This is a genomic window from Brevefilum fermentans (assembly GCF_900184705.1).
Lineage (GTDB): Bacteria > Chloroflexota > Anaerolineae > Anaerolineales > Anaerolineaceae > Brevifilum > Brevifilum fermentans.
The window spans coordinates 576,225-806,910 of record NZ_LT859958.1; the positions used below are offsets into that span (position 1 = coordinate 576,225).

Consider the following 230,686-nt stretch of genomic DNA (forward strand, 5'->3'; position numbering starts at 1 on the left):
CTAAATGGCAGAATTGCCCATCAAATCATACCAAAATATTCCAGTAGGTTTGGACCTACCTCCCTTAATCCAGGTGCAGATTGATTCCTTCAAGCGGCTTAAGGAAAACGGGTTTTATGATTTATTTGCTGAAATTTCCCCCATCGAGTCCTACAACAAAGAGATGCAATTATTTTTCCCCAGCAATGATGAGGTCACAAAAGAATGGGGTTTGAAGTTTTGGTACGAAGATCCTAAAACGACAATTGAGGAATGCCTGGAGCGTGATCTGACTTATGCTTCGCCGCTGAATGTCACGGTATTGCTCGTGGGAAAGGAGATTGGAGAACCGATCACACAGGATTTATACCTGGGCGATTTTCCAGAGATGACTCCCAAGGGGACCTTTATCATTAATGGCACAGAGCGGGTTGTGGTCAACCAATTGATTCGTTCTCCCGGGGTGTACTTTGGGAGCGAGGTTGATCGGATGACAAATCGACACATGTCGACAGCCAAGATGATCCCCGACCGGGGAGCCTGGATTGAGATGGAAACCCGCAAGAACGATTACATTATTATCAAATTTAACCGAAAACGGACGACACCAATCACGGTTTTCCTGCGTGCTTTAGCCGCGGTTGATGACGGCATGGGCGACGACAACAACCCGATTAAATATGGCACGGATGAGGAATTAATTGAGCTTTTCAAAGACGTAGATAAAGATACTGAGCGCTTGTTTATTGCTTCGTCAATTAACCAGGAGCCTTCCTGGGAAGAATATTTCGCTGACGGAAAAACCATTGCCGAGGCTGCATTAATTGAATTTTTCAAACGTTTGCGCCCTGGCGATCCACCTACGCTGGAGAATGCAAAGGTATTTTTAGAAGATCAGCTGTTCGATAAACGTCGCTATGATCTTGAGCGCGTCGGCCGTTATAAATTGAACCAAAAGTTGGGGCTGGATATTCCTATCGATCATCGCACGATCACAAAATGGGATATTGTGCAGATCGTAAAAAGAATGATCCTGATCAACAACAAGAAAGAGCAACGCGATGATATGGACCATCTGGGTAACCGCCGGTTGAAGACGGTCGGCGAACTGGTCCAGAATAAATTGCGAGGCGGTCTGAACAAGATGGAACGCATAATCAAAGAACGCATGTCCACCAGCGGTCAGGAGCAGGTTTCTCCATCCAGCTTGGTGAATATTCGCCCGTTAGTCGCCTCCTTGAGAGAGTTCTTTGGTTCAAGCCAGCTTTCGCAATTTATGGAAGAAACCAACCCCCTGGCAGAGTTACGTCATAAGCGCACGCTTTCCGCCCTGGGACCGGGCGGTCTGAGGCGTGAGCGAGCGGGTTTTGATGTGCGCGACGTTCATCACACGCATTACGGTCGCATTTGTCCTATCGAAACACCTGAAGGACCGAACATTGGTTTGATCGGTCGGATGGCAACCTATGCCACGGTTAATGAGTATGGCTTTATTGAAACGCCGTACCGTAAGGTGATTAAGGCATTAAAACCTACGGATAATCTGGTCGATCGCCAAGTAAGGGAGGATATCAAGGACCCGAAAACAGGAGAGCTGATCGCTGAAAAGGGTGAGCGCATAACCAAAGAGCTGGCAAAAAAACTAGCTAAACTTGACCTGAACGAGATTTTGGTGACGCCTTTCGTGTCAGATCTATATCATTATTTGTCTGCAGATGCTGAGAGCAAATTCACGATTGCCCAGGCTAATGCGCCGCTTAACGAATTTCGTGAATTTACCAGGAGAGTCTCTTGTCGGCACCAATTAGGTTTTCAATTATCCAATCCAGAAAAAATTGATTATATTGATGTTTCACCACAACAGATTGTGGGTGTGAGCGCCGCTTTGATTCCTTTCCTGGAGCATGATGATGCAAACCGGGCGTTGATGGGCTCAAACATGCAGGCACAAGCCGTACCACTGATTCGACCTGAAATCCCAATTATTTCCACTGGCATGGAAGCCTATGCAGCGATTGACTCCGGCCAACTGGTAGTGGCTGACGAGGATGGCGAGGTTGTCTCTGTAACGGGAAGAATGATCCAGGTACGTGAGAGCGATGGCAACATCCGCACCTACAATTTACAGAAATACAGACGCTCTAACCAATCAACCTGTATTGATCAACATCCAGCGGTGATTAAAGGCCAGCGGATTCATAAAGGAGAAATCATTGGCGATTCTTCTTCTTCTGTTAACGGCAACCTGGCATTAGGTCAGAATGTGCTGGTAGCCTTTGTCTCCTGGGAGGGTGGCAACTTCGAAGATGCGATCTTACTCTCAGAGCGACTCGTGCAGGAGGATCGATACACTTCGGTTCACATCGAAAAGCATGAGGTTGAAGCACGAGACACTAAGGTTGGCCCAGAGGAGATCACCAGGGATATCCCTAACGTTGGCGAAGAAGCTGTCCGCAATCTTGACGAGCACGGCATTATCCGCATTGGGGCAGAGGTTGGCCCCTCAGATATTTTAGTGGGCAAGATCACACCAAAAGGCGAAAAGGAATTGTCACCTGAAGAGCGGTTGTTGAAGGCCATCTTTGGTGAAAAATCGCGAGAAGTGAAGGACACTTCCTTGAAAATGCCACATGGCGAGCATGGCATTGTGGTTGATGTTAAGGTCTTTACCCGCGAAGAAAATCCAGACCTGAAAGCAGGTGTGGAGACCATGGTGCGAGTCAGTGTTGCTCAACGTCGCAAAGTGACTGAGGGTGATAAAATGGCGGGTCGTCATGGGAACAAAGGTGTGATTTCAATGATTGTTCCGGTTGAAGACATGCCGTTCCTTGATAATGGACGGACGATCGATGTGATCCTGAACCCGTTGAGCGTACCTGGTCGTATGAACCTCGGTCAAATACTGGAGACTCACCTTGGGTGGGCTGCTGAACGACTTGGTTTCAGAGCTGTAACCCCGGTATTTGATGGTGCAACTGAATATGAAATTGAGGCTGAGCTTGCCCGCGCGTGGATAATCGATCGAGCCTGGGAGGTCGCTGCACAGAAAGCCTGGGACTGGATAAAGGGTTTTGAGGGGTATGACCCCGAGATCATCAAAGACGATGATGAGGTGCGCTTGCTGTACCTTGAAGATTGGTTGGGCGATCGTGGATATAAGGTTCATGAATTCCCATCCGATCCCAATTACGCCCGCCGTTCCACAATGCGCGAATGGTTGCGTGACGAGGGCTATGATCCGGATAAAATTACCGCTTTTGAGGACGATGTTATCCCCGCTCATGAGCGACACGGTCAAGATTCTCGGGCGATTGATGCCTGCCTGAGGTTGTGGATGCAGTCTTTCGGTGTGAAGGTCAGTCAACAGCTTAAGAGTGAAGAGGTGCGAAGCAAAGCCCGCCAGGTGATGCAGGATTTCGATAAGCCTAAACCTACTCTTGGAAAACAGAAATTGCGCGATGGCAAGACGGGTGAATATTACGATCACCCGGTTACGGTTGGTCTGATGACGGTAATGAAACTGCATCATCTTGTAGAAGATAAAGTGCATGCCCGTGCGACGGGCCCATATAGCCTGGTTACCCAGCAGCCCTTGGGCGGGAAAGCCCAGTTTGGCGGTCAGCGTTTTGGAGAGATGGAAGTCTGGGCCCTGGAAGCCTATGGTGCGGCTTATACCTTGCAAGAGATGCTAACCGTAAAATCTGACGATGTTGAGGGCCGCAACAGTACCTATGAAGCCATCGTTAAAGGTGAAAAAATAAAAGATCCCGGCATCCCGGCTGCTTTTAAGGTCCTGGTTAAGGAATTGCAGAGTTTGGGTCTAGCAGTTGAAGCTGTTCTGGAAAACGGCGAGTTGATCACTTTTGGCAAGGATGAGGAAAAAAGCAAGAGCTTCAATCCACGCACCGGTTTGATCAGCCTTGGTCAGGATCTAGGGTGAAGCCAGGGTTTCTAAACCATCTGGTATTGCAAACAGGATTGGCAAAATTCGCCCGGTGAGCTTGCCCCCTGAAATTGAAAAAACCTTGACGCTCACCGGTGCGCATGGTAGGATTATCGTTTGTTACCTTCGTGCTGGGCCAATAATCTTGACCAGCTTTATGGAGGAAAAATTTGATAGCAGTGAGGCCATCTTGAACGATGATGATGGCCTCCATTATTGGAGATAGTCATTTTTAGCTGTAGATTTGGAGGCAAATGTGCCAACGATCAACCAATTGATACGAAAAGGCCGAAAAACAAAGCAGAATAAGAGCAAGGCGCCTGCGCTGCAATATACGTATAATTCACAAAAACAAAGACGTATTCGACAGCTAAAGGGTGCACCGCAAAAACGCGGGGTCTGCACAATTGTACGGACCATGCCCCCTAAGAAACCGAACTCGGCTCTGCGGAAGATCGCCCGTGTACGTCTGACAAACCACATGGAAGTCACTGCCTACATCCCTGGCGAAGGTCACCAATTGCAGGAGCACTCGGTGGTGCTTGTGCGAGGTGGCCGCGTTAAGGATTTATCCGGTGTACGCTACCATGTCGTCCGAGGTACGTTGGATTCGACTGGCGTTGAGGACCGTGCGCAGGGTCGCTCAAAATATGGTGCAAAAAAGCCCAAGTAGCCAGGGTCGAACACGATTTAACGTAGGGCGAAGCATTTAAATCGGTCTCATCAGGGATTGTAAGATGTTTTGCCCTATTTTAATTATTTTTAAGTAAGGAGTTAGTATGGCGCGTAGATATAAACCAGAAAAGCGAGAGGTTTCACCGGATATTAAGTACGGCAGTACTGATATTCAGGAGATGATCAATCGGATCATGCTCAAGGGTAAAAAGAGCACGGCTGCCAATTTGATGTACGATGCGCTTGCAATCATTGAAACACGCACTGGCAAGGATCCCGTTGAGATCTTTGATGCTGCACTGAAGAACGTTTCCCCCTTGATGGAAGTGCGTCCACGCCGTGTGGGTGGCGCTACTTACCAGGTGCCGTTGGAAGTTGATCCCATCCGGCGAAAAACCCTGGCTATGCGCTGGATCATCACCGCTTCTCGTTTGCGACCGGGGAAATCCTTTGGCGAAAAGTTAGCCAATGAGTTGATGGATGCGTCAACTAATACCGGCGCTGCATTCCGCCGCCGTGAAGAGATGCACCGCATGGCTGAAGCTAACCGCGCATTCTCCCATTTCCGGGTTTAGGATTTGCCAGCTAAGCCGACCGGGTTAGGTTATCAGAAATGACCGCGCAAGAGTTTCCGCTTGAACGTTATCGCAATATTGGGATTATTGCGCATATCGACGCGGGTAAAACCACAACGACTGAGCGGATTCTTTTCTATACCGGGCGCACTTATCGCCTGGGCAATATCGATGAAGGCACTACGGTCACCGATTGGATGGAGCAGGAACGTGAACGCGGCATCACAATCATGTCTGCGGCGGTGACCACATTCTGGAAAGACCACAAGATTAATATTATCGACACGCCGGGTCATATTGACTTTACGGCTGAAGTCCAACGCTCATTACGCGTTTTGGATGGCGGTATCGTCGTCTTTGATGCGGTTCAGGGTGTTGAACCGCAGAGCGAGACCGTCTGGCGACAGGCCAATCGCTACGCTGTACCCCGCATTTGTTTTGCCAACAAGATGGATCGGGTCGGCGCGTCTTATTCTCGTACCCTCGAATCCATCAAAGCGCAACTGGGCGCTAACCCCCTCGCCATGCAAGTGCCCATCGGCGCTGAGGAATCCTTTTGTGGTGTGGTCGACTTGTTGACGGAACGGGCTATTTACTTCGAAGGTGAACTGGGCAGCAAGCCGCGTGAGGAAGAAATTCCTGCAGAACTGCTGACCATCGCTGAGGAGCAACGTGCGATTTTGGTGGAGCAAATTGCTGAATTGGATGACGAGGTGATGATGAAATACCTCGAAGGCGAGACGCTCACCCTGGCGGAATTGAAAATGGCGCTGCGCAAAGGTGTGCTGCAAAACAAGGTCACACCGGTGTTTTGCGGTTCGTCATTGCGCAACAAGGGTGTGCAACCCCTGCTGGATGCCGTTGTCGATTACCTACCATCCCCCCTGGATGTTCCTGATGTGACCGGAATCCACGCAAAAACAGGCGATATGATCACCTGTCCACCCGATGATGCCGCTCCCATGACGGCTCTGGTGTTTAAAATCGTCACGGACAATTACGTCGGACGATTGGCTTATGTCCGCGTTTATTCGGGCAAGATGAAAAAGAATGACACTTATTTGAACGCAACCCAGGGTAAAAAGGAACGTGTGGCACGCTTGTTGCGCATGTATGCTGATCACCGTGAGGATATGGATGAACTAAAAGCAGGTGATATCGGCGCGATTTTGGGTTTAAAACAAAGCTTCACGGGTGATACGCTGTGCGATCCTTCAAAACAGGTTCTCCTTGAAGCGATTTCTTTTCCACACCCGGTGATTTCTGTGGCGATTGAACCCAAGACGGCAGCAGATCAAGATCGGATGGGCATTGCGCTTCAGAAGTTAGCCGAAGAAGACCCCACTTTTAGTATCCGGCAGGATGCGGAAACCGGGCAGATGATTATTTCTGGGATGGGCGAGCTCCATCTTGAAATTCTGGTCGATCGTATGCTGCGGGAGTTTAAGGTCCAGGCCAATGTTGGCAACCCGCGGGTGGCTTATAACGAGACCATTACGCGGTCGGTACCTGAAGTTGAATATCGGTTTATCAAACAAACGGGTGGGCACGGTCAGTTTGCCCATGTTGTGCTGCGGCTCGATCCACTCGAAAGCGGGGCGGGCGTTGTGTTTGAGGATCGAGTTAGTGGAGGTGCGATCCCCAGGGAATTCATCCCGGCAGTTGAAAAAGGCATTCTCGAAGCCGCAGAAAGCGGCGTCCTTGCAGGTTACCCGATGACGGACTTAAAGGTCACTTTGCTCGATGGCTCTTTTCACGAGGTTGATTCAAGCGAACTCGCTTTTCGCATGGCGGGAATTTTCGCTTTTCGGCAGGGTGTGAACCAGGGCAAGCCCATTTTGCTTGAACCGATCATGAAGGTTGAGGTTGTCGTGCCTGAAGCGCATACTGGTGATGTGCTGGGTCACATCAATTTAAGGCATGGCAATGTTCTCGGCATGGATTTACGCCAGGGGAATGCTCAGGCGATTCATGCTGAGGTGCCACTGGCAGAAATGTTTGGATATGCCACCGAGTTACGCTCTGCAACCCGGGGGCGCGGCGTGTTCACCATGGAATTTGAACGCTATGCGCCGGTTTCAGAGGCGGTGATGAAAAAAGTTGTTGGATTATAACGATCTGTAATGATATTGATTTAGGAGTAGCAAGTAATATGGCTAAACAAAAGATTCGAATACGCCTGAAGGCATATGATCATCGAGTAATCGATCAATCTGCAAAACGAATCGTAGACACCGCGGAGCGCAGTGGAGCGCAGGTCGTGGGACCGGTACCTTTACCGACCAAGATCGAACGTTTCACCGTGACCCGCTCGCCTTTTGTCGATAAGGATTCTCAGGAGCATTTTGAGATTCGCACGCACAATCGCTTGATTGATGTGTTGGACCCCGATTCAAAAACGATTGACATGCTGATGCGCCTGAATTTACCGGCCGGCGTCGATATTGAAATCAAAATTTAGCTTAGATTAAAGGGTTGCCTGCAAACGGGTTTGGGTGCTCAGCTGATCGTACGAAAAAATTCATCAGCAAAGTCACTTCCTTTTGCAGGGAATCAATAACAAAAAGTGCTTGGCATATTTGCCAGGCGGTGGTAGAATAATCAGGTTTTGGCTTAAAAGCCAGACCATTGAGGCAGCATAAGAGCCTTTCTCGCCGTAGTCCTGAAAAAATGGGTGGTCGCGGGAGAAACGTTGACTGTGCTGCGTTCGGAGATGATGCAGCCTTGCCCAGGCTAACAGTCTCGTCAAGTAAATTTTACAGGAGAATAAGGCATATGTTTAAAGGGCTAATTGGACGCAAAGTCGGAATGACCCAGATTTTCGACGACAACGGGATTGCACAACCCGTAACTGTTATCGAAGCTGGGCCTTGTTATGTAACCCAGATCAAAACCAAGGATAAGGACGGTTATTCCTCTGTCCAACTCGGTTTTGAAGAGGTTAAACCCAAGCGATTAACACGGGGACAGTTAGGGCACCTCGAGCGTAACACCTTACCACCATTGCGGATATTACGAGAATTTAGAACAAAATCACCCAACGTCGCCGAGGGCGACCGGTTGGGTGTTGATGTTTTTGAAGCCGGAGAGCGAGTTGATGTCGTTGGAACCAGCAAAGGACGTGGATTTGCGGGTGTAGTCAAGCGCCACGGCTTTGGCGGTGGGCTGAAAACCCACGGTCAATCGGACCGTCATCGGGCACCCGGGTCGATGGGTGCCGGCAGTACGCCAGGACGTATCTTTAAAGGTAAGAAGAATCCCGGGCGCATGGGCAATGAACGGGTGACCTCATCGAATGTGCGCGTGGTGTTGGTTGACCCAGAACGCAACCTGATCGCAGTTGATGGTTCTGTGCCTGGCCCGAAGGGCGGAATGGTTCTGATCAAGACTGCCCGGAAACATTAGACGCCCGCCTGGGCGATAACCAGTTATGGAGTTGAGTAATCATGGAAGTTGATGTTGTCAACATGAAGGGAAAGAAAGTCGGCACAGCAGAGTTGCCGCCGGCGATTTTTGAAGCCCCAATTAAAGTTGATCTCATGCATCAGGCATATGTCAGGCAAATGGCCAACAAACGCCTGGGCACGCATGCGACTAAGGGTCGTAGCGAGGTCGCGGGTGGCGGAAAGAAGCCCTGGCGCCAGAAAGGTACCGGACGTGCTCGGCAGGGTTCGACCAATGCGGCACAATGGGTAGGCGGCGGGGGAATCTTCACGCCCAAACCGCGCTCCTATGAGAAGGCGATGCCAAAGAAGATGCGCAGGGCTGCTCTGCGGTCTGCCTTGTCCGTCAAAGCCTCCGAGAGTGAGATCATCCTGGTGGATGAGTTGAAGCTTGAGGAAATAAAAACTAAAACTATGGCGGAAGCGCTGCGCGCCATCGCTGGCGATGAGATGGTTTTGCTGCTGATCCCGTCAAACGATCCGGAGTACCTGGATGTTAAACGCGCAAGCGCAAACCTGACGAATGTCAAACTGCTGATGGCTAATTATCTGAACATCCGTGACCTGCTGGGATCGAAACAGGTTGTGGTCCCGCTGGCCGCGCTGGATGTTATCACAGGTTATCTCGGATAGGTAGGAATGTATCATGAAGAAAACTGTATTTGAAATCATTCGCCGACCGATTGTCACTGAGAAATCGAACTATCTGTCTTCATATCACAACCAGTACGTGTTTGAAGTTGACAAACGTGCGACTAAAACTGCGATTCGGGAAGCGATTGAAACGATTTTCGATGTGAAAGTGGATCGTGTCAACACAATGTTGGTACCCGCTAAACAATCACGTAATTTGCGCAATCGTCAAATGCGGACCCGCTCCAGCGCTTATAAAAAAGCGATTGTGACCCTGGCAGAAGGCGAGCGCATCCCGATTTTTGAAGGGGTTGAGTAATGGCAGTAAAAATTTATAAACCGACATCACCTGGTACCCGACATAAGACGGGCTACACCTTTGAAGAGATTACTAAGACCAAGCCGGAACGCTCGTTAATTGTTCCATTGAAAAAACACTCGGGGCGCAACATGTACGGCCGCGTCACGGTTCGTCATCGCGGTGGTGGGCACAAGCGCTTCATCCGTTTGGTGGATTTTAAACGGGACAAGCTTGATATTCCAGCCAAGGTGGCAGCGATCGAATACGATCCTAACCGTTCGGCGCGATTAGCCTTGCTGCACTACGTTGATGGCGAAAAACGCTATATTATTGCGCCGGTTGGCTTGAAGGTGGGTGACACGATTGTTTCCAGTGAAGTGACGGATATCCGCCCTGGGAACAGTATGCCCCTCTCGAGCATCCCCACGGGCACAACCATTCATAATATTGAGTTGCAACCCGGCAAGGGCGGCCAGATGGTTCGCTCGGCGGGGGCATCAGCACAATTGCTGGCTAAGGAAGGCCGTTATGCGCAGGTGCGCCTCCCCTCGGGTGAGGTCAGGCTGGTGCTGCAAAATTGCCGGGCGACGATTGGGCAGGTTGGCAATATCGAGCACGGGAATATCAAGCTGGGTAAGGCCGGGCGAAGGCGCCTGATGGGTTGGCGTCCCGCTGTACGGGGTTCTGCCATGTCCCCGCGTGACCATCCTCATGGAGGTGGTGAAGGCCGTTCGCCGATTGGTATGCCCGGGCCAAAGACCCCCTGGGGTCAACCCACCCTGGGCAAGAAAACCCGAAAAAATAAACGTACCAATAAATATATTGTTCGCCATCGCTCCAAAGCGAAGCGGCGTCGTAAGTAACCGATTATTGTAGCGAAGAAGAGGACGAAACTATGTCGCGATCGCTGAAAAAAGGGCCGTTTGTAGACCCGAAATTGTTGAAAAGAATTGAAGACATGAACGAAAAAGGCGAGAAAAAGGTCCTTCGGACCTGGAGTCGTGCCAGCACGATTTTCCCCCAAATGGTGGGGCATACCATCGCTGTTCATGACGGACGCCGCCATGTGCCGATTTACATCACAGAAAATATGGTCGGTCATCGTCTGGGTGAATTTGCGCTGACGCGATTCTACCGGGGCCATGTTGTCGCCAGTAAATCTGATCGTCGCGGCGGTAAGAGAAGGTAAGGATAAGACGTTATGCCTACAGATATTCGAGCGAAATTGAGCAATCTAAACACATCGGCTCAAAAGGCGCGGCTTGTGATTGATCTCGTACGCGGACAACCTGTGTTGGAAGCATTGGACATCTTAACCTTTACGCCCAAAAAGGCTGCAGTGCCCGTTCAGAAATTACTCTGGTCGGCGATTGCCAATGCAGAAGAAAATTTTGGCGTATCACGCAATGATCTTTATATTTATCAGATCTATGCGGATGAAGCGCCGACGCGCAAATGGCGTCGGTTTGGCGCCCGCGGTCGGTTTAAACCGATATTGCGGCGGCGCTCGCATATCACGGTTGTTCTGAGAGAGGTTGAGTGACAGCATGTTTGAAGATTGTGTCAGTAACAGGAGCCAGGAGTAAATATGGGTCGTAAAATACATCCGATTGGATTTCGGCTGAAAATAAACAAGCCTTGGTTAGCCCGCTGGTTTGCAGATGGTAAGGAGTACCAGGATCAATTGCATGAGGATCTTGCGATTCGGAAGACAATTCGAGAGAGCAATGACCGCGCCAGTGTTTCTGCGATTGAAATCGAACGCTTCCCCGGAAAGATCAAGCTCTTTATTCACACCGCTAAACCGGGGATTCTGATCGGTCGCAGAGGTGAAAATGTTAATAAACTTCGCTCCAATTTGGAAGAACTGACGGGCAAGAAGATTGACCTGGAAGTCAAAGAGATCAAATCTCCCAACCTGGATGCCCGCCTGGTAGCAGAAAATATTGCCGATCAGCTGGTAAAACGGATCAGCTATCGCAGAGCCATGCAACGGGCGATTCAGCAGGGTATGCAAGCTGGCGCTGAAGGCGTGAAGGTGATGGTATCCGGTCGATTAGGAGGCGCAGAAATGTCTCGTAGCGTCTGGTTGCGTGAGGGGCGTGTACCTTTGCAGACATTACGTGCTGATATTGATTATGCCCAGACGGAAGCGTTGACAACCTATGGTCAGTTGGGAATCAAGGTTTGGATTTATAAAGGTGAAATTATGCCCGAAGCGGAAGAAGAGACTGAAACCACTGAAGGCGTTTATGTCAGCGAGTAAAATCGTAGCCGGTTATTTGTCCGGCAAATAGCGAGGTAGTCATTATGTTAATGCCAAAACGAGTTAAGTACCGCAAACAAATGCGCGGCCGAATGAAGGGCAAGGCATATCGCGGCTCTGATGTGTCCTTCGGAGATTTTGGACTGCAAGCTTTGGAACCGGGTTATATCAGTGCTCGGCAGATTGAAGCTGCCCGTCGGGCGATCGTGCATGCGATGAAGCGGCGTGGCAAGGTTTGGATCCGAATTTTTCCTGACAAACCCTACACCAAGCGTGCTGCTGAGACGCGGATGGGCAAGGGAAAAGCCCCTGTCGACCATTGGGTGGCTGTCGTGAAACCCGGCCGGATCATGTTTGAAATTGGTGGAACGGATCCCAGCACAGCTCAGCGAGCCCTGACCCGGGCGAAATATAAGCTGGCAGTGAGGGCTAAAATCGTCTCACGTGACGTGCCAGGAGAGGCGTAATTATGAAAGCAGCAGAAATTCGAAAAATGAAGATCCCTCAAATTGAGGAAGCGTTGATGGATGCCCGTCACGAATTACTGAATCTCAGGTTTCAAACGATTACCGGCCAGTTGACCGACACCAGTCGAATTCGGTTCGTTCGCCGGGATATTGCCCGGATGGAAACCATCTTAAGAGAAAAACAGTTGGCTGAGATGGCCGAGGAGAGTGAAGCATGAACAAGCGACGTCGATTGACCGGGACTGTGATCAGTGACAAGATGCAAAAGACCGCTGTTGTTGAGGTCGTACGCGTTTATCGGCACCCCCTGTATCACAAAGTTGTTCGCACTGCAAAATCCTATAAGGCGCATGACGAGTTAGGCGCCAACCTTGGCGACCGTGTCAGAATTGTGGAAAGCAAACCGATTTCCCGCACCAAACGCTGGGTTGTCGAGAAGATTTTGCAGGTTGAGGAACGTTCTGAAGACGATACTGTGGAAGAATTGGGAGTTTGACCCATGATTCAAAAGGAAACGCGATTAAAAGTTGCCGATAACACTGGTGCGAAGGAGATTTTGGTGATTCATATCATCGGTGGTTCGCGCCAGCGTTACGGGTATGTCGGAGATATTGTTATTGGAACAATTAAATCCGCTGCACCGCATTCAACGGTTAAAAAAAGCGAAATTGTCAAGGCTGTGATTGTTCGTGCATCGAAGGAATGGCGGCGGAGCGATGGCTCCAGCATTCGTTTCGACGATAATGCCGTGGTCATCCTCGATGCTGACGGTGTTAACCCGCGCGGAACTCGTATCTTTGGCCCGGTATCACGTGAGCTTCGAGAAAAAGGATTTATGAAAATTGTCTCGCTGGCACCGGAAGTGCTTTAGCCATGTTGACAGGAGTGTAAGAATGAAAGTAAAGATACGAAAAGGCGACCGCGTGATCGTAATCAGCGGCAAAGATAAAGGGAAGACCGGTGAGGTGATCCGGGTGATCCCGGAAAAAGGGCGTGTGGTTGTCCACGGTGTTAACCTGCGGATCAAGCATCAAGCGCAAACCCAATCACGGGGTAGGACCATCCCTGCTGCCAAAGTTGAGTTTGAAGCACCGATCCATATTTCCAATGTGATGCTGGTTGATCCTAAGGACGGTAAGGGCACCCGTGTTCGCATTCAGCGAAAAGATGGAAAAGTGATCCGTATTTCAGCCCGCACCGGTACACCGATTGATAAATAAGAAGGTCTTTGGAGTAAGTCATGAATAGACTAAAAGAAATATATAAGGAAGAAATCGCTCCAGCACTGCAAGAGGAGTTGTCCATCGGTAATATCATGGAAGTCCCCACGATTAAAAAAATCGTGATCAATGTTGGCGTTGGCGATGCCCTGGATAACCCCAAAGCCCTGGACGAAGTTGTGCGGGATCTGACGACCATTTCAGGTCAACAACCGGTTGTCACCAAGGCGAAGAAATCAATTGCGAACTTCAAGTTGCGTGAAGGTCGAACAATCGGCGCAAAGGTGACCCTGCGTGGTGACCGAATGTGGGCTTTTTTGGATCGCCTGGTCAATATCGCTCTTCCCCGAGTACGTGACTTTCGTGGGATCTCTGCTGACGCTTTTGATGGGCGTGGGAACTACACCCTGGGGCTCGACGAACAACTGATCTTCCCCGAGATCAACTATGACGACGTAGGGATATTGCGTGGCATGGAAGTCAGTATTGTGACCACGGCAGAGACTGATGATCAGGCTCGAGCGTTATTAACCAAAATAGGGATGCCGTTCAGGAAAGGATAGTATGGCTAAAAAATGTATGATGTATCGCGAGACGCGGCGAAAATATTCTAACCAGGTCGTGAACCGTTGCAGGCGCTGTGGACGACCCAGAGGTTATATTCGTAAGTTTGGTTTATGCCGTATTTGTTTTCGGGAATTAGCCCTGCAGGGAAAAATTCCTGGTGTGACCAAATCATCGTGGTAGATCGGCGGAGGAAGTATCGATGAGTTTTTCAGATCCAATTGCAGATATGCTGACCCGGATCCGTAATGTTGCAATCAACAACGGGACAATGGTGAGTATGCCCAGTTCAAAGATCAAGGTGGAAATCGCCCAGATTTTATTGGAAGAGGGCTTTATTGAAGGTTTCCAGGTGGTTGAAGGAAACAAGCCTCACCAGAAAGTGTTGAGGATCCAGTTGAAATATATCGACGAACGACGCAATCGACGCCCGTTGATTTCCGGTCTTGAGCGCGTCAGCCGACCTGGACGTCGTGTTTACACCCGGTCGACGGATATCCCCTGGGTGCTTTCGGGGATCGGTATCGCGATTTTATCCACACCGAAGGGTGTGATGACAGACCGCCGGGCGCGCAAAATGGGCGTTGGCGGCGAGGTTTTGTGTAAAGTATGGTAGCGCCTGGCGCTAGAGGAGGTACGAGCTGTGTCTCGAATAGGACGATTACCAATTGAGGTTCCGGCAGGCGTTGAAGTTAAAATTGATGGCTCTTATGTGAAAGTCAAAGGCCCGAAGGGCGAACTGGAATGGACTTTTTCGCCGGACATTGTGATTAAAAAAGAAGATGGGATCATTGTTGTCGAACGTCCCAGTGATCAACCCACCCACCGCTCTTTGCACGGTACCAGCCGTGCAGTGCTCAACAACATGGTGGTTGGGGTCAGCCAGGGCTTTGAGCGCATTCTTCTGATCGAAGGTGTCGGCTATCGGGCTGAAATGGATGGTGATAACCTGGTTTTGAATGTGGGTTATTCTCATTCTGTGGTTGTGAAGCCACCTGAGGGCATCAGCTTCGAGGTGGATACCCGGGCGCGTCAGATTAAAGTTTCCGGCTATGACAAGCAAGTTGTCGGCCAGGTTGCTGCGAATATCCGCAGAGTGCGACCCACCGAGCCCTATAAAGGCAAAGGTATTCGCTATCAGGATGAACGAGTTCGCCGTAAAGCCGGTAAGGCTGGTAAGACCTCATAAAGATGAAGGTGAGATATTATGGCAAGAAAAACACGAAATGAAGCTCGATTACGCCGTCACTTTCGCGTACGGAAGAAAATTTTCGGCAGCCCTGAGCGACCGAGAATGAATGTGTTTCGCAGCTCGAAAGAGATCTATGTGCAGGTGATTGACGATTTTCGCGGTCACACCCTGGCCAGTGCATCGAGCATCGACCAGGAGTTGCGCCCAGAAATGATCGGTCTGACAAACATCGAGCAGGCGAAAAAAGTAGGTCAGGCGATTGCTGCTCGCGCGCAGAAAATTGGCATTAAGCAGGTTGTTTTTGATCGTGGTGGATATCAATACATCGGCCGTGTGAAGGCTTTGGCCGAAGCTGCCCGCGAAGGCGGCCTGGAGTTCTAAGAAAGAGGCGTATATGTCGGACTACCAAACCGAAAGTATGTATGATGAGCGCGTGATTGATATTACACGCGTGGCAAAAGTTGTCAAAGGTGGACGTCGGTTTTCTTTCCGAGTGGTGATGGTGATCGGAGATAATGCAGGCAGCGTCGGTTTGGGCATTGGAAAAGCCAATGCCGTTCCCGAAGCCATTCGCAAGGCTAACGACCGTGCCCGTAAGGATATGCGCCGGATCAACCTGAGCGGAACATCGATTTCTCACCAGGTGATTGGCAAGCAAAGCGGTGCACGCGTTCTTTTGAAACCCGCCGCTCCTGGTACCGGTGTGATTGCTGGTGGTGGCGTGCGTGCTGTTTTGGAAGCACTGGGGGTGCACGATATTTTAACCAAGTCGCTCGGGAGCAGTAATATTTTGAATGTGGTGCGTGCCACTTTCAACGCGTTGGACCAACTGAAATCCCCCAAGGAGCAGGCTGCTTACCGCGGTTTACCCATAGAACGAACAAGACCCTTTTGGGAGCGAGATTAATTATGGCTAGAAAAAAACAAACCCAACTGGAAATCACCCTGGTAAAAAGCCCGATTGGCTATTCAAAACGGCAAAAGGCAACTTTGCGGGTTTTGGGTCTGAAGAGGCTCAATCAAACTGTGACCCACGTGGACAGTGTTGTCTTACGAGGCATGCTTGACAAGGTGTCGCACCTGGTCGTTGTTCAAGAAGCGTAAGGAACTGTTATTATGAAATTACATGATTTAAAACCAAATGAGGGCGCGCACAAAGATCGCAAACGGAAGGGCCGTGGAACGGGTTCCGGCTATGGAAATAATAGCGGCCGCGGCCGGAAAGGCCAAAACTCGCGCACCAGTGGCGGTGTCCGCCTGTATCATCAGGGCGGTAACCTTCCTTACTACAGGAAGTTGCCCTTTATGCGCGGTGTGGGTTTTCGCTCGATCAATCGTGTGCGCTATGCCGAAGTGAACCTGGAAAAACTGAGCGATTTTCCAGCCGACACGGAGATCACACCCGAGATCTTGCTGGAATCGGGCATTATTAACGATCTAAGAACCCCTGTAAAGATTTTGGGGCGCGGTGAAGTTTCTGTCGCCCTGACTGTTAAGGCTCACAAAATATCTGCCAGCGCCAAGGAAAAAATCGAAAGCGCGGGCGGCAGTGTAATTTTGATCCAGGCGTAACTATTAGCCTCAGATTGTTAAAGGAGACCTGATTATGAAACGGTCAGCTTGGCGCTATCTTTGGAAATCAAAGGATATTCGGCGAAAACTTCTCATTTCGCTGGCATTACTGGCGATCTACCGGTTTGCCTCAAACGTGCCGGTGCCTGGCATTGACAGGGAGCTGGTGTCGCAGCTCACGCGAACCAGCGGAGCAGCGGGCGGTTTGATCAACCTGCTGGACATGCTTTCCGGCGGTGCTGTATCGAACTTTTCGGTTTTGGCAATGGGCGTGTACCCGTACATTACCGCTCAAATTATTCTCCAATTGTTAATCCCGATCATCCCAGCGCTTGAGAAAAAAATGCAAGATGATCCGCGCGAGGGGCGTGCCTGGATGGAAAAATGGACCATGATCCTGACCATCCCCATGGCCGTCCTTTCTGCCATTGGTCAGATCAATATTTTTAATGCGATCCTCGGTCAGAGTGTTGCTGTCCGGTTTGGCTTTTCAGGCGATGTGCTGATTCCCACACTGGCAACGCTGCTTTCGATGATCGCAGGCACCATGTTTGGCGTTTGGCTGGGTGAATTGATCTCTGAGTTCGGTATCCGAGGTCAGGGTCTTTCACTGATCATTTTTTCGGGCATCGTCTCGAGTTTACCGAGGAACCTGGTCACGTTAGTTACAGACCCAACGTGGTGGTGGTTGATCTTCATCGTGGTGACGTTGCTGGTGGTGACGATTTATGCGATCGTCTATGTGCAGGAAGGTCGCCGACACGTACCGGTGATGTTCCCCGGGCGCCGGGTGGGCAGCAGGATGTCCATGCCGGTAAAGAGCACGGTACCTTTAATGGTCAACATGGCCGGCATGATCCCGATTATCTTTGCGCAATCGCTCATGACCTTTCCGACGATTTTGGCCAGCTTTTTCGTCAATTCTAAAACAAAATGGGTGCATAATCTTGCCCTGGGCATCCAAAAAGTCCTCGGGGGTCAAGGGGTGATCTACCCGATTTTGTTCTTTATCATGGTGGTATTGTTCACCTTTTTCTACACTGACATTTTATTTGCGCAACAGAATTATGGTGAAAACCTGAAAAAGCAAGGTGCACAGATCCCGGGAGTGGCGCGTGGTGCTCCAACCCAGCGTTATCTGACCAGGGTGCAACGCAGGATCACCCTGCCGGGAGCATTGTTCCTCGGCGTGGTGGCGGCACTGCCCTTTGCTCTGGGCTTATTGTTGCCGCCGGATTTACAAACGACGCAGATTTTCCTGGTGTCATCCTCAGGCTTGTTGATTGTGGTCGGCGTGGTGAGAGATACATTCTCGATAATTGAATCTGACCTGAAGTCGCACGGCTACGATGACCGTTTAATCAGTTAGGCTGGAATGTTCTTGTGAAAACGCCGTTATTCATCGTCCTTTTGGGTCCGCCAGGTGCCGGCAAAGGCACCCAGGCAAAGAGACTTGCCCAGGCGCTGGGCCTGGTTCACATCTCAACCGGTGACCTGTTTCGGGAACATTTAAAAAATGAGACTGTATTAGGTCAGCTGGCACAAAGTTTTATGAGTAAAGGCGAGCTCGTGCCGGATGATGTGACGATTAAGATGGTGGAAGAGCGGTTGGCGCAACCGGATTGTGAACAGGGCGCCGTACTGGATGGTTTTCCGCGCACGCCTGCTCAGGCAGAGTCGCTGCAAGACCTTCTTTCTCAGTTTGGCGTGGGTGTAAAGGTCGCCCCATTGATTGCGGTACCGGACGACGTTCTGGTTGAGCGCTTGAGCGGACGCTGGATGAGCACTTCTGGTCGAGTTTACCACGCGCTTTATAACCCGCCCGCTGTAAAATGGATCGATGACGTGGATGGCTCTGAGCTTTACCAGCGTGATGATGACAAGCCGGAGACGGTTCGCCATAGGATCGAGGTCTATCGCGAGCAGACCGCCCCATTAATTGATTATTTCCTTAAAAAAGGCTTACTGGTTGAAATCGACGGCACTCAGGCGATTGATTGTGTGACCGAAAACCTGATGAAAGCTGTTAAGGAGGCTTGAGATGATTTCCTGGGAGCAATCCATTAATATTAAAACCCCGCAGGAAATCGAGATCATGCGCGAGGCAGGGCGCATTAATGCGGAAGCGCTTCAGGCTGCGGTCAGCCTGATTGAACCCGGGGTGACCACGGCAGAATTGAATGCCGCCTTCGAGGCGGTTCATCGGCAATACGGTGTTTATTCGCCGTTCAAGAATTATCCCGGACCCTACCCCTATCCCGCCAGCATTTGCACCAGTGTGAATGAAGAACTGGTGCATGGCATTCCGGGCGATCGGAAGCTTGAAGAAGGCGATATTGTCAGCATCGATTGCGGCACGGTTTACCAGGGATTTGTCGGCGACATGGCCGTTACCGTTGGAGTGGGTGAAATCAGCCCGGACGCACAGAGGTTAATCAAGGCAACTGAACATGCGCTCAAGCTGGCTATCGCAAATCTGGTGACGAATAACACCATTGGCGACATTGGTTTTGCGGTGCAAACCTATGTTGAAAACCAGGGTTACCATGTAACCCGGATGTATACCGGGCACGGTGTGGGAAGAAAAATGCACGAAGGACCCCAGGTGCCCAATTATGGAAAACCAGGCTGGGGAATTCGTCTGCGTGAAGGTATGACGATTGCGCTTGAACCCATGGTGCTGGTTGGAACACCGGATACGGTGGTCAAAGCCGACCAATGGACGGTTGCCTCAGCGGATGGATCGCTAACTGCGCATTTTGAACATACAGTTGCGGTCACTGCAGATGGACCGATGATTTTGACGCTTTTGAATGAAAACTAGACGAACGACTCGATAGAAAGTATAATTGGCAGTTTGCAGCAAGTTAGAAGGAGTATGAACATGAAAGTATCAGCATCAATCAAGAAGCGCTGTGCAAAATGCAAAATTGTTAAGCGCAGTGGTCGTTTGTATGTGATTTGTGAAAACCCGAAACATAAACAACGACAAGGATAAGGAAATAGACAATGGCACGTATTGAAGGCGTTGACCTCCCCCGCGAAAAACGCATTGAAATTGGTCTAAGGTACATTTATGGAATTGGACCAACCCGGGCAAATGAAATTCTCGAAGCAACCGGTGTTAATCCTGACATTCGTGTTAAGGACCTGTCGGAAGCTGATGTTTTCAAGCTGCGTGAATATATCGCTGGAAATTACACGGTCGAGGGTGATTTGCGCCGCCAGGTGCAGATGAATATCAAGCGTTTGATGGACATCGGCTCTTACCGCGGCCACCGTCACCGGCGCGGCTTGCCCGTTCATGGGCAGCGCACGAAGACCAATGCCCGCACCCGCAAGGGTCCTAAGAAAACGGTTGCTGGACGCGGCCGTCGCAGAGGTGTTGGCAAGAAGTAAGATGAGTTTGAATCGGCTGTTATGCTGGTCTGTTTGGGGTTTTCCTTCCTTCTTTTCCCCCGCGGCAAGACAGGCTTTGCGTTGGCCATCAAGATTGAGTGAGTGAGGTAAAATGGCAAAAAAACCACAACGATCGCGGCGAGTCACAGGGGCACGCAAAATTAAGCGCCAGATGTCGTCGGCACAAGTGCATGTGCATGCAACTTTTAACAACACGATCATCACGGTAACCGATCAAATTGGAAATACGGTGTGTTGGGGCAGTGCTGGGTCGGCGGGCTTTAAAGGTTCACGAAAAAGCACGCCCTTTGCAGCACGCATGGCAACGGAACAGGTGATTAAAACGGCACAGGGTTTTGGCATCCAGGAAGTTGACCTGATTGTCAAGGGCCCAGGGCCGGGCCGAGAGGCTGCCATCCGTGCCGTGCAGAGCCTGGGAATCACGGTCCGATCGATTGAAGATGTGACACCGGTTCCCCACAACGGCTGCCGTCCGCCCAAGAGACGCCGCGTCTAAGCAAGATTTATTAAAAAGAGAGGAATCAATGGCAAGATATACAGGACCGGCATGCAAATTGTGCCGGCGAGAAGGCGAGAAATTATTCTTAAAAGGAGCGCGTTGCTTTTCGCCCCAGTGTGCAATGGAACGACGAACCTATCCCCCAGGGGAACATGGCCGCATGAGTGGGCATGCAGGTCGTCAATCGGACTACTCAAGACAATTACGCGCCAAGCAAAAGGGAAAGCGCATTTATGGTGTGCTTGAACGACAATTCAGACGCAATTTCAATGAAGCACGCCGCCGCCCTGGTTTGACGGGATTGAACTTGCTTCAAATTTTAGAGACCCGTTTTGACAACATCGTCTTTCGTGCAGGTTTTGCCGAGAGCCGCAGCCATGCGCGTCAAATGATCAGTCACGGTCATTTTATACTTAATGACCGCCGAAACGACATCCCATCTACGAACCTTAAACCAGGCGACAGGTTTGCTGTTCGGGAAGCTTCTAAACAAACTGAATTTTTTAAAGTTTTGCGTCAGTCAGATCCGGTTCGCAACGCGCCTGCTTGGATTGAGGCGAATCTGGAGAATCTTTCTGGTCGGGTCATCCGTCTGCCGGAACGGGCTGAAATTGACGGCAATTTGAATGAACAGCTGATTGTTGAGTATTACTCACGGTAGCGCTGGAAATGGTAGTGCATAGGATGCACGGATAAGGGGAACGAGGTGACTGGAATAATGAGTATGGTAAAACCAAAAGTTGAACGGATCGCTGAAGCGCGTAATTATGGCAAATTCTTAATCAGTCCGTTAGAACGTGGCTTTGGAGCGACGATCGGCAACGCTTTGCGTCGAGTCCTCCTGTCATCGCTGGAGGGCGTTGCGGTTACATCCATCCGCATCACCGATGTTATGCATGAATTCAGCGATATTGAAGGTGTGCGCGAAGATGTAATCCAGTTGATATTACAGTTCAAACAGTTGCGCATGAAAATGTACGGATCAGACGTATCTCATCTCCGCCTGGAAGTCGACGGCGAGGGTACGGTCACTTCAGCGGATATCATCTGTCCTCCTGAGGTTGAAATTATCAACCCTGATCTTTACCTGTTCACTGTTGACAGCAATCAGGCGAGGTTCGACATCGATATTACCGTAGAACGTGGACGGGGATACTCACTGGGCAATGAACGCAGCGGGAACCTGCCCATCGGCGAGTTGGTGTTGGACGCGATTTTTTCACCGGTAAGCAAAGTGAACTGGACGGTGGGCTCAGCCCGAGTTGGGCGGAGCACGGATTACGATAGCGTTGAGCTTGAGATTTGGACCGATGGGAGCATTGCGCCTGAAGAAGCCCTGAGTCAATCATCGCGCATTTTGATTGATCACCTGCGGTACATTGCAGGCATCAGCGAAGAATTGCTGGTAACCACTCCTCCGGAAAGGCGCGAATCCACTCTAAAGATCAACAGCGAAATTGCTGAGATACCTATTGAAAGCCTTGACCTGACGGTACGGGTGTTTAACTCACTCAAGCGCACCGGGATTACCCATGTTGGGGACGTACTGGAATTGCTAAACAAGGGCGAGGATGCGATCCTTTCCATCAGGAACTTTGGCGAAAAGAGTCTGGTTGAATTGAAAGAAAAGATGATTGAGAAAGGCTTCCTCAAAGAAGAAAAGGAAGAAATAACGGAGAATTAGAATTATGCGACATAAAGTCAAAGGCTTTCGGCTTAATCGCAGCAGTGGACATCGCACGGCGATGCGACGAACGATGATCAGGCAGCTTTTTGAGCACGGGCGCATCAAAACCACGCTGCCCAAGGCAAAATCGATTCAGCCGCACGCGGAAAAATTAATTACCCTGGCGCGCAACGCTCAAAATGCAGATGAAATCGTCGGTATTAATGCCCGGCGTAAAGCGTCAGCGGAATTAGGAAACGGAAGCCGCCCGATTGTTCAGAAATTATTTGATGATATTGGACCGCGCTATGTCAGCCGGAATGGCGGGTATACCCGGATATTAAAACTGGGACCTCGCCTGAGCGATGGCGCTGAGATGGCGGTCATAGAACTGGTTGAAGATTAATCCACCCGGAAATATATGACACCGGATGGGTACAGCACTTTACAAAATTATTCTTGCTTATAACGGAACAGCATTTGCCGGGTTTCAGCGGCAGGCTGCAGCGCGGACGGTTCAGGCTGAACTGGAAACTGCGTTGGAAAAGCTCGGTTGGCAGGGCAGCACGATTTTGGCTGCCGGAAGAACGGATGCGGGTGTGCACGCCAGGGGACAGGTGGTCAGCTTCCACTTAGACTGGAAGCATTCGCCTGAAGACCTGCGCAACGCCCTGAACCATTACCTGCCCAAGGATATGGCGGTTCAATTCGCCAGCGAGGCGCCAGCGGATTTCCATCCCCGTTTTGATGCCAAATGGCGCCATTACCGCTACCGGATCTACTGTCAACCCGTGCGAGATCCCTTGAGAGCAGACTTTGCCTGGCGGGTTTGGCCCGGGGTGCAGGTTGATCGGATGAACGCCGCTGCGGCAGACCTGGTCGGTTCGCATGATTTCAGGGCTTTTGGCAGTCCAATGACCGAGGATGGCGTGACCATTCGCGAAGTGTTTCAAGCGACCTGGTCGGGTGACGGTGACGAATTTTATTTCGACATTACTGCCAATGCCTTTTTGTTCCACATGGTGCGACGGATCGTGTTTGTCCTGGTGACTGTTGGACAGAACCAGGCGCCGACCCGTGTGGTTGCTGAAGGCTTAACCCGTGGCGAGTTGGCGCTGACAGGGCTGGCTCCGTCCGCGGGCCTGGTGCTGGAAGCCGTTGGATATTAGCAAGGAAAAATGTGGATTTCATCTGTCAGGTATTCCCTGAGGATGGCATCTTTGAATGATGGAGAGTTTGATTGTGAATAAAACATATGTACCTAAAGGTCAAGTTGAGCGAGAGTGGTTGTTGGTGGATGCCGAAGGGCAAAACCTGGGCCGCCTGGCGACAAGGATAGCCCAGTTATTGTTGGGAAAACATCGCCCGGATTACACGCCCGGTGTTCTGATGGGCGCCAATGTGGTGGTGATCAACGCTGAAAAGGTGGAGGTTTTCCCCACCCGCCTGGAGAGTAAGGTGTATTATCACCACTCGGGTTATCCCGGAGGTATTAAAGAAATCAACCTGAAACGCCAGTTCGAAAAGTTTCCCGAAAGGGTGATCGAGAAGGCCGTTTGGGGGATGATTCCCAAGAATAAATTGGGTCGCAGGCAGTATAAGAACCTGCATGTTTATGCAGGGCCGAAGCATCCGCACTATGCACAACAACCCGAATTGATTGATTAAGAGGAGAGATCGACTGTATGGATAATCGCTATTACGAAGGTGTTGGTCGGCGAAAACAGAGTTCTGCGCGTGTACGCGTGATGGCTGGCTCCGGCGTGTTTACCGTCAACGGTAAGGAAATCGAGGCGTTTTTTACCCGCATGGGCGACGCATTGGAAATCGTCAATGCGTTCGCGGTTGCGAACTATGCAAAAAATAAATACGATGTTAGCGTCCTGGTGCAGGGCGGCGGCGTGACCGGTCAGCGAGACGCTGTCAAATTAGGTTTAGCCCGCGCTCTGGTAAAAATGGACGAGGAATTGCGCTCGCCCTTACGCCAAAGCGGCTACCTGACGCGTGATCCACGCGTAAAGGAACGCAAGAAACCCGGCCTCAAACGAGCTCGCAAGGCACCCACCTACACCAAGCGTTAATCGCTCCAGCCTGTGGACTGGATGCCGTGTTGATTTGGTTTCAGAGCCTGGCTGTTGGGGAAAAGCCTGCAGTTCAGCCTGATTCGACCAAACACACACAAAATAAGACTGATACTGTGCATAGAGACGTTTTAACAAAACGTCTCTATGGGTTAAAAAACTGAATTGAGAAGAAAAATGACAAATAATGAGGGCAAAGGGTTTCGAACAGGCATTACCTTGCTGGGATTGGGTCCGGGCGACCCGGCTTCCCTGACGCGCAGAACCTGGTCTTGGCTGGAGGGAATTGACATCCTGTATCTGCGTACGGCACATCATCCCAGCGTCTCTCACCTGCCGGCACATCTGGTCATCGAGAGCTTTGACCCGTTTTACGAGCGCTACGATGATTTTGAATCCGTTTATGAAGCAATTGTTGAGAAAATTCTTCACCTGGGGATGAACACGAGGGTGACTTACGGCGTGCCCGGGCACCCGTTCGTGGCTGAGGCAACTTGCCCTGAAATCGCCCGGCGGGCAAATCAGGTTGGCATCCCCGTGCAGGTGATTGACGGCTTGAGCTTTTTAGAGCCGACCTGGCGTGCCCTGGGGGTGGATCCTTTTCCCAACACAAGCCTGGCAGACGCACTTGAGATCGCCATGCGCCAGACGCCGGGTTTTCCGCCCTCATCGCCGGCTTTGATCGCGCAAATCTATGACCGAGATGTAGCTGCTGCGGTCAAGCTGACCTTGATGACAGCTTACCCGGATGAGCACCCGGTGTTTCTTGTACACGGCGCGGGAACCGATGCTGAGATCGTGGAAGAACTTCCCCTGCATGAAATTGACAAAAGCCCGCATATCCGGCTGCTCAGCTCGTTATACGTTCCGCCGCTCTCACCGCAGGCTTCCTTTGAGGCTTTCCAGGAGGTGATTGCTCGATTGCGGGCGCCCGATGGCTGTCCCTGGGACCGTGAGCAAACGCACCTGACCCTGCGACCCTTTTTGCTGGAGGAGGCTTACGAAACTCTGGACGCGCTGGACCGAGAGGATATGGTCGACCTGGAGGAGGAGTTGGGCGATTTGTTGCTGCAAATCTTGCTTCATGCTCAGATTGCTGAGGAACAAGGTCATTTCAATATCCATCATGTAATTGAAGGCATCGCGAACAAGTTGATCCGGCGGCATCCTCACGTATTTTCGGGTAGGGCTGTAGACGGAGTGCAGGGCGTGATCCGCAGTTGGGAAGAAATCAAAGCCGAGGAACGCCAGGCGCATGAGGTTGGCGAGAAAAGCGGCATCCTCGATGGTGTTCCGACCGCGCTTCCGGCACTCTTACAGGCTGAGCACATCATTGAAAGAGTCAGCCGGGTGGGCTTCCAGGGCTTGTCTTCCCTGGGTGAGTTGGACACCATCCGGGAGGGGCTGGAAGCGTTAGAAGCGTCGCAAGCAAAGGCAAAACAGACGATATTTGGTGAACTTTTGCTGGGGCTGACCAGCCTGGCGCATCGCTTTGGCATTGACGCAGAATCTGCCCTGCGGGAAGCTCTGAATCGCTTTAGAGATCGGTTCGGGATGATGGAAGCAGAGGCGCTGGCGACCGGGGAGAAATTGATCGACCTTTCAACAGAAGAGCTTAGCCGGCGCTGGAACCAGACGCTGGGCGCTGGACAGGAACAGGCGGCAGTATGAACGCACCGACCAGAACCTCATCGAGCGCCAACCAGCAAATCGCCCGAGCTACCGGCACGGTGATGGCAGCTTTTGTGATATGCAACCTGGTCGGATTGGTGCGGGGAATGGTGATCACGCGCGCCTTTGGCACCTCGTTGGAATTCGATTCCTTCAATGCAGCCAACCGCATTGTGGAATTGCTGTTCAATCTGGTGGCTGGGGGGGCTTTGGGCTCGGCTTTTATCCCCATGTTCACGGGCTTCCTGGCTAAAGAAGACCGGGAAGGCGCCTGGCGGCTGGCATCGGGTGTCATCAACCTGGTGTTCCTGATTCTGGTCATTATCAGTGTTTTGGCGTGGATCTTCGCGCCGCAGATGATGTCCGACGGGCTGTTTTTGCTGGTGCCAGAGTCGGACCCGGTGCAAGAGGCGCTGACCGTGCAGCTCTTCCGTATTATGCTGCCCTCGGTGATCCTGTTTGGCATCAGCGGGCTGGTAATGAGCATCCTGAACGCCCACCAGAACTTCCTGATCCCCTCGCTGGCGCCGGCATTGTATTCCCTGGGGATGATTGCTGGAACGCTGTTCCTGCCAGAAGCCTGGGGCATTCAGCGCCTGGCGATCGGCGTGGTATTGGGCGCCCTGCTGCATCTGCTGATCAAAATCCCTGCTTTGTGGCGGCTGCCGGGGCGGGCATTCCATGCCTATTTAGGTTTAAAGAACCGCGCCGTGTTGGAGGTGTTCCGGTTGATGGGGCCGCGCTTGCTGGGGGTGGCTATTGTTCAGATGAACTTTATCGTCAACACGATCATCGCATTGGGACAGCCGGAGGGGAGCGTTTCGGCAGTTGTTTTGGCTTTCAGCCTGATGCTGATGCCGCAAATGGCTGTGGCGCAATCCGCGGCAATCGCCTCGTTGCCGACCTTTTCTGCCCAGGTGGCGCTGGGAAGTATCGACGAGATGCGCCGCTCGCTGGCTTCCACGCTGCGGGCGATCATCCTGCTCTCGCTGCCGGCGTCGGTCGGTTTGATCCTGCTGCGCTATCCGCTGGTGCAGCTTTTGTATCAGCGGGGTGAGTTCTCCGCCCGCTCGACGGAGATGGTGGCGTGGGCGTTGTTGTGGTACGCCGTTGGGCTGGTCGGGCATGCGCTGGTGGAGATTCTCTCACGGGCTTTTTATGCCCTGCATGATACGCGCACCCCGGTCACCGTGGGGGTCATCGCCATGGGTTTGAATATCGGTCTCAGCCTGGGATTTTCGGCCTGGTTTGCGCAAATCGGATGGATGCCGCATGGCGGGTTGGCGTTGGCCAACTCGGTAGCGACCGGGTTGGAGTCGATTGCCCTGGTGGTTTTGATCCGCAGGAAGCTGGACGGGTTGGAGGGGGGTTATGTATGGCGCGGCGTGGGCGTCAGCGCGGCGGGAACGGCTTTGATGGCTGCGGCTGTGCTGGGTTGGCGCGCCATGGTCGGTGGAGGGTCGCTCGTTGTGGAGCTGTTTGGCGCGCTGGGGATGGGGGTGATGGTTTATGTGGGGTTGATGTGGGTGACAAAGGTGCCTGAACTGAGGGGGATGGCGAGGGCGGTGATGCAAAGGATAAAGAAAAGCAAATAGACGGACGGAAGACGGGTGACCGGGGACGGGCACAATAAGTGCTTTGCAAATATAAACCCTGAAAAAATCAAATAAGAATTACATAGAGTGTTATTATTAATAACGAATACATAAGTTATTTTTTGATGAGATTCAGAATACACTTTAAACAGGAAAATATGTCCCAAGTTTTACTAAACGAGATCGAATTGCGCTCTGTGTCCTTGAAAATTTAAGGCTTAATTCAGAAAGACTCAATCCTTCTTTAAATTTCATAACCAATTCCTCGTCCTCTACAGGAGACCATTCCCAACAATTCATTTTTCAATTTATCGTTATAATTCTATACATACTCCAAGCTTATTCCGCAACAAGGAGAATTAATCCCATGGCTGAATCGAAATCCGGTGTACAAATCAGTACCAAAGCCTTTTTTCAGGCGCTGTTGATTATCTTTGCTCTCATGATGCTTTCCGGGATCCTCACCTGGGTGATCCCCTCGGGGCAGTATGTAAGGGTTGAAGAACCCGGCCGCGGCATGGTGATTGCCCCGGACTCCTTCAGTTACACCGACCACCCTGGGCTACCCGTCTGGCGCTGGTTCACCGCCCCGGTTGAGGTGTTCTTCTCTGCCGATGGGGTCACCATTGCGGGCGTGATCGTCTTCATCCTGCTGGTGGGTGTAGCCTTCGCCGTGATGGAGCGTAGCGGCATTCTCAGTTTCGCCTTGGCGGCGATCGTGCGGCGCTTTGGCGAGAAAAAATACACCCTGCTGCTTGTGCTGACTTTTTTCTTCATGGCTCTGGGCGGGTTTTTTGGCTTGCTGGAGGAGGTGGTGCCCCTGGTGCCGATTATGATCGTGCTGGCGTATTCCCTGGGCTGGGATTCGCTCACCGGGCTGGGAATGTCGGCTCTGGCAACAAATGTGGGCTTTTCGATGGCGGTGTTTAACTTCTTTACGATCGGGATTGCGCAGCAACTGGCTGGGCTGCCCTTGTTCTCGGGTTGGGCGCCGCGCGTGGTTTTGTTTTTCGCTGTATATGCGCTTTTGGCGCTATTTCTGACCCGACATGCAAAAAAGGTGGCTGCGGATCCCCGCCGGTCGCCGGTATTCCTCGAGGACCGCGAGGAAAAACCGCGGCTCACTGCAGATCAAGACCTGGTGGCGGACCGGGATGATCCGCGCTTGAAGCGGGCAGCAATTTTCATGGCGGCTTGCTTTGGGCTGGTTCTGGTGCTGGTGATGTTATTCTCGTGGATCGAAGGGCTGAACGCCCTCGCGATGCCGCTTTCGGGGTTGTTATTCCTGGTGGGCGGCGTGGGGGCAGGCTTGATCGCCGGGATTGGCAAGGGCGGCTGGAAGGCAGCCTGGGAGGGATTTCTGGGCATCGCGCCCGCCATCCCACTGTTGATGATGGCTGCCAGTATCAAGCTGATCATCTCTTCTGGCGGTATTCTGGACACCATGTTGTATGTTGCCTCCGGGCGTTTTTCAGGCACGAGCCCCCTGGTTTCAGCGTTGTTGATCTACGCGGTGACGTTGGTGCTGGAGCTGTTTGTCAGCTCGGGTTCAGCCAAGGCGCTGATGGTGATCCCGTTGATCATGCCGCTGGCTGACCTGGTGGGTGTCAACCGGCAGATTGCAGTGACCGCGTATGCCTTTGGAGACGGCTTCTCGAACATGGTTTACCCGACCAATGCCCTGCTGCTGATTGTGCTCAGCCTGACGGTGATACCCTATAATAAATGGCTCAAGTGGGTGCTGCGGCTGTGGGCGATTGTTTTTCCACTGACGGTGATCTTTCTGGCGCTGGCGGTGGCTTTCAATTATGGGCCGTTTTGACCTGCTGATCCCACTTGCTGTGCGTTAAGGACTGCGTAGCTGGTAGAACTTAGAACGTAGAGCTTAGAGCGTAGGACTTAGAACTTAGAACGTAGAGCTTAGAACTTAGAACGTAGAGCTTAGAACTTAGACCTTAGAATGAAGGGTTTAGAGTTTAGAGCTTAGAACTTGGAACGAATCAATTATCGTCATTTTCTTTTTTCTATCTTGTCAATAACGAGTTTTAATGCCTGCTGCCAAATGCAGTTATAATAACCCGCATGTTGACTCGTCTACGCAGCGATTTCGCTGATACCCCCCGGCAATTCTGGTTGATGTTTTTTGGGATGATGTTTTCCACCATCGGGACAACGATGATCTGGCCGTTTTTGATGATCTATGCCAGTGAAACCCTGTCGCTGCCCCTGGCAACGGTAGCCAGCCTGATGACGATCAACGCCGGTACGGGGATGGTTTCAGCAATCCTGGCGGGGCCGGTGATCGACCGGGTGGGGCGCAAGTGGGCGATGGTGGTCGGTTTGTTTGGTGCAGGCATGGGGTATTTTCTGCTCAGTCGCGCCAATACCTACGCCGCGTTTGCACTCATCCTGGGGTCCAGTGGGATGTTTGGACCCTTATACAATGTGGGCACAGATGCCATGCTGGCAGACATGATTCCCATGGAAAAACGCGCCGATGCCTATGCCCTGCTCCGCATGGCGCACAATGTTGGTGTGGCGGCAGGGCCGGCGCTGGGCGGGTTTGTTCTTGCCCGCTCGTATCGATTTGGGATGTATGGCGCAGGCGCGGGATTGATCGCTTACGGGCTGGCGCTGCTGTTCTTCGCCCGCGAAACGCTGCCTGAAGGGGTTGCGACGGAAAAATCTAACTTGCTGGGTCAACTGCGCGGCTACTGGACGGCTCTACAGGACCGGCCGTTTATGGGACTGGTGGGCGCGTTCACCCTGCTGCACATGACCGCATCGATGATTTGGGTGCTCTTCTCGGTCTATTTAAAGACGCAATATGGCATCAGCGAACAAGTGTATGGCTGGCTGCCAACAACCAATGCCCTGATGGTGGTCTTCTTCCAGGTGCTGGTGACGCGGATGATGAAGAAATATCCCGATGTGCAGGTGATGACCTGGGGCACCGTCTTTTATGTTTTTGCGCCGTTGACCATTGTGCTTTCGAACCGCTTTTTGGGATTCTGGCTGGCCATGGTGATTATGACCGTGGGGGAACTGGTGGTGGTGCCGCGCTCCAGCGCATATGCCGCAAACCTGGCGCCGGTCGATAAGCGCGGGCGCTATATGAGCCTGTACGGCCTGACCTGGAATGTGGCAGCAGGGATCAGCCCGGTGTTGGGCGGCCTGGTCAGCGATCGGATCGGCCCGAGGGCGCCCTGGACATTCGGCGCGGTGATCGGCTTGCTGGCTGTGCTGGCTTTCCGCCGGTTGAAGAAATACCAGGTCAGCAAAGAGGCTGCGATTTCTTAAGCTTTAACCCCTTGACAAATGATCCGTTAATTGATTAAAATTAGAACATATGTTCTAATTACCATTGAGCTGTTGTGCATGCTGCTCGGAAGGATGTTGATATGACAAGAGTTTTGATCTTTAAAACACCGGACGCCTTCGGTGTTTTGGAGGTGGACGCGCCGGCTGAACGCATTGTCCACGCGATCAATCGTGGCGATTGGGAGGCTTACCTGCCTGGCGAGCCGGGTCCGCTCTATGCCCGGCAGCAGGGTGCAGTGGTGGTCGTGACGAACAGTGCATCGCTGCAGACGGAAGATCTACCCAAACTCAGCCGTCGCGAATACCAGGTGCTGGTGTTGCTGGGTGACGGTCTGACCACGGCTGAGATCGCGCTGAAGTTGGGCTTGCGTCCACGTACGGTGCGCGGTTATGTGGCCAGCATGAAGGTGCGGCTGGATGCGCAAAATATCCAGCAGTTGGTCGCTCGCGCCGTGGCTTTGGGGTTATTCCGGCCAGAGATATGATCTCACTCGCTGTGCGATGAAAGCTGAGTAGCCGATAGAACTTAGAACTTAGAGCTTGGAGTTTAGAGCTTGGAACTTAGTGCTTAGAGCTTAGAATGGAAATTAACCACAGGACAACCATTCACTCATGTCCAAATCCTGCTTCCTGATTCCTGCTTCCTGTTCCCTAATTTTCTCTGAAAACACGATTCAGGCTGGGTCACCACTCACCATTCACTATTCACCATTCACCACTCACCATTCACCACATTAAAACCAAAGAGGCTGCTTTTTTCAAACAGCCTCCGGTTTGAGCGTTGGTTCGTTGTGTAACTACTCTTCAATGATAATGATGGCTTCTTCCGGGCATTCTTCCACGGCTTCCCGCACAACCTCTTCATACTCTTCCGGGATCGGGTCAAGCAGGACCTCGGCGAAGGGCTCATTGGCTAAGCTGAAAACTTCGGGAGCCAGACCTTCGCAAATACCACAGCCTAAGCACAGATCTTCATCAACTCTAACTCTCATCAGTCATCTCCTAATCATTATTTGGTCTAAGTTGGACAGGGGAAGATCCGACTGGTAGGCGATCTTCCAGTGCCCAAAGGTACACTTGGATTAAATCCAGCGGAATTATACCACATGGATTATTTATTGCCAGTGATTCTTAACGTATAATGACTGACATATTTCCGGTTTTTAAACCGGATTGCTGCTTTTTGGCGATTGGAAAGAAGGTTTGATGCGATCATTGCTGTTTTCCGGTTTAACCCGACTTCCCTATGGACTGGCAGGGACTGTGTACCGCAGTCCGCTGCCCTTCAGCCCTTTGTTTGACCCGCGGGGGCGGGTTTTACCGGCTTATGAGCGGCACGGGGTGGACACTGTCGTGGTGCTCAATGAGACGGAGGAATTGCAACGCCTGTTGGGGCAGGACCTGCTGGGGCATTATCGGCAGCTTGGATATGATGTGATCCACGCGCCAGCGCCAGATTTTAACGTCTTCCAACCCGAGGTTTTGAAATTGGCGCTTAAAGCGACCCTGGCTGCGGCTGAAGCGGGGCGGACGATCGCGATTCACTGCCATGCGGGCGTTGGGAGGACGGGCATCCTGGCAGCCTGCCTGGCGAAGACCGTCTTCGGCATTTCGGGCGAGGATGCCGTCGCCTGGCTGCGGCAATTTATCCCGGAAGCAGTTGAAGGTGACTTGCAGTACCGGTTCGTGCTGGATTTTTCCTGGGAGGCAAACTAAGCTTCGTTTTTCTCGATAACCAGGGTTCCGGAGGGTCCCATCAGCACCTCCTCCCATTCGGTGACCTCTGCGAACTTCAATTGCTGTCCCGATGTGCCAACCTCGAGGGTATCCCCTGCGGTGACAAACACATCCTCTTCGTATAGATAATGAAACACGTTGATGAATAAGCGGATGATGTCATCCGAACTTTCGGCGGGTTGGACGTAATAAGCCAGGTCGGGGACATCGAAGATGTGGTGACCTTTGGTCACCAGCCAGTAACCCGGGTCATCGGTGAAGAAACGCACATAGCCGAACCACAGGTTGTAGGGGATTGACTCGCGGAAGCTGGCGATGCTGGCGGGCTTCAAGAAGTCTGCCGGGGGATGGGCGGTCCAGGCATTGGTGTTGACGATGCCTAGGAGGTCTTCATTGGCAAAGGCGCATGCCAGGCGATAGATGGCGATCATCGCCTCGATGGGGTCGTGATGCCCCCGGTGATAAACCAGGCTGATATGGGCGCGATGCTGGCGCATGGCGGCTTTGGTCTGCGCCTGCCAGGGCGAAACCATCACGGTGTGATCGATCACTTCAGGGGGCAGGGGGATTGGCAGACCTGCGATCAAAAGCTCGTGACCATCCAGGCTTGCCCGACCGATGCTCTTGCTGGGGTCTTGTTGAACCCAGGTGAGGTTGCAGGCGCCCTCAGCGTCCAGACAGCGCTGTAACGCCGCCTCGTCGGGAATGGGCAGTTGATCGGATGCGTAGATCAGATGCAGTTCGGGGCGTTTGGTGGGTGGGTAAGCCTGGATTGAGGTCATGGCGTGCTTCCTGGTGATGGGTGTGGTTTGATTATCTCATAAACCGGGCTAATTTCAAATCCAATCGGTCTGCTAACTGACAGAAAGGGCGCAAAATGGTAGAATTGGGCTGAGATTGGAGTAACTAATGGAATCAATTTTCAGCATTGAATACACGCCTGAAAAACGGGATTATGTACGGGCGGCGCGCATCATTTCGCGAAAGTCGCCCGGGTTTGTTGCCCTGGCTGCGATGGTCGCCTTCATTATGCTTGCCTCCGGGGTAGCGCTGATCTTTCCCGGGCTTGCCGCTGAGACCTTACGGGGCCTGGCGCCCTTTCTACTGGCGGCTGGCCTGACTTACCTGCTGTACGTTGGTTTTCTGGTTCCCAGGCAACTCAATAAGGCTTATGAGAGCGAATCGCACCTGCGTTTAACACGCCGGTTGAACTTTTTTGAATCGTACTTGATGATGACAATCGGCGACCAAAGCGTTAATCTTCCCTGGGAAAATTTAACCCGGACCTTCAACAGCGGGAACGATTTCATCCTGGTCTTCCAGGACGATGAGCAGGTGATCGTGTTCATTCCCGGACGGGCGCTTGAAAGCCAGGCGGCTTTAGAAAATCTGCAAAAATTTATTCATTGAAAAATCCATCCTGATGATATAATGACCATCATCAAGCGCCTGACATGCCTGAAAACCAATCTTTTCTTAGGATTTGATCAGCGTGCTGAACGCCTGTTGGTATCACCTGGATCGATTATCCTCGATTATCACCATATAAACTGAAAGGAGCACACGATGAACTTGATAACCCTGTTAATCTCTGCGGCGATTGGGCTAGTCGTGGTGTTGTTTTTCCTGGTTGGCTTTGTTATTTTAAAGACGGCGCTGTATTCCCCTCCGCAAAAGAAGGTTAAGCCGCGCGATTTTCCTTATTTTGACGGCAAATCGATCGCTGAACGCCTGGGTTTGGCGGTGCAGTACCGCACGATTTCCTATGATGACCCGAAAAAAATTGATGAAAATGCCTTCTATGGGCTTCATCGCCTGTTTAAGACGCTTTACCCGCTGGTTCACACACACCTTAAATTGGAGACGGTCAATAACCTCAGCTTGCTGTACACCTGGAAGGGGAGCAAACCCGATCTGCAGCCGATTATGCTGATTTCGCACTTGGATGTGGTTCCGGCTGATGAGGACGATCCCGCCTGGGAGCACCCGCCCTTCAGTGGCGAGCTGGCTGACGGCTATGTGTGGGGACGGGGCACGCTGGACATTAAAAGCGGTGTGATCGGCATTTTGGAAGCCGTGGAATACCTGCTGAAGCAGGGCTTTGAACCGGAACGCACCGTTTACCTGGGCTTTGGGCATGATGAGGAAGTCAGCGGCAAGAACGGCGCGGTTGCGATTGCCGCCCTGCTTGAAGAACGCGGGGTGACGCTGGGTTGTTTGCTGGATGAAGGCGGTTCGGTTTATGAAGGGCTTTTGCCGGGGGTTGACGCGCTGCTGGCGATGATCGGCATCTCGGAAAAGGGATACCTGAGCCTGCGCCTGAGCGTGACCCAGGACGGCGGACATTCTTCGATGCCTGCTACACCGACCGCGATCGGCATTCTTTCGCAAGCCATCGCCAGGCTGGAAGCGCAACCGATGCCGGCGCGCCTGGAGGTGGTTGAATTTTTGATGAGCTATATCGGGTCTGTGCTGCCCTTTTTCCAGCGCATGGCTTTTGCCAACACCTGGCTGTTTGGCGGGCGCCTGAAAAAGGAGCTGTCGCGGTCGAACCTGATGAATGCCAGCATCCGCACTACCACCGCGCCGACCATTATCCATGCCGGCGTCAAGGATAATGTTTTGCCGTCAAAGGCTGAGGCTGTGGTTAACTTTCGCCTGCTGCCCGGAGATGACCTGGCGAGTGTATACAAAATGGTGCTGGAGCGCATCAACGATAAGCGGGTGAGCGTACTGCCCTATGCTGGCGAAGTCCTCGCCGGCTCTTCGGGATGGGACCCATCCCCGGTAGCTGATGTTGAATCGCCGTATTTTCTGCGGTTATCACGGCTGGCGCGGGAGGTCTTCCCGGGTGCGCTGACGGCGCCCTTCCTGGTGATTGGCGGCACCGATTCTCGCCATTATGCTTCGGTGACCGATAACGCATTCCGGTTTTCACCGGTTGTCCTTGACCGAGCCAGTGTGCAGAGTGTGCACGCCGTCAACGAGCGCCTGTCGTTTGAAAATTGCGCAAAAATGGTCTGTTTTTACACGGCTTATATCCAGGAGATGGCGACACTGCCCGGTGAGCTGGACGCCGGGGGCAGCGTGGCTGATGCAGACGATGAGGACGTCCAGGAATTGATTGTCGATTCCATGGCGTGGGAGGATGATGAAGACATCCCGATTCCAACGTTAGAAGAGACCATGGCGTTTGGCGAGGAAGATGAAGCCGATATTGAGGATAACGGTGACGATTCCAGCGCGGAGGAACCGGCGTAACCCCGAGTTTTGTTATTGGAATCGCAGTATAGCGGGTACGGTCATTGCGAGCGAAGCGAAGCAATCTCAACAGGGGGTAGTGGTTGATGAAATACCGCCTGCCCAGCAGAGTAGACCCATCCAAGCCCTCAGGGAGGGTGGCTGCCAAAGAGATAGATTTGGTTGCCACACTCCCTCGCAATGACAACAAAGCTATACCCATGATGACCAGCGTTTCGCTTTGAAAAATCCCAGTTCCAAATTAATAACGCAAGCATAAATTCCTGCGTAAACCATCCCCCGACGGCGAGTGTTTCGCCGTTTTTTGCCGCAAGCGGCAAGAATTCCCCTAAAACTCGCCGCTTTTGACGGATTGAAATCCCCCCTGATTCCTGCTATCATATCACCATAACAGAACAAATGTTCTATTTTTGAACGGCCCGGGTGATCTAAGCCCTGACCCTTCCCCTTTATAGCGCTTTGCGAGGCGCCCGGACCGTTCTCTTCCAACCGGAAGATCTTTTAGACCTGGAGGTTTTTTTACCTGATGACGAGAAAAGCACAAGCTGGCGACCCGTCTGACTTTTACAGCGGCCACTTTACCCGCGCCGAACTGGCTGACCTGGACCGCGCCCTGGGCGATTCCCTGCGCGGTGAGATCGGCATGCTGCGCACGGTGATGCGGCGCTTTTTTGAACGCGTCAGCCAGGAGGCTGATGACAGCAAAGCCCTGGCGGAGGCGCTGCGGGTTTTGGGATTGAGCGTCACCCGCCTGGCGCGGGTGATCCAGGCAGAGCGGGAATTGCAGGCGGGTGGGACGGATGATTTGGGCGATGCGCTGACCCGCAGCATGGCTGCCGTCCTGGAAGAGCTGCGCGGCGCCACCGCCGGAGAGCGGGGGTCGCATGGATGACAGGCTGTATGCCTTGTTGACCGAGCAAATGAAGCACGCCACCGACTTGCTCTCGGCGCAGATTCAATCGCTGGAGGCAAAGGTGGTGTACCAGACCGATTTGTTCCACCAACGTCTGACGCTGCTGGAGGAGGGCATGCGCGACCATGAGATGCGCCTGCGGGCAGCCACCGAGGGCGTGACGCAGTTCAAACTCTTTTCCGGGCTGGCATCGGGCAGCTCGGGCTTGATGTCGCTGGTGGCGTTGATCAAGGCTTTTTTAGGAGGTTAGCTTGGCTGAATTGGATCCCCGGTTGCAGATTTTGGCTCGAGACGTGGTTCACTTTGCAAGTTATACCAGCGGACTGCAGTTGCGCAGCTACCAGGTCGATGTGGCGCGGGCTGTGGTGCGCTCGGTGATCGAGAACCTGGGACTGACCTTCGTGGTGATCCTGCCGCGCCAGTCGGGTAAGAACGAGCTCCAGGCGCAGTTACAAGCCTATCTGCTGACGCTGTTTTCGTGTCAGCGTTGCGGGATGGTGCAGGTCTCCCCGACGTGGAAGCCGCAGGCTGTCAATGCCATGTCGCGGCTGGAGACGGTGTTGAACGCCAACCTCCTCATCAAAGACCGCTGGAAAAAGCATCACGGGCATGTTTACCAGGTGGAGGGGGCGCGACTGACGTTTCTATCGGGATCGCCCACGTCTAATATCGTCGGCGCGACGGCTGATCTGCTGCTCTCGATCGATGAAGCCCAGGATATCCACACCGATAAATTCGATAAGGAAATCGCGCCGATGGCAGCCTCCACGCATGCCACGCGGGTCTTGTGGGGCACCGCCTGGACGGCGAATACCCTGCTGGCGCGAGAGGAAGCCGTGGCGCGGGAAGTCCAGCGGCAGGACGGCATCCAACGCGTCTGGCGGCTGGATTGCGCCACTATCGCCCGCGAGGTGCCCGCCTATGGCCGGTTCGTCGCCGAGCAGGTGGGGCGGTTGGGGCGCAATCACCCCATGGTGCGCACCCAGTATTTCTCCGAGGATCTCGACGCCGAGGGCGGGCTGTTCTCACCCGAACGGATGGCTTTGCTGCGAGGAGGGCACCCACCGCATTTGACCGCCCGCCCCGGGCAGTTGTACGTCATGACGCTGGACCTGGCTGGCGAGGATGAAGGGGGCGGATTGGGCGAGATTTTGCGGGTCAGGAGCGCTCGCGATGCCACCGCACTGACGATTGCGCAGGTGGATCTGACGACGATGGTCAACCCGGATTGTCCCCTGCCGACCTACCGGATCGTTCACCGGCGGTTGTGGGTGGGGGTGAAGCACAGCAGCCTGTTCAGTGAGATCACGCGCCTAGCTGCCGACTGGTCGATCCGCTACCTGGTGTGCGATGCAACCGGCGTGGGCGCGGGGCTGACCTCCTTCCTCATCCAGGTGCTGGGAGGGCGGGTGATTCCCTTCACCTTCAGCAGTAAGACCAAATCCGACCTTGGCTGGGCGTTCCTGGCATTGATCGACAGCGGTCGCCTGCAGGATCACACACCCGCTGCAGAAGGTCCCGATGCATTGAATGAATTGCAGGCGCTGTTTTTCAACCAGTTAGCGCACTGCCAGTATGAGATCCAGACCGGACCCGACAAACGCATCTGTTGGGGTGTCCCTGATGGCACCCGCGACCTGGCTTCGGGCGAACTGGTGCATGACGACCTGGTCGTCTCGGCTGCACTGCTGGGCGTCCTGGACCGGCAAGCCTGGTCTGCCCCCGGTACGGCGGCGATCGTCCCCGCAACGGATCCCCTTGACGAGATGAAAGGATTTTAAAAAATGACTTTGACCGCCACTGCAATAAACCCTGTTCAGGATGCTGCCCTGATCGTCGACCAGGCTGTGTTTGCACTCCCTGGAGACGAGGATTCGGATGATTCACAGCTCCCTTTCGGCATTGATATTTCCCGTTATAACACTTCAGCCGATGGTAAAAAACGCGTAAACTTCGATACCATCGCAGCCCATGACCCCTTTGTATCATTTATTGGTATCCGTGTCGGTATCTCTTGGGGTTATCAAGATCCCTGGTTTAATTTCTATTTCTCTGAAGCCCAGCGCATCAATCGCGTAATTTTCCCCTACCATGTTCTTTACCCTGGTGAAGACGCAGCCCGCCAAATGGATAATTTCTTTCGCATCCTGGGCAATGCCAACCTCGATATTACCCCCCTGGTCCTCGACCTGGAGCTCGACCACGGCCTAACTTTATCTAAAATCACCCAAACCACCATTAATGCCCTCAATATCATCTACCGCCGCACCGATCGCACCCCCTTTATTTATTCCCGTGCCCTCTGGGTGAATCGCTTCCTCAATGTTGCAGCCCTGCCCCCCGTCCTCTGGTGGCTTGCTCAGTATAAAGTTTCCCTGCCCTTCCCACTCTATACCCCAGAAAAAGATCCACCCCCCTTGCTCCCCATCGGTGTTAATACCTGGCTTATCCATCAAACCACCCAGCGCGGCCCGTCCATCGGCGCCCCCGCCCTCTATTACATGGACTACAACCGATTTAATGGCACAACTTCCCAGTTACTCGAATTTATCCATGGGGCTTCTAATCTCAAACCCGTAACCTGCCCCCTGGACGATCTACCCTGCACTGGTGGCAAATTTCAGCAGCCAGGGCAGGGCAATAATAAAAATCCTGTTCACCGCACCCAGCTAAAAGCTGAAGACCCCCGTCCCCCGTCCCCCGCCCAGGCCCCAGGGCAGTCGCTTATGCCCTCTTGGCTTATCCACAAAGGTAATTTCTCTAAATTTAAGGGTTAATACTCATGCCAAATCGCTTCTCTCAATTCTTCAAGTTACTTTTCTCTAATTCAGCCACTAATTCCACCAGGGAAGCTTTTGAAGTGGTCGAAAATGACAATACTTTCTTTATTGGGTCCCGCCGCTTTGACGAAACCGACCGCGACCGCCTCGAGTATAACCGTTATGATGTTTTCCAGCAATGCTTCGAAGCCTGGCGAGATTCACCCCTGGCCAGGCGAATTGTAGAGCTTACTTCCCAATATGTGGTCGGTTCGGGCTTCGATATCAAATGCTCCGATCCCAAAACTAAAAATTTTATTGATGCCTTTTGGCAGCACCCCCTCAACCGCATGAGCTCACGCGTAGTTGAACTCTGTGATGAACTCACCCGCACTGGGAACTTATTTATTTTGCTCAATACCGACAAAACAGGCATGACTTTTGTTCGCTCCCTGCCCGCAGCAAACATTGATCAAATTGTTTCCAGCCCAAACGATATTGAACAGCCCGTGCTTTTTATCACCAAAGCAGATGCTGAACTTGAATCTCACACCTACCCCGCCTACATCCCTAATAATGATTTTACCCTTCCCGATGGGTCCTTCCCTCAAGTCGTGCTTCATTATGCCATCAACCGCCCCGCCGGGGCCCAGTGGGGCGAGCCCGATCTATCCCCAATCCTCCCCTGGCTTAAGCGTTATTCAGCCTGGTTAGAAGATCGCGTACGCCTCAATCGCTTCCGTAACGCCTTTTTATATGTGGTCACCGGTTCCTTCGTGTCCGAAGAAGCCCGCAAAGCCCGCCAGGTCACCCTCGCAGCCACCCCCCCCACCCCAGGTTCCGTCCTTGTTACCGACGCTTCCGAAACCTGGTCCGTTATTTCTCCTAAGCTCGAAGCCCTGGACGCTTCCGCCGATGGCCTGGCACTCAAAAAATATATTGCCGCAGCTGTTGGCCTTCCCATGCACTTTCTAGCCGAGCCCGAATCAGCCACCCGCACCACCGCCGAAGCCGCCGGTGGCCCTACCTTCCGCCGCTTCGAACAGCGCCAGCAGTTCTTTTCTTGGCTTTTATACGATTTACTCTCTGTTGTAATTAGCCGCCGTGCCCAGGTCGATTATGCCGTATCACCCACCCCAGAACTGCAAATTGTCGGTGCCGATATTTCAGCCCGTGATAATGTTTCTCATTCTATCTCAACTGTAAACATTCTCAACGCTTTTGAACGCCTTTACGACATGGGCTTAATTTCCAGGCGCGAATTACTCAGAATTACTTACCGCTTCGCCGGTGAATCAGGCGATATTGACGAAATCCTGGCCCAGGGCACCGGGAAAGATACCCGGGTGCCCAGCCCCGTATCAACTACCCCTTCCTCAAAAATTGTAGATCCGATCACCGGCGAGCCGAAAATTAAAACCTCTTAACATCAATAACCAGCCATGAACGGTCACCTACCAGCTAAACAATCTCCATGCACAGCAAATTTGTCATTGCGAGCTTGCGAAGCAATCTCCCTCTACAGCCGCTTATCAAAAAAAGGATAAGTTTATGAACGAACAACCACCATATTTTACCCAACACCAAGCCCTTCTCTCTGCCGAAGCCCATCCCCTGCCCAATGGCAAATTCCATATCACCTGCATTACTTCAGGTATCGGCAACGGGTGGACCTTCCCGCCTGAAGTTCTTCAGGCATCCCTTGCCCTCTGGGATAACCTTCCCTGCTTTATCGACCACTCCTGGATCCCACACTCCCTTAAAGACCTGGCCGGTCATGTGGTCGACCCCGCCTGGGATCCTGAAGCTCAGGGCATCACCGCCACCCTTCACCCCCTGGGCCAGGGTGGCCAGCTTTTGTCTACCCTGGGCAAAGAAGTTCTCAAATCTGAAAAACCCCCTAAAATTGGCTTCTCTGCCGATGTACTCTTCAAAGCCAATGGCAAGCAAGTAACCGAAATTACAAAAGTGCTTTCGCTTGACCTGGTTTATAATCCTGCCCGTGGTGGTGCCTTCCGTGCTGCACTCCAGGCATGGAATGAAGAGGGAATTTTACAACGAAAAAAGGAAATCACTATGAATCAATCGCAAGATCCTACCCCACAACCGAATATCTCCCCTGCTTTACCTTCTGAACAAGAACAGCAGGTAAACCAGGCCATGCTCAAAATTTGCTCAAACTTGCTCGAAACAAGTTTAGCAGCCTCACACCTGCCCAAACCCGTAACCGATCAAATCCGCTCTACCTTCCAGGGCAAAATCTTCACAACTGAAGAGCTCGAAGCTTCCATCGAATCCCACCGTACCATGTTGTCTGAACTCCAGGCAGCCCAAACCGTCCAGGGACCCCCCCGTATTTCTCACATGTTCGATGAAGCCGATAAGCTCCAGGCAGCCGTAGATGACCTCTTTGGTATCGAACGCTCCGAAAAGCTCCAAGCCGTATCCGTGCCCCCACTCTCTGGTATCCGTGAACTGTATTTGATGTTGACCGGTGATCGTGAAATGCATGGGGGCTTCCATCCTGATCATGTGCACTTGGCCACTACCGCCGATTTTACTGGCCTGGTCAAAAATGCCCTTAATAAAATTGTTGCTCAGCAATGGCAGCTTTTAGGCAGGGCAGGTTATGATTGGTGGCAGCATATCACCACCCAGGAACACTTCACCAGTCTCAACGATATCACCGGCACTCTTATTGGTACCGTGGGCGACCTTCCTGTTGTTGCCGAGGGTGCCGAATATACCGAACTCCTGGTCGGCGATTCACCTGAGACCGCTTCCTTCGTCAAATATGGTGGTTATATCCCCCTCACCCTGGAATTGATTGACCGCGACCAAACCCGTAAGCTCAAAGCTTATGCCAGGGAATTGGGCAGCGCAGGTCTGCGTAAAATCTCAAAACTAGTTGCCGAAATCTTCACCCAAGCATCAGGCACCGGCCCCACCATGGCCGATTCAGGCAAGCTTTTCAATAACACCGCAGTTACCACCAAAGGTGGCCATAAAAACTTGCTCACCACCGCCTTAAGTATTACCGCCTGGGACGCTGCCTGCCAGGCAGTCTACAATCAACCCATGCTCATCAAAAACGAGGCCGGGCTTTATGGTACAGGTCCTAAAATGGCCATTAATCCCAAATTCTGCCTTGTGCCCAGGGCGCTCCAGAACACCGCCTGGCAAATGCTCAAAGGTGAGTTTGTTCGCGAAGAAAACTATACCTACGACAACATCCTCAAGGGTTCCGCCGTCCCAATCACCGTCCCCGAATGGACCGACGCCGACGACTGGGCAGCCGTGTGCGACCCCGCAGTCGCTCCCGCAATCTTTGTCGGTGAACGCTTTGGCATCATGCCCGAAATCTACACCGCAGGCGATGAACTTTCTCCAGCCGTGTTTATGAATGATGAACACCGCCTCAAGGTCCGTCACTTCCTGGCCGTATGGGTTAATGATTTCCGCCCCCTGCATAAGAGCAATGTTTAATCGCTTCGCTTTACCAGGTTTTTTAGAATCTCCTACTCCCGAAGCGCAGCGAAACCCCCGAAGCGTAAGCGGAGGGGGCGAAGCGCAGCGGAGAGGAGTAATGATTTCAGGCCTTTACACAAAAACAATGTTTAATCTGTCATTGCGAGCTTGCGAAGCAATCTCCGGTCCCTCGCCATGCGCCGCCATCGCTTCTCTCCTTTCACTCCAACCCCTGGGCAGCACTCGCCATGCTGCCCAGGTGGAGCGCTGCCCAGGCACCCATTCAGCAGCTTTGTCACTCGTGCCCGCCAGGGTATTGCGAGCTTGCGAAGCAATCTCTAATTCCAATTTTGAAAGGATCTTCCCATGGGATACACTCACTTAACCGATATCTCAATTCCAATTTCTCCCCTTGCCTACATTAAATCTGCAGGCACCTGGACGCCTACTTTTGATTCCAATATTGTTTATGATACTCGCACCGCTGCTGCTGCATCCTTTAAACTTTTTATACCTGTTCCTCTTTTGGGTTCTTCAACATTAACCCAGGGTTCGAAACTGGTAAAAATTGACTATAACTATTCAATCACTACCGCTGCATGTACCGCCTTTACTGTAAAGTTGGTTAAACAAAAACTTAATCCTACGGGTGGCTTTACAGCGTCCCTTGTTCCAACCACCCTTGATTCCAATCATGACACTGCCGCCAAATGTTATGCAGCCGATGATCATCATTTAACCTGCTTTGTCACCACCCCTGTTTTTCCTGCAGCCAATGAGGTGTATCACCTCTGTATTGAAGTTACTGCAGCCGCTACTTCTGTTTACAATAATATGGGTGCGATCGCTTATTTCACCCTCAGGTTATAGTCATGGATAAGTTCAAGTTCCTTTTCGGGTCCCGTAAATTTTGGGCAGCCCTGGTCGGTTTAGCCATGGTTTTTGTAAACCATTATTTACCCAATTTTCCTTTATCCGAAGAGCAGATCCTCGCAGTCGTTCTGGTTCTTGTCTCTTATATCCTGGGCACCGCCCTCGAAGATGGCCTGAGCCGTATGAACATTAAAAAATAAGCCCTGGCCATGGGGGGCCACCTGTAGGTGAGCCCCCCACGGCCGCCGCAACGCCCCTTGCAGGGCTTCTGCGGCTTTTTTTAGCAAGAAAGGTCATTTACCATGCCCCCTACTCTTTCTTCCATCCGTGATCAAGTCGAAATCAATTTAATGGACACTTCCAACCTTATTTGGTCAACTACCATTCTTGATGAAGCCCTGCGTGCAGCGCTCCTCGACCTGGGCAGGGTTTATGGCGAAGAACTCACTCTAAAAGATCTTGATTCAGCTACTACAACCAATGTTGCTGATGAAGATCTATATGTTTTGGTCAAAGGTGCCGTAGCCCATGCCTTAATCTTCCGCTCCGTAGGTCGCTTTGAAGAAGACACCCCTGAGCCCCGCATCTTGCCCCACCTGGCCACCCATGCGCAAAACGCAGCTTCTGAGTTTCGTGCCATGCTCAACTTTGTTGACCTGAGACTTAAACAGTTATCTAAATCCGCCCCTCATTCCGCCTGGGACTGGGTCGAAAAAGGCGGCTTCTAATGCACCAAATCGCAATCGGTAGCGCCGGAAATCGTAATGTTTTTACCGTAATTCATGGGGCTTCTGTATCAGCCCCCGCTTTTAAAGCCACCTGCTATTTCAATTTCAGCGCAGATCCCTTCGTATCCGAACACATCGAAATTGAACTTAAAGGCACTTCAGCCCAAATTGAATCCTTTATTGCAGATCTTATTGCTTATTTTCACTATGGCGCCCTTACCCGTGATGGTGTTGTAAATGCCCCCCTGGCCCTGCGCTTCCAGCGCGATAATGGGGGCCATTATTTTTTTGCCTTTATGTTAGATCCAGTCCTTGCAGCTAATCCAGGTTCTTATCTTCGCCAGTCTCAAGGTTCTAAATTAATCACCATTCACTACACCCGCCCTAATTATTTCCAGGGTGTCAAAACCCCCCTTCGTGTCAAAGGTTTATATGCTGCCGGTGGCACTATGTGGGATTATCATCTTTACAATCACACTTATAATACTGTTGATTCTACCGTATGGGTCGATCCTTCCGACTTTATAACATCCCTTCCAGCTCCAATCCGTGTTGAACTCAAACCCGTAACCGCTTCTGTAAACTTAACCAATTTATTTATCGGTTTAACCTACCACCCCACTTTTAACGGCTTTAATCCCTTTTTCTTCTACTTTGGCACCATCGCATCCGCTGCTGGCCTCACCATGGATGCAAGTGCGATCAAAGGTGGTTATCTTTCACTTACTTTTGCCCCTTCTGTTTGGTCTACCGCCTTTTCAGTTACCCTCACTTCTAACGACCTGGCCCAGCTTACTGCCCTCAATTACCGCCCCTTGCTTCGCTTTTTTGCCCCCCATGCTTACAATGATCTGTTCTTCAGGCTCCAGGTAATTCAAGGCACCTCAGTCATTCACACTACCGAAGCCGTACATTCGCCCCCTGGCTTTGGTTATGTTTTGCTCCCATCCCTCAACCTACCCCCAGGTCCCTTGCTCAAAGAAGCCGCCCCCCAACCCCTGGTCCTTTACATTCAGGCCTTGCGTGAATCAGGCGCTGCAACTACCATAACCACCGATTATCTAACCCTCTTCCCCTTTAACCCTGGTGCTATTTTTTACGCCTTCCACCCCGTAAAAACTGATGCCCTCTTCATTGACGATTCTGCCTTTTCACGGCATGGCTTTCGCGACACCGCTTTAACTGGTGAATCCGTAACCCACTCACGCATAGGCCCCCCCCTGGTGCTTTACCCGCAGCAAATTAACCGCCTCTTTTTTGCAGTTTCAGATGATAACAATCTCATGCCACCTTCCCATTATTCCCTGCTCAATGTATCCTACTACCCCCGTTATGCTTTACTATGACCTACCTTCTAAGTTCTAAGTTCTTTGTCATTGCGAGCCTGCGAAGCAATCTCCATTCGCTTATGTCATTGCGAGCCTGCGAAGCAATCTCCAAGCAGCGCATCAATAGGTACCAACCATGATCCAGCTTAACACAGTCTTTCAATCTCGCTCCTTCGACCCCATCCCCCCCCTGCCCTTCACCTTTCAGGTCGTCAAACTCTCCTGGAAAGCCCAGGGCGGACCCGATGAAGCCTCTATTTCAGCTTCCATCCCTTCCGATCAGGTCTTTTCCTTACTCTCTTTACTGCGTGCCCCTTTAATTGTTTCGAATTGTTTTTCTAATCCGGTTTGGTGGGGCTTTGTTGCTGAGATCCACATCAATCACCAGGGAACCCAGTTCAAACTCTCTTTAGATGAGCTTTTTAATAAGGTTAAAGTCATTTATTCTTACATATCACCCGACAATACCGCTTCCTCACCCCTGCTTGAAACCCCTTTTGCTAACAATGGTATCTCTCAGTCCGAATATGGGATTAAAGAACGCGTCCTTTACCGTATAGGTATAGATGATGACTTTGCCCTGGCCCTTAGGAATACCTTCCTTGAACAGTCAGCCAAGCCCAAAACTGCCTTTATGCCTTACTCTAAACATGGACTAACCCAGGTGACCCTCTTGTGTCGTGGGTGGTTTAGCACCTTATCATGGCGATTCTACCAGGACTTGTCAGGTTATTATGCCAATCATGGTCCAGGGCCTGGAGCCTTTAACTTTGGAACATCTTCAATCACTTCTGTTGGTCACCAATTTATGACCTTAGCCAATGAATCCGTTAAATATGTTTATTTCATGCTCCGTAAAGTCGGAAACCCTGCAGCAAATCTCAAAGTAAAGATCACCACTTCAGATGGAGTTTCACCCACAGCAACTATAGTAGGGACATCGCAAGCCGTCCCTGGTGCCTCTATCCCAATTCACTTTGATTGGATTAAGTTTGAATTTGTAAACCCAGTTCCTTTATCTGCTTCCACTCGTTATTGGATAGTCCTTGAAGCCGACGGCCTGGACGCTTCAGCATATTTTACAATCAGATTAGACGAGAATCGTAACTTTAATCAGCCTCGTATGTATGGCAAATACTATGATGGGACTTGGAAAAACCTGGCATCCGTAACCATGCCCATGTTTTTCCCCAGTATGTATTTTAGAATCGTGACCGTCCAGGACACAGGGCAAATTATCAACAATCTATCCACAAGTCTTGGACAGTTCTTCACTTCTATCCACAGCTTATCTACAGGTGTGATAGCTTGCCCTTATAACGACAATCATAACAACGCCTTCGATGAAATTATTCGCTTGATGAATCTTGGGACTGTAAACCAGAGATTAATTTTAGCTAAAGTAGATGTAGACCGTAGATTGACTTTTTATGAAGCTCCAGAACCCAACCTTCCCTCAGCTTATATGACCCCCCAGGGACAGTTCTTTACCCCCTCTAACCACCCCATCCCCCCATATATGCCCCCCATTGGTGAATATGCCATTCTTTCAGGCACGAATTATTTTGCCCCCCCCTTCGACAATTTTAGGACCCCCCACTATTTTGTAGACAATTACACTTTTCTTAATTCCTGATCGAAGATATTGAAAATCTCATGAGATTTGATCGACGGAATTTCCCAGCTCAAGGGTAAAATAGCCCTATAACAACAGGAACAGGAAAAGCATAAAATTTCATGGTGATCTTTTGGTGAGGTGAAGCATTATGGTAAAGGGCACTTATTATTTCACAAAGGGCTTTATGTGGGGCACCGCTACGGCAGCGCACCAGGTTGAAGGACATAACACGAACAATACCTGGTTTGCCTGGGAGCAGGAAGAAAGCCGGATTCTAAATCGTGACCGATCTGGTTTGGCTTGTGATTGGTGGGGCGGACGCTGGCGTGAAGACTTTGATCGTGCCCAGGCGAGCGCACAGAACGCGCACCGGTTGTCGATCGAATGGAGTCGCATTCAACCGGCGCCGGATCGCTGGGATGAAAACGCGCTGGACCGTTACCGTGAGATGTTGATCGGCTTGCAAGACCGTAAGATGACGCCTATGGTGACCTTGCATCACTTTAGCGAACCTTTATGGGTGGCAGAGATGGGCGGATGGGAGAACGAGGAAATCATCGAGCTGTTTACAAAATTTGTCGAAAAAACGGTCGCCGCACTCAAGCCCTACTGCCATTTGTGGGTGACCATTAACGAGCCCAATGTGTTTGCCTTCAACGCTTATATCGATGGCGTTTTCCCGCCCGGAAAGCAGGATGTAAAAATCGCGCTGGATGTGCTGCGACATATGGTCCTGGCGCATGCTCGAGCCTACCATGTGATTCACGAACTGCAACCCGAGGCGCGGGTTGGAACTGCGATCAATTACCGGGGTTTCAAACCTGCCAGCCAATGGCCCTGGGATCGCTGGATGGCAAAACTTCACCACCACCTGTTCAACAATGTGTTTGTTCAGGCACTGCATACGGGCACGTTCAAGGCTCTGGGCAAAAAGCAAAAATTAGACCGGGTTTCCGGAACACAGGATTTTTTGGGTTTGAACTATTACACCGGCGAGTATGTACGGTTTAATCCATTTGCGCCCGATCAGTTTTTTGCACGCCGCTTTTTCCGCCCAGATTCCCTGCTGAGTGAAACCGGGTTCATCGCGCACGATCCGCAAGGTCTGGTTGAGTGCGTGAAGTGGGGAAATCAATTCGGGGTGCCGATGATTATCACTGAAAATGGGGTTGAGGATCGCGAAGATGTGCTGCGCCCGCGTTATCTTGTGGAGCACTTGCATGCCTTGTGGCGGGTGATCAACGACAATTACCCGGTAGAGGGATATTTTTACTGGACGCTGGTGGATAATTTCGAATGGGAACGTGGCTGGTCTCAGCGGTTTGGCCTGTGGGAACTGAATCAGAAGACCCAGGCGCGGGTGCGCCGTCCCAGTGCTGAACTCTACGAAGAAATTTGCCGCATCAATGGGATTTCTTCTGAGGTCACAGCCAGGTATGCTCCTGAGGCTATGCAGACGCTGTTCCCATGAATCACGCTTGAACGCTTGCCAGGGTTGGAGAAATCAGAAAAGGGAAACCCTTTCTGTGAACTGCACCTGCATGGAGGCTGAAAGCATGACCCCCACAATTCTTACTCCCGATGGAAATTCAGTTATAATTGACACATTCATCGTTTGGTGATATTATTTTTTGATTTTAATTTATAAAGGAGTATTGATGAAAAAGGTTGCAATTATCACGGATAGTACCGCTTATTTGCCAGAATATTTGGTTGATGAATTGGGTATTCACGTCATTCCCCTGACCCTGCTGTGGGGCGAGGATGTGTACCGGGATGGGGTTGATATTCGCTCGGAGGAATTTTACGCGCGCCTGGCTGAGGCAAACGTCCTCCCCACTACCAGCCAGCCGTCGGTGGGTGAGTTTACCAGCCTGTTTTCACGCCTGTTGGACGAGGACTACGCCGTCCTGGCGATGCTGATTTCGAGCGGGATTTCAGGCACAGTCGATTCTGCTCTGCAGGCTCGCGATGCTTTTCCTGGTGCCCCGATAACGGTCGTTGATTCCCATCTGGTGGCGATGCCACTGGGATTTATGGTGATGAAGGTGGCCCGAGCTGCGCAAGCGGGCGCCAGTCTGGAGGAATGCCAGGCGCTGGCAGAGGCAGTGTATTCCAAAATCGGGGTCTATTTCATGGTTGACGACCTCAAATACCTCCATATGGGCGGTCGCATCAATACAGCCAAACGTTTGCTGGGTTCTGCGCTGGATCTCAAACCGATCATGGAACTCAAGGATGGAAAAATTGAGCTGGTGGAATCCGTGCGCTCGCGAAAAAAGGCGTTAGCCCGGATGCTGGACCTGGTGGAACGGGATATCGCGGGCAGCGAGGGCGTACGCATCGCGGCTTTTCATGCCGCGGCAGAAGAAGAAGCCCAGGCGCTGTTGGTCCAGGCGGTTGAACGTTTTAATCCGATTGAGACCGTCACCACCTTCGTCAGCCCGGTCATTGGGGCGCATACCGGACCCGGGACTGTCAGCATCGCTTACCAGATGGAATGAGGTTAGATCCAGCCGCGCAGGCTGTAAATGAGCATTCCCAGGTATTCTTTAATCACGTTGGTTGTCAGGCTCAGCGCGCTGGCGCTGGGAAAAATGTAAATTACGAATTCGCCCAGGTTGGGTTTAAACGTAGCATGCCAATTGTGCTCGGTGACGGTAAAGTCCGCTGGAGCCGGGATGACTGTGATCCCCTGTTTTTCAAAAAGCGCTTTTGAGCGCGGCATGTGTTGTGCCGAGGTGACAAGGATGACCTCGGTGATCTTGTTTTCAGCCAGGATTTTGGAGGAGTACAGAGCATCCTCGTAGGTGTTCTGAGAATCGGGTTGCTGCCAGATGGCGCTTTCCGGTACGCCCATCAAGATCAGCAACTCGGTCATATCCTCGGCTGGAGTGGAATTCCTGGCTGAAACGTACCCCAGATTTCCGCCGCTCACCAGGATTACCGGCGCAGCGCCCTGCTGGTAGAGATAGGCTGCATACAGCACCCGGTCGCCGGCGGAATTCACCTCAACCATGGATCGCGGTGGATCACCTGGTTCAGTTCCGCCGCCCAGCAGAACGATCGCATCTGCAGCGGGGATGTTCTGCAAGGGCAGGTTGCGCCATTCCAGTGAACGCGCCAGACCATAGCTGACCCAGCGATTGCCTGCCAGCCACAGGATGATCAACGAGACGATCATTAACCCGCGCTGTAAACGTTTCCGTTTATTGACGATCAGCGCCAGGATGATGAACAACGAGGCTAAACCCAGGGGGAAGATGAAGAGCGGGAGCAATTTGCTAAGGTAAACGAACATGGACAACCTTCCTTGACTTGAAGAGGGCTGCTTAAAAAACAGCCGGGAGCTTTTTACTTCGATTAAATTACGGCGAAAACTGGATCACCTCATTTTCCTGGACGAAAAACACCCATTGGTGCACAATATAATAACCATCGGGGCAGGAGCCTTCCATAACCCGGGCGAGGATTGCGGTTGAGATGGCTTCTGGCAGCAGATGCGGGTTGAGCCATACTTCTCCCAAATCGCAGGCTTTTGCGGCTGGTATGTCATCTTTTCTGCTGATGATGCCTTCAATTGCGCTGGATGAGGCCGTGATGCGTGGAATATGCCAGCGGGAATAATCATCGGCAAAGGGCGCCTGGGCCAGCCGTGTGCCACCATCATAGTCGCCCTCGATAATGGCTGCGACCGGAGCGCCTTCGGGGTTGGTGTAATTATAAAGTACCTGTTTGCCTGCATCGGTTTCGGGCCAAACCACATATGGCAGTGCGATGACATTGGGTAAACCGGGGATCAGGTCTTCCCTGTTGATGGATGTCAGAGCCTGGCGCAGAGCCCGGTCGTTTTCCTCCAGTTGATATTGAATTTCAGACGGGGAGATCCGGTTTAGAAAAGGGTGTTCATATAAATGGTTCATCGGCGTAGCGCCGTTTTCGATGCACCAGGCGATCGCCCGGGCGCGTGCTTCGCGCCAGCCTTCTTTAATGCTGAAAACGCCATTTGTATAGTCGTTTAAATAGCCTTTATCGCCCAGGTTGAAAAACAGGGCTGCTGCGAAATTGAAATCTGGATACTCTTGGGAAAAGGACCACAAGCGACCGAGACCCGAATAGAGGGCGGGGTTACCCGCATCGTCCAGTGAGATTTGATCAGCATAAAACAGATCGTCAATGGTGATGATCAAAGGTCGCCGACCTTCCTGCAGGTGGATCACACCCCGCAGCCAGGAATCAAGCGAAACCAGGGAAAAGCCCGCCTCGTGCAGGGCGTACAGGTGCTGGTCAAAATCGGTCAGGCTGGTTACATAGCGCGATGAAAACGCGCCTGCGCGTGGGTCAAAGCGGTGATACATCAAAACGGGCGCGCGGGGCAAACTTTCCCATACCGTGGCGGTGAGCTGGATGCGTTCTGGCGGAGTTGTGGGGGTAGGGGTGAAGGCAGGCAGCGTGGGTACGGGCATTGCGGGGTTGCTACCAGGCACTTCCACAATGGGAAGGGTTGGGATATGTTCCGGCGCGTGGGTGGGCATATGACACCCCGACAGGATCAATACAAGCAGCAAGAAGCAAACTGGCAACGTCCGACGCACACTATTGATTTTACTTTGCTTTTTAATCATCTGAATTCAATTAAAAAATGGATCCAGGGAATGATCATTCTCGCCGATTCGGTTGAGGCCATTTTGAGTAGCAATTGGCGAAATATCCGTTATAATTGACCATCGTGCGCTTAATCCATAAGAAAGCGTAGAATTAACGGGTTGTTATACGCTATAAGCCGGGTCGCAAGGAGTGGCGACCGATCATCGAGGAGTACGTATGGCCACACCGATATGGTTTGTAAATTTATTGAAGAAGAGTTTTGGTCTGCGGTATTTTGGCGCGGAGATGACCAAATGGCCCCTGATCGGCCGGGTGATGGAACGCGCCCTGTTTAACGGTCATCGCAGTGGGGACGCTTTGTTCTATTTGCCCAAGGACCGGGTGATCATCAATGAAGCGATTGATACTCAGAGAAATATCGTTGCCCCTTCTGAAGTGGTAGAACACTTCATTAATGAATCGAAATATATCTTCTTGATGAATTCTTGCATCTGCCGTGAGGCAGCCAATTGCCAGGATTACGATCCCAATCTGGGATGCATCTTCCTGGGTGAGGCGGTTCTGGGAATAAACCCGAAACTGGGTCGCCTGGTGGATAAAGAAACCGCACTGGCGCATCTTGAACGCACTCGCGAGGCCGGACTGGTGCACCTGATCGGTCGGGACAAGATCGACGCGGTCTGGATGGGCGTTAGGCCCTATACCAAGTTGATGACCATCTGTAATTGCTGCCCGTGTTGTTGCTTGTTCCGTTTTTTACCATACCTGGCGCCCAAGCTACAACAAAAAATCGAACGTATGCCGGGAGTTGTCGTTGAGGTCACCGATGACTGCGTCGGGTGTGGGGTGTGCGCAGATGGCGTGTGCTTTGTGAATGCAATCACCATCGAAAACGGGCGCGCCCGGATCAGCGATGATTGCCGAGGGTGCAGCAATTGTGTGGAAGCCTGTCCACAGGGCGCAATTCGAGTGGTGATTGAAAGCAGTGATTATATTGAAAACGCCATCAGGCGTCTGTCAGAAGCAGTTGACGTAGGGTAAAACGGGCCCAGTACGCCCCTTCTTTTTGGGTGTTACAGGACAGGGAGGTGACCATTAGGTGGATATGGTTATCCGGCAGGTCTTCCATCACCACGCTGGATTGATACAGCACGCGGTCGGTGTGGAAGGCTGTTTGTCTGTTTCTCAAATCACCATCAATTATCGTCCCAGTCACATCTCCACATGTTAAGCCGTACGCGTGACCTGAGCGCGGTATAATTCGATAGTCCGAAATTAAAATGGAGGTCATATGTTGAACACTGAAGAATCCGTGCTGGTCCTGGTTGATTTCCAAGAGCGGCTGGCAGAGATTGTTCTCCGGCGAGAGCTGGTTGTACCCAATGCTCTGCGGTTAATCAAAGGCTGCCAGGCGCTGGGAGTGCCAATTTTACCCACCTTACAGGTGCCTGAAAAACTGGGTCCCATGCCGCCAGAACTGGTCGAGGTGTTGGGCGATGTAAAGGTGATTTCCAAAGCGGTATTCAGCGCCCTGCGAGAACCTGATTTCCTGCTGGCTTTACGTCAAAGCGGGCGCAACCAGGTGCTGTTGACGGGTATTGAAGCGCATGTTTGCGTATTGCAAACCGGGTTAGATCTGCTGGATGCGGGTTACCAGGTGCACGCCATCAGCGACGCTGTGTTTTCGCGCACGGCGGAGAACCAACAAGTGGCGCTGGCGCGCCTGCATGATGCCGGTGCGACGGTGAGCAGTGTGGAAATCGCGCTGTTTGAGTTGATCCGCACGTCGACCCATCCGCAATTCAAGACGATTTCCACATTGATTAAATAATTTGGTGTGGATTGCTGATTTTGCTTGACAATCATCGGAGACAAGGTTAAAATCATTTTCACGCTCAGACAAGGAAGCGTTACAAGCCGAGTTAGCTCAGTTGGTAGAGCACGCGACTGAAAATTGCGGTGTCCACAGTTCGATTCTGTGACTCGGCACCTTGTGTTTACAGGAGGTTGTCCCGTTGAAGGGCAGCCTCTTTTTTTTGGTGAGGAAGGCGATTGAAATCAACCCGCTCAGAATCGGTACAAAACGGGTGAGGGAATAATCAAATCATGGAGATTTTTTGACTTCACTTGACGAGAAATTTGTGAAAAATCGATGTTAAACTCAACCCTTCAAAGGTGTGTTTCTTCCAACCAGGTTGAATAAGTATCCAGAGTGGTTATCGTGCGTTGTATGGTGATGTGCGAGCAGCCAGTTGCCGGAAGGTCAACTGCGAAATGTGTTTGCCCCGTCTTTAGTGCGGCTGCAAAGCAAAATCAACGATCTTGACCTGGCTATTTTGTCCTATGTACTGATGCATAAATTAAAAATCTGCTCCCGTTATTGCGGGAGCAGATGCCTTTCGGGTTCGTTTCTGCCAGGGAGTGACAGTGCTTATTTCACCTTGTCCAGTGAAATGCCCAGGGCGTCAGCCACGCCTTTGCCGTAGGCGGGGTCAGCCTTCAGGCAATTGCTGATGTGGCGGATTTTGATGAATTCAGAGCAATCGCCCATGTTGCGGGCGGTATTCTCAAACAGCACCTGTTGTTGTTCGGGGGTCATCAGGCGGAAGAGCTTGCCGGGCTGGGTGTAATAGTCGTCATCATCAGCACGAAAGTCCCAGTTGTCAGCAGCGCCGCTCAATTCCAATGGGGGCTCTTTAAATTCGGGCTGTGCATTCCACTCGCCAAAGCTGTTGGGGGAATAACCGAGGGTGGCGCCAGCATTGCCGTCCACGCGCATCTGACCGTCGCGGTGAGAGGGGTGGGCGTTGGCATTTTTAGGGCTGTTAACCGGGATCTGGTGGTGGTTGACACCCAGGCGATAGCGCTGCGCATCCCCATAGGCAAACAACCGGCCCTGCAGCATCTTGTCAGGCGAAAAGCCGATACCGGGGACGACCGCTGCCGGGTTGAAAGCGGCTTGTTCCACATCCTGGTAGTAATTCTCAGGATTGCGATTTAACTCCAACACACCGACCTCGATCAGGGGAAATTCGCTCTGATACCAGACTTTGGTCAGGTCGAAGGGGTTATAAGGCATTTTCTTCGCCTGTTCTTCCGTCATGACCTGGATGTACATTGTCCAGCGGGGAAAGTCGCCCTGTGCAATGCTGTTAAACAGATCGCGCTGGTGGCTCTCACGGTCACAACCGACCAGCTCTGCAGCCTCTTGATCGGTCAGGTTCTTGATGCCCTGCTGGGTGTGGAGGTGAAATTTCACCCAAACCCGCTCTTTGTTGGCGTTGATCATGCTGAAGGTGTGACTGCCAAAGCCGTGCATATGGCGGTAGGAAAGGGGGATTCCGCGATCACTCATGGTGATGGTGATCTGGTGCAGCGCTTCCGGCAAGCTGGTCCAAAAGTCCCAGTTGTTTTCAGCTGAGCGCAGGTTGGTCTCAGGATCGCGTTTGACCGCGCGGTTTAAATCCGGGAATTTATGCGGATCACGCAGGAAAAAGACCGGCGTGTTGTTTCCCACCAGGTCCCAGTTGCCTTCTTCGGTGTAAAACTTCATAGCAAACCCGCGAATATCGCGCTCTGCATCAGCAGCGCCGCGCTCACCTGCCACGGTAGAGAAGCGCACAAAACACTCGGTCTGCTTGCCGACCTTGGAGAAGATCGCCGCCCGGGTGTATTGGGTGATGTCATTGGTGACAGTAAAGGTGCCGAAGGCGCCGGAGCCCTTTGCGTGCATGCGCCTCTCGGGGATCACTTCACGGTCAAAATGTGCCAACTTTTCCATGTACCAGACATCCTGTAACAGCATGGGTCCGCGTGGACCTGCGGTCATTGCATTGTCATTTTCTGGAACAGGTGCGCCGGCAGCTGTCGTTAATTTTTTCTTTTTTTCTTCCATAATGTTCCTCTTCTTAATTTTGTAGTGAATTTAATTGACAACCAGGACAAATCCCTGAATAGCAAACATCTTTTTTCTCGATAATAAATCCTTCTAATCCATCAACCTCCAGATGATCATAATCGATGGCGAAATCAAAGATTTTCCCGCAGGCAAGGCATTTAAAGTGTCCGTGGTCTTTAATCACAATTTCGTAGTGTTGAGCATCGGTATCACTGGGAATTTTCCGTACAATTCCAGCGTCAATAAACCGGTGCAGGGTGTTGTAAATGGTCGCTTTTGAAATTGTGGGGATTTCCTGGCTCAGATCCGTGAAAATTTCATCTACTGTAGGATGGGTTTGGGAATGAAAGAGGTATTCCAGGACTTTAATGCGCTGAATGGTGGGGCGAATCCCCCTGCGATTAAGTCTTTGTTTTAGATTCGATGACATTTCAGACAAAGTTACCTTAGAATGATTCAATTATTAGAGGAATTATAAGTTTATAATAGTTCTAAATTTGAGAAAAGTCAAGAGTTTTCATGAGAGTTTTGAAAAATAAATGGTTTTTAATAATCGTTTTGTGAGGTCGTTGCCCTGAGCAACATTGGGTTGGGCAGATACGGAGGTTAGGCAGACACGGCTCGAAGAGTGCTGCGCGAAGGTCTGCCCCTACTTTGGGTTGGGCGGGCACGGAGGTGGGGCGGACACGAAGGTTGGGCAGACACGGAGGTTGGGCAGACACGGCTCGAAGAGTGCTGCGCGAAGGTCTGCCCCTACTTTGGGTTGGGTAGACACGGAGGTTGGGCTGATGAGCGCTAATTTTTAATAATATAAAGGTTTTCAGGCATCTTTCAATGTATCTGCACGAAAACTGCGCAGATCGACTGCGACTTCGCCCAAACGAGAGGCTTCTGCCGCGAAGCCCAGCAGGTGACTTTCCAGGGCGTCATGGGCGCTGGTTAACGGCGGGCTCTGGCCGCGCAGCGCCTGTACAAAGGCGCGCATGATGCCTGTATCACCGCCGCCATGACCCGAAGCACTGTCGACGGTAGTAGGGAAGGAGAAGCGCTGGGTCTCACCGGGCCCGTGGGGGTGAATTTCCAGCCAGGCTTGGCTATAGGTGAACTTGCCCAGCAGCGTGGCTTGGGAGCCATCCACGCGCAGGGTGCGCCCCTCTTCGTGGGAGTGCCCGTGCATGGTCAGGGTGGCGGTGATCCCGCTGGGATAGATCAGGTTGACAACCTGGTGATCGACAACGTTGTTGTCACAGTGGTATACACAGCGCCCATAGGGGCCGGTTTGCAGGGCGTGCAGAACTGCCTCATCGCTGGTTGGTTCGGGGGTGATGGTGTTGCGCGGCCAACCACTGTAACGGGTCAATGTGCGTATCGGCGGGATGATCGCGCCCAGCGCATCCGCCAACCGTGGGTGGGAAATTGCCAGCAAACCGATGGTCCTCAGAATGGGGTTTTTCGCCTCGGTTACGGCAACTTTTATCGGGTAGTTTTCTAAATAGATGCGGGGCGCAAAGAATGGGCAGCTTTCTGAAACGAGGCAACCGTCCGTGCAGCGATCGGGCGCACCATGAGGCGCACACTCAGATTTAAAGTGGCGCAGGTCTCCAGCCGAACTGAGCCAGGTGGCTTTTTCACCCGTGAACCAGTACAGCAGGTCCAGGTCATGGCAGCACTTGGCCAGGATCATGGGGGCGCTGTCGATAATGTTGCGCCAGTTGCCGCGCACAAAACTATGCGCCATGTGGTAGTAAGCGACATTCTCGCTGTGGGCGATGTGCACAATCTGCCCCAAACAGCCGGAATCGAAAATGGCTTTCACCTTCTGGAAGAAATCGGTGTAGCGCAGCACGTGGCACACCATCAGGAGGCGACCGGTCTCCCGGGCCGTGCGGACGATGTGGACCGTCTCACCCAGGCTGGTCGCCATGGGCTTTTCCAGCAGCATGTTATAGCCTGCATCCAGGGCACTGACGGTCGAATTATGGTGGTCTTCGTCCTGGGTGGCGTTGAGAACCGCATCGGCAATTTTCCCGACCTGTAGCGCTTCTTCCCAGCCGGTAAACTGGCGCTCAGGCGGGATGTGGTGAGCAGCAGCAAAGCGCGCCCGGCGTCCAGGATCGGGCTCGGCTACGGCTGTAAATTGGACCTGGTCGGGATGTCTCAGTGCGTAAGGCCCATAGGCATCTGCGCCGCGATTACCGGCGCCGAAGAGAAGGATGCTAATCGGTTTACTCATGGGGGGCTCCTTGTTCGCTATGTCGCAAGTGGATTATAACATCACCCGCCGGTGAAACGTTTGATTATTTAACCTTTGAGAGCATGATAAAATAATAATCAAAGGTTTCCTGAGATGGAAGACGTTGAACTTCTTAAAATCGAAGAAGCGGCGTTGAACGCCTGGCCAGCGCCCCTGCAGATGCTGTACGACGGATGGGTGCTGCGTTTTACGGGCGGTCATTCCAAGCGCGTTAATTCGGTCAACCCGCTGTATGCGTCCAGGCTGCCGTTGGATGAAAAGATCAAAACCTGCGAGCGGGTCTATGCCCGCCTGGGACTGCCGTGCCTGTTTCGCGTGCCTGAACCTGTTGCCGACTCACCGCTCACCGATGCATTAACCGCCTCGGGCTACACGTCTTTTGACCCGACGCTCGTGCTGGGACGCCGGTTGGAAAAAGGGCGTGGACCTGACGCGGATGTGACCATCCTGGAAATGTCCCATGAGGATTGGTTCCAGATGCGGGCGCATTTTATCAGCGTATCTGATGAGGACTTGCAGGCGCACAGGACGATTTTGCAATGTATTGTGCCCGAGATGCGATTGCTGGGTTTGTTTGTCAACGGTCAGCCGGTCGCCTGTGGGATGGGGGTCGTTGAGGGTGCTTTGCTCGGATTCTTCAGCATTTATACCGATAAGGATTGGCGGAGGAAGGGGTGTGCCGGTATGATCATGTCTGCGCTGACCGATTGGGGGCTCGAGCACGGCGCCACCTACGGGTACCTGCAGGTGGAAGGGGATAATGATCCTGCACTGGCGTTTTATCAGAAACTGGGGTTTGCGCGCTGTTATGATTATATCTATTATCAAAACCCGGCCAGTGAGGGTCAGGCGAAGGATGGTTTTCACAAAATTAGGGCGTGTTCACCCAAAAAGGGTAAGGACAAGGGGAACAAAACGGAGACTATGAGCGTCAATAGTGTATGAACAAAAAAAATCAAAGGAGAAACACAATGAAAACTAAAAATATGCTGATAGTTCTAACCCTGGCGCTGACCCTTACCCTGGCAGCCTGCAGCACCCATAAAGGAGACATTGAACTGAAGGGCACATCCTGGTCACTGGTTGAAATCCATGGACAGCCCATATTAGAGGGCACAACTCCGACCCTGATCTTCGATGAAGAGGGAATTGGCGGCAACGCGTCGTGCAATATATTCGGCGGTAATTACACGCTGGACAAAGGAAAACTGACCTTTGATCAACTCTTTAACACCGAGATGTATTGTGAAGGTGCCATGGACCAGGAAACCGCTTACATCAATGCACTGCAGGAGGTCGTTGGGTTCAAGATCGAGAATGGCAACCTGCAACTCCTGGACACCGACGGACAGGTGATCCTGGCTTTTGCCCCGCAAAAATAAGATTAATTCGTGGAACACCGGGGTAATCACACGGAGAAGACAGCCTCTGTGTGATTCCCCTGTTTTATTAATCATTCCCCAACCCACCCTGCGGCTTTTGCTTAAATTGCGTTTCGTATAGCTGTGCATAAAGTCCGCCCAGGGCGAGCAGGTCCTGATGGGTGCCGCGTTCGATCACCTCGCCTTTGTCCATCACCAGGATCAGGTCGGCTGAAAGGATCGTACTCAGGCGGTGGGCGATGACGATGCTGGTGCGGTTGGCATACATGCGTTCCAGAGCCTCCTGGATCAGCGCCTCGGATTCGCTATCGAGGTGGCTGGTGGCCTCATCGAGGATCATGATGCGGGGGTCTTTCAGCAGCACACGCGCCAGCGCCAGGCGTTGCTTTTCACCGCCACTCAGGCGATAGCCGCGCTCGCCCACGATGGTGTTATATCCTTCGGGCAGGTCCATAATAAAATGGTGGATATTGGCTGCCTGGGCTGCGTTGACCAGGTCTTCACTGCTGGCATCAGGATTGGCATATAGCAGGTTAGCCCGGATGGTGTCGTGGAACAGGTAGGTTTCCTGGGTGACCATGCCAATGGAATCCGCCAGGTCGTCAAGGCGCAAATCGCGCAGGTCGTGCCCATCCAGGCGGATGGCGCCCTCGGTGGGATCGTACAGCCGCGGGATCAGGTAGGTGAGGGTGGTCTTGCCGGCACCGCTGGGACCGACCAGGGCGACCAGGTCACCGGGGTTGGCGACAAAGGAAATATCTTTCAGTGCCATCTCACGCGCCTGGCTTGTGCCTGGCAGAGATGGATCACTGGACTGGGGGGCTTGATCGGAAAGGATGCCGCCCACTTGTTCAACAGAATAAGGTCGGTCGACGTCCTTAAGAAGACCATGATTTGAATCGACGTATTTAAAGTTAACCCGATCAAATTCGAGCTTGCCCCGGGGTGCTTCGAGAGGGATGGCATCCGGGCGCTCTTCGATATCGATGGGAAGGTCAATCACCTCGAAAACCCGTTCAAAGCTGACCATGGAGGTGGCAAATTCGACCGGTGCGTTGATGAAACCCTGAAAGGAGTTATACAGGCGCGAGAGGTAATCACCAAAGGCAACGATGGTGCCGAGGGTGAACATTTCAAGGATAACCAGGTAGCCGCCCACGCCGTAGACCAGGGCGCTGCCCACGGCAGTCAGCAGGTGCACGATGACGGTGAAGACAATCGCCATGGTGGCTCGCTTGATCCCCAGGGTTTTGACTTCGTGGGCGCGATTGCTGAAGCGTTCGACCTCAGCCTCGCGCTGACCGAAGAGCTTGACCAGCAGCGCCCCGCCGATGTTGAGGGTCTCGTTCATGTTGGCGTTCATGCGAGCGTTCATTTCCATCTGCCGCCGGGCAATGTTTCTAAAAACCCGCCCCAGCTTACGAGCCGTGATAATGAACAGGGGGATGATGATAATTCCCAGCAAGGTCAGGCGCCATTCCAGTATCAGCATGACCACCAGGGTGGTGACCACCTCGATGAAACTGGTGATGAGGGTGACCAGGGTGCGGCTGATGGCGGTTTGCGCCCCGATGACATCGTTGTTCAAACGGCTGATCAGCTCTCCTAACTGGGTGTGGGTGAAAAAGCGCAGTGACATGTGCTGAAGATGCTTATACAAAGACACCCGCAGGTCGAAGATCACCCCCTCGCCGATCTGTGACACCAGGCGCCGGGTGATCACCTGGAATAACCCGCTGACGATCGGCAAAAGCAGCAAGCCAATTGCCGACAAAAAGAGGTGTTTAAGATCTTTATTGGGGATGGCGCTATCAATCAAATACCTGAGGATCAGGGGGGAGAGCAACGCCACCCCCGTGGTTGCCAAAATCGAGAGCAAGCTCGCGATCATCCGCCAGGTATAGGGTTTGCCATAGTGTAAGACCCGCCGAATTTGCGCCCATGAGAGATGGGGCTTCTCATCGGAAGCATTGATATAACTACGCCAATTCCTTCTTCGCATTGCCACGGTCGGTGATTCCTTTCAATGTGTTCGTTCGGGTTTAATCCTTTCCCGGACTGTGCCGGGTTAATCAATGTGTGCTTGGCTTTGTTCCTGTAAGAACGGGAGTGGGTCAATCAGTCCCGGGGCAGGGAAAAGCAAACCCGTGCACCGGTATCGGTTTTTGCATCCGCCCACATGCGACCGCCGTGAGCCTCGATGGTGGCACGTGCCAGGTACAGCCCCAACCCGGCGCCCTGGGTTTTCCGGCTGGTATCTTGCGCCCGGTAAAAGCGATCAAAGATATGGGGCAGGTCACCGGTGGCAATGCCCGGACCGGCATCGATCACGCAGATCACCACCTGGTCGGGCAGGGTTTGTCCGCTGATGCGGATTTCACCGCTGGGGGCGTACTTGATCGCATTAGAGATCAGGTTACTGAGCACCTGTTCGATGCGGGTTTCGTCGGCCATGATGATGGGGAAGTCTTTGGGAATGTCAATGATGATTTGATGCGCAGCGGACTGTACCTGGAAGCGCTTGGCTAAACGATCCACAAGCTGGTAGAAATTCACATCGGCTTTTTTAAGCTGCACGCCGTTCATCTGCAGGCGGTTGGCTTCCAGCAGATTTTCGATCAAATCGGTCAGGCGGTCCGCTTCTTCTTCGATGACCTGCAGGCTGCTCTCCATGATCGCGCGATCCCATTGCACATCGTCGCGCCGCAGGGTGCTGACATAGCCTTTGATTAAGGCGACGGGTGTTTTAAGTTCGTGGCTGATGATGGAGATAAACTCACTTTTCAGTTCATCAGCCTGCCTGAAGCGGGTGATATCACGCACCGTGACGATGGTGCTGATCAATGTGCTGTCTGTGGAGATTAAGGGAGCGTAGGTGATCCCTACCGGCAGGGGTGGTTGACCGTTAGGGCGTTCGAGATCGCCTTCCACGTACAGGTGAGCCCGTGGTGAGAGTGGCCACCCACCCGCTTCGGCTTTTTCGAGAGTAATACCATTGGGTAATTTTGTCCAGCGGATCACATCTTCATGGTTCAGAGATTGCAGTTCTTCCTGTGAACGGCCGTACAGACGGGCAAAGGCAGCGTTGGTGCGTTCGATGGTGCGGTCGGGGCGCAGGATCAGGATCCCATCGGCGGCCGAATCAAGTATGGCGTCTGTGTGCTGCTTTTCCCGGTTGATTTCGGTGTAAAGCCGTGCATTGCGTACCGCGATGGCAGCTTGATTGGCAAAACTGGAGAGCAGCGAGCGATCGTTGGTGGAAAATGTACCCTGGTAATTGCGAAAGATATAGATGAAACCGATCACTGCGCGCTGGGCAAATAACGGCAAACCGACTGCGGACAGGGTGCCCATGCTGATCTGCTGCAGCAGGTGGTTGAGTTCAGAAAGCTGGTTGTCGGTCAGCGACGGGGTGGGTGATATTTTTTCCAGCCAGGAATTAAGGTAACGTTGGATCGCTTCCGGCAGTCCATCGGCAACGGCTAAATACCAACGACCCTGCGGGTCATTGAGGGCGATAAATCCAGCATGGCCCGCCAGCATTTCGATGGAATATTTAAGGATGCGACCCAGGAGCTTATCGAGATCAAGTTCCTCGGTCAACGCGCGGGAGATTTCCAGCAGGTAATCGCGCTGGCGCACTCGGATATCGGGTAACATGGGTTAATTTTATCGCAGATTTACAGGAATGTAAGGAAGGGCTGAAGGGCTGGTGTGGAATTTGGTATAATATCATTATTGGAAAGCAAGGCTCACAACCCGATTTTGGAACATTACCCCTGTTATCAGCGTCTGTATCTTGAATGGCGATGAAGACAAGATCGATCGATGAATTGATGGTGGAGTACCTGCAACCCGCTGCACCAAATCCTCTCGGTTTCGCACCTGATTTATTGCCGTACGGACCTTGAGAATTGTAGCGTTATCGATTTGAATATGAGCTAAGAAAGTGAGTGGAAACAATGAAACACCAAAGCTGGTTTTTTCTAATCCTTGTGCTGATAGGTGCAGTTGTCTTGAGCGGATGCGATATTTTTGGCAGGGTGCAACCTGAAGACCCCCAGGTCGTGTTGCAAACAAGTATCGCATCAACCCAGCTTGCACTGGAAGAAATTGAAACGATTGTGGCAGCAACTCTGGACGCCATGCCAACGGTAGAGCAAAAAGCGCCGGAGGTTCCAACACCAACAGGTATCGTTGCTGTTCCCACCAGTACAACAATCCCAACTTTACAGCCAACAGAAGCGCCAACGAGCGCTCCAACAGAAGCGCCAACAAGTACCCCAACAGATATGCTAACGAGCACCCCAACATCAGCGGTGCCATTGGCGCAAGTCAGTGTGCCGACCAATTGTCGCACCGGACCGGGAATCATCTTTGATCAGGTCAGCATCTTAGATGTGGGTCGACAGGTGGAAGTGATCGCCAGGAACGCATCCGGGACTTACTGGGTGGTCAGAAACCCGGGCGGTGAAGGCACCTGCTGGCTTTGGGATCAATATGTCACGATCACAGGTAGCACCGCCGACCTCCCGATCTGGGATTCTCCCCCGACGCCAACCCCCACTGCAGGGGAGACCCCCACTACAGTGACGATGAGGGTCAGCATCCCGACCAACTGCCGCGTGGGGCCGGGCATTCCCTACGAGATTGTCAGTGTCTTACAGGCCAACCGGACCGTTGAGGTGCTTGCGCGGCATGCCACGGCTGATTTTTGGGTGATCAATAACCCCGTGGGTTCCGGCACCTGCTGGGTGTGGGGCGAACATGCCACTTTTACCGGAGCATGGTGGAATCTGCCTGTACAAGATGCCCCACCAGCGCCGACCCCGGCGCCGGAAGTGACTCCCACTGCGGTGACGATGAAGGTCAGCATCCCGACCAACTGCCGCGTGGGGCCGGGCATTCCCTACGAGATTGTCAGTGTCTTACAGGCCAACCGGACCGTTGAGGTGCTTGCGCGGCATGCCACGGCTGATTTTTGGGTGATCAATAACCCCGTGGGTTCCGGCACCTGCTGGGTGTGGGGCGAACATGCCACTTTTACCGGAGCATGGTGGAATCTGCCTGTACAAGATGCCCCACCAGCGCCGACCCCGGCGCCGGAAGTGACTCCCACTGCGGTGACGATGAAGGTCAGCATCCCGACCAACTGCCGCGTGGGGCCGGGCATTCCCTACGAGATTGTCAGTGTCTTACAGGCCAACCGGACCGTTGAGGTGCTTGCGCGGCATGCCACGGCTGATTTTTGGGTGATCAATAACCCCGTGGGCTCCGGCACCTGCTGGGTGTGGGGCGAACATGCCACCTTTACCGGAGCATGGTGGAATCTACCTGTACAAGATGCCCCACCAGCGCCGACACCCGCCGCCGTGACCTTGCGGGTAAGGGTGGACACCAACTGCCGTGTGGGCCCAGGCATTCCCTATGATATTGTGACCATCTTCAGAATTGGGAAGACGGCGACCGTGGTTGGACGGCATGCCAGTTTGGATTTCTGGGTGATCGAGAACCCGGAAGGCTCCGGCACCTGCTGGGTGTGGGGCAAGTACGCCACTCTGACCGGACCGTCATCCAGCCTGCCGATTTGGGATCCGCCGCCCAGGCCGTAAGGATTGGCTTCAGTTAGCGCTGAACCGCTGTAGAATTCTTCAGTGCCCAAACAGCCCGATAAGTGCCTCGCTTATTGGGCTGTTTTCTTTGTCTAAAATCAGTCCAGGTTTTGCCTGAATATGCATCATCCTGCGCCCAGCATCCGTTGGAGCCCTGTTTTTCCGAATGTCATCCAGGGAGAGAGAGGCGCGGGTCAGCATCCAGTCCCAGGCGGACCAGGGCCTCCAGGTTTTGGAGCATGTCGGTGCTGCAAAACACCGTGAAATCAAACTTCAACCCGTTACTGGAGGACTTGTCAGCATAACCGGTGGGATCGGCGGCGTCACGCGGATTTATCTCCTATTCATCATCAACGATCCCGAAGCGAAGAATGGGGGGTCAGCGGTCAAAGCCCACCAAACATGACTTGCTTATTGACGGATATCTTGAATCCTGCTATGATTTTAAAGTTATGCAAGAACGAAAACAGGGCATATTTTCCCGTTTCTGGGCTTATCTGCGGCGAGAATCGCAATGGCTACGGATTGGGCTGGGTTATAAACGCTGGCTGCTGCTTGTGCTGCTGGGGACGACCCTCCTGGGGCTGGGTTTGGCATTAATTCTCCTGCATATTTACCGCACCGTCCCTGATAACTGGCTGGTGCCCATTTTGGCGTGGCTTTCACTGCGCTTTTTAGACCGCCCTATCCGGGTGGTCATTTTCGGTGGAATCGGCGTGATCCTGGTGTTGATTGGCGTTTGGGGGGCTAACCAGGCCCTGTTGAAACCCTTTGTTCCTCCTGGAAAATCGGTGATTGATACGCTAGATTCCTTCCGGCGTCGTGATCGCGGGCCGCGCATCGTGGTGCTGGGCGGCGGGCATGGCATCGCCTCGTTGCTGCGCGGGCTTAAAGCCTATACCCGCAACATCACAGCCATTGTCACTGTGGCGGATGATGGCGGTTCCTCTGGTAAGCTGCGCCAGAGCGTTGGCATCCTCCCGCCGGGAGATATAAGGCACTGCCTGGCTGCGTTGAGCGACGATGAGGATTTGCTCACCCAGGTGTTTCAATACCGCTTTTCCATGGGGGCGGGTTTGGAAGGGCATACCCTGGGCAATTTGCTCATCAGCGCGCTGACGGAGATTACCGGCAGTTTTGAAACTGCGGTCGCAGAATCCGGTCGGGTTCTGGCGGTGTATGGCCAGGTGCTACCCTCCACGCTGACCGATGTCCGCTTGCTGGCTGATATTGTGGATGCCGACGGCAAACTTCGGAATGTCTCAGGCGAGACGCAAATCCGCGAATCCCAGGGCACGATCAAGCGTTTATGGCTGGACCCGACCAACACGCCGGCTTTTCCGCCGGCAATTTCAGCAGTGCTGAGCGCTGATTTAATCATCATCGGTCCGGGCAGCCTGTTCACCAGTTTGCTGCCCAACCTCCTGGTGCGCGATCTGGCAGAAGCTGTACGTGTCAGCCATGCTTTGAAATTTTTCATCTGTAACGTAGCCACAGAGCGCGGTGAGACTGATAATTTTGATTGCATCGATCATGTGTTGGCAGTGGAAAAGCACATTGGCACCAATTTATTTGACCTGGTGATTTGCAACAACAACTTTGAAGGCGAATTAGGCGAAGGTGTTAGCTGGGTCAAGATGGATGAAGACCTGCTTAAGCATGCCTCAGTCTATTGTGCTGATTTAATCGACCCGGAACATCCCTGGCGGCACAACTCAAAACGCCTTTCCAAAGCGGTTATGGACCTGTTCTACGAACGTACCGGACCGTTACCAGGCTAATCGATCACTTTTCAGCAATTTCATTTGCAAATTTACTTCCTCGCGGAGTAAAATCATTACGATAAATAAAATTTTAAAGGAGGCTAAATTATGGCTACACGTGTTGGTATTAATGGTTTTGGCCGCATCGGTCGCCAGGTTTTAAAAGCCATTCGTGAACGTTACCCGGATGAACTCGAAGTTGTGGCAATTAACGACCTGTTCGATGCGCAGACAAATGCACATCTGTTTAAATATGATTCAAATTACGGCATCTATGATGGCGTTGTTGAGGTCAAGGATGGTAATTTGGTTGTTGATGGCGACGTCATCAAGGTGATGGCGGAGAAAAATCCCTACGACCTGCCCTGGTCAGACCTGAAAGTGGATATTGTGATTGACGGCACCGGGATTTTCCGCGATGGGAAAGGCACGCCAGATAAGCCAGGCGCAAATGCGCATATCGATGGCGGTGGCGCAAAGAAAGTGATCATCACCGCACCCGCTTCTAATGAAGACCTGACGGTTGTGCTGGGTGTGAATGAGGAAAAGTACGAACCTGAAAAACATCACATCGTTTCGAACGCATCCTGCACCACCAACTGCCTGGCACCTGCTGCCAAGGTTGTTCACGAGAACTTCACCATCAAACGCGGTTTGATGACCACCATCCACGCTTATACCAATGATCAGCGCATTCTTGACGTGGCTCACAAAGACCCCCGTCGTGCGCGGGCGGCAGCGTTGAATATCATCCCCACCACCACCGGTGCAGCCAGGGCGCTCGCCCTGGTGATCCCCGACCTGAAGGGGAAATTCGATGGCTATTCCCTGCGTGTGCCGACGCCCACGGTTTCGGTGGTTGACTTTGTGGCGGATGTTGAAAAACCCACCACGGCGGAAGAGCTAAACGCGCTGTTCAAAGCTGCTGCTGAAGGTGAGCTGAAGGGCATTCTGGACTTTTCGATGGAACCGCTGGTTTCTGTGGACCTAAAGGGCAATTCCTTCTCCTCGATCATTGACGGGCAGATGACCACTGTTTTGGATGACACCTTTGTCAAGGTTGTTGCCTGGTATGACAACGAGTGGGGTTACTCCTGCCGGACGGCTGACCTGGCTGCTTATATGGCAAAGTCGCTGTAAAATTGCCCTGATTGACAGGGTATGGACAAAAAATGCGTAATGCGTGCCTGCACAGTGCCCATTACGCATTTTTATTAATAAGGAGATTGATCACAGATGTTTAATAAAAAAATGGTAACCGATCTGGATGTGAAGGGCAAAAAAGTGCTCGTGCGCGTTGACTTCAACGTTCCATTAGCCGATGGCAAGGTGGCGGATGATGCGCGTATTCGGGCTTCCCTGCCCACCATCCAATACCTGCTCGATCACGGCGCAGCGGTGATTCTGTGTTCACATTTAGGACGCCCGAAAGGTGTGGATCCCGCTTTCAGTTTGAAACCCGTTGCGCAGTACCTGGGGACCTTAATTGATGCGCCGGTGACCTTTGCTGAAGATTGTGTTGGCGAACCTGCTGCACATGCTGCTGCGGCGCTGCAACCGGGTCAGGTATTGGTATTGGAAAACACCCGTTTTCATGATGCCGAAAAGAAAAATGACCCCGAGATGGCTAAACAGCTTGCCAGCCTGGCGGATTTATATGTCAACGATGCCTTCGGCTCAGCACATCGCGCCCACGCTTCTACTGCCGGTGTGGCGGATTACCTGCCGGCTGCAGCCGGCTTCTTGCTGGAAAAGGAGATTAAATATCTGGGCAACACCATTGCAGACCCTGAACGTCCTTTTGTGACCATTCTGGGCGGTGCAAAAGTCAGTGACAAAATCGGCGTGATTGAAAACCTGCTGGGTAAATCCGATTGCATCCTGATCGGTGGCGGGATGGCGAACACTTTCTTCAAAGCCCAGGGCTTCGCAATGGGCGATTCGCTGGTCGAGGAAGACGTGGTGGACGTCGCCAAAGCCTTGCTGGAAAAAGCCGGCGACAAACTGTTACTGCCGGTAGACATGGTGATTGCCGACGCCTTTTCCGCAGATGCAACGACGCGGACGATTGAGGTGGGCGATGTGCCGGATGGCTGGCGGGTGCTGGATATTGGGTCGCGTACCGTGGAACGGTTCAGCAAGGTGATTGCCAGCGCGGGCACCGTGGTATGGAATGGGCCTATGGGCGTGTTTGAGTTTGAGGCATTCGCCAAGGGAACCTTTGCCATCGCCAGGGCGGTAGCGGAGAGCGGTGCCACCAGCATTATTGGCGGTGGAGATTCGATTTCAGCGATCAATAAATCGGGCTTGGAGGATAAGATCACGCATATTTCTACCGGCGGCGGTGCCTCGTTGGAGATGCTTGAAGGGAAAGTACTGCCTGGCCTGGCAGCGCTGGATGATCTTTAAACCCTGGAAAGCGAAAATATTTATTTTGCTTTGCAGGATGGTGCCACGAAAAAGGTGCGCACCATTTTTGTTTTTAAAGTCATGGTCGTTATTCTCAGGCGGTGTGAGCATCCTGCAGGTGGAGTGATCGTTAATTTAATATCCATTATTGCAAAAGTTCTGATTGTTTGAAGAAATAATTTATTCTGAAATTGGGCTTCAACTTCAATTGATGCGCTTATTTTGATTCTGCAGACTGCACAACGAAAACGGATTGAAAGCGAACTACTGAAATGGGTACTGTTTTTATTTAAAGAATGCTGTGATCACATCCGATGAGAGATTGCCGTGCAGAATCATCGTGAGAGAGAGGCAAAAAAATTCTCTTTGGCATAGGAGAAAAAACCACTTAACTTGCTATTTAATATTGGGTAGAATAAATACTAGATAACGAAAGACAATATAAAAGGAAGAAAAAAATGAAACGAATAAACTTGCTCCTTGTGTGCCTTGTTGTCATGCTTCTGGCGTTTCCGGTGATCAAGCCCAACGTCAGTGCCCAGGGCACACATATTTTCGTCAGTCCAACCGGTGCGGGAACGGACTGCTCGCAGGCAGCACCGTGCAAAGCGGCAACCGGGTTGAGCAAAGCGGATGATGGGGATACGCTTTATTTTAAATACGGAACCTACAAAGGAACGATGGGCGACGATCCAATTTTCATGGTTACCGAAGCAGTATCCTTCATTGGTGGTTGGGATGGTTCAGAGGCGTTCCCTTACACAATCGACCCCATGAAATATAAAACCATCATCGACGGAGAAAATGAGCACCAGTTGATGCAAATTGATACCAGCAGCACTGAAGTGATTCACATCTCTGGGATCACCTTCAAAAATGGGGATACCGTCAGTTTAGCCGCTGGCAGTATAGGCGGAGCCATTCTGGTGAAGGACGGTGGCGTCTTTATTGATTCCTGTCGCTTCGAAAACAACCACGCCACAACATACGGAGGAGCTCTTTATGTAATCTCCGATGACCCATTTGAAGTGAGAAACAGCCAGTTTATAGGAAACATGGCATTTGGCAGTGGTGCTATTTATCTTCTCCGTAGCGGCACCCCTCCGCTTGCTTTGATTGAGCATAATCAGTTCATAGGAAATACTGCGTCTGCCCATGGCAGTGTGATAGAAGTGATATTTTCTGCTGCTACCATCAACGCCAATCTGATTGCCAATAATACTGGACCTTCTGCGATTGAGGTGACATCCTGGCATGATGTGAAAATTACCAATAACTTTATATACTGGAATACCATGGGCAGTACAAACTTCAGCGCCATCAAAAATACCATGGTTAATACCGAAGTCATTAATAATACGATTGTTAACGCTAAAACAGGGATCAATGCTGGTAGCGCAAACATGACCATCACGAATAACATTTTCTCTGGCTGCTATGAGAGCATCATCGCTGCTGGTGAAGACAACTTGACCGGCACCAACAACCTCTTTTATAACAATGCCAAGGATGATTTCCCGCTTGACAACCCGATCACCGGTCAGGATCCTTTATTTGTGAATGCAGCGATGCAAAATTATCACCTTAAAAAAGGCTCCCCTGCGATCGACGCCGGAGCGGTTGTAGCACTGACGGATGACTTTGACGGCGACGAACGCCCAATGGGTGATGGGTACGACATCGGTGCTGATGAATTTGATCCTGATAAATTGGACTTGACAGTGATCATCAAACCGGATGGAGCAGGTGAGGTGCAGGCTGATCCTCCGAGACCCTATCACAAAGGCAACAATGTCACGCTGACCGCTGTGCCGAATGCTGGCTGGGTGTTTCGCAACTGGGAGGTCGAAGTTGAAGGAGACACCGCGTATAAAGTCTTTGACAGCGAAATGGAGATCACAATGACGGACAACACGACGGTTACCGCTCAATTTGTCAAGGAATACCAGCTAACAGTGCGTGTTGACCCGGATGAAGCAGGATCAATTGATATCGATCATCCTGGCCCGTATTATGCGGATCAAGAGGTCATGTTGACCGCTGTGCCGAATGCAGGCTGGAGCTTCTCTCACTGGAGCGGTAATGCATCGGGAGATGAAAATCCGCTGGAGGTCACGATTACCGGCGACACTAAAGTTACTGCGCACTTCAAGCGGGATAGCTTTGAAATCTTCTTACCACTGATCCGACGGTAGTCACGAAAACAGCCAACAGGGTGCGCAAAAAGACCATGCGCGCCCTGTGATTTAACGCAATGATGGACATGCTGCGAGATGCGTGGTTGATACGACATCGGTGCTGACGAATTTAGGAATTTTTTTATCACCTTCCTCCCGCTGATTCTTAAATAGGCGCGCTGAAGGGTTTCGTATTCGAAATTCAACTACTGCCTTTCTTCTCATTGAGCCCCCGGGTCTTAACTAAAAGCAACAGTTTAAAACACCGGGGGCTTCAATAATTGTGGTTGTTTCCGGTCGCAGATGACGATCGCCAGGTGGGAAATAAAAACATACTTCTTTAATCTCAAGTGAAAAATGAGCCTTGAAAAGAAAAAATTATTGTATAATAGAGTTAACAATGCCAACAATAGCAGAAAGTTGAAGGTGAAAAATGAAACGAAAGCACTCGCTGTTCTTGTGTTTTGTTTTACTGCTCCTGGCCTTTCCGGTGATCAAGCCCAATGTCAGAGCCCAGGGGACACATATTTTTGTCAGTCCAGAGGGCGCGGGAACGGACTGCTCGCAGGAAGCGCCGTGCAGCGCGGCAACCGGGTTGGGCAAAGCGGATGATGGGGATACGCTTTATTTTGAAAAAGGAACCTACAAAGGAACGACAGACCCAATTTTCACGCTTACCAAAGCGGTATCCTTAATTGGCGGGTGGGATGGTTCAACAACGATCCCTTACACAATCAATCCCAGGCTGTATGAAACCGTCATCGACGGGGGAAATATGCGCCGGTTGCTTGAAATCGATTTCATCAGTAATAAGGTGATTCTAATTTCAGGGATTACATTCAGAAATGGGAAGGCCCCGGGTGGGCTCGACTTTAAAGGAGGGGCAATTCTGGTGAAAGACGGTGGCACCAGGATTGAATCCTGTCGCTTCGAGAACAACTCTGCTCAATCGTACGGCGGTGCGATATTTGTGGAATCAGATGACCGGTTTGAAGTGAAGTTCAATAAATTTGAAGGAAATCATGCAGGCTATGGTGGTGGCGTACTGTATATTTCCCGTAAAACCGATTCACCGGATGCTGCCTTGATTGAACGGAACCAGCTCATCGAAAATTCTACGTTTCAAGATGGCTTGATTGAGGTGGAACGTTCTGAAACGATCATCAATGCCAATCTGATTGAAAATACTGAGGCTGTTGATGGCATTTTGATAAGAAGTAATCAAAAGGTAAAAATCACCAATAATATTATTTACTGGACGCACCTGCCTGTTGACAGCTTCAGCGCTATCTCGGTTTATTATGAAGAAGGTGATCCCACTGAGATCATTCACAACACAATTATTAATGCTCGTTGGGGAATAAAACAAGAATATGACGCAAAAATGGTCCTGACGAATAATATTATCTATGGCTGCACGACAAGCATTGATCTTACAAAAGGTATCAACTTGAGCGGTAGTCATAACCTGTTTTATAACAACCAGGCAGATCCTTTCACATTGGTCAACCCGATCACCGATCAGGATCCCTTATTTGTGAATGCAGCGATGCAAAATTATCACCTTAAAAAAGGCTCCCCTGCGATCGACACCGGAGCGGTTGTTTCACTGACTGATGACTTTGACGGCGACGAACGCCCAATGGGTGATGGGTACGACATCGGTGCTGATGAATTTGATCCTGATAAATTGGACTTGACAGTGAGCATCAAACCGGATGGAGCAGGTGAGGTGCAGGCTGATCCTCCGAGACCCTATCACAAAGGCAACAATGTCACGCTGACCGCTGTGCCGAATGCTGGCTGGGTGTTTCGCAACTGGGAGGTCGAAGTTGAAGGAGACACCGCGTATAAAGTCTTTGACAGCGAAATGGAGATCACAATGACGGACAACACGACGGTTACCGCTCAATTTGTCAAGGAATACCAGCTAACAGTGCGTGTTGACCCGGATGAAGCAGGATCAATTGATATCGATCATCCTGGCCCGTATTATGCGGATCAAGAGGTCATGTTGACCGCTGTGCCGAATGCAGGCTGGAGCTTCTCTCACTGGAGCGGTAATGCATCGGGAGATGAAAATCCGCTGGAGGTCACGATTACCGGCGACACTAAAGTTACTGCGCACTTCAAGCGGGATAGCTTTGAAATCTTCTTACCACTGATCCGACGGTAGTCACGAAAACAGCCAACAGGGTGCGCAAAAAGACCATGCGCGCCCTGTGATTTAACGCAATGATGGACATGCTGCGAGATGCGTGGTTGATACGACATCGGTGCTGACGAATTTAGGAATTTTTTTATCACCTTCCTCCCGCTGATTCTTAAATAGGCGTGGTGAAGAGCTTCGTATTCGAAATTCAACTACCACCATTATTCTCATTGAGCCCCCGGGTCTTAACTAAAAGCAACAGTTTAAAACACCGGGGGCTTCAACAATTGTGGTTGTTTCCGGTCGCAGATGACGATCGCCAGGTGGGAAATAAAAACATACTTCTTTAATCTCAAGTGAAAAATGAGCCTTGAAAAGAAAAAATTATTGTATAATAGAGTTAACAATGCCAACAATAGCAGAAAGTTGAAGGTGAAAAATGAAACGAAAGCACTCGCTGTTCTTGTGTTTTGTTTTACTGCTCCTGGCATTTCCGGCGTCGAAGCCCAATGTCAGAGCCCAGGGCACACATATTTTTGTCAGTCCAGAGGGCGCGGGAACGGACTGCTCGCAGGAAGCGCCGTGCAGCGCGGCAACCGGGTTGGGCAAAGCGGATGATGGGGATACGCTTTATTTTGAAAAAGGAACCTACAAAGGAACGACAGACCCAATTTTCACGCTTACCAAAGCGGTATCCTTAATTGGCGGGTGGGATGGTTCAACAACGATCCCTTACACAATCAATCCCAGGCTGTATGAAACCATCATCGACGGAGAAAATGTGCGCCAGTTGGTGCAAATCGATACCAGCAGCCCTGAGGTGATGCAAGTATCCGGCATCACATTCAAGAATGGGGGAGCCATGGATAGCATCGTCATTAGAGGGGGAGCCATTTGGGTGAAGGATGGTGGCATCTTGATTGATTCGTGTCGCTTCGAAAACAATAAGGCTTCAGCGTATGGGGGTGCAATTTATGTAGGATCCGATGACCGCTTTGAAGTGAAAAACTGCCAGTTTATAGGAAATTCAGTTACCCATGGTGGTGGTGCGATTAATATTACACGTCTTGGTGCCTCCGATGTTGCTTTGATTGAGGATAACGAGTTTAAAAATAATTCTGCGGACTATGGCAGCGCCATTGAAATTGGTAAATCCTCGGTTACCTTCAACGCTAACCTGATCGCCAATAATACGGCGAGTTCTGCTATCCTGGTGACCAGTCCTGCTAAGGTGCGCATCACCAACAATATCATTTTCTGGGACATCCTGGGCAATAAAAATTACAGCGCTATCGTTGATTATTATGAGGCGGGTGAAATCACCGAGGTGATTAATAACACCATTGTGAATGCGGGCCGAGGAATAACAGAAAATTATAATCCAAAAATGACCCTCACGAATAACATTTTCTATGGTTGCTATGAGAGCATCAACGTCACTGGTGAGCATAATTTGAGCGGCACCAACAACCTTTTTTACGGCAATACCATTAATACTTTTCTGCTCGACAATCCGATCACCGATCAGGACCCTTTATTTAAGAATGCAGCGATGCAAAATTATCACCTTAAAGAAGACTCCCCGGCGATCGATGCCGGTGCGGTTGTGGCGCTGACGGATGATTTTGACGGCGACGAACGCCCACTGGATGGTGGGTACGACATCGGCGCTGACGAGTTTAAGGAGGGTTTTATGATCTTCCTCCCGTTGATTCTCCGCTGAGACCAGCCCTGGATCCTGTTGACGATCATGCCGTGTCAAAGGACTGAAACGCTGGTAAAATCAGTCTGAAAACTTGACTAAACGAAACGGGAGACATCATGCGTAAATTTTTTGTTGCAGGCAACTGGAAGATGAACAAGACCATCGCCGAGGCGCAGGCTTTGATGGAGGCGATGCTGCCTCAACTGGCAGGAATTGACAACGTCGATATCGGTGTGGCGCCGCCTTACCTGGCGCTGCCCGCCATGGTGGAGCGATGCAGAGGCGCCGGGGTTAAAGTCGGCGCCCAAAACCTGTTCTGGGAAGCCTCTGGCGCCTATACCGGCGAAGTAGCAGCGCCTATGGTGGCTGAGATCTGCGAATTTGTTATCGTCGGACATTCCGAACGGCGCAAATTCTTTGGCGAAACCGATGAAACCGTCAATCAGCGCCTAAAAGCCGCTTTGGCTGCAGGATTGGAAGTGATTGTGTGCGTCGGGGAGACACTGGAGGAAAATGAAGCCGGATTAACTGCCGCGGTGGTCACCCGGCAGTTGACCGAAGGCCTGGCGGGTATTACTGAAGCGCAGGCAGCGAAAATCACGATTGCCTACGAGCCGGTCTGGGCAATCGGCACCGGACGTGCTGCCACACCGGAAGATGCCAACCGTGTGCACAGAGACGTTATCCGTCCGCTGCTCAGGCAGCAGTTTGGCGATGCACGCGCCGAGCAGATGCGCATCCAGTACGGCGGATCCGTCACCCCCGATAACGCCGCCGAGCTGTTCGCCATGTCGGATATCGACGGTGCCCTGGTGGGCGGCGCCAGCCTCAAAGCGGAATCCTTCATCGCCATCGTCAAAGCCGCCTCGCTGGTGGCGATTATTGAGCAAGAAACTAAGAAATAAAAGCGGTTTCAATGCTGATGGTGCAGGGTTGACCGTGCAGGTCAGCCCTGTATTTTAATTCTGAAGTTCAATTAAGTGCCGAACAGGCGGTCACCGGCATCACCCAGACCGGGAACGATGTAGCCGTTTGCATCCAGGTGATCGTCCACTGCGGCGACGTGGATGGGTACATCGGGATGGGCGGTCTGCAGGCGCTGAATGCCCTCCGGTGCGGCGATCAAGCCGACATATTTAATCTTGCTAACGCCCCAGTTTTTGAGGATATCCACACAAGCCACGGCTGAGCCGCCCGTAGCCAGCATGGGGTCGAGGATCAGGCACACCCCCACGGTGGGATGCACCGGCAGCTTGTTGTAGTAGGCAACGGGTTTGAGTGTGCGCTCGTCACGGTACATGCCGATGTGCCACACCTCAGCCGAAGGCATCAGCTCCCACACACCTTCAACCATCCCCAGACCGGCGCGCAGGATCGGGATCAGGCCGATTTTTTCGGCTAAGTCTTCGCCCTGGGCGGCAGCCAAGGGGGTTTGTACCTGTACAGGGTGGGTGGTCAGGTCGGCGGTGGCTTCGTAGATCAGCAACGCGGACAGCTCGCGTACCAGCTCGCGGAATTTCTTGGGTTCGGTGCGTTGATCGCGCAATTTGGTCAGTTTGTGTTTGACCAGGGGGTGGGTGGAGGGGAATACGTTGTGCATGGTGCCTCGTTTTTTTGTGAATGATCGGATTGAGAAAAGGTTTCGCACATATCGGGCAGGAACAGGCGGAATCACGCTCATTGGCGTCGCTTTGCAGGCGGTGTCGCATACGCATGGCGGCTATAAATGAAGATCAGCAGCCAAGCTGCCCATAACAGCGTGGTGAGGGTAATCCACATATGAAAGGGGCCCAGGGCCCGGCGCAGGCGCAGGAACATCGCGCCCCCAAAGCTGAGCCAGGAGGCACCCTGCAACAGCATCGCAGCCCAGAAGCCAGCCCGGCTGCCCTGGGGTGCCAGTTGCAGCCATTTGATTCCTGCCAGGGGAAACAGCGTAACGATTGCGGTCAACACAACGGCAAAACTCATCAACCACAGGGTCAGTTCGGTCCCATTTTCAATATGGGTCAGCGAACTGCCGATGAGGTACAGCAAAAAAGCCAGGCAGTAGATCATTTCTGCAATGTGCAGGGAGTTGCGTTTCACACTCATCATACCTCCTTACGAGCGACGATCAAAAAGCGGTGGGCCGTGGTGACAAAGGCGCCGCGGGATTCGATAAAATTGTGCAGGCGGATCAGTTGCTCCTGGTAGCGCTCAACGCTGAACCCCTCCACCTGCCAGGGGACTGCCTTGAGATAATACACCAGGGCGCCGATATCGGTAAATTGGGTCTTTAAAGCTGCGCTATCAGCCCGCTCGACGGTGAAGCCCGCGTCCTCCAGATCGGTGGCGGCGCCATACAGGCTCCAACCCGTAAAGGGGAAGGAAACACAATCCTCCAGTGCCTGGTTAATCTCCAGGTTATCCAGCCCTCCCACCTGCTGGGTGATAAAAACCCCACCGGGTTTGAGCAAACGGTAAACCTCAGCCGGGCTGTAGCTCTCGTGGCGATTGATGACCCGGTCAAAAAAACGGCTGGTGAAGGGCAGGGGGGCGCCTTCTGTGGTGAGATGCACCTGTACGCCCAGCGACTCCAGCCTTGACCGACCGATAACCTGGTTGGGAGGGTAGGATTCGGTGGCATGGGTCTCGGGCGGCAATGCCGGCAGGGAAGCGAGGAACTCGCCGCCGCCAGTGCCCATGTCGAGCAGGCTGGTGACACCCTCCAGGTGCTCCAGAACCAGGGCTTTGTAATCCCAGGGCGGGTCGTCTTCGAGCATGCGCCCGGAGAGCCAGGTGAAATCCCAACCCGAAAAAGTTGCTGAGCAGGCTGCTTCGATCAGCGCCTGGAAACGGGAGGGGTTGATGATTTGCATCGGTCGACTTTCACTCTGCGAGTCGCGGACCGGTCTGGTCCTTATTCCACTGACCAGGCCACACGGCAATGACAATCGCCAGGATGGCTGCAATCAGCCCCAGAACACCCAGCAGCCCGGCGATCAGCGCGGCGTGCTGGAAGATTGCGGTCAGCAGCAAGCCGATCAGGGTCAGCAGGAACAGACCGCCTCCGATAGAGCCAATGATCCCTGCGATTTTGTGACCTCGCTGGCGGGAGGCCAGGCGTGGCCCCTGGATTGCTCCGGTTACAGCGTTGACGATCAGCATCTGGGGCTGACCTGCATCATCGTGATAGTGGGTGGCGTACAGCGGTAAAAAGAACTCGGTCCAGTTCTGGTTGGCAAAATCGGCTTTAAGGTTGAACTCTCGGGTGTGTTGAGCGCCGGCTGCTGTCTGACAGAGTTCCGCCAGGGGGCGACCAAAATTGGGGCGGGCCATGGGCCAGGCAGCCTCGGGGGCTAAGTCGGGCAGTTCCAGGAAGGCGCTTCCCAGCAGGTCTGGGTTAAAATCAACCCCGGCCTCCATGGGATAGGCGCCGGTCATTTTCAACCGGTTTTCGTGTTCCTCCAGGGCGGGTGTGATCACGTTGTTCACCCGGGTGTTCACCTGGCCGATGCGCGGTTCCCAGCAGATTCGGGTTTCTATCTGTTTGCGCGATTGCCAACCGCCCTGTACATAGGTCTCCCGCGCGGATTCCACCTGGTAATCAAACCCCGCTTCCATCTGCCAGTGGCCGTTCACGTCGGCATCCACCAGCCACAGCGGCCAGAACACCGGGCGAGTGTTCTTCATCAGGGTTTCAGGATTGAGTTCCTCGGGTTTGATCCACACCGGCGAGATAAAGCGCTGGTAAATTGACGGCAGCTCAGCCCTGGGAACTTTGAAGGGCAACATCCGTTCGGGGTCGGCGCGACGGGCATAGGCTGGCTGAGGTTCCAGGGCGCCGCGTAGGCACAGGGGGCAGACCGCGTTGAGTTCACCGGATCTAACCAGGAAAACGCGCCGGCAGTGACTGCAGCCAGCGGGCTGGCGGTCTGTTTGCCAGAGGGTTTGACCTTCCGGGATAATTTCTGGGGCGGGCATCGAACGCTCCATCAGGGAACCTCCGATTTTTGTGCATACTGGTAAATAATAAAGCCGATGATGATCCCGATGGTGAACAGGATGATCCCGATAGTGATCAGCACAATGCCTGCGCCGCCCACCAGGGTGAGGGGCAGGCCGATCAGCGTCAGGAGGGCGCCGGGAGCCAAACTTATGGCGATAGCCAGCCAGACTTTCCACCAGGCGACCGGCTTGGAACCGGCGATGGCGCCAGTTTGACCATTGATCATCACCTGGTAGACCTTATGATCATAGCGGTACGCCGCCAGGTAAACCGGCAGCAGGATATACCGCCAGGTTTCATCGCTGAAAACTGCGTTCATGCTGAAGTTCCGTACCTGGCTGGTGGGAATCTGTCGATAGCAGGCGTTTTTTGCCTCCTCGCGGATGGCTTTTTTCCCAGTCTCCCAGGCTTCGGGCAGGGTGGTCTCATAAGCCTTGGCTTGCCATCCGGCCAAAAAGTCGGGTGCATAGGTGACCAGGTCCTTCATATTAAAAGGGTACAACTTGTTCAAGATGCGGTGGCTGAGGCGTTTTGGCGCACTGCCCGACACCAGGAAATCGTTGACATCCAGGCGCGCCTGTCCGTCCTCCCATTTCCACACGGTGCGGGTGCGAGTCTCCCAGCGCTTCTGGCTGGCGTTATAGTGCCGGTAAGTCTGTTGATAGCCAACCTGGGCGCGCCAATCGGCTTTTACATGGGCATTGAATACCCAGAAGGGAAGGTAGATACCGTAGAATCGGTGCAGGATGGTCTCACCGGCCAGTTCAGGCGGATGGCACCAGCCTTTTCCCAACCAGTCTTTCGCCAGGGAAAGGGTTTTTTCTGGCGGGATTTTAAAGGGGATCAGGTATCGGGGACGCAGGGTTTCTTCCGGGATGGTGATGATGTTGACCTGGTTTGAGGCGCAAAAGGCGCAGGTGGTGGAGATGGTGTCTGGCGCAATCGAAAATTCTGCACCGCAAGCATCACAGTGCAGCACCTGACGCTGCACGCCCCAACCCTGCCTGGCCTGGGAAAGGGTCTCCAGGGTGAATTCAAAATCCGGTGATGCTTTGCCAACCCGCTGCGCTGAGATGGGGGCAATGTAACCGCAGTATTCACAGGAAATGCCGCCAGCCGAGACATCATAAACAGTGGAAGCGCCGCAATTGGGGCAGGCAAAACTGCGCGCCAGGTCAATTTCAGTTTTTTTGGGTTGGGGAGCATAGACACTCACCCCGAAAACCCGGGATTCAACCTGTTGGTAGCCTGCTGGGGGCGAAAACCCGCTATTTTGATTTTGCTCAGCGCTCATAATCGGTCCTTCTTGGGATACCTGTGTAGCATATCATGTATTTTAACGCATATCTGCATCAGCCACGATGGTAACAATGGAGAACTTATGTTGAGCTTGAAAAGTCTCGATAACCGGAAGGAGGATTTTGGTTTCAACTTCATTGCCCTCCAAGCGATGTTATCCTGATGGAAAGCCATTTCATTTGACTGGCAGAACCATTATGATCCGAGGTTCCCATAAACCGTAAATATTCCCACATAAATGGCATAAATAGGATCGAATGATAAACTCAGGTCAAAGAAGGAAGCCCACCCTTTATCCCGGGAGAAAGAAAGAATTCGGCATTTGGCCGAATTCTATTCGCATTTCTCCGAAAAAAAGTAACTAAAAAGATGATTCAGGGAGTCATCCCGCTTAATGACCAAGGACCATAAATCGAGCTGGACATCGCATCAAGAATCAATTGATCTGCCTGTTCTTCTGTCATATCCGATGGTAAAACCAGGTGGGTATACCAAAAACCAGGTCCAGCGCAGTTGAAATCTAATCCGGGATAAGCTGCACGTAATATTGTTTGTGCCCTGGCACAATTTTCAGCTTGATGGACCTCTGGTGGCAGTTCCACTTTTCCAATTGATAATTGATACGTTGATCCTGAAGCAATCGAAACCGGAAAACTAAAACTGAAACATTTATTTGCAGTCGTTGCACCAATTGGATCAATTCGGCTGGCAACAGGAGCGTATTGTTGGTGGTTAACCAAAAGCAACACATTCTCGGGGTACCATTGACGTTCATCAGGAAGCTGCATACAAAAATCGACTTTAAATTCTGAATGATCCATATAAGCAGATAAAAGTTGGGCGCTCACTCCATACTCGCCTGATGTTGATACTGGAATGTTTCCGACGGTAATTGTTACCCAAATCTGGCTATTGAGCACAGACAAGCCAGCTCCATCCCGAAGTTCGTAATAAACTGTATATTGGCCGTCTTGCTGAGGAGCAACCAGGTCGACCTTGATTTCGATTGTCTCTCCAGGTTTTACTTCTTGAGCAAGTGGAATATGCTCCGGACTGCCAAGAGATTCATTAACTGGAGTTGAAGCCGTCCTTACCAATTTAAAACTCTTTTCCCAGGTGCTTGACCCATCATTTTTAATAGTCCATGTCTTTTCAAAATGATGTCCGGGTTGAAGATTCGTTCCGTCAGGAATGGTTTCTCCCAAAAAAAACGAACCCGCTTTTCTGAACCAGAGGTGTTTGTGTGAGCAGCGGTGCAGATGTACCCGTTGGTGATGGAAGGGGTGTCACCGTTGCTGGCTGTGTGATTGCTGTTAAAAATGGTGTAGCAGTGGTTTGTGTACCATCTGTTTGGGAGTTTGTCTCAACTGTATACAAAGACATACACCCTGACAGGAGGGTTACGATCATTAACCAAATAAAAAAACTGGATAACCGAAATTTCATAATATTCCTCATTGGATGGTTAAAGGAAGGTCGCCTTATAGCCACCCTCCATCTTTTCACGTATTAATCACTTACCTGTTTCGCTTTATGGAATGAATACCCCATCCAATGCGCCACTCAAACCAGGAAGCCGATAGGTTTCGCAACGATTAGGTGCTATCAAGATAATCTCACCATCCGGATATTCAGGGGTGATCAAGCTCACACCGAGAAAGAGACTTTCTTTATCCCAAGCAATTCCGTTGATCGCATTAGCCGGGTTGTCCAGCAACAATCGTGCCGGGTTTCCATCCATTCCTTTGATAAATAGGCTGTTGTTATCGCTGGCTCGATAAACAATCCATTTTCCATCCGGCGACACCGCCGGCATCGGCGCTTTGCGAGAAGAGTTTTCCAGCACGAACAGATCATGAGTAATTTCAGTGCTTACATCCACCGACCGCAGAAAGAAGCCGTCCTCACTCGAACCAGGTATTGCATAATAAAGTTTAGATCCATCTTGCGACCACCCCGCAATCGATTCATATCCCAGGTTGGAAAGCTGTCTTGGATTCATACCATCGCTATCGATCAAGAACACGCCAAACAAATCAGATGAGTTCACATAGGCGAGCTGGTTTCCATCGGGTGACCAATGAAGGTCTCGTCCAAAAACGCCAGCTATCTCGGCAAACTCTCCACTCGATAGATTCTGGATTCTGATTCCAGCATCAGTTGTATATGCCAGGCGGGTGCCATCTTGCGTGAGAGCCGCCTGACCATTACCTGTAGCAAGCACTTCTAATAGGCTGCCATCCATCCCGGCTAAGATGATTTGACGCTGAGGGTTCAGTTGGGTTAACATGACTTTACCGGTCAGCCCCGCTGGTATTGGGCTTAGTCCTTGGAATGATTCAGCATTCAAGCAGACTGTTGAAGGAACATCGATCGATGAAAACTGTGGTATGACCTCCGGTTGCCATACTGTCTTCCAGGTGGCAATGGGGCTGGCTAAACGCGGATTGGAGAATACAATCGTCAAATCACCTTTTGGAAAATCACTATAAATGAGGCTTGTATTGAACACCTTTCCGTTGGTTGTACCTTCGCTACCCCCACCGCCAATTGCTTGATATCCTTCGATTTGAACACTAACACCACTCAAATTCTTCCCCGGATCGATGCGGAAGGAATACCCGTCTGCATGGGCTGTTAAAGAAATCAATCGAATTGTTTTTCCGGCAATTTGAACATCCTGGTTAACTTCCCAAATTTGTTCAGTTTGCGGGTTCGAGCCCACATTAACTGTGGTTTTCGCAAATGCTTCAGAGTCTACCTGCGAAATGATCACCCCGGAAAAGCTGACGGTTATGGAGAACTTAACTCCGGCGCCATTGATTTGCATTACCCATGAGTAACCGCCTTGACCAAGACTTGCATCATCTAATGGCTGAACATCATTGGGGAAGGTGTAATTCACGTTTTTACCGGTCTCATCTTTAATTATTGCAGGACCAGTAATTTGAAGCCAGCTTCCTGCTGGAAAATTGGGGCGTACAGATCCAAGCAGAATATACCCTCCCTCAATTTCGATGACTTTTTCTATTGATACGTTAACTTGCGTTGTTTCGTTTGCGGTTGTTGGAGTAGTTCCAATATCCATCCCAAGTTTTTGGTCTGTTGGTGTAGAAGAAGGAATCACATCTAAGACAGGCAGAATTGTGAGGTCTGACGGAGCCGCAACAAAATGTATTGGCAGCTCCCAATCGATAGGGACTGTGCCAGGGAGAGTGTTGAATATACAGGGAAGAACAAAGGTCGCTTCATCCACTTTGATGGGTATGGGGGCGTTTACATCAATTCTCGTGCCATCCGGCAAACGGAGATATTCTCGCTCTACGCACCCTGATGTTGCTTCCGCCTTTGGGTAGGCAGAAAGTGGAACACCAGAGATGCCAAAATCCAGGCGCGTTTCGGTCCCAGTTAGGACTGCCTGGTTTACAGACACTGTAACCCCATCACGCGTGATACTCACAGGTTCAGCCAACAAACGGATAGGGCTGTTTTGGTCCACAATCCCGACACCTGGTATATAACCAAAGAGTTGAAGTAAAGCAGCGTAGACTCGCCGGGGACCAATGACCAGGGTGCTGATGATCATCAGGGCAAGAATCGCGATAGAAATGGTCCATACAGGTCGCAGGCCTAAGGAAGGACGAGGTTTCTTAGATTTTGCCACTGCTTGTTGCATCAAATTGTTATACACTTCATCAACAAATTTGGATCGGATCTCAGGTACTCCAAAGGATTTACGAATACTCTCTTCTAATTGAGGGGTTGAAAAATTCTCATTCATTTGAAACCTCCAACTGGCTGTGCAACCGTGCCAGTAACCGGTATATTGATTTTTTAACTGCTGCTTCATTACGATGAAGGAAACGGGCGATTTCTGGGAAACTCATCTCTGCCAAGAAGCGGAGACGGATTAGTTCGCGGTCTTCTTTGGGCAAAGCCTGGATGAGTTTTGACAACGCTTCCTCCTGTTCTGTCTTGATTATCCCGGCTAAAGTATTGTCTTCCGCAGGTCCCTCACTGAACCCATCCATCTGTGTCGAACGATACAGTCGGCGGAAATGGTCCATTGCTTTATTACGAGCAATTCCAAACAACCAGGAAGCAAAGTGCCCATCTTGCCGGAATTTATCAAAGGATTCGAAAGCCGCAAGAAATGTCTGAGATGTAATATTTTCAGCATCATGCAAATTACCTATCTTGCTGTAGAGATATCGGAAAACCTGTTCAACATACAGCTTATACAATTCTCCAAACACCCTGGGATCCTGTTTTGCGGCTTGAATGATCCTTATTTCATCTGTCATGGGGTTAAATTTTTCTGTTGTCAATGTAATCCTGCTTTCTGCCATAGATTTCTCCTGTGATCGCCTAAACAATACCCTGCAGAGAATTATAATTTTTTGAGCTCTATAACTAATTCGAAAAAATATGGCAATCGGGACAAAAAGATTATTCCAATTATCAACCACCAATTGTATCCTGACAAGATTGATGCCCTTATGAACTTCCTTCGACTTCTATTTTGTCTATTTTTAAGGAGGTCTCTCTTTTTGTCCAGTGAAATGTGGAAAAATGATACCGTATCGGTCAGGGAGCCGGTTTTGGGAGTTGACCCCACTGGAAGGGTCTTTACCTATGCGATAGAATTAAGATATGGAGATAATCATTGATGGTCACAACCTGATCCCGCATATTCCGGGCATTGATCTTTCGGATGCGGATGATGAACTGCACCTGATCGCAGTGCTGCAGGAGTATTGCCGGGTGCGACGGGCAAAAGTCAGGGTGTTCTTTGACCGCGCTCCCATCGGGCAGGCGCGCGTGCAGCAATTTGGGCGGGTAACAGCACATTTTGTGCGCGTCGGCATTTCGGCAGATGCGGCCATCATCGATTACCTGCAGAAACTGGGTAAACAGGCGAAAAATGTGGCTGTGGTCAGCTCTGATCACCAGATTGTGCAGGCTGCCCGGGCTGTCCAGGCAAAAGTAATCACTTCTGCTGATTTTGCGGCGGAGTGGGCGAATTTGGCACCAGAGGAACCCGGCCTGGACCCGCGTGAGCAGCCGCTCAGCCCGCAGGAGGTGGATTACTGGCAAAAGATCTTCAAACAGGGGCGTGATCCAAAAAAACGGAAACCTTATAAATAAGGTAAACTTTATAAACTCTAATCAATACTTAATACATTCAACGGTCCAACCCAGTATAGTCATAGGCAAAGACACACTTTTTACTGGTACAACATGTGTCTTCCACCGGAAAACCTGCAGAACCCGAGATGTTTTGCAAGTCATTATGGTGGTTTCCTCCCAGAGACTGCCTGGCGTGTCCTTCATGCCAGGCAGCTGACTTAATAACAGGCATCATCAGGTTAGAATTCTGTGTAAAGATTAGTTGGTTGCAGCACAGGGCATTTTCTTCGGACAGATCTACCTGTGCCGGTTTCTATGGGAGTATGGTTATTCCAATCCGCGCGAATTAAATTCTAGAGGTAATCCATATGAAGCATCCCCTCCTTCCCCATAAAAAGACTTTATTGGCTGCACTGGCGCACCCGGATGATGAGACCTTCGGCATGGGCGGCACGCTGGCTCTGTATGCACGCCAGGGTGTAGATGTACACCTGGTCTGCGCGACGCGGGGTGAGCAAGGTGAAATTGACCCGGAATATACCGAGCGCATTCACAGCGCAGCCTGTCTGCGCACTCAGGAACTGCGCTGTGCGGCTGAAGTTTTAGGGATCAAGGAACTGCATTTTCTGAATTACCGCGATTCGGGTATGCCTGGCTCTGCATCCAACCAGCACCCACAGGCGCTGGCTGCTCAACCGGTGGAGCAGGTGGCGGCAGAGCTCGCCCACCTGATCTGCAAGATCAAACCCGATGTGGTGATCACCTTTGACCCGATCGGCGGTTATCGGCATCCTGACCATATTGCCATGCATCAAGCAACAGTACGGGCTTTTTCTCTCGCCAGCGATGAGACCTTTGTCGATCCCCAGGGTCTGCCGGCTTTTCAGCCAGGAAAACTCTTTTACCATACGATCAACCGGTCGTTTGTCAGGGCTGCGGTGTGGACGTTGCGCCTGTTCGGACGGGATCCGCGCCGTTTTGGGCGCAACAGGGATATTGACCTGGTTTCAATTGCTGAGGTTGATTTCCCTACCCATGTGAAAATTGATTGCCGTTCGGTGAGTGGCGTGCGTCAAGCTGCCGCAGCCTGCCATGCCAGCCAGGGTGGCGCCAGTTTGGATCGGGGTTTCAGGGGGCTGATCTCTCGCTTGTTTGGCGGGCGTTATGAGACCTTCATGCAGGGTTTTCCCGAACCTAACGCAGGACAGAAGGTTAAACGCGATTTGTTTGTGTAGAGCCTGGCTGCAAACGACTTCAAGCCCCGGGGGTCTTTGGTTGTGGGTTAGCTGGGCTTTTAACCGAAACCCCGGGGGTCTTTGATTGCATTTTGGCTGGGATTAATTCAAGAAGATAAATTTATTTATTCTCTTTAGACCCCCGAGGTTTTAAGGGGTCTTTGGTTGCGCTTTGGCTGATATTAATTCAACGAAAGAAAATTGTTTATTACCTTCAGACCCCCGGGGTTCTCAACTTTAACCCCGGGGGTCTTTATTTGTGAGTTGGTTTGCATACTGTGCTAAATGCGCCTTCAGACCCCGGGGTTCTCAACTTAAACCCCGGGGGTCTTTGGTTGCGTTTTGGCTGATATTAATTCAACGAATGAAAATCATTTACTCTCTCCAGGCCCCGGGGTTTCCAACTTAAACCCCGGGGGTCTTTGTTTACGTTTTGGCTGATATTAATTCAACGAATGAAAATCATTTACTCTCTCCAGGCCCCGGGGTTTCCAACTTAAACCCCGGGGGTCTTTGTTTACGTTTTGGCTGTTATTAATTCAACTTAAGAAAATTGTTTATTACCTTCAGACCCCCGGGGTTCTCAACTTTAACCTCGGGGGTCTTCGGTTCAAGAAGAAATATTTATTAATTCTCTTCAGACCCCCGGGGTTTTCACGGGGGTCCTTGGTTGCGCATTGGCTGATATTAATTCAACGAATGAAAATCATTTACTCTCTCCAGGCCCCGGGGTTTCCAACTTAAACCCCGGGGGTCTTTGGTTGCATTTTGGCTGTTATTCATTCAAAGGAGAGAAAATTGTTTATTACCTTCAGACCCCCGGGGTTTTAAGGGGTTCTTTGGTTGCGTTTTGGTTGTTATTAATTTAAGGGAAAGGAAATTAATTATTCTCTTCAGCTCCCAGGGTTTGAGTTATTAATCAAATAGCAGATGGGAAATATTGCTGTATTTTCTTTCAAGCGAGTCTTCAACAAATTGTTGATACCCAATTTTTGGATCGGTGTTGATGAAGTAGCTGGAAATAAGGTCGGATACCGGGAGTATTCCATCTTTGTTGCCAATGATCGTAGTATAGCTTGAATAGCACCACTCATCAGGATGAGCAACTAAATTAGCTGCAGCGGGGTTCAGGTGAATATATCTAGAAAGCTCGAGAACATATTCATCGGTATCCACATGTTTTGCTTTGAATCGCCCTTCAAATAATGGGCCGGTTCTGCGCCATTCGCGATTCACTGCTTTTGTGTAAGAATTGATAAGTCTTCCCATTGCAGATGAAAAGGTTTCATCTTTTATTTGTATCAACAAGTGATAATGTGTGGGCATAAGCATGTATGTAATAATTTCAGCAGCGTTTGGTAAGAGAATTTCTTTGATTTTGCGAAGGAAGAAGAAATAATTCCTACTCTCTCGAAAGGTGATTGTGCTGTTAATCCCGCGGTTATAGATATGATAATATTCACCGGGAAGTAAAGGATCCGTACGAAGCGGCATTATGTTATCTCCTGCGTTTTTCTTTTCTAATTATAAGGCTTTTAATAAATGGGGATATGACTATTATTCTAAGTAAACCCATTGGATAATTGATTGAGTACGCATGATTTAATTCAACTCCGGGGGTCTTTGGTTGCGCTTTGGCTGTTATTCATTCAAGGGAGAGAAAATAATTTTTTCTCTCCAGACCCCCGGGTTCTCAACTTAAACCCCCAACTTCTTAAACCCCGGGGGTCTTTGGTTGCGCTTTGGCTGATATTATTTCAAGGTGAGAAAATTGTTTATTACTTTCAGACCCCCGGGGTTTTCACGGGGGCCTTTGATTGCACTTCGGCTTATATTCATTCAAGGAGAGAAAATTATTTACTCTCTTCAGACCCCCGGGGTTCTCAACTAAACCCCGGAAGTCTTTGATTACACTTTGGCTGATATTATTTCAAGGAGAGAAAATAATTTATTCTCTCCAGACCCCGGAGTTCTCAACTTAAACCCCGGGATCTTTGTTTGTGGGTTGGTAGGTATATTGTGCTAAATGTCCCTCCAGACCCCCGGGGTTTTAATGGGGGTAGTTAAAGATTCGAGTTAGAATAAAATGGAGATTGATTGTAATCTTTAAGCTTGCTGGGTCGAACTTTGGGAATGGAAATAAAAAACAATGAACGATAAACACACTGGAACAAAAACAAGCCGTTTCGGTACAACTTCAAGGATAAGCCACGATTCTTCACGGTACTATGACGCTCGATTGTATTCAGAGTTGTCTATGAAAGATGAAAAAATGGTCGGCGAAGACAATAAATTCCCAGAAGAATTTAAAAACACAATTATTCATGGAACTTCAGAAAATATGAAGGAAATTCCGGATAATTCATTGCATTTAATGGTCACATCACCCCCATACAATGCCTCAAAAGAATACGATCAAGATTTGTCATTGCATGAATACCTAAAAATGCTGTTCAATGTTTTTTCCGAGACCTACAGGGTCTTGGTCAATGGCGGTCGAGCGTGCATCAATGTCGCCAACCTTGGCAGAAGACCTTACATACCCTTATCAGACTATATTTCAAGCATGATGGAAGAGATCGGATTTTTAATGAGGGGAGAAATCATCTGGAACAAAGGAGCTGGTGCTGGCGTTTCGATGGCTTGGGGTAGTTGGAAATCAGCCTCAAACCCAGTGTTGCGTGATGTGCATGAATATATTTTGATTTTTTCAAAAGGATCTTTCAAACGAAGTAAAGCCAGAGAACAAAAAAGTACAATTGAAAAAGATCAATTTATGGAATGGACAAAATCGGTGTGGACAATGAATCCGGAGTCCGCCAGAAAAGTCGGGCACCCAGCTCCATTTCCGGTTGAATTGCCTCACCGATTAATTCAATTGTATACTTTCACGAACGATATCGTTTTGGATCCATTTATGGGCTCGGGAACCACGGCAATAGCCTCAATCAATTCTGAAAGGTTTTATATTGGCTATGAAATCGATCCAGAATATGTAAAGTTAGCTGAAGAAAGAATTGCGCCATTCAAAAACCAGATGAGACACGATACCTAAATTAAAAATTTTGATACGAGCCCAAAATGCATGGAAGACATCAAGATGTATATCATTCAACGAAATCTAAATAGAGACGCTTTTTCAAGCGTCTCTATGTTGATATGGTTATGATGCAGGCGTGTTATTCACGTGGCGGTTGACTTCGAAAACCAACCCATCTGGTCTGCGTGAGACTTTCAGGGTATCACCTTCGCTCACCTCACCGCCGATGACCATCAGCGCCAGCGGATCCTGAAGTTCACGCTGAATGGCGCGTTTGAGGGGGCGGGCGCCGAAGTCCGGGTCGTAACCGACCTCAGCCAGGTAGAGGCGCGCCTCGGGGTCCACCTGCAGAGTGAGGCCGCGCTGAGACAGCAAGGCTGCCACCCGTTCAAGCTGGATGTCGACGATTTGTACCAGGTCCTGCTTGGAAAGCGGATGGAAGATGACAATTTCATCCACCCGGTTGAGGAACTCGGGGCGGAAGTGCGCCTGCAGCAACCGGTTGACCTGTTCGCGGGTGACTTGCTTGACCCCGTCCTGGTCGGCAACGTTGCCCATCCACAGCTCGCTGCCCAGATTGCTGGTCATGATCACCACGGTATTGCGGAAGTCGACGGTGCGCCCCTGACCATCGGTCAGACGACCGTCTTCTAAAAGCTGCAGCAGGGCGTTGAATACCTCGCTGTGGGCTTTTTCGATCTCATCGAAGAGCACCACGCTGTAGGGTCGGCGGCGGACCGCTTCGGTGAGTTGACCGCCCTCCTCGTAACCCACGTACCCGGGTGGGGCACCGAAGAGTCGGCTGACGGTGTGCTTTTCCTGGTACTCGCTCATGTCGATGCGCACCATGGCGTTCTCGTCGTTGAACATGAATTCTGCCAGGGCACGGGCCAGTTCGGTCTTGCCTACACCGGTCGGACCCAGGAACATGAAGGAGCCGATCGGACGTTGGGGATCCTGCAAGCCAGCCCGGGCACGTCGGACGGCGTTGGAGACCGTCTCGACAGCCTCATCCTGCCCGACGACGCGCTGGTGAAGACGTTCTTCCATGTACATCAGCTTTTGCATCTCGCCTTCTAACAGGCGAGAAACGGGAATGCCGGTCCATTTGGACACGATTTGGGAGATTTCTTCGGCATCGACCTCCTCCTTTAGCAGGGGGGATTCGCTCTGCAGCTCTTTCAGTTGCGCTTCAGCTGCTGCCAGCCGCGATTCAAGCTCGTTCAAGGTGCCGTAGCGCAGGCGAGCGGCTTTTTCCAATTCTGCGTTGCGTTCTGCTCGTTCGATCTCGATTTCGGTCTGGTCCATCTGTTCTTTGATATCACGGATCTCCTGGATACCCTTTTTTTCGTTCTCCCAGCGGGTGTGCAGATGACTGGCCTGCTCGCGCAGGTCAGCCAATTCTTTCTCCAGGTTCGCCAGACGTTCTTTAGAAGCTTTATCCTTTTCCATTTGTAAAGCCTGGCGTTCGATCTCCAGTTGCATGATCCCCCGATCGACCTGGTCCAGGGCTTGCGGCTTGGAGTCGATCTCCGTCCGCAGACGAGCCGCGGCTTCGTCGATCAAGTCAATGGCTTTATCAGGTAGGAAGCGGTCGGCAATGTAGCGATGGGAGAGGGTTGCCGCAGCGATTACAGCCGGGTCGGTGATGCGCACGCCGTGGTGCACCTCATAACGTTGCTTTAACCCACGCAGAATGCTGATGGTGTCCTCTACGGAGGGTTCGGTGAGGAACACGGGTTGGAAACGGCGCTCCAGGGCGGCATCCTTTTCGATGTACTTACGGTATTCGTCGAGGGTGGTGGCGCCGATCATATGCAGTTCACCGCGAGCCAGCAGAGGTTTAAGCATGTTGCTGGCGTCCATGGCGCCCTCTGCTGCGCCCGCACCGACCACGGTGTGCATTTCATCGACGAACAGGATGATCTCACCAGCAGCATCGGTGATTTCCTTTAATACGGCCTTCAACCGTTCTTCGAACTCACCACGGAACTTGGCGCCAGCGATCAACGAACCGATATCGAGGGCGACGATTCGCTTGTTCTTCAGCCCTTCCGGCACATCACCGTTGACGATGCGTTGAGCCAGCCCCTCCACGATAGCCGTCTTGCCCACGCCGGGCTCACCGATAAGTGCCGGGTTGTTTTTGGTACGGCGAGAGAGGATCTGTACGATACGGCGGATCTCCTCATCGCGACCGATGACGGGGTCCAGTTTGCCGCTGCGTGCCAGGGCTGTCAGATCACGACCGTATTTTTCCAATGCTTCATAAGTCGATTCTGGCGTTTGGGAGGTAATGCGCTGCGAGCCACGCACCTCTTTGAGGGCTTTAAGGATGGAGTCCTTGGTGATGCCAAAACTGGCGAGCCGCTTGCCCTCTGTGCTTTCAGTCAGACCTAACAGCAGGTGCTCGGTAGATACATATTCATCCGACATGCCCCTGGCGTAGCGTTCGGCTGCAACGGCGATTTCGCTTGTGCTGCGGCTTAACCCGGGTTGACCGGTCCCTCCGCCGTAGACCTTGGGGCGTTTGTCCAGTTCGGTTTGTACGTCTTCTTTCAATGCCAGCGGGCTGCCAGCAATCTTCGTGACGATAGCAGGAACAACGCCATCTGTCTGGTTTAAAAGCGCCATCAGCAGGTGAACGGGTTCAATATTCTGATGGTTTAATTCAAGGGCTATCCTCTGAGCCTCGATCAACGCTTCCTGTGCTTTTTGGGTGTATTTATTTAAATCCATTTTTCTTCTCCGAAATTCCAAAATGTGCTCCGTTAAGACAGTCCCTGGAAAATCAATTGGGACAGGGATTGACCACAATCTAACACGAACACTTTAAGTATCATTTTAAGGCTGCGATATTTGAGAAACGTTAATGAGGTATTAGAATTACGCAAACAAGTCACCTACACGGTGAAAAGAACGAGAAAACCATTTGACATCAATCCTAATAAACATTAAACTAGGACTATAGGATATGATTAATTAATACAACAAGGTGAAAATCAATTAACTATGAGGATTGAGGAGTTCTGATGGCAACCACAAAATTTCAATTCATAATGCGTTTGGGTCCTGAACCTGGGAAGGTATTTTTATTAGAAAAGGAAGAAGCCTTTTTAGGCCGCGACCTGGGAAACGATTTCATTGTCAGCGACCCTGAGATTTCGCGGCGGCATGCCCGTTTTTACACCTGGGAGGGTGGGGTCTTTGTTGAGGATTTAGGGTCGACCAATGGCACTTTCCTCAATGGGGAGCGCATCACCAGCCCACAGCAATTGCGCAAGGGAGATTTAATCACCCTTGGTGAGAGTGTGCAGTTGATTTTCGATAAGCTTGAGGAGACAACGGATCCTACCAGAATCAGGCCGCAGGTTCAACCGGCACCCGTGTACGCGACGCCGGCGCCACAGCCTCATTTCGTACCTGAAGTTGAAAAAGAGGATCTTGAACCGTGGCAATACCAGCAACCCGTTGATGAACTCCCTGTACAAAGAGAGGCGCCGGCTTATGAACCGCCGATCAAGAAAAAAACTGACAAACGCGGTTTACCAACCGGGATGATCGTATTGCTGGTCGCCATTGTTGTTTTGGTGTGCGTGATTGCGGTTACGATGTACTTGATGCCCGCTTCCTGGTGGTGTGCACTGTTCTTTAATACATTGCCTGGGTGCCCGGTACCTTTTTAACCCTGTAGGCTGATACATTTCAACCTTTCCCGGCGATTTGTTTGCCGGGATTTTTAGTTTAAGCTGCTTATGCCAGTTCCCTTTCAGGGACATACGCAGTATCTGCGGCATGGCAAGGCTGATTTCAAAACGCTCAGAGCGAACATTCCAGCGTATTCGATCATGACGCCGTTATTTTCCAGAGGGCAGTTGATGAGATGCTGACATGTGCGGCGCAGTTTTTAGATCTTGAGCCGTGTGCTATAATGAAAAATTGCGAAAAAAACCTGAATTGTGGGTGAAAGACTATGTTTAAAAAACTTACTCAACTTTTTGGCGCAGATCCGCACCAACGCAAAGTGAATGCGTTAATGGAAGTTGTAAATCAGATCAATGCGCTTGAGCCCGAGTATGAAGCATTAAGTGATGCAGCCCTGGGCGCAAAGACCCAGGAATTCAAACAACGCCTGGCAGTCGGAGAAACCCTGGATGATTTGCTACCGGAGGCGTTTGCCGCCGTGCGCGAAGCCAGCAAACGCACCCTGGGACAAAGACACTATGACGTGCAGATGATCACCGGCATCACCCTGCACCGCGGTGAAATCGCCGAAATGAAAACGGGAGAAGGTAAAACTTTATCAGCGACCCTGCCACTGTATTTAAATGCACTGGCTGGACGTGGGGCGCACCTGGTGACGGTTAACGACTACCTGGCGCGCCGTGACGGTCGCTGGATGGGCACAATTTACCGTTTATTGGGGCTTTCCGTAGGCATTCTACAAATGTCCGCCCGCACCGAAAGCGGTCCTCAGGCGTTTATTTATAATCCGAATAAGCGCTCACCGATTGAAGAACAGGATCAACTGGAGGCGGTACCTCGCAAGCTTGCCTACCAGGCGGATATCACCTATGGCACCAATAACGAGTTCGGTTTTGATTACCTGCGGGACAACCTGACCAACAGTAAAGAAGCCCGGGCGCAGCGCGGGCATTATTACGCCATCATCGATGAGGTCGATAATATCCTGATTGACGAAGCCCGTACACCGTTGATCATTTCCGGACCTTCTCACGATGATACTGAATGGTATGTCCGCATGGCGCAAGTCGTCAAACAATTGGTGCCAGAAGATTACGAGATCAGCGAAAAAGACCGCACGGTGACGCTTTCGGAGATCGGTTTGGCTCATGTGGAAGAATTGTTAGACATGCCCCTGAGCGACCCTGAACGCCCGGAGGATATTACCACGGAGCAGGAGAGCATGCTGGGCTTTTTAGAGCAGGCTTTGCGGGCTGAGTTTCTTTTTCATCGTAACAAGGAATATATTGTACAGAATAAAGAAGTGGTGATTGTCGATGAGTTCACCGGGCGGTTAATGCCCGGTCGACGCTGGTCTGACGGTTTGCACCAGGCTGTGGAAGCCAAGGAGGGCGTCAGCGTTCAGGCTGAAAACGTGACCTATGCCACCATCACGCTTCAGAATTACTTCCGTATGTATGAAAAATTAGCGGGAATGACGGGTACAGCACTGACGGAAGCCGAGGAGTTTGACAAAATTTACAAACTGGAAGTGCTGCCGATTCCCACACACCTGGAATACCAGGCTATGGGAGATCAACCCAGCCTGGCTGAAATTGTTGATAAAGACGAACAGGGTTATAAATTTTCATATTATTACCGTATCGGAGATGCGACTCAAACCCCGCTATTTTGGAAGCGGAAAGATTTCCCGGATGTGGTGTACCAGACAGAGGAAGCCAAACTTCGGGCGATTGTCAAAGATATTATTTATTACCATGTCATCGGACGTCCGCAACTGGTGGGAACGACTTCGGTGGAAAGTTCTGAACGCCTGTCAGAGCGCCTGAATTCCGGTCATGTTCGCCGATTGTTGGAAGTGCTCCTGATCAGGCAGGCTTATCTTCAACACAAAAACCTGCAGGAACACCAAACCGTGTCCATCCCAGAACTGGATCACCTGTACGTTGATCTGGACCAGTTGCACAGCCCGGAATTGCGCCGTACAGCCCGTGAATATGGGCTGACATCGCTCAGCCCGCTGGATGAGGTCAACCGGAGCCATTTGTTGCAGATCTTGAACCTTTCGCCTGAAGATTGGCCGCGCCTGGATGCTGCAATCAAGGGTGGTGTGCCGCACCAGGTGTTAAACGCCCGGAAGCACACTGAGGAATCGAAAATTATCGCCGGGGCAGGCGCCTTTGGGGCGGTGACGATTGCAACCAACATGGCTGGGCGGGGTGTGGATATCAAACTGGGCGGCGAATTGCCTGAAGACAGCCTGTCCAGGGTGAATCGCTTCCTGATGGAAAGTGGCATTCCGGATGCGTACAATTTGCCGATGCAGGATCGCCTGGAAGCGCTTGAAGCAATACCGGTGGACCGTTACGGTGATGAGGCTGAAGATGTGGAAGCGTTCCTGACCTATATGGCTGAAATGAAACGGGTGCGCGAACTGGGCGGATTGCATGTGATCGGCTCCGAGCGTCACGAAGCGCGCCGGATCGATAACCAGTTGCGCGGTCGGGCTGCCCGCCAGGGTGACCCGGGATCCTCCCGCTTTTACCTTTCCATGGAAGATGAGTTGATGCGGTTGTTTGGCGGAGGACAGGCGGAAAGCCTGTTGGCACGGCTGAACATCGATAAGAGCCTGCCGATTGAACATGGCATCTTGGGGCGCCTGGTTGAATCAGCACAGATGCGGGTTGAGGGCGCCAATTTTGATGTACGAGAACACCTGCTGGAATACGACGATGTACTCAACGCCCAAAGGAAGCGTATCTATGAGCAACGCGATCGCATCTTTGATAAAGAAGATCTGCGCGAGGATGTCACTGAAATGCTGCGGACGGAAGTCAGCCGGCGCGTTCAAAAAGGCGTGCAGGATGAAGAAGGCTTGTGGAAGCTGCTGGCTTACCTGGATGGCATCCAGCCAGCCATAGACCAGGCCGGGGTTTTCCACCCCTCTTTTGCATTGCAGGTCATGATGGACGAGATCGGAAAGCCAGCAACAGTTGAAGCACTGCAGAACCGGCTGATCGATATTGCTGAGGAATCCCTTGAGGTCTGGCATGAACACGTGCTTGACGTAGCTGAGGCTTCAATTCGGAAAGAAGAGTTGGGGTTTGAGAACCTGCTGGCTGAAAAGCTGGATTCTTTCCACGCCTATGTCGATGGACTGGATTATGACGAGCAAAGGCAGGTTAGAGATATTAAAGCCGAGCTGTATGAACTGATCCATGTTCCATTGCGCCTGACGGATGCGGTTGTAGAAGGCTTGTACGCTGGATCTCAGAAGGCAATCGATGAGGTGAGCGCGCAAATTCGAAACACACTGATGCAAATCTCCATTCGGCGACTGATCCGAAATTTTGAGCGGCAATTGGTCGACAATTGGAATTTAAAAGCTGCTGAATTAAGCGATCAATCCTGGGATCAGATCCATGCATTATTGTTGGAACGGGTTGCAGATACCCTGGACAGGCGCAGGACATACGTATTGGGTCCTAATGGTGAGATCCAGAGTGATTTAAAAGCCAACCAGGAACTGTTGACGGCAGCCCTGGAAAACCCTGCTGCACTGATGCGGGCACTGATCCTGCTAACCCAGGGTCGGATGATTGCCTTTGATGACCGCACGCATCAAGCTGTGACCAAGAGGGTGGTTCGATTGCAATACCACTTTAAAGCCGCCCAATATTTGGCTGATCTTCCGCCGGATACCCTGGAGCAGCGGATCATTCGCCATCTAGAAACCGCCCAGGACAAACTGGCAGAGGTTTTAGGTGTCGGCGAAACGATGCGCCTGTACAACAGCGGTTTGACCCTGGGAGATCTTTCTGCGGATTGGCAAGATCGCTTTTCAGCGGAACTGGGGAGTGAGTCGTACCGGGCTATTCAAACACTGCCTCTGGATCAACTTCCCGGAAATATACAAAAACCGGTGCATGATATCCTGGGAAGATTTTCACAAAACCAACTGTACAGACAAATACTGCTTTCAAGAATCTCGGAATTGTGGGTTGATTACCTGACCAGGATGGAGGCGCTGCGTGTGTCTGTGCGGATGGAGGCTTATGGTCAACGAGATCCCCTGGTCATCTATAAGAACCAGGCGACAGAGATGTTTTCGGGCTTACTTACAGATATTCGCGTCGGGGTAACTGAGAGAATATTTCGCATAAGGCTGGTTAGCAGAGAAACTGCTAAAGCAACTCAGACCGCTCCACAGCCCGCTGAAACACAGCCTACGTCTTCCAGCAGCAAAAAACGGAAAAAGAAAAGCCGAAAAAGACATTAATTAAATAAATACAGAAATGAAGAGATGAAGAGGTTGTATGCATATTTTGGTAACGAACGATGATGGTGTTCTGGCTCCGGGCTTGCTGGCATTGACGCACGCCATGCGTGAGATTGCAGACAAGGTGACTGTTTTGGCGCCCGATCGTAATTGGTCCGCTTCGGGGCATGTAAAAACACTTCATCGCCCGCTTCGAATCATTGAAGTGGAACTGGAGGATGGCAGCTTAGCCTGGGCAACTGACGGCGCCCCATCTGATTGTGTCGCCCTGGCACAATTAGGCTTTATCACGGAGAAAATTGACCTGGTCGTATCCGGGATCAACCCTAACGCCAATATCGGGCATGATGTTACCTATTCGGGGACGGTGACGGCTGCGATGGAGGCTGCGATCGGGGGCATCCCTGGCGTGGCGGTATCCCTGGACAAACCTGATAAATTGTCGGGTCCGGTAGATTTCAGCGGCGCCAGCCGGGCGGCTCAGCGGGTTGTTCAATGGTTGAGTCAGCAAAACGGGTTGCCTGCTGAGATGATCTTGAGTGTGAACGTCCCTTATGGACCGGCAGAGAATTTTCAAGGATACATGATCACCCGCCAGGGGCTGCGAATTTATCGTGATGAATTGGTGCGCCGGGTCGACCCCGCGGGTCGGCCCTATTACTGGATTGGCGGGCAAGCACCGACCGCGATCGATGAACCCGGGACCGATTATGGAGCGCTAGCTGCGGGATATGTTTCTGTGACCCCCATTCAACTGAACCTGACCAGCAATAGAACGCGCGATTGGTTGGAGGAACGCCAGTTTGTCACCAGCCTGGATTTATAATGGACATATTTTAAGGTTGAGTTGGGATTAAAGTCTTGACAGTTAATCATTAATCGGTATAATCCTACCTCGTGCTTAAAAAATCGGGCACTGCTCCTAACGGGGCGGATCTTTAAAAATAAGAATATCATCAGCGTCAGCAGAAACGTTGTTTTCCATACAGATAAATGAACTTCTTGTTGGAAAAACGCTTGACATAGGTTTTGTGGTGTAGTAAGATATAAATCCACATAAATCCTTATTTATGAGGTCTCGCCAGAAAGACGGCAGATCCTTCAAAACTGAAGACGCAGCGCGAGAGCACTTCACTCAGGACATTGAAGTTCTGAAGAGAAATCAAGCGGCCGGTGTTAGCGAGACAGCATCGGCGCTTTATTCTCAAAAACAGGCAAAATGCTTGACAAAGAATCATGTGCTGAGTAGAATAGAGTCTCTTGTTAAAAGAGATAGCACCTTAACAACTGAAGAGTGATAGGAAGATGACAAACCTCGTCAATGAAAGTAGATCGACTCAGATCTTACATATCCGCTAAAATAGAACCCAACACCTTAACAGGTGAAAAATTTTTTGCGGAGAGTTTGATCCTGGCTCAGGATGAACGTTGGCGGCGTGCCTAATACATGCAAGTCGAACGGAGAATTTGATGTAGCAATACATTGAATTTCTTAGTGGCGAACGGGTGAGTAACGCGTTGGTGACCTACCCCAAAGAGCGGGATAACGGTTTGAAAAGACCGCTAATACCTCATGTGATCATATGGATTAGAAGCCTAATGATTAAAGGAGCTTGCTCCGCTTTGGGAGGGGCCAGCGTACCATCAGCTGGTTGGTAGGGTAATGGCTTACCAAGGCTATGACGGTTAGGGGACCTGAGAGGGTGGCCCCCCACAATGGAACTGAAACACGGTCCATACACCTACGGGTGGCAGCAGTAGGGAATATTGGTAATGCGCGAAAGCGTGAACCAGCAACGCCGCGTGTGCGATGAAGGCCTTCGGGTTGTAAAGCACTTTTCGGGAGGAAGAGGAAGGACTGTACTCCCAGAATAAGCCTCGGCTAACTACGTGCCAGCAGCCGCGGTAATACGTAGGAGGCAAACGTTATCCGGATTTACTGGGCGTAAAGCGCGTGTAGGCGGTTTGATAAGTTGGACGTGAAAGCTCCCGGCTCAACTGGGAGAGGTCGTTCAATACTGTCAAGCTAGAGGATGGTAGAGGGAGGTGGAATTCCGGGTGTAGTGGTGAAATGCGCAGATATCCGGAGGAACACCAGTGGCGAAGGCGGCCTCCTGGACCACTCCTGACGCTCAGACGCGAAAGCTAGGGTAGCGAACGGGATTAGAGACCCCGGTAGTCCTAGCTGTAAACGATGTGAACTAGGTGTCGGTGGGATTAAATCCATCGGTGTCGAAGCTAACGCGATAAGTTCACCGCCTGAGGACTACGGCCGCAAGGTTAAAACTCAAAGGAATTGACGGGGACCCGCACAAGCAGCGGAGCGTGTGGTTTAATTCGTTGCTACACGAAGAACCTTACCTGGGTTTGACATACTGGTTGTAGAGAACTGAAAAGGGACCGACCCTTCGGGGAGCCAGTACAGGTGTTGCATGGCTGTCGTCAGCTCGTGTCGTGAGATGTTCGGTTAAGTCCGCTAACGAGCGCAACCCTCGTCGTATGTTACATGTGTCATACGAGACTGCCGGTAAAAAGCCGGAGGAAGGTGAGGATGATGTCAAGTCAGCATGACCTTTATGTCCAGGGCTACACACACGCTACAATGGTCTGTACAATGGGTAGCCAAGCCGCGAGGCGGAGCCAATCCTGAAAGCAGGCCTCAGTTCGGATTGCAGTCTGCAACTCGACTGCATGAAGTAGGAGTTGCTAGTAACCGCAGGTCAGCTATACTGCGGTGAATACGTTCCCGGGTCTTGTACACACCGCCCGTCACGTCATGGAAGCTGGCAACGCCTGAAGCCGGTATCCTAACCCTCACGGGAGGGAGCCGTCTAAGGTGGGGTTGGTGACTGGGACGAAGTCGTAACAAGGTAGGTGTACCGGAAGGTGCGCCTGGATCACCTCCTTTCTATGGAGAACACACGGACATGCCTGAGGGCATGAACGTCACACTCCCTAAAAAAGGTGCCTCTACAGCGGTGGAGAGGCATGCATTGAACGAAGTTAAACCTTCCTATCACTCCTCAGCTGTTAAGGCTGAGTCTCTTGCGGGCTATTAGCTCAGCTGGTTAGAGCGCGCCTCTGATAAGGGCGAGGTCTCTGGTTCGAATCCAGAATGGCCCACTGTGCCCGATAGGCTGGGTGCATCCGACTGGGGATGTAGCTTAGTTGGGAGAGCGCCGCCTTTGCAAGGCGGAGGTCGTGGGTTCGAATCCCATCATCTCCATTACTGGGCTTGAAAACCCCAGGCATCAACAGGGTTGACAGGAGATGGTTGCTGCTAATTACAAAGCAATTGACGGCGACCATCGCCGGTCAACCGGCAAGTTGGCGAATAAGCCAATTCGTACATTACCAATTGAATAGTTACTGACATCAAATTGTAGGCCGAAATCGAATAAGATTTCAATTTTTTAGTAAGTGTATGCAAGAAGGAATGCTTAATTGAAAAAGCATCGAATTCTCCGCATCACGTGAGAAGCTACTAAGAGCTTACGGTGGATGCCTAGGCGCTAAGTGCCGACGAAGGACGTGGGACACTGCGATAAGCCTCGGGAAGCTGTGAACAAGTGTTGATCCGGGGATGTCCGAATTGGGAAACCAGCCGTTGTGAACCAGCGGCATCATATGCTGAATATATAGGCATATGAGGGGAACCTGGGGAACTGAAACATCTAAGTACCCAGAGGAAAAGAGATTATTCCCTGAGTAGTGGCGAGCGAAAAGGGAGCAGCCCAAACCGACGTAGTTTACTATGTCGGGGTTGTAGGGTCCAGCAAATGAGAGTCATAAATTGAGAGGTTAGTGGAATGGTATGGAATAGCCAGCCAAAGAAGGTGAGAGCCCTGTACGCGAAAACCGCTCAACTCTCGCAGGATACCTGAGTACTGCCGGGCACGCTAATCCGGCAGGAAGCTGGGGAGTCCACTCTCCAAGGCTAAATACACTTTGCGACCGATAGTGAACAAGTACCGTGAGGGAAAGGTGAAAAGTACCCCTGTTAGGGGAGTGAAAAGAACCTGAAACCGTAAGCTTACAAGCAGTCGAAGGGCTATGATAGGTTGGTGCTATGGTGAAAGCCTGTGCGCACTATAATGCCTGACGGCGTGCCTTTTGGAGAATGAGCCTGCGAGTTAATTTCTGTGGCAAGGTTAAGGGAGTGACACCCGGAGCCGGAGCGAAAGCGAGTCTGAATAGGGCGGCAGTCGCAGGGATTAGACACGAAACCAGGTGAGCTACCCATGGCCAGGTTGAAGCGGGTCTAAACGCCCGTGGAGGACCGAACCCACTAATGTTGCAAAATTAGGGGATGAGCTGTGGGTAGGGGTGATATGCCAAACGAACCTGGAGATAGCTTGTTCTCCCCGAAATAGCTTTAGGGCTAGCGTCATGTGTTAAATAACGGAGGTAGAGCACTGAATGGGCTAGGGGGCTCAGAGCTTACCAAACCCAATCAAACTCCGAATGCCGTTATTCGAGAGCATGGCAGTCGGACTCCGGGAGATGAGTTTCGGGGTCGAAAGGGAAACAGCCCAGACCATCGGCTAAGGTCCCCAAATTCAAGCTAAGTGGGAAACGATGTGAGGTTACTGAAACAACCAGGAGGTTTGCTTAGAAGCAGCAATCCTTTAAAGAGTGCGTAATAGCTCACTGGTCGAGTGATCTTGCGCGGAAAATTTAACGGGGCTAAGCTTGATACCGAAGCCATGGGTTCTAGATTTTCTAGAGCGGTAGGGGAGCGTTCTGTTTGCTTTGAAGGTTGACCGTGAGGACAGCTGGAGCGGACAGAAGTGAGAATGCAGGCATGAGTAGCGTAAAACACGTGAGAACCGTGTTCACCGTATGTCTAAGGTTTCCGACGCCAGGTCGTTCCGCGTCGGGTTAGTCGGGGCCTTAGCCGAGGCCGAGAGGCGTAGGCGATGGATAACCGGTCAACATTCCGGTACCACTTAAAATGAGCGATGGAGGGACGCATTGAGGTAGGCCAGCCTGAGATTGGTCGTTCAGGTGAACCATGTGTCAGACGTTGAGGCCCATAGGAAAATCCGTGGGCTGAGTTGAGACATGGTTGCGAGTCTATAAGACGTAAGTGAGTTGAGCCTTAGTGCCTAGAAAAGCTTCTAAGTGATGATTTTTAAGTGCCCGTACCGCAATCCGACACAGGTAGACGGGTAGAGTATACTCAGGTGAGCGGGAGAACCTTCGTTAAGGAACTCGGCAATTTAGCCTCGTAACTTCGGGATAAGAGGTGCCCTTTCAGGTGAAAAATTTATTTTGAGCCCGAGAGGGCCGCAGTGAAATGGCTCAAGGGACTGGTTACCAAAACCACAGGTCTCTGCAAAACCGTAAGGTGATGTATAGGGGCTGACACCTGCCCAGTGCCGGAAGGTTAAAGGGAGAGGTTAGCGCAAGCGAAGCTTTGAACTGAAGCCCCGGTGAACGGCGGCCGTAACTATAACGGTCCTAAGGTAGCGAAATTCCTTGTCGGGTAAGTTCCGACCCGCACGAATGGTGTAACAACTTGAGCAGTGTCTCAACGAAGGACCCGGCGAAATTGAAATGGCTGTAAAGATGCGGCCTACCCGCAGTAGGACAATAAGACCCCGTGGAACTTTACTGCAGCTTGATATTGAGTTTGAATATTATTTGTGGAGAATAGGTGGGAGGCTATGAAGCCAGGGCGCCAGCCTTGGTGGAGCCATCAGTGAAATACCACCCTGGTAATGTTTAGGCCCTAACCCTCGACCGTTATCCGGCGAGGGGACAGTGTCTGGTGGGCAGTTTGACTGGGGCGGTCGCCTCCTAAAAGGTAACGGAGGCGCCCAAAGGTTCCCTCAGGCTGAATGGAAACCAGCCATTGAGTGTAAAGGCACAAGGGAGCTTGACTGTAAGACCAACGCGTCGAGCAGAGACGAAAGTCGGGCTTAGTGATCCCACGCTTCTGAGTGGAAAGGGCGTGGCTCATCGGATAAAAGTTACCCCGGGGATAACAGGCTAGTCAGGTCCAAGAGTCCATATCGACGACCTGGCTCGGCACCTCGATGTCGGCTCATCGCATCCTGGGGCTGGATCAGGTCCCAAGGGTCGGGCTGTTCGCCCGTTAAAGCGGTACGCGAGCTGGGTTCAGACCGTCGTGAGACAGGTCGGTCTCTATCCACTGTGGGCGTAAGGGATTTGAGGAGAGCTGCTCCTAGTACGAGAGGACCGGAGTGGACAGACCTCTAGTGTGCCAGTTGTCGTGCCAACGGCATCGCTGGGTAGCTACGTCTGGCAGAGATAACCGCTGAAAGCATCTAAGCGGGAAACTCGCTTCAAGATTAGATCCCTCATCCAGTAAATGGAGTAAGATCGCAGGAAGACCACCTGCTTGATAGGCAGTAGGTGTAAGCGTAGCAATGCGTTTAGCTTAACTGTACTAATCGATCGAGGGCTTCAACACGTGATGTGGAGAACTCGTTGCTTTTTCGCTACAATTTGGCTGTCATGACTATTCGTTGGTATCTTTAACATCGTTGAAAATGTCCTTTGGTGATTAGAGCGGCGAGGGTACACCCGGTAACATCCCGAACCCGGTCGTTAAGCTTGCCAGCGCTGATGGTACTTGGGGGGAGGCCCCCTGGGAGAGTAAGTCATTGCCAAAGGACTTTTCTTTTTAATTCGCAGGATGTTTCTGGTTCTTTGAATTGGTCGCCGTTTGGCGCCGTTACCAGTTACCATTCTCCCCGAATTAAAGTATAATATGACCCGGTACGTCAAATTTTTTCAGGGCGTGCACATTGTTTAGGATGCCAGACCGGGTTGATGGTGGGTTCGTCCTCACCTGGACGAGGTTTTGCATCATCGACCACCTTTTGGAAGGGAGGTGAGGGTTTTGACACGTGTCGTTTTACGACAAAATGAATCTCAGGATCAATTGTTCCGGCGTTTCCGGAAGCAAGTTGTTAAAAGCGGTGTTTTGAGCACCATTCGACGGAAACGTTGGTTTATTTCAAAAAGCGAACTTCGTCGTATGGAGAAGAAAAAAGCAATCCGGCGTGCTGTACGCAACGATTAGTGATTGACAGCGGTTTTGTTCGAAGGAGGTTTTATGGCCAAAGATGACGATAAGTTAACGGTTGAGGGCACGGTAATTGAAGCCTTGCCCGGCACTCAGTTCAAAGTCGAATTGGAAAACGGTTCGGAAATACTCGCATATCTCTCGGGTAAGATGCGCCGGCACTATATCCGGATTTTGTTGGGCGATCGAGTTCGATTGGAGATCTCACCCTATGACCTTACTCGTGGGCGGATCGTCTATCGTTATCGGCGTCATTCTGCGGAACCAGACGACTTTTAATAAACCTGTTTTATTCATTTTTGAAGATCGAAATCCTGCTTTGGCAGGATTTTTTGATTCTGAAAGCATGTTCGTGAGGTAAAATAGCGTCATGGTAGCCCCCGTATTCCCGGCTGTAACCCCTCATCCACACATCCGTCGATTTGATTTAACGCGCGATCTTGACCCGGTCGCCGATTTGATCGAACTCTGTTTTCCAATCCATTTAGACCCGGATGGAAAAGCCTATATTGATGAAATGCGAAAAATCGCCTGGGAAATGCGCTTGATGGGGCGCCTGGTTGGCTTTTCCGATCAATACCCCGCGAAAAACAGCGGCTTTGTTTGGGAGGAAAATGGGCAGATTATTGGCAACCTGAGCCTGATCCCCAGCACGAAGGGAGGGCGTCGTGTGGTCGTGATCGCCAATGTTGCTGTACACCCTGACCATCGCCGCCGTGGGATTGCTCATGAGCTGACTCAGCGTGCCTTGCAAACCCTGCGCCAGCAGGGTGAAACCGAAGCCTGGTTGCAGGTGCGAGACGACAACCCGCCCGCCATCCAGCTCTACCGCAGGTCAGGTTTTAGCGAACAGGCTTTGCGCACTACCTGGCGCATCTGCCCTCGCGATCGGAGTCCTTGGAGAAATAGCCACACACCTCCTTGCCAGGTTGGGCGCTGGTACCCGCGTGACTGGACAACCCAGCAGTCCTGGCTGGATGTGGCTTATCCTGATGACCTTCGCTGGCAATGGCCTGTTGATTTCCGCCAATTCGCGCCGGACCTCCTGCAAAGAACCAAGACTTTTTTGGATGACTCTTATCTCAAGCATTGGGTTGTGAAGGTCAAAAGTGAATTTCTGGGGGTAATTACCTGGCAAAAAACGAATACTTATGCCAATAACCTGTGGCTGGCATTCTCGATAGAAAAAGAAGCTGAGCTTCTGCCATGCAGTCTGGCACGAGTGCTCCAGCGGCTACCTCAAAAGCACCCGCTTTCGATTGATTATCCGCAAGGCAGGGGGGCCGAGCAGCTTTCTCGCCTGGGGTTTACTGAATTTCGAACTTTGATCTGGATGGTCTATCGGTTTTAGAACCTCATGCAGGCCTTAAAGACTGCCTGGAGGACATCGTATGGACAATTGTCTTCAAACCCAAACCGGGTTTGGTGGCAATAATTTTTAAATAGGAATCTTTGTGAGACACCTTTTTTAAAAAACGCCCAGTTTAGAGCTCTTCATCCAGGACCATGTCTACCAGGTCGATGAATTCCTGCCATTCTTCTTTGAAGAAGTGCAGGGTGACGTTATTCAATTCCAGGTGGTAGGTAGTTTCACCATCGGCTTCCTCTGCCTTCCAGGCGAGGTAATTGTCGGTTTCGGCAATCGTGGTGGTTTTAGGATCTAAGGAATCGTCCATTTTGTGTTCTCCTCGTAAGACTATTGATTGACTCAGCTATCATTTATATCACATCTGGCGGCTTCAGGCATAGCATCACCGGTATATCTCAGCAGGAAAAATCTTTCATTCTTTGGAGCTGACCTGTTCTCGCTCTTCCTCTGGAGCGAGATTGGATGGCTCTTTGTGTGACGGCAACGCGTCAGCCTTCGGTTTCTTCCACAATTTATTCCAGTGTTTTACAATCCAGGACTTGAGAGCCAACCAGGTTTTATCCAACCACAACGCCCATTTTGTTTTCTCGATGGTCTCACTGGTTTCATCGACCTCAAAGGGATCCTGATCCCTGAGTTTTCTGATCACATATATAAGGATTAATTTGAAGCTGGCCATGATTGGGGCAGCGATCACAATCCCAATGACGCCAAACAACTGCACACCGATAATCGCCCCGATTAAAACCAGAGATGGATGAACTTTCAAGCCCGATGCCATCACCTTTATGCGGATGATGTTATCGATGATATTGTTGATGATCATTGACACAGCCAGGACGATGATCATGTAAATGCCGGCTGGGAGGCCAAAGGGGATATTCGATTGAAACAACGCGACCAGCCCAAAGGAGATCCAGGTAACCCAGGCACCCACGTAGGGAATTAATTGACCAATGGCAGCGATGGCAGCCAGACCGATAAAAAACTGCACGCCTAAAACGCCAAGGGTGATCATGTAAAGGACATAAGAGATCAACACAACGACGAGCTCGCCGCGAATAAATGCGTTCCAAATTTGGTTCAGGTCATTACCGATGCGCTGAATGTCCTTACTGGTGCCGGCGCTGCTCCTAAAGAATGCCTGGTCAGGGGAATGTCTGGATTCTGGCAGCAAAAAATAGGAGATCAACACAATCAATACCGTCCAGGTGATGATACTCATCGCACCGGCTGCAATCGACCCTACCAATGACCCAAACTGACCAATAACGGGTTGAATAATGCGCACAATCTCACCGGTGATTTCATCCCAGCTAAAACCGGAAGGTGAAAAGTGAAAGGGACCAATGACATAGGTGCGTTCAGTGATATCGGCTACCAGGTCTGGAAGGAGGTGGATATTTTTCTCGATGAATCGAATCAGGTTCTGGACCTGTTCGACCAGCGCAAATCCACCCCAGGTCATCAGACCCAGGATGATCAGCACCAGCAGGATATAAATGATGGTAACCGAAATGCGCCAGGGGATTTTTAACTTATTTGTGGTGAAAGTTGCCAGAGGTTTGATCAGGTACGCCAATAAAATGGCAGTGATCAATGGGCCCAGAAAACTCTGAAAGCGGACCAGAAGTAAAAGGAAAATCGCAACCAGCCCCATCCCGACGACCAGTTTTGTCGTCCAACCCCAATTTGGCGAAGGGTTTTCATTGTTATTTTGATAGTTTTGAGCGTTTTTTTCTGTCATGACTCACTGTGTTGGAAATCATAATTTTCTTAATCAAAATCAAGATGATGCTGCCGTCCAGCCAATCTTATTATACAATAAAGTAACAAAATAATTTTTGTGCAAATGAACCGATGGGCGTTGTTTTCAATAACTTAGCTGATGATGAACCATCATCCATCGTTGTCAATGAAAAAAAGGAGTGTAAATATGCCAAAAATATGCTTTCTGGGTGCCGGCAGCACCGTGTTTGCCAAAGACCTGTTAACTGACATCCTCACTTTCCCCGAGCTGGCAGAATCCACGATTGCCCTGCACGATATCGATGCCAACCGCCTCGAAACGACGTTTAAAGTCGGCATCGGCGTGGCGATGTCGATGGGGGTGGCTCCCAACCTTGAGATGCACCTTGATCGGCTGGCAGCGCTGGAGGGCGCGGATTACGCCATCGGGATGTTCCAGGTGGGCGGCTACCAGCCGTGCACGGTGACGGATTTTGAGGTTCCGAAGCGATTTGGGCTGCGGCAAACCATTGCGGATACCCTGGGAATCGGCGGGATCATGCGCGCGTTGCGCACCATCCCGGTGTATCTGGAAATGTGCCGGGACATGGAAGAAGTGTGCCCGCAGGTGACTCTGCTGAATTATGTCAACCCGATGGCAATGGTCACCTGGGCGATCAACCGGGCATCAGAGATCCGCACGGTGGGTTTGTGTCATTCGGTGCAGGGCACCGCCGCACAACTGGCTGAACTGATCGATGTGCCGCTGGAAGAAATTAATTATTTGTGCGCCGGGATCAACCACTTGGCGTTTTACCTGCATTTTGAGCGGGATGGACAGGACCTGTACCCTTTGCTCCGCCAGGTGATTGCGGAAGGTCGGGTCCCGGATTGGAACCGGGTGCGGTTTGATATGCTCCAACGCCTGGGATATTTTGTCACCGAATCCAGCGAGCATTTTGCTGAATATGTGCCCTGGTTCATCAAGCGCGATCGACCCGACCTGATTGAAAAATACAATATTCCGCTGGATGAGTACATCCGGCGCTGCGAGGTGCAAATTGCCGGCTGGGAAGTGGCGCATCAGTTGCTTGAAGATCCGAGCGCAGCGATTGACCATGAAGCCCTGTTGAAAAACATGCTCGCTGCTGGCGCAATGGAAAATGAAATCCAGTATGTACGCGATTTTCTCACCGGCGCAGATACGGGTCAGCGCTCAATGGAGTACGGTGCCAGGATCATCCATGCCCTCGAGACCGGGCAGCCCAGCGTGGTCTACGGCAACGTGATGAACGCCGGGCTGATTGATAATTTGCCCGCCGAATCCTGCGTGGAGGTGCCCTGCCTGGTGGACAAGAACGGCATTCAGCCCACCAGGGTCGGGAAGCTGCCGCCGCAACTGGCGGCGCTGATCCAGACCAATATCAACGTGCAAAGCCTGACAGTAGAAGCCGCCCTGACGGGCAAGCGCGAGCATATTTATCATGCCGCCCTGCTTGATCCGCACACTGCGGCTGAACTGGATCCAGAGCAGATTTATGCCCTGGTCGATGCGATGATCGAAGCGCATGGCGATTGGCTGCCTGAATATATTTAAGAATGGTAAGTGGTAAATTCACGTCGCGAAGCATTGCCTGTGCCTGCCCTGGGCGGACTTTTGCGAAGCACTCCCTGTGCCCTGCAAGGGTATCGAACTGTAGGTTGCCCTGGCCGGACTCCCTTAATACCTGCTTCCTGCTTCCTGCTTCCCGCTTCCCGATTCCTGATTCCTAATGCACCTCTCACCATTCACCAATCCTGTATATAATAGAAGTGAGTTCCTTTACAACCCACGTTACCAGAGGAGGAAGAATGCAACCCAACCCTGTATTGAAAAAACTTGGATTCTCGCCCGATGACCGGGTGGCTATCATCCACACCGATGATATCGGTATGTGCCAGGCGACGGTCGATGCCTTTGCTGATCTTGTTGACTTTGGCTTAATCTCCAGCGGGGCGGTGATGGTGCCCTGTCCCTGGTTCTTGGAAGCGGCAGAGTTTGCCCGTAACCATCCGGAAGCCGACCTGGGTGCTCACCTGACCCTGACTTGCGAATACGACCGTTACCGCTGGGGGCCGCTCAGCACCCGCGAGCCCGCCTCCGGTTTGCTGGATGCGCAGGGCTTCATGCATAAAACATCCGAAGAGGTCTGGGCTCATGCTGACCCGCAGGCTGCGATTGCTGAACTGGATGCGCAAGTCAGCCGTGCGATCGCAGAGGGGATGAACCTGACGCATATCGATACGCACATGGGTACGGTCGTCCATCCGCAAATCATACCGGGCTATATCCAGTTGGCGACCCGGTACGGCTTGCCGCCGATGATCCCGCGCCTGTCGGCGGATGAAATCATGCACGTCGGAAATGTGGATGAAAACACCGCCCAGATGTTCATCTCATTAATCCAATCCCTGGAAGAGATGGGCATCCCCCTGCTGGACGGGCTGACCGGTATGCCGCTGGATGATCCCAGCGACCGTCTGGAGAAGGTCAAATCTGCGTTCCGCGCGCTCAAACCCGGGCTGACCCATTTCATCATCCACCCCGCCAAAGATACGCCCGAACTGCGCGCCATCACCTCATCCTGGCCGAGCCGGGTGGGCGATTACGAGACCTTTACCAGCGAAGCCGTCCGAGATTTCATCCGGGCGGAGGGCATCCAGGTTATCGGTTACCGCGCCTTGCAAGCGTTGATGCCAAAGATTGATTAATCCATCCATCATAAACCATTATGGGAGAACACATGACTGAACAGACCATACCTCAACCGGTCAAACTGAGCTTTGGCTATAAATTTTCCTGGGGGTTGGCTGCCCTGGGCACTTCATTGATCTCGGGAATCTACGGCGGGTTGCTGACCATCTTCTACCAGGATTACCTGGGTCTGGATGCCAAATGGATTGGCATCGCCGCTACGATTTACGCCCTGTGGAATGCCTTCAACGATCCGCTGTTTGGCTACATTACCGACAGCACCCGATCGAAACGCGGCCGGCGGATCCCCTATATGCGGTTTACAGCACCCTTCCTGGCGCTGACCTTTGTCCTGGTGTGGATTGCACCGCCGCAGGCTGGTCAACAAGTCCTGTTCTGGTGGATGCTGATCACCATGCTGCTGTATGACACCTTTTACACGATCATCGGGCTGGTGTACTCAGCCCTGCTGCCCGAGGTGACCGAATCCGATGCCGAGCGTAACGGGTTACAGATCTCCAGCTCGCTGTTTGGGATGCTGGGAACTCTGCTGGGCTTCCTGATCCCCGACATGGTCAGGCCCAAAACAGCCGCCGATTCCTTTATGCCCCTGTACCTGGCGATGATCGCGGTGGGGTTTGTTGGCATGGTACTGATTTTGATCACATCGTTTACCGTCAAAGAACGCCCCGAGTTCACCGTGGTCGATCAACCCCTTCCATTTTGGGATGCGATCAAGTTCACATTTACCAGCAAATCCTTCATCTTCCTGGTAGCAGAGAACTTTATGGCGATCCTGATGAGCTCATTACTCTTGGGGTCGATTTTCTACCTGGCAGACTATGTCCTACGCTGGCCGGCGATCCAATTACTGGCTTTTCTGTTCATACCGCTGATCGTTGGCATCCCCCTGACCTCGCTGTTCAGAAAGCGCTTTGGCGTGGTGGCTGCTCAGCAGGTGCTGTTGATCCTGGCTGGCGTCGCCCTGGTCGCCATCGCGGTGGTCCCGCCTTTCCTGATTCCAGCCTGTATTGCCCTCGCCGGGTTGGGATTGGCCGGTCCACAGACGCTAACGAATATCCTGTTTGCCCAGGTGGCAGATGAGGATGAAGTTCGCTCAGGTGTGCGCCGTGAGGGAGCGTTCTTCGGGGTGAATGCGTTGATCACCAAGCCCGCCCAGTCGGTTGCCATCTGGGCCATTGCCTTCATCCTGGAGCGCAGCAATTTCATCACGCGCGCCTCACAAATGGGTGAGACCTTTATCAACCAGCCTCCTGAGGCGATCATGGGTATCAAAATCTTCAGCGGGTTGATTCCGGGCCTTAGCTGCCTGTTGGGCGCACTGCTTTTGGTATGGTATCCGCTGCGGGGGAGCTACCTGGCAGAGATACAGGAAAAAGTGCTGCACATGCACCAGGAAAAACGAGAAGCCCTCGACCAGCATTTATCGCAATCCCAATCTCAGGCGGAGTAAACCGTCGTGATCGCATCACCTGCATGATGATGCTGAGCCAAAGGTATGGGTTTTTGTCTGCGTTTTGATTGCTTGTTGGGGTTGAAGCGGGATTGCTATCAAGCCAAAGCCTGATCCTGTGCGTCAGGGCTGGCTCTCAGCTTGTTTTTAAATTTGTGCAGGGGCGAGTTTGTTTCGCCCCTGCATTTGATCTTCGTAAAAAACTACTCGATTTTTGTTTCTTCTTCTGTTTCTTCTTCTTCTTCTTCTTCTTCTTCTTCTAATTCATCCTCGAGCAGATCGTTCAGGGCTTCCAGTTCTTCATCGGTGAATTCATAGGATTCAATTTCAACATCAGCGAAGATGTCCACAATCCAGCCAATACCAAATAGCAGAGCCGCATATACAATATACTGCCCAAAACTGTTGATGTGGAAGTTGACAATATCAAAGAGGCTGTCTTTGACAATCACCTGACCCATGTTCACCAAGTTCGAGATGTATTTAAAGGAATTAACAGCTGACCACACTGCAAAGATTAACAACAAACCGGCCAGAATGTAGAAAATGATGCTAACAACGCTTAATCTTTTATTGAACATATCAACCAACTTTCTATATTTTTATAGTAATCAATATCTGGTAAATTATAACCCAGTGGATTATACACTATTAAATTTAAATGGGTTAAGCATCGCAAATTTCGCAGGCTGTACACCCCAACATCATCCAGTGCCCCGATGTGAAAAGCACGTGTTAACCCAACTGCAAACCTCAAAGGTCCACCGGTTGCCCGTTTTTCAGAGCCGATTCCGCTAGCGCCAAGATGGTGCGCATATTGCCCAGGGCGTCCTCAATCGGAAAGCGGGGTGGTCTACCAGCGATGCTGTGCATGAAATCCTCTGCCATCAAGGTGTATATGTTGACGCCCTCAAACCTGTACTCCTGGCGGCTCCCCTCTCCCTTTTGTTCAGTAATCCAGGTTTCCTCGACGCCGACCTTGAAACTGTTCGGTATTTCGAGGTAACCCCGCGAACCCGCCAGCAGGCAGCGTTGGCGGTCCTCTTGGTTCATGGCACAATCGAAATGTGCGATCAGCCCATCACCAAAATCCAGCATACCCACCAGTTGATCATCCACGCCGGTGGAGGTCCGGTACATGCGCGCCTGCACGGTCCGCGGCTCGCGCCCAGCCATCATGCGGCTGATGCTGACCGAGTAACAGCCCACATCCATCAGCGCCCCACCACCCATCTCCGGTTTAAAGCGAATGTTCGCTGTGTCCTCTTTCCGATATGTGAAGGCAGATTCAATCGTCTTGAGATCGCCGATGGCGCCATCCAGCACCATCTTGTGGGCAGCTAAGATGCGCGGGTGGTAGCGATACATGAAAGCTTCCATTAACTGCACTCCGTTCGCCCTCGCCGCGGCGATCATCTCCTGGCATTCTTCAAGGTTCAGCGCCAGGGGTTTCTCACACAGGATATGCTTTCCAGCTTCAGCCGCCAGGAGGGCCCAGGGTTTGTGCAGGTGGTTGGGCAGCGGAATGTAAACCGCGTCGATTTCCGGGTCAGCCAACAGGGCTGCGTAGCTGCCATAGGCTTTGGGGATCGCAAACCGGTCTGCAAAATCGCGGGCGTTGTCTATATCCCGGCTGGCAACGGCTGCCACCTCAGCCATTTCTGTTTCTTTTAATGCAGGGATCATGGACTTCAGAGCAATGCGTGCCGTTCCGAGGATCCCCCAGCGCGTCTTATTGTTCATAGGAACTCCTTAAATTCTTGAAATTTTTGTTTTTGTTGTCTTCAACACTTGTCCTGGGGCGGTTCTGACTGCTTGAACAGGAAACCCAGCCCAATCAGGGTCGCCAGCCCGAACAACAACACCCAGGGACGCTCCAGGGTCCACAACAGCGCGGTGAACGCGGTACGGATGCCCCTCACCCGGTTGGCACCAACGGGGATGGGCGCGCCTTGATCCCAATTGAAGGTGTTCAGTTTCGCCAGGAAACCCTGCGCCACACATCCTTCCAGGCTGAAAATATGGATGGGTTTCCCCTGCATGACACACAGGCGCAGATCGCGGGTAAACTCCTCCCAGGTCAGAGGGTCGGCTTTGATCGCATCTGGCAGGTCCACTCCGCCACCGGTGATGCCCACGCCGACCGAATCCGCCTCGGGGGCATAACTCCAAAGAATGGCCTTCCCCCAGGTTCCCATGCTGCTGGAGTAGAGCATCAGTACCTCTCGATCAGTGACCAGGTCGACCAGCCCGAAGGTGCGCTGCAGCACGGTGGCACGGGCGGAGCGCTCGTCCACGATGAGCGGGAACTGGTAGCTTTCCACCGGGTAGCCATCGGCGCGAATTTCGTCCACAAGCGCCTGATAACCCCGCCGGACGCGTGCCACTCGCTGATGATCCACGAACTTGCGCAGCAAACGCCTGACAGCGGCGCGCCTGCCAGCGCGTTCAAACAGGGCGCGCATCTCGTTGATATCCATTTCGATATCCAGCCCGACCCCGGCCCACTCCAGCCCGTGTTCACGCGTCCAGGCTTTGAAGTCCTGGTAGCGAGCGGCGGCTTTATCGTAATTATCGATGTTAAACCAGTAGCCATCCTCTACGGGCAGCAACAGCCAGGCGACGACGGGGACGCCAACCTTGTTCAAGCGTTTGACCAGCTCAGCGCGGGTTGGTGAAAAATCCAGGATGCCCAGGCTGAGGGTCGCGTTGAGCGCTTTGAGATCGTCGATCACAAAGCGACCGTTAAATAATTTTTCCAGCGGTTCGGGCGCTAATTCACAGAAAAAAGTCAGTTGCGGTTGAGCCATGGGCGTGAACCTCCTTGTTGGGGTGATTTACAAAAAGCTTTTTTGTAGAGAAACTGCAATCAATCCTCCGGAAACGGGGGGATGCAGCCTGCATCCATCAGTGCATCGGTGGCAGCCTGGGCCGCCCCGATGATCATTTCTGCCCGATCCAGCAGTTCGTCATAACTCAGCTCAACCCGGGCTACGCCCTGCTTTTGGGCCTGGACGCCCACTGCCGCTGCCTGCAGAGGATAGATGGCCATCTCGGTCATCAATGGCAGAATGTGCTCGGCGTCCAGCTCAGCCTGTCCCCAATCCGCCAGGGCACCCGCCGCGGCGAAGCACATTTCATCCGTGATCCTGCGGGCGCGCACATCCAGCACACCTCGGAAGATGGCCGGGAAGCATAACGAGTTGTTGACCTGGTTGGGAAAGTCCGAGCGCCCGGTGGCGACAACCGCCGCGCCGGCGGCTTTAGCCTCCCAGGGCCAGATCTCCGGGATCGGGTTGGCACAGGCAAACACGATCGGGTCAGGCGCCATCGCTTTAATCCATTCCGGTTGGATGATGCCCGGACCGGGGGATGAATAGGCGATGACCACATCGGCTCCGGTCATGGCTTCCGCGATTCCGCCGGTCACGCCCGCAGGATTGGTGATCTGGCACAGGTGCCCAGCCGGCGAGGAAGGCGGCAGGTCATCGCGGTGTTTGCCCATTGTTCCGCCGGCATCAACAACGATGGTCTTTGCCGGGTTGACGCCCCAGGCGAACAGCAGCCGGGCAATGGCAACGCCGGCTGCACCCGCGCCGATCAGCGCCAGGCGGATTTCGGCTTTGTCTTTGCCCACCACCTTGAGCGCGTTCATCAAAGCCGCCAGGGTGACGGTGGCCGTGCCCTGTTGATCATCGTGCCAGACGGGGATTTCCGCTGCCTCGTTTAAGCGCTCCAGGATTTCGAAGCACTTGGGCTGGGCGATATCCTCCAGGTTGATTCCGCTGAACCCGGGCTGCAGGTGCAGCACCGTTTTGACAAAATCATCGGGATTCGTGGCATTCAAAACCAGGGGATACGCATCGACACCCCCCAGGTATTTAAATAGAAGGCTCTTGCCCTCCATCACCGGCAGGCTGGCTTGCGGACCGATATCCCCCAGTCCGAGCACGCGCGTACCGTCGCTGATCACCGCGATGGTGTTGCCGATATTGGTCAATTCATATACCTTTTCAGGAGATTCAGCAATCGCCTTACAGGGTGCAGCGACACCGGGCGAATACCAGATTGAAAAATCCTCCATGCCGCGTACCGGGCATTTGAGCTGGGTGGCTAATTTGCCGCGATAATAGGCGTGACTTTTCATCGCTGCGGCAGCGGGTTTCTGGGCGCTTTCCAGCAGCTGGCGGATTTCCTGTTCGTTTGGGGCTTCATGAGACATCTTAACTCTTTTCTGTGCTTGTTTGATCAGGTGATTTTTCGAATAGCTTTATTCTACCATTATGGTGAGTGGAACGTGGTTGAATAGGAAGCAGGTAGCGGGAAACAGGAAGTAGGAATTGCACATTTTCCTGATTTCACTTTGTGTATTTGATTTAAATACAATAAAAAAGGTCCGGAGAATCAACAGAATTAACGGTCTCCTGATCCGGACGCCAAACTGATCAACCCTGTGAGAACCAGGAAAGCCTCCAGAATAATGGATGTGCTTTATCCTTATTCATGATATATTTTCCTTATAAATTGAAATTTCCTACTTTTCTGTTGACCCATTGTTCTATCCTGAAGAAAAGGCGATAAAACGCCCGGCAATCGGAGTTGACCTTCAGCTTGACAGTGCCCCTTGCTTATGTTAAAACTAAAAAACCCTCAAGACCCATACCGCACCATCGACCTGGAGCCCGATGAAGATCATTCAAGTCATTCCCACCTATAACGAAGCCAAAAACCTGCCGGCACTGGTTTCGGCCTTGTTTTCACTGCAAATTCCTAACCATCACATCCTTGTGGTGGACGATAACAGCCCGGACGGCACCGGCCAGGTCGCCGAGTCCCTGGCGGAAACTTACCCGGGACGCCTGTCCGTCCTGCATCGGGAGGCTAAAGCCGGCTTGGGGAAAGCCTATATCAACGGTTTGCGCCACGCGTTGAATGCGGGCGCCGATGTGATCGGCATGATGGACGCCGATTTCAGCCACCCGCCCGAGCGCCTGCCTGCCCTGCTGGAAGCCCTGTCCGAAGCCGACCTGGCTATCGGCTCGCGCTATGTCCCCGGCGGGGGGGTCGACCGTGATTGGCCCCTGTGGCGCAAGGGGCTCTCATGGTTTGGCAACACCTATGCCCGCACAATCCTGGGACTGCCCATTCGGGACACCACCGGCGCTTACCGCCTGTGGCGCCGTTCTGCCCTGGAGGCGATCCCCTTCGAAGATACTCGCTCCAGCGGGTACGTGTTCGTCATCGAGCTGGCGTACCTGGCAAAATTAGCCGGTTTGCGCTTTGCCGAGGTGCCAATTTACTTTGCCGAGCGCACCCAGGGTGCATCAAAAATGACGCTGCGCATCCAGCTCGAAGCCGCCATCCGGGTCTGGCAGCTCAGGCGCCTCTATCGTAATAAACGGGTTTAATTGGGGGATTGAGAAGCGGGGGTGAGGGAATCAGGGATTAGGAATCAGGGATCAGGAAACAGGGATTAGAAATCAGGAATCAGGAATTAGGGATCAGGAATCAGGTGATCAGTGAATGGTGATCCTACTCGCTTTGCTCGGGGACGATGATGGTGAATGGTGAATAGTGAATGGTGGATGGGGTGCAGGGGATTAGGAATCAGGGACCAGGAAACAGGGATTAGGAATTAGGAGATTAGGAATTAGGTGATCAGGGATCAGGGGTCAGGTGACCCGCTACCCGCTACGAGCCAACCTCTTCCACCAACCGGATCCAGTCCTCAAGCTTAAGATCCTCCGGTCGCATGCGCGGGTCAATTCCAGCATCTTCCAGAATTGATGACAGGGTATCCCCTAACACCGACTTAAGCGAATTACGCAACATCTTGCGCTTCTGGTTGAAGGCTGCGTGAGCCAGCTTGAACAGGGTGGACACCTCTCCTGCCGAAAGCAAAGGCTGCGAGTACAGGTCGATCACCAGCACGCTGGAATCAACCTGTGGCGGCGGGTAAAAACAGCGCGCCGGGATGTGGCTGGCGATGCGGGCTTCGCCATAGACCTGCACCGAAAGCGAGAGCAGGCTTGTCTTTTCTTCACGGTTGAGGATGCGCTCAGCGACCTCTCGCTGCATGGTCAGCACAATTCGCCGGGGACTCACTGCCCCCTCCAGCAGGTGACGGATCACCGCCGAGGTGATGTAATAAGGAATATTGGCTACCACCAGGTAGCCGTCCTCAGAAAACAGGTCTGTAACGGGGATCGCCAAAACATCCCCTTTCACCAGGCGCACATTGTCAAAGGGTGTCAGCACGGCTTCCAGAGCCGGATACAGGCGGTTGTCGATTTCAATCGCGGTCACATACCGGGCTTGTGTTGCCAGGAGTCGGGTCAGGTTGCCCACCCCCGCACCGATCTCTAATACGCGGTCTGTCGGGCTCACCCCGGCATCCTGTACCACCTTCAGCAGGGCATTGTGGTCGGCTAAAAAGTTCTGCCCGAGGGATTTTTGCGGTCGAATCCCAAAGCGTTTGAGCAGCTCGGGGACGTGCAGCGGTTCTAAGGCCATGGCAACACCGCCGGGTACCAGGCAGGCACAGGGGTTAGAAAGTACAACGTCGTCCATCTGGACCATTGTTGATAATCATTATCTGAGTAACCCAGGTCAATCCAGAAATGACTGAAATATAATCCACCCCCGCCAATATCGGCAATCACACCGCGCCCATAGCCCTGGACAAACACGGGCTGCAAGCGCATCATGTTGTACCAGTTGCGGGTCACGCTAACGATCCCTTTCTGCAGGGGCAGCCCGCTGGCGGTCCGATCATTGCACACCCCCTCTCCCAGTCCCAACCGACACGGCGAAAATGAGGTGGCATACACGCTGATTTTGCGCCAGAATTCAATTTCCTGACCGTCTACCACCTCGGTGCGCACTTCAACCCTTGAGCCGTAGCCCAGCACGCCGTCTGCAGCTTCGCTGGCTTGCCAGCTTTGCGGCTCATCGCGCCAGACCTCTTCTCCAGCGGCATAGCGCACCCTCTCCCGGCTGGCATAAATCCCCACCTGACCGGGGGTGACCACGGAAATTTCGTCCAGAAACGTGTTGGGGTCCTCAACGTATTCATTCTGGTAAGGCACTTCGTCCTTCAGGATGGTGATTTTCTCCTCGACACGGACGATCTCAATTTCTCCTGTAACCGGTACCGGCTCATCCTCTGCCGGGAGGGATTGATCCAGATTTTGCAATCCAAACCCGAGGTCGTGTAAAGCTTCGCTGACGGTTTCAGCAGCCGTCAAACCGGTCAGTTCAGCGCCGCCCGCGCTGATCCGCACCAGGCGCGCCCGCCGGATGACGACGTTCAGCGTTTCGTCTAAGGGCGTCATTAAATCTTCAGAGATCCAATCCTGCGGCGCAATGAACACCTGTGCGGCTTCAAGGGCAGCGCCCAGGGTGGATTCCTGACTGAAAAAGCGGCTCTCAACGCCATCGATAAGCAGGTGAACTGCGACTGCTGGCTGAAACTGGAGCAGGACAAAACCCTCGCCTTCCAGGGGTTGCTGCGGATCGACCACTCCGCCATTCACCAACACCCGGTCGCCAGGAAACAGGTCAACACCGATTGCGGCGATCAGGTTCGCCGGAATACGTTCAGCAGTGCGCAGCCTGACCTCATCTGCGGGTGTGCGGATAAGAACCTCGCGGGCTGGTTCAACGGTGATCACCGCTGGTGCCCAGAACCACAGGTCACCCTCGGGCGTCAGGCGATCATCCTCACCGACGCTGACGCCGGCTGCTCGCAGCACGCCTGAAACCCGCCAGGCTGCCGTCCGCACCTGAATCGGGTCGCCTGCCACAATCACCGTGCTGGTTTGCTGCAACCCAAGCCAGATCAAGCCCAGCCCAACCAGGATCAGCAGCAACGCCCCCGGGAAGAGCCATCGGCGCTGTTTAATCAAAAATCCTTTCGTAGAACACAAACTTTGTTGAAACATGTGCATTAATTAATGAAACAACCCATCCCAGGGATGATGCAGGGTTCGCTCATGCCATCGATCATATCCGAATATTCTGTGTTCATCAACACGTATCACAGCAATCAACCAAAATCTTGACAGGTTATTGAAATTTATAGTAAAACTTGCAAAATATAGACCATTAACGACCGTCCGCACGGGCAATTCTCACCAACGTTTGCACTAAAAGCTCCTGCCAGGGTTCGTTTTCCGGATCATGAAAATGAATGCGATAGGCGTTCTTTCCCGAGGACACCGGGTAGCCCAGTTCGGGTAAATTTCGGTTCTCAATCCCGCTGGGAAGCGGCGGGTAGCGCAACAGGATCTGACGCCCCTCAAAACTGACCGCTGCCAGCCCGGCTTTGGCAGCCAGCACCTTGATCTTAATCTGGAACAGCAGGTTGCTCACCCGCTCAGGCGGGGGACCAAAGCGATCAACAAATTCCATCTCGATCGATGCCAGGGCGGCTTCATCGTGGATATCCGCCAGGCGCCGGTACAGTTTCAGGCGCAAAGCCTGGTCGGGAATGTAAGTGTCGGGGATGCCGATCGATAGCGGCAGGTTGACCGAGGTGGGGATGGTCAGTGAGGCATCCAGCACGCTTGCGTCGCCCGGACCCTTCGCACCGGTTGCCAGGCGATATTGGTTCACCGCCTGCGCCAAAAGCCGCGTGTAAAGATGGAATCCAACCGAAGCGATATAACCGGATTGACGCGTGCCCAATAGCTCGCCCGCACCACGCATTTCGAGGTCGCGCATGGCGATGGCGTATCCTGATCCTAACTGGGTGTTCTCTGCCAACACCTCTAACCGCTCCTGACCTTCGGGTGTGGGCGCCCTCAAGCGATGACGGAACAAGTACGCATAAGCCCGTTGCGCCCCCCGACCCACCCGTCCGCGTAACTGGTAAAGCTGCGCCAAGCCTAAGGTGTCCGCCCGGTCAACGATCAGCGTGTTGGCGTTGGGGATATCCAAACCGGCTTCAATGATCGACGTGCACAGCAGAACGTCCACCTCGCCATCGGTGAACCTGTGCATCGTTGCTGCCAATTCGTTCTCATCCATCTGCCCGTGTGCAATCGCGATGCTTGCTTCTGGTACCAGCCTCTCCAGGCGAGCTTTCATCGCGTTGATTGTCTGAACGCGGTTATGCACAAAGAACACCTGCCCGCCGCGCTCCAGCTCGCGCACGATTGCATAACGTACCAGCTTGGAATCATAAGGGCCGATATGGGTGACGATCGGCAGGCGTTCTTCAGGCGGCGAGTTGATGGTGGAAATATCACGTACTCCGGTCAGCGCCATATAAAGGGTGCGCGGAATGGGCGTCGCCGTCAGGGTGAGTACATCCACAGAGGTGCGCAGTTTTTTGAGGTGTTCCTTATGCGCCACGCCAAAGCGCTGTTCTTCATCGATCACCACCAGGCCCAAATTTTTGAAGGAAACATCCCCCGAAAGCAAGCGGTGTGTACCGATGACAATGTCCACTTTATTGGTGCTCAGGTCCTTGATGATGCGATTCTGCTCCCGCTGGGTGCGAAAGCGCGAGAGCATTTCCACCTCCACCGGGAAGGTTGCCAGTCGTTCCCGAAAGGTGTCGTAGTGTTGTTGTGCCAGCACGGTCGTGGGCACCAACACCGCCACCTGCTTGCCGTCCATCACAGCTTTGAAAGCAGCCCTCAGGGTGACCTCGGTTTTTCCGTAACCCACATCCCCGCACAACAGGCGGTCCATCGGGCGGGGGTTTTCCATATCTGCTTTGATTTCAGCCAGGGCTTGAAGCTGATCTTCGGTTTCAATGTAGGGAAAGCTGGCTTCCAGTTCGCGCTGCCAGGGAGTGTCCTGGCTGAAGGAAAACCCTTCCGCCACCTGGCGCTGGGCATATAGATCCAACAGCTCACCGGCGATTTCCTGCACGGCTTCGCGCACCTTCTGCTTGGTGGCGCTCCAGGTGCTGCCCCCCAGGCGAGAGATCACGGGAACGTGCCCGTCAGCACCGATATAGCGTGTCAGGCGATCTGCATGGTGGATGGGCACAAACAGATGATCCTGGTCGGCAAATTCGATGCACAGATACTCCTGCAATGTTCCCTCGTGTGTACGCTGGACCAGTCCGGCGAACTTGCCGATGCCATAATCCACATGCACCACCCAATCGCCAGGTTCCAGGTCGGCGTAGCTGGATTCGGGAGCCTCGGCGGTCGGGCGATAACGCCGCCGGGGTTGCGGGCGCGCCCAGCCGAAGATTTCGCTGTCCGTTAAGAGATGCAGCATTCCTCCATCACGGGTGGTGAGTGACCAGCCTCCCGCCAGGTTGCCTTCAATGAATTGGCTTTCAAGCTGTTGTTCTGCCCGGGCGTCCTGAGCAAGCAATCCATCGCGCCACAAATTCCGCAAACGCGCCGACTGCCGCGAGACGACCACCCAGGGCTGACCCTCGCGCTGAAGCGCCTTCAGATGATCCATAAAATCCCGCAGTTTGCCGGCAAATCGCGGCCCGGATAAAAAATTCGCTGCCAAAGCGGGCTCATCCAGCGCACCGGTATACCCCAGCTCGACCAGCGGGCGTTTGCCAACCCGGTCTTCAATTTCAGACCAGGTGAAAAAAGGGAGCGGGAAATCAGCATCGATCTCGCCCGCCCGGATGGCATCGTCCCGTCGCGAGAGGCTTTCCTCTTCGATTTCAGTCACAGCTGCGGCAATGAATTCCTGTCCATCCAGGGCGATCAACGCGTTATCGGGCAGGAAGTCCAGCAAACAACCTCCCATGGGATGCGCCAGGGGCAATAAAAATTCCGAAAGGTCCTTCAACGGCAAGCCGGCTTTTTCCGCTGCCCTGGGCAAAATTTCCCGCGCCGGCGTGACCGTCAGGGCTTCAAGTTTTGCCAGCGTGCGCTGCGTGGCCGGATCGAAGGTGCGCATTGTGTCAATTTCATCGCCAAAAAACTCAATCCGCGCCGGTTCGTCCTCGCCGGGAGACCACACATCGAGGATTCCGCCGCGGCGCGAAAACTGACCCGCCTCAACCACGATATTGGCGTAGTCGTAGCCGGTTTCCACCCACTCACGGGTCAGTCCATCGGGAGTGACCTGCTGACCGATCCGCAGTGCGCGAGTGTGTTTGATGAAATCGCGGCGGGGGAGCGTGCGGGTCATGATCGCCCGCACCGGGGCAACGATCACCGGCGGGTGCCCAGGCTGTGGCATTCCGGGGATTAACAGCCTGGCCAGCAAGGTCAACACCTGCAAACGGTCCCGACGTGTGCCGGCGCCCCAGCCTGATTTTTCATAAAATAAGGGGTTGGGTTCCGGGAAGTAGTGCACGCCCGCTTCACCCAGCCAGAACCCTAACTCTTCATACAGAGCCAGGGCACGATCGGCGCGATTGGTGATCAACAAAATCGGGCACGCCAGGTCGTGCTGCAGGCGCGCCAGCAACGGCAGGCGCGCGGCACGCGGCAATCCCAGCCCCGGCAAGGTCTGACTGCGTCCGGGCGCCCCCTGCAGGTCGGATAGCAGTTCACGGTAAGCCGTTAATTCACCGATTGCGTCGAGTAATTGCATTAATCCTGATCCTCGCCCGGGTCAGCGTCTTTGTTCGGGCGTTCATTGAACATTGTCATCGCCGGCTCAATCCCTTCCAGCACAAAGGTGCGCATCGCCTGCACGGCGCGATCCAACACCTGCGGCAGCAGCTCCTGCTGGGGTGGGTCAAAATCGTGCAATACGAAATCCGCCGGATCCATGCGCCCGGGCGGTCGACCGATGCCCACTCGCAGACGGGGGAATTCGCGCGTGCCCAGCCGGTTCATAATCGAATCCATCCCCTTATGACCGCCGGTCCCGCCCCCAGGGCGCAGGCGCAGGCTGCCAAAGGGCAGATCAAGATCGTCGTACACCACCAGGATTTGATCGACGGGGATCTTGTAGAAGCGAGCCAGGGATGCCACCGCTTGCCCGGATTTGTTCATAAATGTTTGCGGCTTAGCCAGAATCACCCGCTGATCATCCAGCAGACCCTTTCCTACCAGGGCGTTGCGTTCCACACGCGCAATGGAGATATCAATAGCGCACGCCAGGGCGTCTATTGCCATAAAGCCCACATTGTGACGGTTGTGGTGGTAATCCGGGCCGGGGTTGCCCAGTCCAACGATCAAAAATGGATTGTTTTCGCTCATTCTCGTGTTTCTGAACCGGTTAACTGTTAAAATCGCTCATTTTCCTTGCATTTACGCGCAAAAAGGTCTGCCCTCCGGAAACAGGGGCAATCCATGCGGCAATGAATTGACCTTTAATTTTAGCACGCGAGGAGACGAATTGTGATCCCACTTCGCGCAGCACTCCCTGTGCCCTGCAAGGGTATCGAGCGCCTGCGCTCAGCCCCTTCCGCTGCGCTTCTGGGACGGTGATGGTGAATTGTTTTTTATTCAGCAGGCATCCGGTGTTGGATTAATGTGAGGAGGAATGAAAAAACTCCCCGGTGTCGATCGCCGGGGAGTTTGGTTTCGTCCGAAGGTTGAATTACATCAAACCAATGATGCGGCCGGTCTCAAAATCGATATCGATATCGTAATACGCGGGTCGGGTGGGCAGGCCGGGCATGGTGCTCATCGTGCCCAACAGCGGATAGAGGAATCCGGCGCCCACAGAAGCATTCACCGAGCGAATGGGGATGCGGTAATTCTTGGGGCGACCTTTTGCCGCCGGGTCGTGGCTCAGGCTGAGGTGGGTTTTGGCCATGCAGATCGGGATTTTGTCAAAGCCCAGGCGGGTGTATTCTTCAATTTGCTTTTCCGCCTCGGGTGAGTAATCGACGCCGTCGGCACCGTAGACCTTGGTGGCGATGATCTCAATTTTCTCTTTGATGGGAATGTCCAGCGGGTAAAGGAATTTGAAGTTGGTTTCCTGCTCAGCGGCTTTGATCACGGCTTTGCCCAGCTCGATGGCGCCTGCGCCGCCCTCTTCCCAGTGGTTGGTCACCACCGCGTCGAAAACCTTGCCGCTTTCGTAGCAGGCCTTTTTGATCAGGTCTAACTCGGCATCGGTATCGGTGTGGAAGCGGTTGATGGCGACGACAATGTTGATGCCATAATGGCTGGCGATGTCAACATGCGCCATCAGGTTTTCCAGTCCAGCCTGTAATAATTCCAGGTTTTCTTCGACATATTCCGGTGCCAGGGGCGCACCTGCCACCACTTTGGGACCGCCGCCGTGCATTTTGAGCGCCCGGACGGTGGCGACCAGAACCACCACATCGGGGATATTGCCCGAATAGCGGCATTTGATGTCAAAGAACTTTTCCATGCCCATATCGGCGCCAAAGCCCGATTCAGTGATCACGTAATCAGCCAGTTTCAAACCGATCATATCCGCCATGATCGAGCTGTTGCCGTGGGCGATATTGGCAAAGGGACCGGCGTGAACAAAAGCCGGGGTGCCTTCCAGGGTTTGCATCAGGTTGGGCATCAGGGCATCCTTCATCATGACGGTAGCCGCTCCGCCCACGCCGACGTCATCAACGGTAACCGGGTTGCCATCCATATCCAGTGCCAGCACAATCCGACCGATGCGCTCACGCATATCCTGTAAGCTGGTCGCAAGTGCCAGAACAGCCATTAATTCACTGGCAACGGTGATAATAAAATTCGTCTTAAGGTTAAATTCTTTTTCATCCGGGCCCTGACCGATGGTGATCCCGCGCAGGAGCCGATCGTTGGTGTCGATGGCGCGTCGCCAGGTAAGGGTTTCGCGGTCGATGTTTAGACGGGCAAACTTGCGCCGTTCCTCTTCGGTCAGCTCATCCGGGTCGGTTTTGTTGATGCCCAGGTTCTTCAATCGGTGCAGCATGTTAACGGCAAAACTGCGCTTGCCTTTCTTGTTGGGAGGGCATAAGCGATTGAAAAGGGCTTCGTCGCTCTGGTAGGATTCGTGGAACATGCGGGTTTCAATGGCGGCTGCGATCAGGTTATTGGCAGCAGTGATGGCGTGGATGTCGCCGGTGAGGTGCAGGTTGAAGTTCTCCATCGGGACGACCTGGCTGTATCCGCCGCCGGCAGCGCCGCCTTTGATGCCAAAGGTCGGTCCCTGGCTGGGTTGGCGGATGGCGGTCAGCACCCGCTTGCCCAGGTGCGCGCCCAACGCCTGGCTCAAACCGACCATGGTGGTCGACTTGCCTTCGCCCAGGGGCGTGGGCGTTATGGCGGTAACATCGACGTATTTTCCATCGGGCACATCGGCCAGGCGCTCCAGGACGGAGAGGTGCACTTTAGCCATGTATTTTCCATAGGGATCGTATTCATCCGGCAGGAGGCCCAGTTCTTCAGCGACCTGTGTAATGGGTTTAAGTTCAGCCTCCTGGGCGATTTCGAGGTCCGAGGGGACAGGATGGCGTCGATTGAGTTTGGTGGGGGTAAAGGGGGTATTCGGTTTTTGATTCATGCCGCAAATTTCCTTTCACAAAGAAGTAAACATCCTTTTGATGCCAGTTGCCAGAATTATTTTTATTTAAGTCCAATTATGCCGAGAATGCTTAAATAAATCAAGGTAATTGAAATTATTTCGTTTTTTGTCAAGTTTAATGTAAGTTGAGATGGCATTCTCTATTCAGAATTGCGGATAATCCAGGATACATTATAATTTAAAATCACCCGACCTGGAAAGCTGACTGAAAAGATGGGCAAGAAACGAGTTCAAACCTTGTTAATCGCTGTGGCGCTATTGTGCCTGCTTTTTTTAAGCAGTTGTGTCGTTATCAGCGAAGAGATTAACGTCTTTGAGGATGGCTCTGGCACCATGCGGTTTGCGATCGGGGTTAAACAAGAGAATTATGAAAACTTCCAGGAAGCGCTGCCTGAAGGCTACGCGTTAGAAAATTATTTTGCGACATTAACTCAAAATGAAGCGTTAGCGTCAATGCAAGCCGATCATTACATGCAGGATGGGCTGCATTGGGAGTCTGTTGAGCTTGAAGTGGCGGATTTTGTCGCGCTTTTCTCCCAAAAACGGCGTATCGGGCCGGTTGAGATTACCTTTGATGAGCGGGAGGAAGGCTTCCGGTTCACTCAAACCATTGACCTGGCGAAATCTAACCTGGTCATTCCGGGGGTGCATTTGATGGATTTGTCTGCGCTGGAGTTTACGGTGGATCTCAAGACGCCCCAAATCCTCAATTCCAATGGCGTGCAATCCGCAGCGGGGGTCAGCACCTGGACGATTCCAATGGACGAAGTTTTGCGGGACGGCTCAACCGTGTTTTTGCGTGCGGATTACATCCTGGAGCCCTATGAAGGGATTTTTATCCCCTGGGAGGTGTTTTTTCCTTACCTGGTGATCGGGTTTCTTGCCCTGTGCGGCCTGGCGATCGTGACCGTCATTTTTGTTAATACGGTCCTCAAGCGGGAAAAAGCGCCGACGTTAAAATTCAAGTAAACGCCTTTTTACCTGGCAGTTAACCGCTACACGGGTTGCCGGGTTTCATGTATAATCAGCCGTAGACATCATCCTAATACACCGAAGGAGATCTGGATGCTTCTTTTAGATGAACGCCGAAAAGTTGTGGACTATGCCCAAAAAATGCTCAGCACAGGTTTGGTTAAGGGCACGGGCGGCAATATCAGCCTGACGAACGAAGATAAGAGCCTGGTGGCGATCACACCCTCGGGGGTTGCTTACGAAACGATGAGGCCGGAGGATGTGGTGGTGCTTGACCTGGATGGGAACCATGTGGATGGGGATTTGCTGCCCTCCTCCGAGCTTGGATTTCACCTGGCTTTGCTGCGTCAACGGATGGAGATTAAGGCAGTGGTGCATACCCATTCTGATTATTCGACCGCCTTAGCCTGTTTGCGCTGGGAGCTGCCTGCAGTGCACTATTTAATTGGCTCTGCCGGGTTCAAAGTCCCACTGGCGCCCTACGCGACCTTTGGCACACCGGAACTGGCTGAGGGCATTTGCGAGACCATCGGGGATGGCAACGCGGTGCTTTTGGCTAATCACGGGCTGGTAGCGGTAGGCGTCAGCCTGAGCAAAGCCTTTTCCACGGCTGAGATGGTTGAATACGTGGCAAAACTGTACCTGATCACCCGCTCGGTCGGGTCTCCGGTGGTGCTCAACAGGGGGGAGATGCAGGATGTGTTGGAGAAATTCACCACTTATGGCGTGCAACCAGGAAAATCAAAAAATTGATGGATGAAAGCTGTGAAAATATTCACGCATCAGGACCTGGTGATTCATGCAAGAGATGGGTCATTATTAAGGGACGCATTAAAGGTGAGCTTGATCAACTTTGACTGGCAATTCTTTTAATGCTTAAAAGGGGTATTTAGGGCAGTACTGGGGGGTAGTGAAGACATTCGAGAGATACCGTGGAAAATTTTTAATTTTGGTAAATAACGACTAAGGTCAGCTCGATCCGAGAAAAAGCAATAAGCACCGCTGGAATCATTAAGATCAGAAAATCAATAAAGGTGACATCCCGAGGCAGCAGGTGTACCTATAAAATTTATCGGACCAGCTAAACCAGTGAATGTTACCCAATATTTTGAATTGATATGCTTCGTTGACAAAAATGATATTAAGCGATATATTTGTAAATATAATATTAGAGCGCTACCCAAGAAAGAAGTAAAAATGAAAACAACACTATTAAAATCAAAAATTGTTTTGATTGCATTGTTGCTGTGTTTGATGCTACCTAGCTGCATTCAAAAAACAGAAAATTTAGATCAAGTAGCTGTTCTAGGCAAAAACGATGAAGATGGAACCGTATTTATCCCTCTTTATAACGGCAAAGTGATTGAGATCAAAGGTGATATTCGAAGAGCTTCAGTAACCCCTGACAGGGAAAAAATAATTGTCCTTGAAAATGATGACAGGTTGTATCAAACTGACCTAAAGCTGAAAGAAGAAATCACAATCGCTGATGATGTTTTATGGTACAGTGATTTGCAAAATGAGGGGCTGTTCTACATAAACTCCTCCCATAAAACTTTTCGATACACGTTCGCGGACAGATTGCATGTTGAGATTGAAGCAAATTTTTCCCCTGATCATGCAAACTTTTTCGACTTTCTTGTTGCAAAAAATAGTTTATCTGTTTTGTATGTCACTGAGGATGGCAGTTTGTTTACTATGCCGTACAATGCGATTTCTGGAAATAGAATTGCATCAACTTTCGGAAACGTCCAATTCCTTGGAATTTCAGATGACGGAAAAATATGTGTATGGTCTGCAAAAGATACAGACATAGGGGAATATAAAATATTTCTTTATGATGGAGATGAGAGCCATGCTTTATTTGATAAGAATCCGTTTTCACCTACATATATTCAATTTTCAAAAAATGATAATTTAGTCGTCTTAATCAATTATGGCAGTGATATCCTTTATTTTAAAGAAAGGGATGGAAAAATCATTTCTGCGAAACTTGGTGGCTTGTTTGGGCACGGGGATATTTTTACAAATACTGGACCGGTTTATCGTGATCAATCAAACAAATTCGAAGGATTATATCTCCTCGCTCAAGACAATAGGAGAACAAGCCTGTATCATGTTGACACGGATGGCGATCGAGAGAAATTAATATCCGACGTCGTTGACATGGAAATTGTTAATGGGAATTTGTTCTATTCAAATTCTGAAGGCGATTTGTTTTTTGCAAGATTGAAAATTAATACGATTGAAAATGAGAAAAGAATTGCATATGATGTAGCAGATTTTGTTGTTTCTTCTGATGGAAAAATAATTTATTATACAAAAAACCTTGATTCTTTAGGAACAGGCACACTTTATCGAAAAGACCTGAATGGAAAAGAGCCGGAAAAAATTTCCTCGAATGTATCTCACCAATGTTACTTCACAGTTGATCCTAAAAACTGCTTTTCTGAACTCTATGTCAGCGTTGATGGTAATACGATTTATTATTTTGAAGATGTAAATCGTCTTGGCTATTCTTGGGGAGTTGGCAACTTAATGAGTAACACACTTGGCAATGAATCAATCAAAATTTCCAGCGAGGTTATTATGACTTCGCTTACAAGTGGATTATTCAATAAATTGTTAAACCCAAGCTATTTTACATTTGAAAAGTTTGTTGAGGTTACCAAAGATAACCATGTGCTGGTAAATTGGATGTTTTTTAATGGCAAAAATACAGGCATTTTAGTAAAAAATGTTAGCGCTTCGTTTATATATTGAAAAAACCGCGAAGCTCTTCGTTTGCAGGCTTGATAGGATTGCTTCGTGAATTGAAATCAATTTTCATTTCTTCCAATTCTCACGGTTTATTGTTTTTACAGCAGACATTTGGTTAAGCTTGGGCGTCGTTATTTATTAGAGGATGGGAAAATTATTTGAGAAATATGATTTGCTTAAGCTTCCTGAGTTGTTAATTATGGATCATGGTAAGCAGTGGCGGTGTCAAGTATTTTTTCTCAATAATCACTTGTTTTAAAATATCCATATTTATTTTCAAGTGTATCTTTTCTCTCCAGAATAAAGCAAGGTTGATTTCCGTTTGCTCAACCATCAATGTTAAATTTCTCATAAACTTTTTTTAAATTGCGTTATAATAGATTGCAAATTTATTGTCTTATTGATGTTATTAAATGAATCGAGTTATCATCGAAATTTTCGGATTAATAATCCCTTGCTGGTTTAAAATCAGCGCGCTGCAAAAGCCGATACCTTTTGCAATCGTGGATCAATTAAAGGCTGTTCCGGGTTCCTCTTTGCCTGGGCAGCCTTTTTTTATTATTGAGTGGAATAATAATTTGGAGGCTAAGTGAGTGAACCCATTGTTTCAATACGAGATGTAAAGTATCGCTATCGTGGGCAGAAAGTGAATGCCCTGGAGGAAATCAACCTGTCGCTTGAGCCGGGTGAGTTCCTGATGTTGATGGGCCCCAGTGAAGCCGGCAAGAGCACGCTGGCCGCCACAATCAACGGCTTGATCCCTCATTTTCACATGGGCAAGTTAGAGGGTGATGTGACTGTCAAAGGTCGCAATACGCGTGATCATTCGGTGGCACAAATGGCTGAACTGGTGGGCATGGTTTTTCAGGATTTTGAGGCGCAGCTCTTTTCCACCAACGTGGAGCTTGAAGTCGCCTTTGGACCGGAAAACTTTGCTGTGCCACGGGAAGAAATCAAAGAACGCATTGACGAGAACCTGGCTTACGTCGGGCTGGAAAGATTTCGCAATCGACCGCCGTCCACGCTTTCCGGCGGGCAGAAGCAGAAGTTAGCCATCGCTTCGGTGCTGGCGTTAAAGCCCCAGGTTCTGGTGATGGACGAACCCACCACCGACCTGGACCCGATCAGCAAGATGGGCGTGTTCGAAATCACCCACCGTTTGTGCAAGCGCGATGACCTGACTCTGTTGATTATTGAACATGAAACCGAAGAAGCTCTTTTTGCAGACAGGATTGCACTCATCAGAGATGGAAAATTGATTAAGGTGGGTCCGACGCGGGAAATATTAACCGATGTGGCGTTGATGGAATCCCTGGGCGTGATGCCGTTGGGCATCCCCAAATTCTTTAAGGCAGTGGGTGTATCCGAGTTGCCGCTTACCCCTGATGAAGGTGTGGAGACCTTTAAATCCTTGAAATTACAGATTAATGATCTTGCATACCAGGAAATGGTGGCCAGAGAAAAGGCTGAACTGGAAAAATTCAACGAGCCATTGATCCAATGCACAAATCTTTCGCACACCTATAAAGGTGAGGTTGAAGCGCTGAAAAAAGTTAACATTGAGATTCATCGTGGCGATATGGTGGCGATTATTGGGCAAAATGGCAGCGGTAAAACGACCTTGGCCAAGCACTTCAACGGACTGCTCCTGCCCACTGAAGGAGAAATCCTGGTTAATGGGAAGCCCACCCGCGAACAGGGAATTTTTTCTCTCGGAAAAACGGTTGGTTATGTGTTTCAAAACCCGGATCATCAAATTTTCTCAGAAAAGGTCTTCGATGAAGTCGCCTTCAGCCCGCGCCTCAGGAAATTGCCTGAGGAGGAGATCAAACAGCGCGTGTTGGAGGCTTTATCTGCAGTGGGCCTTGAAGGTTTGGAAGAGGAGGATCCCTTCACCCTGACCAAGAGCGGTCGTCAACGGGTTGCGGTGGCTTCGGTGCTGGCTTCGAACCCGGATGTCTTAATCCTGGACGAGCCCACCACCGGGTTGGACTACAGTGAACAGAGCAGCATGATGAACATGGTCAGGCGCTTGAATGAAAACGGCAGCACGATCATTTTCATCACCCATCATATGTGGGTCGTGGCTGAATATGCCAAACGCGCCTTTGTGATGAAAGACGGTGATGTTATTCTGGAAGGTAGCACCCGGGAGGTGTTCTCCCACAGCGAAGTTCTACGAGACGCTTTTTTGCGTCCACCCCATTTTGTTGAATTTACCCGTCGTCTGGGTTACACATTTTTAACACCCGCCGAAATGAAAGCCTGTTTAGAAGGAGCGCATAGCTGATGGATGCTGAAATTTATATTGACAATAATTCATTTATTCATCGTCTGGACCCTCGGGTCAAGATTATCATATTTCTTCTGACCTTTGTGGCGATCTTGCTATTTCAGGACCCCTTGTGGATGTTGCCGATTACTGTTTTAATCATCATTCAGTTGGTGGTCTCAGGTGCTCTGGTTAATATGCGCCGAATTCGATATATTTTAATCGTTTTGACGATTTCCAGTTTGATCTTATGGAATTTATTTTCATCTGGCGAGACCAAGCTATTCTGGTTTTTTTCGGTTGAATCTCTTACCTATGCTGTGGCACGGACTATGCTCATGATCCTGATGATCTCTACCGGCATGGTATTGATTACCTCCACGCGTAATGAGGAACTGGTCAACGGCATGATCCGGTTGGGGATGCCTTACCGGGTTGGCTTTGCGATTTCCACAGCCTTGCGACTGGTACCGACGATTGTGACCAGCACCCTCACCATCAGCCAGGCTCAACGCAGCCGCGGCCTTGACCTGGAATCGGGCAATCTTTTTGAAAGGGTAAAGAAATTTTTACCTTTGCTGGTGCCTGTGTTTATCTCAAGCATCCGCAATACCAATATCTTCGGCATGGCTTTAGAGTCCAAAGGCTTTGGTGCTTCAGAGAAACGTACCTTTTACCTGGATTTTCATATGAATAAAACCGATTATATTGTGCTGGCATTTTCCATCTTGTTCATGCTGGTTTCGATTTACTTTGCGGTTATGGGTTATGGGAAAATCGAAGGATTAATTCGATGATGAGTTTGGAGGATTTATGCAGTTAAGTGAAATCAATGCCCTATTGCCATTCTTATTACGGCGAGAAAACGTCGCCCGTTATGAGGATGGGGCAGTGGTGATGTGCGATCGGCGAAAATATCCCTTCGAGAAGGCTTTTCATCGTTGCCATGATGTCGAAGACGCCGCAAGGGCAATTGAAGATATGGTGACCCAGGGCGGCGGTCCACAATATGTTGGTTTATACGCCATGGCTATGCTGGCAGGACAGGTGGCGGATCAGGACAGCGTCAAACAGCGGGAGGCTTTTCAAACGGCTCGCCAGCGATTGGTCAGAACCAGGCCGACCAATACCAGCCTGGCGCGCCTTCTGGAACGCGCCATCGGGATCATGTACGACGCCCTGGATGAAGGTCAATCGGTCGAAGCAAAGCTGTTGGAATGGATTGAGCATATTCGTGATCTCAGCTATGAGAAACACCTTAAATGCGGTCAGTTTGGCGCCAGTTTGATTGATGATGGAGATGGCATTCTGACGATGTGCTTTGCAGAAACCTCTTTGTTGATGACTCTGGCGATTGCCAAACAACAGGGCAAAAACATGCAGGTCTTCACGCCCGAAACCCGGCCTTATCTGCAGGGTGCTCGCCTGACGGCTCCCAGTATCCATGAAATTGGTGTACCGGTTAAAATTATTACGGATAATATGCCTGCCCATGTCATTTCAGAGGGTAAAATTAAGAAATACTTCACCGCGGCTGACCTGGTAACCCTGGATGGTCACGTGGTTAACAAAATTGGCACATTCCAGAATGCATTGGCAGCCCATCATTATGGTGTGCCGTATTTTGTTTTCACCCAGGCGGCTGATAAACAAAAACCCAACCGGGCATCAATTGAAATCGAAGCCCGGGATCCTGAAGAAATCAGAACCTGCCGGGGTGTGGCCACCACCTTGCCTGAAATCGATGCCTATTACCCGGCTTTTGACATCACTCCACCGGAGTATGTGGCAGGTGTGATCACCCAGCATGGCATCCTCAGCCCGTATGATCTGGCGCGTTATTTTGGATAAGGATAGAATCGGAGAAAACAAGTATGGACGCAGCGATCATTTTCGGAACCGGCATTTACTTGATTAAGGGGTTCAATGGTGTGGAAAAGACGATCGAAACGCCCTATGGCCCGGCGCTGGTCAACATCGGTACATATGAGGGTTTTGAACTGGCTTTTTTAGCCCGGCACGGGTTGGACCATACAACTCCACCGCATAAGATTAATTACCGGGCAAATATCAAGGCGTTGCAAATCCTGGGAGTTAAGCACGTGCTGGCAACCAACGCGGTAGGCTCAATTACCCGCGTCATTCCCCCGATGGGCTTGGGATTGCTGACCGACTTCCTCGACTTTACCAGTGGTCGGGAGTTTACCTTTTTTGATGGAGGGAACTCAGGTCTGGCTCACACCAATATGGATGTGACCTATTGTCCGGTTTTGCGCAAAAAGATACTGGATCTGGCACCGGAGTTTGATTTGAAAATCCATCCAGAAGCTGTGTATGTTGCCACGAACGGTCCGCGCTTTGAAACACCGGCTGAGATTCGCATGTATGCCCAATTAGGCGGCGATGTGGTAGGAATGACAGGCATCCCCGAGGTCGTGTTGGCCAGAGAACTGGGAATGCACTATGCTGCGGTTGCCTATTCGATCAATTGGGCGGCTGGCTTAGAACAGGAAATGAGCTTTGTAGGCGACCAAATGGCAGATATTAAGCAACGTTTAACGATGCTGTTGGTTAATACTTTAAAAGCACAGCTTGATGAAACCTGTGGTTGCGAACAGGCTGTGATGATGATGCACGAACCGGTTAGAATATCATAAATTATTCTTCCAGTTTTTGTAAAGGAGGTGACACCCAACAAAAAAAAGAGAACCCATTTTCCGATCAACAAGTCTCATCAAATCGAATTGTCTTTTAGTTATTAAGGAGTTAAATCATGAAAGAAGTTGTAACCATGTGGAAGAACACCCGGATGATCATCCTGGTGGCGCTTTCCGCTGCAATTTACGCAGCATTTCTAATTGTTTTCAAGGGCGGCATCCCGATTGTACCCGGAGTCACCGAGGTGCGCCCGGCGAATGTCTTCCCACCCGTTTTCGGGCTGTTATTTGGCCCAGCTGGCGCCTGGGGCGCCGCCATCGGTAACTTAATTGGAGACCTGTTTGGCGGCACTTTGGGAATGGGCTCAATCTTCGGTTTCTTTGGGAACTTCTTCCTGGGTTTCATCCCTTACAAGATGTGGGGTGCAACCTTTGGCCTGGTGCCCAAGAATGACATGAAACAGAATACCAACAGCTTCAAGAAAGTGTTGGCTTTTGAACTGGTTTCACTGGTTGCTGCAGCAGCCTGTGGCGTCATTATTGCCTGGTATCTCGATTTAACCGGTATTGTTCCCTTTGCCTTCCTGGCAATCACCATCACCGTGAATAACTTTGCTGCTTCCGTTGTTCTGGGCCCCATCTTGTTGCTGTTGCTGTATCCGCGTGTCAAGCGCTGGGGTTTGGTGTGGACGGACATCATGGCTAAAGAAGATGTTGCTAAGGGCTTTGCTAAAACCATCGGTTCAATTCTCATGATCGTTGGCGCAATCGGCGGGTTGATTGTCGGCGTGCTGGTGGCCATTGGCGTTGCGGGTCAGCAGTTGTATGGGTTCACAGGAGCACAGGGTCAGGTTGCGGTCTGGTTGTCGGTTCTGCCATTCCTGCTGATGATCATTGTCGCCAGCGTGATGCTTTCCGGTCAAGAGCAGTTTGTAGAAGAGTTGGAAGATTAATCTCGGATAACGTGTTGGAAATAAAGGTGAGTGGTTGTTGAGCCACTCACCTGTTTTATATAAGGATGATGGCATGATGATCAAAGAGACCAACCGCATCGATACGTTGTTAACTGGTGGCACGATTATCACCATGAACCCCGAACGACAGGTTTTACATGATGCAGCTCTGGCGGTGCATGAAGGCAAAATTCTGTGGATTGGAGACGCCAGTGAAGCAGAATCCCGATTTACCGCTGGAGGGCGGGTTGATTTACAGGGTCGGGTGGTTATCCCCGGGCTGGTGAATACCCACGGGCATTGGGCGATGACGCTCATGCGCGGATTGGTTGATGACTGTCCGCTTGAACAATGGTTAGGGACCATCTGGCGGGTAGAAGCGGCAGTGCTTTCTCCTGAAACCGTCGTGACCGGTTCTGAGTTGGCCATCATCGAAATGCTGCGTTCCGGTACCACCTGCGCGGCTGATATGTACTGGTATTACCCGGAGGTGACGGAAACATCCCGACGAGCAGGATTCCGTATCGTAACCGGACCCAGTTTTGCAGAAATTGAAGGGTTTGAAGATTATCGCCATACCAACCAGATGATTGCCATCGAATACCTGGACCATTATGTCGATGTGCCCCTGGTGCATCCGTGCATCCAGGCGCATTCTGCTTATACCACGAGTCCGACGACCCTGGAACACGTGATGGGGTTGGTTCATGACCGTGGTTTACTTTTTGTGACTCATGCCTCTGAATCGAAAGGTGAGTTGGAACTGGTTCAGGAAAAGCATGGCGCACGCCCCATTGCGGTTTTAGATAAATTTGGTTTGTTGAGTGAACGCACCTTATTAGCCCATTGTGTGCACCTCACGGATGAGGAGATTGGTCGCCTGGCTGAGACAGGTACCTCGGTGGCGCATTGCCCTTCATCGAACTTGAAGCTGTCTTCGGGAATTGCGCGGGTAGCCGATATGCTTGCCCAGGGCGTTAATGTGAGCATCGGCACGGACGGCCCAGCCAGCAATAACGACCTTGACCTGTTTCACGAAGCGCAACTGGCGGCGCTGGTGCAAAAGGGCGTTACCGGCAATCCGAAGGTCTTGCCTGCTGAAAAAGTATTCTCGATGCTCACCATCGATGGCGCTCGCGCCGTTGGTTTGGATGACATCATCGGATCGTTGGAAGTTGGAAAATCTGCTGACCTGGTTGTGATTGATTTTAATTCAGCCAACCTGACGCCTTGTTACGATTATTATTCGCATTTGATTTATGCCCTTTCGATCGGTGATGTTCGAGATGCGATGGTTGCCGGGCAGATGCTGATGAAGGATCGGCAGATGCTTACATTGGATGAAGCCGCAACTCGCGCCGAAGCCAATCGCATCGCCAGGGAAGTTTTTTAATCCCTGTGTGTCGATAAAATTGAGACAACTGACGCCCATAATTTCGATGATCAGGCGGAGGAGAAGTGATAGGTCTCAAAAAAACATCAACTCACCAGACCCGGAAGTGATAATCAAACCTCAGTGATGGAGATAGACAGCAGAATATCAATAGAGAATGATCAAGAACGATGATGCCTGTAAACAACCCGTGGAGAATGGGGAATTACTACGATCCAATGACAATCCGTTTTTGAAGCACAATTTCGAATCCAGAGACAACAGGAGTTCCCTTGAAAAAGGGGATGTCAGATTTTGAGATATTTATGATTTAACAAGAAGATCCATAGTGCTTTCGTTTTATGAATGAATTAGAATTAAATGGAGGTGTAATGAAACAACAGAAAATCGTCGTATTTGGAAGTTATATCGCTGATCTAATAACTCATTGCAATAGATTGCCTACAATTGGGGAGACAATTAAAGCAAGCTCCTTTAATAGTGGGCCTGGAGGAAAGGGGTCTAACCAAGCTGTCGCTGCACAAAGAGCTGGCGCAGATGTTTTGTTGATAACAAAAATTGGAAATGATTACTTTGGAAAAGCTGCTTTAGATTTTTATTCATCAGAAAACATGCCTTTGGAAGGAATTATTGTTGACAATAACCATGCAACAGGATGTGCATTAATTATGGTCGGTGATGATACAGCGCAAAATATGATAACAGTTTATCTTGGCGCCTGTGATCACTTTACTTCAAAAGATATCGAATTCGCCAAGACTTTGATAAACGGAGCAGATATCATTTTAGTTCAACTTGAAACAAACTTAAATGCGACAACTGATATTCTGCAATATGCAAAGCGTTGTGATTGCCTTACTGTTTTAAATCCTGCTCCAGCTCAACAATTCGATGAAAATTTCTATGAGTTAGTTGATATTGTAATTCCAAATGAAACGGAAGCATCCATTCTGACAAACTCAATGGTTGAAAATGATCTCAATAGTTTAAGATTTGCAGCTAATAACTTTATTCGAAAAGGTGTTAATAAAATAATAATTACTTTGGGATCAAATGGTGTCTATGGCTTTGATGGTGCAAGTGATTTTATTTATCCTGCAAATGCTCCTTATCGGGTTGTTGATACCACAGGTGCAGGCGATGCATTTTGCGGAGGATTTGTTGCTGGATTATCAAAAAATTACAGTTTCTATGATTCGGTTCGCTACGGGACAACGGTTGCTGGTCTTTCTGTAACAAAATATGGAGCTGCCCCGTCAATGCCTTATGCGGAAGAGATAAATAAATATTATAAAAAATGAATTAAGAATAGTAGAATGGAACAATTAAATGACTAAGAAAATTGATTACTCAGAAATGATCAGAATCCCCGCTTCGACATATATATAGAGTGTTGTTCATCGAATTATGTAAGGAGATTGTCCTTATGATCATGGGCCAAGAGAAGTAAAAATCAGCGATATTAAAGTTAGTGTAACATTCTTTCTGTAAAATCTAGAACCTTAAAAAAGTGGTGAGTCAGAAGCCCCTAATAAGATCATAACATCTGAAAAGGAGAACTAAATGACTTACCAAGAAAATTATGACCTTTCGTCAAGTACAATAGAAAAGATGACAGGTTTGATGCAAACCATTACAGACCCACGCAGCAATGCAACCGGTTTTACTTACAATGATAACGATGACCTGATAAGGCTCACCAATGCGGTGGGAGACAGCGAAGTGTACACCTATGATGATGCGGGTCGAAACATCACTAAAACCAATGCTCGTGGTTTTACAACGACCTTCACTTATGATGATTTCGATCGGCTTTTGACAATTAAAGACGCACTGGATGGGGTTACTGCTTTTACATACGTTGCTGTAGGAAATGAACATAGCGAGATGAAACCCAATGGCAAGGCGACCACATTTACCTTTACCGATCGTGATCTGTTGCAGACAATCGTCGATCCAGCCGGGTATGTGACAACTTATAGTTATGACGCGGCTAAGAATTTAATATCCTTAACTGATGGCAACGGTCATACGACCACATTTAGTTACGATGCTTTAAACCGCAGGGTCAGTCAAACCAACCTGCTTAATCGGACCACAACCTTTACCTTTGATGGGAATGGAAACCTGGCGATACTTACCGATCCACTTAATCATGCGGTCACATCAGTTTATGATGCCTGTGACCAACCCGGGGAGAAAGGGGGATTACTACGGCCCGATGGCAACCTGTTTATTTAAAGCACAATTTCGAATCCAGAGACGACAGGAGTTCCCTTGAAATTTGAAGATCAAGCAAAAAGACTGTTCGAGGCGCATTACAATTGTGCCCAATCGACGTTTGGCGCCTTTGCCGAGCATTTTAATCTTGACCTGACCACCGCGGTGAAAATCGCAATGCCCTTTGGCGGCGGAATCGGGCACAGCGGCGGGATGTGTGGCGCGGTCAGTGGTGGGATCATGGTCATTGGGCTGGCCCGGGGTATCGATGTTTATGATAAAGATAAAAAAGAAGCTTGCTATGCTCTGGCGAGAGAGTTTTTGAACCGATTTTCTGCGCTGCATGGCTCATTGACCTGCCCTGGATTGCTGGGAGTGGATATCGGAGACCCATTAGCCCAGCAGGATGCACGAGAACGGGGCCTGTTTCGAGCGGTTTGTACGCAACTCGTCGTCGATGCAGCCCGGTTGGCGGCTGAGGTGTTGGAGCTGGACCAGGATGAGGGGTGAGGACTGGGTCACCACGACTGTCAATTAAATGGAACGCAACAAAGAATTTAGAATTTAGAGCTTAGAACTTAGAATTTAGAGCTTAGAGCTTAGAGCTTAGAGCTTAGAGTTTAGAGCTTAGGGCTTTGAAAGTTCACAAATTACGGAACTGAAAAAACCGAATTGCCTGTTATCCATATTTAAACCCACCATTTTTTAAGGTTAACGATGGCAATTTTCATGGCAGATCACATTAATATGATACAATAATAATTAGCTTAACAAGAATTTTGTCTCTCAGTGCAATTCTCATGAAATACTCATAATGCGGACCAAATTTAGTGTCTAACGGAAGAGAATAAGAGAGTATTTAATGAATTAATTGCGCCTTGTAGCGAAATTCTGTTTGGGAGAAAAACCACTATTTGCAAAAATGATGACTGGAGGTTTTTATCGGAGGAAAAGTTTATCCATAGTACAAAATGACGGTTAATTGTTAACAACTTTGGAGGATACGATGAAAAAAATAATTTTGAATGTGTTTACCTTCGTGTTGTTGCTCAGCTTCATGGCATCGCCAGTTCTGGCGGATCGACCAGCCAGGGGAGCTGAGAAGACGCCGGAGATCAAGCCAGCGCTGACAGCACGAAATCAAGATCCACCAAGCCTGGCGGTGAGCGAAACCGGATTGTACATTGTTCAACTGGACGATGCGTCCCTGACAACGTACATGGGTGGCATTCCCAGCTTGCAAGCCACCAGCCCGCAAGTGACTGGCGCCAACAAACTCGACACAACCGCACCGGCAAGCCTGGCTTATAAAGCGTACCTTGAAGGCAAACAGGTGGATTTCATTTCACGAATGGGTGCTTCGTTGGGGCGCTCTGTAGAGGTCAGGTTCCAATACCTGAATGTGCTCAACGCACTGGCGGTGAAAGTCTCCCACGAAGAGGCGCTCGCCCTTGCACAAATGCCAGGAGTGTTGGCAGTCTACCCCGACAGGGCACGTGAGATTGATACCGATGCCAGCCCGGCATTCATGGGTGCACCCACTTTTTGGGAAGGAGAATTTGGCCAGGACAAGCATCGTGGAGAAGGGGTGATTGTCGCCATGCTGGATACCGGCGTCAACCCGGAGCATCCCTCGTTTGCCGCAACCGATGGATATGGCTACACCCATACCAATCCCTTTGGCGCAGGGACTTATGTGGGGGTGTGTGACCCGGATGCTGATGACTATGATGTAGATTTTCCCTGTAACGACAAATTGATCGGTGCTTATAATTTCTATTCAGGACCTGATCCACAACCCACCAGCGCTCGAGATTGGCATGATCATGGCTCCCATGTCGGCAGCACTATCGCCGGGAACAAGCATGATGCCATTATTAGCGAGCTTGGGATTCCCCGTACTATTTCAGGTGTCGCCCCGCGTGCCAACATTATTTCGTACCTGGTGTGTTTCCCGTCCTGTTACGATACAGGAATTGTTGCAGCAACGGAACAGGCTCTCGATGATGGCGTTGATGTGCTGAATTATTCCATCTCAGGCGGCGACGATCCCTGGGATGATCCCGTTGATCTGGCATTTCTGGAAGCCACTGCTGCAGGCATGTTTGTTTCAACATCGGCTGGAAACGATGGCCCCGGCGCCAGTACGGTTGCTCATACCGGCCCCTGGAATGCCGCAGTCGCAGCCAGCACCCAGAACCGGTCTTTTGCCAACGACCTGAGTGTGATTGCCCCAACCGCGCCCGTTGACTTGCAGAATATTTACGCGTTGCGCGGCGAAAATGTAATCATCTCGGCAGACGTCGAGGCGCCTATCAAATATGATCCGGATAACAACCTGGGCTGTGAGGATTTCGATTCAGGCTTTTTTGACGATTCCTTTGCATTAATCCAGCGTGGCGATTGTCCTTTTGCTGATAAAGAAGCCAATGCCAGAGCTGCTGGCGCGATTGGCCTGGTTGTTTTCAACAATGCTGCTGGCCTCCCAATTGTTATGGGCGCAACGACAGGCGACATTCCCGCGGTGATGATTAGCAAGGATGACGGTGAGGCGTTAAAAGATTACATCTTGGACCATCCGGACACAACTGAGATTTTACTCAGCGCTACCCATGCAGTTATTGATGACAGTTTAGGCGACATCATGGCTGATTTTAGCTCCCGTGGGCCCAGCCAATGGGACTTGTTGAAGCCTGATTACACCGCACCCGGTGTGAATATCCTGGCAGCGGGACATGAAAGCGAAGATGCGTATGTCTTTATGCAGGGGACCTCGATGGCCTCGCCCCATGCTGCTGGCGCAGCAGCTCTGATGGTGCAGCGATACCCGACTTGGACCCCGGCGGAGATCAAATCTGCCCTGGCGATGACCGCTTACCAGGACGTGCTCAAAGAAAATGGCGTTGATCCGGCGGGCTATTTTGACATGGGTTCTGGACGAATTGATTTGCACGAAGGCGCCCAGGTCGGCTTGGTGATGAATGAGACCTTTGCTAATTACCTCGCGGCAGACCCGCATGATGGCGGCGACCCCAAGACGCTGAATCAACCCAGCATGGTTGACCACAAGTGCGTTGAGAGCTGTTCCTTTACCCGCACCGTACGAAATGTGCTGACAGACGCCACAACATACGCTGTCACCGTGGAGGCACCAGCTGGCATGCAAGTTAGCGTGGTTCCAAACAACTTTACCATTCCCAAAGATGAAACTCAGGAATTGGAGATCACTGTTGACGTCGATATGGATGTGCTGGACCCTGGAGAGTGGGTGTTTGGCCAGATTGAACTGAAAGTTGCAACCACCGAGTCCGCTGAAACGGTCGCCACGCACAAACTGCCGATCGCAATCAAACCTTTCTCAGAATCACCGGAAATCACCCTGAACCCTGAAGAGATTTCCTCTTCTCAATTCCCTGGACAGGCGGTGTCGAAAACCCTGACCATTGGAAATACAGGGGGTGTGGACCTGGAATGGGAGATTGAAGAAGAGCCTGGCATCACCGCTGTTTTAGGCTTGACAATCGATGGCGAAACTGTGGATGATTACCCAACAGTTGCGGTTGAAGGTGTACGTGCTGAGCGGCTTGACATGCTCACGCTTGACAGCGCAAGGATCGAAGCGCCACAAGCCGCACAACCCACAGCTGAAGAAGATTACCACCTGGTGCTTGATGACGGCACAATAGATACTGTAATTGGCATTGGCGGGACCTGGGAATTCATATTCCTGAACCGGTTTACGCCGGAGCCCTGGGCATACCCCCTGAGCTTGAAAGAAATTCGGGTTGTATTTCATAATGCAGGGAATGTGGCTGTGGGTGATGAGATGATCCTGGTGGTTTATGAAAACACCACCGGTAACCCTGATCCTGCCATTGGCTCGAATTTCCTGGCCAGCTATCCGGTGACGGTTGTGGGTGTGCCGGCTTGGAACGTGTATACCCTGCATGAACCCCTGGTTTTGAATGGCCCTGGTGATGTGATCATTGGTGTAATCGCTATGGAAGTTCCGGGCTCAGCCTATCACCCGGCTGCTTTAGACACAACGACGCCTCAGCATCGTTCCTGGATTGGCATCTGGGACGACTGGCCGCCGCCTGACCCGCCCTTGCTTCCACCTGATGATACCTGGATGTTAATTGATGGGTTTAGACCGGGCAATTGGATGATCCGTGGATTGGCGACTTATGATCCTGTGTGTACCAATCCTGAGGACGTCCCATGGTTGGCGGTTGATCCCACTGCTGGTACAACCCCACCGGCCATGAGCACGGATGTTTTGGTGACGTTGGATTCAACGGGTATGAGTCCGGGCAACTATCATGCAAACCTGTGTATTACCAGCAATGACCCTGCCAAGCCGCTTTCAGTTGTTCCTGTGGAAATGGAAGTTGTGCAACCCTGCCTGAGTGTTGACCCGGAAAGCCTTGAAAAGAGCTTACGGCCTGATCAGACCGGGACTGAAACTTTGCACCTTATCAATATTTGTGAAGAACCAGTTGATTTCACGCTCATAGAGATTGATGGTGGCTATTCGTCCCCTGCGTACCTGGAAAGTGGAACGGTTATCCTCTCGAACACCGGACCCTATAACAGCCTGCCAAACGCAGCCTTCCCCATGGCTGACGTGGAACTGATCCTCGATGACGGCTCAAGGGAGAACGGTATTGGCATTGGCGGGACCTGGGAATTCATCTTCTTGAACCGTTTTACTCCTGATCCAGGCGCTTATCCCTTTACCCTTGATGAGATCCAGGTTTACTTTGCCAGTCAGGACCAAGTCTGGGTTGGCGACAGGATGGACCTGGTGGTTTATGAAAACACAAGCGGTAATACCGATCCCGCGGTTGGTGCACAATTTTTAGCTCGTTTCCCAGTGGAAGTTGAAGCCCTTGATGCCTGGAACACCTATGCATTACCGGGCGGTGTTGTCCTGGACGGCCCGGGCGACGTCCTGATTGGCGTGATCGCCATGGAAACCCCGGGATCCAATTATTGGCCTGCGGCTTTGGATCAAACCAATTCGCAAGAACGTTCGTGGGCAGGCTGGTGGTTAACTTCACCGCCACCTGTTGAGCCAACACTGCCGCCGGATGAAGAATGGATGCTAATTGATGACTTCTTACCAGGCAACTGGATGATCCGTGGTAAGGGCTCGTTTGGAGGTGGTGATGTGCCCTGGTTATCTGAAAACCCGGAAAGCGGTACGATTCCGGCCAGTGGTGAGGTTGACATTACCGTGACCTTTGATTCAACGGGTTTGGATATCGGTGATTACTTTGCGATCATCAGGGTCAGTTCGCCACCGGCTCCAGCGATCGATGTGCCGGTGACATTGCATGTGATCAATGAGGCTCCTGTCGCTGAAGACCAGGCTGTTGAGACCCTGCAGGATACGCCCATCGAAATCACCCTGGAGGCGACCGATGCGGAAGACGACCCATTGACCTTCATCATTGTTGACGAACCCGAACACGGAGAACTGCAGTATGGTCCGGGCGAGCTGCCAACGCTGACTTATGTCCCAGACCTGGGATGGTTTGGTGTGGACAGCTTCACCTTTAAAGCCAACGATGGGTGGAACGACTCGAATATCGCCACGGTCACCGTCACAGTGCTGCGAGATAACAAACCCCCGCTGGCGGTTGACGACTTCTACGAAACGGACATGGATGTGACCCTGGTCGTGCCGGCGCCCGGCGTCATGGCAAATGATTCTGACCCGAACCCCGGAGATCGATTGGTTGTTGAACTAAAAGATGCTCCCTTGCACGGCACCGTGGAATTGGCTGAAGACGGCTCATTTACTTACGTGCCCAATGCAGGTTTCTTTGGCAAAGACAGCTTTACCTATAACCTGATTGGCATACCGCTACATTGGCCAGATTCGGATCGAGGACCACAATATATTGATACTGCGACCGTGCATATAACGGTGGTGGGACCAGAGGTGTCCTTGCACACCATCTTCCTGCCAATCATCTTCCACTAATTTCTCGATCTGTAAGTCACATAGAGGCTGCTCGCAAGGGCAGCCTCTTTTGTATTAACTGGAAAATGGCGAATGTGGAAGGGAAACACAACGTTGGTTGAGGGGGATGAAGAGGTACTGGCGACGACAAAAACACTGCCAGCAGGTGAAACTGACTTTAATTTTATTTGTCTTTCAGAGGTGCCTTTGATGACTGATATTGGTGATGAATATTCGTCGCTGTTAGGCAAATCTGGTATATAGCACTCTACGTGCCTGGAAAATGGAACGGTTATCCTCTCGAACACCGGGCCCTACAACAGCCTGCCGAACACAGCCTTCCCCATGGCTGACGTGGAGCTGATCCTCGATGACGGCACAAGGGAGAACGGTATCGGCATTATTGGCGGGGATTGGGAATTCATCTTTTTGAATCGTTTTACTCCTGATGCGGGCGTTTATCCCTTTACCCTTGATGAAATCCAGGTTTACTTTGCCAGTCAGGACCAAGTCTGGGTTGGCGACAGGATGGACCTGGTGGTTTACGAAAACACAAGCGGTAATACCGATCCCGCGGTTGGTGCGCACTTTTTAGCTCGTTTCGAAGTGGTAGTTGAAGCTCTCGATGCCTGGAACACCTATCCATTACCGGGCGGTGTTGACCTGGACGGCCCGGGCGACGTCCTGATTGGCGTGATCGCCATGAAAAAGTCGGGATCCAGTTATTATCCTGCGGCTTTGGATTAAACCACTTCGCAAGGACGTTCCTGGATAGGCTGGTGGTTAACTTCACCGCCGCCTGCTGAGCCAACACTACCGCCGGATGATGATTGGAGGTTGATTGATGGATTTAATTACCCGGGCAACTGGATGATCCGCGGTATGGGCACCTGTAAAGGCGGGGATGTGCCCTGGTTATCTGAAAACCCGAAAAGCGGAACGATTCCGCCCGGAGGTGAGGTTGCCATTGCCGTGACCTTTGATTCAACGGGTTTGGGTATCGGTGATTACTTTGCGATCATCAGGGTCAGTTCGCCACCGGCTCCAGCGATCGATGTGCCGGTGACATTGCATGTGATCAATGAGGCTCCTGTCGCTGAAGACCAGGCTGTTACAACACCCTTCAATACGCCCATTGCCATCTCCCTGGTGGCAACAGACCCGGACGGCGACGTGCTGGCTTACAGCATCGTTGGTGGACCGGGACATGGCGTCCTTGAATACGGAATGGGTGAATTGCCCGCACTGACCTATATTCCCAACCCTACCTGGTCAGGCGTAGACAGCTTTACCTTTAAAGCCAATGATGGGCTGATTGACTCAAATATTGCAACGGTAACGATTACTGTCGGAGCCAAACCTTTGAATAAAATCTTCTTGCCGCTCATCCGACGGTAAAGAAAACATCCATTGACGAGAATAAAGGCTGCCTCGCACAAAGGAGGCAGCTTTTTGTGATTGTGGTTGCGGTGAGCGATAACGGATTCTTCATGCAAAGCGATCTTCATGTATTCATTGTCAAAGAGCGGATTTTAAAAAGATGAGAAATCGAGATCTGAGAAAAATCTTTTGATCGAGTGGACCTGGACAACTTTAATAATTGCAACCTGTGTTACAATCAAGCGAAGCGCACGAGCCGCTATTCCAACATTCATAAAAACAGTCAGAAAGGAAACGCATATCGATGAGAAAATCGTTTATCGAGTTAAGGGTTTAAAATTTTTATGAATAGAAGAAAAAACCCAATGAAGTTCGGTTGACCGGATTGGTGCGTAGGCTTTTGATCAAAAATTGCAAATCGAATCAAAAAAAATTTAATATAGAAGGAGTAGCCATGTTTAAAACCAATTATTTGAAAATCTCTTCGTTTTTCTTGATTGTTGGATTTCTTTTCGTTTCAATTCTGCCGCTTCACGTTTTGGCAGAAGACATTGAACCACAAACCCCTGTATTTGTTGACCCTCAGGTCGTTCAAGACCTACAATCCAAAGGAACAACGAGTTACTGGATTGATTTTAAAAACCAGCCAGACCTAACCCCTGCCTATACGATGGACTGGCGTTCACGGGGTCAGTATGTATACGAGCAACTCAGCAAAGAAGCCGATCAATCTCAGCGCAATGTCAGGGCTTACCTGGATGAGGGCAATATTTCTTATCAATCCTTTTGGATTAAAAACTCCATCCTGGTGTTAGAATCCAATCTTAATGTTGTCAATGGGTTATTGAATTTTTCCGAAATTTCGGCAATTCGCCCTGTTAAAGAATATCTCCTGTATGCACCCGAACAAGTTGATTCAGCTTTTGACAACGGCATCAACGGCGTTGGATCCAATATCTCCCGAGTGAAAGCCGATCAAGCCTGGGCTCTCGGTTATACCGGCGAGGGATTGGTGGTCGCCAATATTGATACAGGAGTGCGTTACACCCATCAGGCTCTGGTGAATCAATACCGCGGCAACCTGGGTGGTGGCAGTTTTGACCACGACTATAACTGGTTTGATCCTTATAACACTTACTTAAGTCCTGCTGATGGACATGGTCATGGCACACATACCATGGGGACCGCTATTGGCGATGATGGCGGCGCTAATCAAATTGGTATGGCACCGGGCGCAAATTGGATTGCTTGCCGGGGGTGTAACTCCAACTCATGTGCTGATTCCGCATTGTTAACTTGTGCACAATTTATCACCGCGCCGACCAAAACTGACGGCACCGTCCCAAATCCGGACTTGCGTGCCCATGTGGTCAATAATTCCTGGGGTGATTGTAACCGTTCATATGATGACTGGTACCAGGATGTTGTCGATGCCTGGCATGCAGCAGGCATTTACCCTGTTTTTTCGAATGGTAATAATTCAAATTGTGGATATTCCAGGCCACCAGGGCTCAATACGGTTGGCAACCCTGCCCGCTATGGCAATGTCACCGGCGTGGGCTCTTCTGGCAATAGCGATGGACAGTATGCGACTCATTCTAACTGGGGGCCCACCGACAACCCTGATACGATCAACGCCAAAGCCGGGTTCGACATGATGAAACCGCAGGTTGTGGCTCCTGGCGTGAATATTCGTTCCTCCGTTCCTTCCTCAGATACGGCTTACCAAAATGGTTGGTCTGGAACCTCCATGTCAGCACCGCATGTGACCGGCCTGGTCGCTTTAATGTGGCAGGCAGGGCCCTGTTTGGTGGGGGATTACGCGTTAACCGAAACTCTGTTAGAGGATACGGCAACTCCGATGACCTATGATGATGGATCACCGTTAACGCCGACCAATTATCCTAACTTTGCCACGGGTTGGGGCGAAATAAACGCCCTGGCTGCCGTACAGGCTGCAGCAAGCATTTGTGGTGCCACCACTTTGAGAGGTGTTGTGTCAGGTTTAGAAATGTGCGATGTCAATCCAGCTCCGCTAGGAGGCGCAACGGTTAATATTTATGATCATGGTGCCTTATTGACAAGCCTGACAACGGATGGTGGTGGGAATTATATCTTTGCCCTAGACGCTGGAACATATGACCTTGAAGTCGTGATGAATGGTTATGTGACTCAGACTGTGTTTGGGGTGGTTCTGGAGGAAGGCGCCAATCTTGTTAACAACTTTGAATTACGTTTAAATGCGCCCTGCTTGAGCGTTGCTCCCACCAGCCTGGTTGAAACTCTTGCCCCTGACCGAACGAAAACGCAAACGTTAAAGCTGTCCAACACTGGCGCTGGCAAAGCAGATTTCACCTTGATCGATATGCCAGTACCCCTACTTCCTGATGTTCAATTGGTCTCCGACCCAAGCTTTGAAGGCTACACACCCAACTCATTCTGGAAAGAATATTCCGAGCTATTTGGAACACCGTTGTGCACAATCGATGATTGTGGAACTGGAACGGGAACCGGCCCAAGAACTGGAGATGTCTGGTCCTGGTTCGGAGGTAGCTATAGTGGCGATTCTGGATATGTTTCCCAGGATGTGACCATCGGAGTTGGTTTGGCTGAGCTGAGTTTTTATGTTGAGCAATATGTATGTGGGATAGGAGGGGTAAATAATTATTTACGCTTACTAATTGACGATCATGAAATCTGGCGTACAGATGGCACCGATCCGGCTTGCGGCGTTTTTGGTTATCGTCAGATCGAGCTGGATGTGTCTGCCTATGCTGATGGAAACTTGCATGAAATAAAATTTGATTCAAATACAGTGGGTGAGGGCAACTTCTTCCTGGATGATGTTGAATTGTATCTTTCCCCTGCTTCTGATGTGCCCTGGTTATCTGAAAACCCGGAAAGCGGTACGATTCCGCCCGGTGGTGAGGTTAACATTACTGTGACCTTTGATTCCACCGGGCTGGTCAAAGGAGAATACCTTGCGAAGATCAGGATTAGATCTCCTCAGGCTCCAATGATCGATGTTCCGGTCACACTTGTCGTAACAGAGGGATCAGGAAACCGAACTTTCCTGCCGCTCATCGTACGGTAAAGAAAACATCCATTGACGAGAATAAAGGCTGCCCCCACGAAGGAGGCAGCCTTTTGTGATTGACTTTTGAAAAGGCTTGAACATAAGAAATGAAAACCAGGCAGAACGTCCGGTGATTGGCTGCTGAGGATGTAACCGCGCCTCCAGACCAAAGCCGCGAATAAAAAACGATGGAGGGTCGATATCCGATCCTCCATCGTTGAGCTGAGAAAGATTACGCAGGTCAGTGAGCGCTTGTGAACAAAAACGTCATCGGATCAAGATCCGTTTCAACCATGCGGACGGGTGATTAAATAAAGATGACGGCGTTGGATTCATCCGATGCTGCCAGCATGGTCGCCACGCCGACCACCTCGATGCCGTCGATCAGCTCCTCGCGCTTGATGCCCATCAGGTCCATCGACATCTGGCAAGCCTGGACGCGAACGCCGTTTTCGATGGCAGTTTGCAGCATGGTGGGCAGCGAATCGACGTTCTTTTTCTTCATAATGCCCTTGATCATGGCAGTGCCCATACCCGCCATATGCATCTGGGAGAGCTTTGCCTTCTGCGTGCCGCGCGGCATCATCCAGCCGAACATCCGCTCGATTAAATTTTTCTTGACCGAAACGTGTTCGTTTTTGCGCAACAGGTTCAGCCCCCAGAAGGTGAAGAACATGGATGCTTGATGACCCGAGGCGATCACACCGTTGGCGATGATGCAGCCGGCGATGGCTTTGTCGAGGTCTCCGGAGAAGATCACCATGGTTTTATTCATCCCCAGTGCTGGCGCTGATACAACGTGTCGGGGGGCGCCTTTCTGAATTTTCGCCACGATCTTACCGTCTTCGGTATCGATCGAAAGCAGGCGGTTGCCTGTAGATTTTGCCCAGGCTTCAACATCGCTGGTGAAACCAAAATCGGTGGCCTGGACGGTGACGATATCGCCGTCCTCCACCTCTTTAATTTTGTTATACAGTTTCAAAATCGGTCCGGGGCACTGCAGTCCGCAGGCGTCGACGATGAATTCCTGAGCGGCAATTGCTTTTTCTGGCGGAATTTCTTTCAACTCCTCTTTGCTGCTAATGCTGACGTGCTCATAAACATCAAAGTTCGATTGGCGACCAACGGCGTGGGAATAGGTTTTGTATCCACCGTTGAGGTTGTAAACATCAAAACCCAATTGGCTGAGGATGCGCGACGCAAAATAAGAACGTTGCCCGGTCTGACAGTAGACCAATACGGGTCGGTCTTTGGGGATTTCATTAATCTTGCTGCGCACCTGTTGCAGGGGGATGTGTACACCGCCATCGATCATACCCAGAGCCAGTTCTTCAGGTAAACGCACGTCAAGAATGGTGGTTTTTCCCCGGTCCAGGCTGGCTACCTGATCCCAATTCATCAGTTTGACGTCACCGCGCAGTGCGTTACCTGCACCAAACCCGGCGATATTGACCGCGTCTCGGGCGGATCCAAAGGGCGGCGCATAAGCCAGTTCGAGTTCTTCCAGGTCGTAAACCGTCAGACCGGCTTGGATGGCTGTGGCAATCACGTCAATGCGTTTATCCACGCCCTCCAGCCCGACCGCCTGGGCGCCGAGGATGTGCCCGTCTTCTTTGAACAGCAGCTTGAGGGACATTGGAGAGGCACCGGGGTAGTAACCGGCATGATTGGAGACATGGATGATATTATTTAAGTAGGGGATGCCGGCAGATTCGAGGGCTTTGGCGTTCAGACCGACCGAGGCAACGGTCAGGTCAAACACTTTGACCACCGAGGTGCCGATGACGCCGTTGAAAGAAGATTGCCGCCCGCAGATATGGTCTGCTGCCACGCGTCCCTGGCGGCTTGCGGGTCCGGCGAGTGCCAGGTTGGTGCGTCCGCCGGTGATACGCGCGGTCACTTCGGTCACATCGCCCACAGCATAAATATCGGGGTCAGAGGTTTGCATGTGTTGATTGGTGACCACCGTGCCGCGTACTCCAAGTTCAAGTCCAGCATCCGCCGCGAGCTGATTCTCGGGGCGGACGCCGATGGAGAGGATCAACATGTGTGTATCCACGCTGCGTCCGCTGGTCAGCTCAACTTTCATCCAACCGTTTTCTGCCTGGTGGATCGCTTTCAATCCGTCACCCAGGGCCAGACGGATGCGCTTGAAGGTCAGGTGCTGATGAACCAGGGCTGCCATCTCGTAATCAATGGGGGCCAGAACCTGGTTGAGCAGTTCGATTAACGTCACCTCGATCCCGCGATGGTGCAGGTTTTCAGCGATTTCGAGCCCGATGAAGCCGCCGCCAACGACCACAGCGCGAGGGGGCTTTTCCTGATCAATATAGTCTTTGATGGCATCCATGTCCTGCATATTGCGCAGGGTAAACACGCCTGGCAGGCTCACACCTGGCAGGGACGGGATGATCGGTGCAGCGCCGGGTGACAGCACCAATTTATCGTAACTTTCTTCGTAGGTGCTGCCGGTTTCAATGTTGCGTACCGTGATTGTTTTCTGCGCCCGGTTGATGCGGATGACCTCATTGTTGACACGGACATCGATATTGAGCAAGTCTTTCAGGTCCTGGGGAGTGACCACCAGCAATTTTTCCCGATCGTGAATGACCTCACCGATGTGATAGGGCAGGCCGCAGTTGGCGAAGGATACGTAAGGACCCCGCTCCAGCAGAAGAATTTCGGCATGTTCATCCATGCGACGCAATCGGGCTGCTGTACTGGCTCCGCCGGCTACACCACCAATAATGACTGTTTTCATATGCGTTTACTCCTCGTTGTAAATCGATCCTTTAAAAAATTGTATTCAGATCGATGTTGATAATTTTCATCGAATTATACTCTGGTTAAATTAATTTTTTAGGGGGTTTGCATCTTCCTGGGAATAATCGTCGATTGAAAAATGTTGAAAAATCAGTTTATGAAGCATCATCCTCTTTGAAAATCAGCACGATTTTAACGAATTTCCTAACATTTGCAGGGGCACCCCCCGCCTGGTACGCTCTGTGCCCTGCAAGGGATTGAGCTGTGGTCGCACGCTCCGGATTGGACAGTCACAAAGATCTGCCTCGGCTCCTCCTGTGGATAAGAAAAACACAAAACGATTTAACAAAAAAGAGTTGACGGATTAAACCTGTTGTGCTAAAATACATTTTGATAGCAGACTAAGCTTGTGCGGGTGTAGTTCAATGGTAGAACGTCTCCTTGCCAAGGAGAAGGTTTGAGAGTTCGAGTCTCTTCGCCCGCTTTTTGAACACACGATGGCTGGTATCCACAAGCCGGGTATCAGCTTTTCTTTTACTGGCGACGTAGCCAAGATGGTAAGGCAGGGGTCTGCAAAACCCTCATCACGGGTTCGAGTCCCGTCGTCGCCTTAAGAATAATGAAGCACTCCGGTCAACGGGGTGTTTTTTTGTCACGAACGTGCGCTTGGGTCCTGCCCTTGCGTTCAAATCCCTCCTCAATCGGGGGCGTTTGAGGAGGCAAACACTGCGTCCGCCAGGTCGCGGGAAAATTCAGGGAAGGCGCTGGTGACGCGGCAATTTTATATGAAAAGTTAACGATGAATCCCCTTGCATATTTTTCAGTCCTGGTGTATGATACTTATACAAACCGACTGGTCGGTCGGTTTTAACCAAGAACGTGGAGGTGAGTTCGCTTATGACAAACCTGGTGCGCGGTGCGGATACGCGGCAGTCAATATTAGATACGGCATTGAGCCTGTTCTCGAAAAATGGTTATGATGCTACCAGCGTAGCGGAAATCTGCCAGCAAGCGCAGATCAGCAAAGGCGCATTTTACCACCATTTTCCATCAAAACAGGACCTGTTCCTGGCTTTAATGGAAACCTGGCTGTCAACAGTGAACCGATTCTTTCAACTTGCTGAGCAATCCGCTGAGACTGTGCCCCAAATTTTGGAAAACATGGTGGCTTTTTCCGGTGGATTGTTTGATGCGCTTGAGAGGGGATTCCCGATTTTATTGGAATTTTGGACCCAGGCCAGCCGACACCCGGCCGTGTGGGAAAAGGCAGTTGCCCCTTACAAGCGCTATTTGGACTTGTTTTCCAGGTTGATTCAATCCGGGATTGACGAAAATTCTTTCCATCGCGGGGTTGACCCGGAACACGCAGCCCGGATTTTGACGTCAATGGTGATGGGTTTGCTTTTACAGGCGACTTTTGATCCGCATGGCGCAAATTGGCAGCAGGTCACCACGTTTGGGTTAAATCTGTTAATTAATGGACTGGAGAGTGAAAAATGAATTTAATAACTGGCGCAGCCGGTCATATCGGAAATGTATTGGTACGGGAGTTGCTTTCCCGTGGCGAGAAGGTGCGGGCATTGATCCTGCCGGGCGAAGATACCCGATCGCTGGATGGTTTACCCGTCGAGCGGGTTGAAGGGAACGTCCTGGATCTGGATTCCCTGCGCGCAGCCATGCAGGATGTGGACGTGGTCTTTCATCTGGCGTCCCTGGTTTCGATCACAAAGGATCAGGAAGAGCTGGTGCGCAAGGTGAATGTGGACGGTACCCGAAATGTAATTGAGGCTGTCAGAGATGCCCGGGTCCGAAGATTGGTATACACCAGCTCGATTCATGCGCTGGAGCGTCCGCCAATCGGCACGCCCGTCAATGAAGCCTTGAAATTTGACCCGGAAAACGCGGCAGGTGTTTATGATCAAACCAAAGCAGAGGCATCGCTGCTGGTCAAGCAGGCTGCCAGTGAGGGACTGGACGCTGTTATCCTGTGTCCGACGGGCGTCACCGGACCCTATGATTTTCGCCGCTCAGAAGTGGGTGAGCTGATCCTCTCATTTATGCAGAAAAGGATCACTTTCCTGGTCGAAGGGGCTTATGATTTTGTCGATGTGCGCGACGTGGCAACAGGTCAGATTTTAGCGCGAGATTACGCCAAATCCGGTGAAACTTACATCCTTGGCGGTGAACGCATTGAATTGAAACTTATGCATGACCTGGTTAAAAAAGTGACCGGGAAGGATACCAAAGTATTGTCTTTCCCCTTGCCAGTGGCTTTGATTGTTGCCCCAATCGCAGAGCTGTATTACAAGGTCACCAAGACCCGGCCGCGCTTTACACGCTATTCGATTGAGACCGTGATCAGTAATTCGGAAATCTACTCGGATAAAGCCAAAGCAGAATTGGGCTACAAGCCACGCTCGTTGGTGAACAGCATCGCTGACACCGTGCGCTGGTGGTGGGAAAACCTGGGACTGACCCGGAAGTCCCTGCGTTTGTAAACGGTTTTTGTTCAGCATCGGCATAACAAGGCACCCTTTCGGGTGCCTTGTTTTATGACTGGATACCCATCAGGCGATTTGCTGGCATTTTGGACAAAAATGAGTTCCCCGTTGACCGACCACGATCTTCTCAATCGGTGTACCGCAATTCGGACAGGGCTCGCCGGTTTGTCCGTAAACGTTGAAGTCGTTTTGAAATTCGCCGCCGCGGTAGAACCAGTCCAGGCTGGCGCCGAAGCTGTGGATGCCATGCTGCAGTACCGACTGGATGGCCTGGTGCAGAGCATCGGCTTCAGCGACCGACAGGGAATTTGATTTGCGTAAGGGGTGGATGCGGGCACGGAATAAGGCTTCGTCGGTGTAAATGTTGCCCATGCCAGCGATAAAGGTTTGGTCCATCAGCAGGGGTTTGATAGAGCGAGTACGAGCTTGAAGCATTGCGTATAGCTGTTGACCCGTAAAGGCAGGATCCAAAGGCTCGGGACCAAGGTGCTGAAATACTTCTTGTGGATTTTCGACATACCACAGGCGTCCAAATTTGCGAATTTCGCTGAACACCAGGCGGTATGAAGATAAGAAGTTGATCAAAACCCGGTCGTAGGGACCTGGGAGGGCAGGTTGACCATCTGGTGCCAGGCGGGCATCGATGCGCATATCGCCGCTCATTCGCAGGTGGCCAATCAGGTGTCCATCGCTCAGAGGAAAATGGAGGAATTTACCCCGTCGGCGTGCGGCAATGATTGTCTTACCCGACAGAGACTGTTTAAATTTGTCAGGGCTTGGCGCAGCAATGATTTTTGGCCAGGTAATTTCGACCGACTGAATGGTTTGGTCAATCACGCCTGGATCGCCAGGCGTTCCATTCCGGAGCCTGCGGATGATCGTTTCAACTTCTGGTAATTCTGGCATCGTGTGTTCTGATCCTCAATCGTTTTGTTAAAGTCTCAAGTTCGGGTTGTTCGCGTCTGCACGTCCGACAATATTCCGGTCAATCCGTCACCGAGAGTGCGATCTCTTTAGACAGACTGGGGCCAATGACCACTTTTTCGCCCGTTTCGACAACCTGGATGCGCAGAGTTTGATCGTGAGGGGCACATGAGAGCAATTTTATGTGGAAGCCAGGGATGATGCCGGATTTTTCCAGGTATTCTAAAATCTGTGGATCTTCATGGGGAACACGCAGGATCAAAGCGGTTTCTCCAACCTCAAGCCCACTTAGAAGGATATGCTCTTGCTGCGGGATCGCCAGGTTGGAATCCGGTATCGGGTCTCCGTGGGGGCTGAACTTCGGGTAGCCCAGGGCAGCATCAATACGGCTTTCAAGTAAGGGAGACACGACATGTTCAAGGATTTCGGCTTCCTGATGGGCTTCGTGCCAGCCGTAGCCCAGGGTCTCTATCAGGTAAAGTTCGACCAAAAGGTGGCGGCGGATGATCTTCAGGGCTGCAACCCGGCCGGATTGGGTCAAATGCACCCCCTGATACTTCTGGTAGATGACATACGGGGGTTCGATTTTAGCGAGTTTTTGTAGCATGTTGGTGACCGATGCAGCTGAAATCCCCAATTTCTCAGCCAGCTTATTGGTGCTTGCTTTGACCCCACTGGCGGTGAGTTCGTAGATGTGCTTGAGATAATCCTGGATGTTGGTACTTAATGTCTCGGGCATGGTTACCTCACTGACAAGATAAAAAATTTAGCACAGGCTAAATTAGCTTAGCACACAAAAATCAAACCGTCAATTCTTGCCATAAGGAGGATTTTCATCCGGGTTCTGATGGTCAGGACGGTTGTTGAGAGCGTCGTTTCAGACAGGTGCCAGACAAAGGCAAAGCCCGTCGGGTGACTGCCAAGGGTTGAAAATGCCTGTCCAAATCCGGTCGTGAAGAAACGGCACAGCCATTCGCTGTGATTAAGCTGCAGGCTGTTCTCGGACAACTACAATTTTCAATAAAAATTGGTAATCAAAATGGATTGCTAGCGGGTGCGCCCATGTGCTCTTGGTCAGGCGTGAGGAAAAACCGCCTCAGCCTGAGTGCTTCAAAAAGTTGTTCACCCGGGCATTACTCCAGGAAGACCTCGACGTGCTCACCGTCCTCCTCATCGAAGATATCGACGATCTGACCAATTTCGCCTGAATTTAGCCAGGCATTCAGGTCTTCCATATCGAGCCCTTCGATTTCGGGGGCAAAGCGGGCGCCCATGCGCACCCCGGAGTTGATCAATGAGACGGGTAAACGCACATTGACCCTGGTTTTGCCTGTATCGGTATCGGTGACCATCACCCTGAGGTAGCGGGGCTTTTTGCCGCTTTCAAAGCCTCGTGAGGGTTGCGGCCCTGGCGAGGTGGGCGCGCTGAGATCATCTAGGGCTTCAATCAGGCGGGCGCCTTCTGCAGCAGAGATCTTTCCCTCCTGGATCATCATCAGGATTCGCATTCTTTCTTCTGTTGAGACCATTGTTTTCAACCTTTCTTTGATTCGACTTCCAGGCCTTGCAGGAGCTGCTGTGCTTGCAGCGGAGTGATTTTGCCGCGCTCAAGATCGTCAAGGATGCGGCGGCGATCCTCCGGAGACAGGCTGGGCTCATCATCTTTTCCGGGTTCGTAACCCAAAGCACGAATAATATCATAAAGCCGGTTGCGTAAGGTAGGGTAAGACAGGTTCAGTTCCTCTTCCATGCGGTTGAACCGGCCTTCACAACGCACAAAAGTCAGGATGAAATTGATCTGCTCTTCGGTCAGGTCAGCAAAGGGACCGGCATATGGCTGGAAGTGACCCTCTACGGCAGTGTCGCAGCGAGGACAGTAAAACCGGGTTACCAGGATATCCGATTTGCAGAGTGGGCATTGCTCTGGCATTTTTTGCATGTAAACCTCCTTATCCTTCCAAAGGACCTTGCGGTTTGTTTATATTTGATGTTATAATTGCATGACTTCAAGCAAGCCGTGTCAGAGTGGATTCCTCTGCAGGCAGACTTGAATAACGTCAATGTTTATTTAAACCTGTTTTTACCCTCTATTTTATCACATCAATAAATATTGTCAATGCCAATATTGATATTTTTGATAATTGATCAAGAATCAATGAATAAAACTGATAATACAATCATGAATATTGATAAATGCGATAAATTAATTGTGAATCATCTGAGCGATTAGGGTTGCACGGTAGATCACTTTTTCGGACGTGAAAAATCTTGCATGGCGACATTAATCTTAGCCCGAGCGGATATAATCAATTGGTGAAAAAATGATTGGTTTAATAATCGAAACAGGAGAAAAAATGGTAAAAACAGAAAAAACACAATCAACCTGGCAGGGTGGTATGCGTGTGGATAACCAGGTGGGTCATCACACCCTGGTTATCGATCAACCCGTTCAAATGGGCGGAAAGGACGCAGGTCCCAACCCCGTGGCTTATTTATTGGTCGCCCTGGGCGGTTGTCTGAGCACCATGGCTGCCATTGTGGCCATGCAAGAACGTATTGAGCTGCGTGGTTTCTCGGTTGAGATCGAAGGTGATTATGATACGGACTTTTTATTGGGAAAAACCCAGGAAGGACGCGCAGGATTTATCGAAATTCGGGAAAAAGTGATCATCGACGCTGACCTGACCGACGAGGAGAAAAAATCCTTTTTTGAAAAGTTGCATTCTCGCTGCCCGGTGACCGATACCATTCTCAATCAAACGTCGATCAAATACGAGGTTCATTAGCGTAAACGGTATCATCTGCCAGACCTTGCCGTTCGGGACAGCGTAATGCGCTTCTGAACAGGATCTGTCTCTTGTTTCGCGCGCAGACGAACCGATTGGCTTTGGTATAATGAAAAAAAGTCTTGAGAGGAGCGAACATGTCCAAACCGATTGTTGAGTGTATCCCGAACTTCTCCGAAGCGCGGCGTCCGGAAGTGATCGACGCGATACTTGATGCGATTAACTCGGTAGAGGGGATCAGCATCCTGGACCGTCATTCAGATCTGGATCACAACCGGACAGTGGTCACCTTTGTGGGGCCTCCGGAAAGCGTTGAAGAGGCGGCGTTTCTGGCGATTGCCAAAGCGAGCGAATTGATTGACCTGGATCAACACCAGGGCGAGCATCCCCGGATTGGCGCCACTGATGTCGTCCCCTTTATTCCGATTTCCGGGATAACCATGGCAGAATGTGTTGAGATGGCGCGTCGCCTGGGTCAACGCGTTGGTGAAACGTTGGAGATCCCGGTTTACTTGTATGAGGAGGCTGCCACTCAGCCCGAGCGGGTCAATCTTGAGAATATTCGCCGAGGACAATATGAAACACTCAAACAAGAGCTTGGCGTTGTTCCCGCTCGCGATCCCGATTTTGGACCCTCCAGGCTGACGGGCGCCGGCGCGACAGTGATCGGAGCCAGGCATCCGCTGATCGCCTTCAACGTTTACCTGACCACCGACGATGTTTCCATTGCTAACAAAATCGCCCGGACCATCCGGCATTCAACAGGTGGATTGCGCTATGTGAAAGGCATGGGGGTTGTGGTTGAAGGCATGGCACAGGTCTCGATGAACCTGACCAACTTTAAACGCACTTCGATGGCTACTGTGGTTGAAATGATCCGCAGAGAGGCGCAACGCTACGGTGTCGCCATCCACCATTCAGAGTTGGTAGGGTTGGTGCCCAACCAGGCATTGGTTGATGCTGCCGTCTGGTATTTGCAAATGGACCAATTTTCACCAGAGCAAATTTTAGAAAACAAATTGTTCACGGGTGCTGCGCCTTCAGATGAAACCCCCGCCGAGAGAAAAGATGAAGACTTTTTGGATGCGCTCGCTTCCGGCAATACTACGCCGGGCGGCGGCTCAGCGGCAGCATTCAGCGGGGCTATGGCTGCTTCGCTGGTGGCGATGGTGGGTCTGGTGACCATTGGCAAGAAGAAATATGCCGATGTCGAGGCGGAGATGCAGCAAATGGTTGAAGAAGCCATGCAACTCCAGGCGGAGATGCGAGCAGCCGTCAAAAAAGATGCTGAATCCTTTGAACTGTATTTGAAAGCTTTGCGCCTTCCCAAGGGCACAGAGCATGAGAAGGCGGAACGTGACAGGGCGATTAACGCAGCATCGATCTATGCGGCAACGGTGCCTTTACATGTTGGGCGGAAAGCGCTTGAAATCTTGAAATTGGCATGCAAGGCGGCTGAGTTAGGCAATCTAAACGCAATTTCCGATGCCGCCTCCGCTGCTGCACAGGCTCAGGCTGCCCTGGAAGCAGCCGGGTTGAATGTGCGCATCAATTTGTTGGGCATCGAAAAACAAGCCGAGCCTGCTCGAATGCTGGAAGAGATTGCCTCTCTCGAGGAACAGGCAGCTGAGTTGAAAGCGGCGCTGAAGGTTGTGCTTAACCTTCGCGGCGGACTGAACCTGTAGTAAACCCTGATGCCCAAATCAATCTCACTGGCGTTTATTGGCATCCTGGTAATAATTGCTGCCTGCCAGCCTGTACGATCGCAGGTTGAGCAGACGTTGTCACCTCTGCCAACACCGACCGATCGCGTAACCGAAATACCGAATGAAACCTCTGTGGATGTTGAGTTCAGCGTGGAGAAACCAACACCCCAGGCAACAATGCCTGCAGCGACGAAAGAACCGGAATCAGAAAACGATCAATGGGCTTGTGAGGAGGATTTTTGCCTTGTGGACTGGCCTGGCTGGCTGGAACGTCCAATTGGCGAGGGGGCTACACGGACCATTGACCGATCTTATCCCTATGGCAGCAGGGGAGACGGGAGTTTGGACCTGCATTACGGAGTGGAGTTTCTAAACAGTTACGGTACGCCCGTGCTGGCTGCGCAGGCAGGAGAAGTCGTTTTTGCAGGAACGGATGATACCATCAAGTTGGGACCGTTTTATGCGTATTATGGCAATACCATCGTGGTGCTGCATCCAGGTTTAGCGGGGATTGACCGGGAGGTTTACACATTATATGCACATCTATCAGAGATTGGCGTTGCTGAAGGTGACACGGTTGCTGCAGGAGATGAAATCGGCAGGGTTGGTGCCAGCGGGGCAGCCTATGGCCCGCATTTGCATTTTGAGGTGCGGGTTGGCGCGAATGATTACACCGACGCGGTCAACCCCGTGCTGTGGTTTGCACCGCTGGATGATCATGACCATCCAAAAACAGCAACTCTCGCTGGCGTGATTCTGGATCGGGGCGGCACCCCGCTGCCCAAGTTCTCCCTCACCCTGGAGAAGCGGTCGCTAACCGGTGAGGTTGAAAACTATTATTATCCGAAGACCTATTTTCCAACGGGCTTGAACGCTCACTTCTTGCTTGATGAGAACTTTGCAGTTCCGGATATCCCGGCAGGAGAATACCGCCTGGCATTCATCGCAGAGCGCATGTATGAGTACTATTTCTCGCTTGAACCTGGTTGTATGGGGTTTATTAAAATCCAGCTTGACTGACACGCAGATGATTGAGCAATATGGTGCGTTGATCGGTACAGTGAGTACTTATCCTGGCAAGCAAAAGCGTTTTCCAGGTGGAGGGGAATGTTGATCCATGATGAAGAAGATCGTAATTGCTTCGCATAACCCAGTTAAAATTGAAGCAGTACAGGCTGGTTTCAGCCGCATGTTCCCTGGCGAGGATTACGGGGTTGAATCGATTTCAGTGGATTCAGGCGTTGGGCATCAGCCGCTTTCAGAGCAGTTGGCTCGCGAAGGGGCGGAGAACAGGGCCAGGCAAGCCAGGCTGGCAATCCCTGAGGGCGATTTTTGGGTCGGCGTGGAAGGGGGATGCGAATTACAAGGAGATGAAATGATCTCGTTTGCCTGGGTGGTGGTGCTTTCAGGGGAGCGAGTTGGCAGCTCACGCACGGCTCACTTCAAACTACCAGCGGAGGTAAAAAACCTGGTGGAAGCAGGCATGGAGCTGGGCGATGCCGACGATGTGGTCTTCGGGATTGAAAACTCAAAGCAGAAATCCGGCGCCGTCGGTTTGTTGACCGGTGACGTTGTTACCCGCAAGACGCTGTATGAACAGGCGGTGATTCTGGCGTTAATTCCATTCAAACAACCCGAATTATATTAAAAAACGATGCTAAAACCGGAACGGGCGAGGAATGTTCACGGTTCAATGTGATAGGGCATGATTTGGGGGACGCCGGTGAGTTGAACGATGACATCGATCAGTTCGTAGGATTCAACGCCCTGGGGCGTAAGTTCCACAACCAGGATGGCGCTGTAATTGGGTGGAAAGAGAAAATTGTCAAAGACAAAATTTCCCATGCTGTAGGCGATCAGGCCATTCTGGTAAGTTTCAATGCGCTGGAGGACGTGAGGGTGGCTGCCAATGACCAGTGATGCGCCGCTGTCGATGGCCACTTGGGCAATTTTTTGCTGCTGGGCAGAGACTTGTTGAACGAGCTCGTATCCGTTGTGGACCAGGACAACCACGATATCTGCCTGGGCTTTTGCTGCCTGGACTGAATCGCGCACCCGTGTTTCATGCGCCCAGGCGACTCCCGGGGTATCAGCTCCAGCCTCCCATTTCGGATAATCATAATCGGTGGGAAATACATCCACAAACCCCAGGAAAGCGATCCGCAGACCGTTGACATCAATGAAAGCAGGCGCGTAAGCCTCGTCTGCGTTGACGCCCGCACCAACCGCCTGGATTTGGTTGGCAGCCAAAACTTCCAGGGTATCGATCAACGCCAGGGGTCCGTAATCCAGGCTGTGATTGTTGGCAAGGTTGACCAGGTTGAAACCGGCAAAAGCCAGGGATTCTGCGGCAGCAAGAGGCGCCCGATAGGCATAAGTCTTCGGCTCAGCCTGGCCGCGCTCGGATATCGGGCATTCCAGGTTGCCCACGGTGATGTCGGCTGAGTGTAGGGTTTCCGCAGTGTCGAGAAAAGGTGCCTGGGGACCTTCGGTTTCAATTAATTCACCAATGGTCCTACCCAGCATGATGTCACCAACCGCCATGAGGATCACGCGTTGCTCAGGCGTGGCGCTGGGTTGTACGGTCGCTGAAGCAACCCGAGTTACGCTGTGCAAGGTGGGTACCGTGGTGGAGACCAGAGTAGGGCTCAGCGTTTCGGTTGGTGAGGGACTCACAATTGCCTGGGATGTGTTTGTTAAAGTGGGCGCAATTGTCACTGAAACAGGTTCAGCCTGCGACGTTTGGCAGGCAGCCAAAAGCAGGATGAGGACAAGCATCACCAATAAGGGACGGATAAACAGCTTAACCATTGGCATGGTAGGTGGGTTCGATGCCCCTTGAATGGGACTCGTTATGGTGTCTGAACAGGTCTGACTCCAGGTGGTAGGATGACAGGGTTGGCTCAGTCGTGTGTTGGTGATCCCGTTACCGCCGAGAGCGACGGAGTAAAAGGATGACCAATCCGAGGATGAAACCGCCAAAGATGATCAGCAGTGCATCCTGGCGCAGGTTATGATCCTCAAGGAATAGAAAAGCCTCGGTCTCACCGAGTTCGGATGCGGGTGCGACCGCCTCAGGTTGCGAGGCTGTTTTTCGTGGCGTTACCCGGGGCTTCTTTTCGCTAACGGTGACGAATGGCGCTATGCTCAGAAATTTAATATGGTTGATCCCGGACACGCGTTCTAAATCTTCGATTTTTTCATAAGGTCGTTGTTCGATGATGCGCGCAGCCAGCACAGGCCCAATGCCGTGGATGGTGGTCAGTTCCTGCAGGGTCGCCAGATTGATATCGATTAAATTCTCATGGGGTTGTGTCATAACCTTCTCCTGTTTGCGGTGTATCAGGGTTTGATCCTATTAATAATGAACAGTTTTTTACCAGTTTCTTTAGTATAACTTGATAATGCGCTAATGACAATTCTGGCAGCACCAGATCTTAAAAAAGGTTTGCTTGACGGCTGGTTTTATTATAAAATAGATCAAGGTCTTGTGGTGCGCTGAAGATCGAGATATTTTTTACAGTTGTGTGTGGAGATGATGGCTGAAGCATTCTGGCAGGTTAAAACGCTTGATACACTGACCCATGAAGAATGGGAAGCCTTATGCGACCGGTGCGGCAAGTGTTGTTTGCACAAGATTGAAGATGAGGGCAGCAGACGGGTGTATTATACCGATGTGGCTTGCCGCCTGTTGAATTTAGCAACCTGTCAGTGTTCAGATTATGAACACCGCACACAAAAAGTGCCGGATTGCCTGCTTCTGACTGCAGAGCGGGTGAGTGAAATTTACTGGCTGCCCGAATCGTGCGCTTATCGCCGCCTGGCGGAAGGACGCGGCCTGGCATGGTGGCATCCTTTGGTTTCTGGAAATCCAGATTCGGTCGAGAAGGCTGGAATTTCTGTGTGTGACCGGGTGATCCGGGAAGAAGAAGCAGATATGGACGCGCTAGAAGACCGGGTTGTTGATTGGTTTGATTGAGAAGACTGTTTACAATTGCAGCACGCAGTGTGCTGCATGAGCACTTGTGAAAAATTAAAATATTAATTCTTATGGTATACTGGAAGTATCCTGGCGTGGTGCATCTTGGAATTTAATTTAAGGAAATGGCAATGCAGGAGAAGGTGAAGTCACAGTTGAAAATTAACCATATGCTGATTGTGGTGGTTCAGGGACAGGATGCAGATCTGGCAATCGATTCGCTGGTCGATGGCGGGTTCACCGTCACGCGCTTGCCAAGTGTCGGTGGGTTTCTGGGACGCAAAAATGCCACCTTGATGGTGGGTATGCCTGCTGATCAGAAGGATACAGCGATTGAAATTCTGAATAAAAATTGCAGGCAGCGGGTTACTTTTCTTACTGTGCCTATGGAAAATTCGCCTCTTCCGATGCTGGCGCCAACACCTGTGACTATTGGAGGTGCCAGTATCTTTTCTCTTGAAGTTGAGCATTACGAGGAATTTTAACAATGAAACTGATAATTGCGATTGTTAAAGATGAGGATAACGACGCCGTCTCTACTGGGCTGACTGAATTGGGATTTAGGGTGACCTTTATTGCGTCAACAGGTGGATTTTTGCGTAGCGGACGTAGTACGCTTCTCATCGGCGTGGAGGACGACCAAGTCGAGACCGCATTGCTTGTCATACGAGAAAATTGTATAAAAGCACCCCAAGAAAAAGAGAAACGAGCAACAATATTTGTTTTAAAGGTCGATCAATTCACACAATTATAAGATGCTCAATGACATACTGGCGTTGAATTGAACCGTGATAGAACGCATTTTTAATCACGGATGGACTTGCAAAAATCTGCGATTATCTGATAGAATATAATCTAATTACAATGAATAGGAGAAAAAAATGAACTTAGGTTTAGCTTTCAGTTATGTTTTTAAAGACAAGGAATGGTTCAAAAAGATCCTCATGCCCGCACTTTGCATGTTGATTCCAGTTGTCGGTCAATTTGTTGTTATCGGTTGGGGTTTAAAAATCACCAAACGCGTTATTGATGGCTATGAGGAGGATGCTTTACCAAATTTGGAATTTGGAGCTGATTTGAAGAATGGCTTCTTGGCAGCTGTGATTCAAACCATTTACTTTATCCCCATTGGCATCATCGGCGGTATAGCGGGTGGCATGCTGAGCTTTGGCATGTCCGATGAAGGCGCATTGTACACCATTTTGATGATCCTTGGTGGATGTATTGGCTTAGTAGGCTTGTTGCTGGCCATCTTGATTGCTTTTTTGTCTGTTGCAGGTGTAGCAAATTTTGTCGCTAAAGGCCAATTTGGTGCTGCATTCAAAATCAAAGAGGTCTTTGGTCTGGTGAAAAAAGCGTTTGTGTCCTGGTTGCTTTATATTATCATTCAAAGCCTTGTTATGAGCATCATCGCACCTTTAGGCGCAATTGCTTGCTTTGTGGGCGTATTTTTAACAGCGATCTTTTCTAATGCGGTCAATAGTCACCTGCTTGGACAGGTATACAATAAAGCAACCACCCCCGCACTGGAGAGTGTTGAAGTCCTGTAATTGATAAATTTTGCGCCCAGCTTGGAACTGTTGTTGTTCAAATCGGCTTTGTTTTTCACAAAGTAAGCTGATTTAAACCTTTCGTTCCACTACAATTAACAATCGCCACAACCTCAATTTCCGATTGGGGTTGTGGTGTTTTTTTTCACCCACACAATTGGGCAAGAAAATGAATTGGGTTAAGAATAAGATAAATTTCTTGTTATAATCATTTTGAACCGTATTGTTGCATTTCTGGACATCGGGAAGAGGAATAAACAGCAGTAACTTCGCAAGAAAAGTATAAACCAAGATTTGTTGGCGAATAATCTGAATGTTTGGTTTACACAGGATGATGAAATTCTTTACAAACGTTCGATAACAAGAATTTGGTTAATCAAACTTATGATGGCGCACTTTACTGCCACCATATTGAGGTGACTTTCGAAACACTGAAAAAGAAAATCAATTTAATGGAGACGAGGTCATGAGAAACGATAACCCCTACCATTATCAAAGCAGCGCAACCCAAAAAACGCAAAAAGCACCCAAAAAACGTAAGCCAGGTTGCCTGGTCTTCCTGCTGGTGATTCTTATCTTGGTTGGGTTGGGTTATGTATTTCTAACTTTGAAGCCGAGTGGGGCTCGCCAGGGAAAGTCGGTTACAGGACCGTGGATTTATGGAGAGCTTTCGGATGAGCAGCATATTGCCATCGAGCAGCTTAGCAAACAATCAGCGCGCAACCTGGACTTGCAGGAAAAAGGTGGAACAATTCGGGCCTTGTTGCTGAATGTGGATATGGGTTATGCAAATGATCCTGAGCGGCAGGTTCAGGCGTTCATGCAGGAATACCAGAATCTTTACCAGATTAATGATTTTAGCAAAGAATTTCGCCTGACCGATTATCAAATCGACGATGACAACTCTGTTGTTCTCAAATATTCTCAGTGGGTCGATTCAATACCGGTATACAGCAGTCAATTGCTGGTAGATTTGGACCGATTGGGAAACATCAGGCTGGTAAGCGGTGGGTATTTGCCGGAAAAGGATTTGTATTACGACCCAAACATCACATATAGCAAAACTGAAATTAAAAACGTGCTTAATGATCAGGGTTATGCTGTTATTTCTAGTGATGAGAGCATTGAGCTGGTTCTTTACAATGCTATCGTTCTGGGTCATGAAAAAGGCGAGACCACTCTCGCCTGGACGATGGAAGTTGTTTTTGAAGGTGAACCCTTTCACGCGGTTGTGAGTGCGAAAACGGCTGAAGTATTTATTTTGGCCCGAGAAATAATATTTTATAATTATAATTTATATGATGCTGAAAAATATCCTATTCTGAATCTAAAAGGAGAGTCAGAAGAAATAGTGGATGAATGTCACATTTTTTGGCAGTGGATAAAACCAATCTACGCGTTAAATGAGAAATACGAAACTGACTATGTCAATAAAATAAATTATTTAATCACAATTATCGATAGAACGCTTTCTATATATGAAAACCATCTTGGGTGGAAGGGATATAACAACCATGACCATCATTTCGAAGTTTTAATTAACGTAGATGCTGGAAGCCCTTTTCATTGGTATCGTTGTGTGAGTGTGCTCATAGGTTTTAATGATGATGCTTCAATTTATTCAGCTGAAGATATTTTTCCCCATGAATTTCAACATGCGGTGACGAGTCAAAGGGTTATATTAGAACAATCAGCCGAAACAGCAGAAGCAGGGGCTCTTAACGAAGCTTATTCTGACATTTTTACAGCGCTTATCGATACAGAAAACCCCTGGCAACTTACGCAAGGCCAGGTATTAATCAGAGACATGGAAAATCCAAGCAAGGTAAAGGGTCACCCATCTCATTATAAAGATTTTCGTAAGCCAACCAAAAAAAATGATTTCTGTCACGAAAATAGCACCATCATTTCACATGCGGCTTACCTGATCGCAGAGGGCGGCAAAAAACAGGGTATACATGTTGATGGCTTGGGCATTGGCGATATGACGAAAATTTTCTTCAATAGCCAGAATCATTTACGTGTTAATGCCAATTTCTTTCAAGCCCGGGCAGCAGTAATTACTGCATGCGAATATTATTATCCTGATGACACCGCTCGCTGTGATTCTGTGCACAACGCCTTTGCAATTGTTGGTATTGGCGACCCGGTGCCTCAACCCTCGCTGTGGGATGAGGTGATTGAGATTCTCAACTCGCTTCAAGATTCAATTGTTGATGCCAGGGTCAAATTGATGTTAGACCTGTTTAAGAAACTTACAGAATTGAACATCCAGATCGACGATTTCTTTCTTAGGATGGAACAGGACCTGGTTAACTTAATGGTAGAACTGGCATTAAAAATGGCAACGGCTTTCCTGGAGAGCTTGTTTTCCTCAATTTTCGATCAGGTTTGCGGTTCATATTTGTTTGCGCTTGTTCTTCCAGGAACAGCGTTCTTTTTGATAAGAAAGTATTCTTCGAGAATCTAGTATTGAACTCGAACAGGGATGACAGGTTAATCAAGGCTGTGGGATGGTTCTAACAATCAAAGACTGTTCGGTAAAAAGCAATTTTTAGCATCCAACGTCAATATTGGTTTTAAAAAACCAGTTGACGATTCTGTGAAAAATATGGTAAGATAAAGCTCATTCCCTATCAGGGAATCAGGCTTGGATTAAAAAATTCAATCGTATCAGAAGGAGAGCGAACGCTATAAGTAGCAAAGACGACTATCGTATTAATAAAGAAATTCGTGCTGCACAAGTGCGCTTAATCGATCAGGATGGTAAAAACATTGGTGTGGTCAGTTTACACGATGCGTTGATCCGGGCTGAGCAAGCCGAGTTGGACCTGGTCGAAGTCGCCCCAAACGCCGACCCACCCGTTGCCAGGATCATGAATTTTGGCAAATTCCTGTATGAGAAAGAAAGGAAAGAACGGGAAGCACGAAAAGCACAAACCAAGATCGAGATTAAAGAGATCCGTTTGCGCCCCAAGACGACAGATCACCATAAAAGCTTTAAAGTGCGCGATGCGCGCCGGTGGCTTTTAGATGGGATGAAAGTTCGAGTGACCATTCGCTTTAGAGGACGTGAAATCACGTACCCGGAGATCGCCCTGGAAGACCTGCGAGAGATTGCTGAAGAATTAGCTGATGTTTCCATTGTCGAACAGGCGCCCAGGCTGGAAGGGCGATCGATGTTTATGATGCTCGCCCCGGGCAAATAGCCTCCGCGATTGTCATTTTTTAAATAAAAGGATACGATTACCAGCGGTGAATCCCTACGGGTCTGCACGCCTGCCCCGTAGGATTTTCATGAAAGGAGAGTTAAATGCCACGGAAACCACGCGAGGGCAAGTACAAAATGAAGACCCACAAGGCAACCTCGAAACGGTTCAGGACGACCGGGTCGGGCGCGATTTTGCGAACCAAAATCGGAAAAGGCCACCTTCGTCGTCGGACCCCGGCTCGCACCAAGCTTTTGTTTGAGCGCATGCTGCCGGTAAAGTCTAAAGGCACGCAAAAGAAGGTTCGTCGACTGGCGCCCTATTTGGGCAAAAAGAAGTAAACTATTTTGTAATCATTTTTTTAGTTGCGGCTGCTGGGTGTTTGCAACAGGTGAGTGAAAACGATCACCGACGCCCAGGGGTTCGCAGAGGAGAGTCATATGGCACGTGTAAGAGGTGGACCGCAGGGTTACCGAAGACATAAAAAAATTCTAAAGCTCACCAAGGGATACTACGGTACCAAGAGCAAACTGTTTCGTCGAGCCAATGAGCAATACCTGAAAAGCCAGTGGTATGCTTATCGCGATCGGCGCAATCGCAAACGTGATCTGCGCAAGCTGTGGATCACACGCATCAATGCGGCTGCCCGTTTGAATGGGACCACCTACAGCAAACTGGTCCACGGTTTACGGCAAAACCAGATCAACCTGAACCGCAAAATACTGGCTGACCTGGCGGTACGTGAACCAGAAGTTTTTGCTCAGATCGTCAACAAAGCGATCAGCTAAAGTAAAAACTTATAAAAACACATGAAAAAGGCTGCCAAAAAGGCAGCCTTTTTGTATTTATGATCTGTAGCGGAAATCCAATTTTCTTAATTTGGTTCAGGGGCGATTAAGACGAAGGTTTTCAGTCAGGGAATCATCGCCCTCGGGATCAGCAAGCAGAGCTTATTCTTGAGGTTGAAGCGGCGCTTGTGCGGATGGTTCATTAATCGGAAAACGCATCAAGCGGTTATTGCGCGCATCGGAAACCCAGATATTGCCCAACTGGTCGGCAGCCAAACCGCCTACGATGCCAATTTCATCAAGTCCACTGCCAACACCTCCCCAGGCGTATAAAAACTCGCCGAATTGATTGAACACCAGCACCCGTCCAAGCATTGGATCGGCGACATAAACAGTGCTGTTTTCGTCAATGGTCAAGAATGGCTTATTGTCGAGGGATTCGCCATACCAGCCGTTGATGTCCCAGGCGATGTGATTGGGGAAGACGAGGGGGTCACTACCGGGGAGCATGATCTGGATGCGTTTGTTCCAGGTATCGGCAACGAACAGGCGACCGGAATCATCAACTTCAACCCCAACGGGTTCATCAAATTGCCCCACGCCCAGCCCGGCGCCGCCAAAAACAGCCAGATTCACGCCATGACTGTCGAAGATGACGATGCGTTTATTGCCGGTGTCAGTGATGAAAACACGCCCCTGGCGGTCTACAGCCACACCACGCGGCCCCCAGAAATGATAAGGCGTTTCGGCAGCGCCAAACTTCCCCCACATGGTGATGAATTTGCCGTCAGCAGAAAATTTCTGAATGCGGTGATTCCAGGTATCTGCCACATAGACCGATCCATCCGGTCCGACGGCCAATCCCCAGGGCTCATTGAAAAAACCTTCAGGCGCGATCTGGTTTGCACCAAAATCAGAAGCGGCATAGGCGCCAAAGGCGTTCAGGTATTGACCCTGTGCGTCAAAATGAAGGATGCGGTGATTGCGAGAATCGGCAACATAGAAGCTGCCATCGGGTGCAAAGGCGATATCACGGGGCGCATCCAGGCTGAATTGTGCATCAGCGTAGATAACCCGGTCGGCTTCGAAGTTAAGGGTGGCCGCTTCGTAGGGGTCTATTGCTGGTTCGATGACCATTGGAGCTGCGCCGTACTCCCAGAGCTTGGAGGCGATATCCTTGCGCAGGTACATGCGGAAGGAATCGGAAGGTTGCCAGTTTTCAAGGGTCAGGGTATTCGTATAGGTTAACTTGGCATAGGGTTCGTAATTGCGGTTATACCAGATTTCCCATAACGCGGATCGCATGTTCGGATCTTTGAGTGCATCCCACACGCGCTGAAAAGTGAGGTTAAAATACGCCTGTGAGGGCCACCACAAGCGAGTGTGGTCAAAGCGGATATAGTCATCGCCCACCACCGGTTCGATCAGGCCAAAGTTGCCGCTCCCGGCCAGGATGATGGGTGCATCGCGCAAATCACGGGTGGGGTTATCTGAAAACCAGCGTTTGTTGGGATAATCACGAAAATACCACCAGTAGGGATAAAGCATGTCGTTATCATAGGCGACCACGATGTCCTTGCCGCCCGTCAGGCGGAAACTGATTTCTTCGACTTGCTCAAGAACATCTTTGGGGTCGCGCGCGGAGTGAGCGTACACCAGAAATTCTTTGGCGGTGTCATACAGGATGAAGTTAGCACGGAATGCCGTTCGCGCGGTGACAAAGGAGAGGACAGCCACAAACAGGATCAGGGCTAATCTTCCAATCTGAGCGACCTGCCAACCGCGCAGAAAGAACCACAAGGCTGCCCCGCTGGCAAACACACAAGCCAAAGCCAGCAGGAAGTTGGCGGTATCTTCTAATTGCGCCAATTCCCTGCCCTGGAAGGGAGGTAAGGGGCTGAATGCCAGGCTGATTGTGCGAAAGAGAGCCAGTAAGAACAGGGACCCGAGCAGAACCACAATCCAGCCGCGCTGGCGCTTGAACTCTAACCCATTGAGGGATTCAACCAGGCGTCCCAGACTCCAACCGCTGGCGAGGATCATCGGCATGGTGATGTGAGAAGTAAGCCAGGGCATGCGTTCGCCAGCAAAGCTGAAGGTGATCAGGCTCATCACCGACCAGAAGAGCAACAGGGCCAGAACAGGGGTGCGACGCGGTTCGCCTTCGTTGTCGACGATGCGCCGGGAAAGAGACAGCTTGAAATCACCGATGTTCTCTTCTTGAGTTTTAACCGCGTCATCATCAGCGCTCTGGGATGAGGTGAACTCGCTCAAATTGGTGTTTTCCACATCCGAAACCTCTTCCGGATCGTTATTGGCGGTGCTTTGCTCAGGTTTGAGCCTGCGTGAAAGCAAGCGAAAGCCCAACACAGCCGCCAGCAGGGTGCCGAAAGCCGGCAGGAATTCATAGATAGGAATTTGGATCAGGGCGTAATAATACAGAGGTTGGGTACCCCGGACCACACCTTGTTGAGCCAGCCAGTAGCCCAGCGCTCCCATCAAGCCCATGTACAGACCAAGGCCCTGGGTGAAGAGCGAAGTATAGAAGATGGTGAAGATGCTCCAGAAAATGGCGATATTTACCGCCCAAACTTTCCAGTTCCACCAAATGCCAATTCCCAGGGCAATCAACGCCAGCGGAATCAGAAAGTACAGCGAAGAGGTCATCCCCCCCATACTGTAATCGAGGGGGTTGAAGCCCAGGATGTCCATGGGCAGCGCAGCCAGGAGAGGCAGCACGATGGTGCCCTGCATGATCAACAGGTCAAAAGAGCGTTCATCCCTGACCCCGTGCCATCCGATGCCCTTGATCAAAAAATAAGCTGCGGAAACCAGGCCGACCAGCAATCCCAGACCCAACCCACCGATGATAAGGCGTGTGGATGTCTCCAGGTCGCCCAGTGAAATACCCACGCTGTCATCCGGTACCGTTGCTGAGCCGTGCGTTAGGGCGTTGTAACCCACGGCAAACAAAGCCAGGCCGAACATCAGGGTGATGCCAACAACAGCTAAAAAGATGGTGCGGGTTTGTTTAGACTGCCAGGGTTTGGTCATCAACTGCACTGTGAAAACAAGTGCCAGGAAGATCAGCAGCTCGGCTGTAAAAATATATGCCGTAGCTTTGTCTGTAAAATGGAGTGCGGTGATGACTGTGATGAATAAAAGGGTGCGCTTTTGACCTGATTCTAAATAGCGGAGAACGCCCCACAACAGCGCCATACCCCAAAAGACGATGTAAATTTCATTGCGGGTATAGCGACTGTAATAGGAGATAAATGGCGAAATCATAAACATGAACCCTGAAATCAATGCTCCCACCCTGCCCAGGTATTTTTTAAAGGCAAACAGGGCAAAGGCGACCACCCCGATGCCGAACAGGGCATTGGGGACCCGGGCGGAGAAATCGTTGGCTCCAAATAGGGTATAGGAGAGCGTAATCAGGTGAAATTGCAGGGGACCATGGGTCACCGGGTCGTAGCGGTAACCACCGCCCTGGTAGAAGGTATACGCTGGCACCACATGGTTGACCTCATCATGGCTCATAACCCGTGCACCCAGGATGGCAAACCGGCTGACCGCGGTGATGAGCAAAATTACGCCGAGGATCAGGTGGTAAACGGTGAATTGAGGCCAAATTGAGAAAACTGGTCGATCCAGCCAGGAATTGAGGGTTTTGTTCTGATTCATGACGCGTTTTTCCGTGTTGATTGTGATCAGGTTGTGCAGGTCTAATTTTAGCTCATTTTTTGAACTATACATGATAAGTCTGCGCCTGACAAGGGATCCGCATCCGTAAATCATGGGCTCTTTCAAAACCTCAAGTTAAGGTAAAATCATGATTAATGAAAACAAGATTGTTCTGGCTTGGTGTTCTGGTCATTTTTTTAACTTCTTGTGGGAAAAGTGAAGCGCCGTTAAGTTTGGCGACTCTGGATGACACGCGCCTGAATGAAACTGCGGTCAGCCTGGTGACCCTGGATTTTGCGCAGACCCAAACAGCGATACCCACAGAAACGCCGACGCCCACCCAGACTTCTACGCCGATTCCCACTTTGGTGCGCACACGACCGCCCATCCAAACCCCCACCAGCGTACTGCCCTGCAACCTGGCTGAAGCGGGTCTGCCAATCGACATTACGATCCCGGACGACACCAAGATGGGGCCAGGAACGCATTTTTCTAAAACCTGGCGGTTGAAAAATGTTGGTTCCTGTACCTGGACGCGATTGTATGCGCTGACTTTTTTCTCGGGCAACAGCTTAAGCGCACAATACACGCATTACCTGCTTCAGCCGGTTGAACCGGGCGAAACCGTTGACCTGACCGTCGATATGATCGCTCCTGAGCAGGTTGGGGTTTACCAGAGCAACTGGATGTTGCGCGATCCTGATGACGCGCTATTTGGAATTGGTCCGCATGGCGATGCACCCTTTTGGGTACGGATTGAGGTCGTTCAGGTGGCGACTGAAACCCCGCATCCGACGCCTTCTCTGACCGTGACACCCCCAGTTTATATTACGGGTGAGGCATTGTTAGCCGACAGCGATAAAATCGACCTTGATAAGGCTATCCTGAACCCCGCTGATGACGATCTGGCTGACCTCCAGTACCATTATGGAGGAACACCTGCTCACCTGTTGACGCCCCTGAATGGCATGGAATGGGCTGCTTACGGTGATTTTGAACCCGGACTGGCTCAATGTTCTGCGGCAGCAATTAATAACAACACCATTGGTTTTTCTACAGTACCCGTGGGGACGTATTTTTGCTATCGGACTTCGGAGGGGCTTTGGGGATGGTTGCGCATTGAATGGTTTGCCGATGAAAAATTGATGATCAGTTTCCTGACCTGGGCAGTTCACTGAACTCCGGTTTGGTTGAAGAATGATTAAATCGCCCTTGCCTTGCAGGGGCTTTTTTTAATCAGAACAGGCTGCGAAAGATGAGCATAAAGCCGAAAATGATCAATGGAATGCCAAGGATTGCGCCGACGATCGTTAAGGTTAATGTCACTCCGGCAATCATCAACACCAGCCCTAAAATAGCGCCGATCAGGCGTCCGGTGGCTTCGATGATCCAAACGACCAATCGCCAGGTGAACCAGAAAGGGAAGAACAGCCAGTGTACACGGTTTTTCTTTTCTGCCATATTGACCTCCTCAATTATTATACGGCATAGAAAGCAATAAGTTTTAACTCGAAGTCTTTAAATCCAAACAAAAAAGTTGTCTGTAGAAACGCACCTCTTTGATCATTTTTCACCAAAGACTTAAAAAGCAGAACGGTCCGGATATCGCACATTTTATTGAGTGATCAAATCAGGAAGGCCCTGAAAAAACCTGGAATACGCAAAAAAAGTAACCGGGATTTGAACCAGAACAGGGACGATGGCGCTATTTATCAACCAGTCAAACAATTCGTCGACTTGATCCATTGTTTAAACACAAGAAAGATAATCAGGTAAAAAAAACTGCAGGTAAGTTGGCATATAGGGTCAGGCAGAATACGGATCAGTAGCTGAGTGGTGAAGCCGCCAGGTCGAGGACGGCTTCTTGAAAAGCCTGGCAGGCAGCCTGGCAGGCGCTCTGAGTTCCTGTCAGCAGGGCACCGGAAAAGTTGGTTTCAGAAGGGGGTTTGAACCACACACAAAGCCTGACATCGGCTCGTTTTAACGCCGCGTCGATGGCAAAGGTCGCCTCGATGGGGGGCGCAATGAGATAGGCTAAAGGGTCTCCTTCGGGCACCTGAGCCAGCCCGCTGAGGTATGAGCCAGTACGAGAGATCAGATGGGCAAAAAAAGCCAGTGAACCATCTTCATTTGCTGAATAAAAGTGGGCTTGGGTTTGAGCATATTCGATGCAAGCCAACAAGCCAGCACGAGCTTCCGCCGGATTAGGCCCAGCCAGGATGCCGATGATTTCTCCTGAGAGTGGCCCCGATGGGTAACCAGAACCGGCGTAGAAGCTGGCGGCATAGACAACATCAACATCGGCTTTTTTCGTTGCTTCGTCCAAAGAGACGTATAATGAATCGTCAATGTCGCAGGTGATCAATGCCAGGCTTTTTTGATCCGGTCGCAGGTTCAGCTCTCTGGCAAATTCGGGGTGAACATTAGGGATCAATCTTGCGGCAAGTATGCGGGGGATGATTGGATCAAGAAGGGCCATGTTAATCTCTCTTTATCAATGCTTGTGCATATCTATCCAAAAAAATGGTGTTTACAGGAGCCTATTCAGCTGTGGCGGTTTTTTCCTTCAAACTCACACCGCTGGCCTGGAACTTATGCGTCTTTTTAATCATTTCAACCACGAAAGCGCCGGCTTCCAGCGTGTTGGTACCGCCGTTCATGGTGATCATGCAAATTACATCACGATCTGCATCGGTTTTGCCGTGTGCCGGCTGCCAGCCCATATAGGCACTCATGGCATCAGAAATTCCCAAGCCGGGACGTTCTCCGATGAGAATGACCACCACATCTGCTCTGATGATCTCGTTCAGGTCGTTGATCACGCCCACGCGTGCATGTTTGATGAAAAAGGACGTGCCAAGGCTGAGCCCGGCGCCCTGTAAACCCTCTTCGATGACCGGGAAAATCAAAGGCAGGTTGTTGTTGATTGCAGCCGCGCTGAGGCCATCGCCAACCACAATTTGGACCTGTGGATTCTTCACACAGCGTTCAGCAATGGTCTTTTTTGCGTCATCGCATAATATACGCCCCAGATCTGGACGCAGCAGGTACTCGGTCTGAGATTGAACCTGTGTTTGAACGGTGAATAAGTCGAACTGATTCAAGATGTCTTCATCGACGACGCCAAAAATTGCATCCTGGGTAACGGCATGATCAGCTTGGAACAGGAGCAGGGATTCAGTCTTTGGGCGTGGTCCAGCCCTGCCAACGCCCAGGCGGGCGTTTGTGGTTGAACAGAGATTGAGCAAGCCATCAGGGTCAAACGGGTTGACAACCCCAAGCTTCTGACGGTTTTCAGCCAGGCTTGGATCTGGCAAGTCGATACCAGGACTTTGACCTCCCTCAGGCTTGACAACTTCTACCTGGGGTGCGGATTCCTGAAGGCTACCCTTGCCTAACTCCGCCAGAACCTGTCTGATGATCGCTTCAATGTCCAAATTCTTTTGTTCCATTTGAAACTCCTATCGCCCCAGGAAGAAAGAGGCATCACCGGCTTTTTCTGTCAGGATGCCGTTTTTCATCAACCCCAGATTTTCCATCCAGGCTTCAAACTCCGGTATGGGACGCAAACCAAGCAGCTGTCGCAGGCTGGCTGTGTCATGATAACTGGTGCACTGATAGCTGAGCATGATATCATCACCCAGGGCAACGCCGATGAAGTAGCAGCAACCGGCAGAGGTCAGGAGCACTGCCAGATTTTCAATGTCGTTTTGTGTTGCCTTGGCGTGGTTGGTGTAGCAGGCATCGCATCCCATTGGGATACCCGTCAATTTGCCCATGAAGTGATCTTCTAACCCAGCACGAGTGATTTGCACGCTATCGTAAAGGTATTCTGGACCGATAAAGCCCACTACGGTATTAACAATGAAAGGCTGATAGCGTTTGGCTAATCCATAACAGCGCGCTTCCATGGTCAATTGATCGGTATCCTCGTGAGCATTGGCGGATAATTCCGTTCCCTGACCCGTTTCAAAATAAAAGTAATTGGGTCCGGTGCTGTTGCAGTATTGTTTTGCCAGTTCGTAGGCTTCATCCAGCATCCCAACGGAAATTCCAAAGCCCTGGTTTGCTTTCTCTGAACCTGCCAGGCTTTGGAACAGCATGGAAACCGGTGCGCCCCGTTTAAGCGCCTCCCTCTGCGTGGTGATGTGCGCCAGCACTGAGTTCTGGGTTGGGATTTCCCAGGCTGTGATCACATCATGGGTCAGTTCGAACAGGCGACTGACACTCGAAAGCGAATCGTCGGAAGGGTTGATCCCGATTACGCAATCGCCAGAGCCATAGGATAGCCCTTCGAAGATCGAGGCTTTGATCCCAGCCGGGGAGTCGGTGGGGTGGTTGGGCTGGTTGCGTGAAGAAAGCACTCCGGGCAACCCCATAGTGGTATTGCAATGGGCGGTCACTCTGATTTTTTTCGCAGCCAGCATCAGGTCAAGGTTTGACATCAGCTTAGCCACACCCGCCACCATCTCGGCAGTCAGGGCGTTGCTGACGCGCCGGATCATTTCGGAGGTGGTGGTATCTGACAGCAGCCATTCACGAAAATCGCCCAGCTTCCAGGATTTAATTTCGTTGTAAATCGTTTCATTGACACTGTCGTCGATTACCCGGGTGACCTCGTCCCGATCATAGGGAATCGATGGGTTTTGGCGCAAAGTTTCCAGCGTAACCTCGGCGAGGATATGTCTTGCAGCCATGCGTTCAACTGAGCTCTCGGCAGCGATCCCAGCCTGGCGATCGCCGGATTTTTCTTCGTTGGCTTTTGCCATCAATTCCTTGATGGTGGCAAATTCGTAGGTTTTTCCAAACAATTTCGTTCGTAAAAGCATAGCTGTCCTTTACCTCTCAAAGCACTCAATCATAAAAGATCAAGGTCTTTACAGAAAGCGGCACAATGCGACCATCAAGGATCGGCTCGCCGATATCGATAAAATCGCCTTCGCTCAAACCAATTTGATCCACACTGATCAGGGGGAGCTGCGGCGCCATGGAATTGATCGTCTGACCGAGAACCTGGGCATAATCCATTTCAGTCACGAGCACCAGAGGCATTCCAGGAGCAAGGGTTCCGTTGGAAAATTTAACCAAGCCTTCGGCGATTTGACGTAACCAGTGGTAATCGAGTTTTTGTGGTAGGGTGAGAGCGATAGCATACGTGGTCGATTCCAGGTTGATATCCCAGCGTTGGATGGCGGTCAGAATGGCTGCATTGACTTCTTCGGGCGAAGGTGGCGAATCCAGTGGAAGCTGGGGGCGAATCACAGGCAGGTTGCGCGCGGGAAGGATTTCAGCGCTCGTCCAAATTGTGCTGCCACTGAGGGTCACCGTCTGATTTGAAGCGCCAATCACCGTTGCACGCTTTGTTTGCGAAGGGGGCAAAACGGTATATCTGCGAAGCCTTTCATTTTCGCGCAAAGAGCGCGCAAACAGCAAACCGACATCATCATAAACGAGAGCATCGGCAAGATTGTTGATTGAATAATTCTGGTAATAAAGTGCGCCAACTCCGCCTGAAAAAAAGAGAATTTTTGACTTCTCTGCACCTTCTAAGGGCGGCGTGAGCTGAAGCCTGCTGCCCAAAGCCGACTGGGCGCCGGACGCCAGGTCTGCCACCAATTCAGCCATCAAATCCGTAAAGCTCTGCAGCGTATCAAGCTCAACTCGCTGACCCGCCACAATGGGCAAGCCAAGGGTGTCGATAATGATATGTGCGGAAGGCGCAATGTGCCTGACGATGCCCGATGATCGATCAACGATAAGTTGACGCCCGCCAACCGCCAGGGTGGAGGAGGAAAGATGTTCTCCAAGCCGGAAGATGGCTGCGTTGGCGGTGCCCCCGCCGATATCAATGTTGGTAACCTGAGCAAAGCGTTCCACAGAATAGGCTGCTGCCCCCGAGCCACGTCCAGCAATTTGAGCTTCCAGATTTGGACCTGCGACGGTCACCACGAAATCACCGGCAAGGGCAGCCATGGCTTGAAGAATTAAGTCAGCGTTTTCGGTGCGTGCAATCTCTCCGGTGATGATGACAGCACCGGTTTCAACTTGTTCAGGGTGGATATTCGCGTTGCGGTATTCACCGCTGATGATCGCGGTCAGCGAATCCACATCCACCAATGTCGGATTCAGAAGCGGGGTCAGGTGAATTTCGCTTTCAAACAGAGATGCCTTATCGACCACGTCAAAGCGAGGTACTCTTCCTGGGCGGGCGACATCTGCAATTTGAAGGCGCGAAAAAACCAGTTTGGTCGTTGTCGTGCCGACATCAATGCCGACACTGATCATTTCCCTTGCTGAAACCATTAATCCTGCATGTTCCTATTCAGGTTGAGTTGGAAGGATGAACTCGATGTTGTTGTGAGGGCGAGGGATGACATGGACACTGACCAGCTCACCGACCCTTTTCGCTGCGGCAGCTCCAGCATCGGTTGCAGCTTTCACTGCACCGACATCGCCCCGCACCATCACTGTTACATAACCACCACCGATGGTTTCTTTGCCAATCAGGGTGACATTGGCTGCTTTGACCATTGCATCGGCTGCTTCAATAGCGCCGACCAGCCCTTTAGTTTCTACCATCCCTAATGCAATAAATTGAACATCTGTCATGACAGGCTCCTCATGTCAAAAATTATTTTTGTATCTCAACCATTGATTAAAAGACAGGCTTGCTGTCATTCTATCAATGGTTGATCATCATAAATCTGGGGAACTTCAAAAAGTCCCCAGTTTTACAGCTCGATAACGCCGTCCTTCCTGACGGAGAGGTAAACCGTTTCTCCTTCTTTATAAGGTATACCGCTTTCGTAGACCACGTCAGCATTGAGGTTTACTTCGCCGCATTGAATATTGTACCGGATGATATTCCCATGCGAGATGCTGTTGGTGATAACGCCTTTAAGGTGGTACTTGTCTTCATCAACAGTGGGTTGATAACTGATCTGCACGATCTCTGGTCGAATCGCAACATCCTGGCAGGTGAAGATTTCACCGGTGGCTTTGGCTAAGTCAGCGGCAGGCAAGATTCTGTAATTACCGATAAAAGTAGCCGCAAATTTTGTACGCGGATTGGCATAAAGTTCGATGGCTGAACCGCTCTGCTCGATGAAGCCCTCGTTGAACAGGTGAATCATGTCCGAAAGAACCATCGCTTCGTCCTGGTCGTGGGTTACAAAGATGGTGGTAATGTTGAGTTCTTTTTGAATGCGGCGAATTTCGATCTGCAAGTTGCGGCGCAACAAAGCATCGATCGCAGATAACGGCTCATCTAAAAGCAGGACTTTTGGTTCGGTGACGATCGCACGTGCCAGGGCAACCCGTTGTTGTTGTCCACCCGAAAGCTGGTTGGGGTACTGGGTGATTTTTTCCTTCAGCCCAACCATCTCGAGGATTTCTTCCACTTTTTCTTGGATTTCTTGTTTTGGGATTTTGTTTTGCTTGAGCCCATAGGCAACATTGTTGAAGACGTTTAGATTTGGAAACAGCGAATACTGTTGAAAAACCATCCCGATTCCACGTGTCCTGGCACTGACATCGGTGATATCGTTGCCATCCAAATAAATCCTTCCTGACGTGACTGTTTCCAAACCCGCCAGGCAGCGCAAGAGCGTACTTTTTCCACAACCGGAAGGTCCCAGCAGGGTGACCAGCTGTCCTTTCTCAACCTCCAGATTGATATCCTTTAAAACGTGGTTGTTTCCAAAAAACTTATTGACATTTTCAAAAACGATGTAAGACATGGATTATCATCTCCCTTTCTCTTCGATCTTCTGGCGCTCATCTCTGCTCTGAACATAAAGAAATAGAGCCGTGATCAGGAATGTGGTCAGCATAATAATAACAAAAACAGCCGAAGCCTCGGTGCTGGAACGTTTCATGGCGAGGAAAAGGAATATCTGAACGTTCTGGAAAGCACTGCCCGTAATGTTGCGAATAAGGACGTAATCTCCAAAGATAATTCCTACTGCCAGCAGCGATGAAACGGTGATTCCTGAGATGATGTTAGGAATAATCACACGAATAAACGCCTCCAATTTGCTGGAGCCTAACATCTCTGCCGCCTCGATCAGCATGGGCATATTGACCGCGTGCATGCTGTTTCGGATCCCCTGGTAAATATATGGCAGGATGATGATGCAATAAGCACCGATCAGCATCACCTTGCGATCGCCTAAAAACCCTGCCATGCCTTGATAAAGCGAAAGAATACTGACCGAAAGAATCACACCCTGAATGGTATAAGGGATCATACACAGGATTTGAACATATTTTTCATATTGAGGGAAGTGGATTGTGACTACAAACAATGCTAAAAGCACCACCACCACAGTGATCACGATCGGAATAATGCAAACCAGTATCGTCCGTCCCAATGACAGCATAAAAGGCCTGTTAGAGAGCAGGTCGGTATAGTGTTTAAGGGTAAAGCCTTCCGGAAGGATGCCGGTCCATTTTTTGAAGGCGGAATAGGTTGCTGTAGCTAATAACGGGGTCAGTAAATAAATAATAATCAGGATGATAAGGGCAGTGACCCAAAATTGTTTTTTCATTTAACGCCACCTCCAAGTTGAAGTCCGACGGGTGATGAAATTGTTGATTAATATCGCACCTAACATAAAAATCATCATCACCACTGATAAGGCTGCGCCCAGATGAGGACGCGTGGTCATATCACCGGTGAACATGCCTGTGATATTGATTGAAAGCAGCGAGTAGTTGTTCATCAGAAGTGCGTACGCGGTGGCGTAAGCTGCAATCGCATTGGCAAAAAGGACGCTGATGGTTCCAAAAATGCTGGGCAACAGGACAGGAATGCCAACTTTGAACCAAAAAGTAAGGCTATTTCCATTAAGCAGCAAGTTGGCTTCTTTCCATTCTTGGCGGATGCCATAGAACGCCGGTACCATCAACAGGGTTGCCAGTGGAACCTGAAAATACACGTACATCATGTTGAGCCCAAAGCTTGTGTAAAGATCAAAATTGGCTAAGGCTGTGATGCCATAGGTCTTTCCGACCTGAATGAGGACACCGGAATTGCCTAAAATGATCATATATGCAAAAGCCAAAGGAACGCCGGCAAAGTTAGACGTCATATTGAGGATTGTAATAAATACGTTTTTAATTTTGCCGGTTGAATTGTGAATAGCCTGAGCGCCAATAAACCCAATGAGAATTCCAAACAAAGCTGAAATCGCTGTGACTTTAAGGCTATTGAGAATTGCTCTTTGATAAGCGGGGCGTGTGAATGCCGCGATGTAGTTTTCAAAAGAAAAAAGAACGCTTTTATCGACTTCTGATCTGAAGCTGCTGAGAATCATCATGATCAACGGAAGAACTTCATACAGAAATGCGATCAACAAGAATGGTAGAAGAGCCAGGAAATTCAGTTTCACGTTGGTCTTTTTTTTCATAGAATCTCCAGTCTTTGAAAAGAGGGGCGTATAAGAATTAATACGCCCCTATCGTTTATGTTTTCATACACCGATCAAAGCAATTACTTGCTCATCAGGGGGATGATTTCCTCTTCCCAACGCACTGAGATCTGGGCACAAACCTCTGAGTATTTTGCTGCGTCGGTGATCGGAATTGAATTCTGATACTCGGACTGTTGAATCGTCGCGTCCTGAATCGCCTGTGGGATCTTAATATCGGTCCGGGTTGGAACTGCGCCTGCTTTTGCCAGGTTGATCTGCCCGTCATCACTGAAGATGAATTCGCGAGCCAAAGCGGCTGCAAAGGGGTGCGGTGCAAAAGCGTTGATCACTGAGGCATAACCGCTGAGGATGGAGCCATCCTGAGGTACCGAGATCGAGAACTTGTAGTTCGGTGTTTCGTCGCGATAGGTCAGGGCATTGTAGCTCCAGGTTACGCCAAGTTGAACTTCACCCGCCTGGATCCGTTGCAAGAGGATATCGCCCTGGTCGATTCGGCCTGCTTTTGCCATTTCTGCCCAGAATTCAAACGCGGGGTCAAGGTTATCCATGTCACCGCCGAAAGCAAAAGCGGTTGCAAGCACGTTAGCCTGACCCGTGGCGCCGCCGATGACGTCACCGATGGTGAGTTTGTAAGTGCCCTTGCGAACATCAGCCCAGGAAGTCGGGTAGGGTTCGTCGGTAACATCTTCATTGAAGATGAACGTGGTCACACCGGTATAGGCAATCATCCATTTGCCATCTTCGGCTTTTGCCCAATCGGGAACCGTTTCCCAGTAGCTGGTCTTGTAACCCTGAACGATGCCTCTTTCAATGGCTTCTGCGGTAAACCCGAGTCCGATATCGCCAATGTCTTTGGTGGGGGAATCCTTCTCGTTTTCGAACATGTTGAGTTCTTCAGCCGAGCTCATATCGGTATCTGCGTGCGTGATGCCATATTTCTTTGTCAAACCTTCCCAGGTGTCACCCCAATTAGCCCAAGAATCCGGCATACCAACGGATTCAACGTGCCCTTCTTCCTGTGCTTTTTTGATGATTTCTTCGAGGGTGTAATCATTCAGGTTGACGGCTTCTTTTTTGCCTTTTGCCGGCCCACAACTTGCCAGGAGCACAGAAATTATGGTCATCAGCATAACGATACTAATTAATTGGTGTTTCTTCATCTCAATCCTTTCGTAATCATTGGAGTCGTTAATAACGACACCTTCTCATGGTTGCTTTTCCTGGTTTTATGCTTCAAAAATAAATCTTCAATTTTTAGCCAAGAAAAATTCGGTTGTTGACACGGTTTCGCGAAAACTTCACAGCAACTGGCTTGAAATAAAAAGAGAAATAACGTTCGCAATCGTGGAAAAACTGTTGATTTTTGAACATTGAAATAAAAATCACCGTCACTGTTTCCATTGTTCGCTTCTAAACACAGCATTTTGTATCTGGAAATAAACCTCCTTTCTTTGTTAATCCACGCCCCGTTATTGAAAAGACATCTGCAAATTAACGGGGTAATGGTTATTAAGAAGAATTCGATGATAATTTCTTTAATGTCTGATCCCTTTCATCGTCGAAGTGATTTTTTACTTCAATACAAGCCTGATAAATGTTATGCTCAATTATAAAGGATAATTAATAATCTTTCCACTTTTTAAAAATAGAATGAGCATAAAATAATCGGTAAAAAATGGAGCATGTAAAACCTGTTGTGTATTCTAAATCTGGCTTATGCGAATGAAAAATTTGTTCTTACACATCTGCGATTGTGCAGGTCATGAAGTTCACATTCGGTTATTTATTCAGTAAGGTTAATATTATAACAGATTTTTCCAGTGAAAAAGCAACGAATTATTTAATACCCTGACCAAAATTCCAAAAAAATGAAAGAAAATACTAGATGCTTGGTTTAGCACTTAAACACATAAATTAACCACTTAACAAGCCGGTTTGTGTCTGGTATAATACTTTTCGCCTTAGAAAAGGCGGTATGGAGAGGTCGCATAGTTGGCCTAGTGCGCCCGCTTGGAAAGCGGGTATACCGCAAGGTATCGTGGGTTCGAATCCCACCCTCTCCGCTGTGAGAATAAGACCACCCACCAGATTGGGTGGTTTTTTATTAAACAAGCATATTTTCAAAGGCGGTGGGTTCGCATCCACATTCCCTACGGGAACGCTTCGCAGCCCCCTCCGCTGTGAGAATAAGACCACCCACCAGATTGGGTGGTTTTTTATTAAACAAGCATATTTTCAAAGGCGGTGGGTTCGCATCCACATTCCCTACGGGAACGCTTCGCAGCCCTCTCCGCTGTGAGAATAAGACCACCCACCAGATTGGGTGGTTTTTTATTAAACAAGCATATTTTCAAAGGCGGTGGGTTCGCATCCACATTCCCTACGGGAACGCTTCGCAGCCCCCTCCGCTGTGAGAATAAGACCACCCACCAGATTGGGTGGTTTTTTCAAACGAGCACGTTTTCAAGCGCGGTGGGTTCGCATTCACATTCCCTGCGGGAACGCTTCGCAGCCCCCTCCGCTGTAAGAATAAGACCACCCACCCGGTTGGGTGGTTTTTTTAAACGAGCACGTTTTCAAGCGCGGTGGGTTCGCACCCACATTCCCTGCGGGAACGCTTCGCAGCCCCCTCCGCTGGAATAAAAAATGCACTGTGGTTGTGTTTGGGCGTTTTGTCTTCAAGAGTATGAATGGCTTGTTTGTTGTCGTTCTTCTTTTGCAATCATTCCTATTTATTGTTAAACCGAGTCTTCCTCCGCCAGGAGAACACGGCTAAAACAACCAGCACAAGAAAGCTGGCTGCCAGAAAAACCCATTTGAACAGTGTAAATATGCCCGCCAGGCTATCAATCACGGCTGTGCGTTGAGGGTGCCTTGAGACAACAATTGATGCAGAGATATTTTCGAGAAAATCAAAGACCATGCCGGTTATTGGAAGTAAGTTGACCCTTGCCCACAAGGACCCGGATAGATTTGAAAATTTCGTCAGAAAGCTGATCGCTGTAACCAGGAAAGCGGTGTAGACCAGCGGGAAGATCAGATCAAACGTGAACCTTGCTCGGATGTAGGCAGCCCGACCATGTGCTCCATAACCTTCAGCCATGCGGTAGAGGTCGGCAGCGGTATAGAAAAGTGAAGTGTCGGGAGATCCGAGTTCGGCGCTGTAAGTTTCAGCTTTAGCCGTCTGATCGGGCAAGACTAGCGCGCTGAAGACGAGGAAGAGCGCCAGGCAGATCAACGCCAGGAGTGGGGTAGAAATTTTCATAAGCCAAAGGGAAAGTTTTGTGAGCATCGTTACCTCGTAAAAGAAATGATATGAGATGAGGTGATGAAATTTAAACTGATTGTATTGTATCAAAATCAGAGCGTTGTGAAGTTCTATTTTGTTTTGGGTTTTTTGATAAATTTTTATTTCTTTAGACCTCCGGGGTTTGATTGCGAAATTGTGAAGATTTGGCTAAAAACCCCGGAGGTCTGTGTTTGTGCGTTTTATGCATCAGACCTCCGGGGTTTGATTGCGGAATTGTGGAGATTTAAACAAAAACCCCGGAGGTCTGTGTTTGCGAGGATTTGGGGTAATTCAAATTTCCCATCAGACCTCCGGGGTTTGATTACAGAATTGTGAAGATTTGACAAAAATCCCGGAGATCTGTGTTTGTGCGTTTTTTTCTGCAGACCTCCGGGGTTTGATTGCATGAAGATTTAACAAAAACCCCGGAGGTCTTTGTTAGCTTGTTTTTTCTTCAGACCTCCCTTCAGACCTCCGTGGTTTGATTATGGAGTTGTGGAGATTTAAACAAAAACCCCGGAGGTCTTTGTTTGCGAGGATTGGGGTTAATTCAAATTTTCCCTTCAGACCTCTGGGGATTGATTGGGACAAAAACCCCTGAGGTCTGTGTTTGCGGGCGGGTTATACCGGTTGCAATGCAAACTGGCTGTAGTAAAGCTCAGCGTAAAAGCCATTCTGATCGAGGAGGTCTTGATGGCTGCCCTGCTCAACAATGTCACCGTCGCGCATGACCAGGATCAAATCCGCGTCACGGATGGTCGAAAGCCGATGGGCGATGATAAAGCTGGTGCGACCCTTCATCAACCGATCCATGGCTTGCTGGATCAGGACTTCGGTGCGGGTATCCACCGAGCTGGTCGCTTCATCGAGGATCAGCATGGGCGGGTCACCCACAACGGCGCGAGCAATGGTTAACAGCTGCTTTTGTCCGGCAGAAATATTGGAAGCATCTTCGTTGAGGACCATATCGTAGCCGCCGGGCATGGTGCGGATGAAGTGATCGACATGGGCTGTTGTGGCAGCTTGAATGATCTGATCCGGATTGGCTCCGCCTTCACAGCCGTAACAGATGTTTTCGGCAATCGAGGCATTGAACAACCAGGTGTCTTGCAAGACCATCGCAAAGAGTTTGCGCAAATCGGCACGAGTGAAGTCCTGGATGTTATGCCCGTCAATCAGGATGGCGCCGTCGTCAACATCGTAGAAGCGCATGAGCAATTTGACCAATGTTGTCTTTCCAGCACCGGTTGGACCAACGATGGCAATCTTTTGTCCTGGTTCGGCGATAAAAGAGAAGTCTTTAATGATGATTTCGTCAGGGTTATAGCCAAACCGAACATTGCGAAATTCTACCCGACCTTCAATGTGATCAAGCTGAACCGGGTTCTCGGTTTCCGGAACTTCTTCAGGCTCGTTGAGAAATTCAAACACGCGCTCTGCTGCAGCCGCTGTTTGCTGCAGGATATTTGAAATATTGGCGATTTGCATCAGTGGCTCGTTGAAGGAACGCACATACTGGATGAAGGCTTGGATATCACCCACGGAAATGGACTTTCGAATTACCAGGTAACCGCCCAGAATGCTGACCGCGACATAGCTGAAGTTACTGATCAGCCGCATGGTTGGCATCATCAGGTGAGAGAGAAATTGCGAAGTCCACGCCGAACTGTACAGGGTGGTATTCAAACGGTTGAAAGTGTTTACTGATTCTGCTTCGGCGTTAAATGCTTTTATGACAATATGACCGCCAAACATTTCTTCCACATGCCCATTGACGTGACCCAGATATTCCTGTTGCTGTACAAAGTATTTTTGCGATTTTTTTACAATCAGGCGGATCACCACCATCGAAAGCGGAACGGAAACCAGGGCAATCAGCGTCATCGTCCAGCTAATTGAGAGCATCATGATCAGGATGCCGATGACGCTGGTGGAGGAAGTGATGATCTGTGAGAGGCTCTGGTTAAGGGTTTGGCTGACGGTATCGACGTCATTGGTGACCCGAGAGAGCACCTCACCCTGGCTGACCCTGTCAAAATATTGCAGTGGCAGGCGGTTGATCTTGGCGGCGATGTCCTGTCGGAAGCGATAGGTGATATCCATTGAAATGCCAGCGTTGACATAGCCCTGCAGAAAGTTCAAAAAGGCGGAGATGACATACAGCAGGGCAACCCGCGTCAGGATGGAACCGACCGCGGTAAAGTCGATCCCATTGCCGGTTCCAGAGATTTTCGCGGCAACGCCTTCGAAAATTTGGGTGGTTGCTCGCCCCAAAATCTTTGGCCCAAGAATCGCAAAGACCGTTGAGCCTGCCGAGAGGGACAAAACGAACAAGATCAACAGGTTGTATTTGCCAAGATACTTCAACAGACGCTTGAAAGTGCCTTTGAAATCACGGGCTTTCTCGCCGGGCATCATCGCCATGGGCCCGCCGCGGCGTCCCATTCGCATGGGGGGCTGGGTATCCGTTTTTTTGATTTGCTGGTTGTTATTGTGATGTTGGTTGCTCATGCCAGCTCCTCCATGCTCAGTTGCGATGTGGCAATTTCTTGATAGGTTTGGCAGGTTTGCATCAGTTCACTATGGGTTCCTTTGCCTACAATTTTGCCCTGATCCATGACGATGATCTGATCTGCTCCTTTTACGGTGGCGACCCGCTGGGTGACCATCAATACGGTGCTTTTTCCCGTTTCCTCTTTTAAGGCATGCCGCAAGGCAGTATCCGTCTTGAAGTCGAGGGCTGAGAAGCTATCATCAAAGATGAAGATGGGCGGTTGTTTGACCAGTGCCCGGGCGATGCTCAGGCGCTGTTTCTGTCCGCCGGAGACATTCGCACCTCCCTGCGAAATTTCCGCTTGCAAGCCTTCCGGGTTGGCAAACACAAATTCAGAAGCCTGGGCAATCTCGATGCTTTGGCGCAGCGTTTCTTCTGTGGCTTCCTGGTCAGCAAAACGCAGGTTGGATTCCACGGTTCCGGTGAAAAGGATGCCGCGTTGAGGGATGTAACCGATTTTGTCGCGCAGGTCGCTCTGGTAAACGTCACGCACGTCAACCCCATCGACCAACACCGCCCCCTGGGTGACATCAAAAAAGCGCGGGATCAGGTTGATGACCGTGGATTTGCCACTGCCCGTCGATCCAATAATTGCAGTGGTTTCACCGGGCTGAGCCGTGAAGGTGATCCCATGCAAGACGCACTCCTCGGCATCGGGATAACGGAAGTAAACATCTTTGAATTCAACCTTTCCTGTAAAGGGCTGCGGGAAGGATGCAGGGTTTTGCGGGTCTTTGATCACATTTTCGGTTTCCAACACTTCGGCGATACGGTCTCCCGACACGGCAGCGCGCGGCAGGAAGATGAACAACATGGAAAGCATCATAAAAGCCCACATGATCTGCATGCTGTATTGTAGAAAAGCCATCATATCGCCGACCTGGAGGGTGGATTGTGCAATTTGGTGGGCGCCGATCCAGATAATCAATATTTGCAACCCGCTCATCACCAGCGTGTTCAACGGCATCATGGTGGTCATAATTCGATGGATGAAAAGCCCCACCCGGGTGAGTTCGCGGTTGGCGCCATCAAACCGTTTTTCTTCAAAGGACTGCTTGTTAAAGGCTCGAATGACCATCATGCCGGTCAGGTTTTCGCGGGTGACCAGGTTGAGTCGATCAATCAATTGTTGAATGATTTTGAATTTTGGCGTGGCAATGAAGAATGTGATGTTGACGATCAGCAGAAGCATGCCAACTGCCAGAGCGATAATCCACCACATGTTGGGGCTTTTGTCTATGGCTCGAATCACGCCGCCGATGCCCAAAATTGGCGCAAAAAAGGCCATGCGTATGACCATAAAGGTGACCTGCTGGATTTGTGTCACATCATTGGTTGCGCGGGTGATCAGCGAAGCGGTGGAAAAATTATTGAACTCCTGGCTTGAAAAGGATTCCACCCTGGTGAACACGTCTTTGCGAATATCGCGAGCGACGCCCGCTGAGGTACGCGCCGCCAGGAAACTGACCGATACGCTGGTGATCCCCGCCAATAGAGAAACCAGGATCATCATCCCGCCAGTGCGCAGGATGTAACGGGTCTGGATACGCCCCAGGTTGACGCCCATTTGCTCGTATTCGTGCTCGATGGCTGTGGCTGCAACTTGATGGACAAGGGTGTCAGGCATGTTTGCGAATTGATCTCTGACCTGATCGATCATCTGTTCGCGCTGCTCTGGCGTTGCCATGCCAATAATTGTGTAAAGGTCCATACCGGGTGGGATTTTGGATGGGTCAAAAGGAAGGCTCCCCATCATGTTTGCTGCGTTTTCAGGGTTTTCCTGCATTTGCTGGATCATGGCGGTGACGATCATGCCGCGTGCCATGATGGGTTCGATTTGACCCCGCTCCTGCTTCGATAGCTCTGCCAGCACATAGATTGGCTCGGTTGCCAGAACAGGATATTCTGCCAGCAGGGTGGTATCCTGCGTGGGATCCAGCTGCTGATAGGCTGAATTAATGACAGCTTGCTCCTCAGAAGATAAAAAGAGAGAGATTTTCTCGAACCGTTCGCTGCGCAGAGCCTGCGGGAAGGCATCTTTAATGCCTTTTTGTTGGATGCCGACATTCACAATCTTAGAAAGGTAATCTGGCAGAGCCAGGTCAGCGTTGCCCATGATAAACAGTAAGACAATGGCGGCAAGAACGTTATAAATATAAGGTTTGATGTATTTAATCAATTTGAGCATAGGTTGAATGATCCTCGAATGCGGTTGCTTGTTGGCTCATCATGAAAGACCGCTAACCGGTCTTTGTTTTCCCGATGGCGGGTTGAGTGTTGTGATGATGAAGCCCATCTTTTAGATTTTGTGAATATTTATTCAGCCTTGATAGCGCCGGTAAAATGCTTTCTTTATCCTGCTCGGTAATCAGAACAGCCAGATCATCCAGCCAGGCATGCCTGGCTCGCATGGCTTCCTGCACGGTTTGAGCGCCTTTTTCGGTCAATGCAATCATTTTCACCCGGCGGTCTTCAGGGTCTTCGGTGCGCTGGATCAGCCCTGATTCTTCCAGAGGGGCTAAAAGCTGACTGACGGCAGCCATGGTGACGCCGAGATGGTCTGCCAGGTCGCTGACGGGGCTGGCGCCATGATGATACAACCTGAACAGCGAATTGGTTTGCGAAAGCGAGAGGGAGCTCTGCCGGTTATGGCGGATGAAGGCATGCATTGAACGATGCATTGATTCTTCAACCCATTCTCGCAGGGCGGTCAGAAAAAGATCCTGATCAGACATGGTTTACCTCGCTTAATAGTTAAACGGGGTTAACTATATATCCTTGCGCTGAGATTGTCAAGGTGGGTTTTTTAAACGTGCAGAGGAGTCGATAAGTGGAATACGATGTTTTTTAGGAAGATTATGCAACCTTTTTTCTGTAAATTCGAGCCAGAAATACCCATTGGACTTTAACAAACGAATGACCTGGCAGCGCAATAACGTTTGCCGATTTGCCAATCCTCGCTAATCTCCATCAATCGAGCTGAGATTAGTCTCAAACAAGAAGCTTCGTTTGGAAATACACCTACAACCCTGGTTCTTCTACGAATTTCTTTATTTATCCTTTCCAGGCTGTTCGTGGTTCTGATCGATCTTCGATGTTCAAGTGGGAAATCGAAAACAGTAAAACCTTCAGCCAGATTATGTTCCATCCAAACAGATAATCGTGGTGCAGAACGAGCATACTTTTCAATGATCACCTTGAGATACTGCTCTGCAGTCATTTTATCTGGCGCATTGAACATGGCCCGGATATCAGCTGCCACCTCTTTCCGCATCGATTGCCTTGGAACATAAGCCCCAGCATTTTGTTGAAGGTGGAATTGACATCGCTGCCACGGCACGCTGCCAAAGACCGCTCTTCGAGCTGCCCCTAAACCTGCGTGGTCATCACTGATCACCAACTTCACACCATGCATGCCTCTATCTTTCAAGCTCTTTAAAAATGCCTTCCAATGGGTTTCATGTTCGCTGAGGGATACCGAAACCCCTAAAACCTGTCTTTCTCCCTCTGGAGAGATCCCTGTGGCTACTAAAACAGCCGCATCACGCACTTGTCCGGCATCTCTGACCTTCTCGTAGCGAGCATCAGCATACAAGTATTGGATTTCTCCAAGCGGTCGTTCCCGCCATTCTTGCAAGACTTCGTCCAGCTGTTGGGCGGCTCGACTGACTTGCATGGCGGATATCTCAACACCCATCAGCTCTTCCGTGATGGCTTTGACCCTTCTGGTCGAAACCCCCTGTACGTACATCTCGGCTAAGGCAATCAGCAGGGCTCGTTCACTTCGCATACCTTTTTCAAGCGCTGAAGGATAAAAACCACCTTCTCGCACTTGTGGTATGGCAAAGGTGATATCGCCAAGCCTGGTCCTGACCGTTTTGGGTTTGTATCCATTAGCGTGGCCTTGCCGATCTTCGGTACGCTCGTATGCCTTAGCTTGCAAGTATTGCGATCGCTCTGCTTGCATCACATTATTGAGGATAACCCGGACCAGCTCAGGGATCACCTCAAGTCCATTTTGTGCCAGTTCTTCAATCATGCTTGTTGATAGGTTATAATTTTCTTGGTGAGTCATTGAGTTCTCCTTTTCAGATTTGGTGATCTATTTAGGATACTTCTGACTCACTACTTTTTTTAGGTTCTAGATTTTACAGAAAGAATGTTACACTAACAAAAATCAAACAAGGTATAATGCAGGAATTGCTGACAAGTCGAACGTGTTTGGTGTGAGGTGAAGATGAAAAGCTATTATCGGGTGGTCTTGGGCAGGCAGCATGTCTATGCTGAAAAATTTTTCAATGAAAACTCTATTGGTGTTTACTATGATATCGATCAGGATTTAACTGATCACTTGCCGGAAGATTGGCGGGCGTTCAACCGCCAGTTCATACCGGGCTTTATGAAAAAGCTGCCGGATAAAAGTAAGATTGCGGCGGGGCTTGCCTGTGGCGCCCTGTGGACACTTGCCAAAGGCATTGCAGAAGGTGATCTTGTCCTTTCACCAGATGGCACGGGTTCCTATATGGTGGGCGAGGTGGTAGGTGGTTACCGTTACCAACCTGATGACCCATCCCCACATCAACGCCCCGTTCGTTGGCTGGAAAGACGTATATCACGTACAGACATGAGTGACGAACTTAGCAAAGCTTTGATTGCGCCTGGAGCTGTTTCTAACCTTACACAATATGCTAAGGAAATTGAGTCATTAATTCAAGGGATTACTCCGACAGACATTTTCACAAATCTTCCAGAGGTAGAGAATCCTTATTTATTTGCGATGGAAAAGCATCTGGAAGATTTTCTCATTGAAAATTGGCGTAACACACCTTTTGGTAGCGATTACGATGTCTATGAGGAAGAAGGTAACCTAATTGGAAAGCAGTTTCCCACTGATACGGGTGCTATTGACATTTTTGCAGTCAGCAAAGACCAGAAAACATTGTTGGTGATTGAGCTCAAAAAAGGGCGTGCGTCAGATGCAGTTGTTGGGCAAATACTGCGCTATATGGGTTATGTGAAAGAAGAGCTAGCAGAAACTGATCAACTTGTAAAAGGGGTAATTATCGGTATTGAGGATGATATCCGCCTGCAACGTGCGCTTTCGATGGTAGAAGGTATTGAATTCTATCGCTATGAGGTGGATTTTAAGCTAAAGAAGGTGTGAGTTGAGCCAAATTGGGGAGGTTGAACGCAAAACTCAGAACCGCATTGTGCGTCTATTCCAGGAGAGCCTGGGGCACGATTACGTGGGGTATTGGTGTGATCGTGCCGATAATATCAATATCGAGGAAACCTATGTGGCATGGCAAAATAGTTGAATTACACATCATTAAGTTTTGGATGTCAGGCAATTCAAGCAAATTATTGGCCCAAACGGCGCATTTTCCTGGTTTAATTAAACCGATGGACTATCAATCATTCTTATTTTTCATGGTGTTTAAAAAGCAAAATCACCCCTGCATGTGGGGGGTGATCCTAGGGCAACCGCCATAGTTGGCGTAATGAGCGTGCAGAGACTCGAACTCTGAACCAATGGCTTAAAAGGCCACTGCTCTACCATTGAGCTACACGCCCATCTTCAAATGATTATTGTAGCACCCTCTGCCCTCTACGTCAATAAAAAACGGGCAAGGCATCCGCCATTTAGCGGGTCGTTTTCAAGCTCTCCAACAGCAAGCCGAAATTATCAAGGGTTTCGTTCTCTGCCTGCTCATAGGGGAAGTTGGTGATAAAAATAAAATAGGCGCTGTCGGTCTCGAAAAAATAAGTCGACATATGCACATTGCCATTTACAGACTTGATCAGGTGGTTGTAACGCTCCACTTTGATACGGTTCACCCGGAAGGATTCGAGACCCAAAAACAGGGCTGATCGGCTCCCATCAATGCTGAGGGGAATGTCGCTGCCCGTGAGCTCGACAAAAGCTTCTTTGCTGAAGGTCGATTTTTCTTTGATATGGGCGACGAGGGTAATGCAATTATTCTGAAATTCGACTTCCTGCGTTGGTGTGCATTTGGGGGGCACAAGGGTCACCTCCCATTGACCGGGTTTGTCCCGGTTGGGCGCGTAATCGACCAACCAGCCCGGGGGAAGGCGGAACTCGATGTTGAGAGCGGGTTCCTGGTCGATGCGGAAGACCTTCCAATCCGCTGTTTCTTTGTTGGAGTTACAACTGGTCAGGATCAGCAAGGACATCAGGCTGAAGATGAAGGTCAAAATTTTTCGACGTTGCATACGCTCCTCACTCGAATCCTTTTTAGGGGATCCATGATAATAGTATAATGATGACAGATATTTGATCAGCGTGCCAGAGCACGGATCTGACCTGGCAACACCAGTCAATTTTACCCCAATATTGTCCCCGGGCAGAAGACGAATCGGTGCACACCTGGCTTTTTGATCGGTTAAATTAATGCGAGTGAAAGGAAATCCTGATGAAGAAAGACAACAAGCGGATTTTACGAGCCTTTGGCATGTGGAAAAGTCAAATTACGCCGGATTTGATGGCTGCCTCGATTGGTTTAACCGATCCCCAATGGGACACGGATGGTCAGACGCTGGTGTGGCGCGAGGAGCGTGGAGGCAAGGGCGTGTTGATGGCACAGCCCATTGGACAGGCAGCCTACGAGCTTTCCGGCGCGTTGAATGTGCGCGGCGGTGTGGGTTACGGTGGCGGAGATTTCACCATTCGGGATGGGCTGGTCGTATTTGCTGCCAGCGATGGACGGCTTTACCGGCGCATGCTGGGTGCGGGCTTCCCCGAACCGATCACGCCCGCTTTTGGCAGCGCAGCAGCGCCTCAGCTCTCGCCCGGAAACCGTTGGGTGGCTTTCGTCCACACCTATGAAGGCGCAGACGTGCTGGCAGTGGTGGACAGCGCAGGGGTGGACTGGCCGGTCAAACTGGCTCAGGGTGCGGATTTTTACATGCAGCCCGCCTGGCATCCGGATGGCGGCGCGATTGCCTGGATTGAATGGGATCACCCCAACATGCCCTGGGATGGAACCCGGCTGATGACCGCTGTTTTGGAGAGCACTCCACCGCAGATCGAGGCAGTCCAGCACCTGGCTGGCGGCGATGATATCCCGATTTTGCAGCCAGCCTTCTCCCCAGATGGACGGTACCTGAGCTATTTTGGCAACCAGGGTGAGTGGGATCAACTGGTTCTACGAAACCTGGAAACTGGCGAATTATCGGTATTGGTCGACAATGCCAGCCTGCTAAAGCCGGCCTGGATTCAGGGGGTGGTGGTGCAGGCCTGGTCGGCACACAGTGACCGGATTTTCTTCCTGCAGACCAGGGCGGGCCTGACCGAACTTAACCAGGTGGATGTGGGCACAGGCATGATCACTGGCGTTGATTTTGAGCCGTACACCCTGTTAAGTCAGCCCAATGTTCGAACCGACGGAACGATTACCCTGGTCGCCAGCTCGCCTGCCACCTCCTTACAGGTGATCAGCAAATCTGAAGCAAACTTTCAGGTTCACCAGCGCAGCACCAGCGAGGCGATCCCACGGGCTGATTTGCCACAGCCTTATGAAATCCAATGGACCGCGACCGATGGCGCCACGGTGTACGGGATTTACTCCCCGCCCACCAGCAGCCGGTTCCAGGGAGAGGGTTTACCGCCGGTCATTGTCCATATCCATGGTGGACCGACCAGCAGTGTTATGGTGGGTTACGACCTGGAAGCGGCGTACTTTACCAATCGAGGTTACGGGTACCTGGCGGTCAATTACCGTGGCAGTACAGGGTACGGACGAACCTACCGTGAAGCGTTGAGCGGCAATTGGGGCGAGCTGGACGTGGTTGACGCAGCCGGAGCAGCCCGGGCGCTGATTGACCAGAACCTGGGTGACCCGGGTAAACTGGTGATTAAAGGAGGTAGCGCAGGAGGCTACACCGTCCTCAATACGCTGATCCGCTTCCCCGGGTTGTATAAAGCCGGAATCTGCGCTTATGGTGTGACGAACCTGTTCAACCTGGCGATGGATACGCACAAGTTTGAAGCGCGTTACACCGATTCGCTGGTCGGTCCCCTGCCAGAAGCGGCACAGAAATATCATGCCTGGTCACCCGTGTTTCACGCCGATAAGATCAAAGATCCTGTGATCATTTTCCAGGGTGGGAAGGATCAAGTGGTGCCACCCAGCCAGGCGGAGGAGATCGTGCAAGCGCTCAGGGCAAATAGAGTGCCGCATGAATATCACCTGTATCCCGACGAGGGTCATGGTTTTCGCCTGGCGGAGACCCGTCGGGCGTATTACCAGGCGATCGAGCGCTTTTTATGGCAGTACGTGGTGTTTAGCGGGTAGTGGGTAGTGGGCAACTGGTAGCTGGTAGTGGGTAGTTGGTAGTGGGTAACTAATTGTATTGATGAACCTTTAAATGACCTGAGCGCCTGATTCCTGCTCCCTGATTCCTGATTCCTGATCCCCTAATTCCTGCTGCCTGATCCCTGATTCCTGATTCCTGATCCCCTAATTCCTGCTGTCTGCTTCCTGATCGCCCATTTCTTGATCATCTTCATTCGGCTCCACATGAACGTAAGCGCGGTCGACTTCGGGCAGGCTCTCTAAAGCTTCAATGATCCGATCAGAAATATCGTGAACTTCATCTAAAGTATCGTCACCGGGCAGGTTGATGTGTATATCGACAGCCAGTTTGGGTCCGACATAATCACAGATCATATGATGGACGCTATGGTGACCATCGACGCTGAGGGCTGTGTCGATGATCTTCTGGCGCAATGCCTCATCAGGCCCGGCGCCGGTCAGGTAGGCAAAGTTTTCACGCCCGGCATCAAACGCGCCTCTGACGATCCACAGAGAAACCAGAAAGCCGGCTAACGGGTCCAGCAGCGGGTGCAGGGTACTGGAGCCGAGGATGCCGATGAAGGCTGCCAGCGATGCCAGCACATCGTTGAGGTTATCTTTGGCAGAAACGCGCAGTGCCGGGCTGTTCGATTTTTGAGCGAGATTCTTGATCACCAGGAACATAGCCGTCTTGATGGCTGCGCTGGCTAATAAAACCAGGATGGGCAGCCCGAGTTCGATTGCAGCACCCCCTGAAATGAACCTGCTGATGGATGAGCGCAACGCTTCATACCCAGCAATCCCCATCATCAGAGCCATCGCCAGCCCAACCATCGGTTCAAAACGGGCGTGGCCCTGGGGGTGTGATAAATCAGGGGGACGAAGCACCGCCTTGAGTGCAAATACCAGTGCGGCTGAGTAGATGAGATCAGAAATTGAATTTGCAGTGTCCGCATACAGGGCTGCGCTGCCGGTAAGGTAGGTAGCAACGCCTTTTCCAACGACTAAAAAAGCATTTCCAACCAGCGTCACGATTAGCGCGGTACGAAAGCTGGTTTCCTGAACGGGGTCGGGTTGATGGTCTCGTATTAATTGCATGATGGTGTTTTTTTACAGGTATCAATAATCCGAAGACAGATATTTAATCAGCAAGAATTATAAGCCATAAATTCACACAGCCAAAGTGGAGTAGTCTACTGGCGATCCTCTGGAATTGATCACCGTCCCGTTGATCGTGCAACGGCTCTGGGGAGAGGTTTGCCTTGTAAGCCAGCGATGAGGTTGTCGACTGCCAGCAGGGACATCTGGTCCCGGGTGGAGCGGGTTGCACTGCCGATGTGGGGCAGGATCAGCGCGTTGGGCAGCTTGTAGAGAGGATGCGTTGGCGGCAGGGGTTCGGGGTCGGTCACGTCCAGGGCGGCATACCCGATCTGACCGGTTTCCAGCGCCAGTACCAGCGCATCGGTGTCGATCACCGGGCCGCGGGCAGCATTGACCAGGACGGCGTGGGGTTTCATACTTTTTAACTGGTCGGCGCCAATCATCCCCGCAGTGGAAGGGGTTAATGGCACATGCAGGCTGATGATGTCAGATTCTTTGAGGAGTGTTTCTAAGGTCACCTGTGTTGCTCCGAACTCCCCTTCGCGCTCGGGATGAGCACTCAGGTCGGTGAACAGGATGCGCATCTCAAAGCCCTGTGCCCGCCGAGCGACGGCTTGCCCGATGCGTCCCATACCGATGATCCCCAGGGTGGCGCCGTGAACGGACTCGCCGAGAAGGGTGGTCAGCCCCCAGGTTTGCCAGTGACCTGAGCGGGCGTAATCGATGGCTTCACCCAGCCGACGGGCTGCTGCCAGGATCAACGCAAAGGTCAGATCAGCGGTGGCATCGGTCAGCAGATCAGGGGTATGACCGACCGGGATGCCGCGCGCCTCGGCGGCTTGCAGATCGATGTTATCCACTCCGACGGCGACCTGGCTGATAACCTTCAAGTTTTCAGCCTGGTTGATCAACCGGGCATCGATGGCATCGGTCAGAAGGCAGATCAACCCATCGGCATGGCGGGTCTTTTCCAGCAAGATTTCATAGGGCGGGGGCGTGTCCTCCGGCCAGTATTCGGGCGTGCAAAACGAGTTCAGTTTTTCTTCGGCAATGGGAGTCAGGTGGCGGGTGACGAAAACTGATAAAGACATGGCTTTTACTCCTATTTGTGCAGGTGTTGATGATCTTTATTGTACCTGCATGTTTTTCATCAGATGAAAGAAAATGAATTCAGACACTAGCAGGTTTACACGGGGCGTTTTAAGAAAAAGACCAACCCGACCGGTTTTTGCATGACCCGGGTTGATTTATTTCACAGCGATTGAAAATGGATTATAATCGCTAATTGAGGTGAGTTTATGTTTAAGAACATAAAAAATGTCCTGGTCAAGTTTTTTGTGGCCATACTGATCATTTCAGCTCCAATTATGGCATTGTCCATCCCGCCGGTTTCGGCTGTGGGAAACACGGTTAATGTTTACTTCTTTGAAGGCGAAGGTTGTCCGTATTGCGCCCGGACTCGTGAATTCTTGCTCAGCCTGTCAGAGCAAGATGAGCGCATCGTCATCCATGAATTTGAGGTCTACTTCAACCTTGAAGATCGGGAATTTTTCGTCGAATTTGCTGCTGTGCATGGTTTTGAACCGGCATACGTCCCGACAACCTTCATCGGAGACCAGTACTGGGTTGGTTTTAACGAAGCAATCCAGGGGGAAATAACACAAAAAATCCAGTACTGCCTGGTGAATGACTGTGTCGATTATGGCGTCAATATTCTGCCGCCCGACACATTTCCCGAGCAACCGCAGCCCGAACCCCCTCCAATTTTGGAAGAGCCGGAGATACAAGAGCCGGAGATACAAGCGCCTGAGATACAAGCGCCTGAGATACAAGAGCCTGAGACGCAAGAGCCGGAGCAGGAAGAATTGATGATTAATTTGCCCTTCATCGGGAAAGTCAACCTCGCAGATAAATCCCTGTTGTTGAGCACCCTGTTGATCGCCCTGGTCGATGGGTTTAACCCCTGTTCGATCTGGGTGCTTTCGTTGCTGCTGGCGATCACACTCAATAGCCGTTCGCGGAAAAAGGTGCTCATCATTGGCTTGGTGTTCATTTTTGTAACAGGCTTTGTTTATGCGCTGTTCATTAGTGGCCTGTTCACGGTGTTCACATTTGTCGGGTATACGGGTTGGATTCAATTCATTGTGGCTGTGTTCGCGTTATTCTTTGCAGTGGTGAACATCAAGGATTATTTCTGGTACAAAGAAGGCTTTTCTTTTACGATCAGCGATGAGAAAAAACCAGGTATTTACAAGGGTATACGCAAGGTTATGCGTGCTGAAGGAAATATTTGGGCGCTTATCGGCGCCACGGTGGTTTTGTCAGCAGGTGTCTCCATTGTGGAATTCTCCTGCACAGCCGGTTTCCCGGTGATCTGGACAAACTTGCTCGTGGTTCATGAAGCCACTGGGCTGGCGTTTTTGGGTTTCCTGCTGGTTTATATGTTGGTGTATCAAATGGATGAACTGGCGATCTTCCTTACCGCTGTGTTTACCCTGCGTAAGTCAAAAATGGAAGAAAAGTATGGCCGCATCCTTAAATTGCTGGGCGGGATTTTGATGTTAGCCTTGGCTATCGTGATGTTGATAGACCCAGCTTTGATGAATAATATCGGTAGCTCCTTGCTGGTGTTTGGCGTGGCGTTTGGCGTAACAGGGTTGATCTTGCTGATTCACCAGGTGCTCCTGCCAAAAATCAAACAGCGGACCCTTCAATCTGGAAAATAATCACCGGCTCGGCTCAAACCAGAAGAATTAAAAACACCCCCTTTTCTCCTGGATGGAAAATTCACCCTGGTCGAATTAACAATATAACACCAATCCGATGCTAAAAGGTCTTGCTTTTTAACCTGATTATCTACTATAACAGAGATAAGGATTGGAGGATGATATGCCTGATCAGCTTAAATACTGGCACGAGCGTATCCATAGCGTGATGCCCGACCTGGAAATTGTGGCGTATGAACTTCACCAAGAAGGCTTGGTTTATGATGTATTGATCGTTAACAACGAGTGGGTGTTTCGATTCGTCAAATCGAACTGGGCCAGGGAGTTAATGGAAAATGAGGATCGCCTGCTGTCTTTTTTGGGTCCAAGGCTGCCGCTATCCATACCCAAACCGGTAATCTATGAAGATGGGGTGCTGGTTTATCAACTTCTGGTTGGCGAACTTTTTTTGCGCCAGGCCTGGGAACGAGCGAAAAAATTCGACAAGCAGACTTACGCTGACCAACTGGGTCGTTTTTTACATGAACTGCACCATGTTAACCCTGAAGAATTGGATTGGGATGTGCTGCATAGTTACGCACCGGTAACCAGGGAAACCTGGGTCGAGATTTACGAACGTGTGGTAGACCAGATTTACCCCCTGCTGCTTTCACATCAGATCGAATGGGTGGAAGACTTGTTCAATCCAGCCTTGACGAATTTGGATTTCTTCAATTTTGATCCTGTTCTGGTACATGGCGACCTGGCGCCGTATCATATCCTTTACGATCCTGGCAGGAGTCGGTTGACTGGTGTGATCGACTTTGGTGTGGCTGGCTTGGGTGATCCGGCAACTGACCTGGGGAGCTTGCTGAATTACTATGGCGAATCCCTGGTGTCCCAATTTGAGAGAACCTACCCCGACCTACAGAAAATATTGGGGCGTGCGCGCTTTTACGCCCAGGCGATTGAGCTGCAGTGGGTCTTGCTGGGGCTTGAATCCGGGGAAAAATACTGGTACACCTCTCACCTGGGAGGTGCGCGAAATATTTGGAATTAGATCTTAAACTTCTTTCCAGCCTTGTTTTGCGAGAGAAAAAGGGCGGCGGGTTCTAAACGCTACCGATTATGATTGCCGTATTAGGGGGTTCGCAGGCTGTGTTCTACTCCCTGGCTTTTTTGATCAAAGATTGTTTCAGATCCCAGAGTTTTTTGGAGAGCGAAACATGATAAATATGTGGGTTCATGATCCGCAGCACCCCATGATCAAGAAGATCGATATCAGCCTGGCGCAATGCCCGCATGTGTTCGAAGGTGGGCGTCGTGTAGACCCTGCGCCCGGACATGATGATCGGTTCCAGCAATCTTTCAACACGATCAATTTCATCCCGATCAAGCAGGCGGCGTTTGGTAGCCATAGTGGGATGGTGCAATTCAAGAGGTGATTGATCGCAAATATCTTCGTCATGCAGAGCAACCAGGTCAGCGGTGGCTTTTCCACGCTTATCATAGATTCGCCAGGCGCGTTTGTTGCCCGGGTTGAGGGTTTTCGCCTCGTTTTCAGAAATCTTCAGGGTGGGGATCCATTCTCCCTGCTGGTTGATAGCCACCAGTTTAAAGACGCCATCCAGGGCTGAATTACCGGTTGAGGTGATTAAATGTGTGCCAACGCCATAGGTTAAGCGTTTAAGCAGATGATTTGGATCGACGCCGTAGTGCTCGGCTTCTTCCTGGATTTGGGTGATGATCTGCCAGATGACCAGCTCATCGAGGTCGTTGGAGAGGACAATGGAGACATCTGGAAATCCAGCGTCATTGAGCATTTTTGCCGCCTGGATACTCAGGTGTGCCAGGTCCCCGGAATCGAGCCGAATGCCTACCGGTCGGTGACCCTTGCGCTTGAGCTCTTCAAAGGCCCGGATGGCGTTGGGAACCCCGGATTGAAGGGTGTCGATGGTGTCGACCAGCAGCAGGCAGTCATCGGGATAGATTTCAGCATAAGCACGGAAAGCAGCCAGTTCATCCTCACCCATGCCCAAAAATACCTGGACCATGCTATGGGCGTGGGTACCTTTGGGCGTGAAACCGAAGATGTGTGATGCGCCCACATTGGAGGAAAAATCGGCGCCACCGATGAGTGCCGCGCGCGCGCCAGCGATTGCACCCAGGCTTTGAGCACGCCGAAGGCCAAATTCTAACAGAACCTGGCCGCGGCCGCTTTGCTTGATGCGTGCGGCTTTGGTTGCAATCAGTGTTTGATAATTGGCGATGTTCAGCAGTCCGGTTTCGATGATCTGCCCGACGGCCAGGGGTCCCTCAACCACATGAATGGGCACGTTGGGATGGATGACCCTGCCTTCGGCGATGGCATACAGGTTGATTGATTTTGCGTTGAAGTCATTACTCAACCAGTGTAAAAAATCATCTCCAAAAAGCTGACGCCCTGATGAGCTTTTTTGCGATCGCAGATATTGGATCTCTTCTTTTCCGAAAACCACCTGGTCAAGCCAATCGAGGATTGAATCCAGACCAGCATTGATGCAATAACCCGCTTTGTGGATGCCATAATCGGGATTGCTGCGGAAAAAATGGTCGAATTGTGCTTTTATCTCATGCAACCCCATACGGAAGTACAGTTGCGCCATGGTCAACTGGTATTGATCTGTCATCAAAGCCCCGCTGGCGTGTTTTAATTCATTAAATTTCATTTTATTTCCTAAATGATCAAGAACGGGCTAATCGGATATCACCCGAATGCCATTTTCGAGCAATCGCCTGATCGAGCAGGCTTTCGCAACCCGATGCAGGCGCCTTAGCTGGGATTCATCTAAATCGCCTTCAAAATCAACTTTTTCGTTGATGACCTCTTCATAGGTATCATCGATCTCGCAATCTTCACAATCGTCGGCAAACACACGCGCAAAGGAGGTATCGACGGTGACCCCACGAAGCGGGATGCCGTGGTTGTGGGCATAGGTGTTGAGCACAATCGCCGTGCATGCGCCGAGGCTGGCCAGAAGCATGCCATAGGGCGTCAGGTTGTGAAGATGCATCACGGGTTCAACGACGCTGGTGTCGTCCTCGGCGGGGTCGGCAGCTCGGAAATCGGTTCGATAGGTTTTATCCTGGTAAACAACAACGCGTTCAGCCATAAGAAGGTCCTTTCCTTACGTTAAAGTTGACGTTCGCCGTTAATTATAGGAGATAAAAACCGGAAATCAAACACCAGGCCCGGGGAAAATGGAGATCGATGAGACCGTCTTGCATGGGTGATCGGTGCCTTCGTCAGCTTTTTTTGCTGGTGATAATCCGCGGCTTGGTCGACCGGCTGTGATATTGTGTTCCATCGGGAAAAATGATCTGTGTTTCCGAGCCTTCCTTGCAGACCCCCAGTCCCTGCCAGCTCACCTCCACAGGCCAGGGGAAGGGGTTTTCACCCCAAATTGCGACCCGGTCTGGGCTGAGCAGTCTGATGCCCGCAATTTTTAAAAACAAACCAACCGGCACTAACCCGGCGATCGTATTCGCCGCGCCAATGGGAAGACCGGTCTTATCATCAAAGCGCGGGTAAAACCCGGAAAATTCCTTCAATCCTCGCAAGATCGGGGTCATCAATATGGAAAACAAGGTCATTGCTTGTTTAGAGAAGCCTTCTTTGACCAGCCCGTCGAGGATCAACGTGTTCCACTGGATATTGACAGGCGTGGATAAACCATCAGGCAGGGGGTGCCTGCAGCGCCAGGTTTCAGGGATGCCAAATTCTCCGCTTAGCGACGGATTGTCGGTGATATTTTCTATCATCATCGCCAGTTGATCGGGGCGGATGCCGCCCGACCAAATGGGAAGGAGGCAGCTTATATCGGTTTGCGAATAATCGGCAGTTTGGATCAAAAAGCGGTCATCGGGGTTGAAACCGTTAAAACAAATGTGATCCAGGGTTGAAAAAATCTGCCGGGTGGTGACGTGTGCGCGATTGGCAACCCAAAACATCTCTGGCGCTTCGATCAGCTCGGTTATCATTTCGCCCGTTGAATTCTTACCCTCAAGGCGAATCAGTGGGGTTTTAGGAACTTTTTCCGCGGCAAACAGGTTGATTTGAAGCCGTTGGGGTTGTGAGAAGTGTTTGCCGATATTAACCTTGTCCTGGATTCGCCCGGGGTAATACAGCTCACGTGATGGGCTTTTGTGGGTGTGAGCATCCTGGTAACCAAAAATCTTACAGGTATCGTCCCACAGGGAATTGATTTTCTCTTGCAAATTTTTTATCCAACGGTCATAGCCATTGCGAGCAGGCCGGTCGCCGAGGATTTGGGCGATTTTTTTAAGCGCAGCGGCTTCTCGAAGCAGCATTGCTGCCAGGGCTGGGCTGTGTGCGCTGTGAATATCAAGCCCAATGCCGGTTTCTCTCCAAATATCAAAATTGAATAACCCGGAGTCGAGCTGGAGTTGTTCCGGCACCTCCCATGCGGGGAGCTCCGCATGCTCCGGTTTGGCGTTTTTAAACCAGCCGACATCAAAAAACCGCTGCAGATGCGGGAAAACCCGTTGCAAAGGCATAGCCTCCGGATTGATTTCATACAGCATCAAGCATAAACTGGCCAGAAGCGGGCACGCATTGGTGGCTGTGGAGATGATTACCTGAGCACCTTGAGTACTCAGGAAACCCTGATCGTCGATGCGGGTGATAAAATCTTCAAGCAGCCTGGAAAAAAGCTCCGAATGGGCTGGAAGCAGCGCCTGGGATAAATGCAAGGCATCCAGCAGGGTCAGTTCAGGATGCTTATTTTTCATATTATAGGTATTTTTTGAATCATCCTTCAGGCGGGGACGGATGGTGATGGCTTGCGGGTCGGATGGGTCGGAGGTGACCAGATGTGACCGGGCGTTGACCTGTGCCAGGTAAAACGCCGCGTCCCAATCGGGCTGTCCGGTCGTGATGGTGATCATCTTCTTCTGGTGTGCTTTGGTGTGGATCTGGTAATCCCGCTGCCAATCCTGCGCTAACCAATGGCGGGCAGCCTCGTAAGAGCTGGTCTGCGATGTTTTTGAAGTCAAGGCCCATTGAATGTCTTCGGATTGACCTGGCGACAGGGTAAGAGGGACATGGAGTGCCGGGTAGGGGTTGCTGGTGCCGGTCGGTCCGCCGCACATGAACAGGAGCGGGAAAAGTTCTTCTGCTTGTCCCACAAGGAGATGATTGTGCCCGATTGTGTCCGGGTGGATGGGACGTCCCTGAGCCATGGGGGTCAGGATAGCAGCCATTTCTGCTGTTAAGGATAAGGGTTGACTGCTGATATTCTTCAGATAGAGCGCGCCGATCAGAACGTTTGGCTCAGGAAGGAAACTGCAAAACTGTAGGAGCACCTGGTGGTTGAAGTTGTATTCAATTTTGATGCTGCTGGGAGAATAATCTTTAACCGTGGGCGGCAAGCTGAAATCGGTGTGATTTTTCAACCTGTGATGCTCAAGGATGAGGTTGGGAAACACGCGCATCGATCTGGCGCGCAAATGAAAGGTTGTCTGGAGTTGAAAGGGGCAGGAATCGGGCGGGTCTAAATTCAATGTCCACAGCTGGTCATGTTCCGGATCAAAGGCTGAAAACTGACCATCAGGCGCCAGGATAAAGGCTTTTGGACCGGTTTTGTCAATAGAAATCAGTCCCATATACCAATTTTACCAATGAACTCGCATTGAGTAGGTGATGAAAAGCAAAAAGATCCCCTTTTGAGTATAAAAAGCTGAAACGGGCTGAAGTGATGAGGGTTTCTCAGTCACGAGCGGGCAGTTGTGCCGAAGGCGCATTAATCCAGGTCCAGTGTTCCTTTTTTATCTGCTTATGCGTATAATCGTTTATTAAACCAAGGGAGCGGATCATTGAAGGAACTGATTTAGCTTTCCGCTCGTCTACGTATTAAAAACAACTTGCGAAAGAAAATCATGACGAATAATGACGATCGAGCGAATAAAAAGGCTGATGATGCGGCGAATGATTCGGAAGAGGCCCAGAATGCATCTGCCGATTTCATGAACGACGAGGAAACTCAGGAGATCAAAATCGAACCTTCTGAAGTGATCGAGGGTGAGGAAGCCAGCGGTGATTCTGTTGCGGAAGGCTCCGGGTGGCGGGCTGAAATGGAGTTTGAAGACATCTTCGGAGACGCAACCCGGGACGAGATTGCTGAAGAGGAGTCTGTCGATTGGTGGGGTGATACGCCTTTTACACCGATGGATGAACTGGATGATGATGAGACCCAGCCCATATACCTGGGTTTGGCTGATGAGGGTGCAACGCGAGTCTCCCCGGTGGAACCGAAGGGTGATCCCACCAGGGAATCCCGGGCAATCTCCGCAGGGGGCAGATCGGCATTAAATTCGGATGATATTCCAACCATCCTGCCGCCAGATGTACCGCGGGATTGGACACCGTCAAAGACGACGCTGCCCAGCCCGGTAAGCGAGGTCGATCCGGGCGCAACCCGGGTGACGCCTGCTGCGTATCAGCGGACGAGCGCGCCACAAAGCGGTGCCCGCCGGCAGGCAACGCAACCTCTGCAGCCCAGTCAGCGCCCGGGACGCCGCCCATCGGAAACAGCCCGTCCGCAAAGACCGGGCGGGAAGAAACCCTTTGGTAAACGCTTGTTAAATTTCTTCCTGGTGTTTGTTTTTATCATTATCCTGGCAGGACTGGTGGCGGGTTCGATCGGTATTTACCAGTATTTTCGAATTAAATCATCGCTTCCTGATGTCAACGAATTACGGGATCGAGCCGCCAAATTTGAAACCACTCGAATTTTAGATCGAAATGGAAACGTACTCTATGAAATCCTGGATCCCAGTGCAGGACGTCGAACCTACGTCCCGCTGGAAGATATCTCTCCGGGATTAATTGCCGCTACGATCGCAACTGAAGATAAGGATTTTTATTATCATCCTGGCTTTGATATGCTGGCTATGATCCGTGCGCTATGGCAAAACTACACCTCAGGGGAGATTCGCTCAGGGGCATCCACGATCACACAGCAATTGGCGCGGGCGCTGTTGTTAGACCCGTCTGAACGTTACGATCAATCCTATAAACGCAAAACTCGTGAGATTGTCCTGGCGTATGAGATTACCAACAGGTACTCTAAAGAAGAGATTCTCGAGCTTTACCTGAATGAAAACTATTATGGCAACATGGCCTATGGCGTTCAGGCGGCGGCAGAAACTTATTTCAACACCGATGCCTCATCGCTGAGCCTGTGGCAGTCTTCTTTTCTTGCCGGGCTGCCCCAGGCACCCTCGGTTTATGATATTTATAACAACCGTGAAGCGACACTTTACAGGCAGCGTTCTGTGCTGGTGCTGATGTATGAATTGAGCCAGGCTCGAAATTGCATCGAAATTGGCTCAGGACGCCCACCCGTGTGTGTTGCTTATGCTGATGCGACTCAGGCAGGAATTGACCTTGAAAACTATGAGTTCCCTGCGCCTTCCTTCAGCATGCGTTATCCACACTGGGTTGTGTATGTGCGATCCCTTTTGGAGGAGGAGTTTGACCCACAGACGATTTACCGCAGCGGGTTCACGGTCTACACCACGCTGGACCCCAAATTGCAGGATGAGGCCGAGCGGATTGTGTCCACCCAGGTAGCAGCCCTGGTTGAAAACAATGCGACCAATGGAGCCCTGCTGGCGATGGATGCCAATACGGGTGAGGTTCTGGCGATGGTTGGATCGGCAGATTTTCACAACGATGCAATCTCTGGGCAGGTAAACATGGTGCTGACACAAACCAGACAGCCCGGTTCAGCGATCAAGCCCCTGACTTACGTGGCAGCCTTTGAAAAAGGTTGGACGCCAGCGACATTAATTTGGGATGTCCCCACGGAATTCCCACCGTCAAAGGACCCCCATGACACCGGGCCGGTGTATCAACCTGTTAATTACGATGGGAGATTTCACGGTCCCGTCACCGTTCGCTCTGCGCTGGCTAATTCTTACAATGTGCCTGTGGTTAAGGCTCTGGAATTCGTCGGCATTTATGATGACCCCGACACCCCGGTGGAAGATGGTCTGATTGCCTTTGCCCGCCGGCTGGGAATTACCAGTTTGAACCGCCCCGACTATGGCCTTTCGTTGACCCTCGGGGGCGGTGAAGTGAGCCTGATGGAGTTAACCTCAGCCTTTGCGGTCTTTGCGAATGAGGGACGTATGATGCCGGTGGTGGCGATTTCCAAAATTGTGGACCATACCGGGAATGTGATTTTTGAGTATGAACCTCCAGTAGGGACGCAGGTGATCCGGGTTGAACATGCTTACCTGATTTCGGATATCCTGGCGGATAAGGATGCGCGCATCCCCATGTTTGGTACCAACCCGGTGATCAACCTGCCTTTCCCAGCAGCCGTTAAGACCGGCACAACCAATGATTTCAGAGACAACTGGACCATCGGCTATACGCCAGACCTGGTTGTGGGTGCCTGGGTGGGGAATGCTGATTATTCACCGATGGTCAACACCACGGGCATCACTGGCGCCGGTCCGATTTGGGCGCAATTTATTACCTTTGCAGTTGACGAGCTGTTTGATGGAACGCCATCAGCCTTTGTGCGACCGCCCGGAATCATCGATCGGGTAATTTGTGCTGTCTCCGGTACAGAACCTTCTGAATGGTGCCCACAGCAACGCAGCGAGATTTTCGCTGCCGATCAGCCGCCTCTTCCACAAACAGAGGATCTGTGGAAGAAAGTTGTTGTCGATACCTGGACAGGTTTATCGATTTCGAATGCCTGCGATAATTTTTCGGAGGAAGTATTTGCCGCAAATGTAACCGACCGCTGGGCTCAACGCTGGTTGCGGGATGAAGCGGGAGGCGCAGCCTGGGTCACAAACCTGGGTTTTTCCACTCCCTTATTCTTTGTGCCCGAACGGGCGTGCCGAGCGGATGACCCGCGCCCGATCATCACATTAACGGGTTTGGTCGATGGGCAGAATGTACTGGAGAGCCCATTGGAAATCCGCGGGATGATCACTGCCACGCAGAATTTCAAATACTATCGCATTGAATGGGGGCGCGGGTCAGATCCCTCGGTTTGGAATGTCCTGGTTGATAATGTGAGTACTCCCCAGGAGACGCCAGATCTCTTGTATGAGTGGGATCTCAGGGACGTTGAACCGGGCATCCTTACCTTAAGGATTTTTATGCGCAGTACCGAAGACACTTATGCTGAGAAATTATTCAGGTTGAACATCCAATTGCCGACGGCAACACCGACGGCAACACAGACAGCAACACCGACAGCAACACCGACGACCACACCGACCACAACACCGACGGAGACCCCCACGCCGACCCCGACAGAGACGCCGGAGGCAACGGCAACCCCTGAGCCGTCCGCTACCCCGTCGCAAACTTCGGAACCATAACCGGAGCCGGGGCTAAAACCATGCCAACCGGGATGCCAGTGTGGGGTTTCGGGTGGCAAACCAACTTCGCCTTTAATACCCGTGTTCCATTATAGAAGCGCTAATTGAGAGGCATGATATTCCGGCGGGTCAGCGCGAACCAGTTCTTTAAAAAGCTCTCGGGAAAGCAAAGGGTTGACTTCAAGGTCACGCGCCAATCGAAATTTCACCACCAGGAAATCCTTCGCCAGCTTATCCCTTAGAATCGGGTCGCGCTGCTGTTTATAAGCCAGGAGATTTGCGCGGCTGCCAGGTATGACCAGGATGTTGGTTTCTGCTGGTTCGAAATCCCCCCACACACAGGGTGAGACGATGGCTGTGGTTAAGACATGCAGGCAATAACGGGGAAGCGTGTGGTGATGGTCCCGCCAGTAAATTGGGTCTGAGCCTGAAACCTGATAGCCCAAACGCTGGGCGATAACCTTCAGCGATTGCAGCGTCAGCTCCCTGTCTTTGTGGCGTGCCGCAGGTTGATCGCCTTCCTTCAGCATCCAATGGTGGGTTTCAGGATCAACCAGGTCAGCATAGGACGCTAAACAGTTCAATACCAGCTCATTCTCGGGAGTAAAGATGCCAGGAAGGGCTTGATGGACGATACTTTTTACCCTTTCTGCCGTTGTGTCGGGGCTGGAAACCAGGTGGTTGTAGATGTGTTCTTCCAGAAAGTCGATCAGACTCATTGCTACTGTGTGGGGGTGGCGCAACCACCACTCCCCGGCTTCAATTGATGCGACACCTTCAGTGACATGGGTGAGAAAATTGGGATCATGGAAGATCGTTTCAAGCCATCGATGGGTTTCAGAAGCGACCTGGTTGGTGTTTTGAATGAAAGTGTCAATGGCAAGATGGTTGGTGTTCGCCATGTCGGTGAGGGCTGCAGCATGCACCTGCTGGTATGTGGCAGGTTCCCCCTTTTTTTGTAAGTAATTGGTGACGGATTCCCTGGCAACAGCCAGAGCTTGCTCGGGCTGCGGCTTTTGGGGAGGATGTGTAAGGGCTGTCCATTGGCATTGGGCAAGTTGATCGTCAATTGATTGCGCAAATGAATGCAGGCGGAACCCTTTGGCTTCAGCAGCCAGCAAAGCTGCCAGCAGAAGCAAGGGCTCGTTTTCTGGAATCAGGCCTGCAAACTTGAGCGATGGGTGTTTCATGGAATAAATTGCATCAAAGACGCCCATCAGTGCAGTGCAATGCCAGTTCCAATCATATCTCTGGCGTGACAGCACCTGTCGGATGGGTGCTACAGCATCCTGGCCCCAAATCCAACCGGTCCACAGGGCTGATAAGGACCAGAAAGCCTGGTTGGGTCTGGGAATGACTGCCAGGACAGCCGAGAACAATCCCTCCCCCGGTGGAGGTGTCAGCTCTCTGATGCGACCCTGGAACATATAAATTCCTTTGGGCGATTTGGGGTCACCCTGCCACTCTGCCAGTGGGATGGGGGTCTTCAAGACCTGCCAGGCAGTCACAGCCTCCTCCATCACCTTCCACAGGTTGCGTTCCCTGTAAACGGTTGGCACGGTGATCTGGCGTGGTCGGTGACGCGGTGAGGGGTACGCCCAGAGGGTGTTCCCATAGTCGGCTGCTGAAAGGATCAAAGCGATTAACAAGTCGCGCTGTTCTGGAGCTTGCTCGAGGCTTTCAAGTTTGTTGATAATCGTCTGAAGAATAATTAAAGGTCGGGCGGGATATGCGTTGAGGATGTTTTTCACCTGTGTGCGCAGGGCATCATCGCGTGCGGCAATTCGGTTTAATGCCCGAGCCAGATGCAATTCCTTGGGTGGCAGGGGGGTGAGGTTTTCAAGCGCGAACTCGGTCAGGGTCTGCTCACCGCGTGCGCCGCAAGTGGGGCAATCGACAATCGCTGCGAAGGGCTGATGGGCATCTTTCTTCCAAAGAAAGGCGTCAGCCTCTATTTGAGTGTTGCAAGCGGCACAATTGACCCTGTAAAGGCCTCGAATATAGGGCTCCATGCGCTGGTTCCCCTTGCTTGCCACGGCCAGGTCCTGTAATGCAGCGATCAGATCACCAGATTGCGGGGCGCTGGACAGGATTTTAAGCAGAAAAGCGTGAATCGGATTGTTGACGCACACCAATACGGGGAATCCGGCTGCAGCCATCTCGATCACAACCAGTGGGTTGTATCCAAAGGGCTCCAGGATCCAATCACCCGGGTTCAGGTTTTGCCGGCTCCAGGCTGAAGCCATCCCGGCAGGAATAGGCGGCAGGAAACGTCCCAAGGGCAGTTCAGGTGGCGGGGCAATGCCAGAGATGTAGGGGATGTTCATCGAAGCCATCCTTATCGAGATTGCGGTAACACCGTATCGAACACCCTGCAAATGAACTTAGCCAGGTTGTTTGCGTGCGTTCATGGCGTTTTTTTGAATAACCGGATATCGAAGGGCATGATGGTGAGAAATTCAGTTGTTGGCGGCTCTGTGCCAAATAAGGCAACCCAGTTGCCTTCTGGCATTTCAAACAGCAGTTCTCGGCTGCTAAAATTCAATACAACCAGGATCTGTTGCGCTTGATAAGTGCGGAAAAATGCCAGCAGGTATTGAGGGTCATCAAAAATGGGCACAAAATCGCCCCGCTGCAGGGCGGGCTCTGCCTTTCGAATCTGGATGAGCTGCCTGAATGTGTTTAATAAGGAATCCGAGTCGGCTGATTGGTTGGCAACATTACGTTCTGGATAATTGTTATGGACCGGTAGCCAGGGATCTGCAGGCGAGAACCCGGCATTGTTCTCAGGGGTCCATTGCATGGGCGACCGACAGCCATCGCGGCCTTTGTAGAAAGGCCAAAAATGCCTGCCAACTGGGTCCTTCACGTCTGCTTTTTTGCGGATTGGAATGTCGCGCATGCCGATTTCTTCGCCGAAATAAATGAAGGGTGTGCCTTTGATCGTCAGGAGCATAGCTGCGGCGACCTTTGCCCGACGGTCATCCTCACCCAGGCAATAGCGTGTGGCAGTGCGATGCATGTCGTGGTTGCTGAGGAAGTTATTCGGCCAGGCGTCTTCGGAAAGCGCAGCGTACCATTTGCAGGCTGATTTCAAGAAGCGCTTGGGATGCCAGCGATTATTAGCAAAATCAAAATTGAAGGCGGCGTGCAGTTTTCCATCGCCACAATAGCTGGCGGTTCGTTCGGGATCAGCAAGGAAGGTTTCCCCGACGACATAGGTTTGCTTTTTCGAGTCCATAATGATGCGGATCTCGTTGAGCAAAGGGTACATCTCGGGCTGGGAGACATCGAAGATGTGTTCCTGGCGGTCAAAGGAGCGAATGCCGATTTTTGAGGGGTTGTCTGTAAACGCTGGGTCTTTAAAATAAGCATTGAAAACATCCAGGCGAAACCCATCGACGCCTTTGTTCAACCAGAAACGGAATACATCCAGCATGGCATTTCTGACCAGCGGGTTGCGCCAGTTGAGATCGGGCTGTTGTTTGAAAAACATGTGGTAATAGTATTGACCTAATTCCGGGACATATTCCCATGCTGGTCCGCCAAATATCGCCTGCCAGTTGTTGGGCGGGGAACCATCGGGTTTTGGGTCTCGCCATAAATACCAATCGTGAAAGGAGTTATCACGCGATTTTTTCGATTCAAGAAACCAGGGGTGCTGATCCGAGGTGTGATTGAGCACCAGGTCCATGATGATGTGGATGCCGTGTTTTTTAGCCTTTTTGACGAGTTCCTCAAAATCCTGCATAGTGCCAAATTTTGGGTCAATCGCGGTGTAGTCTGCCACATCGTAGCCGTAGTCAACATCTGGAGAAGGATAAATGGGGGAGAGCCAGATGGCGTCGATGCCCAATTCTTGAAGGTAATCCAATTTACTGATGATACCGGGCAGGTCGCCAATCCCGTCAGCATTTGAATCAGCAAAGGAACGGGGGTAAATCTGATAGATGATGCCATCGCGCCACCAGAGAAAGTCCTTGTGCATATTATCCTCCTTTAAATCCGTCGTTTTTATCATTATTAATTATAGTGGATATATTGGTTATTAACAAGAAAAAGATGAATCTCATGGGTATGCCTTGAGTTCAAAGGAATGATCAACTCCGCGTGAAGTTTCTGTGCGATTAATGACCCGGAAGCCCACCTAAAACAGAATCAGAGTTGCATGTACTCTTGTTTTGTGCTAAAATCACAAGTGAGTAAACAAGCATTGGCTTGTGTTTCATACCCTTTGTCATCGAAAAGTGGGTGCCCTCCCACTTTTCTGTTTAGAGGGCGAAATTAGTTAAATGGAGTAAGTGGAACCATGAAGAAGGAAGTTTTACTTGCATTCAACGAGCTTGTTGAAGATCGACAGCTCAGCAAAGAAGTGATCCTGGAAGCGTTGCAGTCCGGTTTGGTGACTGCCTACCGGAAGACGGTCGGCGCCTCAAGTGCGCAGTTTGTTGAAGCAAGAATAAATTTTGAAAAAGGTCAGGTAGCGATCTTTGCAGAGAAAGAAGTTGTGGAAGATGTACAGGACGATCGCACTGAAGTCTTATTAAGTGAAGCACGCCAGGTTGACCCTGAAGCAGAGCTGGGTGACATGGTCGTTGTTGAATCCACACCGGAGGATTTTGGTCGGGTTGCTGCACAAACCGCGCGCCAGGTGATTCAGCAGAGAATTCGCGAAGCAGAACGCCAAATACAATACGAGTATTTTGGAAATTTGGTGGGCGAGGTTGTCAGCGGAGTTGTTCAAGCAGTTACACCCGGTTACGCAACGATTGGTATGGACAAAAAAGCTGAGGGTCAAATGCTGCGCAAGGATATGATCCCGAATGAACGCCTGCACACCCATGACCGCATTCGTTGTTTACTTTACGAGGTCAAAGAAACCAATCGCGGCCCTCAGATTTATCTTTCAAGGGCGCATAAGAACTTCTTAAAGCGGCTTTTGGAGAATGAAGTCCCTGAAATCTATCATGGCGTGGTTGAAATACGATCAATTGCACGCGAGCCCGGGTATCGGGCAAAGGTGGCTGTTTCTGCTACCCAACAGGGAATCGATCCGGTTGGCGCCTGTGTGGGTGTGCGCGGGGTTCGGATCCAGGCGATTGTTCGCGAACTCAATGATGAGAAAATTGACGTGATTGAGTGGAACAATGATGCTGCCGCGTTTATCTCTAAAGCCCTCAGTCCTGCGAAGGTGGTGGGTGTGTTTCTGTCTGAAAACGAAGAAGATTTAAATACGGCAACTGTGGTTGTACCTGAAGATCAGCTTTCATTGGCAATCGGGAGCAATGGTCAGAATGCACGGCTGGCTGCAAAACTAACCGGCTGGCGGATTGATATAAAGAGCCTGGTAGAAGCCGCCGCTGATGCCGTGAGGAAATTACAGGAAGATCCTGCCTATGCTGAAATGGCAGAGCGCGAGGCTGAAGCTCAGCAAAAAGTCGCCATTATGCTTGAAAAGAAGGATGAAGGTCGACCTTTACCACCTGAAGACTATACGTTCATGACGAAATTTATCAATCGCGTTGAAAAACGCGTTGAAGAGAAGATGCGTGAAGAAAACCTTGAGGAGAAACGACGTTACGATGCTGCCCGGGCAACGGTACCGGAGTTAGCTTATGAAATTAACATTCTCGATGTGGACCTGAAAGAGCACATTTTGGTTATTCTCCAGGGAGCCGGGATAGACACCCTTGGTGATCTGGTTCTGCAAGTCCGCTTAAACCCGGATCGAATTTTAGGGTTGAATGGAATTGGTCCGAAGACCTTTGAACAGATTCAAGCCTTAACCGATGGCTTGCGTGTGAGCCCGGAAGAAGCGGTTTCCGTCGATGATGCGCAGACCGAAGAAATACCCGCCATTGAAGAAATTCTGGAAGCGGTTCCGGTTGACGTCGATGAGCCGGTGGTGGAGACGCCGGTGCAAGAAGAGGTTGAGCTTGTCGAACCGGTTGCTCCAGTAAAGCCAGAACCAGTCGAGAAAGAAAAAGAAGAAGAGCCGGAAGATGATTTTGACAAACTCTTCACCTATGATGCCGCCAAATATGGGTATTATGAACCTGAGAAGGCGATATTTGATGATGATGAGGAAGAACAAATCAAACCGACAAAGAAGAAAAAACGAAAAAAACCGCGCCCACAATTGGATGACCCCGATCCTTGGGATGGTTGGTAAACTTAAGTATTGAGTTGCGATTGAATGGCTAGGAATAAGTTCGGTCGGAAAAAACACGTTCCCCAACGGACCTGTGTGGGCTGCCGAGAAGTCTTACCAAAGAAAACATTGATCAGGATCGTAAAAGGACCTGAAGGTGTGGATGTGGATTTGACCGGTAAAGCTCATGGCAGGGGCGCTTATTTGCACGATCAACGTGCTTGCTGGGAACGTGGTGTAAAAGGCGCACTTGACCATGCCTTACGAACCCGGCTTACAGACGAAGAACAGCAAAAATTAATGGCGTTCTTTGACGAACATCTTGGGAAGGACAGTCAGGGTCAAAAGGGGGCAGAGGAATTGTCATGATGAAGTAAACTCATCTGATCGCTCCTCAGCAGTTGAAGAACGTAAATGATTTTGGCGCGGTGACATCACGGCGACAGAAATCTGAAAAATTATGGAGGTGTAATGTGAGCGATACTGAGATGAAAAAAATTATTTTACCTTCCAATATCAGCGTACGTGCGCTGGCAGAAAAAATAGAAGCCAGTCCAATTGAGGTTATTAAAGTCCTGATGGCCAACGGCGTGATGGCCAGCATCAACCAAAATATCGATTTTGACACGGCTGCCGTTGTTGCCAGCGAGCTCGGGTTTGAACCCGAGCTTGAAAAAAGGCTTGAAGAAGAACCGGAAGAAAAGGGTGAAATCCCGTTTTGGCGACGGGTGATCGCGCGTGAAAACGAGAAAGATCTGGTCGCTCGTCCGCCTGTGGTGACGATACTGGGTCATGTGGATCATGGTAAAACAACGCTCTTAGACGCTATTCGACAGACGAACGTTGCTGCTGGCGAAAAAGGGGGCATCACACAGCACATCGGGGCGTACCAAATTGAGCATAAGGGCAAAAAGATCACTTTCATGGATACACCCGGCCATGCGGCTTTCACGTCCATGCGGGCACGCGGCGCCCAGGGCGCAGATATTGTCATCCTGGTGGTGGCGGCGGATGACGGTGTTATGCCTCAAACCCGTGAAGCAGCCAATCATGCCAAGGCTGCCCGGGTGCCAATTGTGGTAGCACTCAATAAGATGGATTTAGCAACAGCCAATCCCGAACTTGTCAAACGACAATTAGCGGAAATTGATCTGGTCCCTGATGAATGGGATGGCGATACGATGATTGTGCCAGTCTCGGCCATAAAGAAGCAGGGTTTGGATGACCTTCTGGAAGCGATTCTTCTGACGGCTGATCAGATTGATATCAGGGCAAATCCTAAGGGAGAAGTTCTGGGCACTGTGGTTGAGGGCGAACTGGACCGATTCCGTGGTGTTTTAGCCACTTTGCTGCTTCAAAACGGGACAGTCAAAATGGGAGATACGGTCCTGGCTGGCAAAGCCTACGGCAAGATTAAAGCGATGTTTGATTACCGGGGAAACCGCATTTCAAAAGCAGGTCCATCTACACCGATTGTGATCATGGGATTGAATGAAGTGCCCAATGCGGGCGACCTGTTCAGGGTGGTTGCATCCGAAAAGGACGCCAGATCAATTGTTGCTGAAATTGAATCCGGTGAGAGAACCTTTACCAGGCCGACCAAAGTCACCCTGGAAGACCTGTTCGAGAAGATGCAGGCTGGAGAAACACAGGAATTGCGCTTGATCATAAAAGCCGACGTGCAGGGATCTTTGGAGCCAATCACCAGTTCACTGCATGAACTAGGTGATCAACATCCTGAGGTTTCGATCGTAATTTTGCATCAGGAGATCGGCAATATCTCTGAGAGTGATGTGATGCTGGCGACGGCTTCAGATGCGATTGTGATCGGTTTTGCTGTGGAAGCCGACAATGCTGCTGAGCGGCTTGCCGAAAAAGAGGGTGTTTCCATCCGTTTGTATACTGTCATCTACCATCTCTTGGAAGATGTAGAAAAAGCCATTAAGGGGATGTTGAAGCCTGAAATGGTGGAGCGTGTGATCGGAAAAGCCAACGTGCTGGCGACCTTCAGCGTTTCACGGTTCAAAGTTGCCGCTGGCTGTCGTGTAATTAGTGGTGAAATTCGCCGTAATGGACACATGCGCGTCATCCGGGATGGTAAGGTCATTTTTGATGGTGAAATTGCTTCTCTTAAGCGGGAAAAGGATGACGTCCGCGAAGTTCGTGAGGGTTTTGAGTGCGGTGTTGCATTGAAAAATTTCCATGCTTTTGAGGTCGGAGACTTGCTGGAATGCTACATTTTTGAGAAGGATGCCGCTTAATGGCATCATAAGGAGGAAAAGCTGATGCCTTCAGAGATCAGAATAAAACGGATTCAAGATCAAATTAAACAGGTGTTGATCGAGATTCTGGATGGTAAGGTCAATGACCCTCGGCTTGAGCAGGTGTATATCACCGATGTCACTATCGACCGTGAGCTGGATTTTGCCAATATTTATGTTTCAGCGTTGGGAGGTGCTGACCAGGCACAGGAGATTTTGGATGCTTTGCAAAAAGCAAGCGGTTTCATTCGTTACAATCTCAGCCAGGTCGTGAAGCTGCGTGTGATGCCTAAGCTCCGATTCTATTGGGACGACACTCCCGAACGTGCAGAGCGGATTGAAGCCCTGTTGGAGATTATTCGCCAGGAACGTGAGTCGAGCGGCGAGCCTTTAAACGAATCCGAAGATAACGATGATATCTCAGATTGATCAAGACATTGCGGAAAAAATTTCTGCAGGCAAACGTTTTGTGATTGCTTCTCATATCCGACCGGACGCCGATGCCGTTGGATCGTTGTTGGGCTTGGGGTTGGCATTAATGAAGGCGGGTAAAACGGTTCAACTGGTGCTTGAGGACGGCGCCGAAAAATATGATTATTTGCCTGGCAGCGAATATGTGATCCGATCCCCCGTGGGAGAAGCGGATATGATCATTGTTGTCGACTGTTCAGATGCAGAGCGCGTCGGCTCTGTTCTTAATGATTATGGTCAACCCGACCTGGTGATTGACCATCATAAAACGAACCTCGCCTTTGGGAAAATCAATGTGGTGGAACCGGACCAGGTAGCAACAGCTGCGGTTTTGTTTGATCACATCCCAGCCTGGGGTTTGTCGATTGACCCTGATGTTGCCACCTGTTTGCTAAGCGGAATTGTGGGGGACACAATTGGTTTCAGAACACCCAATGTCGATGCAAACCTTCTGCGTAAAGCGGCTTCGTTGATTGACCTGGGCGCTGATTTGAACCATGTCTACAATGAAGAATTGGTTTTGCGATCCTTTTCTGCGGTACACTATTGGGGTTTTGGTCTCAAACGAATAGAACTCCAGGGCGAGCTGGTTTGGACCAGCCTGACGCTGGCTGACCAGCAGGAATCAGGCTATGATCAAGGCGATGATGCTAACCTTGTCAATGTTCTATCTTCAATTCGGGAAGCAAAAATCGCATTATTATTTGTGGAACAACCCGGCAATTCAGTCAAAGTCAGCTGGAGGACCGGGCCCGGGTTGGATGTTTCTGAAATCGCGTACAGGTTTGGCGGTGGGGGGCATGCCGCCGCGGCTGGCGCAGACATAAAGGGCAGCCTGGCAGAAGTGAAGCACAGGGTAATTGCAGAAACACTCGAACTACTGGAAAACTCATCAATGAAAAACAGGAGTATAATACAGAAAAACTTTGGGGAGTAGGAAGTCAATATGAGCGAACTAGACTTTAATCTTAAAGATACAGTTTCGGGGGTACTGGTGATTGATAAACCAGTAGGAATGACATCTCATAGTGTTGTGCAGGTTGTGCGCCAGGGAACTGGAATTCGGCGAGCCGGGCATACCGGCACATTGGATCCCCGCGCTTCGGGGGTACTGGTGGTTCTGCTTGGGCCAGCTGTGCGGCTGAGTGAATATATCTCTGCCTCTGATAAGCGTTACCAGGCGATCATCCGCCTGGGAGAAACGACTGACACCTTTGATGGAGATGGCGAAGTAATCAGCCGTGCACCGGTGGATATCACCTTGGAAGAAATTGAGGAAGCGTTGAAAAAATTCGAGGGCAGGATTGAACAAGTTCCGCCCGCCTATTCTGCAAAGCGCATTCACGGAAAGAAAGCCTACGAACTGGCACGCGAAGGCGAAGAAGTAGAATTGGAACCGAAAGAGATTGATGTTTACCATCTTGAACTGCTTGAGTGGGACCCGCCTGAAGCTATTGTTGATGTTTTTTGTTCTTCGGGAACCTATGTGCGCTCCCTGGCGAATGATTTGGGTGAAGCCCTGGGTTGTGGAGGTCACCTGGTTGGCCTGCGCAGGACCAAAAGCGGTGAATTTGCCCTCAGGGATGCGGTCCAACTTAGAAAACTGGAAGAAGCTTTTGATTATGGTGACTGGTATAAATATTTAATCCCTGCCGCTGAAGCCCTGGCTGATTGGCCCTCTCGTGAATTAAGCACAGAGGAAGTTGATCTGGTCCGCCATGGTCACCGTGTGACGAGTGAGACCCCGCCTGAAAACCCGGATCACTGGGTGCGGGCGATCAGCGAGCAAGGTGAGCTGGTGGCATTGATGGAGTACCTGCCAGAAGAGAATGAATGGCAACCGAGAAAAGTTTTCTTCACTTAGTGCCGGCGATGATCGCTTTTAAGTTTAAAAAATTCACCCTTTCCTGGTCTTGATGGAGGGGTGGTTTTATAATTATTGAGACATACGGTTTATGCACCTTATCCCTGAACCAGACTTGAACATCGTGGAATTTTCAGCGCTCAAGCCGTTGGTCGATGCTGATACCTGCATCACGATCGGCAACTTCGATGGCGTCCATCGAGGTCACCAGGCGGTTATTGAACACATGCTCGAAATGGCACGAACACAATCCCAGGCTGTGATTGTGCTCACTTTTTACCCCAACCCTTCCGTATTTTTCAATCAACCGGTTCAACCGTTTTACCTGTCTTCACCGCGAGAAAAAGAAAACCAGTTGCTGACTTTGGGCGTGGACCGGGTAATCACCTTTCGATTTGACCGAGAATTTGCGGAGTTGACTCCGGAAGTTTTTATGTTGAAATTGAAAGAAACTTTGGGTTTACGTGTGCTGGTGGTCGGACAGGATTTTGCCCTTGGAAAGGGGCGGCAGGGGACCATTCCTTATCTTAATCAGTTGGGAGACCAGTACGGTTTTGAAGTTAGGGTTATCCCGCACCTTGATTATGGCGAGCAGGAGATCTCTTCCTCACGGATCCGAAATTACCTGGATGCGGGCGCGGTTGATGAAGCCCGTAAGCTTTTGGGGCGTCCATACCGGGTGACGGGAGAGGTGGCTCATGGCTCGGATCGGGGCAAGAAGATCGGACTACCTACCGCCAATGTTGCGCATTGGCCTGGAAAAAAACTACCTGCCGTCGGCGTGTATGCCACCCTGGTGAACCTGGAAGGTGAGGTGTACCAGGGAATCACCAATGTCGGTTATCGACCCACCTTTGAAGAACAAACCCGGGTGGATGTAGAGGCGTATATCCTGGATTTCTCGCAAGATATTTACGGACACAGCATCAGCCTTGATTTTATTCAAAAGATCAGGGACGAAAAAAAATTTTCAGGTGTGGACGCATTATTGGCGCAAATCGCACGTGACAAAGCGCAAGCAAAAAGGATTTTTCAAAATGACTAAAACCAGGCGAATTTATCTTCTCAGACCCGGGGAATACAGTCCAGAGACCATCGCGGTCGCTTTTGCCAAAACCTCACGCTCGCCGCTGCCCTTTGATGAAATTGCTGCGGAGTTGAACGATGAAAGCTCGGCGCGCTTTCATGAAAAATGGGTGGTTGGATATGGGCATAGCTCTGTGGCAGAACATGCAGTACTCCACCTGGCTTTCGAAAACGTCTCTCGACTGGCGATTGAGACTATCGAAGCCAACCGGCTGGCATCCTATACTGAAAAGTCGACCCGTTATCAACTCTGGGATGAGGACGCCTTTCATCTGCCTGAAGAACTGGTCGGCAGCCCCTATGAGACTGATTATTTAAACCTGTGCCAGACGCTGTTCAGGACTTATTTGCAGTGCATCCCACAATTGAAAAACTGGTTGCGAGAAACGCTGCCCAGGCACGCGGGCGAATCAGATAAGACATTCGAGCGGCGCCTGGAACCTGCTGCAATCGATTACGGGCGCTTTTTGCTGCCAGCTGCTTCCCTGGCTAACGTAGGGATGACGGTCAACGCTCGGACTTTAGAGTATGCGATCTGCAAAATGCTCAGTTCGTCTCTGGCTGAGGTGCGCGCCATCGGTGAGCGCTTGCTGGAGGTTTGCCAGCTTGAGACGCCAACCCTGGTTAAATATGCTGCCTGCAACGCCTATCTTCAGGGCGTCGAGCAAAAAATAACCGAAAGGGCTGCTGGGATTGCCACAGCGCTTGAAAGGCATCACGATTTTCGCCTGCTGGATTACGATCATGCAGGGCAGGAGCGGATATTGGCAGCAATCCTGTTTCGGTTTGGACACCAGGCTGATTTCCAAAGTGCTTACAAGTATGTGCTCAGCCTTAGCGAAGACGAAAAATGTCGCCTTGTGGAAACGTTGATGGAAGGCAGGGGAGCCTTCGACCAGCCCTTGCGCGAGTTTGAATACGCCCAAATGAGCTTTGAAGCCGTCATGGACCAGGGCGCGTATTTTGAATTCAAACGGCACCGGATGATGACGCAAACCGTGCAACCCCTGACGGCGTCTCTGGGTTTTGCTGTGCCACAGGGAATCACGGCTGCCGGGTGTGAAGCAGAGTACCTGGATGCGATGCGCCAGGCTGCCGAGCTTTATGAGCGTGTCAGCGCCTGGAACCGTGCGGTGGCCAGTTATATGATCCCCAATGGTTTCAATCGCTGTGTTTTGTTCAGTATGAATTTGCGACAGGTGTTTCATTTTTGCAAGCTGCGCGGCGCAGAGAACGCACATTTTTCAATTCGTCGTGTGGCTTACCAGGTGGCGGAGGCTGTCCAGCAGGCATACCCGCTTTTAGGAGCCTATCTTGATATGCCTTCAGGTGAAACCTGGGAATCGATTGAGCAGCAGTACTTCAGCACTGTCAATACCTGTTGACCCGCACCTGAGATACTGTATCCAACCCTGCCCAGTGAGAAAAGCCAAACTGGGCAGGCACACAGCCCTTGAATAATCTCGAGCGAAATTTACGCATGCATAAGGGGTGATTTTCCTGGAGCGACTATGAAAGCCTTAAACCGATTGATTAATTTATTGTGGAATAAAGATGAGAAGCGCCTGCGGGCTTTTTTGCGTCTGGGCATCCAGACCCTCATGGTATTGCTAGCGACCGGGTTTTTCACTGCGGTATTGATGTCTTCAGCGGCTCTCATCAGCAGGGCTGCAGGGACAAGTTTCAAAGATCAGCTTACTGTCGGTGGTTTGATCCAATGGACAGAACGACCGGTTTTTAACCTGATTATTGCACCCCTGTCAAATTTTTTTGGCTTTGGTTTGGCAACGTACCTGGCGGGTTTATGGATCGACCGTCGGCCTTTGCGAAAATTCGGAATCAACTTTAATGAAGGCTGGTGGGCTGATTTTCTGTTCGGCCTGGGTTTGGGGGCTGGATTGATGGTGATGATCTTTCTGATGGGTTGGCTGACAGGGAGCGTACGGATCAGCGGTTTTTTTGATGTTAATGCTCAAAATCATTTTTTCCTGGGGATGATCCAATCTTTGATTGGCTATGTTCTGGTAGGTATCTATGAAGAGCTGCTTTCGCGAGGGTATCATCTGATCAACCTGGCGGAAGGGTTACACCACCCGCGGCTGGGAGCAAAGCCTGCCCTGTTGTTGGCTTATGCGCTGTCTTCGCTGGTATTTGGCGTGATGCATTTGAGCAACCCGAGTGCGACCTGGGTCAGCACGGTCAATGTTTCCCTGTCTGGACTTTTCCTTGGCTTGGGCATGATCCTCACTGGCAGCCTGGCAATTCCTATCGGCTTGCATATCACCTGGAACTTTTTTCAGGGGAGTGTGTTTGGATTCGCAGTCAGCGGATTGCGAACCGGGGTTTCGGTGATTGGAACGGAGATTGTCGCCAATGCCTGGCTGATAGGTGGTGATTTTGGACCTGAATCGGGCTTGCTGAGCCTGGTAGCGATGATCCTTGGAAGTGCGCTGACGATTTTGTGGGTCAGGCGCAAAGGTCAACTTAAGCTTTACAGTGATTTAGCAGTTTACGAACCGCGGGTAAAGAAACAGCGGGCAAAAAAGTTAAGCAAAGATTTTCAAAATCAGCCTTGACAAACAAACCAATATCCCTATAATAAGTGCAAGTTAACAACTAAAGACTGAGATGAGGACTAGTAGGCACTGAAACGGTGTCACAGAAAGCAGCGTTTGATGAGAAGCTGCACACACGCCTGTGTTGAATGGACCTCGGAGTTTTTGAGGTGAACAGCAATCAGTAGCTTCAAACGGACACACCGCCGTTATCAGGGTGAAGGGTATACGTAGAATTTCTGCTGTACCTGAGTAATGAGTGAGGCTGGCCTGGATCCCGTTGCAACACCGACGGGTTTTTTGCTTAAACAGGTCGCCTAAGTTGGGTGGCACCACGGACAAAACGTTCGTCCCAATCCGGGATGAGCGTTTTTTGTTTCCCTGCGATCATTGGTCTGGCAGGAAAACAATCACTATCAAACTTGGAGGAAGAATCATGAACAACGAGCACTATAAATACCTGTTAACCGAGAACGATCTGCCAAAGAGCTGGTACAACATCAACGCCGATATGCCTGTACCGCTGACGCCGGTGTTGAACCCGCAAACCAGGGAGCCGATCACAGCCGAATTTTTAAACGTGTTGTTTCCCATGTCTCTCATTGAACAGGAAATGAGCACCGATCGGTACATCGACATCCCTGAAGAGGTGCGCGAGATTTATAAGCTGTGGCGACCGACCCCCCTGCTGCGCGCCCGCCGCCTGGAAAAAGCCCTGGGAACGCCCGCCCATATCTATTACAAAAATGAAGGCGCTTCGATCACGGGCAGTCACAAAACCAACACTGCTGTAGCCCAGGCTTTTTATAATAAGATTGATGGCACGCGGTCACTAACGACCGAGACGGGCGCAGGTCAATGGGGAGCAGCCCTGGCAGTTGCCTGTAAGTTTTTTGATATGAACCTGGAAGTCTTTATGGTCAGGGGTTCATTTTATGATAAACCTTACCGCAGGATTATCATTGAAAGCTATGACGCTGAAATCTTCCCCAGCCCCTCGGACCGCACGGATTATGGACGCAAGTACCTGCAGGAAAACCCTGAAGGTCCGGGTTCGCTGGGGATTGCGATCTCAGAGGCTGTTGAAACTGCTGTCAAATCCAATGGTGAAAAGAAGTACAGCCTGGGTTCGGTTCTGAACCATGTTTTGCTACACCAAACGGTGATTGGGCAGGAATGCCTGAAACAAATGGAAATGGCAGATGAGTACCCCGATGTGGTCATTGCTTGCTGCGGCGGCGGATCAAATTTTGGAGGAATTGCTTTTCCGTTTTTGCACAGGAATTTAACTGAAGGACTCCAAACACGAATTGTTGCGGTTGAACCACAGGCAACCCCAACCCTGACAAAGGGATTGTATGCCTTTGACTATGGAGATACAGCAAAAATGGCGCCGATCTTGAAGATGTTCACCCTCGGTCACGATTTTATCCCGGCACCAATTCACGCCGGCGGGTTGCGCTATCACGGAATGGCGCCCCAGATCTGTATGCTTTACGACGCCGGATACATTGAAGCGGTTGCCATCCCCCAGTTGGAAACCTTTGAGGCGGGCGTGTTGTTTGCCCAAACCGAAGGGATTATCCCTGCGCCTGAATCATCCCATGCCATCCGGGCAGCGATCGATGAGGCACTGGACGCGAAAGAAAAAGGAGAGGAGCGGGTGATCCTGTTTAACCTTTCGGGGCACGGGCTGCTGGATCTTTCCGCCTATGATGCCTATCACCAGGGACAATTGGTGAATGACACTTTGGATGTTAACCCTGAAGAAATTCGAAAGATGCTGCCGAAGGTCGATTTTTAATTCAATACCTGGTGATCTTATCAAGAACTGAGAAAATATCCTTGTTGAAATCAAAGGGAATTGAACCAGAAATTGAAAAAACTGTTAATAAAGAGAATAAATATGATAAAATAACCAGGTTGCGCAAATTTTTTAAAGGTGGGGGCACACTGAACCCCACCTTTGTTGGATGACTAATTATTTTTGGAGGAAATGGTGAGCGTTTATTTGTATCTATCCCTGATTCCAGAAGCTCTGATCGCGTCGATGCTCTCCCCGGAGGAGTTCGGTGTTTATTATGCCGTGGGAAGTAAAAAGAAGTCCAGCGGTCAGGCGATATTCTTTCAGGTGAACCCGGAATTTCGTAGTAAGTATTTTAGGATCCAGGAAGGCCTGGCGCGTTGTGTTCCCCATGAAGATGGCGCACCGAAGGCTTCAATCTACATCAGCGTGTATCGTGTGCTGGAACATGTGCCCATAACAGAGCTGGGAAAGCTCTACGTTGTCACCCAGGATGGACGCACACTGGGATTGGAGCACAGCGAAGAGTTCCCAGTCAACGATGATGGCTTGCACCTGTATAAAGAAATTGCGCCGGTCACGCCGTTGATTGCCAGTCGTTTGAACGCGATAGACTTTTTTGACCTGATCGTCAGGAATCCAACCTCGCTGGTCACCCTGCCAGCGGTCGCCTTTACCGAGTTGCGCCTGGGTGAACTGGCGACCGATCCGGTTTTAGGGCAGGCAGGCGATTTGCCCTATTCCAACATGGATCATTTACGGGAGGTGCTGTTGGATTTGAAGACCAAATCTGTTGCCACCAAGATGGTAGATCGCATCAGTCCGGCCAGCTTTTCCTACCGAACGGTAAAGAACGGCTTTTATGTGGGCAATGAAAATGGACTGCGATATTACCCGATGCCTTCATCCGAAGTTTTGCTAGCCCAGCATTATCGCTGGTGGCGTTCGGCGAATATGTAAACTGCATGATCATCATTAGCGTTTTTTGGAGAAAATCATGGATAAATTTTGGCTTTATCTAAGCATTGGGGCAAGTATCCTCTCGATTGGGGTTGCCCTGTATTTATTTTTCTGGGTTAAAAAACAACCGGAAGGATCACCGAAGGCAAAAGAGGTGGCTTCCTGGATTCGAGATGGGTCTCGAACGTATTTGAAACGGCTTTACCGGACATTAATACTGGTTGTGGTGATTTTAGGGTTCCTGATTGCGATCGTGTTCAGTTTTGATTTATCAAAGATATCGACCAGCCAGGTTGCTGTTGTGCCGATTAATGGTCTGGTGATGTCGGTTTCCTTTATCTTGGGTGCGCTGTGCTCAGCGATTGCCGGGTATTTAGGCATGAGTGTTGCCGTTGAAGCCAATGTCCGCACAGCCACGGCAGCCAATGAATCGATCAATAAAGCTTTTCGCCTCTCCTTTTACGCAGGTTCTGTTATGGGCCTGGCGATGGTCGGATTGGCAGTATTTGGAATGAGCATGATCTTTTTGATCACCAAAGACGCTGAATCGATTTTAGGATTCAGTTTTGGTGCGTCGACCCTGGCATTGCTAGCCAAGGCTGGCGGCGGAATTTACACAAAAACTGCCGATATTGCTGCAGACCTGGTAGGCAAAGTTGAGGTCGGGATCCCGGAAGATGACCCCCGCAATCCGGCTGTGGTAGCAGACAATGTGGGCGACAATGTCGGCGATGTTGCCGGCATGGGGGCGGATATTTTTGACAGTTATGTTGCGGCAGTGGTGGCGGTGATGATCCTGGGGGCTTCTTCTGCCCGGCTCGGACTGAATTACGTGGTATTGCCGTTGATCATCTGTTCGTTGGGGATCCTGGCTTCGCTGATTGGCATCCAATTTGTACGGGTGGGCAAAAATGGGAAACCGGGTCCGGCATTGAACCGTGGCACTGTGATTACCACGATTAGCTTTGCCGTTATGGTGAGCGCTTTTGTGCTGGCCACCTCTGTCAACCTCGGTGTGATTTGGGCAACCATCACTGGTCTGGGCGCCGGTGTAATAATCGGCATTACCTCGGATTATTTCACCTCTGATGACCGAAAACCGGTTTTCAGAACAGCCGAGGTCTCCCAGTCAGGCGCTGCGATCAACATCATCACGGGTTTCAGTTATGGTTTGGCAAGCATTGTCCCCTCGGTCATCGGGATTGCCGTGGCGACGCTTCTGGCTTACTACCTGGCGGAGGTCAACGGGCTTGCGGGGATCTATGGGATTGGGATCAGTGCTGTGGGGATGCTTTCTATCAGCGGGATGATTGTCTCGGCGGATGCCTATGGACCGATTGTGGATAATGCTCGTGGGATTGCCGAGATGTCTGGAATGGACCATCACGTGATTGAGACAACGGACGTGCTGGATGCCGCAGGCAATACCGCCAAAGCAATCACCAAGGGTTTCAGCATCAGTGCTGCAGCCTTGACGGTGTTGGCGCTATTTGCAGCCTATGCAGAGGTGGTCACCGCCAGCGGTCTTCAGGTCAATATGAGCTTGCGCGAACCAATTGTGGTGGTTGGCATATTGTTAGGTTTGATGACGCCACCGTTGTTTAGCGCACTGACCATGCTTTCGGTAACAGAAAACGCATTTGCAATGATCGAGGAAATCCGTCGCCAATTTCGGGAGCGACCGGGCATTCTGGCAGGGACCGAAACACCGGATTATGATGCCTGTGTGGACATGGCAGCCAAAGGCTCGCTCTCTTCGCTGCTGTGGCCAGCATTAATCGCTGTTGGCTTGCCATTGTTAATCGGGTTTGTGTTGGGTCCTAATGCCCTGGGTGGATTCCTGGGCGGCAGCATCTTCACCGGAGTGATCTTTGCGCTATTTATGGCGAATGGAGGTGGCTTGTGGGACAACGCAAAAAAATATATTGAAGCGGGCAACTTTGGCGGCCCCGGCTCTGACGCCCACAAAGCCAGCGTAGTTGGTGACACGG

197 protein-coding genes, 7 tRNA genes, 3 rRNA genes, 1 pseudogene and 1 other annotated feature (1 of these 209 running past the window's edge) are annotated in these 230,686 nt (G+C 50.9%); of the genes and pseudogenes, 143 read left to right on the forward strand and 65 right to left on the reverse strand.

Annotation, left to right across the window (positions count from 1 at the left end; all coding sequences use genetic code 11):
* Positions 1 to 4 precede the first annotated feature (4 nt).
* The 42 genes from rpoB to CFX1CAM_RS02760 all read left to right on the forward strand — a co-directional run bounded on the left by rpoB (position 5) and on the right by CFX1CAM_RS02760 (position 31,568).
* Complete coding sequence (gene rpoB / locus CFX1CAM_RS02550; protein WP_087861507.1) at positions 5 to 3,919, forward strand: DNA-directed RNA polymerase subunit beta; 3,915 nt, start codon at positions 5 to 7, stop codon at positions 3,917 to 3,919.
* A 259-nt stretch (positions 3,920 to 4,178) separates the two neighbouring features.
* Positions 4,179 to 4,595 (forward strand): 30S ribosomal protein S12, encoded by a 417-nt coding sequence (rpsL, locus tag CFX1CAM_RS02560; protein WP_087861509.1) that lies wholly within the window; start codon positions 4,179 to 4,181, stop codon positions 4,593 to 4,595.
* A gap of 106 nt (positions 4,596 to 4,701) precedes the next feature.
* Positions 4,702 to 5,172 carry a 30S ribosomal protein S7 gene (gene rpsG, locus CFX1CAM_RS02565; protein WP_087861510.1) on the forward strand — a complete coding sequence of 157 codons (471 nt, stop codon included), beginning with the start codon at positions 4,702 to 4,704 and terminating at the stop codon, positions 5,170 to 5,172.
* A gap of 38 nt (positions 5,173 to 5,210) precedes the next feature.
* Positions 5,211 to 7,286, forward strand: a complete 2,076-nt coding sequence (gene fusA / locus CFX1CAM_RS02570; RefSeq protein WP_087861511.1) for an elongation factor G — start codon at positions 5,211 to 5,213, stop codon at positions 7,284 to 7,286.
* 38 nt (positions 7,287 to 7,324) lie between these two features.
* Positions 7,325 to 7,633: a 30S ribosomal protein S10 gene (gene rpsJ, locus CFX1CAM_RS02575; RefSeq protein WP_087861512.1), complete on the forward strand. Its 309-nt coding sequence runs from the start codon at positions 7,325 to 7,327 to the stop codon at positions 7,631 to 7,633.
* Between the two features lie 314 nt (positions 7,634 to 7,947).
* Positions 7,948 to 8,577, forward strand: a complete 630-nt coding sequence (gene rplC / locus CFX1CAM_RS02580; protein ID WP_087861513.1) for a 50S ribosomal protein L3 — start codon at positions 7,948 to 7,950, stop codon at positions 8,575 to 8,577.
* A 41-nt stretch (positions 8,578 to 8,618) separates the two neighbouring features.
* Positions 8,619 to 9,248 carry a 50S ribosomal protein L4 gene (rplD, locus tag CFX1CAM_RS02585; RefSeq protein WP_087861514.1) on the forward strand — a complete coding sequence of 210 codons (630 nt, stop codon included), beginning with the start codon at positions 8,619 to 8,621 and terminating at the stop codon, positions 9,246 to 9,248.
* A gap of 13 nt (positions 9,249 to 9,261) precedes the next feature.
* Positions 9,262 to 9,567 carry a 50S ribosomal protein L23 gene (gene rplW / locus CFX1CAM_RS02590; protein ID WP_087861515.1) on the forward strand — a complete coding sequence of 102 codons (306 nt, stop codon included), beginning with the start codon at positions 9,262 to 9,264 and terminating at the stop codon, positions 9,565 to 9,567.
* Positions 9,567 to 10,412 (forward strand): 50S ribosomal protein L2, encoded by an 846-nt coding sequence (gene rplB / locus CFX1CAM_RS02595; protein ID WP_087861516.1) that lies wholly within the window; start codon positions 9,567 to 9,569, stop codon positions 10,410 to 10,412. Before rplW ends, rplB begins: the two co-directional genes overlap by 1 nt.
* Positions 10,413 to 10,444: 32 nt before the next feature.
* Positions 10,445 to 10,738: a 30S ribosomal protein S19 gene (gene rpsS / locus CFX1CAM_RS02600; RefSeq protein WP_087861517.1), complete on the forward strand. Its 294-nt coding sequence runs from the start codon at positions 10,445 to 10,447 to the stop codon at positions 10,736 to 10,738.
* 12 nt (positions 10,739 to 10,750) lie between these two features.
* Complete coding sequence (rplV, locus tag CFX1CAM_RS02605; RefSeq protein WP_087861518.1) at positions 10,751 to 11,092, forward strand: 50S ribosomal protein L22; 342 nt, start codon at positions 10,751 to 10,753, stop codon at positions 11,090 to 11,092.
* Between the two features lie 45 nt (positions 11,093 to 11,137).
* Positions 11,138 to 11,815 carry a 30S ribosomal protein S3 gene (gene rpsC, locus CFX1CAM_RS02610; protein ID WP_087861519.1) on the forward strand — a complete coding sequence of 226 codons (678 nt, stop codon included), beginning with the start codon at positions 11,138 to 11,140 and terminating at the stop codon, positions 11,813 to 11,815.
* Between the two features lie 44 nt (positions 11,816 to 11,859).
* Entirely contained in the window at positions 11,860 to 12,282 is a 423-nt protein-coding gene (rplP, locus tag CFX1CAM_RS02615; RefSeq protein WP_087861520.1) for a 50S ribosomal protein L16, read from the forward strand.
* A 2-nt stretch (positions 12,283 to 12,284) separates the two neighbouring features.
* Positions 12,285 to 12,500 carry a 50S ribosomal protein L29 gene (rpmC, locus tag CFX1CAM_RS02620; RefSeq protein WP_087861521.1) on the forward strand — a complete coding sequence of 72 codons (216 nt, stop codon included), beginning with the start codon at positions 12,285 to 12,287 and terminating at the stop codon, positions 12,498 to 12,500.
* Positions 12,497 to 12,778, forward strand: coding sequence for a 30S ribosomal protein S17 (gene rpsQ / locus CFX1CAM_RS02625; RefSeq protein WP_087861522.1), 282 nt, complete (start codon positions 12,497 to 12,499; stop codon positions 12,776 to 12,778). The genes rpmC and rpsQ overlap by 4 nt, the downstream gene beginning before the upstream one ends.
* Before the next feature lie 3 nt (positions 12,779 to 12,781).
* The gene (gene rplN / locus CFX1CAM_RS02630) at positions 12,782 to 13,153 is read left to right on the forward strand and encodes a 50S ribosomal protein L14 (RefSeq protein WP_087861523.1); all 372 of its coding nucleotides are present in this window, start codon (positions 12,782 to 12,784) and stop codon (positions 13,151 to 13,153) included.
* A 22-nt stretch (positions 13,154 to 13,175) separates the two neighbouring features.
* Positions 13,176 to 13,502 (forward strand): 50S ribosomal protein L24, encoded by a 327-nt coding sequence (gene rplX, locus CFX1CAM_RS02635; protein ID WP_087861524.1) that lies wholly within the window; start codon positions 13,176 to 13,178, stop codon positions 13,500 to 13,502.
* A 20-nt stretch (positions 13,503 to 13,522) separates the two neighbouring features.
* Positions 13,523 to 14,065, forward strand: coding sequence for a 50S ribosomal protein L5 (gene rplE, locus CFX1CAM_RS02640; RefSeq protein WP_087861525.1), 543 nt, complete (start codon positions 13,523 to 13,525; stop codon positions 14,063 to 14,065).
* A 1-nt stretch (position 14,066) separates the two neighbouring features.
* Positions 14,067 to 14,249 carry a type Z 30S ribosomal protein S14 gene (locus tag CFX1CAM_RS02645; protein WP_087861526.1) on the forward strand — a complete coding sequence of 61 codons (183 nt, stop codon included), beginning with the start codon at positions 14,067 to 14,069 and terminating at the stop codon, positions 14,247 to 14,249.
* A gap of 19 nt (positions 14,250 to 14,268) precedes the next feature.
* Positions 14,269 to 14,682, forward strand: coding sequence for a 30S ribosomal protein S8 (rpsH, locus tag CFX1CAM_RS02650; protein WP_087861527.1), 414 nt, complete (start codon positions 14,269 to 14,271; stop codon positions 14,680 to 14,682).
* A 27-nt stretch (positions 14,683 to 14,709) separates the two neighbouring features.
* Complete coding sequence (gene rplF / locus CFX1CAM_RS02655; RefSeq protein ID WP_087861528.1) at positions 14,710 to 15,255, forward strand: 50S ribosomal protein L6; 546 nt, start codon at positions 14,710 to 14,712, stop codon at positions 15,253 to 15,255.
* A gap of 18 nt (positions 15,256 to 15,273) precedes the next feature.
* Positions 15,274 to 15,639 carry a 50S ribosomal protein L18 gene (gene rplR / locus CFX1CAM_RS02660; RefSeq protein ID WP_087861529.1) on the forward strand — a complete coding sequence of 122 codons (366 nt, stop codon included), beginning with the start codon at positions 15,274 to 15,276 and terminating at the stop codon, positions 15,637 to 15,639.
* 13 nt (positions 15,640 to 15,652) lie between these two features.
* Positions 15,653 to 16,165 carry a 30S ribosomal protein S5 gene (gene rpsE, locus CFX1CAM_RS02665; RefSeq protein ID WP_087861530.1) on the forward strand — a complete coding sequence of 171 codons (513 nt, stop codon included), beginning with the start codon at positions 15,653 to 15,655 and terminating at the stop codon, positions 16,163 to 16,165.
* Between the two features lie 2 nt (positions 16,166 to 16,167).
* Positions 16,168 to 16,362: a 50S ribosomal protein L30 gene (rpmD, locus tag CFX1CAM_RS02670; protein ID WP_087861531.1), complete on the forward strand. Its 195-nt coding sequence runs from the start codon at positions 16,168 to 16,170 to the stop codon at positions 16,360 to 16,362.
* Between the two features lie 12 nt (positions 16,363 to 16,374).
* Positions 16,375 to 16,830: a 50S ribosomal protein L15 gene (gene rplO, locus CFX1CAM_RS02675; protein WP_087861532.1), complete on the forward strand. Its 456-nt coding sequence runs from the start codon at positions 16,375 to 16,377 to the stop codon at positions 16,828 to 16,830.
* Positions 16,831 to 16,864: 34 nt separating this feature from the next.
* Positions 16,865 to 18,199 (forward strand): preprotein translocase subunit SecY, encoded by a 1,335-nt coding sequence (gene secY, locus CFX1CAM_RS02680; protein WP_087861533.1) that lies wholly within the window; start codon positions 16,865 to 16,867, stop codon positions 18,197 to 18,199.
* Between the two features lie 14 nt (positions 18,200 to 18,213).
* Complete coding sequence (locus tag CFX1CAM_RS02685; RefSeq protein ID WP_087861534.1) at positions 18,214 to 18,870, forward strand: adenylate kinase; 657 nt, start codon at positions 18,214 to 18,216, stop codon at positions 18,868 to 18,870.
* A gap of 1 nt (position 18,871) precedes the next feature.
* Positions 18,872 to 19,654, forward strand: coding sequence for a type I methionyl aminopeptidase (map, locus tag CFX1CAM_RS02690; RefSeq protein ID WP_087861535.1), 783 nt, complete (start codon positions 18,872 to 18,874; stop codon positions 19,652 to 19,654).
* 60 nt (positions 19,655 to 19,714) lie between these two features.
* Positions 19,715 to 19,828, forward strand: coding sequence for a 50S ribosomal protein L36 (gene rpmJ, locus CFX1CAM_RS02695; protein ID WP_087861536.1), 114 nt, complete (start codon positions 19,715 to 19,717; stop codon positions 19,826 to 19,828).
* An 11-nt stretch (positions 19,829 to 19,839) separates the two neighbouring features.
* Positions 19,840 to 20,229 (forward strand): 30S ribosomal protein S13, encoded by a 390-nt coding sequence (gene rpsM / locus CFX1CAM_RS02700; RefSeq protein WP_087861537.1) that lies wholly within the window; start codon positions 19,840 to 19,842, stop codon positions 20,227 to 20,229.
* Positions 20,230 to 20,341: 112 nt separating this feature from the next.
* Positions 20,342 to 20,746, forward strand: coding sequence for a 30S ribosomal protein S11 (gene rpsK, locus CFX1CAM_RS02705; protein WP_087861538.1), 405 nt, complete (start codon positions 20,342 to 20,344; stop codon positions 20,744 to 20,746).
* Between the two features lie 28 nt (positions 20,747 to 20,774).
* Positions 20,775 to 21,410, forward strand: coding sequence for a 30S ribosomal protein S4 (rpsD, locus tag CFX1CAM_RS02710; RefSeq protein WP_087861539.1), 636 nt, complete (start codon positions 20,775 to 20,777; stop codon positions 21,408 to 21,410).
* A 57-nt stretch (positions 21,411 to 21,467) separates the two neighbouring features.
* Positions 21,468 to 22,433: a DNA-directed RNA polymerase subunit alpha gene (locus CFX1CAM_RS02715; protein ID WP_173745453.1), complete on the forward strand. Its 966-nt coding sequence runs from the start codon at positions 21,468 to 21,470 to the stop codon at positions 22,431 to 22,433.
* 4 nt (positions 22,434 to 22,437) lie between these two features.
* Positions 22,438 to 22,821, forward strand: coding sequence for a 50S ribosomal protein L17 (rplQ, locus tag CFX1CAM_RS02720; protein ID WP_087861541.1), 384 nt, complete (start codon positions 22,438 to 22,440; stop codon positions 22,819 to 22,821).
* A 25-nt stretch (positions 22,822 to 22,846) separates the two neighbouring features.
* A complete protein-coding gene (gene truA, locus CFX1CAM_RS02725; RefSeq protein ID WP_087861542.1) occupies positions 22,847 to 23,584 on the forward strand; it encodes a tRNA pseudouridine(38-40) synthase TruA in 738 nt (245 codons plus the stop codon).
* Positions 23,585 to 23,642: 58 nt separating this feature from the next.
* Positions 23,643 to 24,083, forward strand: coding sequence for a 50S ribosomal protein L13 (rplM, locus tag CFX1CAM_RS02730; RefSeq protein ID WP_087863214.1), 441 nt, complete (start codon positions 23,643 to 23,645; stop codon positions 24,081 to 24,083).
* 17 nt (positions 24,084 to 24,100) lie between these two features.
* The gene (rpsI, locus tag CFX1CAM_RS02735; RefSeq protein ID WP_087861543.1) at positions 24,101 to 24,496 is read left to right on the forward strand and encodes a 30S ribosomal protein S9; all 396 of its coding nucleotides are present in this window, start codon (positions 24,101 to 24,103) and stop codon (positions 24,494 to 24,496) included.
* A gap of 177 nt (positions 24,497 to 24,673) precedes the next feature.
* The gene (gene mazG / locus CFX1CAM_RS02740; protein WP_087861544.1) at positions 24,674 to 26,167 is read left to right on the forward strand and encodes a nucleoside triphosphate pyrophosphohydrolase; all 1,494 of its coding nucleotides are present in this window, start codon (positions 24,674 to 24,676) and stop codon (positions 26,165 to 26,167) included.
* On the forward strand, positions 26,164 to 27,762 hold the full coding sequence (murJ, locus tag CFX1CAM_RS02745) for a murein biosynthesis integral membrane protein MurJ (RefSeq protein WP_087861545.1): 1,599 nt from the start codon (positions 26,164 to 26,166) through the stop codon (positions 27,760 to 27,762). The genes mazG and murJ overlap by 4 nt, the downstream gene beginning before the upstream one ends.
* Positions 27,763 to 28,129: 367 nt before the next feature.
* Complete coding sequence (locus CFX1CAM_RS02750) at positions 28,130 to 29,584, forward strand: YfcC family protein (RefSeq protein ID WP_087861546.1); 1,455 nt, start codon at positions 28,130 to 28,132, stop codon at positions 29,582 to 29,584.
* Positions 29,585 to 29,844: 260 nt separating this feature from the next.
* The gene (locus CFX1CAM_RS02755; protein WP_087861547.1) at positions 29,845 to 31,062 is read left to right on the forward strand and encodes an MDR family MFS transporter; all 1,218 of its coding nucleotides are present in this window, start codon (positions 29,845 to 29,847) and stop codon (positions 31,060 to 31,062) included.
* Positions 31,063 to 31,163: 101 nt separating this feature from the next.
* Positions 31,164 to 31,568, forward strand: a complete 405-nt coding sequence (locus tag CFX1CAM_RS02760; RefSeq protein ID WP_087861548.1) for a helix-turn-helix transcriptional regulator — start codon at positions 31,164 to 31,166, stop codon at positions 31,566 to 31,568.
* A 312-nt stretch (positions 31,569 to 31,880) separates the two neighbouring features.
* On the opposite strand, the gene CFX1CAM_RS02765 is transcribed toward CFX1CAM_RS02760, so the two are convergent.
* A complete protein-coding gene (locus CFX1CAM_RS02765) occupies positions 31,881 to 32,075 on the reverse strand; it encodes a ferredoxin (RefSeq protein WP_087861549.1) in 195 nt (64 codons plus the stop codon).
* Positions 32,076 to 32,289: 214 nt separating this feature from the next.
* Here CFX1CAM_RS02765 and CFX1CAM_RS02770 point away from each other — a divergent pair, with 214 nt between their 5' ends.
* Positions 32,290 to 32,799 (forward strand): protein-tyrosine phosphatase family protein, encoded by a 510-nt coding sequence (locus tag CFX1CAM_RS02770; RefSeq protein WP_157891656.1) that lies wholly within the window; start codon positions 32,290 to 32,292, stop codon positions 32,797 to 32,799.
* Here the strand turns inward: CFX1CAM_RS02770 and CFX1CAM_RS02775 are convergent.
* Positions 32,796 to 33,602 carry a DUF4261 domain-containing protein gene (locus CFX1CAM_RS02775; protein ID WP_087861551.1) on the reverse strand — a complete coding sequence of 269 codons (807 nt, stop codon included), beginning with the start codon at positions 33,600 to 33,602 and terminating at the stop codon, positions 32,796 to 32,798. The two genes, CFX1CAM_RS02770 and CFX1CAM_RS02775, sit on opposite strands and share 4 nt — an antisense overlap.
* A gap of 127 nt (positions 33,603 to 33,729) precedes the next feature.
* Here CFX1CAM_RS02775 and CFX1CAM_RS02780 point away from each other — a divergent pair, with 127 nt between their 5' ends.
* The 8 genes from CFX1CAM_RS02780 (at position 33,730) to CFX1CAM_RS02815 (ending at position 43,239) form a co-directional block, all read left to right on the forward strand.
* Positions 33,730 to 34,230, forward strand: a complete 501-nt coding sequence (locus CFX1CAM_RS02780; protein WP_087861552.1) for a hypothetical protein — start codon at positions 33,730 to 33,732, stop codon at positions 34,228 to 34,230.
* A gap of 156 nt (positions 34,231 to 34,386) precedes the next feature.
* Positions 34,387 to 36,081, forward strand: a complete 1,695-nt coding sequence (locus CFX1CAM_RS02785) for a M20 family peptidase (RefSeq protein ID WP_087861553.1) — start codon at positions 34,387 to 34,389, stop codon at positions 36,079 to 36,081.
* Between the two features lie 526 nt (positions 36,082 to 36,607).
* Positions 36,608 to 36,973 (forward strand): hypothetical protein, encoded by a 366-nt coding sequence (locus tag CFX1CAM_RS02790; RefSeq protein ID WP_087861554.1) that lies wholly within the window; start codon positions 36,608 to 36,610, stop codon positions 36,971 to 36,973.
* Positions 36,966 to 37,244 carry a hypothetical protein gene (locus CFX1CAM_RS02795; protein WP_087861555.1) on the forward strand — a complete coding sequence of 93 codons (279 nt, stop codon included), beginning with the start codon at positions 36,966 to 36,968 and terminating at the stop codon, positions 37,242 to 37,244. Before CFX1CAM_RS02790 ends, CFX1CAM_RS02795 begins: the two co-directional genes overlap by 8 nt.
* Before the next feature lies 1 nt (position 37,245).
* Positions 37,246 to 38,775, forward strand: a complete 1,530-nt coding sequence (locus tag CFX1CAM_RS02800) for a hypothetical protein (protein ID WP_087861556.1) — start codon at positions 37,246 to 37,248, stop codon at positions 38,773 to 38,775.
* 3 nt (positions 38,776 to 38,778) lie between these two features.
* A complete protein-coding gene (locus CFX1CAM_RS02805) occupies positions 38,779 to 39,771 on the forward strand; it encodes a glycoside hydrolase family 25 protein (protein WP_087861557.1) in 993 nt (330 codons plus the stop codon).
* Between the two features lie 5 nt (positions 39,772 to 39,776).
* Positions 39,777 to 41,180, forward strand: coding sequence for a hypothetical protein (locus CFX1CAM_RS02810; RefSeq protein WP_087861558.1), 1,404 nt, complete (start codon positions 39,777 to 39,779; stop codon positions 41,178 to 41,180).
* Between the two features lie 124 nt (positions 41,181 to 41,304).
* Positions 41,305 to 43,239: a phage major capsid protein gene (locus CFX1CAM_RS02815; RefSeq protein ID WP_087861559.1), complete on the forward strand. Its 1,935-nt coding sequence runs from the start codon at positions 41,305 to 41,307 to the stop codon at positions 43,237 to 43,239.
* A 114-nt stretch (positions 43,240 to 43,353) separates the two neighbouring features.
* Here CFX1CAM_RS02815 and CFX1CAM_RS02820 read toward each other — a convergent pair whose 3' ends face one another.
* Entirely contained in the window at positions 43,354 to 43,569 is a 216-nt protein-coding gene (locus tag CFX1CAM_RS02820) for a hypothetical protein (protein ID WP_087861560.1), read from the reverse strand.
* Positions 43,570 to 43,587: 18 nt separating this feature from the next.
* On the opposite strand from CFX1CAM_RS02820, the gene CFX1CAM_RS02825 reads away from it, so the two are divergent.
* The 7 genes from CFX1CAM_RS02825 to CFX1CAM_RS02855 all read left to right on the forward strand — a co-directional run bounded on the left by CFX1CAM_RS02825 (position 43,588) and on the right by CFX1CAM_RS02855 (position 50,272).
* Positions 43,588 to 44,091, forward strand: coding sequence for a hypothetical protein (locus tag CFX1CAM_RS02825; RefSeq protein WP_087861561.1), 504 nt, complete (start codon positions 43,588 to 43,590; stop codon positions 44,089 to 44,091).
* A gap of 2 nt (positions 44,092 to 44,093) precedes the next feature.
* Positions 44,094 to 44,294 carry a hypothetical protein gene (locus CFX1CAM_RS02830; protein ID WP_087861562.1) on the forward strand — a complete coding sequence of 67 codons (201 nt, stop codon included), beginning with the start codon at positions 44,094 to 44,096 and terminating at the stop codon, positions 44,292 to 44,294.
* 102 nt (positions 44,295 to 44,396) lie between these two features.
* On the forward strand, positions 44,397 to 44,822 hold the full coding sequence (locus CFX1CAM_RS02835) for a hypothetical protein (protein WP_087861563.1): 426 nt from the start codon (positions 44,397 to 44,399) through the stop codon (positions 44,820 to 44,822).
* The gene (locus CFX1CAM_RS02840) at positions 44,822 to 46,168 is read left to right on the forward strand and encodes a hypothetical protein (RefSeq protein WP_087861564.1); all 1,347 of its coding nucleotides are present in this window, start codon (positions 44,822 to 44,824) and stop codon (positions 46,166 to 46,168) included. The genes CFX1CAM_RS02835 and CFX1CAM_RS02840 overlap by 1 nt, the downstream gene beginning before the upstream one ends.
* A gap of 118 nt (positions 46,169 to 46,286) precedes the next feature.
* Complete coding sequence (locus CFX1CAM_RS02845) at positions 46,287 to 47,786, forward strand: hypothetical protein (RefSeq protein ID WP_087861565.1); 1,500 nt, start codon at positions 46,287 to 46,289, stop codon at positions 47,784 to 47,786.
* 130 nt (positions 47,787 to 47,916) lie between these two features.
* Positions 47,917 to 49,239, forward strand: a complete 1,323-nt coding sequence (locus CFX1CAM_RS02850; RefSeq protein ID WP_087861566.1) for a glycoside hydrolase family 1 protein — start codon at positions 47,917 to 47,919, stop codon at positions 49,237 to 49,239.
* A gap of 187 nt (positions 49,240 to 49,426) precedes the next feature.
* Positions 49,427 to 50,272 carry a DegV family protein gene (locus tag CFX1CAM_RS02855; RefSeq protein WP_087861567.1) on the forward strand — a complete coding sequence of 282 codons (846 nt, stop codon included), beginning with the start codon at positions 49,427 to 49,429 and terminating at the stop codon, positions 50,270 to 50,272.
* 2 nt (positions 50,273 to 50,274) lie between these two features.
* Here CFX1CAM_RS02855 and CFX1CAM_RS02860 read toward each other — a convergent pair whose 3' ends face one another.
* Positions 50,275 to 51,069: a YdcF family protein gene (locus CFX1CAM_RS02860; RefSeq protein ID WP_087861568.1), complete on the reverse strand. Its 795-nt coding sequence runs from the start codon at positions 51,067 to 51,069 to the stop codon at positions 50,275 to 50,277.
* Positions 51,070 to 51,136: 67 nt separating this feature from the next.
* Entirely contained in the window at positions 51,137 to 52,393 is a 1,257-nt protein-coding gene (locus CFX1CAM_RS02865) for a polysaccharide deacetylase family protein (RefSeq protein ID WP_157891657.1), read from the reverse strand.
* Between the two features lie 199 nt (positions 52,394 to 52,592).
* Here CFX1CAM_RS02865 and CFX1CAM_RS02875 point away from each other — a divergent pair, with 199 nt between their 5' ends.
* Positions 52,593 to 53,417 carry a DUF362 domain-containing protein gene (locus CFX1CAM_RS02875; protein WP_087861571.1) on the forward strand — a complete coding sequence of 275 codons (825 nt, stop codon included), beginning with the start codon at positions 52,593 to 52,595 and terminating at the stop codon, positions 53,415 to 53,417.
* On the opposite strand, the gene CFX1CAM_RS11285 is transcribed toward CFX1CAM_RS02875, so the two are convergent.
* On the reverse strand, positions 53,383 to 53,565 hold the full coding sequence (locus tag CFX1CAM_RS11285; protein WP_157891658.1) for a hypothetical protein: 183 nt from the start codon (positions 53,563 to 53,565) through the stop codon (positions 53,383 to 53,385). The two genes, CFX1CAM_RS02875 and CFX1CAM_RS11285, sit on opposite strands and share 35 nt — an antisense overlap.
* A 102-nt stretch (positions 53,566 to 53,667) precedes the next feature.
* Here CFX1CAM_RS11285 and CFX1CAM_RS02880 point away from each other — a divergent pair, with 102 nt between their 5' ends.
* Positions 53,668 to 54,207, forward strand: a complete 540-nt coding sequence (locus tag CFX1CAM_RS02880) for an isochorismatase family protein (protein WP_087861572.1) — start codon at positions 53,668 to 53,670, stop codon at positions 54,205 to 54,207.
* Between the two features lie 85 nt (positions 54,208 to 54,292).
* Positions 54,293 to 54,365, forward strand: a tRNA-Phe gene (locus CFX1CAM_RS02885).
* Between the two features lie 442 nt (positions 54,366 to 54,807).
* Here CFX1CAM_RS02885 and CFX1CAM_RS02890 read toward each other — a convergent pair.
* The 3 genes from CFX1CAM_RS02890 to CFX1CAM_RS02900 all read right to left on the reverse strand — a co-directional run bounded on the left by CFX1CAM_RS02890 (position 54,808) and on the right by CFX1CAM_RS02900 (position 58,507).
* Positions 54,808 to 56,271 carry a catalase gene (locus CFX1CAM_RS02890; protein ID WP_087861573.1) on the reverse strand — a complete coding sequence of 488 codons (1,464 nt, stop codon included), beginning with the start codon at positions 56,269 to 56,271 and terminating at the stop codon, positions 54,808 to 54,810.
* A 13-nt stretch (positions 56,272 to 56,284) separates the two neighbouring features.
* Positions 56,285 to 56,704 carry a Fur family transcriptional regulator gene (locus tag CFX1CAM_RS02895; RefSeq protein WP_087861574.1) on the reverse strand — a complete coding sequence of 140 codons (420 nt, stop codon included), beginning with the start codon at positions 56,702 to 56,704 and terminating at the stop codon, positions 56,285 to 56,287.
* A 390-nt stretch (positions 56,705 to 57,094) separates the two neighbouring features.
* The gene (locus CFX1CAM_RS02900) at positions 57,095 to 58,507 is read right to left on the reverse strand and encodes a Gfo/Idh/MocA family protein (RefSeq protein WP_087861575.1); all 1,413 of its coding nucleotides are present in this window, start codon (positions 58,505 to 58,507) and stop codon (positions 57,095 to 57,097) included.
* 114 nt (positions 58,508 to 58,621) lie between these two features.
* Between CFX1CAM_RS02900 and CFX1CAM_RS02905 the strand changes: the two genes are divergently transcribed.
* Both CFX1CAM_RS02905 and CFX1CAM_RS02910 read left to right on the forward strand, forming a co-directional pair.
* Positions 58,622 to 59,473 (forward strand): GNAT family N-acetyltransferase, encoded by an 852-nt coding sequence (locus CFX1CAM_RS02905; RefSeq protein ID WP_087861576.1) that lies wholly within the window; start codon positions 58,622 to 58,624, stop codon positions 59,471 to 59,473.
* A gap of 26 nt (positions 59,474 to 59,499) precedes the next feature.
* Positions 59,500 to 59,910, forward strand: coding sequence for an META domain-containing protein (locus tag CFX1CAM_RS02910; protein ID WP_157891659.1), 411 nt, complete (start codon positions 59,500 to 59,502; stop codon positions 59,908 to 59,910).
* 67 nt (positions 59,911 to 59,977) lie between these two features.
* On the opposite strand, the gene CFX1CAM_RS02915 is transcribed toward CFX1CAM_RS02910, so the two are convergent.
* Entirely contained in the window at positions 59,978 to 61,912 is a 1,935-nt protein-coding gene (locus tag CFX1CAM_RS02915; protein WP_087861578.1) for an ABC transporter ATP-binding protein, read from the reverse strand.
* 116 nt (positions 61,913 to 62,028) lie between these two features.
* On the reverse strand, positions 62,029 to 63,570 hold the full coding sequence (locus CFX1CAM_RS02920; RefSeq protein WP_087861579.1) for a sensor histidine kinase: 1,542 nt from the start codon (positions 63,568 to 63,570) through the stop codon (positions 62,029 to 62,031).
* 302 nt (positions 63,571 to 63,872) lie between these two features.
* Between CFX1CAM_RS02920 and CFX1CAM_RS02925 the strand changes: the two genes are divergently transcribed.
* The 9 genes from CFX1CAM_RS02925 (at position 63,873) to tpiA (ending at position 76,633) form a co-directional block, all read left to right on the forward strand.
* Complete coding sequence (locus tag CFX1CAM_RS02925) at positions 63,873 to 65,522, forward strand: PT domain-containing protein (RefSeq protein ID WP_087861580.1); 1,650 nt, start codon at positions 63,873 to 63,875, stop codon at positions 65,520 to 65,522.
* Between the two features lie 166 nt (positions 65,523 to 65,688).
* Complete coding sequence (locus CFX1CAM_RS02930; protein ID WP_087861581.1) at positions 65,689 to 65,928, forward strand: hypothetical protein; 240 nt, start codon at positions 65,689 to 65,691, stop codon at positions 65,926 to 65,928.
* Between the two features lie 46 nt (positions 65,929 to 65,974).
* Entirely contained in the window at positions 65,975 to 67,303 is a 1,329-nt protein-coding gene (locus tag CFX1CAM_RS02935) for a gluconeogenesis factor YvcK family protein (RefSeq protein ID WP_157891660.1), read from the forward strand.
* A gap of 90 nt (positions 67,304 to 67,393) precedes the next feature.
* Positions 67,394 to 68,425 (forward strand): type I glyceraldehyde-3-phosphate dehydrogenase, encoded by a 1,032-nt coding sequence (gene gap, locus CFX1CAM_RS02940; RefSeq protein ID WP_087861583.1) that lies wholly within the window; start codon positions 67,394 to 67,396, stop codon positions 68,423 to 68,425.
* 96 nt (positions 68,426 to 68,521) lie between these two features.
* A complete protein-coding gene (locus CFX1CAM_RS02945) occupies positions 68,522 to 69,694 on the forward strand; it encodes a phosphoglycerate kinase (RefSeq protein WP_087861584.1) in 1,173 nt (390 codons plus the stop codon).
* A 458-nt stretch (positions 69,695 to 70,152) separates the two neighbouring features.
* Complete coding sequence (locus CFX1CAM_RS02950) at positions 70,153 to 71,889, forward strand: InlB B-repeat-containing protein (protein ID WP_087861585.1); 1,737 nt, start codon at positions 70,153 to 70,155, stop codon at positions 71,887 to 71,889.
* Between the two features lie 415 nt (positions 71,890 to 72,304).
* A complete protein-coding gene (locus tag CFX1CAM_RS02955) occupies positions 72,305 to 74,047 on the forward strand; it encodes an InlB B-repeat-containing protein (protein WP_087861586.1) in 1,743 nt (580 codons plus the stop codon).
* 415 nt (positions 74,048 to 74,462) lie between these two features.
* A complete protein-coding gene (locus CFX1CAM_RS02960) occupies positions 74,463 to 75,746 on the forward strand; it encodes a right-handed parallel beta-helix repeat-containing protein (RefSeq protein WP_087861587.1) in 1,284 nt (427 codons plus the stop codon).
* 98 nt (positions 75,747 to 75,844) lie between these two features.
* Positions 75,845 to 76,633 carry a triose-phosphate isomerase gene (tpiA, locus tag CFX1CAM_RS02965; RefSeq protein WP_087861588.1) on the forward strand — a complete coding sequence of 263 codons (789 nt, stop codon included), beginning with the start codon at positions 75,845 to 75,847 and terminating at the stop codon, positions 76,631 to 76,633.
* A 71-nt stretch (positions 76,634 to 76,704) separates the two neighbouring features.
* On the opposite strand, the gene upp is transcribed toward tpiA, so the two are convergent.
* The 8 genes from upp to CFX1CAM_RS03010 all read right to left on the reverse strand — a co-directional run bounded on the left by upp (position 76,705) and on the right by CFX1CAM_RS03010 (position 85,484).
* The gene (gene upp / locus CFX1CAM_RS02970) at positions 76,705 to 77,328 is read right to left on the reverse strand and encodes a uracil phosphoribosyltransferase (protein WP_087863215.1); all 624 of its coding nucleotides are present in this window, start codon (positions 77,326 to 77,328) and stop codon (positions 76,705 to 76,707) included.
* 77 nt (positions 77,329 to 77,405) lie between these two features.
* Complete coding sequence (locus CFX1CAM_RS02975; protein ID WP_087861589.1) at positions 77,406 to 77,819, reverse strand: hypothetical protein; 414 nt, start codon at positions 77,817 to 77,819, stop codon at positions 77,406 to 77,408.
* Positions 77,819 to 78,586 carry a class I SAM-dependent methyltransferase gene (locus CFX1CAM_RS02980; protein ID WP_087861590.1) on the reverse strand — a complete coding sequence of 256 codons (768 nt, stop codon included), beginning with the start codon at positions 78,584 to 78,586 and terminating at the stop codon, positions 77,819 to 77,821. Before CFX1CAM_RS02980 ends, CFX1CAM_RS02975 begins: the two co-directional genes overlap by 1 nt.
* A gap of 10 nt (positions 78,587 to 78,596) precedes the next feature.
* Positions 78,597 to 79,691 (reverse strand): hypothetical protein, encoded by a 1,095-nt coding sequence (locus CFX1CAM_RS02985; protein ID WP_087861591.1) that lies wholly within the window; start codon positions 79,689 to 79,691, stop codon positions 78,597 to 78,599.
* A gap of 11 nt (positions 79,692 to 79,702) precedes the next feature.
* Positions 79,703 to 81,010 (reverse strand): TFIIB-type zinc ribbon-containing protein, encoded by a 1,308-nt coding sequence (locus CFX1CAM_RS02990; protein ID WP_087861592.1) that lies wholly within the window; start codon positions 81,008 to 81,010, stop codon positions 79,703 to 79,705.
* A gap of 379 nt (positions 81,011 to 81,389) precedes the next feature.
* Positions 81,390 to 82,220 carry an NBR1-Ig-like domain-containing protein gene (locus CFX1CAM_RS02995; protein ID WP_157891661.1) on the reverse strand — a complete coding sequence of 277 codons (831 nt, stop codon included), beginning with the start codon at positions 82,218 to 82,220 and terminating at the stop codon, positions 81,390 to 81,392.
* A gap of 326 nt (positions 82,221 to 82,546) precedes the next feature.
* On the reverse strand, positions 82,547 to 84,796 hold the full coding sequence (locus CFX1CAM_RS03005) for a PD40 domain-containing protein (RefSeq protein WP_087861595.1): 2,250 nt from the start codon (positions 84,794 to 84,796) through the stop codon (positions 82,547 to 82,549).
* Positions 84,789 to 85,484 carry an RNA polymerase sigma factor gene (locus CFX1CAM_RS03010; protein WP_157891662.1) on the reverse strand — a complete coding sequence of 232 codons (696 nt, stop codon included), beginning with the start codon at positions 85,482 to 85,484 and terminating at the stop codon, positions 84,789 to 84,791. The genes CFX1CAM_RS03005 and CFX1CAM_RS03010 overlap by 8 nt, the downstream gene beginning before the upstream one ends.
* Before the next feature lie 184 nt (positions 85,485 to 85,668).
* On the opposite strand from CFX1CAM_RS03010, the gene CFX1CAM_RS03015 reads away from it, so the two are divergent.
* Positions 85,669 to 86,163, forward strand: a complete 495-nt coding sequence (locus CFX1CAM_RS03015) for an NYN domain-containing protein (RefSeq protein WP_087861597.1) — start codon at positions 85,669 to 85,671, stop codon at positions 86,161 to 86,163.
* 350 nt (positions 86,164 to 86,513) lie between these two features.
* Positions 86,514 to 87,380: a PIG-L deacetylase family protein gene (locus CFX1CAM_RS03020; protein ID WP_087861598.1), complete on the forward strand. Its 867-nt coding sequence runs from the start codon at positions 86,514 to 86,516 to the stop codon at positions 87,378 to 87,380.
* A gap of 915 nt (positions 87,381 to 88,295) precedes the next feature.
* Here the strand turns inward: CFX1CAM_RS03020 and CFX1CAM_RS03025 are convergent.
* Positions 88,296 to 88,874 (reverse strand): transposase, encoded by a 579-nt coding sequence (locus CFX1CAM_RS03025; RefSeq protein ID WP_087861599.1) that lies wholly within the window; start codon positions 88,872 to 88,874, stop codon positions 88,296 to 88,298.
* Between the two features lie 655 nt (positions 88,875 to 89,529).
* On the opposite strand from CFX1CAM_RS03025, the gene CFX1CAM_RS03030 reads away from it, so the two are divergent.
* Positions 89,530 to 90,435, forward strand: a complete 906-nt coding sequence (locus CFX1CAM_RS03030; protein ID WP_087861600.1) for a DNA-methyltransferase — start codon at positions 89,530 to 89,532, stop codon at positions 90,433 to 90,435.
* A gap of 108 nt (positions 90,436 to 90,543) precedes the next feature.
* Here CFX1CAM_RS03030 and clpB read toward each other — a convergent pair whose 3' ends face one another.
* On the reverse strand, positions 90,544 to 93,159 hold the full coding sequence (gene clpB / locus CFX1CAM_RS03035; protein ID WP_087861601.1) for an ATP-dependent chaperone ClpB: 2,616 nt from the start codon (positions 93,157 to 93,159) through the stop codon (positions 90,544 to 90,546).
* A 293-nt stretch (positions 93,160 to 93,452) separates the two neighbouring features.
* Here clpB and CFX1CAM_RS03040 point away from each other — a divergent pair, with 293 nt between their 5' ends.
* The 12 genes and pseudogenes from CFX1CAM_RS03040 (at position 93,453) to CFX1CAM_RS03100 (ending at position 106,812) form a co-directional block, all read left to right on the forward strand.
* On the forward strand, positions 93,453 to 94,106 hold the full coding sequence (locus CFX1CAM_RS03040; protein WP_087861602.1) for an FHA domain-containing protein: 654 nt from the start codon (positions 93,453 to 93,455) through the stop codon (positions 94,104 to 94,106).
* Positions 94,107 to 94,393: 287 nt separating this feature from the next.
* Positions 94,394 to 96,688 (forward strand): annotated as a pseudogene (locus CFX1CAM_RS11715) (preprotein translocase subunit SecA); the annotation flags it as partial.
* A gap of 3 nt (positions 96,689 to 96,691) precedes the next feature.
* Positions 96,692 to 98,404, forward strand: coding sequence for a hypothetical protein (locus tag CFX1CAM_RS11720; RefSeq protein WP_407923328.1), 1,713 nt, complete (start codon positions 96,692 to 96,694; stop codon positions 98,402 to 98,404).
* A 37-nt stretch (positions 98,405 to 98,441) separates the two neighbouring features.
* On the forward strand, positions 98,442 to 99,230 hold the full coding sequence (gene surE / locus CFX1CAM_RS03055) for a 5'/3'-nucleotidase SurE (RefSeq protein ID WP_087861603.1): 789 nt from the start codon (positions 98,442 to 98,444) through the stop codon (positions 99,228 to 99,230).
* Positions 99,231 to 99,797: 567 nt separating this feature from the next.
* Positions 99,798 to 101,312, forward strand: a 16S ribosomal RNA gene (locus tag CFX1CAM_RS03065).
* A gap of 141 nt (positions 101,313 to 101,453) precedes the next feature.
* Positions 101,454 to 101,527, forward strand: a tRNA-Ile gene (locus tag CFX1CAM_RS03070).
* A gap of 30 nt (positions 101,528 to 101,557) precedes the next feature.
* Positions 101,558 to 101,630 (forward strand) — tRNA-Ala (locus tag CFX1CAM_RS03075).
* Positions 101,631 to 101,878: 248 nt separating this feature from the next.
* Positions 101,879 to 104,841: ribosomal RNA gene (locus tag CFX1CAM_RS03080) — 23S ribosomal RNA — on the forward strand.
* Between the two features lie 87 nt (positions 104,842 to 104,928).
* A 5S ribosomal RNA gene (gene rrf / locus CFX1CAM_RS03085) occupies positions 104,929 to 105,045 on the forward strand.
* Together the 16S, 23S and 5S rRNA genes with 2 tRNA genes alongside form the textbook arrangement of a ribosomal RNA operon.
* A 221-nt stretch (positions 105,046 to 105,266) precedes the next feature.
* Positions 105,267 to 105,458 carry a 30S ribosomal protein S21 gene (gene rpsU / locus CFX1CAM_RS03090; RefSeq protein WP_231941001.1) on the forward strand — a complete coding sequence of 64 codons (192 nt, stop codon included), beginning with the start codon at positions 105,267 to 105,269 and terminating at the stop codon, positions 105,456 to 105,458.
* A 33-nt stretch (positions 105,459 to 105,491) separates the two neighbouring features.
* Complete coding sequence (infA, locus tag CFX1CAM_RS03095; protein WP_087861606.1) at positions 105,492 to 105,740, forward strand: translation initiation factor IF-1; 249 nt, start codon at positions 105,492 to 105,494, stop codon at positions 105,738 to 105,740.
* A 91-nt stretch (positions 105,741 to 105,831) separates the two neighbouring features.
* Complete coding sequence (locus CFX1CAM_RS03100) at positions 105,832 to 106,812, forward strand: GNAT family N-acetyltransferase (RefSeq protein WP_087861607.1); 981 nt, start codon at positions 105,832 to 105,834, stop codon at positions 106,810 to 106,812.
* Positions 106,813 to 106,945: 133 nt separating this feature from the next.
* Here CFX1CAM_RS03100 and CFX1CAM_RS03105 read toward each other — a convergent pair whose 3' ends face one another.
* Together CFX1CAM_RS03105 and CFX1CAM_RS03110 are read right to left on the reverse strand one after the other, a co-directional pair.
* Positions 106,946 to 107,137: a hypothetical protein gene (locus CFX1CAM_RS03105; protein WP_087861608.1), complete on the reverse strand. Its 192-nt coding sequence runs from the start codon at positions 107,135 to 107,137 to the stop codon at positions 106,946 to 106,948.
* Positions 107,138 to 107,242: 105 nt separating this feature from the next.
* Positions 107,243 to 108,577 (reverse strand): AI-2E family transporter, encoded by a 1,335-nt coding sequence (locus CFX1CAM_RS03110; RefSeq protein ID WP_087861609.1) that lies wholly within the window; start codon positions 108,575 to 108,577, stop codon positions 107,243 to 107,245.
* A 189-nt stretch (positions 108,578 to 108,766) separates the two neighbouring features.
* On the opposite strand from CFX1CAM_RS03110, the gene melA reads away from it, so the two are divergent.
* The 3 genes from melA (at position 108,767) to CFX1CAM_RS03125 (ending at position 112,766) form a co-directional block, all read left to right on the forward strand.
* A complete protein-coding gene (gene melA / locus CFX1CAM_RS03115; RefSeq protein WP_087861610.1) occupies positions 108,767 to 110,155 on the forward strand; it encodes an alpha-glucosidase/alpha-galactosidase in 1,389 nt (462 codons plus the stop codon).
* A 254-nt stretch (positions 110,156 to 110,409) separates the two neighbouring features.
* Positions 110,410 to 111,309, forward strand: a complete 900-nt coding sequence (locus CFX1CAM_RS03120; protein ID WP_087861611.1) for a polysaccharide deacetylase family protein — start codon at positions 110,410 to 110,412, stop codon at positions 111,307 to 111,309.
* A 32-nt stretch (positions 111,310 to 111,341) separates the two neighbouring features.
* Complete coding sequence (locus CFX1CAM_RS03125; RefSeq protein ID WP_157891664.1) at positions 111,342 to 112,766, forward strand: MFS transporter; 1,425 nt, start codon at positions 111,342 to 111,344, stop codon at positions 112,764 to 112,766.
* 203 nt (positions 112,767 to 112,969) lie between these two features.
* Here CFX1CAM_RS03125 and CFX1CAM_RS03130 read toward each other — a convergent pair whose 3' ends face one another.
* From CFX1CAM_RS03130 to CFX1CAM_RS03145, 4 genes are all read right to left on the reverse strand, one after another.
* Positions 112,970 to 113,347: a hypothetical protein gene (locus CFX1CAM_RS03130; RefSeq protein ID WP_087861613.1), complete on the reverse strand. Its 378-nt coding sequence runs from the start codon at positions 113,345 to 113,347 to the stop codon at positions 112,970 to 112,972.
* A gap of 172 nt (positions 113,348 to 113,519) precedes the next feature.
* Entirely contained in the window at positions 113,520 to 114,509 is a 990-nt protein-coding gene (locus CFX1CAM_RS03135) for a Gfo/Idh/MocA family protein (RefSeq protein WP_087861614.1), read from the reverse strand.
* 41 nt (positions 114,510 to 114,550) lie between these two features.
* Positions 114,551 to 115,576, reverse strand: coding sequence for a hypothetical protein (locus CFX1CAM_RS03140; protein WP_197687153.1), 1,026 nt, complete (start codon positions 115,574 to 115,576; stop codon positions 114,551 to 114,553).
* A 59-nt stretch (positions 115,577 to 115,635) separates the two neighbouring features.
* Entirely contained in the window at positions 115,636 to 116,988 is a 1,353-nt protein-coding gene (locus CFX1CAM_RS03145) for an NAD(P)-dependent malic enzyme (protein WP_087861615.1), read from the reverse strand.
* Between the two features lie 463 nt (positions 116,989 to 117,451).
* Between CFX1CAM_RS03145 and CFX1CAM_RS03150 the strand changes: the two genes are divergently transcribed.
* Positions 117,452 to 118,174 (forward strand): polyprenol monophosphomannose synthase, encoded by a 723-nt coding sequence (locus CFX1CAM_RS03150; RefSeq protein ID WP_087861616.1) that lies wholly within the window; start codon positions 117,452 to 117,454, stop codon positions 118,172 to 118,174.
* 283 nt (positions 118,175 to 118,457) lie between these two features.
* Here CFX1CAM_RS03150 and rsmA read toward each other — a convergent pair whose 3' ends face one another.
* From rsmA to CFX1CAM_RS03175, 5 genes are all read right to left on the reverse strand, one after another.
* Complete coding sequence (rsmA, locus tag CFX1CAM_RS03155; protein ID WP_162287645.1) at positions 118,458 to 119,279, reverse strand: 16S rRNA (adenine(1518)-N(6)/adenine(1519)-N(6))-dimethyltransferase RsmA; 822 nt, start codon at positions 119,277 to 119,279, stop codon at positions 118,458 to 118,460.
* Positions 119,270 to 120,673, reverse strand: a complete 1,404-nt coding sequence (locus tag CFX1CAM_RS03160) for a ubiquitin-like domain-containing protein (RefSeq protein WP_162287646.1) — start codon at positions 120,671 to 120,673, stop codon at positions 119,270 to 119,272. Before CFX1CAM_RS03160 ends, rsmA begins: the two co-directional genes overlap by 10 nt.
* A gap of 199 nt (positions 120,674 to 120,872) precedes the next feature.
* On the reverse strand, positions 120,873 to 124,295 hold the full coding sequence (mfd, locus tag CFX1CAM_RS03165; RefSeq protein ID WP_087861619.1) for a transcription-repair coupling factor: 3,423 nt from the start codon (positions 124,293 to 124,295) through the stop codon (positions 120,873 to 120,875).
* Positions 124,295 to 124,909 carry an aminoacyl-tRNA hydrolase gene (pth, locus tag CFX1CAM_RS03170; protein ID WP_087861620.1) on the reverse strand — a complete coding sequence of 205 codons (615 nt, stop codon included), beginning with the start codon at positions 124,907 to 124,909 and terminating at the stop codon, positions 124,295 to 124,297. The genes mfd and pth overlap by 1 nt, the downstream gene beginning before the upstream one ends.
* 343 nt (positions 124,910 to 125,252) lie before the next feature.
* Positions 125,253 to 127,169, reverse strand: a complete 1,917-nt coding sequence (locus tag CFX1CAM_RS03175) for a formate--tetrahydrofolate ligase (RefSeq protein WP_087861621.1) — start codon at positions 127,167 to 127,169, stop codon at positions 125,253 to 125,255.
* A 234-nt stretch (positions 127,170 to 127,403) separates the two neighbouring features.
* Here CFX1CAM_RS03175 and CFX1CAM_RS03180 point away from each other — a divergent pair, with 234 nt between their 5' ends.
* The 17 genes from CFX1CAM_RS03180 to CFX1CAM_RS03260 all read left to right on the forward strand — a co-directional run bounded on the left by CFX1CAM_RS03180 (position 127,404) and on the right by CFX1CAM_RS03260 (position 150,862).
* Entirely contained in the window at positions 127,404 to 128,159 is a 756-nt protein-coding gene (locus CFX1CAM_RS03180) for a hypothetical protein (RefSeq protein ID WP_087861622.1), read from the forward strand.
* Positions 128,160 to 128,255: 96 nt separating this feature from the next.
* A complete protein-coding gene (locus tag CFX1CAM_RS03185) occupies positions 128,256 to 128,915 on the forward strand; it encodes an L-fuculose-phosphate aldolase (protein ID WP_087861623.1) in 660 nt (219 codons plus the stop codon).
* A 444-nt stretch (positions 128,916 to 129,359) separates the two neighbouring features.
* A complete protein-coding gene (locus CFX1CAM_RS03190) occupies positions 129,360 to 130,925 on the forward strand; it encodes a DUF5050 domain-containing protein (protein WP_087861624.1) in 1,566 nt (521 codons plus the stop codon).
* 586 nt (positions 130,926 to 131,511) lie between these two features.
* The gene (locus CFX1CAM_RS03200) at positions 131,512 to 133,212 is read left to right on the forward strand and encodes an ABC transporter ATP-binding protein (RefSeq protein ID WP_087861626.1); all 1,701 of its coding nucleotides are present in this window, start codon (positions 131,512 to 131,514) and stop codon (positions 133,210 to 133,212) included.
* Positions 133,212 to 133,991, forward strand: coding sequence for an energy-coupling factor transporter transmembrane component T family protein (locus tag CFX1CAM_RS03205; protein WP_087861627.1), 780 nt, complete (start codon positions 133,212 to 133,214; stop codon positions 133,989 to 133,991). The genes CFX1CAM_RS03200 and CFX1CAM_RS03205 overlap by 1 nt, the downstream gene beginning before the upstream one ends.
* Before the next feature lie 16 nt (positions 133,992 to 134,007).
* Positions 134,008 to 135,045, forward strand: coding sequence for a s-methyl-5-thioribose-1-phosphate isomerase (locus CFX1CAM_RS03210; RefSeq protein WP_087861628.1), 1,038 nt, complete (start codon positions 134,008 to 134,010; stop codon positions 135,043 to 135,045).
* A 23-nt stretch (positions 135,046 to 135,068) separates the two neighbouring features.
* A complete protein-coding gene (locus CFX1CAM_RS03215; RefSeq protein WP_087861629.1) occupies positions 135,069 to 135,851 on the forward strand; it encodes an MTAP family purine nucleoside phosphorylase in 783 nt (260 codons plus the stop codon).
* A gap of 116 nt (positions 135,852 to 135,967) precedes the next feature.
* The gene (locus tag CFX1CAM_RS03220; RefSeq protein WP_087861630.1) at positions 135,968 to 136,804 is read left to right on the forward strand and encodes a QueT transporter family protein; all 837 of its coding nucleotides are present in this window, start codon (positions 135,968 to 135,970) and stop codon (positions 136,802 to 136,804) included.
* A 73-nt stretch (positions 136,805 to 136,877) separates the two neighbouring features.
* Positions 136,878 to 138,197, forward strand: coding sequence for an amidohydrolase family protein (locus CFX1CAM_RS03225; protein ID WP_087861631.1), 1,320 nt, complete (start codon positions 136,878 to 136,880; stop codon positions 138,195 to 138,197).
* Positions 138,198 to 138,568: 371 nt separating this feature from the next.
* Positions 138,569 to 139,498 (forward strand): ribokinase, encoded by a 930-nt coding sequence (rbsK, locus tag CFX1CAM_RS03230; RefSeq protein WP_157891666.1) that lies wholly within the window; start codon positions 138,569 to 138,571, stop codon positions 139,496 to 139,498.
* 262 nt (positions 139,499 to 139,760) lie between these two features.
* The gene (locus tag CFX1CAM_RS03235) at positions 139,761 to 140,438 is read left to right on the forward strand and encodes an RHS repeat protein (RefSeq protein WP_087861633.1); all 678 of its coding nucleotides are present in this window, start codon (positions 139,761 to 139,763) and stop codon (positions 140,436 to 140,438) included.
* Positions 140,439 to 140,474: 36 nt separating this feature from the next.
* Positions 140,475 to 140,927, forward strand: a complete 453-nt coding sequence (locus tag CFX1CAM_RS03240; RefSeq protein ID WP_157891667.1) for a C-GCAxxG-C-C family protein — start codon at positions 140,475 to 140,477, stop codon at positions 140,925 to 140,927.
* A 496-nt stretch (positions 140,928 to 141,423) separates the two neighbouring features.
* Positions 141,424 to 146,409, forward strand: coding sequence for a S8 family serine peptidase (locus CFX1CAM_RS03245; protein ID WP_087861635.1), 4,986 nt, complete (start codon positions 141,424 to 141,426; stop codon positions 146,407 to 146,409).
* 72 nt (positions 146,410 to 146,481) lie between these two features.
* Positions 146,482 to 146,652, forward strand: a complete 171-nt coding sequence (locus tag CFX1CAM_RS11295) for a hypothetical protein (protein ID WP_157891668.1) — start codon at positions 146,482 to 146,484, stop codon at positions 146,650 to 146,652.
* An 81-nt stretch (positions 146,653 to 146,733) separates the two neighbouring features.
* The gene (locus tag CFX1CAM_RS03250; RefSeq protein ID WP_087861636.1) at positions 146,734 to 147,135 is read left to right on the forward strand and encodes a hypothetical protein; all 402 of its coding nucleotides are present in this window, start codon (positions 146,734 to 146,736) and stop codon (positions 147,133 to 147,135) included.
* 90 nt (positions 147,136 to 147,225) lie between these two features.
* Positions 147,226 to 147,786 (forward strand): Ig-like domain-containing protein, encoded by a 561-nt coding sequence (locus CFX1CAM_RS03255; protein WP_087861637.1) that lies wholly within the window; start codon positions 147,226 to 147,228, stop codon positions 147,784 to 147,786.
* Between the two features lie 436 nt (positions 147,787 to 148,222).
* Positions 148,223 to 150,862 (forward strand): S8 family serine peptidase, encoded by a 2,640-nt coding sequence (locus CFX1CAM_RS03260; RefSeq protein WP_087861638.1) that lies wholly within the window; start codon positions 148,223 to 148,225, stop codon positions 150,860 to 150,862.
* A 289-nt stretch (positions 150,863 to 151,151) separates the two neighbouring features.
* On the opposite strand, the gene CFX1CAM_RS03265 is transcribed toward CFX1CAM_RS03260, so the two are convergent.
* Positions 151,152 to 153,605: an FAD-dependent oxidoreductase gene (locus CFX1CAM_RS03265; protein ID WP_087861639.1), complete on the reverse strand. Its 2,454-nt coding sequence runs from the start codon at positions 153,603 to 153,605 to the stop codon at positions 151,152 to 151,154.
* Positions 153,606 to 154,018: 413 nt separating this feature from the next.
* Between CFX1CAM_RS03265 and CFX1CAM_RS03270 the strand changes: the two genes are divergently transcribed.
* The 4 genes from CFX1CAM_RS03270 (at position 154,019) to CFX1CAM_RS03285 (ending at position 156,105) form a co-directional block, all read left to right on the forward strand.
* A tRNA-Gly gene (locus CFX1CAM_RS03270) sits at positions 154,019 to 154,091 on the forward strand.
* Between the two features lie 55 nt (positions 154,092 to 154,146).
* Positions 154,147 to 154,218, forward strand: a tRNA-Cys gene (locus tag CFX1CAM_RS03275).
* A gap of 286 nt (positions 154,219 to 154,504) precedes the next feature.
* Positions 154,505 to 155,107: a TetR/AcrR family transcriptional regulator gene (locus CFX1CAM_RS03280; protein ID WP_087861640.1), complete on the forward strand. Its 603-nt coding sequence runs from the start codon at positions 154,505 to 154,507 to the stop codon at positions 155,105 to 155,107.
* Positions 155,104 to 156,105, forward strand: coding sequence for an SDR family oxidoreductase (locus CFX1CAM_RS03285; protein WP_087861641.1), 1,002 nt, complete (start codon positions 155,104 to 155,106; stop codon positions 156,103 to 156,105). Before CFX1CAM_RS03280 ends, CFX1CAM_RS03285 begins: the two co-directional genes overlap by 4 nt.
* A gap of 69 nt (positions 156,106 to 156,174) precedes the next feature.
* Here CFX1CAM_RS03285 and mutM read toward each other — a convergent pair whose 3' ends face one another.
* The 5 genes from mutM to CFX1CAM_RS03310 form a co-directional block, all read right to left on the reverse strand.
* On the reverse strand, positions 156,175 to 157,014 hold the full coding sequence (gene mutM / locus CFX1CAM_RS03290; RefSeq protein ID WP_087861642.1) for a DNA-formamidopyrimidine glycosylase: 840 nt from the start codon (positions 157,012 to 157,014) through the stop codon (positions 156,175 to 156,177).
* Between the two features lie 79 nt (positions 157,015 to 157,093).
* A complete protein-coding gene (locus CFX1CAM_RS03295) occupies positions 157,094 to 157,771 on the reverse strand; it encodes a metal-dependent transcriptional regulator (RefSeq protein ID WP_087861643.1) in 678 nt (225 codons plus the stop codon).
* A gap of 47 nt (positions 157,772 to 157,818) precedes the next feature.
* A complete protein-coding gene (locus CFX1CAM_RS03300; protein ID WP_087861644.1) occupies positions 157,819 to 158,040 on the reverse strand; it encodes a hypothetical protein in 222 nt (73 codons plus the stop codon).
* Between the two features lie 125 nt (positions 158,041 to 158,165).
* Positions 158,166 to 158,540, reverse strand: a complete 375-nt coding sequence (locus CFX1CAM_RS03305; protein ID WP_157891669.1) for an SHOCT-like domain-containing protein — start codon at positions 158,538 to 158,540, stop codon at positions 158,166 to 158,168.
* 26 nt (positions 158,541 to 158,566) lie between these two features.
* Positions 158,567 to 158,971: a DUF2089 domain-containing protein gene (locus CFX1CAM_RS03310; protein ID WP_087861646.1), complete on the reverse strand. Its 405-nt coding sequence runs from the start codon at positions 158,969 to 158,971 to the stop codon at positions 158,567 to 158,569.
* Positions 158,972 to 159,386: 415 nt separating this feature from the next.
* Between CFX1CAM_RS03310 and CFX1CAM_RS03315 the strand changes: the two genes are divergently transcribed.
* The 4 genes from CFX1CAM_RS03315 (at position 159,387) to yjjX (ending at position 163,172) form a co-directional block, all read left to right on the forward strand.
* Positions 159,387 to 159,818 (forward strand): OsmC family protein, encoded by a 432-nt coding sequence (locus tag CFX1CAM_RS03315; RefSeq protein ID WP_157891670.1) that lies wholly within the window; start codon positions 159,387 to 159,389, stop codon positions 159,816 to 159,818.
* A 137-nt stretch (positions 159,819 to 159,955) separates the two neighbouring features.
* A complete protein-coding gene (gene ftcD / locus CFX1CAM_RS11300) occupies positions 159,956 to 161,503 on the forward strand; it encodes a glutamate formimidoyltransferase (RefSeq protein ID WP_157891671.1) in 1,548 nt (515 codons plus the stop codon).
* A gap of 9 nt (positions 161,504 to 161,512) precedes the next feature.
* A complete protein-coding gene (locus CFX1CAM_RS03325; protein WP_087861648.1) occupies positions 161,513 to 162,544 on the forward strand; it encodes a M23 family metallopeptidase in 1,032 nt (343 codons plus the stop codon).
* Between the two features lie 97 nt (positions 162,545 to 162,641).
* Positions 162,642 to 163,172, forward strand: a complete 531-nt coding sequence (yjjX, locus tag CFX1CAM_RS03330) for an inosine/xanthosine triphosphatase (RefSeq protein ID WP_197687154.1) — start codon at positions 162,642 to 162,644, stop codon at positions 163,170 to 163,172.
* A 35-nt stretch (positions 163,173 to 163,207) separates the two neighbouring features.
* Here yjjX and CFX1CAM_RS03335 read toward each other — a convergent pair whose 3' ends face one another.
* Positions 163,208 to 164,341: a CapA family protein gene (locus tag CFX1CAM_RS03335; RefSeq protein ID WP_087861649.1), complete on the reverse strand. Its 1,134-nt coding sequence runs from the start codon at positions 164,339 to 164,341 to the stop codon at positions 163,208 to 163,210.
* A 109-nt stretch (positions 164,342 to 164,450) separates the two neighbouring features.
* A complete protein-coding gene (locus CFX1CAM_RS03340; RefSeq protein ID WP_087861650.1) occupies positions 164,451 to 164,843 on the reverse strand; it encodes a ComEA family DNA-binding protein in 393 nt (130 codons plus the stop codon).
* A 216-nt stretch (positions 164,844 to 165,059) separates the two neighbouring features.
* Here CFX1CAM_RS03340 and CFX1CAM_RS03345 point away from each other — a divergent pair, with 216 nt between their 5' ends.
* From CFX1CAM_RS03345 to rplT, 8 genes are all read left to right on the forward strand, one after another.
* The gene (locus CFX1CAM_RS03345; RefSeq protein WP_087861651.1) at positions 165,060 to 165,503 is read left to right on the forward strand and encodes a YcgN family cysteine cluster protein; all 444 of its coding nucleotides are present in this window, start codon (positions 165,060 to 165,062) and stop codon (positions 165,501 to 165,503) included.
* A 131-nt stretch (positions 165,504 to 165,634) separates the two neighbouring features.
* Positions 165,635 to 165,988 (forward strand): cyclic-di-AMP receptor, encoded by a 354-nt coding sequence (locus tag CFX1CAM_RS03350; protein WP_157891672.1) that lies wholly within the window; start codon positions 165,635 to 165,637, stop codon positions 165,986 to 165,988.
* Positions 165,989 to 165,990: 2 nt separating this feature from the next.
* On the forward strand, positions 165,991 to 166,257 hold the full coding sequence (locus CFX1CAM_RS03355; protein WP_087861653.1) for a cyclic-di-AMP receptor: 267 nt from the start codon (positions 165,991 to 165,993) through the stop codon (positions 166,255 to 166,257).
* Positions 166,258 to 166,384: 127 nt separating this feature from the next.
* Positions 166,385 to 167,053 (forward strand): DUF4013 domain-containing protein, encoded by a 669-nt coding sequence (locus CFX1CAM_RS03360; protein WP_087861654.1) that lies wholly within the window; start codon positions 166,385 to 166,387, stop codon positions 167,051 to 167,053.
* Positions 167,054 to 168,035: 982 nt separating this feature from the next.
* Positions 168,036 to 169,523 (forward strand): M4 family metallopeptidase, encoded by a 1,488-nt coding sequence (locus CFX1CAM_RS03365; protein WP_162287647.1) that lies wholly within the window; start codon positions 168,036 to 168,038, stop codon positions 169,521 to 169,523.
* 247 nt (positions 169,524 to 169,770) lie between these two features.
* A complete protein-coding gene (infC, locus tag CFX1CAM_RS03370) occupies positions 169,771 to 170,262 on the forward strand; it encodes a translation initiation factor IF-3 (RefSeq protein WP_269457045.1) in 492 nt (163 codons plus the stop codon).
* 104 nt (positions 170,263 to 170,366) lie between these two features.
* The gene (locus tag CFX1CAM_RS03375; protein WP_087861657.1) at positions 170,367 to 170,603 is read left to right on the forward strand and encodes a large ribosomal subunit protein bL35; all 237 of its coding nucleotides are present in this window, start codon (positions 170,367 to 170,369) and stop codon (positions 170,601 to 170,603) included.
* 99 nt (positions 170,604 to 170,702) lie between these two features.
* Positions 170,703 to 171,050 (forward strand): 50S ribosomal protein L20, encoded by a 348-nt coding sequence (rplT, locus tag CFX1CAM_RS03380; protein WP_087861658.1) that lies wholly within the window; start codon positions 170,703 to 170,705, stop codon positions 171,048 to 171,050.
* A 162-nt stretch (positions 171,051 to 171,212) separates the two neighbouring features.
* Here the strand turns inward: rplT and CFX1CAM_RS03385 are convergent, their stop codons facing one another.
* The gene (locus CFX1CAM_RS03385) at positions 171,213 to 174,809 is read right to left on the reverse strand and encodes a flippase activity-associated protein Agl23 (protein WP_162287648.1); all 3,597 of its coding nucleotides are present in this window, start codon (positions 174,807 to 174,809) and stop codon (positions 171,213 to 171,215) included.
* Between the two features lie 83 nt (positions 174,810 to 174,892).
* Here CFX1CAM_RS03385 and CFX1CAM_RS03390 point away from each other — a divergent pair, with 83 nt between their 5' ends.
* A complete protein-coding gene (locus CFX1CAM_RS03390; RefSeq protein ID WP_087861660.1) occupies positions 174,893 to 175,915 on the forward strand; it encodes an NBR1-Ig-like domain-containing protein in 1,023 nt (340 codons plus the stop codon).
* A gap of 58 nt (positions 175,916 to 175,973) precedes the next feature.
* On the opposite strand, the gene CFX1CAM_RS03395 is transcribed toward CFX1CAM_RS03390, so the two are convergent.
* From CFX1CAM_RS03395 to CFX1CAM_RS03440, 10 genes are all read right to left on the reverse strand, one after another.
* A complete protein-coding gene (locus tag CFX1CAM_RS03395; RefSeq protein ID WP_087861661.1) occupies positions 175,974 to 176,198 on the reverse strand; it encodes a hypothetical protein in 225 nt (74 codons plus the stop codon).
* 361 nt (positions 176,199 to 176,559) lie between these two features.
* The gene (eutL, locus tag CFX1CAM_RS03400; protein WP_087861662.1) at positions 176,560 to 177,216 is read right to left on the reverse strand and encodes an ethanolamine utilization microcompartment protein EutL; all 657 of its coding nucleotides are present in this window, start codon (positions 177,214 to 177,216) and stop codon (positions 176,560 to 176,562) included.
* Positions 177,217 to 177,277: 61 nt separating this feature from the next.
* Positions 177,278 to 178,189: an ethanolamine ammonia-lyase subunit EutC gene (gene eutC, locus CFX1CAM_RS03405; protein ID WP_087861663.1), complete on the reverse strand. Its 912-nt coding sequence runs from the start codon at positions 178,187 to 178,189 to the stop codon at positions 177,278 to 177,280.
* Positions 178,190 to 178,198: 9 nt separating this feature from the next.
* Entirely contained in the window at positions 178,199 to 179,566 is a 1,368-nt protein-coding gene (locus CFX1CAM_RS03410; protein ID WP_087861664.1) for an ethanolamine ammonia-lyase subunit EutB, read from the reverse strand.
* A gap of 25 nt (positions 179,567 to 179,591) precedes the next feature.
* Positions 179,592 to 181,040, reverse strand: coding sequence for an ethanolamine ammonia-lyase reactivating factor EutA (locus CFX1CAM_RS03415; protein WP_087861665.1), 1,449 nt, complete (start codon positions 181,038 to 181,040; stop codon positions 179,592 to 179,594).
* Between the two features lie 15 nt (positions 181,041 to 181,055).
* On the reverse strand, positions 181,056 to 181,346 hold the full coding sequence (locus CFX1CAM_RS03420; RefSeq protein ID WP_087861666.1) for a BMC domain-containing protein: 291 nt from the start codon (positions 181,344 to 181,346) through the stop codon (positions 181,056 to 181,058).
* A gap of 122 nt (positions 181,347 to 181,468) precedes the next feature.
* A complete protein-coding gene (locus CFX1CAM_RS03425; protein ID WP_087861667.1) occupies positions 181,469 to 182,476 on the reverse strand; it encodes an ABC transporter ATP-binding protein in 1,008 nt (335 codons plus the stop codon).
* A gap of 6 nt (positions 182,477 to 182,482) precedes the next feature.
* Positions 182,483 to 183,286 carry an ABC transporter permease gene (locus CFX1CAM_RS03430; RefSeq protein WP_087861668.1) on the reverse strand — a complete coding sequence of 268 codons (804 nt, stop codon included), beginning with the start codon at positions 183,284 to 183,286 and terminating at the stop codon, positions 182,483 to 182,485.
* On the reverse strand, positions 183,287 to 184,147 hold the full coding sequence (locus tag CFX1CAM_RS03435; protein WP_087861669.1) for an ABC transporter permease: 861 nt from the start codon (positions 184,145 to 184,147) through the stop codon (positions 183,287 to 183,289). It lies immediately after the preceding gene.
* 83 nt (positions 184,148 to 184,230) lie between these two features.
* Positions 184,231 to 185,331, reverse strand: a complete 1,101-nt coding sequence (locus CFX1CAM_RS03440; RefSeq protein WP_087861670.1) for an ABC transporter substrate-binding protein — start codon at positions 185,329 to 185,331, stop codon at positions 184,231 to 184,233.
* An 817-nt stretch (positions 185,332 to 186,148) separates the two neighbouring features.
* Between CFX1CAM_RS03440 and CFX1CAM_RS03450 the strand changes: the two genes are divergently transcribed.
* Positions 186,149 to 186,234 (forward strand) — tRNA-Ser (locus CFX1CAM_RS03450).
* A 665-nt stretch (positions 186,235 to 186,899) separates the two neighbouring features.
* Here CFX1CAM_RS03450 and CFX1CAM_RS03455 read toward each other — a convergent pair.
* From CFX1CAM_RS03455 to CFX1CAM_RS03480, 5 genes are all read right to left on the reverse strand, one after another.
* Positions 186,900 to 187,463, reverse strand: coding sequence for a hypothetical protein (locus CFX1CAM_RS03455; RefSeq protein ID WP_087861672.1), 564 nt, complete (start codon positions 187,461 to 187,463; stop codon positions 186,900 to 186,902).
* Between the two features lie 618 nt (positions 187,464 to 188,081).
* Positions 188,082 to 189,911, reverse strand: a complete 1,830-nt coding sequence (locus CFX1CAM_RS03465) for an ABC transporter ATP-binding protein (RefSeq protein WP_197687166.1) — start codon at positions 189,909 to 189,911, stop codon at positions 188,082 to 188,084.
* 56 nt (positions 189,912 to 189,967) lie between these two features.
* A complete protein-coding gene (locus tag CFX1CAM_RS03470) occupies positions 189,968 to 192,202 on the reverse strand; it encodes an ABC transporter ATP-binding protein (protein ID WP_087861675.1) in 2,235 nt (744 codons plus the stop codon).
* 52 nt (positions 192,203 to 192,254) lie between these two features.
* Positions 192,255 to 192,749, reverse strand: coding sequence for a MarR family winged helix-turn-helix transcriptional regulator (locus tag CFX1CAM_RS03475; RefSeq protein ID WP_087861676.1), 495 nt, complete (start codon positions 192,747 to 192,749; stop codon positions 192,255 to 192,257).
* Between the two features lie 170 nt (positions 192,750 to 192,919).
* On the reverse strand, positions 192,920 to 194,089 hold the full coding sequence (locus tag CFX1CAM_RS03480; RefSeq protein WP_087861677.1) for an IS256 family transposase: 1,170 nt from the start codon (positions 194,087 to 194,089) through the stop codon (positions 192,920 to 192,922).
* Between the two features lie 162 nt (positions 194,090 to 194,251).
* Between CFX1CAM_RS03480 and CFX1CAM_RS03485 the strand changes: the two genes are divergently transcribed.
* Entirely contained in the window at positions 194,252 to 195,178 is a 927-nt protein-coding gene (locus CFX1CAM_RS03485) for an endonuclease NucS domain-containing protein (protein WP_087861678.1), read from the forward strand.
* 338 nt (positions 195,179 to 195,516) lie between these two features.
* Here the strand turns inward: CFX1CAM_RS03485 and CFX1CAM_RS03495 are convergent.
* Together CFX1CAM_RS03495 and CFX1CAM_RS03500 are read right to left on the reverse strand one after the other, a co-directional pair.
* A tRNA-Lys gene (locus CFX1CAM_RS03495) sits at positions 195,517 to 195,588 on the reverse strand.
* A gap of 69 nt (positions 195,589 to 195,657) precedes the next feature.
* Positions 195,658 to 196,248, reverse strand: coding sequence for a hypothetical protein (locus CFX1CAM_RS03500; protein WP_087861680.1), 591 nt, complete (start codon positions 196,246 to 196,248; stop codon positions 195,658 to 195,660).
* Between the two features lie 200 nt (positions 196,249 to 196,448).
* Here CFX1CAM_RS03500 and CFX1CAM_RS03505 point away from each other — a divergent pair, with 200 nt between their 5' ends.
* Complete coding sequence (locus CFX1CAM_RS03505; protein ID WP_087861681.1) at positions 196,449 to 198,329, forward strand: S9 family peptidase; 1,881 nt, start codon at positions 196,449 to 196,451, stop codon at positions 198,327 to 198,329.
* 165 nt (positions 198,330 to 198,494) lie between these two features.
* On the opposite strand, the gene CFX1CAM_RS03510 is transcribed toward CFX1CAM_RS03505, so the two are convergent.
* Both CFX1CAM_RS03510 and CFX1CAM_RS03515 read right to left on the reverse strand, forming a co-directional pair.
* The gene (locus tag CFX1CAM_RS03510) at positions 198,495 to 199,427 is read right to left on the reverse strand and encodes a cation diffusion facilitator family transporter (RefSeq protein ID WP_087861682.1); all 933 of its coding nucleotides are present in this window, start codon (positions 199,425 to 199,427) and stop codon (positions 198,495 to 198,497) included.
* A gap of 119 nt (positions 199,428 to 199,546) precedes the next feature.
* Complete coding sequence (locus CFX1CAM_RS03515; RefSeq protein ID WP_087861683.1) at positions 199,547 to 200,521, reverse strand: 2-hydroxyacid dehydrogenase; 975 nt, start codon at positions 200,519 to 200,521, stop codon at positions 199,547 to 199,549.
* Positions 200,522 to 200,728: 207 nt separating this feature from the next.
* On the opposite strand from CFX1CAM_RS03515, the gene CFX1CAM_RS03520 reads away from it, so the two are divergent.
* A complete protein-coding gene (locus tag CFX1CAM_RS03520; protein ID WP_087861684.1) occupies positions 200,729 to 202,156 on the forward strand; it encodes a thioredoxin domain-containing protein in 1,428 nt (475 codons plus the stop codon).
* A gap of 163 nt (positions 202,157 to 202,319) precedes the next feature.
* Positions 202,320 to 203,195, forward strand: coding sequence for a phosphotransferase family protein (locus CFX1CAM_RS03525; RefSeq protein WP_087861685.1), 876 nt, complete (start codon positions 202,320 to 202,322; stop codon positions 203,193 to 203,195).
* Positions 203,196 to 203,298: 103 nt separating this feature from the next.
* Here CFX1CAM_RS03525 and CFX1CAM_RS03530 read toward each other — a convergent pair whose 3' ends face one another.
* The 3 genes from CFX1CAM_RS03530 to CFX1CAM_RS03540 form a co-directional block, all read right to left on the reverse strand.
* Positions 203,299 to 204,843, reverse strand: a complete 1,545-nt coding sequence (locus CFX1CAM_RS03530) for a nicotinate phosphoribosyltransferase (RefSeq protein WP_087861686.1) — start codon at positions 204,841 to 204,843, stop codon at positions 203,299 to 203,301.
* A 27-nt stretch (positions 204,844 to 204,870) separates the two neighbouring features.
* On the reverse strand, positions 204,871 to 205,287 hold the full coding sequence (locus CFX1CAM_RS03535; RefSeq protein WP_087861687.1) for an OsmC family protein: 417 nt from the start codon (positions 205,285 to 205,287) through the stop codon (positions 204,871 to 204,873).
* Positions 205,288 to 205,420: 133 nt separating this feature from the next.
* On the reverse strand, positions 205,421 to 207,799 hold the full coding sequence (locus CFX1CAM_RS03540; RefSeq protein ID WP_087861688.1) for an MGH1-like glycoside hydrolase domain-containing protein: 2,379 nt from the start codon (positions 207,797 to 207,799) through the stop codon (positions 205,421 to 205,423).
* Between the two features lie 273 nt (positions 207,800 to 208,072).
* Between CFX1CAM_RS03540 and CFX1CAM_RS03545 the strand changes: the two genes are divergently transcribed.
* Positions 208,073 to 211,543 (forward strand): transglycosylase domain-containing protein, encoded by a 3,471-nt coding sequence (locus CFX1CAM_RS03545; protein WP_087861689.1) that lies wholly within the window; start codon positions 208,073 to 208,075, stop codon positions 211,541 to 211,543.
* 89 nt (positions 211,544 to 211,632) lie between these two features.
* Here the strand turns inward: CFX1CAM_RS03545 and CFX1CAM_RS03550 are convergent, their stop codons facing one another.
* Positions 211,633 to 213,870 carry a hypothetical protein gene (locus CFX1CAM_RS03550; RefSeq protein WP_087861690.1) on the reverse strand — a complete coding sequence of 746 codons (2,238 nt, stop codon included), beginning with the start codon at positions 213,868 to 213,870 and terminating at the stop codon, positions 211,633 to 211,635.
* Positions 213,871 to 213,950: 80 nt separating this feature from the next.
* Positions 213,951 to 215,531: a glycoside hydrolase family 13 protein gene (locus CFX1CAM_RS03555; protein ID WP_162287649.1), complete on the reverse strand. Its 1,581-nt coding sequence runs from the start codon at positions 215,529 to 215,531 to the stop codon at positions 213,951 to 213,953.
* A 321-nt stretch (positions 215,532 to 215,852) separates the two neighbouring features.
* On the opposite strand from CFX1CAM_RS03555, the gene nusA reads away from it, so the two are divergent.
* The 12 genes from nusA to CFX1CAM_RS03615 all read left to right on the forward strand — a co-directional run.
* Entirely contained in the window at positions 215,853 to 217,715 is a 1,863-nt protein-coding gene (gene nusA / locus CFX1CAM_RS03560) for a transcription termination factor NusA (RefSeq protein WP_087861692.1), read from the forward strand.
* Between the two features lie 24 nt (positions 217,716 to 217,739).
* On the forward strand, positions 217,740 to 218,063 hold the full coding sequence (locus CFX1CAM_RS03565; RefSeq protein ID WP_087861693.1) for a YlxR family protein: 324 nt from the start codon (positions 217,740 to 217,742) through the stop codon (positions 218,061 to 218,063).
* A gap of 119 nt (positions 218,064 to 218,182) precedes the next feature.
* Positions 218,183 to 219,955: a translation initiation factor IF-2 gene (gene infB, locus CFX1CAM_RS03570; protein WP_231941004.1), complete on the forward strand. Its 1,773-nt coding sequence runs from the start codon at positions 218,183 to 218,185 to the stop codon at positions 219,953 to 219,955.
* Positions 219,956 to 219,979: 24 nt separating this feature from the next.
* Complete coding sequence (rbfA, locus tag CFX1CAM_RS03575; RefSeq protein WP_087861694.1) at positions 219,980 to 220,384, forward strand: 30S ribosome-binding factor RbfA; 405 nt, start codon at positions 219,980 to 219,982, stop codon at positions 220,382 to 220,384.
* Positions 220,368 to 221,363, forward strand: a complete 996-nt coding sequence (locus CFX1CAM_RS03580) for a DHH family phosphoesterase (RefSeq protein ID WP_087861695.1) — start codon at positions 220,368 to 220,370, stop codon at positions 221,361 to 221,363. The genes rbfA and CFX1CAM_RS03580 overlap by 17 nt, the downstream gene beginning before the upstream one ends.
* Positions 221,364 to 221,372: 9 nt before the next feature.
* Complete coding sequence (gene truB / locus CFX1CAM_RS03585) at positions 221,373 to 222,290, forward strand: tRNA pseudouridine(55) synthase TruB (RefSeq protein ID WP_087861696.1); 918 nt, start codon at positions 221,373 to 221,375, stop codon at positions 222,288 to 222,290.
* 91 nt (positions 222,291 to 222,381) lie between these two features.
* Positions 222,382 to 223,335: a bifunctional riboflavin kinase/FAD synthetase gene (locus CFX1CAM_RS03590; protein WP_087861697.1), complete on the forward strand. Its 954-nt coding sequence runs from the start codon at positions 222,382 to 222,384 to the stop codon at positions 223,333 to 223,335.
* Positions 223,328 to 224,761, forward strand: coding sequence for an FAD-dependent thymidylate synthase (locus CFX1CAM_RS03595; RefSeq protein ID WP_087861698.1), 1,434 nt, complete (start codon positions 223,328 to 223,330; stop codon positions 224,759 to 224,761). The genes CFX1CAM_RS03590 and CFX1CAM_RS03595 overlap by 8 nt, the downstream gene beginning before the upstream one ends.
* Before the next feature lie 126 nt (positions 224,762 to 224,887).
* On the forward strand, positions 224,888 to 225,952 hold the full coding sequence (locus tag CFX1CAM_RS03600; protein WP_087861699.1) for a CPBP family intramembrane glutamic endopeptidase: 1,065 nt from the start codon (positions 224,888 to 224,890) through the stop codon (positions 225,950 to 225,952).
* 40 nt (positions 225,953 to 225,992) lie between these two features.
* Positions 225,993 to 226,289: a binding site (T-box leader), on the forward strand.
* A 78-nt stretch (positions 226,290 to 226,367) separates the two neighbouring features.
* Positions 226,368 to 227,735, forward strand: a complete 1,368-nt coding sequence (locus CFX1CAM_RS03605; RefSeq protein WP_087861700.1) for a TrpB-like pyridoxal phosphate-dependent enzyme — start codon at positions 226,368 to 226,370, stop codon at positions 227,733 to 227,735.
* A gap of 192 nt (positions 227,736 to 227,927) precedes the next feature.
* Positions 227,928 to 228,695, forward strand: coding sequence for a hypothetical protein (locus tag CFX1CAM_RS03610; protein ID WP_407923327.1), 768 nt, complete (start codon positions 227,928 to 227,930; stop codon positions 228,693 to 228,695).
* A 37-nt stretch (positions 228,696 to 228,732) separates the two neighbouring features.
* Positions 228,733 to 230,686, forward strand: partial view of a sodium-translocating pyrophosphatase gene (locus tag CFX1CAM_RS03615; protein ID WP_087861701.1) — the 5' portion only. The gene runs 113 nt beyond the window's last position; 1,954 of the gene's 2,067 nt are visible here — the first part of the coding sequence; its start codon is at positions 228,733 to 228,735; the stop codon falls past the right edge of the window.

Bases quoted from the DNA above. Each gene is read 5' to 3' on its own strand.
- rpoB (WP_087861507.1), top strand. From the start codon at position 5: ATGGCAGAATTGCCCATCAAATCATACCAAAATATTCCAGTAGGTTTG.
- rpsG (WP_087861510.1), top strand. From the start codon at position 4,702: ATGGCGCGTAGATATAAACCAGAAAAGCGAGAGGTTTCACCGGATATT.
- fusA (WP_087861511.1), top strand. From the start codon at position 5,211: ATGACCGCGCAAGAGTTTCCGCTTGAACGTTATCGCAATATTGGGATT.
- rpsJ (WP_087861512.1), top strand. From the start codon at position 7,325: ATGGCTAAACAAAAGATTCGAATACGCCTGAAGGCATATGATCATCGA.
- rplC (WP_087861513.1), top strand. From the start codon at position 7,948: ATGTTTAAAGGGCTAATTGGACGCAAAGTCGGAATGACCCAGATTTTC.
- rplD (WP_087861514.1), top strand. From the start codon at position 8,619: ATGGAAGTTGATGTTGTCAACATGAAGGGAAAGAAAGTCGGCACAGCA.
- rplW (WP_087861515.1), top strand. From the start codon at position 9,262: ATGAAGAAAACTGTATTTGAAATCATTCGCCGACCGATTGTCACTGAG.
- rplB (WP_087861516.1), top strand. From the start codon at position 9,567: ATGGCAGTAAAAATTTATAAACCGACATCACCTGGTACCCGACATAAG.
- rpsS (WP_087861517.1), top strand. From the start codon at position 10,445: ATGTCGCGATCGCTGAAAAAAGGGCCGTTTGTAGACCCGAAATTGTTG.
- rplV (WP_087861518.1), top strand. From the start codon at position 10,751: ATGCCTACAGATATTCGAGCGAAATTGAGCAATCTAAACACATCGGCT.
- rpsC (WP_087861519.1), top strand. From the start codon at position 11,138: ATGGGTCGTAAAATACATCCGATTGGATTTCGGCTGAAAATAAACAAG.
- rplP (WP_087861520.1), top strand. From the start codon at position 11,860: ATGTTAATGCCAAAACGAGTTAAGTACCGCAAACAAATGCGCGGCCGA.
- rpmC (WP_087861521.1), top strand. From the start codon at position 12,285: ATGAAAGCAGCAGAAATTCGAAAAATGAAGATCCCTCAAATTGAGGAA.
- rpsQ (WP_087861522.1), top strand. From the start codon at position 12,497: ATGAACAAGCGACGTCGATTGACCGGGACTGTGATCAGTGACAAGATG.
- rplN (WP_087861523.1), top strand. From the start codon at position 12,782: ATGATTCAAAAGGAAACGCGATTAAAAGTTGCCGATAACACTGGTGCG.
- rplX (WP_087861524.1), top strand. From the start codon at position 13,176: ATGAAAGTAAAGATACGAAAAGGCGACCGCGTGATCGTAATCAGCGGC.
- rplE (WP_087861525.1), top strand. From the start codon at position 13,523: ATGAATAGACTAAAAGAAATATATAAGGAAGAAATCGCTCCAGCACTG.
- CFX1CAM_RS02645 (WP_087861526.1), top strand. From the start codon at position 14,067: ATGGCTAAAAAATGTATGATGTATCGCGAGACGCGGCGAAAATATTCT.
- rpsH (WP_087861527.1), top strand. From the start codon at position 14,269: ATGAGTTTTTCAGATCCAATTGCAGATATGCTGACCCGGATCCGTAAT.
- rplR (WP_087861529.1), top strand. From the start codon at position 15,274: ATGGCAAGAAAAACACGAAATGAAGCTCGATTACGCCGTCACTTTCGC.
- rpsE (WP_087861530.1), top strand. From the start codon at position 15,653: ATGTCGGACTACCAAACCGAAAGTATGTATGATGAGCGCGTGATTGAT.
- rpmD (WP_087861531.1), top strand. From the start codon at position 16,168: ATGGCTAGAAAAAAACAAACCCAACTGGAAATCACCCTGGTAAAAAGC.
- rplO (WP_087861532.1), top strand. From the start codon at position 16,375: ATGAAATTACATGATTTAAAACCAAATGAGGGCGCGCACAAAGATCGC.
- secY (WP_087861533.1), top strand. From the start codon at position 16,865: ATGAAACGGTCAGCTTGGCGCTATCTTTGGAAATCAAAGGATATTCGG.
- map (WP_087861535.1), top strand. From the start codon at position 18,872: ATGATTTCCTGGGAGCAATCCATTAATATTAAAACCCCGCAGGAAATC.
- rpmJ (WP_087861536.1), top strand. From the start codon at position 19,715: ATGAAAGTATCAGCATCAATCAAGAAGCGCTGTGCAAAATGCAAAATT.
- rpsM (WP_087861537.1), top strand. From the start codon at position 19,840: ATGGCACGTATTGAAGGCGTTGACCTCCCCCGCGAAAAACGCATTGAA.
- rpsK (WP_087861538.1), top strand. From the start codon at position 20,342: ATGGCAAAAAAACCACAACGATCGCGGCGAGTCACAGGGGCACGCAAA.
- rpsD (WP_087861539.1), top strand. From the start codon at position 20,775: ATGGCAAGATATACAGGACCGGCATGCAAATTGTGCCGGCGAGAAGGC.
- CFX1CAM_RS02715 (WP_173745453.1), top strand. From the start codon at position 21,468: ATGAGTATGGTAAAACCAAAAGTTGAACGGATCGCTGAAGCGCGTAAT.
- rplQ (WP_087861541.1), top strand. From the start codon at position 22,438: ATGCGACATAAAGTCAAAGGCTTTCGGCTTAATCGCAGCAGTGGACAT.
- truA (WP_087861542.1), top strand. From the start codon at position 22,847: ATGGGTACAGCACTTTACAAAATTATTCTTGCTTATAACGGAACAGCA.
- rplM (WP_087863214.1), top strand. From the start codon at position 23,643: ATGGAGAGTTTGATTGTGAATAAAACATATGTACCTAAAGGTCAAGTT.
- rpsI (WP_087861543.1), top strand. From the start codon at position 24,101: ATGGATAATCGCTATTACGAAGGTGTTGGTCGGCGAAAACAGAGTTCT.
- mazG (WP_087861544.1), top strand. From the start codon at position 24,674: ATGACAAATAATGAGGGCAAAGGGTTTCGAACAGGCATTACCTTGCTG.
- murJ (WP_087861545.1), top strand. From the start codon at position 26,164: ATGAACGCACCGACCAGAACCTCATCGAGCGCCAACCAGCAAATCGCC.
- CFX1CAM_RS02750 (WP_087861546.1), top strand. From the start codon at position 28,130: ATGGCTGAATCGAAATCCGGTGTACAAATCAGTACCAAAGCCTTTTTT.
- CFX1CAM_RS02755 (WP_087861547.1), top strand. From the start codon at position 29,845: ATGTTGACTCGTCTACGCAGCGATTTCGCTGATACCCCCCGGCAATTC.
- CFX1CAM_RS02760 (WP_087861548.1), top strand. From the start codon at position 31,164: ATGACAAGAGTTTTGATCTTTAAAACACCGGACGCCTTCGGTGTTTTG.
- CFX1CAM_RS02765 (WP_087861549.1), bottom strand. From the start codon at position 32,075: ATGAGAGTTAGAGTTGATGAAGATCTGTGCTTAGGCTGTGGTATTTGC.
- CFX1CAM_RS02770 (WP_157891656.1), top strand. From the start codon at position 32,290: ATGCGATCATTGCTGTTTTCCGGTTTAACCCGACTTCCCTATGGACTG.
- CFX1CAM_RS02775 (WP_087861551.1), bottom strand. From the start codon at position 33,602: ATGACCTCAATCCAGGCTTACCCACCCACCAAACGCCCCGAACTGCAT.
- CFX1CAM_RS02780 (WP_087861552.1), top strand. From the start codon at position 33,730: ATGGAATCAATTTTCAGCATTGAATACACGCCTGAAAAACGGGATTAT.
- CFX1CAM_RS02785 (WP_087861553.1), top strand. From the start codon at position 34,387: ATGAACTTGATAACCCTGTTAATCTCTGCGGCGATTGGGCTAGTCGTG.
- CFX1CAM_RS02790 (WP_087861554.1), top strand. From the start codon at position 36,608: ATGACGAGAAAAGCACAAGCTGGCGACCCGTCTGACTTTTACAGCGGC.
- CFX1CAM_RS02795 (WP_087861555.1), top strand. From the start codon at position 36,966: ATGGATGACAGGCTGTATGCCTTGTTGACCGAGCAAATGAAGCACGCC.
- CFX1CAM_RS02805 (WP_087861557.1), top strand. From the start codon at position 38,779: ATGACTTTGACCGCCACTGCAATAAACCCTGTTCAGGATGCTGCCCTG.
- CFX1CAM_RS02810 (WP_087861558.1), top strand. From the start codon at position 39,777: ATGCCAAATCGCTTCTCTCAATTCTTCAAGTTACTTTTCTCTAATTCA.
- CFX1CAM_RS02815 (WP_087861559.1), top strand. From the start codon at position 41,305: ATGAACGAACAACCACCATATTTTACCCAACACCAAGCCCTTCTCTCT.
- CFX1CAM_RS02825 (WP_087861561.1), top strand. From the start codon at position 43,588: ATGGGATACACTCACTTAACCGATATCTCAATTCCAATTTCTCCCCTT.
- CFX1CAM_RS02830 (WP_087861562.1), top strand. From the start codon at position 44,094: ATGGATAAGTTCAAGTTCCTTTTCGGGTCCCGTAAATTTTGGGCAGCC.
- CFX1CAM_RS02835 (WP_087861563.1), top strand. From the start codon at position 44,397: ATGCCCCCTACTCTTTCTTCCATCCGTGATCAAGTCGAAATCAATTTA.
- CFX1CAM_RS02840 (WP_087861564.1), top strand. From the start codon at position 44,822: ATGCACCAAATCGCAATCGGTAGCGCCGGAAATCGTAATGTTTTTACC.
- CFX1CAM_RS02845 (WP_087861565.1), top strand. From the start codon at position 46,287: ATGATCCAGCTTAACACAGTCTTTCAATCTCGCTCCTTCGACCCCATC.
- CFX1CAM_RS02850 (WP_087861566.1), top strand. From the start codon at position 47,917: ATGGTAAAGGGCACTTATTATTTCACAAAGGGCTTTATGTGGGGCACC.
- CFX1CAM_RS02855 (WP_087861567.1), top strand. From the start codon at position 49,427: ATGAAAAAGGTTGCAATTATCACGGATAGTACCGCTTATTTGCCAGAA.
- CFX1CAM_RS02860 (WP_087861568.1), bottom strand. From the start codon at position 51,069: ATGTTCGTTTACCTTAGCAAATTGCTCCCGCTCTTCATCTTCCCCCTG.
- CFX1CAM_RS02865 (WP_157891657.1), bottom strand. From the start codon at position 52,393: ATGATTAAAAAGCAAAGTAAAATCAATAGTGTGCGTCGGACGTTGCCA.
- CFX1CAM_RS02875 (WP_087861571.1), top strand. From the start codon at position 52,593: ATGGCCACACCGATATGGTTTGTAAATTTATTGAAGAAGAGTTTTGGT.
- CFX1CAM_RS02880 (WP_087861572.1), top strand. From the start codon at position 53,668: ATGTTGAACACTGAAGAATCCGTGCTGGTCCTGGTTGATTTCCAAGAG.
- CFX1CAM_RS02890 (WP_087861573.1), bottom strand. From the start codon at position 56,271: ATGGAAGAAAAAAAGAAAAAATTAACGACAGCTGCCGGCGCACCTGTT.
- CFX1CAM_RS02895 (WP_087861574.1), bottom strand. From the start codon at position 56,704: ATGTCATCGAATCTAAAACAAAGACTTAATCGCAGGGGGATTCGCCCC.
- CFX1CAM_RS02900 (WP_087861575.1), bottom strand. From the start codon at position 58,507: ATGAGTAAACCGATTAGCATCCTTCTCTTCGGCGCCGGTAATCGCGGC.
- CFX1CAM_RS02905 (WP_087861576.1), top strand. From the start codon at position 58,622: ATGGAAGACGTTGAACTTCTTAAAATCGAAGAAGCGGCGTTGAACGCC.
- CFX1CAM_RS02910 (WP_157891659.1), top strand. From the start codon at position 59,500: ATGAAAACTAAAAATATGCTGATAGTTCTAACCCTGGCGCTGACCCTT.
- CFX1CAM_RS02915 (WP_087861578.1), bottom strand. From the start codon at position 61,912: ATGCGAAGAAGGAATTGGCGTAGTTATATCAATGCTTCCGATGAGAAG.
- CFX1CAM_RS02920 (WP_087861579.1), bottom strand. From the start codon at position 63,570: ATGTTACCCGATATCCGAGTGCGCCAGCGCGATTACCTGCTGGAAATC.
- CFX1CAM_RS02925 (WP_087861580.1), top strand. From the start codon at position 63,873: ATGAAACACCAAAGCTGGTTTTTTCTAATCCTTGTGCTGATAGGTGCA.
- CFX1CAM_RS02930 (WP_087861581.1), top strand. From the start codon at position 65,689: ATGTCATCCAGGGAGAGAGAGGCGCGGGTCAGCATCCAGTCCCAGGCG.
- CFX1CAM_RS02935 (WP_157891660.1), top strand. From the start codon at position 65,975: ATGCAAGAACGAAAACAGGGCATATTTTCCCGTTTCTGGGCTTATCTG.
- gap (WP_087861583.1), top strand. From the start codon at position 67,394: ATGGCTACACGTGTTGGTATTAATGGTTTTGGCCGCATCGGTCGCCAG.
- CFX1CAM_RS02945 (WP_087861584.1), top strand. From the start codon at position 68,522: ATGTTTAATAAAAAAATGGTAACCGATCTGGATGTGAAGGGCAAAAAA.
- CFX1CAM_RS02950 (WP_087861585.1), top strand. From the start codon at position 70,153: ATGAAACGAATAAACTTGCTCCTTGTGTGCCTTGTTGTCATGCTTCTG.
- CFX1CAM_RS02955 (WP_087861586.1), top strand. From the start codon at position 72,305: ATGAAACGAAAGCACTCGCTGTTCTTGTGTTTTGTTTTACTGCTCCTG.
- CFX1CAM_RS02960 (WP_087861587.1), top strand. From the start codon at position 74,463: ATGAAACGAAAGCACTCGCTGTTCTTGTGTTTTGTTTTACTGCTCCTG.
- tpiA (WP_087861588.1), top strand. From the start codon at position 75,845: ATGCGTAAATTTTTTGTTGCAGGCAACTGGAAGATGAACAAGACCATC.
- upp (WP_087863215.1), bottom strand. From the start codon at position 77,328: ATGCACAACGTATTCCCCTCCACCCACCCCCTGGTCAAACACAAACTG.
- CFX1CAM_RS02975 (WP_087861589.1), bottom strand. From the start codon at position 77,819: ATGAGTGTGAAACGCAACTCCCTGCACATTGCAGAAATGATCTACTGC.
- CFX1CAM_RS02980 (WP_087861590.1), bottom strand. From the start codon at position 78,586: ATGCAAATCATCAACCCCTCCCGTTTCCAGGCGCTGATCGAAGCAGCC.
- CFX1CAM_RS02985 (WP_087861591.1), bottom strand. From the start codon at position 79,691: ATGCCCGCCCCAGAAATTATCCCGGAAGGTCAAACCCTCTGGCAAACA.
- CFX1CAM_RS02990 (WP_087861592.1), bottom strand. From the start codon at position 81,010: ATGAGCGCTGAGCAAAATCAAAATAGCGGGTTTTCGCCCCCAGCAGGC.
- CFX1CAM_RS03005 (WP_087861595.1), bottom strand. From the start codon at position 84,796: ATGAATGAGAATTTTTCAACCCCTCAATTAGAAGAGAGTATTCGTAAA.
- CFX1CAM_RS03015 (WP_087861597.1), top strand. From the start codon at position 85,669: ATGGAGATAATCATTGATGGTCACAACCTGATCCCGCATATTCCGGGC.
- CFX1CAM_RS03020 (WP_087861598.1), top strand. From the start codon at position 86,514: ATGAAGCATCCCCTCCTTCCCCATAAAAAGACTTTATTGGCTGCACTG.
- CFX1CAM_RS03025 (WP_087861599.1), bottom strand. From the start codon at position 88,874: ATGCCGCTTCGTACGGATCCTTTACTTCCCGGTGAATATTATCATATC.
- CFX1CAM_RS03030 (WP_087861600.1), top strand. From the start codon at position 89,530: ATGAACGATAAACACACTGGAACAAAAACAAGCCGTTTCGGTACAACT.
- clpB (WP_087861601.1), bottom strand. From the start codon at position 93,159: ATGGATTTAAATAAATACACCCAAAAAGCACAGGAAGCGTTGATCGAG.
- CFX1CAM_RS03040 (WP_087861602.1), top strand. From the start codon at position 93,453: ATGGCAACCACAAAATTTCAATTCATAATGCGTTTGGGTCCTGAACCT.
- CFX1CAM_RS11720 (WP_407923328.1), top strand. From the start codon at position 96,692: ATGCGGTTGTTTGGCGGAGGACAGGCGGAAAGCCTGTTGGCACGGCTG.
- surE (WP_087861603.1), top strand. From the start codon at position 98,442: ATGCATATTTTGGTAACGAACGATGATGGTGTTCTGGCTCCGGGCTTG.
- infA (WP_087861606.1), top strand. From the start codon at position 105,492: ATGGCCAAAGATGACGATAAGTTAACGGTTGAGGGCACGGTAATTGAA.
- CFX1CAM_RS03100 (WP_087861607.1), top strand. From the start codon at position 105,832: ATGGTAGCCCCCGTATTCCCGGCTGTAACCCCTCATCCACACATCCGT.
- CFX1CAM_RS03105 (WP_087861608.1), bottom strand. From the start codon at position 107,137: ATGGACGATTCCTTAGATCCTAAAACCACCACGATTGCCGAAACCGAC.
- CFX1CAM_RS03110 (WP_087861609.1), bottom strand. From the start codon at position 108,577: ATGACAGAAAAAAACGCTCAAAACTATCAAAATAACAATGAAAACCCT.
- melA (WP_087861610.1), top strand. From the start codon at position 108,767: ATGCCAAAAATATGCTTTCTGGGTGCCGGCAGCACCGTGTTTGCCAAA.
- CFX1CAM_RS03120 (WP_087861611.1), top strand. From the start codon at position 110,410: ATGCAACCCAACCCTGTATTGAAAAAACTTGGATTCTCGCCCGATGAC.
- CFX1CAM_RS03125 (WP_157891664.1), top strand. From the start codon at position 111,342: ATGACTGAACAGACCATACCTCAACCGGTCAAACTGAGCTTTGGCTAT.
- CFX1CAM_RS03130 (WP_087861613.1), bottom strand. From the start codon at position 113,347: ATGTTCAATAAAAGATTAAGCGTTGTTAGCATCATTTTCTACATTCTG.
- CFX1CAM_RS03135 (WP_087861614.1), bottom strand. From the start codon at position 114,509: ATGAACAATAAGACGCGCTGGGGGATCCTCGGAACGGCACGCATTGCT.
- CFX1CAM_RS03140 (WP_197687153.1), bottom strand. From the start codon at position 115,576: ATGGCTCAACCGCAACTGACTTTTTTCTGTGAATTAGCGCCCGAACCG.
- CFX1CAM_RS03145 (WP_087861615.1), bottom strand. From the start codon at position 116,988: ATGTCTCATGAAGCCCCAAACGAACAGGAAATCCGCCAGCTGCTGGAA.
- CFX1CAM_RS03150 (WP_087861616.1), top strand. From the start codon at position 117,452: ATGAAGATCATTCAAGTCATTCCCACCTATAACGAAGCCAAAAACCTG.
- rsmA (WP_162287645.1), bottom strand. From the start codon at position 119,279: ATGGCCTTAGAACCGCTGCACGTCCCCGAGCTGCTCAAACGCTTTGGG.
- mfd (WP_087861619.1), bottom strand. From the start codon at position 124,295: ATGCAATTACTCGACGCAATCGGTGAATTAACGGCTTACCGTGAACTG.
- pth (WP_087861620.1), bottom strand. From the start codon at position 124,909: ATGAGCGAAAACAATCCATTTTTGATCGTTGGACTGGGCAACCCCGGC.
- CFX1CAM_RS03175 (WP_087861621.1), bottom strand. From the start codon at position 127,169: ATGAATCAAAAACCGAATACCCCCTTTACCCCCACCAAACTCAATCGA.
- CFX1CAM_RS03180 (WP_087861622.1), top strand. From the start codon at position 127,404: ATGGGCAAGAAACGAGTTCAAACCTTGTTAATCGCTGTGGCGCTATTG.
- CFX1CAM_RS03185 (WP_087861623.1), top strand. From the start codon at position 128,256: ATGCTTCTTTTAGATGAACGCCGAAAAGTTGTGGACTATGCCCAAAAA.
- CFX1CAM_RS03190 (WP_087861624.1), top strand. From the start codon at position 129,360: ATGAAAACAACACTATTAAAATCAAAAATTGTTTTGATTGCATTGTTG.
- CFX1CAM_RS03205 (WP_087861627.1), top strand. From the start codon at position 133,212: ATGGATGCTGAAATTTATATTGACAATAATTCATTTATTCATCGTCTG.
- CFX1CAM_RS03210 (WP_087861628.1), top strand. From the start codon at position 134,008: ATGCAGTTAAGTGAAATCAATGCCCTATTGCCATTCTTATTACGGCGA.
- CFX1CAM_RS03215 (WP_087861629.1), top strand. From the start codon at position 135,069: ATGGACGCAGCGATCATTTTCGGAACCGGCATTTACTTGATTAAGGGG.
- CFX1CAM_RS03220 (WP_087861630.1), top strand. From the start codon at position 135,968: ATGAAAGAAGTTGTAACCATGTGGAAGAACACCCGGATGATCATCCTG.
- CFX1CAM_RS03225 (WP_087861631.1), top strand. From the start codon at position 136,878: ATGATGATCAAAGAGACCAACCGCATCGATACGTTGTTAACTGGTGGC.
- rbsK (WP_157891666.1), top strand. From the start codon at position 138,569: ATGAAACAACAGAAAATCGTCGTATTTGGAAGTTATATCGCTGATCTA.
- CFX1CAM_RS03235 (WP_087861633.1), top strand. From the start codon at position 139,761: ATGACTTACCAAGAAAATTATGACCTTTCGTCAAGTACAATAGAAAAG.
- CFX1CAM_RS03245 (WP_087861635.1), top strand. From the start codon at position 141,424: ATGAAAAAAATAATTTTGAATGTGTTTACCTTCGTGTTGTTGCTCAGC.
- CFX1CAM_RS11295 (WP_157891668.1), top strand. From the start codon at position 146,482: ATGTGGAAGGGAAACACAACGTTGGTTGAGGGGGATGAAGAGGTACTG.
- CFX1CAM_RS03250 (WP_087861636.1), top strand. From the start codon at position 146,734: ATGGCTGACGTGGAGCTGATCCTCGATGACGGCACAAGGGAGAACGGT.
- CFX1CAM_RS03260 (WP_087861638.1), top strand. From the start codon at position 148,223: ATGTTTAAAACCAATTATTTGAAAATCTCTTCGTTTTTCTTGATTGTT.
- CFX1CAM_RS03265 (WP_087861639.1), bottom strand. From the start codon at position 153,605: ATGAAAACAGTCATTATTGGTGGTGTAGCCGGCGGAGCCAGTACAGCA.
- CFX1CAM_RS03280 (WP_087861640.1), top strand. From the start codon at position 154,505: ATGACAAACCTGGTGCGCGGTGCGGATACGCGGCAGTCAATATTAGAT.
- CFX1CAM_RS03285 (WP_087861641.1), top strand. From the start codon at position 155,104: ATGAATTTAATAACTGGCGCAGCCGGTCATATCGGAAATGTATTGGTA.
- mutM (WP_087861642.1), bottom strand. From the start codon at position 157,014: ATGCCAGAATTACCAGAAGTTGAAACGATCATCCGCAGGCTCCGGAAT.
- CFX1CAM_RS03295 (WP_087861643.1), bottom strand. From the start codon at position 157,771: ATGCCCGAGACATTAAGTACCAACATCCAGGATTATCTCAAGCACATC.
- CFX1CAM_RS03305 (WP_157891669.1), bottom strand. From the start codon at position 158,540: ATGCGAATCCTGATGATGATCCAGGAGGGAAAGATCTCTGCTGCAGAA.
- CFX1CAM_RS03310 (WP_087861646.1), bottom strand. From the start codon at position 158,971: ATGCAAAAAATGCCAGAGCAATGCCCACTCTGCAAATCGGATATCCTG.
- CFX1CAM_RS03315 (WP_157891670.1), top strand. From the start codon at position 159,387: ATGGTAAAAACAGAAAAAACACAATCAACCTGGCAGGGTGGTATGCGT.
- ftcD (WP_157891671.1), top strand. From the start codon at position 159,956: ATGTCCAAACCGATTGTTGAGTGTATCCCGAACTTCTCCGAAGCGCGG.
- CFX1CAM_RS03325 (WP_087861648.1), top strand. From the start codon at position 161,513: ATGCCCAAATCAATCTCACTGGCGTTTATTGGCATCCTGGTAATAATT.
- yjjX (WP_197687154.1), top strand. From the start codon at position 162,642: ATGATGAAGAAGATCGTAATTGCTTCGCATAACCCAGTTAAAATTGAA.
- CFX1CAM_RS03335 (WP_087861649.1), bottom strand. From the start codon at position 164,341: ATGCCAATGGTTAAGCTGTTTATCCGTCCCTTATTGGTGATGCTTGTC.
- CFX1CAM_RS03340 (WP_087861650.1), bottom strand. From the start codon at position 164,843: ATGACACAACCCCATGAGAATTTAATCGATATCAATCTGGCGACCCTG.
- CFX1CAM_RS03345 (WP_087861651.1), top strand. From the start codon at position 165,060: ATGATGGCTGAAGCATTCTGGCAGGTTAAAACGCTTGATACACTGACC.
- CFX1CAM_RS03350 (WP_157891672.1), top strand. From the start codon at position 165,635: ATGCAGGAGAAGGTGAAGTCACAGTTGAAAATTAACCATATGCTGATT.
- CFX1CAM_RS03355 (WP_087861653.1), top strand. From the start codon at position 165,991: ATGAAACTGATAATTGCGATTGTTAAAGATGAGGATAACGACGCCGTC.
- CFX1CAM_RS03360 (WP_087861654.1), top strand. From the start codon at position 166,385: ATGAACTTAGGTTTAGCTTTCAGTTATGTTTTTAAAGACAAGGAATGG.
- CFX1CAM_RS03375 (WP_087861657.1), top strand. From the start codon at position 170,367: ATGCCACGGAAACCACGCGAGGGCAAGTACAAAATGAAGACCCACAAG.
- rplT (WP_087861658.1), top strand. From the start codon at position 170,703: ATGGCACGTGTAAGAGGTGGACCGCAGGGTTACCGAAGACATAAAAAA.
- CFX1CAM_RS03385 (WP_162287648.1), bottom strand. From the start codon at position 174,809: ATGTATAGTTCAAAAAATGAGCTAAAATTAGACCTGCACAACCTGATC.
- CFX1CAM_RS03390 (WP_087861660.1), top strand. From the start codon at position 174,893: ATGAAAACAAGATTGTTCTGGCTTGGTGTTCTGGTCATTTTTTTAACT.
- CFX1CAM_RS03395 (WP_087861661.1), bottom strand. From the start codon at position 176,198: ATGGCAGAAAAGAAAAACCGTGTACACTGGCTGTTCTTCCCTTTCTGG.
- eutL (WP_087861662.1), bottom strand. From the start codon at position 177,216: ATGGCCCTTCTTGATCCAATCATCCCCCGCATACTTGCCGCAAGATTG.
- eutC (WP_087861663.1), bottom strand. From the start codon at position 178,189: ATGGAACAAAAGAATTTGGACATTGAAGCGATCATCAGACAGGTTCTG.
- CFX1CAM_RS03410 (WP_087861664.1), bottom strand. From the start codon at position 179,566: ATGCTTTTACGAACGAAATTGTTTGGAAAAACCTACGAATTTGCCACC.
- CFX1CAM_RS03415 (WP_087861665.1), bottom strand. From the start codon at position 181,040: ATGGTTTCAGCAAGGGAAATGATCAGTGTCGGCATTGATGTCGGCACG.
- CFX1CAM_RS03420 (WP_087861666.1), bottom strand. From the start codon at position 181,346: ATGACAGATGTTCAATTTATTGCATTAGGGATGGTAGAAACTAAAGGG.
- CFX1CAM_RS03425 (WP_087861667.1), bottom strand. From the start codon at position 182,476: ATGTCTTACATCGTTTTTGAAAATGTCAATAAGTTTTTTGGAAACAAC.
- CFX1CAM_RS03430 (WP_087861668.1), bottom strand. From the start codon at position 183,286: ATGAAAAAACAATTTTGGGTCACTGCCCTTATCATCCTGATTATTATT.
- CFX1CAM_RS03435 (WP_087861669.1), bottom strand. From the start codon at position 184,147: ATGAAAAAAAAGACCAACGTGAAACTGAATTTCCTGGCTCTTCTACCA.
- CFX1CAM_RS03440 (WP_087861670.1), bottom strand. From the start codon at position 185,331: ATGAAGAAACACCAATTAATTAGTATCGTTATGCTGATGACCATAATT.
- CFX1CAM_RS03455 (WP_087861672.1), bottom strand. From the start codon at position 187,463: ATGCTCACAAAACTTTCCCTTTGGCTTATGAAAATTTCTACCCCACTC.
- CFX1CAM_RS03465 (WP_197687166.1), bottom strand. From the start codon at position 189,911: ATGCGAATGGGACGCCGCGGCGGGCCCATGGCGATGATGCCCGGCGAG.
- CFX1CAM_RS03470 (WP_087861675.1), bottom strand. From the start codon at position 192,202: ATGCTCAAATTGATTAAATACATCAAACCTTATATTTATAACGTTCTT.
- CFX1CAM_RS03475 (WP_087861676.1), bottom strand. From the start codon at position 192,749: ATGTCTGATCAGGATCTTTTTCTGACCGCCCTGCGAGAATGGGTTGAA.
- CFX1CAM_RS03480 (WP_087861677.1), bottom strand. From the start codon at position 194,089: ATGACTCACCAAGAAAATTATAACCTATCAACAAGCATGATTGAAGAA.
- CFX1CAM_RS03485 (WP_087861678.1), top strand. From the start codon at position 194,252: ATGAAAAGCTATTATCGGGTGGTCTTGGGCAGGCAGCATGTCTATGCT.
- CFX1CAM_RS03500 (WP_087861680.1), bottom strand. From the start codon at position 196,248: ATGCAACGTCGAAAAATTTTGACCTTCATCTTCAGCCTGATGTCCTTG.
- CFX1CAM_RS03505 (WP_087861681.1), top strand. From the start codon at position 196,449: ATGAAGAAAGACAACAAGCGGATTTTACGAGCCTTTGGCATGTGGAAA.
- CFX1CAM_RS03510 (WP_087861682.1), bottom strand. From the start codon at position 199,427: ATGCAATTAATACGAGACCATCAACCCGACCCCGTTCAGGAAACCAGC.
- CFX1CAM_RS03515 (WP_087861683.1), bottom strand. From the start codon at position 200,521: ATGTCTTTATCAGTTTTCGTCACCCGCCACCTGACTCCCATTGCCGAA.
- CFX1CAM_RS03520 (WP_087861684.1), top strand. From the start codon at position 200,729: ATGTTTAAGAACATAAAAAATGTCCTGGTCAAGTTTTTTGTGGCCATA.
- CFX1CAM_RS03525 (WP_087861685.1), top strand. From the start codon at position 202,320: ATGCCTGATCAGCTTAAATACTGGCACGAGCGTATCCATAGCGTGATG.
- CFX1CAM_RS03530 (WP_087861686.1), bottom strand. From the start codon at position 204,843: ATGAAATTTAATGAATTAAAACACGCCAGCGGGGCTTTGATGACAGAT.
- CFX1CAM_RS03535 (WP_087861687.1), bottom strand. From the start codon at position 205,287: ATGGCTGAACGCGTTGTTGTTTACCAGGATAAAACCTATCGAACCGAT.
- CFX1CAM_RS03540 (WP_087861688.1), bottom strand. From the start codon at position 207,799: ATGGGACTGATTTCTATTGACAAAACCGGTCCAAAAGCCTTTATCCTG.
- CFX1CAM_RS03545 (WP_087861689.1), top strand. From the start codon at position 208,073: ATGACGAATAATGACGATCGAGCGAATAAAAAGGCTGATGATGCGGCG.
- CFX1CAM_RS03550 (WP_087861690.1), bottom strand. From the start codon at position 213,870: ATGAACATCCCCTACATCTCTGGCATTGCCCCGCCACCTGAACTGCCC.
- CFX1CAM_RS03555 (WP_162287649.1), bottom strand. From the start codon at position 215,531: ATGCACAAGGACTTTCTCTGGTGGCGCGATGGCATCATCTATCAGATT.
- nusA (WP_087861692.1), top strand. From the start codon at position 215,853: ATGAAGAAGGAAGTTTTACTTGCATTCAACGAGCTTGTTGAAGATCGA.
- CFX1CAM_RS03565 (WP_087861693.1), top strand. From the start codon at position 217,740: ATGGCTAGGAATAAGTTCGGTCGGAAAAAACACGTTCCCCAACGGACC.
- infB (WP_231941004.1), top strand. From the start codon at position 218,183: ATGAAAAAAATTATTTTACCTTCCAATATCAGCGTACGTGCGCTGGCA.
- rbfA (WP_087861694.1), top strand. From the start codon at position 219,980: ATGCCTTCAGAGATCAGAATAAAACGGATTCAAGATCAAATTAAACAG.
- CFX1CAM_RS03580 (WP_087861695.1), top strand. From the start codon at position 220,368: ATGATATCTCAGATTGATCAAGACATTGCGGAAAAAATTTCTGCAGGC.
- truB (WP_087861696.1), top strand. From the start codon at position 221,373: ATGAGCGAACTAGACTTTAATCTTAAAGATACAGTTTCGGGGGTACTG.
- CFX1CAM_RS03590 (WP_087861697.1), top strand. From the start codon at position 222,382: ATGCACCTTATCCCTGAACCAGACTTGAACATCGTGGAATTTTCAGCG.
- CFX1CAM_RS03595 (WP_087861698.1), top strand. From the start codon at position 223,328: ATGACTAAAACCAGGCGAATTTATCTTCTCAGACCCGGGGAATACAGT.
- CFX1CAM_RS03600 (WP_087861699.1), top strand. From the start codon at position 224,888: ATGAAAGCCTTAAACCGATTGATTAATTTATTGTGGAATAAAGATGAG.
- CFX1CAM_RS03605 (WP_087861700.1), top strand. From the start codon at position 226,368: ATGAACAACGAGCACTATAAATACCTGTTAACCGAGAACGATCTGCCA.
- CFX1CAM_RS03610 (WP_407923327.1), top strand. From the start codon at position 227,928: ATGGTGAGCGTTTATTTGTATCTATCCCTGATTCCAGAAGCTCTGATC.